Genomic DNA, 219,717 nt, shown 5'->3' with positions numbered 1-219,717 from the left:
GTCCTCGGGCTCCATGTCGACGTCCTGCTTGTCGGGCTGCTCCGCGACCTCGTCGGCGAGCTCCTCGCGCGGCTGCTTCGTGTGCTCCCTGGTGTGGTCTCCGTCCATGCCCGTCGGGTACCCGGGCCCACCGGGCTCATGCACGGACCACGGTCGCCGCGTCGTTACGACGGCGGGATCCCGCAGGCGTCCGGTCCCTAGCCGGCGGACGAGTCGATGCTCCGGACCCGGTCCGGCTCGAAGCCGTGCTGCATGCCCCAGGCGACCGCCTGCGAGCGGCGGGCGACCCGGATCTTGCGGTACGCCGTGCGGATGTAGGTCTTGACCGAGTTGATCGAGAGGTAGGTGCGCTCGGCGATCTCCTGGTTGCTCAGTCCCTGGGTGATCAGGGCCAGCACCTCGGACTCGCGCGCGGTCAGGCCGCGGTCGCGGCCGGGCCACTCGCCGGCGATCCGGTCCCCCGGCTCGGCGGTCCCTCGCGGCGTGACGGTCTCGCCGGTGTGGACCGCCTCGAGCCCGGCCACGATCTCGTCCGCGGACATCCCCTTCGAGAGGTAGCCGGACGCGCCGCGGTCGAGGGCGGTGCGCACCAGGCCGGCCTGGATGTTCCAGCTGAAGATCACGACTCTGGCGTCGCTGCCGTGGACCAGGTCCTCGAGGTCCACGCCGTCTCCCTGGATCTGCCCGAACGTGTCGTACAGGATCACGTCCACGTCGCTCACGACGCGCACGCCGGCGTCGAGCTCGACGACGTTCACCCGGTCCTGGTGCGGGGCGAGCATCGCGGCGACTCCGGCGACCACGATCTCGTAGTCGTTGACGATCGCCACCCGGATGGGTGCAGACATGCCGACACCCTATGTGTGATGGGGCCGACACGCGCGCCAATGCGGCGTTTGGAACGGCGATCGGGATAGAAAGGTGTCAGGCCCCGCTTGGTATGAGCTCGCGGGGCCCATTACTTTCCGGCCGGGTCGGTGCCACGGGCGTACTCGTCGATCTCCCCGAGGATCCGCGCCTTCACGTCCTCCTCCGCGAACGAGGCCCGCACCGCGCTCCGCGCCAGGTCCGCGACACCGGCCTCGTCGAGGCCGAGCAGGTCCGCGGCGATCCCGTACTCCCGGTTCAGCGTGGTGTTGAACATCGGGGGGTCGTCGGAGTTCACCGTGACCGTCACACCAGCGTCGCGGAAGGCCCGGATCGGGTGCTCCTCGAGCGTGGGTACGGCGCGGGTGGCGATGTTCGAGGACGGGCACACCTCCAGCGGCACGCCGGTCTGGGCCAGGTGGGCGAGCAGCGCCGGGTCCTGGGCGGACGACGTGCCGTGGCCGATCCGCTCGGCACGGAGCAGCCGCAGCGAGTCCCAGATCGTGTCCGGGCCCGTCGTCTCCCCGGCGTGCGGGACGCTGTGCAGCCCGGCGGCCCGCGCGGCGTCGAAGTGCGGCTGGAACTGCGACCGGGGCACCCCGATCTCGGGACCGCCGAGCCCGAAGCCGACGAGGGCGTCGGTGCGATGGTTCAGTGCGTAGTCGAGCGTGGCGTCCGCGGCCGGCACCCCGGACTCGCCCGGGATGTCGTAGATCCACCGCAGCACCAGCCCGAAGTCGCGCTCCACCGCGACCCGGGCGTCCTCGATCGCCTCGGTGTACGCCTCGATCGGCATCCCGAGGTCGTCACGGTCCGGACGCACCGACGTGTACGGCGTGCAGGTCAGCTCGGCGTACCGCAAGCCCTGCCCGGTCGCCATCTCCCGCCCGATCTCGTGGGTCAGGTAGCGCACGTCCTCCGGCGTCCGGATCAGGCCGACGACCGCGAGGTAGACGTCCACGAAGTGTGCGAAGTCGCGGAACTCGAAGAACCGGCGCAGCTCCTCGGTGTCGCTCGGGACCGTGCCGGGGTGGCGCTCGGCCAGCTCGGACACGATCCGTGGCGACGCGGACCCGACGTGGTGGACGTGCAGCTCGGCCTTCGGGAGGCGCGCGATGAACTCGGACAGGCTCACGACGCGTGAGTCTGGCAGAGCGTCAGCTGAGCTCGGCGATCAGGTTGTCGCCGATCTCCGCAGGCGTGCGGCCATCCTGGTAGACCTTGCCGTCGAGCAGGATGGTCGGGGTGCTGCGGACGCCGGCGTCCAGCGCGGCCTGCGTGGCATCCGTGACCCACGCGCCCTTGCCGTCGACGTTCTTGATGGCGTCCTTGACGTCCGCCTCCGACGCGCCCGCCTGCACCGCGAGCTTGAGGATGTCCTCGTTCGACGGGAACGGACCCTTCTCCTCGGGCTGGTTCGCGTAGAGCAGGTCGTGGAACTTCTTCGCGACGTCCGGGCCGGACTTGTCGAGCACGATCGAGAACGCCTCGGCTGATCGGGCCGAGTAGTCCCCGAGCGAGCTCAGCAGGTTGAAGGGGCGGTACTCGACCCGGACCTTGCCGTCGTCGGCCAGCGTGGCCAACTTCTCGTGCGTCTCCGCCTCGAGCTCGCCGCAGAACGGGCAGAGGAAGTCCTCGTAGATGACGACGTCGTGCGGCGCGTCCTTCGGCCCGATCGTCACGCCGTACTTGCTGCCGGCCGCGGGGGCGTCGACCTTCGCCGTCGTGTCCAGCGCACGGGACAGGAACCAGCCGCCGACGACGATCACCAGCAGCGCGGCGACCACGCCGCCGATCATCAGGTAGCGCCGGCGCGCCTCCTGCCGCTCCTGCTCCTTGCGCAGCGCGGCGGCCTTCGCGATCCTCTCGGCGCGGGCGGCATCACGGTTTCTCTTCGACATCAGGATCCTTCGATCGCGGGCGTACGCCGGAACAGCAGCGAGTCCAGCGACAGTCTCGTGGATGGCAGCCAGACCAGGAACACGGAGGCGAGGAGGAGTACGGCGTCGCGCGCGATCTCCCACGGATAGCGCGACGCGGCATCGGGGTCGTAGCCGCCGCCGCCGAAGCAGCCGCAGTCGATGGTCATCCCGCGAGCCCAGACCGTCGCGATGCCCACGATGAACGCCACGAACAGGATGCTCGAGAGCACCGCGGCGCCGCGGGTCAGCAGCCCGAGCACGAGCATCGCGCCGACGACCACCTCGATGACGGGCAGCAGCTGGCCGACCGGCTGTGCGAGGTCGCCCGGGAGCAGCTGGTAGGCCCGGACCGCGGCGACGCTCTGAGCCGGGTCGAGCAGCTTCGAGGCACCGGCGTAGATCCACACGCATCCCACGACGACGCGCGCGACCAGACCGAGCCACTCCTTCACGCCCCCGACCCTAGGGGCGCACCCTGAGCCCGAACTGAGACGAAGGTCCCGTCCACACGGGGCTAAGGTGACGTCCGTGAACGAGAGACTCGTCTGGATCGACTGCGAGATGACGGGCCTCGACCTGGGCGCCGACGCCCTCATCGAGGTCGCGGCCCTCGTGACCGACTTCGACCTCAACGTGCTCGGCCAGGGCGTCGACCTGATCATCAAGCCGCCCGCCGAGGCGCTCGACCAGATGAACGACTTCGTCCGCGAGATGCACGAGAGCTCCGGGCTGCTCCGCGAGCTCGACTTCGGCATCACCCTCCAGGAGGCGGAGGAGCGGGTCCTGGCCTACGTCAAGGAGCACTGCCCGGACGGCAGCCGCCCGCCGCTGGCCGGCAACACCGTGGCGACCGACCGCGCGTTCCTCGCCCGCGACATGCCGGCCCTGGAGACCTTCCTCCACTACCGGATCGTGGACGTCTCCTCCATCAAGGAGCTGGCGCGCCGCTGGTTCCCCCGCGCGTACTTCCAGGCGCCACCCAAGCGCGGCAACCACCGGGCCCTCGCCGACATCCAGGAGAGCATCGAGGAGCTGCGCTACTACCGCGAGGCGGTGTTCGTGCCCTCCCCCGGTCCCGAGAGCGACGCCGCCCGGGCGATCGCCCTGCGGCACGGCGGTGCGCTCACGGGGCTCACGGGCGAGTCCGATTCCGCGGATCAGGACTGATTCGCCTACACTCTCTGTCGGTCCTCGGCCTCGGCCGGGTCCACCTGGTGGGTATAGCTCAGCTGGTAGAGCGCTGCGTTGTGGTCGCAGATGTCGCGGGTTCAAGTCCCGTTACTCACCCCAGTCACGAAGGGCCGCCGTCCGGCGAGGGACGGCGGCCCTTTCGCATGCCGTACGCCGACCGCGCCGGCGACCGATTGCGGCCGGGCCCGGCGGGGTACTCCGACGGCATGTCGACAGGCCTTGCGGAGCACGAGCACGTCTGGCACCTCCAGGCGGTGCACCTCGAGGAGGGGCTCAGCACCCAGGAGTTCGCCTGCGAGGCCTGCGGCGCGGTCGACTTCCGCTGACCGCCGCGTCGCGGGTTCAGTCGCCGAAGAGCTCGCAGTGCCGGGCTAGCCGGTTCACGGCCTTGTCGAACTCCGCCATCGACGGCGCACCTCCGGACAGCTTCGACTCGACGCCCTCCCGGGTGGTGGCGATGTCCACCGCGAGCGGCTCGAGGGCATGGCCCTCCGCGTCGGCCAGCCCGGCGACCAGGTCGTCCGCCCGGCCGGAGTCCTGGGCGGACGGCGAGCCGTGCACGAAGTCGATCGCCCGCGGCATCAGCTGCTGCGGCGGGTGGTAGAGCTCGGCGCAGCTGCGCTGGACGCCGACGGGCTTCTCCGACGGGGACGGGGAGGTCGCCGACGACGTGGGCGCGCCCCCTGTCGGGTCGCCGGCGGTCGCGTCACCGGTGTCGTCGCCGCACCCGACGAGCAGGGTGGCGACGGCGAGCAGCGGTACGGCGATCGCGAGGCGCATGTCCCCACTGTCCCCTGTCCGGGGCCGATCGGTCGACACCGGCCAGATCTCTGACTATGGTCAGAGAATGTCCGAGAGCCCTGACACGGCGACGCCGCGCCGCTTCAACCGGACGTACACGCAGCGGATCGGTGCGCTCGACGACTCGTTCCTCGGCACCGGCCGGCCGCTCAACGTCTCGCGGCTGCTCTTCGAGATCGGGCCCGACGGCGCCACGGTGCGCGAGCTGCGGGACCGGCTCGACCTGGACTCCGGGTACCTCACCCGGCTGCTGCGCCGGCTCACCGACGACGGCCTGGTCGAGGTCCGTCCCGACCCCGCTGACGGTCGCCGCCGGGTGGCGACGCTGACCCGGGCGGGACGGACCTCCTGGCGGGAGCTGGACGAGCGCTCCGAGGAGCTGGCCCGGCGACTGGTCGAGCCGTTGACCGGACGCCAGCGCTCCCGGCTCACCGAGGCCCTCGCCACCGCCGACCTGCTGGTGCGCGCCGCGACCATCCACCTGCGCCAAGTCGGTCCGGACGACGCGATCGCCCGCGAGGCGGCGGGCCTCTACTTCGCCGAGCTGGCCCGACGGTTCCCGGGCGGCTTCGACCCCGGGGAGCCCGACCACGGAGGCACGTTCCTGCTGGCGACGAGCGCGGGACGTCCGGTCGCGTACGGCGGGGTCCGCCCCCTGTCGGCGGGCACCGGCGAGATCAAGCGGATGTGGGTCGACGACGCGTGGCGCGGGGCCGGACTCGGCTCGCGGATGCTGCGCGAGCTCGAGGCACTCGCCGTACGCCTCGGTCACACCCGCATCGTGCTCGACACGAACGGCACGCTGGTCGAGGCGATCGCGATGTACGAGCGCGCCGGCTACACGCGGATCGAGCGGTACAACGACAACCCCTACGCCGAGGCGTGGTTCGAGAAGACCGTCAGCAGCTCGCCGGCGGCCCAGACCGGCAGCTGATCGACGCGGTGCGGGCCGTGGTCGGCCGCGCCGAGCGGCACCACCCAGCCGCCACCGCCGGCCAGGTCCCACACGTAGCGCGCGACCGAGCCCCGGGCGCAGGCGTCGGTGACGCCGGGCTGCGACGAGGTGCACCGGACGCACTCGATGTCGCCCGACAGCGGCAACGGCGGCACCGGCTCACCCACCGGCGCGACGACGTGCGTCTCGCCCCACGTCGCCGGGTGTCCCGCCGCGTCGTCGAGCGCGGCGGTCGCGAGTGCGGCCAGGTCGATGCCGAACGGCGTCCGCGCCTCCACCAGCGCCTCGAGCGCGAGCGCGACGTGCGCGGTCACCGTCAGCCACGGCGTCAGCTCGGGGTCGTCGACGAGCGGCTCGGCGAGGGGCGCGAGCACCGGCTCGGCCGCGATCCGCCGGGTCAAGGCCGAGCGCCAGGCCGCGAACGCGGCGGCGCCGGACGAGTCGGCGTCCATGTGGCCGTCCCACGCCAGGATCTCGTCGCGGACCGCGCCCGCCGGAAGTTCGCGCAGGAGCGCCTGGAACAGCGGCACGGAGAGCAGCAGGGTGTCGCGGTGGATGGCGGCGAAGTCATCGGTGGTCAGACCGGTGCGCCCGTCGAGCAGCGCGTGGATCCGGTCGCGACGGTGAGGTGACGCGAAGTCGGTGCCGATCGCGGCGCTCTCCGGCCCGCGGCGGTCGTTGGCGGTGACGACCTGCCCGTCGGGCGGGACGCTGGTCACCGGCAGCGCCACCCAGCCGTCCCATGCCGCGGCCGGGTCCGCGGCGTCGACGACGCCGACCCGGTTCGCCTCCGGGCGCACGGGCACCCGGCCGGCGACGCGGAACAGCACGTCTCCCCCACGGTCCGCGGCGACCACGTTGTTGACCGGCTCGACCCAGCCGTCGAGCGCAGCCATCACATCGGCGGCGCTGCGCGAGCGCAGCAGCGGCAGGAACGTGTCGAAGCCGAGGTCCTCGAGGTCTCCGCTCGGCGTGCGCAGGCTCAGCCCGCGCCCCTCGGCCGGGCCGGCGAACACCGGCCCGCGCCGGGTGCGGAGCCAGCCCTCGCCCTCCTCGACCGGCTCCCAGCCGCCCGACCCGAGGGCCTCCGTGCCCCGGCCGGTGCGCCGGAGCCGCTCGGCGTACACGTCCTCGTAGTTGCCCATGCCGTTGGTGATCGCCCACGCGACGTCTCCCGCGTGCGCGAAGTGCTGCACGCCCGGGACACCCGCGAAGGCGAGGCCGGCGACGTCGAACTCGTCGCAGGTGAGCCGCACCTGGAGGTAGATGCTCGGGGACTCCAGCGCGCGGTGCGGGTCGCCGCCGATCAGCGGGAGACCGGTCGCGGTGCGCGCCCCACCGACGGCCCAGGCGTTGCTGCCGCTGGACAGGGGCCCTTCCCGGGAGAGCAGCCGGGCGTCCTCGCCGAGCACGGCGCGGGCCCGGGCGCTCCAGAGCTTGCCGGCCAGGTTCCCGAACAGCAGGTGGTGGACCCGGAACACCGCCAGCGGGGTCCAGGGGTCCCACGGCTCGTCGAGGACGGCGTTCACGCCCTCGACGTACGCTCCGACGAACGCCGCCGTCTCCGGCCGGAGCCGGGCGTGCACCCGGCGGGCGAGGTCGACGGTTCCGGTACGGCGCGCCAGCGGCTCCTCGGTCGCCTGGCGCAGCCGCGCGAGCTGGGTGGGGCGGTCCCGGGCCGTGGCCTCGCCCTGCCCGCGGGCGAGGTCGAGCACGTCGCCGGCGCGGACCTGCGGGATGCCGTACGCGTCCCGGACGACCGTGGCCATCAGGCGACGGTCAGGAGCGGCAGCCGCACCCGGAACGTCGTGCCCTGCCCGGGCTCGGACTCGACCGACATCGTGCCGCCGTGCTGGTCCACGATGGCGCGCGCGATCGAGAGGCCGAGGCCGCTGCCCGGGATCGCCTGCTGCTGCGCGAGCGAGGAGCGGAAGAAGCGCGTGAACAGCCGCTCCTGCTCCTCCGGCGGGATGCCGATGCCGGTGTCGGCGACCTCGACGACGGCGCTGTCCGGCCCGGCCAGCAGCGACACGTCCACACGGCCGCCTGCGGGGGTGAACTTCACGGCGTTGCCGACCAGGTTGATGACCACGCGCTCCAGCATGTCGCGGTCGCCGAGGAAGGGGACCGGCTCGTCGGGGAGATCGACGTTCAGCTCCAGCTCGCGACGTTCGAGGGTCGGCGCCACCACGGCGGCGCCCGCGGCGACGATCTTGCGGAGGTCGACGACCCGGTCGGCGAGGCTGAGGCCGTCCTCCTGCACCCGCGAGAGCGTCAGCAGGTCGTCGATCAGCGACAGCAGGCGGGTGGAGTTCGCGGACAGCCGGCGCACCGCGTCGAGCTGCTCGGGAGCGAGCTCGCCGTACTGTCCCTCCTCGAGCATCTCGGTGTAGCCGAGGATGCTGGTGATCGGCGTGCGCAGCTCGTGGCTGACGCTGGAGACGAACGCGTCCTTGACCTGGTCGACCTCGCGGAGCCGTTCGACCGCCTCGACCAGCCGGCGCTCGGCCTCGATCCGGTCGGTGATGTCCTCGGAGGTGCTCACGTAGCCGTTGACGACGCCGCGATCGTCCTCGATGCGGTTCAGGGACATCGAGTGGACCCGCTCGACGCCGTCCTTGCGGACGAACCTCATGTCGTTCGCGCCGGTGCCGAGCAGCGCCCGGGCGACCGCGGTGAAGTCGTTCTCGACCCCCAGCTCGGCAGCCTTCTCGGCGATCGCCTCGGGGGTGTGCAGCCTGCGGGTGGTGTCGCCGAGCATCTCGGCAGCGGTGTAGCCGAGCAGCCGCTCCGCGCCCGGGTTGAACAGCGTGACGGCACCCTGGTCATCGGTGCCGATGATGGCGACGCCGGCCGCGCCGTTCACGATGTTCTGGACCTTGTCGCGCTCGGCGGCAGCCTGGCGCGCGTTCTCGATCTGCTCGCCCACGGCCAGGACCAGCGGCAGCACGACGAGCGCGCAGACCGCGCCGAACGTGCCGAGCAGGATGCCCTGGCCGTCGACGGAGAGGCCGAACCGCGGACCCGCGTTCGCGAACGGGCCGCGCCCCCACGTGGTGAGCGGCACGGCGAAGGTCAGCACCGCGATCAGCTGGGCCATGGACTCGTAGGGGCTGCTGCGCAGCGCCCCCCAGACCAGCAGCGGCAGGACCAGGAAGACGATCGACGGGAAGTCCTCGGGCATGAAGACGATTGGCGCGATCGCGAGCAGCAGCACCCATTGGGCGGTGCGTTCGGTGGGCCCGGCGAGCGGGGCGTGGTTGCGCAGCCGGCAGAAGAACGGCACCACGGTGAGCTGCGCGAGCAGGCTCGAGGCGGCGACCGTCAGCCCGAGGACGTCGGGCTCGCCGAAGCCCGTGAGGGCGCTGGTCAACGCCCCTGCGGCGCCCATCGCGAGGCCGCCGCACCCGACCGCGGCCAGGAACCGGGCCAGGTCGACGGTCGTGCGCAGGGGCGGTCGCTTGCGGCGTCCGTCGGCGAGGATCCACCAGGTCACCCAGGCCTCGGCGGCCAGTCCGATGCCCAGGCCGATCGCGACCTCGAGGTCGCGGCCGCCGATCCAGATGCTCCCGACGCCGATCAGCCCGACCAGGCCGACGAGGGCCCAGGTGCGCGGCCGCGGGGAGATCATGAAGCACGCCGTCGCGCCGCCGATCGGCCAGATGCCGATGCCGTGACCGCCGTCCGGGGCGGAGTGCGTGGCGAGCGCGCCGAAGACCGCGACGAGCGCGAGCAGGCCGGCAACCCAGCCCAGCCGTGAGCCCCTCACGACGCACTCCTCCCGCTCCGCCATCCCCCGGGGTACATCTTGGCCGCGCGACACGCCGTTGGGCATCCGACCTGCCGGTGGGGACTACGTTGGCTCGGTGACTTCCGCGACGCACAGCTACGACGTGGTGGTCGTCGGCGGAGGTCACAACGGCCTGACCGCCGCCGCCTACCTTGCCCGCGCCGGCCGGTCGGTCCTGGTCCTGGAGCGGCTCCACCGCACCGGCGGCGCGGCCCGCTGGTCACCCGCCGCGGCCTTCCCCGAGGAGCTCGTCGCCGACCTCGCGCTCGAGCTCCGCCTGGGACCGACGCCGCCGCCCACCGACGACCTGGCGCGCGTCGTCCTACCGACCCTGCTGCGCCCGCTCCCGCTCGAGCGCGAGGTCCGCGCGCAGGTCGGCTCCTGGGACGAGCTGGTCACCACGCCCCTCGACCTGCACCACCGGCTGCGCGCCAGCACCCCGGTCGTGGTCGGCGGCGGGACCGCGGTGGCCGACGCCCTCGACCGCGCCATCCGGGCGGCCGGTGTCGAGATGGTGACGTCGGCCGGTGTCAGCGGGATCCGGGCCGGGACCGACGGCGCCGAGGTGAGCTGGCACGACGGCGCGGCGCTCCACACGGCCGCCGCCCGCCACGTGCTCGCGAACGTCGCGCCCTGGGTGCTCGCCATCCTGCTCGGCGAGCAGGAGGACCCTGACGCCAAGCCCCGCTGGGACGGTGCCGCCGAGGTCCCGCCCGAGGACGTCGAGCGCGAGTTCGCGATGCCGGGTGGGCACTGGTACCACGGCGACCTGGAGTGGCCGTGGGCGCCGAACCGGGCCCGCCTGGACACTCCTGCTCAGCAGTGGGGCGTGCAGACCGACCTCGCCCCGGTGCTCGTCTGCGGGTCCGGGTCGCGGCGCGGCGGCGGCGTGACCGGCCTCGGCGGGCACAGCGCCGCGCACGCCGTCCTCGCGTCCTGAGGCGGCCCGGTCTCCGCTGCCGCAGGTTCACCATGGTCTCCGGGGAACCCCCAATCCCCGTGGCCTGCCCGCGGTGGGAGGTGCGGCACCACCCACATCCCCTGGTGAAACCGTGACAGCAGCAGCGCGCGGCCTCGATTTTTCGCTGCGCACCCCCGCTGGTAGAGTTCACGTCGCTTCACCACGCGCGCCATTAGCTCAATTGGCAGAGCAGCTGACTCTTAATCAGCGGGTTCGGGGTTCGAGTCCCTGATGGCGTACAAGGCAAGGCCCCGGCCCAGCGGTCGGGGCCTTCGTCGTGTCATCCGAACGCGTGGTCGGGTCGCTCGGTCGGACGACTCCGCAGCCGAACGGTGGCCGTGGGCCAGTCGATCTCGGCGTCCTCCGCCGCGACGATCACCGTGTGCCGGTGCATCCACCGGACGACGGCGCGCACCAGCAGCGGTCCCTGATCGGATCGACGGTCGTACCCCAGCAGCGAGCCCGGCCGGCCGTGCCCCACGATGAGCGAGCAGAGCACCAGGCGCCCCCCGTCGGGCTCGAACCGGGCATCCAGCACCCGCCCGATCTGTTCGCCGGCCGGGTCCAGCACGCCCATCCCGGTGAGCCGCCCGAGACGAAGTGCGTCGCGGTCACGGCGCAGGACGCCGTCCCGTTGCACCGACAGGTGGAGCGCACTGTCGAGCCGCTCGACGTCGTCGATGTCGATGCGCCACGGGCGCGTGCGGTGCGGCTCCGACACCCGGTTCTGGCCCCACCGCTCGACCAGGATCTTGCCGAGCTTGCCCCCGAACCGGTCGAGCAGCGCGGCCGGTCCGGTCAGGATGCCCGTGATGGCGAGCCGGTCAGCGTTCTCGTCGCCGTCGTCGAGCACGTACGTCGGGGTGAGCTCGACGTCGTCCACCTTGCCGAACAACCTGCCCTGGGAGTCGATCAGCTGGCGGTCGAGCAGGTGCAGGACCCCGTCGATCGGTCCGGTCAACCGGTTCTCGAGCCCACGATCCGCGCTCGCGCTCACTGGCCCATCCTCGTCCAGATCATCAACGGGATGGCCGCGACGGCCGCGACGGCGATCACGCCCAGGTAGATCACGCCCAGGACGTTGGCGATCCGGCCGTTCACATAGGTCCCCATGTAGTCGGGGTCGTTCGCCACGACCAGGATCGGGAAGTACGTCAACGGCAGGGCGACCGCGGAGAACACCACGGACGCCTCGGTGACCAGGATGGGATCCACGGCGGTCATCAGGAACGCCGTGGCGAGCAACGTGGAGAGCATCAGGACCGCGTGGAACGTCACCGCCTCGCGCGGGCGCACGAACTTGCCCCACTGCGCCCCGAAGTACTGCCCCACGCTGTACGCCACACTCAACCCGGTCTCGCAGGCGGCCCCGAAGGTCGCGGCGACGAAGCCGACGATCGCGACCGCGAGCCCGACCTTGCCGAGCGCCGCCGCAACCGGGAGAGCGACCTGACCCAGGGTGTCGACGCTGATGTCCAACGGCCCCAGCACCAGCCACGCCGACGCGGCGATCGAGAGCGAGAGGGCGCCGCCGAGCGGGAACCCGATCAGCACGTTCGCCCGCATCGTGGTCAGCTCCTTCGCATCCCAGTGCTCCTCGACGCCACCGGAGGAGAAGAAGAACACCTCGTACGGCGTCATCGCGGCGCCGAAGAGCGCGACCGCGTAGTAGGCGTACGTGGACCACTCCTCGTCGCCCGGCTTGTCGGCCGTCACCGCCTGATGGAGCAGCGCGCCCCAGTCCGGACCAAGCTGCCACACGGCGACCGCGAAGACGACCAGGGCCAGTCCGAGAATGCCGAAGACGTTCTCGATCGCCGCGAACTTCGCGCGCCACAGCACCAGCCAGACGAGCAGGCCGACCAGCGGCACGATGAGCAGCTCGTGCACCGAGGACGCGAGCTGGAGGGCGAGCGCGACGCCGCCGATCTCGGCGACGAACGTCAGGAACGTGATGAGCATGGAGGTCAGGAGGTTGAGGAGCCCGAGACGCGGACCGAGGCGCTCACGGACCAGGTCGAACGTGGCGCGCCCGCTGATCGCGGCCACCCGACCGGACATCTCGGCGAACACGCAGATGCCCAGCACGCCCACCACGACCGCCCAGGAGAGCGAGAGCCCGAACCGAGCGCCCACCTGGGCGTTGGTGACGAGGTCACCGATGTCGACGAAGCCGCCGATGGCGGTCAGGATGCCGAGCGCGACGGCGAAGACCTTCGTCACCCGACCCGCTCCTCGGCCCGGGTCAGGTTCGACTGGAGCCCCTCGAGCTGCCGGAGCAGGTCGGGGTAGGCGTCCTCGTCGCGCCGGACGATCGCGATGCGCACCTGCGACAGCAGGTCGGAGGCGTCCGACATCAGGGACGTCACCCGTTTGTACTCGGCGTCGTCGCGGGGCTCCGGCTGCTCGCCCCCGAACGAGTCCATGGTGGCGCCGACTGCCGACTCGCTGTCCTGCGCCACGACCTGCTGGTACTTCCCCGGGACCTTGTGCTGCGCCTCCAGCCGGAGCAGGAGCGCGACGGTCGCCACGTCGCTCGAGACCGACTGCAGGGACTGGTGTGCCTGGTCGGACCAGGACGTGTGGTCCGGTGCCTGCGGAGCGCAGCCGGACGCGAGAGCCACGCTCGCCCACCCGAGTAGGACCGCGACGACTCGCTGCCGCGTAGGTGCCGAATCCACCACGACCGTCTGATACCCGCAGCGGGACCGCCCGCAAACCGTCGATCCCGCGCTCCCGGAAAGGTCGGCTCAGACCAAAATCACCCCTTCGGGGGTAACGCCACGCGCGATGTCCGACGGGCTCCGCCGCCACGATGGTGCCCATGTCCGGCCGACCGACCCGCGTGGGGATCGTGTACGCGCAGGAGGTCCTCGGCAAGGGTCTGGCGGCGATGCTCGCCGAGCATCCCGGACGCTCGGTGATCACCGGCGTCGAGCAGGCCGAGGTGGTGCTGTACGACGTGTTCGGGGTGCATCGCACGAACGGCTCCGACCTCGCCGAGCTGCTCGGCCGCACCCGTTCGGTGGTCGTCGCGGTCAGCCGCGACCTCCGACCCGACCTGCGGGCCCGGGCGCTGGCCGCCGGAGCGCACGCCTGGATCTCGATGAGCGTGGGCTCACGCGAGCTGGTGGAGGCGGTCGAGGCGGCCGCCGGCGGCCGGGAGATCCCGGGGCGCGTGGACACGCTCGGCAGTCACGTCGGGCTGACTCCTCGCGAGGTCGAGGTCCTGGCGCTGATCGCGCAGGGCGCGAGCAACATGGAGATCGCGGAGCGGCTCTTCCTGTCGATCAACTCGGTCAAGACCTACATCCGCTCGGCGTACGCCAAGATCGGCGCCACCTCCCGCAGCCGAGCGGTCGCGTGGTGCCTGCAGCACGGGTTCGCGCCACCCGACTGACCGGCATACCGATCCCGCGTGCCGGGAACCCATGGGCATGGCGACGACACACTCGGACCCGGACGCAGGGGAGGTCCAGTCCCCGACCGACCTCACCGCACCCTCGTGGCGCTACGTGCTGCGCAGGACCTACCGCGAGTTCAGCTCCGACCAGTGCACCGACCTCGGTGCTGCGCTGACCTACTACGCCGTCCTGGCGATCTTCCCCGCCGCCATTGCGCTGACCTCCCTGCTCGGACTGGTCGGGCAGGGCACCAGCAGCGTCCAGACCGTCCTCGGGATCGTCGAGGACCTCGGCGGCGGCTCGGTCGTCGGGAGCGTCCGCGGCCCGCTGCTCGAGGTGAGCCGCTCGCAGTCGGCAGGCCTGGCGTTCGTGCTCGGGCTGGGCGGCGCCCTCTGGTCGGCCAGTGGGTACGTCGGGGCGTTCGGCCGCGCGATGAACAAGGTCTACGAGGTCGACGAGGGCCGGCCCGTGTGGAAGCTGCGCCCGGCCATGCTCCTGCTGACCCTCGTGCTGGTCGTCCTCGCCGCGGCCGTCCTGCTGGCTCTCGTCGTGACCGGCCCCGTCACGACCGCGGTCGGCAAGGCGATCGGCGCCGGGTCCGCGATCCGGCTGGTCTGGGACATCGCGAAGTGGCCGGTGATCTTCCTCGTGATGGTCGTGATCATCGCGCTGCTGTACTACGCGACCCCGAACGTGCGGCAGCCGCGGTTCCGCTGGGTGAGTGTCGGCGCCGTCGCCGCGATCGTCAGCTGGGCGGTGCTGTCGGCGGCCTTCGGGTTCTACGTCGGGAACTTCTCCTCCTACGACCGCACCTACGGCGCGCTCGGCGGCGTGATCGCGTTCCTGCTGTGGCTGTGGCTCACCAACCTCGCGCTCCTGTTCGGCGCCGAGCTGGACGCCGAGCTCGAGCGCGGCCGTGAGCTCCAGTCCGGGATCCCTGCCGAGCGGGAGCTCCAGCTGCCGCCCCGCGACACCCGCAACATCGACAAGTCCCGCGCGAAGGAGGAGGAGGACGAGCGCAGGGGTCGCCGGATCCGGCTCGCCTCCCGAGTCCGTCCCGGGCACCGGAAGGACTGACATGGCACTCACCTCGCTCTGGCACGACCGCCATCCCCGGGAGGAGCCCGAGCCCCCGGCGGTCGCCGGCGACTGGGACGTCGTCCTCGTCGGCGCCGGCCTCACGGGGCTGACCACGGCGGCGCTGGCCGCTCGCGCGGGCCGGTCCGTGCTCGTCCTCGAGGGCCGGCACGTCGGGGCGGGCACGACCGGCGGGAGCACCGCCAAGGTGAGCCTCGTCCAGGGCACGCGCTACTCCCGGATCTCGAGGCGGCACCCGACGAGCGTGCTGCGGGAGTACGCCGACGCGAACGCCGAGGGCCTCGCCTGGATCGTGCGCTTCTGCGAGGACCACGGCGTCGGCTACCAGCGGCGCCCGGCGTACACGTACGCGACCACGCCGGCGGGCGCGAAGTCGGTGCGGGCCGAGCTGGACGCGCTGCACAAGGCCGGCCTCGAGCAGGCCGAGTGGGTCGACGAGGTGCCGCTGCCGTACCCCACCACCGGTGCGGTTCGGATGGACGACCAGGCGCAGCTCGACCCGATGGAGCTGCTCGAGGCGCTGGCCGCGCACGCGCGCGAGCACGGCGCGGTGATCGCCGAGGGGGTGCGTGTGCGCCGGGTGCAGGGCCATGGCCCGAGCCGGGTCGTCACCGACGCGGGCGACGCCGGCGCCGCCACCGTGGTCGTCGCGACGAACATGCCGATCCTCGACCGCGGTGCGTTCTTCGCGCGTGCCGAGCCGACGCGCTCCTACGGCCTGGCCTTCCGCGGGTCCGGCCGGCTCGTGGACGGCATGTACCTCTCGGCCGACGGCCCGACCCGGTCGTTGCGCGACGCGCCCGAGGACCTGCTGCTCGTCGGCGGCGAGGGCCACAAGGTCGGCGCCGACACCTCCGAGCGCGGCCACCTGGACCGGCTCCGGGCCTGGACCGCGGAGCACTTCCCGGGCACCGAGGAGACGCACGCGTGGTCGGCGCAGGACTACGTGCCGCACCACGCCCTGCCGTACGCCGGCCCGCTGCTGCCCGGCCTCGGCGGCATCCTGGTCGCCGGCGGCTACTCGAAGTGGGGGCTGACCAACGGCGTCGCGGCCGCCCTCGCGCTGAGCGGCCGGATGCTCGAGGGACACCAGCCGTGGGCAGCGGCCTACCGGCCGTGGAGCAGCCGGGAGCTGACCGGCATCCCCGACGCCCTGCGCATCAACGCCCACGTCGCCCTGGAGATGACCTCCGGATGGGTCCACCGGCTGGCGACCCGGGACGACCCGCCGGTGTGCACCCATCTCGGCGGCGTGCTGCGGTGGAACGACGCCGAGGAGAGCTGGGACTGTCCGCTCCACGGGTCGCGGTTCCGCCCCGACGGGGCGGTGCTGGAGGGTCCGGCCACCTGCCCGCTGCGGAACAAAACGGGCTGAGCGGCGGCTGAGCCGACATGGACCTCGACCAGGCGCTCGGCGCCGCGCGCGCCACCCACCAGTCCGTGCTGACCACGCTGCGCAGGGACGGCCGCCCGCAGCTCTCCAACGTCCTGCACGGCGTCGGCGACGACGGGGTCGTCCGGGTCTCGACCACCGCCGACCGGGCGAAGTACGCCAACCTCCGGCGCACGCCGTGGGCAGCCCTCCTCGTCAACGGCGAGAGCTTCTGGTCCTACGCCGTCCTCGAGGGCGACGTGGAGCTCTCCGAGGTCGCCGCCGACCCCCACGACGCCACCGTCGACGAGCTGGTCGAGCTGTACCGCTCGCTGTCGGGCGAGCACGACGACTGGGAGGACTACCGGGCCGCGATGGTGCGCGAGCGCCGGGTCGTGGTGCGACTGCGGCCCACGCGCGCCTACGGCGCGCTGCGCTGACGCGTAACCCTCGCTCGGAGCGGCTCGTTCTCCGGGTATGCGTACCGCAGCCGCCGTCACCGCCGCGATCCTGACCGTCGCCGTCTCGCTCGTCGCCCCCCGAGCCGATGCCGGCGCCTCGGCGCAGACCCGGTGGGCGGCCGCCGACCAGGCCGCCATCCATCCCGGCACGATGATGTACACGAAGGGTGCCCAGTGCACCGCGAACTTCGTCTACACCGACGGCGCCGGGCACGTGTACGTCGGGTACGCCGCGCACTGTGCCGGTGAGGGCGCCGCCACGGACACCGACGGCTGCTCGACGAAGTCACTGCCGCTGGGCACCAGGGTCAGCTTCCGCGAGGGCGGCAACCTCGCCGGCGATGGCACCAGGGTGGGCTCCGGCACGCTCGCCTACTCCTCGTGGGTCACCATGCAGAAGCTCGGCACCAAGGCGGCGAACACCTGCGCCTACAACGACCTGGCCCTGGTGAGGGTCGCCGCCGCGGACGCGGGGAAGGTGAACCCGTCGGTGCCGTTCTGGGGCGGCCCGGCCGGCATCGACACCGACGGCACGGCGGCCGGTGACCAGCTCTACACCTACGGCAACTCGAGCCTGCGCGGCGGCGCGGCACCCCTCTCGCCGCACACCGGTATCAGCCTCGGGGACCAGGCCGCGGACGGTGGCTGGTCCCACCCGCTGTACATCGTCTCGCCCGGCATCCCCGGCGACTCGGGCTCCGGCTTCCTGAGCGCCGACGGCTCCGCGGTCGGGGTGCTCTCCACGATCGGGCTGGCCCCGCTGCCGGCGTCGAACAACATCGGCGACCTGGCCAAGGAGCTGGCGTTCGCGAAGGCCCACTCGGGCCTGTCCGGGCTGCGGTTGGTGAACGGCACGGAGCCCTTCACCGGGCTCTCCTGAGCGCCGGTTCGCTCCTTTTCTCAAGCCTTCCTCAAGGTATCTCCACCCTGGGTACAAGGTTCGTTCACAGACCGTCTTGAGGCGGATCCCGCGTGCCACGGTTCTCTCACCACCGGAATTCGAACCTCAGGGAGATCCACCCATGCGAGCTCGACTCGTCACCGCCGCCGCCGTCGCCACCGCGACGCTGCTGCCGGCGCTCCTCGTGCTCGGCGCCCCGTCCGCGAACGCGGCCGGCGGCAACAAGGGCTCGCTGAAGGTCTCCGAGGTCGGCGGCGCCGCCGACGAGAGCAACGACCCGCACGTGGGCTGCACGTTCGACCTGCAGTGGTACGGCTTCCAGCGCTCCTCCGCGACGGTCACCTTCGCGAGCCAGGCTCCGACGAAGTCCGCCGTGATCACCAAGGTCGCCGGCCCCGACGCCGTCGAGCTCGGCGCGGCCGCGTCGGGCAGCACGATGAACACCACGCGCACCTACACGCTGAGGTTCACCGGCGCGGACCCGCAGGCCAACCAGGGCTACCACGTCAAGGTGACCACCCGGGCCGCCGGCGCGAACGGCGCCGAGACCAAGTACAAGGTCTTCTGGGTGAGCTGCGACCGGGCCGACGCGACGGACCCGGGCACCACGGACCCCGGCACCACCGACCCCGGCACCACCGACCCGGGCACCACCGACCCGGGCACCGGCCCGACCGAGCCGTTCACGTGGGACTGGGAGTACCAGGACCCGACCTGCGCCGGCGTGGGCGTCGACTACCCGGAGGACATCCCGGCCGGCCAGGCCAACGACGTCAACATCCGCGTCGAGACCCCGGCGGGCAGCCGGACCCTCAACTTCCACAACAACGAGGGCACCTGGGACGGCCACCACGTCTTCAACCTCGCCGACCACCCGCAGTGGGACGCGAGCACCGCGTCGTACGACATCACCTGGGTCCAGGTCGGCGGCACCAACTACCACTGGCAGGGCGACGTGGGCTGCGTGCTCGAGGACGGCGTCCTGAAGGCCCGCACCGACGTCGACGGCTTCCGCACCGGCACGCTCACCGTCGACCAGGGCTCCGGCATCGCCAGCGACAGCGTGGTGGTCGGCCAGCCCGGCGACGAGGACCTGGAGCTCCAGGTCTGGTCCGCCGGCTCGGCCCGCGGGACGCTGGCCCGCTCGGTCGGCACCTGGACCACCGTCAAGGCGATCTCCGTCGCCGGCAACGGCACCGCCCGGGTGACCTTCCCGAAGCTCACGAAGAAGGGCACCTACAAGTTCCGTCTCGCCGTCGCCGGCTCGGCGGCCGCGACCGGCGACACGACCGGCACGCTCACGGTGCGGGTCCGCTGACGAAGCTCACCTGAACGGCTGCGGCCGGCGCGACCGGGGGGACGCGCCGGCCGCAGCACACCTGGGGGTCAGCCGCTGATCGTGAACCGCCGGACCAGGTCGTGCGCGATCTGCGCGTCGGTCCACGCGAACCGCACCCACTTCTTCTTCGAGAACATCCGGGTCTGGTCGGCCGAGTACGGCGAGCGCGGGTTCTCGGACTGGCCGTAGGTGAGGATCGTGCGGGCGTCGACGCGGCCACCGGGCAGGAACGAGATCGCCTGGATGTGCGACGAGCCGTAGGTGATCGGCCGGTAGTGGTCCCTGTTGTCGCGGACCCACCGCGCTGCCAGGGCGTTCGCGTTGCCGGCCGCGTCACCGGTGCCGCCGCCGAGAGGGATCGGCGGCGCCCCGCGGTCGCCGGCCACCTGGAGCGAGCCCCACGTCGCGTCGAACGGGATGCCGCGGTCGCGCAGCGACGCGATCGCGTCGGACATCGCCTGGACCACCTGCGGGTTGGCGACGTTCAGGTCGCGCGGGGTGTTCAGCGGGTCGCCCGGGTCGAACTGGGTCAGCCACACCGGGTCGACCGCACCGAGCGTGGGGGTGGGCAGCCGGCTGATGAACTCCTCGAAGATGTGGGTGCCCACCGAGTCGGTGTTCGAGTGGCCGTCCCAGTCGTGCAGCACCTGGCAGGCCTCGGTCTCCCCCGTCGCCTGGCACACCTGGTCCAGCGCGCCGCCCGCGCGCATCACCTCGGCGGCCATCACGCGGTTCTCGTGCTCGTGCCCGCGCAGGCTGCGGGGCGACTCCTGGTGGCCCGCCGCCAGCCGGTCGATGACGTAGTGCGACACCATCCGGGTGCGCATGGTGCGGACGCAGCGCTCGCACCCGATGATCCCGGCGTACCCCTCCAGCGGCTGCTCCGGGTTCGGCAGCCAGTAGGAGTCGTTGGCGTTCATCACCCAGTCGCGGCGGATCTCCATGGGCAGGTTCGCCGGACCGAAGATGCCGGGCCGCTCCGCATCCTCGTCGGTGCGCCACGCGCAGGTCGAGTCGGCGAACGTGCCGTCGAGGCCGGGCAGCCCGGCCACCTGCTGGAGCACGATCCCGGTGGGTGTCAGGCACTGCTGCACCAGGTCGTCGGGCACGTTGGGGACGACGGAGTGGTCGGCGTACAGGACGTCGCCGTGCCGGTCGGCCGCGGTGGTGTTCACCCACGGCATCCCGGCGCCGGCGTCCTGGCGGCGCAGCAGGTCGCGCACGTCGGTCGCCTTCCCCATGTCGAGGAACGTGTCGATGGTGCGCAGCTGCTCACCGTTCGCGTCGCGGATCGCCCACACGCTCGCGGGCCCCCACGGCATCAGGGTCGCGGGCGAGTCCACGACGTACCCCTCGGGCGTGCGGTACAGGTCCTCGGTCGCCGTCTTCCCGTGCGGCAGCCGGACCTTCACCGTGTCGTGCACCAGCTCCTGCAGCCCGGCGTCGGTCAGGTACGTGGTGCCGGGTCCGGGCGTCCTGTACTCGTAGGGCGTGAAGCGGTACGCCGTGGACACGGTGTGGCTCCAGGCGACGTCCTTGTTCCAGCCGATGTTGACCACCGGCGAGCCGATGAGGGAGGCGCCGGCCACGTCGTACTTCCCCGGGATCGTCAGGTGCTGCTGGGTGAAGTGGTAGCGGCCGCGCCAGGGGAAGTGCGGGTTGCCGAGCAGCATGCCCTTGCCGGTGGTCGAGGCGTCGCCGCCGACGGCGGTGGCGTTGGAGCCGAACGGCGACTCGGGGTCGCGGCCCAGCGCCTTGAGCAGCGCCTCCCGGTCGACCTGCGACGCCTTGACGGGCAGCTCGGGCAGGCCGGGGTCGTCGGCGCTGGGCGGCGCCGCGTCGACGATCTCCTTCACGAACACCCCTGCGGAGGCGAGCAGGTTGGCGAGGTAGACGCCGTACCACAGGTCGAGCGTCGTCACGTCCGGCTTCAGGTACGGCGCGCCGGCGCACGCCGGGTCGGTGACCTCGTTCGTCCGCAGCCACTCGTTGGCGCCGGCGACGTAGCCGCGCACCATCGCGCGCGCCTGCCCGCCCGGACCGCGCAGCGGGTCCTTCAGGAGCTTCTCGACCACGTGCCGCTGGTGCAGGTCGGCGACGAAGGCGTCGACCTGGAGGTTCGAGGCGTCCAGGGTGACCTGGTCGTTGTAGCGCTTGTCCGGGCCGAACCACCGCGACCGCTCGCCGCGCGCGGTGATGAGGGTGTCGGCCAGCGTGCACACGGCGTCCTCGGTGGCGGCGTACCCGCTGCCGAACCCGAGCGAGCCGAAGTCGTCGGCGGTGATGTGCGGGATGCCGTGCGCGGTGATCGCGATCGACGCGTGGTACCGGTCGTGGTGGGGGGCGCGGGCATCGGCGCCGCCGGGCAGCGCGACCGCGGTCAGCGGGACGAGAGCGGTCACCGCGGCAGCGGCGGTCAGGCGTCTGAGCATGCCCGCTCAACGGGCGTGGTTACTCGCGAGTTACGAGCTCAGAGGTAGAGACCGGTGGCGGAGTCGCCGATCCGCTCGGCGGCGACGGCGTGGATGTCGCGCTCGCGCATCACGACGTACAGCTCCCCGGCGACCTCGACCTCGGCCTTGTCCTCGGGCTCGAAGAGCACCTTGTCGCCGGCCTCGACCGCGCGGGCGTGCGGGCCGACGGCGACCACCGTGGACCAGACGAGCCGCCGGGCGCCCATCGCGGCCGTCGCCGGGATCACGATGCCGCCCGACGAGCGGCGCTCGCCGGACTCCTTGTCGACCTCGACCAGGATGCGGTCGTGGAGCATCTTGATGGGGGTCTTGTCACCCACGGTCAGCCGACGACCTTGCGGACCACGACGAAGAAGCCGACCACGCCCACGACGATCCCGACGGTCTTGAGGATGTTGTCGGTGCGCGGCTGGCCGGTCTGCGCATCGACGTAGTGCGCCTTGATGCTGTTGACCTCGCGGGTCGCGATGGTCTTCGGGTGCACCCGGTAGATGAGTTGGTCGATCGTGGTCGCCAGGTTCTCCCGGGTCTCCTCGATCTCGCGCTCCAGAGCGGACAGCTGCTGGTCCTCGCCCACGGTTGCTCCTCGTTCTCGACGTCGGATGGAGGCTATCAACGCCCGCGTACCCCCGTCAGCGTCGGGGCAGTGCCGTGGGGTCGAAGCCGAAGGGCAGCTCGAGCCGGTGCTCCTTCATCAGCACGTCGTCGGTGAGCACGTCGTACGTCGACCCGTCGGCCACGACGCTGCCGCCGCTGAGCACGACCGCGCGAGGGCACAGCTCGAGGGCATACGGCAGGTCGTGGGTCACCATCAGCACGGTCACGTCCAGCGAGCGCAGGATGTCGGCGAGCTCCCGGCGGGAGGCGGGGTCGAGGTTCGAGGACGGCTCGTCGAGCACCAGGATCTCCGGCTCCATCGCCAGCACGGTTGCGACCGCGACCCGCCTGCGCTGGCCGAAGGAGAGGTGGTGCGGAGGGCGGTCGACGTACTCCGCCATGCCGACCTGGTCGAGCGCCCCCATCACCCGGCGGTCCAGCTCCTCGCCCCGGAGCCCGAGGTTGGCGGGGCCGAAGGCGACGTCGGCGCGGACGGTGCCCATGAACAGCTGGTCGTCGGGGTCCTGGAACACCACGCCCACCCGGCGCCGGATCTCGCTGAGGTTCGCCTTCTCGACCGGCAGCCCGCTGACCGCGACGGTGCCCGCGCCGTGCCCCCCGGACCCGGCCGAGAGGATCCCGTTGAGGTGGAGGACGAGCGTGGTCTTGCCGGCACCGTTCGGCCCGAGCAGCGCCACCCGCTCCCCGCGGTGGACGTGCAGGTCCACGCCGAACAGCGCCTGGTGGCCGTCGGGATAGGCGTAGGCGAGTCCCTGGACGTCGAGGACGGGGGTGCTCATCGGGGCATCTTCCCGGTGTAGCCGCGCGACAGCATCGCCAGGTGCACGCGCTCGCCGCGCTCGTAGGAGCGGATGAACAGCGCGCCGGCGGAGCGCGCGAGGACCGGCCAGTGCCGGGGGTTGCGGGCGCTGAAGCCGCGCGACTCGCGGGCGATCCGCATCCGCTGCATCTCGCCGGTGACGACGTCGAGGTACCGGACCATGAACGACATGATCTGCACGAGCTGGGCCGGCAGCCGGAGCCGCTCCAGACCGGCGAGCACGTCCTGCGGCTCGGTGGTCGCGGCGAGGGTGAGGCTGGCGAGGACGCCCAGGGTCCCCTTGACCAGCAGCGCGACGCCGGCCGTCAGGCCGTGCTGGCTGACCGTGACGCCGAGGACCTCGGTCTGCGGTCCGGTGGCCACGAACGGCAGCAGCACGGCGAAGAACAGGAACGGCACCTCGACGACCGACCGCTTGAGGATGTAGCCGGGTGGCACCCTGCTGACCGCGATGACCGCCGCGATCGCGACGACGTACGCCCCGAAGAGCGGGTACCAGCCCCGGGGCGTCGCGACGACCACGATCATGAACGCCAGCAGGGCCAGGATCTTCAGGTGCGCCGGCGCCCGGTGCACGGCCGAGTGGCCGTGGAAGTGCAGCTTGTGGCCGTGTCCCGCGCCCATCTCAGGACTGGTCGTCCTGGGACCGGCGCCGGCGCACGGCGTACGTGATCCCGCCGGCCAGGGCCAGCACGAGGACGACGCCGAGGATCCCGGTCACGCTGCCGTACCCGCCGAAGACGGCGCCGTGCGTCTGGCCGGTGTGCGCGAACCCGTGGTCCTGGGAGACCTTCGTCAGGCCGTCGGGGTCGTGGTCCGCGAACCGGCTCGCCACGCCGGCCAGGACGAGCGCGACGGTGAGGACGCCGAGGACGAGCCAGCGGGTCCTCACGCGACCGCCTTCGGCCTGATCTCCAGCTCCCTGCTGGCGAGCACCCGGCGGGCGCCGTGCACGAGGTCCGGGCGGACGGCGATGATCGCGCCCACGGCCAGGAACGTGATGACGCCCTCGCCGACGCCGATCAGCGTGTGCACGCCGACCATCGCGGTCGCGAGATGGTCCAGCGGGATGTCCGCCGTACCGCCGACCGCGTACAGGACGACGAACATCGTCGCGGCCACCGGCACCGAGACGAAGGCGCCCACGCCGGCCGCGACCGGGACGACCCCCAGGCGCTTGGGCAGGACCGCCTGCAGCAGCCGGAAGACCAGCCAGCCGACGACGACGGTGGTGACGCCCATCAGCATGATGTTGGTCCCGAGCGCGGTGATGCCCCCGTCGGCGAACAGCAGGCACTGGACGACGAACACGACGCTGGTGCAGAGCACCGCCGTCCACGGCCCGACCAGGACCGCCGCGAGCGCGCCGCCGAGGAGGTGCCCGCTGGTGCCGGACGCGACCGGGAAGTTGAGCATCTGGACCGCGAAGATGAACGCCGCGACCAGGCCCGCCATCGGCGCCGTCCGGTCGTCGAGCTCCCGGCGGGCCCGGACCAGCGAGACGCCGACGCACGCGACCGCCGCCGCTCCCGTCGCGACCGAGGTCGGCGCATCGAGGAACCCGTCGGGGACGTGCATCGTGCCTCCTGGCGAGCGGCTAGGTTGGGCTCGGCCGATCCATTCGTGCCGATCCTATGCTATTGCACATCGTTTGCGACAAGGAGTACTGCTCGTGAGCAACGACCGCCTCTCCCCCGGTGACACCGCCCCCGAGTTCACCCTGCCCGACGACACCGGGAAGGACGTCGCGCTCAGCGACTTCCTGGGACGCAAGGTGATCGTGTACTTCTACCCCGCCGCGATGACCCCGGGCTGCACCAAGCAGGCGTGCGACTTCACCGACACGCTCGACTCGTTCAAGGCCGAGGGCTACGAGGTGCTCGGCATCTCCCCGGACCGGCCCGAGAAGCTCGCCAAGTTCCGCTCGCGCGACGCGCTCACGATCACGCTGCTCTCCGACCCGGACAAGACGGTGCTGCGGGAGTACGGCGCGTACGGCGAGAAGAAGCTCTACGGCAAGGTCGTCGAGGGCGTGATCCGCTCGACCGTCGTCGTCGACGAGGACGGCAAGGTCTTCCTCGCGCAGTACAACGTCAAGGCCACCGGCCACGTCGCCAAGCTGCGCAAGGACCTGAAGCTCAACAACGCCGACGAGGAGCCGCGCTGACGCTCCGGGTCGTCCGCCTCTGGCGCGGGTATACGCCACCCTCAGGCGGACGACCCGTCTGGGACACTGCTCCCGCGCGCCCGTAGCCCAATTGGCAGAGGCACCAGGTTTAGGTCCTGGCCAGTGAGAGTTCGAGTCTCTCCGGGCGCACCGTCAGGCGTCGCCGAGGATCCGGGCGACGATCGGCGCCATCCGGCGCAGCGCCCAGCCGCGGTGCGAGACCGCGTCCTTGTCCTCGACGGACAGCTCGGCGGTCGTCCGACCCGGCCGGTCCTCGGCGACGAAGAGCACGTCGTAGCCGAACCCCCCGCTCCCCCGGCACTCCCGGATGACGTGGCCGGGCATCACGCCGCTGGTCAGCTCCTCGCCGCCGGGGTGGCAGAACGCGACGGCGCACTGGAAGTGGGCACCGCGCCGCTCGTCCGGTACGTCGGCGAGCTGGTCGAGCAGCAGCTGGTTGTTGCGAGCATCTGACTTGGGCGGCCCCGACCAGCGGGCGGAGAGCACGCCGGGCATCCCGTTCAGCGCGTCGACGCAGATGCCGCTGTCGTCGGCGAGCGACGGCAGCCCGGTCGCGGCCAGGCCGGCGTGGGCCTTGACGAGCGCGTTGCCCTCGAACGTCGCCCGGTCCTCGACGGGCTCGTCGTACGGCTCGACGTCGTCGAGACCCAGCACCTCGATCTCGGGGAGGTGCTCGCGGAGGATCCGCTGCATCTCCTCGATCTTCTTGGCGTTGCGCGAGGCGAGGAAGACCTTCACCGCTGCCCCCTCATGAACCCAGCGCCTCCTGCTGGAGGCGGGTCAGGTCGGCGCAGCCCTTCTCGGCCAGCGCGAGCAGCGCGTCGAGCTCGGCGCGGTCGAACGCCGCACCCTCGGCGGTGCCCTGCACCTCGACGAACTTGCCGTCGCCGGTCATCACGACGTTCATGTCGGTCTCGGCGCGGACGTCCTCGACGTACGGCAGGTCGAGACGGGGTACGCCGTCGATGATCCCGACGCTGACGGCGGCGACCGACCCGGTGAGCGGCTCGCCGGTCAGCGCGCCGGTCGAGCGGAGGTGGGCGACAGCGTCCGCGAGGGCGACGTACGCCCCGGTGATCGCGGCCGTGCGGGTGCCGCCGTCGGCCTGGAGCACGTCGCAGTCGAGCTGGATGGTGTTCTCCCCCAGCGCCTTGTAGTCGATGACCGCCCGCAGCGACCGGCCGATCAGGCGGCTGATCTCGTGGGTGCGGCCGCCGATCCGCCCCTTCACCGACTCCCGGTCGGAGCGGGTGTTGGTCGAGGCCGGGAGCATGGCGTACTCCGCGGTGACCCAGCCCAGGCCGGAGCCCTTGCGCCAGCGCGGGACGCCCTCGGAGGCCGAGGCGGCGCACAGCACCCGGGTGCGGCCGAACTCGACGAGCACCGAGCCGGCCGCGTGGTCGAGCCAGCCGCGGGTGATCGTGATGGGCCGGAGCTCGTCGTCGGCGCGGCCGTCCTCGCGTGCAGTCATGGGTCGACCCTAGTGCGGCCCCGGGACACCGCCGGCGCCCGGGTGGAGGCCCTACTTCACCTCGGCGCGGAGCACCCGCCAGATGCCGACCGCGAGCGGCAGGACCAGCCAGATGAAGCCGGAGACGACGAGGTGCGCCCAGTCGTCGCCGCTCAGCGACATGTCGTAGAGCGGGTTCTGCGCGGACTGGAAGTCGATCCAGGGCTGGATCGTCTCGAACCAGCCCATCAGCGCGGCCCCGATCGCGAACAGGCCCGGCAGCACCCACTTGTAGACGAAGAACACGACGATCGCCGCAGGTGTGTTGAGGAGGAGCGCGGCGAGCGCGAAGCCGCCGAGCATCGCGAACGTCTGCGTGATGAGGAACCCGAAGAACCCGGACCAGCCGAACGTCCAGTCCGCGTGGCCCTCGATCAGGTCGTAGAGCACGGTGCAGACCAGGCCGATCGCGATCGAGACCACGACCGTGACGAGGGTCAGCACCACGCCGACCATCGCCTTCGCCGCGATCACCCGCGGCCGGCGCGGCTCGAGCGCGAACGTCACCATCGCGGTGCGCTGGCTCCACTCGCTGGTGAGCACCATGATCCCGAGCACGGGCAGGAGGAACGAGGTCATGAACGCCGCGGCGCCGATGAAGTCACCGAACGCGATCGCGTCGTTCTGCACCGTCGTCACCGCGAGCACGACGACCTCGGTCGCCAGCACCAGGAGCGCGATCACCGCGAGCAGCCAGAAGCCTGCTCGGGTGTCGTACGACTTCCGCAGCTCCACCCTGACCAGGCGGTGGAACGGCGTGCTCGGGGTGCTCGAGAGGTCCAGGACCGCGGTCATCACTTCACCTCGGCACGCAGCACCCGGGAGAACCCGATCACCAGCGGGACCACCAGCCAGATGAAGCCGGAGGTCGCGAAGTAGGCCCAGTCCTTGCCGGTCATGGTCGCGTCGACGAGCGGGCCCTGGGCGTAGTTGAAGTCGATCCAGGGACGGATCTTGTCGAACCAGTCCATCAGCTGCGCGCCGAGCTCGAAGAGCCCCGGCAGGACGAACGAGTAGACCATGTAGATGACGATCGCGGCCGGGGTGTTGAGCAGCAGCGCCGCGAACGCGAAGCCGGTCAGCATGCCGACCACCTGGAGCAGCAGGAAGCCTGCGGTGTGTGCGACGCTCGCGTTCCACACGGTCGGGTCGTCGGAGAGCACGCTGTAGAGCGCGTTGCAGATCGTGGCGAGCAGCAGCGCGATCACGACCGCGATCACGGCCAGGACGAGGCCGACGACGAGCTTGGCGACGATGACCCTGGGGCGCCTCGGCTCGAGGGAGAACGACACCATCGCGGTGCGCTGGCTCCACTCGCTGGTGAGGAGCATGATCCCGATCACCGGCAACAGGATCGCGATCGAGAAGTTCGTCGACGTCAGGAAGCTGTTGTAGGAGAGGAACACGTCGTCCTGGCTGACGCCGATCGCCATCTGGATGACCATCACGATCGCGCAGAGCAGCGCGGTCGAGACCAGCAGCCAGAAGCCGGCGCGGGTGTCGTAGGCCTTGCGGGCCTCGACCCGGACCAGGCGCAGGAACGGCGTCGGCGCGGTGCCGGAGATGTCCATCGTGGGAACGGTCACGGTGCTCATGCGGGGTCCCCTCGGAAGTGCGGGCTGGCGGAGCGAAGCGGGGGAAGCCCGCAGTTTCGTGGGGTGTTCATACGACGGTCTCCCGCTGGGTGTCGGCGGTGAGCTCGAGGAACAGGTCCTCGAGGCCGCCGTCGGCGCTGCGCAGGTCGGTGAGCACGACGGTCGCCTCGAGGGCGGTGCGGCCGACCTCGACCGCCTCGGCCTCGACCCGCAGTCCGTCCCCGGCGCTGGCCACGGTGATGCCCTTGGCGCTCAGCGCGGCGGCGAGCGCCGGGTTGTCGAGCGCGGTGACGAACGTGGTCGCGATGCCCTTCGCGGCGCCGGCGAGCAGCGTCTTCTTGTCGCCCTGGGCGACGATCCGGCCGTTGCCGATCAGGATCATCTCGTCGGCGATCTGCTCGACCTCGTGCAGGAGGTGGCTGCTGAGCAGCACGGTCCCGCCGCGCTCGGCGTACCCCCGGAGGAGGCCGCGCATCCAGCGGATGCCGGCGGGGTCGAGGCCGTTGGCGGGCTCGTCGAGGATCAGCACGGACGGGTCGCCCAGCAGGGCGTGCGCGATGCCGAGTCGCTGCTTCATGCCGAGGGAGTAGTTGCGGAGCCGGCGCTTCGCCTCCTGGGGCGTCAACGAGACCAGCTCGATCATCTCGTCGATGCGCGAGTCCGGGAGCCCCATGGTGCGCGCGCCGATCTCGAGGATCTCGCGGCCGGTGCGGCCCGCGTGCTGCGCCGAGGCGTCCAGCAGGACGCCGACGTGGCGGCCGGGGTTCGGGATGTCCTGGTAGACGTGCCCGCCGATGGTGACGCGGCCGGCGGTCGCCGGCGTCAGCCCGACCATGACGCGCATCGTGGTGGTCTTGCCGGCCCCGTTCGGCCCGAGGAAGCCGGTCACCCGCCCGGGCTGGCAGACGAAGCTCACGTCGTCCACGGCGGTGAACGAACCGTACTTCCTGGTGAGTCCAACGACTTCGATCATGGATCCACCTTGCCCGACGTGCGACGGTCCGCGCATCGGACTCGCGGATGGGCGGCGCTGACCAAAGTAGGGGGCGGTGGCGACCCCGGGCGCCTGCGCGACGGCGTACGTCGTCCTAGCCTGAGCGACGTGGAGCGTCCGGACCCGTGCGAGTACCAGCCGCCGTTGCGGCTGTGGAGCCACCTGTGGCGCGTCGCGGTGATGCTGTGCCTCAGCGCCGTCGCGTGGCTGCCGGTGTGGAAGCACCAGGCCGACGTCTCGCACGCCTGGTGGATCCTCGACCTGGCCATCGGCGCGGCCGGGTACGTGCTGGTGTTCTGGCGCCGGCGCTGGCCGCTGACGGTCGCCGTGGTACTCGCGCTGGCGGGCGCGGTGTCCGGCTCGGTGGCCGGCCCGTCGGTGCTCGCCGCGGCCTCGGTCGCGACCCGTCGGCGGTGGCGGGAGATCGCGCTGGTCGGGGCCGTGAACTTCGCCGCGGCGCAGCTCTTCAGCGTCCTCACCTCCCCCGACGACGACCCGCTCTGGCTGATCGTGATCGCGAACGCCATCGCCGTCGCTGCGGTGCTCGGCTGGGGCATGTACATCGGCTCCCGCCGCGAGCTGATCTGGACGCTGCGGAACCGGGCCGAGCGCGCGGAGGCCGAGCAGGAGCTGAGGGTCCAGCAGGCACGCGGCCAGGAGCAGACCCGCATCGCACGCGAGATGCACGACGTGCTCGCGCACCGCATCTCCCAGATCTCCATGCACGCGGGCGCGCTCGCGTACCGGGACGGACTCCGGCCCGAGGAGGTCCGGGCCAGCGCCGAGGTGATCCGCGACAAGGCCCACGAGGCCCTGACCGACCTGCGGGGCGTGCTCGGGGTCCTGCGCGACGGCACCACCGGCGAGCGGACGCTCACGCCGCAGCCGACGTACGCCGACCTGGCAGGCCTGGTCGACGAGGCGGAGGAGTCCGGCGTCCGCATCGAGTTCGAGGACCTCGTGCACGACCCGGTGCCGGAGGCGGCGGGCCGGACGGTCTACCGGATCGTCCAGGAGGGCATCACCAACGCGCGCAAGCACGCACCCGGCGCGCTGCTGACGGTGCGGGTGACCGGGTCGCCGGACGACGGCATCGACGTGCTGCTGCGCAACCCCGTCGGGTTCGGCCCGACCCGCACGCCCGGCGCCGGGCTGGGGCTCGTCGGCCTGTCAGAGCGGGCGGAGCTGCGCGGGGGTCGCCTCGACCACGGCCGCGACGGGTCGACGTTCGTGCTGCACGGGTGGATACCGTGGGCCGCATGATCACCCGACGGAAGTGCTCGCCCGGCACGGCCTTCCGCAGGGACCCCGCACCAGCATGACGACCGTCCTCCTCGTCGACGACGACCCGCTCGTGCGCTCGGCGCTCGCGCTGATGCTCGGCGGCGAGCTGGACATCGAGGTCGTCGGCGAGGCCGGTGACGGCCACGAGGGCGTCCGCCTGGCGCGGGAGCTCGAGCCCGACGTGGTGCTGATGGACATCCGGATGCCGCGCCTGGACGGCCTCGAGGCGACCCGAGCGCTGCACAGCCGCCCGGACCCGCCGCGGGTGATCGTGCTGACCACGTTCGACGCCGACGAGCACGTCGTCGAGGCGCTCGCGTCGGGCGCGGACGGGTTCCTGCTCAAGGACACCCCTCCCCCGCAGATCGTGGACGCGATCCGCAAGGTCGTCGAGGACGAGCCGATGCTCTCGCCGTCCGTCACCCGCACCCTGATCCGGCGGCTCCGGGACGAGCCCGACGACAACGCCAGCGCGACGGCGGCCCGAGCGACCGAGGCGGAGTCGCGGCTGGCGCTGCTCACCGAGCGCGAGCGGGACGTCGCCCTCGCCGTGGGTCGGGGCCTCAGCAACGCCGAGATCGCCCGGGACCTCTACCTCTCGGTGCCGACCGTGAAGGCGCACGTGTCCCGGCTGTTCGACAAGCTGCACGTCACCAACCGGGTGCAGATCGCGATCTGCGTGCACGACGCGGGCCTGTCCTGACCCGTCGAGTGACGCGAACTGGCTGCCCGGAGGGCCGATTCACGACCAGTTCACGTCACTCGACGGGAGATGGCCGGGCTCAGAGGTCGTAGACGGCGCCGGCCCGGGCGAGCTCGATGGGGCCGTCGTACTCGGCGGCGGCCTCGGCGAGGGCGTCCGCGGGGTCGAACCACGGGGGCACGTGGGTGAGGACCAGGCGGCGTACGCCGGCGCGCCTGGCGACCCGGCCGCCGTCGGCGCCGGTCAGGTGCAGGTCGGGCGGGTTGGTGTCGACCGAGCGGAACGACGCCTCGGCGAGGAACAGGTCCGCGTCGCGGGCCAGGTCCTCCAGGGCCGGGGTGGGCCCGGTGTCGCCCGTGTAGGCGATGGTCACGCCGTCGGCGGAGACGCGCAGGCCGAACGCGTCGACCGGGTGCGCCATCGGCACCGGGGTGACCGAGAACGGCCCGACCTCGATCGGCCCGGACCACTCCCGGAAGTCGAACTCGTGGTGCATGCCCGGGTCCAGGGGCAGGTCGTACGCCCGGGCCATCCGGTCCGCGGTGCCGGCGGGACCCCAGACCGGGATGCGCGGCTGGGCGCCGGACGGGTGGTACTTGCGCATCACGTAGTAGCCGGACAGGTCCAGGCAGTGGTCGGCGTGCAGGTGGCTGAGCAGCACGGCGTCGACGGCGAGCGGGTCGGCGTGCACGTGCAGCGCACCCAGCGCGCCGCTGCCGAGGTCGAGCAGCACCCGCCAGGTGCGGCCCGCCGGATCGCGGGGGTGCTCGGCCTCGAGGAGGTAGCAGCTGGCCGGCGAGTGCGGCCCCGGATAGGAGCCGCTGCAGCCCACGACGGTCAGCCTCACGCGAGGCCTCCGACGAACTGGCGGGCGCCGGCCAGCTCGGGCCCGAGGAACCGGTGCCCGATGGTCGCGAACTCCTCGGGCGAGCCGGTCGTGAGGAAGGAGTACGTCGGGTCGCCGCCCGGCCGCAGCAGGCTGGTGCGGGTGAGCATCTTGTAGACGTCCTTCGCGCACTCCTCGGCGCTGCTGATCAGCGTGACGTTGTCGCCCATCACGTAGGAGATGACGCCGGTCAGCAGGGGGTAGTGCGTGCAGCCGAGGATCAGGGTGTCGACGCCCTCGGTGATCAGCGGGTCGAGGTACTCGTGCGCGACGCCGATCAGCTCATCGCCGCCGGTGATGCCGGCCTCGACGAAGTCGACGAAGCGCGGGCAGGCGCGGGTGGACAGCTGGACGTGGGGCGCGGCCGCGAACGCGTCGTCGTAGGCCAGCGACTCGGCCGTGGCCCGGGTGCAGATCACGCCGATCCGGCCCGTGCGGCTGGCGGCGACCGCGCGCCGGGTGGCAGGGAGGATCACCTCGACCACCGGGACGTCGTACCGCTCACGCGCGTCGCGGAGCATCGCCGCGGAGGCGGAGTTGCAGGCGATGACCAGCGCCTTGACGCCCTGCTCGACCAGGTGGTCGAGGCACTCGAGGGCGTACTCCCGGACCTCGCCGATCGGCTTGGGCCCGTACGGCTGGCGGGCGGTGTCGCCGACGTACACGATCGACTCGTGCGGCAGCTGGTCGATGACGGACCGCGCGACGGTCAGGCCGCCGAAGCCCGAGTCGAAGATGCCGATGGGAGCGTCGACCGTCCCCGGGCCCGTCATGGTGTGCACAGCACGCAAGGCTAGGTCCTCGCGCCCCCGAACCGCAGGGCACGCGACCGAGGTCACGGGAGATGACGGTCACGCCGGTCAAGGTGGTCGGGTGTTCCACGCCCTCGCTACCGCCGTGCTGGGACCGCGACCTCGACTCCGCCCAAACGCTCACGGTGAGCCGCTGAGAGGTCCACAATCGGCGCATGAGGGCCGAGGAGGAGCTGGAGCTCCTGCAGCAGCGGATGGACAACGCCCAGCGGCTGGCCAACATGGGCGACTACGACTGGCACATCCCGACCGACACGAACCGCTGGTCGGACCAGCTGTTCCGGATCTACGGCTACGAGCCGCAGGCGTTCAACGCGACGTACGAGCGCTTCCTGTCGATGATCCACCCCGACGACCGGGACCGGATCCAGGGGATCCACCAGCACGCGTACGCCACCGGCGAGCCCTACGAGATGATCGAGCGGATCACCCGGCCGGACGGTGAGGAGCGGTTCCTGCACTCCAACGGCCAGGTGATCATGGGCCCCGACGGCGCGCCCGAGCGGATGCGCGGCACCTGCATCGACATCACCGAGCAGTACCTCGCCGAGCGCGAGCGCGAGGCGACCGCCGTGCGGCTGAGCGAGGTCAAACTGCGTCGCCGGCAGGCCGTCGAGATCAACGACAACATCGTGCAGGGCGTGACCGCGGCGATGTACGCGCTCGAGCTCGGCGACGCGGAGGGGTGCCGCTCCTACCTCGACGCCACGCTGTCAGCCGCGCGCTCGATGATGGAGCCGGACGAGGACCTGGTGCGCTCCGAACCCGCCAGGCTGGATCAGGGCTGACCGGGGGCGCGTCGGGATACCCGGCGAACCGGGGATTCCTGCGCTTCCCGGGCATTGCAACGCCCGGTGAGTGCGGTGATACCCGGCGAACCGGGGATCCCGCCCACGGTCACATCAGCCCCACACCAGGCCCACACCAGGCCCCGATCAGGCCCAGAGCTGACCCTCGAGGCGGTCTTCCGCCTCGTCCACGGTGCCCTCGTAGGCGCCCGTCGAGAGGTACTTCCACCCACCGTCGGCGACCACGAACGCGATGTCGGCGCGCTCGCCGGCCCGGACCGCCTTGGCGGCCTGGCCGAGCGCGGCGTGCAGGATCGCACCGGTGGAGATGCCGGCGAAGATGCCCTCGAGCTCGAGCAGCTCGCGCACCCGGCGTACCGCGTCGCGCGGCCCGACCGAGAAGCGGGAGTCGATCAGCGAGGCGTCGTACAGCTCCGGGACGAAGCCCTCGTCGAGGTTGCGCAGTCCGTAGACGAGCTCGCCGTACCGCGGCTCGGCTGCGACGATCCGCACCTCGGGCCGGGCCGCGCGGAAGAACCGGCCCACGCCCATCAGGGTGCCCGTGGTGCCGAGGCCCGCGACGAAGTGCGTGATCGACGGCAGGTCGGCGAGCAGCTCGGGGCCGGTGCCCTGCTCGTGGGCGAGGGCGTTCGCGGCGTTGCCGTACTGGTAGAGCATCACCCAGTCGGGGTGCTCGGCCGCGACCTGCTTCGCGACCCGGACCGCCTCGTTGGAGCCGCCCGCGGCCGGCGAGGAGACGATCTCGGCGCCCCACATGCGCAGCAGCTGGCGGCGCTCCTCGGAGGTGTTCTCCGGCATCACGCAGACGATCCGGTAGCCCTTGAGCTTCGCGGCCATCGCCAGCGAGATGCCGGTGTTGCCGGAGGTGGGCTCGAGGATCGTGCAGCCCGGACGGAGCTGGCCGTCCTTCTCCGCCTCCTCGATCATCCTCAGCGCCGGGCGGTCCTTGATCGAGCCCGTCGGGTTGCGGTCCTCGAGCTTGGCCCACAGGCGTACGTCGGGCGTCGGGGACAGCCGCGGCAGCCCCACCAGCGGCGTACCACCGACGGAGGCGAGGAGGTTGTCGAAGCGGGTCATGCCTACCGGGAGCCACCGGCGACGGCCGGCAGCACCACGACCTGGTCGCCGTCGCTGAGCTCGGCCTCGAGACCGCCGATGAACCGGACGTCCTCGTCGTTGACGTAGACGTTGACGAAGCGGCGCAGGTCACCGCCCTCGATGAGACGGTCCTTGATCCCGGGGTGGTTGGCCTCCAGATCGTCGATCAGCGCGCTCAGGCTGGCGCCCTCACCGGTGACGGCCTTCTCGCCGGCGGTGTAGGTGCGCAGGATGGTCGGGATCCGGACCTCGATGGCCATGGGTGTGACTCCTCAGTCTGTCTGCTCGTCCACGACGGTGACCTCTTCCTCGGTCACCTCGCCGTCGACGATCCTGTACGACCTGAACTCCACCGGGCCCTCGTTATTCCCGTGCAGACGGGTGCTGACCAGCACGTAGTGGGCGTTCGGCTCCATCGCCAGCCCGATGTCGGTACGGCTCGGGTAGGCCTCGGTCGCCGTGTGGGAGTGGTAGATCACCACCGGCTCCTCGCCGTTCTCGTCCATCTCCTTGTAGAGCTGGAAGAGGTCGGTGGAGTCGAACTCGTAGAACGTCGGGCTGCCGGCCGCGTTGACCATCTCGACGAACCGCTCCGGGCGGTCGCTGCCCTCCGGGCCGGCGACGATGCCGCAGGCCTCGTCGGGGTGGTCCCGCCTGGCGTGCGCGACGATGGCGTCGTACGTCGCGCGGTCGATGGTCAGCACGGCCCAAGGTTACGAGGACGGGCGCCGGAACCTGGTCGCCGTCTCACCTGCGAGGACGTCCTCGATCCGCTCGAGCAGCCAGTCCGACATCGGGGGCAGCGCATCGGCGGGCCACCAGCGGACGTCGGTGTTCTCGTCGTCGTTCACCCGGGCCTCGCCGCTCACCCAGCTGCAGTCGAAGGTGAGGTCGAGGTAGATGCCGAGGTCGCCGTTGCCGTGCACCACCTGCGGACTGGCGCTCACCGAGGCCAGCCGGTCGACGGTGACGACGACCCCGGTCTCCTCGAGAGCCTCGCGGGCGGCGCCGATCGCGGGCTCCTCACCCGGGTCGAGGATGCCGGTGACGGGCGCCCACGCGCCGTTGTCGGCGCGGAGGGTGAGGAGGATCTCCAGGTCACCAGGGTCACCGGGGGCACCCCGGCGCACCACCGCCGTCACGGCGGGGAGCCACAGCTCGTGGGTGCCGACCATGGCCCGGAGGTCGGCGATGAACGGCGGGATCGGCATCAGCTGGCCCTCACTTGCTCAGCGCCTCGACCAGCGTCTCCTGCAGGTAGCCGACCCACTCGTAGATGTCGTGGGCCTGGGCGCGCGGGTCGTCGTCCGGGAGCGAGTGCCAGTACCCCTCGTCGCCCTCCTCGATCTCGAGCCGGGTGGCCAGCGCCAGGCGCAGGTCGGTGAACGACCGCAGCCAGGTCTCGGCCGTGGCCTCGTCGAGCTCGACGTCGATCATCAGCCCTTCCTCGGTCAGCTCGGGGGGCAGCCCGGCCTCCTCGAGCCCGTCGATGATCGTGATCGCGGCCTTCGCCTTGCCGTCCCGGAGCGTGCCCTCGGTGAAGCGCCGGAACTCCGCGGCGGCCTCCTCGTCGTTCGGGTACGCCGTCGGGAACAGCCGGGCGAGCACCGGGTCCTCGGGCACCTGGGTCGGCCCGGAGAAGTCCATCATCGCCGCGAACGGGTCCGCGTCGTCGCGGGGCACGGCCGCCTCGTTGCGCAGGAGCTCGACGAGCTGGCCGGCCAGCGAGCGCAGCAGGTCGGCCTCGAAGCCGGTGAAGTTCGCGATGATCAGCTTGCTGCGGCGGTGTCGCTGGAACGCGCTCATTCCTGCCTGTCCATCGTCGCCCACAGGCCGTACTCGTGCATCGCCTGCACGTCGCGCTCCATCTCCTCGCGGCTGCCGTGGCTGACCACGGACTTGCCGTCCTCGTGGACCTCCATCATGAGCTTCTCCGCCTTCTTCTTCGAGTAGCCGAAGTACTTCTGGAACACGAAGGTCACGTAGGACATCAGGTTGACCGGGTCGTTCCACACGATCGTCACCCACGGCTTGGCCGTCTGGACGATCTCATCGGAGGTGGTGGTCGGCTCGACCTCGACGGGCGCGGTCACGCCTCCATGTTGGCACACTGAGGTCCGTGTCCAACTCCACCTCGCCCAGCACCGCGCTGCTGACGGACCACTACGAGCTGACGATGCTGGAGGCCGCGCTCCGGTCCGGCACGGCCCACCGTCGTTCGGTGTTCGAGCTCTTCCCACGGCGCCTCCCCGAGGGGCGGCGGTACGGCGTGGTCGCGGGCGTCGGTCGGGCCCTGGACGCCATCGAGTCGTTCCGGTTCGACGCCGCGACACTGGAGGTGCTCGAGGACGTCGTCGACGAGCCGACCCGGGAGTGGCTCGCGTCGTACCGCTTCTCCGGCGACGTGTGGGGCTATCCCGAGGGCGAGGCGTACTTCCCGCACTCGCCGCTGCTGGTCGTGGAGTCGACGTTCGCCGAGGCGGTGCTGCTCGAGACCGTGCTGCTCTCGATCTACAACCACGACTCGGCGATCGCGTCCGCGGCCTCGAGGATGACGCTGGTCGCCGGGGACCGCCCCTGCATCGAGATGGGCTCGCGCCGCACCCACGAGGAGGCCGCGGTCGCCGCCGCGCGGGCGGCGTACGTCGCCGGCTTCGCGACCAGCTCGAACCTCGCGGCCCGGCAGCGGTACGGCGTGCCGACCGCGGGGACGAGCGCGCACTCCTTCACGCTCCTGCACGACAGCGAGACCGACGCGTTCCGGGCGCAGGTGGCGTCGCTGGGCGCCGGGACCACGCTGCTGGTGGACACCTACGACGTCGAGGAGGCCATCCGCGCGGGCGTCGAGATCGCCGGCCCGGGACTCGGGGCGGTGCGGCTCGACTCCGGCGACCTCGCCGTCCAGGCGGTGCAGGTGCGGGCGCTGCTCGACTCGCTGGGGGCGACCTCGACCCGGATCATCGTGACGAGCGACCTGGACGAGTTCGCGATCGCGGCGCTGGCGGCCGCGCCGGTCGACGGGTACGGCGTGGGCACGCAGCTGGTCACCGGCAGCGGGCACCCGACGTGCGGGTTCGTCTACAAGCTGGTCGCCCGGGCGTCGGACTCGGGCGAGATGGTGTCGGTGGCCAAGCGGAGCGTCGACAAGGTCTCGGTCGGCGGGCGGAAGTATGCGCTCCGCCGCCGGTCGGCGGACGGCGTGGCCGAGGCCGAGGTGATCGGCGTCGGCAGGGCGCCGACCGACGACGGCGACGACCGGTCACTGCTGGTGCCGCTGGTGCGGTCCGGCGAGATCGTGGGGCGCGAGTCGCTGGACGACGCGCGGGCGCGGCACCTGGCCGCCCGCGCCGAGCTCCCCGTCGCGGCGCAGCAGATGTCCCGCGGCGAGCCCGTGATCCCGACGGTTACTGTCGAGGCATGACGCGCGCGTTGCTCGTGACGGACGTACAGAACGACTTCTGCGAGGGCGGTTCACTGCCGGTCCCGGGCGGCGCGGCGGTCGCCGCCGACATCGGGGCGCTGCTGCACTCGTGGGTCACGGGCGGCCCGGACGCCCCGGCGTACTCGCACGTCGTGGCGACCAAGGACCACCACGTCGCGCCGGGCCCGCACTGGTCGTCCGAGCCCGACTTCCGCGACTCGTGGCCGGTGCACTGCGCGGTGGGCACCGACGGCGAGGCCTTCCACCCGAACCTCGATCCGCAGCCGTTCGACGCGATCTTCCTCAAGGGCGAGCACCAGGCGGCGTACTCCGGGTTCGAGGGGCGCTCGATCGACGGCGTGCCGTTGGCGGACTGGCTCCGGGCGCACGAGGTGGACGCGATCGACATCTGCGGGATCGCGACCGACTACTGCGTCCGGGCGACCGCCCTCGACGCCGTCGCGCTCTCCTTCCCGACCCGGTTGCTCTTGTCGCTGTGCGCCGGGGTGGACCCGTCGACGTCCGAGGCGGCCGTGTCGGAGATGGCGGCCGCAGGAGTGACCATTGCCTGACCTGCTGTCGTCGGTCGCCGACGGCGTCCTGACGCTGACGTTCGCCCGGCCCGAGGCCCTGAACGCCGTGACCGGCCCGATGATGGCCCGGCTCGCCGACGAGCTCGAGGGCGTCCGGGCTCGCGAGGACGTGCGGGTCGTGGTCATCACAGGCACCGGTGCCGCGTTCAGCGCCGGCGCCGACATGGCGGCGCTCCGGCTCGCGCCGGCGCACCCGGTCGAGACCATGGACGGCGCCAACCGGGTGATCCGCGCCGTCGTCGGTTGCCCGCTGCCCGTCCTGGCCGCCGTGAACGGCGTCGCGGCGGGTGTCGCCTGCTCGGCCGCCCTGGCGTCCGACATCATCGTCGCCGCCGAGTCGGCGGCGTTCCTGCTGCCGTTCTCCCGCATCGGGCTGATGACCGACGGCGGCTCCTCGGCGACCGTCGCCGCGTCGATCGGCCGGGCCCGGACCATGCGGATGGCGCTGCTCGGCGAGCCGCTGCCGGCCTCGGCCGCCCTCGACGCCGGCCTGGTCACCCACGTCGTCCCCGACGACGAGCTCCCCGCCCTGGTCGCCCGGCTCGCCGGGCGCCTCGCGGCCGGTCCGCCGATCGCGCTCGCGGGGATCAAGAAGGCGGTCAACGCCGCGACGCTGTCCGGGCTGGAGGCCGCCCTCGACCGGGAGCACTCCGGCCAGCGCGCGCTGTTCACCACGCGTGACTTCACCGAGGGGCTCGACGCCTTCGCCGACGGGCGCAGGCCGGTGTTCCGGGGCGAGTGAGGCCCGGCGCACCGCAGGTACGACGAGGACCTCAGGGCTGGCCGCGCGGTCAGCGGGTCAGCACCACTTCCCGGCCAGCGCCCGGATGACGGTCAGGTTGCGGTTGGTCGCGACGCCGAGGTGCTTCTCGACGACGGCGTTCGTCAGCCTGGCCTCGTGGTAGTTCGGCCCGAGCAGCAGGTGCACCGCCCGGCCGCCCACCCGGGCCACCTCCTCGGCCGACGACGCCTTCTCGATCGCCGCCACCTGCGCCGCGGTGGGTGCCTTCTTCAGCAGCGACACGTAGTGCCGGCCCTCGTGGCCGTCCGCGAACCTCTCGGCGTCGGCCGCGATCTCGCGCAGCTCCTCCCGGGTGAACACGATCGTCGGCACCTCGAAGCCGCGGTCGGCGCGGAACGCCTCCTCCAGCGCATCCTCGATCCGGGCCCGCGAGCGCATGGTCGTGTCGAACCGGACGTTCCCGGTGTTGATGTAGGTCTCCACGTCGGCGAACCCGGCCTTCTCGACGGCGGCCGCGATGGCGGCCTTCGAGAACTTCCGGTTCGCCCCGAGATTGATCGCACGGAGGAACCCGACGTACGTGGCCATGACCACATCCTGCCCGACTGGGAATTACATCGGTTACCGATGCATTATGTCCGGGTGACCACCGAAGCCGACCTCGCCAGCGACCTGGTCGTGCAGGCCGCCCGCCTGGTCCGCGCCGTGCGCCGGGAGCTCGAGCTCCCCGCCGTCCCCCGGGTGCTCTCGCTGCTCGACGAGCACGGGCCGCTGGGCATCACCCAGCTCGCCGAGCTCGACCGCTCCTCGCAGCCGACGATGTCCGGCTCGGTCGCGCAGCTCGTCGAGCACGGCCTGGTCACCCGGGAGCCGAACCCGGCCGACGCCCGCGCCGCGGTCATCACCCCGACGCCCGCCGGCCTGGCCGAGCTGGCCCGGGTCCGGCGCCGGTACGGCGAGCACATCGCCGCCATCGCCGCCGACCACCCCACCATCACCCCCGAGGACCTCGCCACGGCCGTCGCCGTGCTCCGGGCCCTCCTGACCGACAGCAGTCTCCGGAAAGGAAGCTCGTGAGTTCCCTGCTCAAGCAGCCCCGCGCCGTGTGGGCCGTCGCCTTCGCGTGCGTCATCGCCTTCATGGGCATCGGCCTGGTCGACCCGATCCTCAAGGAGATCGCGGCCTCGCTCGGTGCGACCGGCAGCCAGGTCTCGCTGCTGTTCAGCAGCTACATGGCGGTGATGGGCATCGCGATGCTCGTGACCGGTGTGGTGTCGAGCCGGATCGGCGCGAAGCGCACGCTGCTGGCCGGCCTGGTGCTGATCATCGTCTTCGCGGCCCTGGCCGGCTCCTCGAGCACGGTCGGCGCCGTCATCGGCTTCCGCGCCGGCTGGGGACTGGGCAACGCACTGTTCGTCGCGACCGCACTGGCGACCATCGTCCAGGCGTCGAAGGGCTCGGTCGCCCAGGCGGTCATCCTGTTCGAGGCGGCGCTCGGCCTCGGCATCGCCTCCGGGCCGCTGCTCGGTGGACTGCTCGGTGAGCAGTCCTGGCGGGCACCGTTCTTCGGCGTCTCCACGCTGATGGCGATCGCCCTCGTGGCGACCGCGTTCCTCCTCCCGTCGACCCCGCCCCAGGGACGGCGTACGTCGCTGGCGGACCCGTTCCGTGCGCTGCGCCACCCCGCGCTGCTGCTGCTCGCGCTGGTCGCGATCTGCTACAACCTCGGCTTCTTCACGCTGATGGCCGCCGGCCCGTTCGCGCTCCCGACGTACGGGATCATGCAGATCGGCTGGACGTTCTTCGGCTGGGGCGTGCTGCTGGCCGTCACGTCCGTGGTCGTCGCCCCGGGGCTGCAGCGGCGCTTCGGCACGCTGCCCACGCTGACCGCCGTGCTGGCGCTGTTCGCGCTCGACCTCGCGCTGATGGCGATGTACGCCGAGCACGAGCCGGCGATCATGGCGGGCATCATCGCCGCCGGCGCGCTGCTCGGCATCAACAACACCCTCGTGACCGAGGCCGTCATGGGTGCCGCTCCCGTCGAGCGCCCGGTCGCGTCCGCGGCGTACTCGTTCGTCCGGTTCACCGGCGGCGCGGTCGGCCCGTTCGTCGCGATGAAGTTGTTCGAGCACCAGGGCGTGCACGCGCCGTTCTGGTTCGGCGCGGTCGCGATCGCGGTCGGCGTGGCGATCATCGCCGCCGGGACCCCGACGATCCGCAGGGCCCTCGAGGGCGCCTTGCCGGCACACGGGGTCGAGGAGGCCGAGGCGGAGCTCGTCGGCGACCTCGCCTGACGCCGCGATCCTGGTCGACCCGGCTAGCGGGTGACCACGACGTTGGTGCGGGCCGCCTTGTCGTGCAGCGCCTGCCGCCTGGCGTCCCAGAGCGGCCACAGGCCGTCGAGGAACGAGTACGTCGAGACCAGCCACCCGACGTAGGTGATGCCGCTGAGCAGGCTCGGGCCGAACTGCGTCAGCCAGCGCAGCACCACCGTGCCGAGCGGCATCGGGCCGGGCACGTCGCGACGCCGCACCCGCATCCCGAGCACCAGCTTGCCGGGCGTCGCCTGCTTCCACATCAGGAAGCCGACGTGGTAGGCGAAGTTGATCGCACAGCTGATCAGCCCGATCACGATCATCGTCGAGGCCAGCTCGCGCTGCAGGTCCCACGAGGACGGCGGCTCCGTGCCGGCGTCGAGCGCGCGGGACGTCTCGTCCCAGAAGTCGCGGATCGGGCCCGCAAGGTCTCCCCAGAACGGGATGCTCGCGACGACCATCACCGGCACCAGGATGACGACGTCCACGAGGTACGCCGCCACCCGGCGGCCCCACGCGGCGAGCTCGACGCCGTCGGGCGTGGTGGGCGGACCGGCGTGCGCCGCCGGCACCGGCGCGCCCGTGACCGGCTGGACGTGGCCGGTCCACTGCCCGCCGTCCCACCACCGCACCACGGGCTGCTGGCCCGCCTGCTGCCAGGGATCGGCGTACCACCCGGGTCCGATCTGGGTCACGGCCGAGACGCTAGCGCCCGCCGGGGTGCGCATCAACGCCCCGGCTGCCAGGGGCGGCCGGGGCGTTGCTCCCTCCCAGAAGGGAGACCGTGGGGCTCAAAGGTTCCCGCGGGCGTCCTGCTCGCGCTCGATCGCCTCGAACAGCGCCTTGAAGTTCCCCTTGCCGAAGCCCAGCGAGCCGTGCCGCTCGATGAACTCGTAGAACACAGTAGGCCGATCACCCATGGGCTTGGTGAAGATCTGGAGGAGATAGCCGTCCTCGTCGCGATCGACGAGGATCTTGCGCTTCTTCAGCTCCTCGATCGGCACCCGCACCTCGCCGATCCGGGCCCGCAGCTCGGGGTCGTCGTAGTAGGAGTCCGGGGTCTCCAGGAACTCGACCCCGTTGTCGCGCAGGATGTCGACGCTGCGCAGGATGTCGTTGGTCGCGAGCGCGATGTGCTGGCAGCCGGCGCCGTCGTAGAACTCGAGGTACTCGTCGATCTGCGACTTCTTCTTCGCGATCGCCGGCTCGTTGAGCGGGAACTTCACCCGGTGGTTGCCGCTCGCGACGACCTTGGACATCAGCGCCGAGTAGTCGGTGGCGATGTCGTCGCCGATGAACTCCGCCATGTTCGTGAAGCCGAGGACCTTGTTGTAGAAGGCCACCCACTCGTCCATCCGGCCGAGCTCGACGTTGCCGACGCAGTGGTCGACGGCCTGGAACAGCCGCTTGGGGTGGCCCTCGCGGCGCACCACCTTCGTCGTCGCGGCGACGTACCCGGGCAGGTACGGGCCGTCGTACCTCGAGCGGTCGACGAGGGTGTGGCGGGTCTCGCCGTACGTCGCGATCGCGGCCATCCGCACCGTGCCGTGCTCGTCGGACTCGTCGTGCGGCTCGACCAGGATCGTCGCCCCCTGGGCCCGGGCGTGCTCGATGCACTTGTCGACGTCGGGCACCTCCATCGGGAGGTCCACGACGCCGTCGCCGTGCTTGCGATGGTGGTCGAGCACCGGGCTGTCCGGCGTCACGCCGCCGGTGAAGACGAAGCGGGCGCTCCCGGAGCGCAGCACGAACGACTTCGAGTCGCGGCAGCCGTTCTCCGGGCCGCGGTACGCCTCGAGGTCCATGCCGAGCGCGAGCTGGTAGTACGCCGCGGTCTGGGTCGCGTTGCCCACCACGAAGCACACGGCGTCCTGCGCGGTCACCGGGAACGGGTCGTTGGCGGCGTCGTACTCCACGAGCCCGACCAGCTCCTTGAGCTGCTCGAGGGTGAGGTCGGCCTTGAGCTCGTCAGGTGTCAGCGTCATGGCCGAAGCGTCGCCCGGACCGGGCAGTCTGTGCAACAGTGGGCCGACACGTTGTGCAACCTGCTCAGCGAGAGGGTGTCGGATGGACGACCTGGACGGCAGAGTGATCGAGCTGTTCGCGACCGACCCGCGGGTCGGGGTGCTCGAGGCGTCCCGCCGGCTCGGGGTGGCCCGCGGCACCGTGCAGGCGCGCCTCGACCGGCTGGCGGCGAGCGGCGTGATCACCGGGTGGGGCCCGGACCTCTCCCCGGAGGCGCTGGGATTCCCGGTGACGGCGTTCCTCACCCTCGAGATCCGTCAGGAGACCAGCCAGGGCGGGCACGACGCGGTCGGCGCGCACCTCGCCGCCATCCCCGAGGTGCTCGAGGTGCAGACGATCACCGGCGCCGGCGACATGTGGGCGCGCGTGGTGGCGCGGTCGAACGCCGACCTCCAGCGGGTCATCGACGCCGTCCTCGAGCACCCCGCGATCGTGCGCTCCTCGACGGTGATCGCCCTCGCGACCCAGGTGCCCTACCGGGTGCGGCCGCTGGCGCTGAGGTCCTCGACCGAGGGCACGAAGTAGTACCCGCCGGTCAGCGGCGTCGAGTAGCGCGTGAGGTCGTCGCGGACGCCGCCGACGCCCGCCATGCTGTCGAGCATCCGGGCCAGCGGGCCCTGATCCGCGGCGAACCCGACGAACATGGTGCCGTGGTCGGAGACCGTGCCGTACGGCGTGTTGCGCCGGAAGATCCGACCGAACTCGTCCTGGTCGGTGCGCGCCACGTGCGAGCCCTCCGGCTTGTCCTCGAGCTCGATGCTGTCGGGCTTGGTGCGCCCCATGACCCGCTCCTGGCGCTCGGTGGGGAGGCCGGTCCAGGCCCGCGCCTCGTGCGTCCACTGCTGGAGGAGCAGCACCGAGCCGCCCGCACCGGCGGCGCCGTCGGGGACCAGCACCTCGTGCGGGCTGACGAGCACCGAGTGGTTCTCGGTGCCGTCGATGAAGCCGGTGAGGTCGCGGTCGCGGTGGTAGGTCCAGCCCACGACCTCGTGCGCGAGCACCGCGACCCCCTCGAGCGCGGCGAGCATGCCGATCACGGCGTCGAAGACCACGTCGTACGAGCCGCCAGCGACCCAGAGCGCCGCGTCGTGCTGGGTGGCCGGCATCGTGAACCCGTCCGGGCCGGCCACCGGCTCGGTGAAGCCACGGGTGCCGGCAGGCATGGGCCCGGACCAGACCTCGGGGCGGAAGCCGGTCACGAGGTTGACGCCGCCCATCGTGGTCCGCGGCTCGGCGAGGTCCGCGACCTCCCGCACCAGGTCGGCTCCGGACGCCCCGTCGGCGAGGTCGAGCTCGACGTAGGAGTGCGCCAGCGTCCCGAGCGCGAAGATGCCGGGCTGGGGTACGGGCATGAATCCTCCTAGGAGAGCCTCGCCGCGACCTCGGCGGCCGCCCGGCGCACCCGCGGGGAGATCGCGTCGACGTCGATGTCGCCGAGGGTGACGATCCCGACGCTGGCCTCCAGCCCGTCGATGCCCGGCACCGGCACCGCGAGGCCGCGGGCGCCCGGCTGCAGCTCGCCCTGGGTGACCGCGAACGGCTGGGCGTCGGGCTGACGCCCCAGCAGGATCGCCTTGCCGGCGGCACCGCGGGTGAGCGGGTGCCGGGACCCGACCCGGTAGCTGACGTGGAAGTCGGTCCACGACGGCTCCACCACCGCGAGGGCGAGCGCCTCCTCGCCGTCGGCGACGGTCAGGTGTGCCGTGCAGCCGACGCTCTCGGCGAGCTCCCGCAGCACGGGTACGGCGAGGTCGCGCAGCACCGGCTGCACGGCGGAGGCCAGGTGCAGCACCCCGAGGCCGACGTGCAGCCGGCCGCGCGGGTCCCGGCGTACCAGCGCGTGCTGCTCGAGCGTGCTGACGAGCCGGTAGACGACGGTCCGGTTCACCTCGAGGCGCGCGGCCAGCTCGGTCACGGTCAGCCCACCGGTCGAGGCGGCGAGCACGTCCAGGACGCGCAGCCCACGGTCCAGCGTCTGCGAGGTCTCAGCCGGCACGGCCCCACCCTAGGGGGATTCAGGACGTCTTGCGCAGGGCCCATTCCCGGATCCGGTCGATCCGGGCGTGCAGCTGCTCGGCGGTGGCGACGGCCGCCGCCGGGCCACCGCACTCCTTGCGCAGCGCCGCGTGGGTGATGCCGTGGGCCTGTCCGGTGCGGTGGTGCCAGGCGGCGACCAGGCCGTTGAGCTCGCGGCGGAGGACCGCCAGCTGCTCGTGCGTGGAGACCTCGGCGAGCGAGTCGGCGGCCTGCTCGACCCGGCTCGCCTGCTGCTTCCTCGCGCGCTCGCTCTGCCGGTGCTGCAGCAGCTCGCGCATCTGGCCCGGCTCCAGGAGGCCGGGGATGCCGAGGAAGTCCATCTCCTCCTCCGAGCCCACGTGCACCTCTCCGGAGTGGCCGAACTCGCCGCCGTCGTACAGCACCCGGTCGAAGCGGGCCTCGGAGCCGAGCGCCTCCCACGACGCCAGCAGGTCGTCGGACGCCGCCTCGCCGGCGTTCGCCTGCGCGAGCAGCTCGTTCTCGGCCGCGAAGATGTCGTCCTCGTCGGTGACGCGGCGACCCAGCACGTGGTCGCGCTCGACCTCCATCTCCGAGGCGTGGCCGAGCAGGTGCGGCACCGACGGCAGGAACACCGATGCCGTCTCACCGCGGTTCCGGGCGCGGACGAAGCGGCCGACGGCCTGGGCGAAGAAGAGCGGCGTCGACGTGGTGGTCGCGTAGACGCCGACGGCGAGTCGCGGCACGTCGACACCCTCGGAGACCATCCGGACCGCAACCATCCAGCGCTTGTCGTTCGAGGTGAACTCGCTGATCCGCTTGGACGCGAGCTTCTCGTCGGAGAGCACCACGGTCGCGGACTCGCCACTGATGCCCTTCAGCAGCTTCGCGTAGGCCCGGGCGGAGTCCTGGTCGGAGGCGATCACGAGGCCGCCGGCGTCGGGCACGTGCCGGCGCACCTCCGAGAGCCGCTTGTCGGCGGCGGCGAGGACCGCCGGCATCCACGAGCCGCCGGGGTCGAGGGCGGTGCGCAGCGCCTGGTTGGTCAGGTCCTTGGTGAGCGGCTCCCCCAGCCGCGCGGCGATCTCGTCGCCGGCGCGGGTGCGCCACTGCATCTCGCCGGAGTACGCGAGGAACAGCACCGGGCGGACCACGTGGTCGGCGAGCGCGTGCGCGTAGCCGTAGGTGAAGTCCGCGGCCGAGCGCGGGACGCCGTCGTCCCCCGGGGCGTAGGTCACGAACGGGATCGGGTTCACGTCGGAGCGGAACGGCGTGCCGGTCAGCGCCAGCCGGCGGGTCGCGGGCTCGAACGCCTCGCGCACGCCCTCGCCCCACGACAGCGCGTCACCGGCGTGGTGCACCTCGTCGAGGATGACCAGCGTCTTGAACCGCTCGGTGCGGATCCGCATGGCGAGCGGGTTCACCGCGACCCCGGCGTACGTCACCGCGATGCCGACGTAGTCCTGCGACGTGCGGCCCTTGCCGGCGGCGTACGTCGGGTCGATCGGCACGCCCGCGCGGGCGGCCGCCTCGGCCCACTGCAGCTTGAGGTGCTCGGTCGGCGCGACGATCGTGACCCGGTCGACGATCCGGCGCCCGAGCAGCTCGGCCGCCACCGACAGCGCGAAGGTCGTCTTGCCGGCACCGGGCGTCGCGACCGCGAGGAAGTCGCGCGGCTGGGTGTCGAAGTACTGCCGCATGGCCGCGGTCTGCCAGGCACGGAGGGAGGTCGCCGTGCCCCACGCCGCGCGCTCCGGCCAGGCCGGAGTCAGCGCGTTCGGTTGGGGGTCGGCCTCGGGCCGGCCCGTCACTCGTTCTCGCCCGAGTCGTTCTTGAGGGACTCCCAGACGTCCTTGCACTCCGGGCAGACCGGGAACTTCTCCGGCGCGCGGCTGGGCACCCAGACCTTGCCGCACAGGGCGACCACCGGGGTGCCCATCACCATCGCCTCGGTGAGCTTGTCCTTCTCCACGTAGTGGGAGAACCGCTCGTGGTCACCCTCGTCGGTCGGGACGGTACGTCGGTCCTCGCGGACGTCCGTGTCTGTCGAGAAGCCGATGGTGGTCACAGGGTCACCTTACGTCAGCGGGGTCAGCCGAGGTCGCGGTCCTCCACACCCTCGGGCCGGTTGGCGGTCACGCAGAAGACCATCCCCGCGGGGTCGCGCAGGACGTGCCAGCCCGGGCCGGCGCCGAGGTCGGCGGCGCCGAGGCCGCGGACCCGGCGTACCTCGGCAGGTACGTCATCGGCGCCGTGGTCGACGTGCGCGCGCACCGGTCCGTCCGCCTCGTCGAGCCACTGGAAGAGCAGCTGCAGGGGCGAGCCGTCCGCGTGCCACTTGCCGGCGAACTCCGGGGCCGGCGAGTCGACCCACCGGCCCGGCAGCAGGGCGCGCCAGAACGCGACCTCCGTCTCGTGGAGGTCCGGCGGCGAGTCGACGCAGACCTGGACGACCCGGCCGGTGTGGCCGCCCGGCCAGCCCACCGGCTGCGGCGCCCGGCGGTCGGCGGCCGCCAGGACGCAGAACGGCAGCCCTCCGGGTGACGCCAGCGTCTGCCACCGGTCCCGGGCGGCGACGAGGCTCGCTCCCAGGTCCCGGGCCTGCGCGACGGTCGCGTCCGGCGCCTCGCTCTCGAGGTCGAGGTGCACCCGCGGCCCGCCGTCGACCTCCTGCAGGTGCAGGTACGCCGAGCCGTCCGGCGGCTCGAGGCTGCGCAGCTCGGGATGCCCTGGCCACGGTGCGCCCGCCGGCCAGCCGGTGAGGCCGCCCCAGAACTCCGCCGCGGGGCGCAGCTGGTCCCGTGGGACGTCGATGACGGCGTGCAACCAGGTCACGGCACCTCAGTTCAGGTCCGGGTCGAAGGGCCGCGTCGAGTGCCAGGCCAGCTCCCCGGGCTGGCGGCGGAGGACGTCGCGCCACAGCTCGTGCGGATCGACGCGGAAGACGTCGGGGACCTGCGCGGGCAGGACGTACCAGCTGCCCTCCTCGATCTCGACGTCGAGCTGCTCGGCCCCCCAGCCGGCGTACCCGGCGAAGATCCGCACCCCCTCCAGGCTGCCCTCGAGCAGCTCCGGCGGGGTGTCCAGGTCGACCAGCCCGAGCCTCCCGTCGACGGCCCGGAAGCCGACCGGAACGTCGTCCTCGGTGCGCAACGTGGCGACGGCCAACGCACCCTGGGTGCTGACCGGGCCGCCCTGGAAGAGCACATCCGGCTCGGCGACCACGTCTCCCCAGCCCTCCAGCACCTCGGCGACCCGCACACCGGACGGGCGGTTGAGCACGACGCCGAGCGCGCCCTGGTCGTCGACGTCGAGGAGGAGCACCACGGTGTCGGCGAAGTTCGGGTCGAGGAGCGCAGGCGTCGCCACGAGCAGCATCCCCGCCTGCGCCTCGCCCATGACTCCATCATCACTCGCGGGGGAAGGACGCGCGACAGCCCCGGCCCGACGCCGTGGGAGGGAGGGATGCGCCGGGACCGGGGCTGTCGGATCAGGCGGCCGCGAGGACCGCCTTGAGCCGGCCGAGCAGCGTGGGGTGCTCGGCTCGGCGGGACGTGGGGACGTGCACCGGGCGGTACGTCGCACGCGCGCGGGCCTCGATGGCCGCGCCGACGCGCACCGCGGCGGCGTCGGGGGCGCTGACCCGGCCGGCCATCATCGCCAGCAGGATCCGCTCCTTCTCGGCCGACGTGCTCATCGCGTCGGCCATCGCGCCGTCCGTGGGCTGGTCGCGGTGGTGGTCGATGATCGCCAGGACGCCCGGGAGCTCGTCCGCGGTCGCGTGCCACGCGGCCACGACGGCGTCCTCGAGCTCCATCGGCTGGTGCATCAGCTCGCGCTCGATGTGACCGGCCAGCCGGGTGTGCCAGCGGAGCTGGAGGGCGCCGAGCAGGGTGAGCTCGTCGCCGAACGCGTCGGCGACGCCCTCGACGTCCGTCGGCAGCCGACCGTCACGACGCTCGTTCGCCACGGTGATCACGTCGCGGAGGATCTCTCCACGGGAGTGGAAGGACTTCCAGGTCATGGGGTTCTCCTTCGGGGGACTCACATACTGTAAGTACGTACCCACGGTACGGAGACGTACTCGCGGTATGCAACCGACCCGGCGGTGATCCGGGTCACCCGTACCGACGGTCGGTATTAGGCTCACGGTTCTATGAGCAAGTCCTCGGTCAGCAAGCTCGTCCCGAAGGTCCCCGGCGTCCCGGGGACCAGCCGCCGGCAGCAGTACTCCGCCTCCACGAAGCGGGCGCTGATCGACGTCGCCGAGCAGCTGTTCACCGAGCACGGGTACGCCGCCACCTCGCTCGACGCGATCGTCGCCGGCGCCCGGGTCACCAAGGGGGCGCTCTACCACCACTTCAGCGGCAAGCAGGCGCTGTTCGAGGCGGTCTTCGAGCGCGTCGAGAGCGACGCCGCGCGGGCCATCCAGAAGGCACTCAAGGGCCACCGCGACCCGTGGGCGAAGGCCACCGCCGGCCTGCGGGCGTTCCTTGCGGTCGTCCAGGAGGCGCGCTACCGCAGGATCGTGATCCAGGAGGGCCCGTCGGTCCTCGGCTACGAGCGGTTCCGGGAGCAGGAGGAGCGCTCGACGTTCGCCAACGTCCTCGAGATCGTCCGCTCGGTGCTCGCCGCCGGCAAGTGGGACCTCGACGAGGACCTGCAGCAGACGTTCGCCCGGATCTTCTTCGGCGCCATGTCGTCGGCCGGCGAGTCGGTGTCCGGCGCCGACGACCCCGAGCAGGCGGCCGCCAACGTCGAGACCGCGATCGGGTTCATCCTGGCGGGGTTCCAGGCGCTCGCCGAGAGCGGGGTGGAGCTGAGCTCCCCCGGCGCCGGCGTCCTCGAGCCGACTACTTCCGGAACGTGACGTTCCCGGTCGCGGCCGGCACCAGCTCGATCCAGGTGTGGCCGGCCGGGACCGTCAGCTCGCCGGCCTTCGTCGAGAGCGTGATCGGCGCGGTCAGGTCCTTCTTCTGCCAGGTGCCACGCACCAGCCGGCCGTCGTGGAAGATCATCGCCTCGCCCTTGCCGGTGAACTTGGTCTCCGGCACCGGGTTGCCGGCCGGGTCGAGGTACCCGGCGTCGCCGACCTGCACCCGCAGCACCAGCACGGTGTCGGCGGGGAACGTGTCGCCCTGCTGCGCGTAGGTGTTCTGGTTGACGTACCCCTTGCCGTTGTACGCCCAGTTCGTGGTGTGACCGCCCCCGAAGACCGCCGCGATCGTCTTCGCCGGCTGGCCGCCGGGGAAGTCGTCCTCGGTCCCCCACGGCAGGTAGTCGTCGGGCCGGGCCGCCTCGTCCGTCGTCGTCTCGGCCTCGACGTCCTGCAGGTTCGCGAACAGGTTGTACGGCGCGATCCGGGCGTTGTCCCGCGCGAAGCCCTTCGAGCCCTCCGCGAAGTACTGGATGCCCGCGCCCTTGATCCGGTTGATCGTCACGTTCGCGGCGCCGCTGGTGACCATCGTGGCGCCGATCGGGCCGACGATACCGATGTCGCTGGCGCGCATCGAGCGGACGGGGCCGACCTTGCCGGGGATGTCGGAGTAGTAGAACGCCGCGAGCCGGGTCAGGCCACCCTCGACGAGCTCCTCGACGACCATGTCCGCCGAGCCGAGGCCGATCTGCGGCGAGCTGGAGTAGGTGTTGTCCATCTTCGCGACCAGCACCGGGTGGTCCTGGGCGGCCTCCTCGTCGCCGGACACCGGCAGGCCGGTCAGCGGCCAGGTGGCCGCCAGCTCCTGGCCGGCGGCGACCTGCTGGGCGCCCGGGCCCGCGTCGGCGGTCGAGTCGTCGTCGCCTCCGCCGCAGCCGGCGAGCGCGAGGCTCGCGGCCACGAGGACGGCGGGGATCAGGTGGGTACGGCGCACGGGGGTTCGCTCCGATTCGTCAAACTCGTGTGTTCTGGTCGACTTCCAGTGTGCCTATCCGGACGGCAGGCATGGGGAGGCGCGCGGGTGTCACCCGAGCTTGGCGCCGCCGTCGACGTACAGCGTCTGGCCGGTGATGTACGACGCCTCGTCGCTACAGAGGAAGGCAGCGGCGGCCGCGATGTCCTCCGGGTAGCCGACGCGGCGTACCGGGTTGGCCTGGGCGGTCATCTCGCGCAGCTGCTCGGGCTCCATCTTGAGCCGGCGCGCGGTGTCGTCGGTCATGTCGGTGGCGATGAAGCCGGGCGCGATCGCGTTGGCGTTGATGCCGAAGGGGCCGAGCTCGATGCCGAGGGTACGGGTGAAGCCCTGGATGCCCATCTTCGCGGCCGAGTAGTTGGCCTGGCCGCGGTTGCCGAGCGCGGAGACGCTCGAGAGGTTCAGGATCTTGCCGTACTTCTGCTCGACGAAGTGCTTCTGCGCCGCCCGCGTCATGAGGAACGCACCGCGGAGGTGGACGTTCATGACGAGGTCCCAGTCGTCGTCGGACATCTTGAACAGCAGGTTGTCGCGGGTGATGCCGGCGTTGTTGACCAGCACGTGGATCCCGCCGAGCTCGCTCACCACCCGCCCCACGGCGGCCTCGGCGGAGGCGGCGTCGCTGACGTCGCAGCCGATGCCGACCGCCGTGGCGCCGTCGACGACGGGCAGCTTCGCGGCCGCCTCGGCGGCGCCGGCCTCGTCGAGGTCGAGGACCGCGACCGACGCGCCCTCCTCGGCGAAGCGGGTGGCGGTGCCGAACCCGATGCCGCGCGCAGCTCCGGTGACGACGACGACGCGTCCGTCAAAACGCCCCATGGGTGTGGCTCCTGTCTCGGTGTCCGGCTTGTCGGCACCACACCCTAGGCGACGCCTCGCCGCCGGTGGTCGGGGGCCCGCGGCTCGGTCCCCCGCGCGGGGTTGTCGTGGGAAACCCGACGGACACGCCGGCCTGCCCCGGCGTGTCGAGCGGGTTTCTCCGGTCAGCCGGAGAAACCCGACGCCTCAGCCGACCCCGGGGCGCACCCGCGCGGCGTACCCGGCCGCTGGCGGTCGGGGAGTCCGTGGCTCGGTCGCCCGGGCGGGGTTGTCGTGGGAAACCCGACGGACACGCCGTCGGGCCCCGGCGTGTCGAGCGGGTTTCTCCGGTCAGCCGGAGAAACCCGCCGCCTCAGCCGACCGCAGCGCGCAGCCGAGCGGCGTACACAGCCGCCTCGCCGTCGGCGTACGTCGTGCGCGGCCAGAAGAAGCCGCGCAGCCCGTCGCCCTTGGTCCGCGGCACGACGTGCAGGTGCAGGTGCGGCACGGACTGGCTGACGACGTTGTTCATGGCCACGAAGCTGCCCTGCGCGCCGAGACCCTCGACCACGGCGGTGGCGAGCCGTTGCCCGGCCTCGAGGAACCCGTCCCGGAGGCGGGCGGGGAGATCGGGCAGGGTGACCACGTGCTCGCGCGGGACGAGCAGCATGTGGCCCTTGAACACCGGTCGCCGGTCGAGGAAGGCCAGGAAGTCCGGGTCGTCGAGCACCACGTCGGCGGGTACGTCGCCGGCCACGATCGAGCAGAAGACGCAGCCGGGGTCGGTCACGAGCGGCGCCACCACACGCCCTCGAGCATGCCGAGCACGACGAACGACACCACGCAGGCGGCGGTGAAGCTCCACGCACCCAGGTCGGTGACCGGGTCGCTCAGGACCAGGTTCATCAGCGCGCCGGCGACCACGGCGGCGGCCGCCCCGACGACCACCGTCAGGATCGGGTTCGGGTCGTCCGCGTCGTGGTGCAACACCCGGGCGAGCACGCCGAGGATCACGCCGGCGATCAGGAACGCGAGCATGCACGGACCCTAGTCGCAGAAGCGGTCGCACGGCCGGGGCCCGACCATCGCGCGAGCCGAGCTGCCGACGTAGTCGAAGTGCTGGGTGTCGCCGAGGCCATAGGTCCAGCGGAGGCCGTGCCGGGCCATCAGCCGCACGACCGCGTGCGAGCGGGACCGCCACGCGACCCGCGGGTGGGCGTGGCCCTGCCACCAGGTGTTGGGCACGGTGCCCCGGGCGGAGCGGTACGGGTTCTCCCAGGTGTTCAGGTCGAGCGCGCGGCCGTAGCTGTGCGGCGAGCGGACGCCGGGCCGACCGGTGACGTCGCGGCAGTTGAACGCCGAGGTGTTGCCGGCGGCCATCGAGGCGTAGTCGTCGGCGCCGCGGGAGCGCGCGCCCCAGCCGAACCGGTCGACGCGGTACATCGCCCGGATCGGCAGCGAGCGCCGGAACATCTCGGCGAGCGCGGCACCCATCGCGTGCGCGGCGCTCGCGCTCGCGACCAGCTCGCCGCGCCGGGGGTAGCCGCGGTAGTCCCAGTAGTTGACGCGCACCAGCCGCAGCCCGGCCCGGCCGACCGGGCAGCCGCGGTGCCAGCTGACACCGGTCATCTGGCCCCACGTCCGGTCGGGTATCGCGGTGATCCGGACGTTCGCCCCCGCACCGACGGCGTGCGGCTGGTCGGGCAGCGAACGGCGCGGTCTCGGCGCTGCGCTCGGCAGCTTCACGGGTACGCCGGGCGGGATGTTCGCGACCCGGTGGACGGGGCTCTCGTCGCCCTCGACCCACGCCTGCGGGACGGCGCGCGCACGCCAGCGCGAGTCCTGTCTCGGCCTCGTGCTCAGCTGCGCCCGCCCGTCGGCGCCGGTGTGCAGCAGCCGGACCTTCCGCCACGGCCCCGAGCCGAGCGAGCGGAACAGCTTGACCACCCCCTCGACCGGCGTCCCGGACCGGGTGGTCCAGCGGACCCGCACCGGCACCGCCTGGCCGTCCTCGACCTGCCCCGGCCCCCGCACCACGACCGCGCTGCCGCGGCGGCGGAGCTCCAGGCGGGTGCGTTCGGTGACCGGCGCGTGGTCGGGGTCGCCGGCGTACGTCGCGCGCACCAGGTTCTCCGCCGGCGTGCGCTCCAGCCGCAGCTGCCGGGACGCGTGGCCGTCGGCGTCCGTGGTGACGGTGCCGATCGGCGTCCAGCCGCTCGCCGTGCGCCGCTCGAGGGTGACCTCCGCGTCGCCGATCGGCCCGCCACCCTCGACCGAGAGCGTGAGCCGGAGAGTGGTGTCGCTGCCGGCGTACGCCGGCCGGGCGTCGAACGCGAGCTCGCTCGGCACCGCCCGAGCGGCGTGGGCACCGGCGGTCAGCGACCCGGTGACGAGGGCGAGCGTGGACAGGACGAACAGCAGCCGGGACCCGAGCGACATGTGCGCAGTGTGCCCCGCCGCTGCGCCGGCACTCCTGCCCGGGGTCACAGGCAACCGACAGCCTGGTCCCAGCCGGTCGCCATCCCGGCGCCTCGCCGCGACCGTCGTGCTCGCCGCGGCCGGGTTCCTGGTCGGCGCGCGTCCGTGGACGACCGCCCAGTGACGCCGGCGCAGATCCAGCGGCAGCTCCCGCAGTACGCCCCGAGGGCGGGACCGGGCTTCTCCGCCACTACAGGCCGGTCAGGTCCTCCGGGTCCAGCCACCCCTCGGCGAGGGCCTCGCCACCGGCACGGCGGATCGCCCCGACCAGCGGCTCGGCCCACAGGTGCTCCAGCAGGGCGACGGCCGCGACGCTGCCGGGCCGTACGGCGTCCGCGAGCGACCAGCCGTCCCCGGGCTCGCCGTCACCGCCGCCGAGCAGCTCGGCCGCCAGGGTGCCGAGGCCGGGATCGGCTCCTGCCGGCGGTGGCAGCGTCTCGAAGCTGCCGTCCCGGAGTCGGTGCACGAGCAGCACGTCGACCAGGCGGACGACGCCGGCCTCGCGCAGCCGCCCGAGCTCCTCGACCACCGCCCCGGAGAACGACGGCTGGTCGAACCCGACGACGAGCACCTGCACCGGGCCGGTCACGACGTGACCCGGGCCCGGAGCTCGTCGTACTCCCCCCGGGTGAGCACGCCCTTCTCGAGCAGCCGGTCCAGGTCCGCGACGGGATCGCCCGGCGGGTCCGGAGGCGGGGGCGGCGAGGGCGGGGGTGGCGGGTGCGAGGCGGCGTACGCCTGCGCGGGCGACATCCGCCCGCCGTAGTAGGGCACGCTGCCGGTCATGCCGGTCATCCGCAGCTGGCGCGGCACCAGGACCACCATCTCGCCAGCATGGACCCTCAGCGCACCTCCGTCGAGGCGATGTGGACCACGGCGTCGCCGCCGTTCACGACCGGCGCCTCGCTCCGGCCGATCACGATGCCGGTCCGGTCGGCGCGGACCAGCCGGAGCGTCTTCCCGAACGAGTCGGACACGCTGCCCAGCCGCTCACCGGTCTCGACCTGCTGGCCGAGCCGGGCGTCGAGGTGCAGGAATCCGGTGTGCCGGGCGCGGACCCAGCCGCTGGCGCGGCACTCGACGCTCGGGCCGCCCGGCTCCTCGGGCCCGTCGACCATGCCGAGCGCGCCGAGGACGCGGCGTACGCCGTCGGTCCCGGCGGTCACCGCCCACTCGTCGAACCGCCAGTTGTCGCCGCCCTCGTAGAGCAGCACGGTGGCGCCGCGCTCGCGCGCCGCGTGCCGCAGCGACCCGTCCCTGACCCGCGCGTGCAGCAGCACCGGCGCCCCGAACGCCAGGGCGAGCTCGCGGGTCCGCGGGTCGTCGAGGTCGGCGCGGATCTGCGGGAGGTTCGCGCGCCGATCGGAGCCGGTGTGCAGGTCGATGCCGACCTCGCACTTCGCCACCACCTCGGTCATCATCAGGTGCGCGATCCGGCTCGCCAGGGACCCGCGCGCGGAGCCGGGGAACGAGCGGTTGAGGTCGCGGCGGTCGGGCAGATAGCGCTCACCGGACATCACGCCGAGCACGTTGAGGACCGGTACGGCGATCAGCGTGCCGCGCATCGTCCTCGGCGAGATCGACGCGAGCACCCGCCGGATCACCTCGACCCCGACCACCTCGTCGCCGTGCGTCGCGGCGTTGAGCCAGACGACCGGGCCGTCCTCCCGGCCGTGCAGGACCCGCACCGGGAGGGACACGTCGGCACCGGTGATCAGCCGGGTGATCGGGAGCTCCAGGTCCCGCGTGGCGCCCGCGCGGACGCGCGCCGGGCCGATCGCGAACGACTCGCGGGGCATCAGCGGCCCCGGTTGCGCCGGCGTACCGCCCGCTTCGGCCTGCCGCCCAGGTAGGACTGCGCCGGGTCGACGACGAAGCCCTGGCGCAGCGCCTCGCGGCCGATGAGCAGACGGAAGCCCATCTGGTCGCGGCTGGACAGCGTCATCTCGGTGGTGACGGTCCGGCCCATCAGGGCGACGTCCATCCGCACGACGTACCGCTCGGTCTCGTGGCCCGACGAGCTGCGCACGACGCGGCGGTCGTGGACGGGGCTCTCGACGGTCGTCGCGTCCTCGCGGCTGCGCTGCCACGGGTGGATCGAGAATCGGACCCAGGTCTCGCCGTCGCGCTCGAACTCGTGGATGTCGAACGCGTGGATGGCCGAGCTGCGGGCGCCGGTGTCGAGCTTGGCCTTCACCCACTCGACCCGGCAGCCGGGGAGACCCACCCACTCCCGCCACCCGGCGACGGTGCTGTCAGTGGTGGTCGGCACCCGCACATCTTGGCAGGCGACGCGTCCCTGCTTGAATGACCCGGCCATGAAGCTCGCGATCCTCTCCCGCGCGCCGCGCGCCTACAGCACCCAGCGCCTGCGGACCGCCGCCCTCGACCGCGGGCACGACGTCAAGGTGCTGAACACGCTGCGCTTCGCCATCGACCTCTCCGGGGACGAGCCGGACCTGCAGTTCCGCGGCAAGCCGCTGTCGACGTACGACGCGATCCTGCCGCGCATCGGCAACTCGATCACCTACTTCGGCACCGCCGTGGTGCGGCAGTTCGAGCAGATGGACGTCTACACGCCCAACCCGGCGTACGGGATCACCAACAGCCGCGACAAGCTGCGCGCGACCCAGATCCTGTCGCGGCACAACATCGGCATGCCGGCCACGACGTTCGTGCGCGACCGCGCCGACGTCGTGCCCGCGATCGAGCGGGTGGGCGGTGCACCTGTCGTGCTCAAGCTGCTGGAGGGCACCCAGGGCATCGGCGTCATCCTCGCGCCGGACCGCAAGGTCGCCGAGGCGATCATCGAGACGCTGCACAGCACCCAGCAGAACGTGCTGATCCAGCGCTTCGTCAAGGAGAGCAGGGGTCGCGACATCCGTGCGCTGGTCGTCGGCGACCGGGTCGTCGCCGCGATGCGGCGCGTCGCCCAGGGCGACGAGTTCCGGTCGAACGTGCACCGCGGCGGCTCCGTGGAGCCCGTCCAGCTCGACGAGGAGTACGAGCACACCGCCGTCCGCGCCGCCCAGATCATGGGCCTGAAAGTGGCCGGCGTCGACATGCTGGAGGGCAACGACGGGCCGCTGGTGATGGAGGTCAACTCCTCCCCCGGCCTCGAGGGCATCGAGGCGGCGACCCAGCTCGACGTCGCCGGCGCGATCATCGACTTCATCGCGAACCAGGTCGCGTTCCCCGAGATCGACGTGCGCCAGCGGCTCAACGTCTCCACCGGGTACGGCGTCGCCGAGCTCCTGGTGCACACCGGCGCCGACATCGTCGGCAAGAAGCTCAGCGAGTCCGGCCTCGAGGAGCGCGACATCTCGGTGCTGACCCTGCACCGCGGTGCCACCGTGATCCCCAACCCGCGGCACAAGGAGGTCGTCCAGGCCGGCGACCGGCTGCTGTGCTTCGGGAAGCTGGAGGAAATGCGGTCGATGATCCCTACGCGGCGCCGGCGCAACCGACGGGTCAAGAAGCTGCCGCCGCAGCCGATCCACGACGGTGAGACCGAAAACCGCTGACCGGTCCTCTCAACCTTTCCGGTCCGGGCTGCCTCTTGACCAGTTGATGGAACCTGAGACCGCGTTCGCCCGGTTCATGGCCGCCCGCTGGGCGGCCCTGTACCGGGCGTTCGCCCAGTTCATGGCCGCCCGCTGGGCGGCCCTGTACCGGACTGCCTACTTCCTGGTCGGCGACCACCACCAGCCGAGGACCTCCTGCAGGACGTCCTGGCCCGCACCTGTGTGCGGTGGTCGTCGATCCGGGACAAGGGCGCGGCCGACGCCTACGTCCGTCGGGCCCTGGTCCACCAGGCGTCGCGCCACTGGCGCCGGCGGGGCCGCGAGCTGACCAGCGCGGACCTGCCCGACGCCGGACACGGCGGGGGGGATCGACGTCAGTGCCGACCACCTCGCCCTCTGGCAGGCCATCCGCGGGCTCCCGCCCCGGATGCGCGCGACCGTGGTGCTCAGGTACGTCGACGACCTGACCGAGCAGGAGACCGCTGAAGCGCTCGGGGTCTCCCTCGGCTCGGTCAAGAGCCAGACCCACCACGCCCTCAAGCGGCTGCGCGCCGCCGTACCCGACCTGGAGCTGCAGCGATGATGAACACCGAGATCCGTCAGGGCCTGAGCGACCTCCGCGAGGCCGTCGACGTCCCGCCGCTCGACCCCTCGGGTTTCGACGCCCGGGTGCGACACCACCGACGGCGCCGGCTGGCCGGCCGGATCACTGCCGGAGTGGCGACCCTCACCACCGTCGCGGTCGTCGCTGCGGCGGCGCCCGCCGTGCTCCACCGCTCCTCCCCGACCCCGGTGGCAGCACCGGCGAGCGACCCGGGTGTGCCCGTCACGCTCGACGGGCGGGTCGAGCTCGTGAGCAGCGACGGGACCGTGACCGACACCGGCCTCCGCGGGACGCCCGTCGGCCGCATCGACGGCCGTCTGGTCGTGCTGGACGGTCACCAGCTGATCGGGCTGGCGGACGACCCGATCACCGGCGTCGCCTCGGCGTACGTCGGCGAGGAGGGCGCGACGTACCAGACCACGGACGGGCGCATCGTGTTCACGGGCACGGGCGGCCAGAGCAGCGCCCAGGACGAGGGCACCCTGCTCGCCGCCGCCGACCCCGCCTACGTCGCCGACGCGGGAGACGGCCCCGTCATCCACGAGTCCGGCGGCCTGCACCCCGTCGAGCTCGGCAGCGACGGCGCGCGCGTCCGCGCGGACCGGGTCGAGGCCGGCGGCGACACGGTCGTGTTCGTGGCCGACGGCGGCGTCCAGGTGTTCGACACCAGCGGTGTCCGGCGCGACGGCTTCCTCGGCGGGACCACGGGAGCGCTCTCGGGCGACGGGACGACCTATGCGTTCGCACCCAGCGCCGACGAGCTCGCAGGCGGCATGTCAGCCGGGCTGGTCCGGTACGACACCTCGACCGGCGCGCACCAGCGGGTCCCGCTGCAGGACCCGGCCGTCGCCCTCGCCTGGTACGACCGAGTGCCCTACGTCGTCACCGAGGCCCAGCACGTCCGCACGCTGTGGCGCTGCGCCGACACCTGCGCGCGGGTCCTCACCGACCGGTCAGGGACGCTCACGCTCGGCAGGTGACCTACGGGGCGACGGGGGCGAACGGCTGGAGGTCCTCGCTCGCTCCGTGGACCGCGACGTACGACGACTCCGGGACCTCGCGCCACGCGCCCCGGAGGTCGCCGAGCGGCTCGGACACCACGAGGCGGGCGTCGTCGGAGAGGTCGTGCAGGGACGGGTTGTCCGGATACTGCTGGCGCAGCACCGACATGTCAGTGGAGTGAAACAGCGACCGCGACGCGCGGACGGTGGAGTACCGGAAGGCCCAGGTCGTCTCGCCGTCGGTCGTCGCGACCGTCATCTGGACGGCGTCCTCGATGCCGTGCCGACGGGCGACGTCCTCGACGAAGCCGACCGCGCGGGCGACGGCCGCCGGCGGGTCCTCGACAAGGCCGTGGGTCAGCGCCAGGAAGAACAGCAGCTCGGAGTCCGTCGAGCCCTCGATCTCGGCGTACAGCGACGGGTCGACCGCCATCGCCAGGTCGCGCTTGATCGTGGGGAAGCCGGCGAGCATCCCGTTGTGCATCCAGAGCCAGCTCTGGTGGCGGAACGGGTGGCAGTTGGTCTGCTGGAGAGCGGTGCCGGTCGACGCGCGCACGTGCGCGAAGACGCGACGGGAGCGGGCGTGGGCGGAGATCTCACGCAGGTTGCGGTCGCTCCACGCCGGCTCGATGCTGCGGAAGAGTCCGGGGCGGTCGTCCTGGCCGTACCAGCCGACGCCGAACCCGTCACCGTTGACCGTCGTCGCGCCGAGCTCGGAGTGCTTGCTCTGCATCACCAGCGAGTTCTTCGGCTTGAACAGCAGGTCCTCGAGGCTCACGGGCGCACCCGAGTAGGCCAGCCATCGGCACATGTCGTACCCCTTCCGCGTCGGCGTCACCACCGAGCATGCCCGGTCTCGCGCTCCGCCGGCAGGGGTCAGTGCGCAGGGGTTGCCGGATCCTCGGCGTCGATGAGCGACGGCGGGCCGACCGCGACGCCGTCCTCCGGGTCCGGTGCCGAGGCACGCGCGTCGGCCAGCACGTCGGCCGGGACGTGGTCCTCGAGGAACCGCCGCGCCATCCGGCTCGACGGGTGGATGGCGGCGGTCGCGATCACGATGATGCCCGCGATCGTCAGCCACCCGGCCGCACCCCAGTTCATCGCGAGGAACGTGTACACCGCCGGGGCCCAGACCTTGCCGAGGGTGCCGCTCAGCTCGGCGGCGCCGTTGTACGCGCCCCGCTGGCGCGGGTCCATGAGCTCGGCCTCGAACGACCAGCTCGCGGCCGAGAGGTAGAGCTCTGCACCCGTCACCGTCACGTGGCCCAGCCAGACCAGGGCGATCGTCACCCAGCCGACGGTGTCGTGCGTCGCCAGCGTGATCAGGCACGAGACCACGAGGAACGTGGAGGACACCCGGACCGCCCGCAACGCCGTCGGTACGTCGTGCACGCCGCGGGCGGCCGCCATCGGCAGGAAGATGCACATCACGGTGTTGGTGCCGAACAGGAACGCGAGCAGCACCCGCGGGGCGTCGGTCTCCTGCACCAGCCACAGCGGGATCACCACGTTCAGCAGCACCTGGTTGGTCCAGAAGACGCCGATGAAGAACGTCGACAGCATCCAGCCGGGGTTGCGCAGCGGTCCCGGCCCGGGGACCTTCACCTTGCGTTCCTCGGGCGTGCGCTCGTCGTGCGAGGCCTTCGGCAGCCGGGAGACGGCGGCCGCGTTGAGCAGGAAGACCGCGGTGGTGAACCACGGCAGCACGTGCAGGAGCTCGTTGGAGTCGAAGGCCAGCGCGATGCCCCCCATCAGCGACCCCAGCGTGAAGCCGACGTTCAGCGCCGAGTACATGTACGCCCGCGACTTCACGCGCTCGTCGGGTGGCAGGACGTCGATCGTGTAGGCACCGTGGGCCGCGCCGCCGAGGGCGCCGATCACCTCCATGCCGACGGCCATGGTGACGTACCCACGGAAGTCGGTGATGAACGGCCAGAGCGAGAACATCGCGGCCTGTCCCGCGGCGCTGACCGCCCACATCTTCTTCGGCCCGAAGCGGTCCACCAGCCGGCCCATCGGCCACGCCGCGAGGAAGGCGGCGGCGCCCGCACAGGTCAGGCCCAGGCCGACCTGGGCGGCCGAGAGCCCGACGATCTGGGTGAAGAACACCGCCGACCCGGTCATGAAGGTGCCCTCGCCGAGAGCGAAGAGGAGGGACTGCACGGCGAGGCGGCCCGCGAGAGGAGACGGCGGACGCGCGTGCCGGAGGATGGAGGCGATCATCGCGGCAGATTCTCCGTGGTCGACGGTCGCGATGTCGCGCCGTTTTCCCGCTTCGGCGCCACGCGCGATGATCGAGGGGTGACCGACTCCTGGTGGCAGCTCGCGCTGTCGATCCTCGCGGGGCTCGCGCTCGTCTGGCTGCTGCTGGTGGGCGCGCTGCTGGTGGCCGCACGCCGGGCGCCGGACCGCACCACACTCACCGACGTGCTGCGACTCCTCCCCGACGTCGTACGACTCCTCCGTCGCCTGGCCGCGGACCCGACGCTGCCCCGCGGGGTGCGCTGGCGGCTCTGGCTCCTGCTCGGCTACCTCGTGCTGCCGGTCGACCTGGTCCCCGACTTCCTGCCCGTGATCGGGTACGCCGATGACGCGCTCGTGGTCGCCCTGGTGCTGCGCTCCGTGACCCGGGTGGCGGGCCCGGAGGCGCTCGACCGGCACTGGCCGGGCACGCCGGAAGGGCTGGCTGCAGTCCGGCGCCTCACGCGGCTGGACGCCCCCACTCCCCCTCGCCGGGCCGCGCCCGGCGACTGACCGGGGTCAGCCGCGCCGACCGGCGAGGCGTGGGCGAGCGTCCGTCGCGCTGCCGATCACCCTCAACTTTGGCGATGCGCTCGCGGTGGCCGGCCCTGCAGCGTGGGCCTGAGTACGGACATCCTCGTCCCCGACCCGATCCCGCAGGAGACCGTCATGCGACGTTCCGGAGCGCTCACAGCAGTTGCCGCCCTCGCCCTCTCCCTGGTGGCCGCCGGCCAGCCGCACGCGGGCGCCGACGTGGCCGGCCGTGCGGCGGCGTACCACCACCCCAAGGTCGCGTTCGTCGGCCATGCCCGTGCCCTGCCGGGCGGCCGCGCCGAGGTGCTGGCCGTCTACCGGTGCTGGGGCGGCAACCGGGGCACCCACCTGTGGGTGTCGCTCAAGCAGGGTGGTCAGATCGACGACCACACCGCCAAGGAGCTCTCGCAGATGGAGGGCACCAGCGAGCTGGCCCGGGCCTGGTACGACACCAACCCGGTCGCGCCGCGCAAGGTGCAGATCAACTGCAACGGCAGGTGGCAGGTCCAGCGGTACGTGGTCAAGCGGGAGAAGGGGACGCTGCGGGCCGGTCGCGCCTTCATGCAGTTCTGTCTCTTCGACAGCCACTCCGACCCCCAGGGCCAGGACCTCAGCAAGGGCTTCGCCTACAACTATCGCTTCGTCTACGTCCACCGCTGACTGTCACGCGTCCGGCGGGCCGGGGAGGGACTCTCGTGGCGACGCGCCCGCGGCGCTGACAGCCGGGCAGCACACCGGGTCACGCGAAGACCAGCACCGTCGGCCCGCGTGCGGCTTTGAGAGCTCGAGTGGTGGCAACGGGCAGACGGACCCGACGTCGGCCGGGGCGGCGCGCACCCAGCACGACGAGGGCTGCGCCGCGGTGGCACGGGAGCACGGGTCCGGCCGGCGGGACCACAGCCACGTCGAGGCCCCTGTGGAGCGCTGCCGTGCACGCGAACCGCATGACCGCGGAGTCCCGGCGCGGTGACTCGTCCAGCACCAGGACCCAGCCCGCGAACACCTCACCCGGCCGAGATCTCAGCTCGACGACGGCCACAGGGCAGTCCGACCGTCGAGCGATCGCGACCACGATCCGGCGTCGCCCGCACCGCCACCAGGGCCGTTCGCCTTCCCGCTTGCCGATCACCAGCAGCGAGGAACCCGACGAGGCGCCGATCAGGGCTTCGGGCACGCCGCCGTCGCCCTCGACCCGAGAGACGACCGCCAGGTCCGGCACGACCTCGTGAGCCCGTCTGACGCCCTCGGCAACGATCGCCGCCGCAGCACCGCGGAAACCGTCTGAAGGATCGGGTACTGCGCCTGCGCCCGACCAGGCGTCGAGCAGCGGGGGCCGCTCGATCACGTGGACGACCCGCAGGGAACAGCCCGTCGCGGCTGCCTCCGCTGCGGCCCAGACGAGCGCGTCCCAGCCGCCCGGGCTGCCGTCGACGCCCACCACCACGGGCCCGTCCGCCCGCATCCCCTGCATGGACACTGGCTAACCTCCGTTCGCCGCTGGTACTGGATGCTGGCGCTGGGCGGGCAGCGTTCGCGCCGGTGTGTTCACGGGTCCACCCACTGGCGACGGGCCAGTGGTCCGCCCGTGGGTGGCACGGGCGCGAACAGGGCCGAGGACGGAGCACGCTGGATCCACCGAACAGCCGATCGTCCAGGAGTCCCCATGTGCTTCGCCCACTCATCGACAGCGAGCGATGCGCTCCACGTCCAGGCGCAGATCGGCGACGACGCCGCGGCGGCGTTCGCCGGCCTCGCCGATGCCGGCGGCCTGGGTACGGTCGGGGTTCCCGGTGCCGGCACTCCGGAGCGGGTGCAGACGACCGCGGGCGAGCGGATCCTCGACGGGTACAGCAAGGTCAACCACAACCGCTGGAACCGCGACCTGCCCTCCGCGATCTCGGTGCGCCCGGGCGAAGAGGTCCAGCTGTTGTGCCGTGACGCCCTGGACATCGGAGACCAGGCGAGGACGATGACGGCCGACGGCACTATGACGCTGGACCTCGGCCGGATCCACCCCCTCACCGGTCCCGTCGAGGTCGAGGGGGCGGAGCCCGGTGACATCCTCGAGATCGAGATCCTCGACGTCAGCCCCTTGGTGGACTTCGGCTACACGACGATCAGCCCGGCACTCGGCCTGTTCGGCACTCTCCGCCCGGAGGCGCTGGCCCCGTTCGCGCCGTACACCGAGGCCTCCCAGCTGAGCGACCCGAACCCGGGTCGAGTGCCGCAGGCGGTGCCCGAGGACCAGCCGTACAACTCTGGCGCGCCGTCGGTCCAGCTCTTCCACTTCGAGCGCGGCCAGAGCTCCGGCTACGCGACGTTCGAGGGGAGCGACACCGGCCGGCGGGCGCGGATCCCGATCACGCCGTTCCTGGGCATCCTCGGCAACGCCCCGCTGCGGAAGGGCATGTATCGGACCTTCCCGCCGAGCGTCAGCGGCGGGATGGGCGGCAACACGGACGTCCGCCAGCTGGTCAAGGGCACGCGACTCCAGCTGCCCGTCTACGTCGAGGGTGCCAAGTTCTCCGCCGGAGACGGGCACATGGCGCAGGGCGACGGGGAGATCACCGGTACGGCGATCGAGACCCTGATGGCGGCAACCCTGCGCTTCTCGGTGATCAAGAACCAGGTGATCACCTCTCCGCGGGCGATCGTGCCGGCCGCGGACCCCACGCAGCTCGCGATGGACGCCGAGATGCGCGCTGCGGGCTACTACATCACCACCGGCACCGGCCCCGACCTGATGGAGAACGCGAAGAACGCCGTGCGGGACATGATCGACTGGCTGGTCGTCGACCAGCAGCTCAGCCTGCACGAGGCCTACACGCTCTGCAGCGTCGTCGGCGACCTCAAGATCAGCGAGACCGTCGACCTGCCGAACTGGCTGGTCTCGATGACGTTTCCGCGCGGTGTCTTCTCGTGAACCCGACTCAGCACACCGGAGAGGTACGACGATGGGCACCCTGAGTCCGACCACCCCCCTCGGAGCACTCACGCGCGGACTGGTCGCGGCAGTCGCGGGCACGCTGGCGATGGACGTCCTGCTGTTCACCCGCTACCGCCGCGGTGGGGGCGATGACGCGTTCGGCGCCTGGGAGTCCTCGAGCGGTCTCGACCGGTGGGAGGACGCCCCGGCACCGGCCCAGGTCGGACGTCGGCTGGTAGCGGGCGTGATCCAGCGGGACCTGCCGGCCCGGCGCGCGCGGCTCGTCAACAACCTCACGCACTGGGGCTACGGCGCCTTCGCCGGGCTGCCGTACGGCGTGCTCGTGGGCTCCCTGCGGACACCTCGCGTGGCATACGGAGCACCCTTCGGGGCGGGCGTGTGGGCCACGGGCTACGTCGTACTCCCCAGGCTCGGGCTCTACCAGGAGATCTGGGAGTACGACCGGGTCACCCTCGCCAAGGACCTCTCGGCGCACCTGGTCTACGGGATCACCACGGCCGCGGTCTTCCGGCTCCTCTCGACGCGCCGGAGGGCTGAGCGGTGACGGTCGCGGACGTCATGGTGGCCACCCTCAAGGCGGCGGGCGTACGCCGGGTGTACGGCCTTCCCGGGGACTCGCTCAACGGTTTCACCGAGGCGATCCGGCGCGATGGCGAGATCGCCTGGCAGCACGTGCGTCACGAGGAGGCGGCAGCCTTCGCCGCCGCGGGCGAGGCGGGCACGACGGACGAGCTCGCGGTCTGTGTCGCGAGCTGCGGCCCGGGCAACCTGCACCTGGTCAACGGGCTCTTCGACGCCCAACGGAGCCGGGTGCCCGTCCTGGCCATCGCGGCTCACGTGCCCGGAGCCCTGATCGGGACCAGCTGCTTCCAGGAGACCCATCCCCAGGAGCTGTTCCGGGAGTGCAGCGTCTACGCCGAGCTCGCCAGCAACCCCGAGCAGCTCCCGCGCGTCCTGGAGATCGCGATGCGAGCCGCCGTCGAGCGGCGTGGTGTCGCCGTGGTCGTGGTGCCGGGCGAGGTCTTCCGGAGCCGACCCTCGCAGCGGGGGCGCGGGGTCACCAGCATCCGGCCGACCCACTCGGCCGTCGTGCCGACCGACGGCGACCTCGAGGCGGCCGCGCACCTGCTCAACGACGCCGGACGCGTCACGATCCTCGCCGGGGCCGGGTGCGCGGGTGCGCACGACGAGCTGCTGGCGGTCGCCGAGCGACTCAAGGCCCCCATCGTCCACGCCCTGCGCGGCAAGGAGTTCGTCGAGTACGACAACCCGTACGACGTCGGCATGACGGGTCTCCTCGGGTTCCCGTCGGGCTACCGCGCCATGGAGCACTGCGACGCGCTGCTCATGCTCGGCACCGACTTCCCCTACCGTGAGTTCTTCCCGACGGACGCGCGGGTGGTCCAGGTCGACATCCGCGGCGAGCACATCGGTCGCCGCGTCCAGGTGGAGGTGCCGCTCGTCGGAGGCGTCAAGGAGACGCTCGTCGCGCTGCTCCCCCGCCTGGACCGCTCCCGCGACAAGGAGCACCTCGGCAGGATGACGGCCCACTACCGCCGCACCCGGGCCCGCTACGACACGCTGACCGGGCTCGGTGCCGGCGACGGACCGCTCCATCCGCAGGCCGTCGTCGCGGCCGTGGACCGGGTGGCGGCTGACGACGCCGTCCTGATCCCGGACGTGGGCACGCCGACCTTGTGGGCCGCCCGGTACCTGACGATGAACGGCCGACGGCGGCTGATCGGGTCGTTCAGCCACGGGACGATGGCCAACGCACTGCCGCAGGCCATCGGCGTCCAGAGCGCCCACCCGGGTAGGCAGGTCGTCGCGCTCTCCGGCGACGGCGGACTGACGATGCTGCTCGGCGAGCTGCTGACGCTGCGGCAGCTGGCGCTGCCGGTCAAGGTCGTCGTGCTGAACAACAGCTCGCTGTCGTTCGTCGAGCTCGAGATGAAGGCGGACGGCTTCGTGAACTTCGGCACCGAGCTCGACAACCCCGAGCTCGCCGGGGTGGCCCGCGCCGTCGGCCTGCACGGCGTGCGAGTCTCACGGCCCGACGAGCTCGAGCCGGCGCTGGAGGAGGCCTTCGCACACGAGGGCCCGGCTCTGATCGAGGTCATGACCGTCCGGCACGAGATCGCCATCCCTCCCACCGTCACCCTCGGGCAGGTCACGGGGTTCGGCCTGTGGGCGAGTCGCTCGGTGCTGAGCGGGGCGGGTGACGCCGTCATCGAAGTGGCTCGCAGCAACCTGCGCCAGCTCGCCCTCGAGTAGCGCGCACCCGGCCGATCAGCTGCGGACACGACGCAGGCGTGCACGGTGGCGGTGATCCACGGGATCACTCCCGACCACCCCGACCGCCGCCCGTCGGGTGCGCTGCGACGGGCGACGCCGGGATCGGTGCCGCTGCCTGCGCCGGTGACCAGCGCGACTGCGCCCTCCAGGTCACTCAGGCAGGCCCGTCCCAGCCTGCTCGCGCACCATGTACTCGGCGTACCAGGACGGCCACTCGGCGTCCTCGTGGCCGATGCGCGCCTCATGCTCTCCGTGCGCCGCAGCCGCGCGCGAGAGAGCGCGGACGAGGTCGTCGACGGATGCGAAGGCCGTTGCGGCCGCGTCGATGCGGCCAGGGAGTCGTGTGGTGACCTCCTGCACGACCCAGCCGTTGCCATCCACGTCGGCGAAGGAGAGGAACGAGCCGTAGCTGTTCCGGTCCGGGTCGGGGCCGGGGACACGCCCCTCGGCTCCCGCATGATGGAAGATGCCGCCGACGTCGTGGAAGACCTCGCTCACCTCGATCCCGGCAGAGACGAGCTCTGCGTGGGCCGCCAGGATGTCGTCGACGACCAGGTGCAGCCCCTGGGCCGTCCCGGGGACCTGCTCGGTGACACCGGTCCCGAAGATGATCGCGGCCGGGGAGCCCGGCGGAGTCAGCTGGACGACGCGGAACGCTTCGTCCGTCGTGACGTCGGCGTCGAGCCGCCATCCCAACGACTTGTAGAACTGCACCGACCGGTCGACGTCCGACACGGGGATCACGACGACCTCGAGTTTCATGTCCATGTGCTGCGCTCCTTCTGATGATGACGATCAGGACGAGCCCACGGTCGTCGCCCGCGGGCCCTCGTCGCGCCCGTGCCCGTCACTGGTGGGGGCGACCAGTGGTCGGCACGGGCGCGATGGCCGGGCGACTCCACGATCGTGGAGAGCGACAGCAGATCGACGAGCCGGAGGGTCGCCATGCAGTTCCTGGTCGACATGACCACTCACGTCCCGGAGGGGACCTCGGAGAGCGAGGTCGCCGCGATGCGCGCCCGTGAGGCAGCGAACACGACTGAGCTCGTCCGGGCGGGCCGCGTGCTGCGCCTGTGGCGCCCACCCCTGCGGCCGGGCGAGTGGCGCACGCTGGGCCTGTTCGCCGCAGCCGGTGACGCCGACCTTCGAGACACGCTGGGCTCGATGCCCCTGCACGTGTGGCGTCGCGACACGGTCACCGTGCTCCGCCCGCACGTCAACGACCCGGGCCTGGACGGCGTGGACCTCGATCCGGACGCCACCGAGTTCTTCACCTGGTTCGCCCTGGCGATCCCCGAGGGAGCCGGCAGCGAGCAGGTTGCCGGGCTGACCGCTGCCGAGGGGGCCCGGACCCGCGCACTGGCTTCGGCCGGCAGGCTGCTGCGGCTCTGGTCCCTGCCGGAGGCCGGCCACAGCCTCGGGCACTGGCAGGCGGGCGACCAGGCTGAGATGGAGCGGCACCTGAGCTCGCTCCCGCTGGCGGGATGGCTGACAGTCACGACGCAGCTGTTGACGCCGCATCCGAGCGACCCGACCCAGGGCCAGGCGACCAGGAGCAGCGCATGACCGCCGGCACGCCTGCGCGCCCGGCCGCTGACAGCAGGTCCGGCGAGCTCGTCGCCCTGCGAAGTACGGCCGGCGTGGCGCTGGTGACCGCGACCGTGCTGGCGTCCATGGTGGGCTTCCTCGACGCGTTCATGGTCAACGTCGCCGTCCCGGCGATCGCCGTCGACCTGGACGCGAGCGTGAGCCAGCTGCAGTGGGTCCTGACCGGGTACCTGGTCACCGTCGCCGCCCTGCTGCTGCTGGCCGGCTCGCTGGCCGACCACTTCGGCCGCAGGACCATCCTCGTCACCGGACTGCTCGTGATGCTCGTCGCCTCCGTGGGGTGCGCGGCCGCGGAGGGAGTCACGACGCTGGTGATCGCGCGCCTGGTCCAGGGCGTGGGCGGGGCCCTCGTCGTGCCCAGCAGCCTGGCCATGCTCAACGGGTCGCTGAGGACCGCGGACCGCGCCCGCGGCATCGGCCTGTGGGCCGGGCTGTCGACCTTGGGCAGCACGTTCGGCCCCTACGGCGGGGGCTGGCTCGTCGACCACGCTTCGTGGCGCTACGTCTTCCTGCTCAACATCCCGATCATCCTCGGCGCGCTCCTGGTCCTGACCCGCGTCCCGGAGCCGACGCGGACTCCCCGCCCGCTCTCCCTGGACCTCCTGGGCGCCGTGCCCGCCGTCGCAGGGCTCGGTGGGGTCATCTACGCACTGACGGAAGGCCCCGAACGTGGCTGGGGCGACCCGCTGGTGCAGCTGGCCGCGATCGTCGGGATCGTGGGCCTGGCGGTCCTGGTCCCCCTGGAGCAGCGCCGGCGCAACCCGCTGCTGAGGACCGAGCTCTTCCGCTCGAGGCAGTTCGACGCGATCAACGGCGCGACCCTGCTGTTCTACGGCGCGCTCGCCGCGGCGAGCTACCTCGTCGTCCTGCAGTGCGAGCTCCAGCTCGGCTACAGCGCGACCGACGCCGGTGCGGCGCTCATTCCCGAGTCGGTCGTCTTCCTGCTCGTGTCGCCCTTCGTCGGCGGCCTGGTCAACCGGACCGGCACGCGGTGGCCGATGGCGATCGGCATCCTCATCGTGGCCGTGGGCTTCGTGTGGCTCTCCGCCGTCGAGCGCGGCGACTCCTATGCCAGTGCCATCCTCCCGGGTGCCGTCCTCTGGGGGCTCGGCATCGGTCTCGCGGTGGCCCCGCTCACCGCGGGCGTGCTTGCGGCGGTGGACGACGCCGACCTCGGCGAGGCCTCCGCCATCAACGACGCCTCCTCGCGTGTCGGTGGTGTGGTCATGGTGGCTCTCGTCCCCGTGCTCATCGGCGCGGGCAGTGCACGCGGCCTCGCGGAATCGCTCCGAGACGGGTTCCCGGTCGCCATGTTGGTCATGGCCGGCCTGTGCGCGGCCGCCGCCGTGCTCACCGTCGTCTTCGTCTCCCGCGACCGGACGCCACACCGTCGGCTGCCGGCCGCGTCGCCGCGGGTCGCGGTCTGCCTGCTTCCAGACGCCGCCGTACGCACCGACAGGAGAACCCCGTGAACGACATCGAACCGACGCCCTCCCTCCAGGGCCAGACCGTCGTCGTCCTCGGCGGCAGCTCCGGGATCGGCCTCGAGACTGCACGCCTTGCCCGAAGCGCGGCGGCCGAGGTGATCGTGACCGGGCGCGACAGCGAACGGCTGAGGCAGGCAGGGGTCGAGCTGGGGGCGGTCCGCACGGCGCAGCTCGACCTCGCCGACGCGGCGGGCATCTCGGAGTTCTTCGAAGGCCTGTCCGCACCGGTGGACCACGTCCTGGTCACCGGCGGCGGCCCGACGTACGGCACGATCGCCGACCTCGACTTCGACGACGCTCGCCGGGTGCTCGACGAGCACCTTCTCGGCTCCCTCCGGGTGGCCAGGCACGCCGCGCACAGCGTCCGAGCCGGTGGTTCCCTCACCCTGATCACCGGGTCGCACGCACGCCGGCCAGGCCCAGGGTTGAGCATCGCGGCCATCGCGGCCGCCGCCGTCCCGGTCATCGCCGCGAACGCTGCCGTGGAGCTGTCACCCGTGCGCGTCAACGCTATCGCCGCCGGCTTCGTGGACACGCCGCTGTCAGCGCGACTGCTCGGTGCCGAGCTCGAGACCCGTCGAGCCGAGCTCCGGCAGACGCTCCCCATCCATCGGGTGGTGAACGCAGCGGACGTGGCGGCAACAGCTCTGCACCTGATGACCAACACCGCGGTCACCGGGGCGACCTACGACGTCGACGGCGGTCAGCAGCTCATTCCGTGACGGGTGTCAGGGCGGCGTCCAGCACCGAACCGCGCAGCTGCCGGCGAGATGAGACGGGTCGGCACCTCGGTGAGCGCTCCGGGGACGCCCCACCTCGGCCTCGCGGGTGTACGTCGACCGCATGGGCTCCCGACCGACCAGCTCGATGACGCGCGCACCCGGCGCCGGCGGCCCGCCGTGCGGTTCACTGGCTGCCCAGCCGCGGCGTCCTCGGCACGCGCCTCGGGTCGGGTGCCAGTGGGCGGCAGACCCCCCGGGGCCGGGGACCAGTGACTGCTACGGGCGCGAACCCGACACGTGACGGAGGACGGTGGGCACGCCGCAGAGATCGAAGGCGGCGTCCTGGAAGCCAGCACCGACCAGTGGAGGGCCCCCATGCGTTCAGACATCGTGCCGGGAGGGGTTTTCCCCGACTACCTGCTGCCCGACCACACGGCCGCCACCCGCGAGTCCAGGCCGGACTGGGATCTCGCTGCACCCGGGCTGCGCGAGGCATGGAGGACGGGTGACCTGTCTTCCTTTCACGGGTGGGACCGCCGTACGCCGGATGAGATCCGGGTCGCGCTCGGGCGCTGAGGGGAGATGACACGGATGACCATGCAGCTGGACGCGCCGATCGCCGCGGTCTCCGACATCCCGGCGGCGCCACGACAGGCCGGCCCGGCGCTGTTGCTCCTCCTCGCGACCGAGGGCCTGACCGAGGAGTGGAGCCTTCTCGCGGCCGCGACGCTGGTCGTGGGCGAGGTGGTGGCCGGCTCCGAGATCGACGCCTTGGTGTCGGCGGGCGTCGTCAGGAGGCAGCACGGCACGGTCGTGTTGAGCGACGGCGGCACCCTGGCACGCGTTCTCGAGTCAGCTCCCCAGACGGCAGTGCGCGACGCGCACGCGGCCTGGGCTCGCGTGCTCGCCGGCGACCCGGTGAGCCGGGCACGCCACGATGCGCTTGCTCTCATGGTCCCCGGCCCCGCCGCGTCGCACAGTGCCGGCCCGGTCACGCCATCACCGCCTTCCCGGGCGAGCTCGTCGTGAGTTCGCTGATGCGCGCGCAGGTCGTGGCCCTGACCGACTGCGTCGTCCTGGTGACCGGCGCGCGCGCCGAGCCGTCGCGGTCAGCGTAGGAGGTGTCGAGGTGCAGGCGAACAGGACAGCCGTCGAGGAGCACTGGCGCGCATCGGAGCGCTCGGACAGTGCGACAGAGCACGCCATCTATGCGGACGACGCCCTGTTGGAGTACCAGCAGTCGGGTGAGCGGTTCCGGGGGCGAACCAAGATCGCGGCGCAACGGGAGGGCCACCCTGCTGACCGGCACTTCACGGTGCTCCGGATCATCGGCGTGGACGACCTCTGGGTCAGCGAGGTCGTCATCTCGTACGACGGCGTCCCGTCCTTCTCGGTCTCGATCATGGAGTTCCAGGAAGGAAAGGTCGTGCGCGAGACGCAGTACTTCGCCGACCCGTTCGAGGCACCGCCGTCTCGAGCGGCACTGACCGAGCATCCCACCTCCGGGCGGACCTGAGCCTTGGCTGGCGACGAGGACCTCCTGCGCCACGTGGGACGACCCGGGGGCCGGACTGGTGGTGGACCCGTGAGCACCGAGAAGGTCACCCCTCCGCACTTCGGGATCCCGTTCGGATTCGCGGGCCTCGCCGGCGCCTGGCGGCTGCTCGACTGGCGCTGGGCCCAGCCGGTCGCAGACCTGCTTGCCGGCTTCTCCGCAGTGGTGCTGCTGGTCCTGGTGACCCAGTGGCTGTCTCAGCTCTGGCGCCGCGACAGCCACCTGGCGGTCGAGCTGCGGGATCCGGTGCAAGGTCCGTCGGTCCCGGTGTGCGCCATCACCGCGATGCTGCTGTCGGGCCGGCTGGTGGGGCTGCACCTCCTGGTGGGTCGGCCGCTCGTCGTCTGCTTCGCCGCTCTCACGCTCGCCGGTGGGTCGGCGGTCGTCGCCGCGTGGTTGCTCGCGAGGCTGCCCCTGCGCAGCTACCACCCTGGCTTCTACCTGCCGACAGCCGGCGGGTCCCTGCTCGCGGCACAGGCCCTGGGCGCGCTCGGCCACGGCACGACCTCCCGCGTCCTGCTCGGCGTCGGCGTCGCGTGCTGGCTCGTGCTCGGCGTCGTGACGACCGTGCGGCTGGTCGTCGCTCCTCTGCCGGCCGCGCTCCGTCCCGCCCTGGTCATCGAGCTGGCCGCGCCCGCGCTCGCGGCCAACACCTACCTCACGGTCAACGCCCGGTACGACGGATGGGCGGTTGCGCTGACGGTGCTCACCCTGCTGCTGGCGCTCGCGCAAGTGCCCCTGGCGCCCTACTACCGCGCTGCCCCGTTCGGCATCGGCCACTGGTCCGCCGGGTTCAGCTACGCCACCGTGGCCGCCCTCGCGCTGCGTTGGGTCGACCATGAGCAACCGCCCGCCGCGACCGTGTGGAGTGCCCTCACGATCACCTTCGCCACCGGAGTGCTGGCGGCGCTCAGCGTGGCGACGCTAAGGGCGGATCGTCGTGCCCGCTGAACCCGCCACGAGGCCGGCCACATCCTCGAGCGCACCGATCACGGCGCGGTTCCCGGTGGCGCAGACGAACCCGACGCAGGCCGCGACCTTGGCCCGCATCGAGCCGGCCGGGTAGCCGTCCGCGTGCGCATCGGAGACCCGGAGCTCGGGGAGTACCTGCGCAGCCCGTGAGCCGTAGCCGCTCATCACGCCGGCGCCGAGGGCAGACCGAACCCGCGGCTGCTCTCTTCCGGTACTGAGGTGAGGGCCATGGGCGCTCCTCGCAGGTGACTGGGAACCGAGAACGACCACCGACGCAGCCACGTCACGCCTCGCGAGCCGACCAGGGCGTCGACCGCCACCGGAGCTGGACCATCGGTGCCCAGGGACGGCGTTATCGATGCGCGACCGAGTGCGACGGGCTTCGCGTTCACAACTCCCAGCGAAGGACCAGCAGCGCTCGGCTCACACACTGCCTGTCGACTGGTTCGCCACCGGCCCGGCGGAGCTCAGGTCCAGCGGGACAGCGAGCGCGGAGGCGGACCGGGCACGAATCCCGCCCCACAGAGTCAGAGCTCCGAGCAACAAGACCGGCGCCATGGCCGCGTCGGACCACGGGGCTGTGTCGTACGAGGCGTACCCGCCGGTCGCAACCGGCCCGAGCACGAGCAGCACGGGAAGCGGCGTGGAACAGCCGACCACGAACGCGGTCGCTACGCCCCAAGCAGAACGCCGGCCGGGAGCTCGAGCCGCCTCCACGCATGCGCCGAACGTGAGTGCCGCAGGCCACAACAGGACCCACACCAGCCCGGCCGCTGGAGTCAGGGCCGACGAGACCACATCGCCCCGCATCCCAGAGCGGAGCCCTTCAAGCCCGAGCAGCACCAAGCTCGCTGCCGGGGCGACGGCCAAGGCCCACCTGAGAACCCGATGTAGCGACGGCGCAAGTAGCGCCGGGAGCAGCAAGGCGACGCCGGCCAACAGCAATATCCCGATCCCGGACAGTTCCGCGGCACGCCCGACCGGAGACCACGGGTCGCCCGGCACGAGGAAGTCGTACCTGTGGTCTTGCAGCGGGAGGCACCCGCCGTCGTCGAACTGCCCCCACCTGCATTCGGGCCACCAGCGCTGCCAGGCTGCCGCATAGGCGAAAGCGGCAGCAGCGGCGAGCAGTACGGACGCCGCCGCCCGAGTCGCTCTGTCCGCCATGGTCCGAGGGGAGCACGGCCAAGCGAGTCCGGGCATCCCCACATTGGCGGAGATACCGGGCACACATAACGCGCCGCCCGCCGCGCCTGTCCTCCTCCGACGACGGTGTCGGTGTCCTCGCCACGGCGACCGTCCGTTGGACCGGCTGGCCCGGTCGATCCGACCGCATCTCCCGTCACCGCGGAGGCGGCTTCCAAGCCGGGCTACGAGGGAGACGCGGCGGCATCGACTCGATTGAGGACTTCGGCCGCCGCGACCGTCAGCGGCATGCGCTCCTGCTCAACGCGGTGGAGCTCGTCCCGATCTCAATCGCTGCCCGCGAGGACCTCCGCCAGGCCTTGTCGGGTGTGCAGCCACTTCGCGTGCGTGCCCGTGGAGGCGCCTGTCGGAATCGAACCGATGGTCTTCTCTCACGAGGGAATGGCGCAGCGAACCGGAGCCGAGGCCCGAAGGCCTCGGCTCCGATTTCGCGAAGGAGTGCAGCCTTTTCGCTGAAACCCCTCTGTCTGTTGGTGGAGCTGCGGGGAATCGAACCCCGGTCCTCGAGCGTCGAACCAGGTCTTCTCCGGGTGCAGTCCGCGATGTCGTTTTCTCAGCCCCGGGACTCGCACGGACACGTCCCCGACAGGCTCAGTCACGGAATAGTCCCGCTCACCCTCCGCGACACGGAGTGAGCAGCAAGTCTCCTAGATGACGCCAGGGTCCGGGACGGAGACGGATGCCCGGTCTGACGCTTCGATCACCGCTCAGGCGGCGAGAGCGAAGGAACTGCGCTTAGCGTTGGCAGTTATTGGTTTCCAGCGATCGTTTACGAGATGACGCTGGCTCCTCGACCCGCTTCCCCTGGAACTAACGTCCCAAGTCGAAACCGATCAGCCCCTCTTGAGTTGTGTCACCAGTCTACTGGTCACAACAGGCGGCCGGCACCAGGGATTCCCACCGAGGCCGGCGCCGGCTCGACGACCCCCGCCACGCCCGGCCGCGATCCGTGGTCCCCGGAGCTCATCTGCGCCAGGTGAGGTTGCCGTCGAGGAACGTGTGCACGAAGCCACAGGACTGGCAGATGGCTCCGTCGCCGGAGCGGTTGGCCCAGTCCAGGTCCATGAAGCTCATCCCGGTGGTGTTCATCTTCACCTCGCGGCGGGCGAACCGGACCCCGCCGCAGACCAGGCAGGAGAGCACCTTCCCGTTCCCCAGGACCACGTCTCCGTCGGGCTCGGCCGCACCGCCCCCACCCAGTCCTTCGAGCAGGGCCGGGTCGTTCCTCAGCTGGTCGTACTCCCTCGTCATGACGGGAGGTCTACCCCGTTCCGGGCCTCCTCGAACGGAGGCAGGTCCCCGGCGCTACGCGGCCGCCCCGAGGCGCACCAGGACGACCGGCTGGCCGGCCTCGGCGGGCGTGTCCGGCCAGCGCCGCAGGTACGCCGCGAGCACCGCGTCGTACTCCGGATCGTCGGGACCGAGGCACCGGGCGGACGCCGGCGCCCAGACGCCCTCGCGGAGCACCTCGACCGGGGTCGGCGCAGGGTTGAGGTTGCGCCACCAGGTCTTGTGCGCGGGTCGTCCCGGCACCACGGCGAGTCCGCCCGGCGCCACGGCGTACTGGACCGGGAGGCGGTACCGGCGTCCCGAGACGCGGCCGCGCACCTCGAGGCCGAGCAGGGCCCGCTGCAACCCCGTCGGTCGGTGCGAGACCAGCAACGCCAGCACCACCCGGCTCGCCGCCGACACTCCCGAGAGGGTCGGCAGGAACAGCCCGGACACGAGTCCGAGCGCAGCGCCGGCGGCCGCGCCGGTGACCGCGCCCACGGGGAGCACGGCTCCGGCCGGCCAGCCGGTGTCGGGAAGAGTGGCCCCGCCGAAGATCAGGATCATCGCTACGGGCCAGGCCGCGGCGTTCGCCGCCACCCACCGGGTGGGGTGCCGCACGGCGCCCCGCAGGGCGTACGCCTGGACGGCACCGAGCACGGAGCCCAGCACCAGGCCCAGGGCGAGCGCCCCGACGACGACCAGCAGCACGGGGGGCTGCTCGGCGTCGCCTCCTCCACCGAGGGTGGACGGCGCAGTGGCCGCGGCCCAGCCCAACCCGGCGACGACCACGGTCGCCACCAGGTAGCGCACTCGGGACAGCGCCGGCGCGACACGGGCGAGGACCGTGGCCTGGGCCAGACCCAGTGCCGTCCCCTCGACGAGTCCTCCGGCAACAACGACACCCAACGCCACAGGACCGCTCACCCCGTCGGCCAGCGTCGCCGCCCCTGCCGCAGCCGTCATCCCCACCATCTCGGCCGCCGTGCAGGCGGCGATCCAGAGGCGGTACGGCGTGGCCCGGTCGGAGCGGACGTCGGTCTCGAGCACGGCTCCAGTCCACTCCGGAGCGCCGTCACCCGGCAGGGCCGAAGGTCACCTCGGACCGGGGCCGAACAGCGCGGCGCCGTTCTCCCAGCAGACCCGGCGCAGCCAGTCGTCGCCGAGGTCGAGCCGGGCGAGCCCCTCGAGCTGGTGCGCGTAGGGGTACGGGATGGTCGGGAAGTCGCTGCCCAGCAGTACCCGGTGACCCAGGTCGCGCAGCCGCGGCACGAGCTGCGACGGGTAGGCCGGGAAGAAGGCGGTGAACACCATCGTGGTGTCGAGGTGGACCCGCTCGTGGCGGGCGGCCAGGTCGAGGAACTCCTCGCACTCCGGCGCGCCCATGTGGGCGACCAGCAGCGTGAGCCGCGGGAAGCGCCGCAGCAACCGCTCAGTCGAGCCCGGCCCGGTGAAGTCGTTGCCGACCGGGCCCGACCCGGCGTGCACCACCACCGGGGTCCCGGCGTCCTCGAGCGTGCCCCACACGCCGTCGAGGAGCGGATCGTCGAGGTGGAACTCCCCCACCTGCAGGTGCACCTTGAACACCTCCACGCCGGCGCGGACCAGCTCCTCGACGTACGCCGCCGCCGACTCCTCGGGGTAGAACGTCGCCGACCACAGGGACTCCGGCACGTCGCGGGCGAAGCCTGCAGCCCACTCGTTGAGGTACGCCGCGACGCCGGGCTTGTGCGCGTACGGCAGGGTCGGGAACCGGCGTACCCCCATCGCGCGCAGGATCTCCACGCGCTCCGCGTGGTCCTGGCGGTACCGGATCGGCCACTCCCGCCCGATCTTGGGGCCGGCGGCGTCGAACTGGGCGTACACCGCGCGCTGGATGTTCGGGGGCAGGAAGTGCACGTGCGCGTCGAACAGGCCGGGCAGGCCCAGGGCCTCCCAGAACGCCCGCACGGCGGGGACGTCGGGATCAGTCACCCATGCCCTTGAGCCGGCGGCCCACGGCCTGCTGGGTCTCCCGGTCGGCCTGTCGCTCGGCCAGGGCGTGCCGCTTGTCCCACGACTTCTTGCCCTTGGCGAGCGCGATCTCGACCTTGGCCCGGCCGTCCTTGAAGTACAGCGCGAGCGGGACGACCGTCAGGCCCTTCTCGTTGACGCGCCGTTCGATCTTGTCGATCTCCTCGCGGTTGAGCAGCAGCTTGCGCTTGCGCCGGGCCGAGTGGTTGGTCCAGGTGCCCTGGGTGTACTCCGGGATGTGCACGCCGTGCAGCCAGGCCTCGTGGCCGTCGATGTCGACGAACCCGTCCACCAGGGACGCGCGGCCCTGGCGCAGCGACTTCACCTCGGTGCCCTGGAGGACCAGGCCGGCCTCGTAGGTGTCCTCGATGTGGTACTCGTGCCGCGCCTTCTTGTTCTGCGCGATGAGCTTGCGCCCCTGCTCCCTGGCCATCCCACCATTCTCTCAGCGACGCGCAACCTCGTTGAATCGGGACTTCCGGTCACTCGACGGTCAGGGGAGCCAGTTCATGGGGTCGACGGCGGTGCCGTTCACGAGGATGGTGAAGTGCAGGTGGCAGCCGGTGGACCAGCCGGTCGAGCCGACGTACCCGACGACCTCGCCCTGACCGACGTGGGCGCCGACGCCGACGCGGTACGACGTCGCGTGGTTGTAGACGGCCGTGACGTTCTTGCCGTTGATCTGGCCGAGGCTCAGGTAGAGCCGGTTGCCGTAGACGTCCGACCAGTAGCGCGCGATCACGGTGCCGCCGGCGACCGCGCGCATCGGCTCGCCGCAGGAGACGCCGAAGTCGGTGCCGTCGTGCAGGCCCCAGTAGTGGTAGATCGGGTGGATCCGGTAGCCGAACGGCGAGGTGATGGCACCCGGGACGGGCCGGATGAACAGCCCGTTGGTCGGGCCGGTGTAGCCGCCCCTGGAGCGGCGCGCGGCGGCCAGGATCAGCTGCCTGACGTGGTTCTCGCGGCGCTTGGCCTCCTGCAGGTCCTGGAGGTCGGCCCGCCGGGCGGTGACCGCGGCGGCTCGGGCGTCCCGGCGGGACACGACCAGTCCCACGACCTTGTTCTTCGCGTCGCGGGCCTCCTGCTGGAGCCGCTCCATGGTGACCAGGTGGTCCGCGGCGGCCTGGCGCTGCACCTCGACGTCGTCGCGGGCGGCCTGGACCTGGTTCTCCCGCACCTGGAGGAGCACCTCGGCGGCGTGCAGGTCGTCGTACGCCACCGACTCACGACCCACGATGGCGTCGTTGAGCGCCTCCTGGCGGGTCAGGTCGGTGGTCGACTGCGACCTCAGCAGGCTCATGAACGCGAGCAGCTGCGGATCGCCCTGCTCGTAGATGTCGGTGACCGTGTCGGTCAGCTTCGCGCGCTGGTCGGTGAGCGCGGCCTGCCCGGCCGCGAGGTCGCCCTCGGCCTGGGCCAGCTTCGCCTCGGCGGCGTCCAGCCGGTCCTGCATCTCCTGGTCGCGGAGCTCGGCGGCCTGCAGGCGGGTGCTGGCGGAGCGGTACTCCGCCCGGGCCGCGGACAGCTCGCGCACCGCCTTGTCCACGGCGGCCTGCGCCGTCCGCAGCCGGCTGCTGGACTCGTCGAGGTCCTGCTGCGCGTGCTTGACCTGGCTCTGCGCCTGCTGCTGCCGGTGCTTGAGGTCCTTCGGGTCGGCGTGCGCGAGCGGTACGGCGAGCGCACCCGCCGCCAGCGAGCAGGCCACGGTGGCCGCCGCAAGGCGAGGGCGTGCGGTACGGGGGAAGAGACGCACCGGTCTGCCTTCGTGTTCGGGGAAGTGAACGCGTCGACGGTAACGCGTGCGGGTCAGACTTTGAGGTATTTGCGCGTCAGCACGAGTGTCGGGAGCAGGGTCAGCACCGGGCCCAGGATCGCCACCACGATCGCGGCGACCCAGAACTCGTCCAGGCCGATCCAGGGGATGAAGCCGACCAGGTCCTCCAGGCGGCCGCGCACGCCGAACCACATGAACGCCGCCAGCGCCCCGACGGCGACCACCACGGAGATCGCCGCGGTCACCAGCGCCTCCATCAGGAACGGCAGCGTGATGTAGAGCGACGAGGCGCCCACCAGGCGCATGATGCCGATCTCCCGGCGCCGCGCGAACGCCGCCAGCCGGATGGTGTTGGCCACCAGGAGCAGCGCCGCGACGACCAGGAAGCCCGCGATGAGCAGCGCGCCCTTCTGCATCACGTCGAGCCCCTGGAGGACGGGCCCGACGACCTGGCGCTGGTCGCGGACGTTGCTGACGCCGTCCAGCCCGACGATCGCGCTCTCGATGCCTTGGTACTGGTCCGGATCCTTGAGCGTGATCCAGACCGACTCCGGCATGTCCTCGGCCGTGGCGGCCGGGTTCGGGCCCTCGAACCTGTCCGCGCCGAGGAGGTCCTTGATCTTCGCGAAGGCCTCCTCCTTGCTCTCGAAGCGGTAGCTGTCGACCTCGGGGCTCTCGTCGACGACCTTGGCGATCCGCTCCTTCTGCGCGTCGGTGACCTCGCTGGTGCACGCGGGGTTGTCGTCCCGTGCCTTGCAGAGGAAGGCGGTGATCTGGAGCTCGGAGCCCCATTGCTCAGCGGCCTTGTCGGCCTGGGTGTTCAGCAGGACGCCGAGGCCGACGAGGGTCAGCGACACGAACAGCGTGAGGATCACCGCGAGGTGCATCGACAGGTTGCGGCGCAGGCCCTGGCCGAGCTCGGAGAAGACGTAGCGAAGCTGCATGAGAGGTGAGAGTCCTTGGTGTCGGCTGCGTCGCGGATCAGTGCTGGAAGCCGTAGATGCCCTGGGCCTGGTCGCGCACGACCCGGCCGTCGTCGAGCTCGATCACGCGCTTGCGCATCTGGTCGACGATCCCGGCGTCGTGGGTGGCCATCAGGACGGTGGTGCCGGTCCGGTTGATCCGGTCCAGCAGCTTCATGATCCCGACCGACGTGGTCGGGTCCAGGTTGCCGGTCGGCTCGTCGGCGATCAGGATCATCGGCCGGTTCACGAACGCCCGGGCGATCGCGACGCGCTGCTGCTCGCCACCGGACAGCTCGTCGGGCATCCGGTCGCCCTTGCCGTCGAGGCCGACCAGCTCGAGGGTCTCCGGCACGACCTCGGTGATCTCCGACCGGGACCGGCCGATCACCTGGAGCGCGAAGGCGACGTTCTCGCTGACGGTCTTGTTCGGCAGCAGCCGGAAGTCCTGGAACACCGTGCCGATCTGGCGGCGCAGCCGGGGCACCTTCCAGCTCGCGAGCCGGTTGATCTCCTTGCCGGCGACGTAGACGCGGCCGGTCGTGGGGCGGTACTCGCGCAGCACCAGCCGGAGGAACGTCGACTTGCCGGACCCCGACGAGCCGACGAGGAAGACGAACTCGCCCTTCTCGATGTCGACCGTCACCTGGTCCAGCGCGTTGTGCGCCTGGCCGGGGTAGGTCTTGACGACCTTCTCGAAGCGGATCACGGGAGTCGAGCGTAGACGAGGCACCTGAGAGATCCGGCAGGGCAGCCCCTAGGTTGGGGGCATGTCCCGCGCCGTCGTCGCCGTCGTCGCCGTCGCGCTCGCGCTCAGCGCGTGCTCCGGGGGTGGCTCCGAGCCCGCCGCGCGGCCGTCGACGGTGGCGCCGACCCCGCTCTCGGAGCTCGCGACCGGCACGTTGACCGCCGCCCGCGCCGACTTCTGCTCGCAGGTCGCCCCGACCGCCGTCGAGGACGCGCTCGGCACCGAGCCGGACGCGACCGACGCCTGGGCGAACGGCGACCGCGCGCAGCTCGCCGAGGGCGTGACCGACGTCGCCCACGAGTACGGCTGCCGCTGGCGCTCGTCCGACGGTACGACGGCGCAGGGCTGGGTCTTCGCGCCGCCGGTGACGCCGGGCCAGGCCGAGCGGCTCCGGCACGCGGCGATCGCGGCGGACGGCTGCCGGGCCGTCCCGGACGCGCCGCCGTTCGGCAGCCGGTCGGTCGCGGTGCGCTGCGACGACGGCACCACGTCGTACCACGGGCTGTTCGGCGACGCCTGGCTCTCCTGCTCGCTGACCGCGTCGGGATCCGACGCCCTGGACCGCACCGGGCGCTGGTGCGTCACGGTCGCGCAGGCGGCGACTGCCTGAGATTCGTCTCACGATCCGCGCGGCGGGCTCGTCGGCCTCCACCTTTTGTGTATTAATTGGGTCGACTTAATCGCCTAATCGGAAGGCACACCCATGCAGCACTCCGCTCATCCCCCTCGACGGGGGCCCTTCACGGTCATCACCGCCGTCCTCGTCGCCCTGGCCGCGGCGTTCGCCCTCGCCGCCTGCAGCTCCGAGGAGAAGGGCCCGCACCTGGCGCTGACCGCGGCCGTGCCCGACCAGGTGCCCGACGGCACGGTGCTGCGGATCGGTGATCCCGCCACGCAGGTCGCGCTCGAGCAGTCCGGCCTGATCGACGACCTCGACGTCGACGTCGAATGGGCCAACATCAGCGGCGGCCCGAAGACGCTCGAGGCGTTCCGCGCGAACGCGCTCGACGCGGGCGCCGTCGCCGACATCCCGCCGCTGTTCGCGCAGTGGACCGGCACCGACGTCAAGATCATCGCCGCCCGCGAGACCGTCGACCCGCTCGACCACCCGACGTACGAGCTCGGCGTGGCGCCCGGGGTCTCGGTGAAGGACCTCTCGGACCTGGCCGGCAAGAAGATCGCCTACAGCCCGGGCCAGGCCCAGGGGGCGCTGGTGCTCCGCACACTGGAGAAGGCCGGGCTCGACGAGAGCGACGTCGACCTGGTGGAGATGACCAGCGTCGACGACTCCTTCGTCAACGCCCTCGCGTCCGGGCAGGTCGACGTCGCCCCGCTCGGCCAGGCGCTGGTCAAGACCTACCTCGCCAAGTACCAGCGTGACGGCGCGACGACCATCCCCACCGGGATCCGCGACGACGCCTGGACGCTCTACACGCCCACCTCGGTGCTCGAGGACGCCAACAAGGCCGCGGCGCTGAAGAAGTACGTCGCGATCTGGGCCGAGGCGCAGGACTGGATCAACGAGCACCCCGACGAGTTCGCACAGGCCTACTACGTCGACCACGAGGGCCTCTCCCCCGATGACGCGAAATACGTCGTGGACGCCCTCGGCAAGTTCAAGGTCCCGACCAGCTGGGACGGCTTCATCCAGCGCGAGAAGCAGACCGCGGAGCTGCTGGCCGAGAAGCAGGACCACGACCCGCTCGACGTGCCGGCGCTCTTCGACCGGCGCTACGAGAAGGCGATCGCGGAGGCGCTGTCGTGACCACCGTCCAGGAACGCGCCACGGTGGCGCCCCGGCGCGGGGACCGGGTCGACGAGCGCGTCGTACGCCGTCGGCTCGGCCCCGGGAAGCGGATCCCCTTCGGCTTCTGGATCGGGCCGGTCCTGCTGGTCGGGCTCTGGGCGCTCGCCTCCGCGACCGGCGCCCTCGACCCCCGCACGATGTCGGAGCCGTGGACGGTCGTGTCGACCGCCCGCGACCTGATCGAGAGCGGCCGCCTCCAGGAGAACCTGGTGACGTCCGCGGTCCGGGCCGGCCTCGGCCTCGCCCTCGGCGTGGCCGCCGGGACCGCCCTCGCGGTGGTCTCCGGACTGTCCCGGGTCGGCGAGTCCGTGGTGGACGGACCGGTGCAGATCAAGCGGTCGATCCCGAGCCTGGCACTGATCCCCCTGCTGATCCTGTGGCTCGGGATCGGCGAGGAGATGAAGGTGATCACGATCGCCCTCGGCGTCGCCGTGCCGATCTACATCCACACCCACAACGGGCTGCGCACCATCGAGCACAAGTACGGCGAGCTGGCGGAGACGATCGGCATCGGGCGGACCGCGTTCGTCCGGGCCGTCGTGCTCCCCGGCGCGATGCCCGGCTTCCTGCTGGGACTCCGGTTCGCGGTCAACGCGGCCCTGCTGTCGCTGGTCGTGGTGGAGCAGCTCAACGCCACGAGCGGGATCGGCCACATGATCACGCTCGCGTCGAACTACGGGCAGACCGACGTCATCGTCGTCGGCCTGGTCGTGTACGCCGCCCTCGGCCTGCTGGCCGACGGAGCGGTCCGGATCATCGAGAGGAAGGCACTGACATGGCGACGCACGCTGGAGGGCTGAGCACCGGAACCAGTGCGGTCCGGGTCCGGGACCTGCACCGCAGCTTCAACAAGGCGGGGGGCGTGCTCAACGGCCTCGACCTGGACATCGCCCGCGGCGAGTTCGTCGCGCTGATCGGGCGCAGCGGCAGCGGCAAGAGCACGCTGCTCCGCGCCATGGCCGGCCTGGACCGCGACGTCGCCGGCCACGGGTCGGTGCGGGTGCCCCGGCAGGTGTCGGTGGTCTTCCAGGACAGCCGGCTGCTGCCCTGGCGGCGGGTGCTCGAGAACGTCACCTTCGGGATGCGCGGCCGGGCCGCGGCCGAGAAGGGCCGCCAGGCGCTGGCCGAGGTCGGCCTCGAGGGCCGCGAGCGAGCCTGGCCGCACGAGCTCTCGGGCGGCGAGCAGCAACGCGCGGCGCTCGCCCGGTCGCTGGTGCGCGAGCCGGAGCTGCTGCTGGCCGACGAGCCGTTCGGTGCCCTGGACGCGCTGACCCGGATCCGGATGCACGTGCTGCTCCGGCGGCTCTGCGAGGCCCACCGGCCCGCCGTCCTGCTGGTCACCCACGACGTCGACGAGGCGATCGTGCTGGCCGACCGGGTGATCGTCCTCGACGACGGCGTGGTCCGGTCCGACATCCGGATCGACCTGACCGGCCGCCGGTCGCAGGCGGACCCGAGGTTCGCCGCGCTCCGCACCCGGCTCCTGGCCGAGCTCGGTGTCGAGGACGACCACGACACATCCCTCGCCGAGACCTACGGGAAGAAGGCAGCCTCGTGACCCTCCACCTCAACCTCTTCATCTATCCCGGCGGCCACCACGAGGCCGCCTGGCGCTACGCCGGCTCGGAGCCCGAGCGCGTCATGCACCTCTCCTACTACGCCGAGCTGGCGCAGCGGGCCGAGGCCGCGAAGTTCGACGCGATCTTCTTCGCCGACGGCCCCTCGCTGATGGAGAACGTCCAGTACGCCGCCCGGGTCAAGCCCGAGCCGCTCACGCTCCTGTCGGCGATCGGCGCGGTGACCGAGCGGATCGGCCTGATCGGCACCGCCTCCACGACGTACTCCCAGCCCTACAACCTGGCCCGGCAGTGGGCCTCCGTCGACCACCTCTCCGGTGGCCGGGCGGGCTGGAACATCGTCACCACGGGTGCGCCGAACGCGGCGCAGAACTTCGGGCTCGCCGAGCACCCGGTGCACGCCGAGCGGTACGCCCGCGCGGACGAGTACCTCGACGTCGTCACCAAGCTGTTCGACAGCTGGGAGGACGAGGCGCTGGTCGCGGACCCCGCGAGCGGCCTGTACGCCGACCCGGACCGCGTGCACCGGGTCGACCACACCGGCCGGTTCTTCTCGGTCGCCGGACCGCTCAACCTGCCCCGGTCGCCCCAGGGGCGGCCGGTGTACGTGCAGGCGGGGTCGTCCGACGACGGCCGCGGCTTCGCGGCCCGGTGGGCCGAGGCGATCTTCACCGCGCACCAGACCCTCGGCAGCGCGCAGGAGTTCTACGCCGACATCAAGGACCGGGCGGCGCGCCTGGGCCGCGACCCGGGCGGCGTGAAGGTGCTCCCGGGGATCAGCCCGATCCTCGGCTCCAGCCAGCGGGAGGCCGACGAGCTCGAGGAGCGGCTCAACGAGCTGACGCAGCCGGCGTACGGCCTCGGGCAGCTGCACCGGCTGACCGGAGTCGACCTGTCGTCCTACGACCTCGACGCGCCGTTCCCGCGCGAGGTGCTGGACACCGGCGGCGAGCGCAGCGAGGCCAGCCGGTTCCAGCTAGTCGTCGACATCATCCAGCGGGAGAAGCCCACGCTCCGCCAGGTCCTGCACCGGCTGGCCGGCGCGCGCGGCCACCGGGTCGTCGCCGGCACGCCGGAGCTGGTCGCCGACCAGATCCAGCTGTGGCACGAGTCCGGGGCGGCGGACGGCTTCAACGTGATGCCGCCGTACCTCCCGGGCGGGTTCGACGACTTCGTCGACCACGTCGTCCCGATCCTGCGGCAGCGCGGCCTGTTCCGCACCGAGTACGCCGGCACCACGCTGCGCGAGCACTACGGGCTCGACCGCCCCGCCAGCCAGTACACCCACCCCCTCGAGGAGACCGCATGAGCCAGTACCGCCTGCTCGGCACCACCGGCGTCCACGTCAGCCCGCTGACGCTCGGCGCGATGATGTTCGGCGCCTGGGGCAACCCGGACCACGACGACAGCATCCGGATCATCCGGCGCGCGCTCGACGCCGGCATCAACGTCATCGACACCGCGGACGTCTACGCGCGCGGCGAGTCGGAGGAGATCGTCGGCGCCGCGATCAAGGGACGCCGCGACGAGGTCGTGCTCGCGACCAAGTTCCACGGCGCGATGTCCGACGACGACCCGAACCAGGGCGGCAGCTCACGCCGCTGGATCATCCGCGAGGTCGAGCACTCGCTGCGACGCCTCGGCACCGACCACATCGACCTGTACCAGGTGCACCGGCCGCACCCCGAGATCGACATCGACGACACCCTGTCGGCACTGTCGGACCTCGTGCACGCCGGCAAGATCCGGTACGTCGGCACCTCGACCTTCCTGCCCTCGCAGCTCGTCGAGGCCCAGTGGGTCGCCGAGCGGCGCAACCGGGAGCGCCCGGTGACCGAGCAGCCGCCGTACTCGATCCTCGCCCGCGAGGTGGAGCGCGACGTGCTGCCGACCGCCCAGAAGCACGGCATCGGCATCCTGCCGTGGAGCCCGCTCGCGGGCGGCTGGCTGTCGGGGCGCTACCGCCGCGGCGAGGAGCACGTCACGTCCTCGCGCCAGCAGCGGCAGCCCGCGCGGCACGACCCGTCGCTGCCGGAGAACCGCGCCAAGCTCGAGGCGGTGCATGCGCTCCAGGACCTCGCCGACGAGGCCGGGCTGTCGCTGATCCACCTCGCGCTGGCGTTCGTGCTCGAGCACCCGGCAGTGTCGTCGGCGATCATCGGCCCGCGCACGATGGAGCAGCTCGAGTCCCAGCTCGGCGTCGAGAAGGTCTCGCTGTCGCAGGACGTCCTGGACCGCATCGACGAGATCGTCGCGCCGGGGACGACGATCAACGAGGCGGACCGCGGCTACGCGCCTCCCGCGCTCACCGACGCCCGGCTGCGGCGCGGCGGCTTCAGCCGCTGACCTGCTCCGTCGGTGCGGCCCCTGGCTCGTGCCGGACCGGGCAGCCGGCCCGGCCCGGCACGGGCCACGTGCCGAGCTTCTCGATGTCGTAGCCGTCGGGGTAGCTGCGGATCTGCGGCAGGTCCTCGACCAGCTTCGGCTCCCGGCGCGCCGGGAACGCCCGGAGCAGCAGGCCGCGGGCCCGCAGCGCTCCGCGCGAGACCGCGACGACCGGCCGCGGCGGCGTCCGGTAGCCGAACGCCGCGCGCAGCGGCGGGTCCATGAGCGACCGGCTGAACACGCCCATCACCGGGCGCGCGATCCGCGGCTGGAAGCCGACCATCAGCGCGAGCGTCGCGTCGGCGACCCGGCGGCCGCCCGCGTCGTACGCGAAGTGCTCGGCCTCGTAGGAGTCCATGAGCTGCTCGAACCCGGCGTACGTCTCGGGGATGTCCTTGATGCCCATGTGCCGGCCCAGGACGCGGTAGTACTGCACGCTCGCCTCGACCTCGTTCGGCGTCAGCGGCCGCTTGCCGTAGTCGTCGAGCCAGCGCTTCGGCACGACGACGAACGTGCTCAGCACGTAGCGGAGCTCGTGGTTCGGGATGTCGTAGGCGCGGTGCATCGCGTTGATCCGACGGATGGCGGCCTTCGCGTCCGGGTCCTCGAACCCCAGCCGGGTCGGCGGCTCGAGCAGCAGCGCGGTGTCGTCGTACCGCTTCTGCGTGCGCGCGGTGAACTCGCCGGTCCGGTCGAGCAACCCGCCGATGCCGGGCACGGCGTAGGTGCGGAACAGCGCGAAGCCGAGCGCCTGGTTCATGTCCCACGGGAACTCGTGGCCGACGACCTTCGCGTAGATCTCGACGAAGTCGCGCTGCGGGTCGAGCCGGTCGTTGTACCGCTTCCAGTGGTCGCGCCTCATCCCCGCAACCTACCCGGGGAACGGGTCGTCCGCCTGAGGGCGGCGTATAGGGGTGCGAGAAGCGGACGACCCGCGACGCGCTAGTTCTGGGCGGCCTTCTCGGCGCCGCGGCGCCACCGGATGCCCGCCTCGATGAAGTCGTCGAGGTCGCCGTCGAAGACCGCCTGCGGGTTGCCGACCTCGTAGCCGGTGCGCAGGTCCTTGACCATCTGGTACGGGTTCAGCACGTAGTTGCGCATCTGGTCGCCCCAGGCCGCGGCGACGTCGCCCTTGAGGTCCTTCTTGAGCGCGGCCTCCTCGGCCTTCTTCTTCGCGAGCAGCTTCGCCTTGAGGACGACCATCGCCGAGGCCTTGTTCTGCAGCTGCGACTTCTCGTTCTGGCAGCTGACCACGATGCCGGTCGGGATGTGGGTCAGGCGTACGGCGGAGTCGGTGGTGTTGACCGACTGGCCACCGGGACCGCCCGAGCGGAACACGTCGGTGCGGATCTCGTTCTCGTCGATCTCGATCTCGTCGGTCTGCTCGAGCACCGGCACGACCTCGACGGCGGCGAACGACGTCTGGCGGCGGCCCTGGTTGTCGAACGGGCTGATCCGCACCAGTCGGTGGGTCCCCGCCTCGACCGACAGCGTGCCGTAGGCGTACGGCGCGTGGATCGCGAACTCGGCCGACTTGATGCCGGCCTCCTCGGCGTAGGAGACGTCGAAGACCTCGACGGGGTACTTGTGCTGCTCGGCCCAGCGCGTGTACATCCGCATCAGCATCTCGGCGAAGTCCGCGGCGTCGACACCGCCGGCCCCGGAGCGGATGGTCACGATCGCCTCGCGGGCGTCGTACTCACCGGACAGCAGCGTGCGGACCTCGAGGGCCTCGACGGACTTGTGGAGGCGGCGCAGTTCCGCCTCGGCCTCGGCGATCGCGTCGGCGTCGCCCTCCTCCCGCGCCATCTCGACCATGATCGGCAGGTCGTCGACGCGCCCGTTGAGCGCGCTGAAGCGGTCGACCTCGCCCTGGAGGGCCGAGAGCCGGCCGGTCACCCGGGTGGCGTTGGCCTGGTCGTCCCAGAGGTCGGGCGCGGCGACCTGCTCACCGAGGTCGGCGATCTCGGCGCGCATCGCGTCGAGGTCCAGCACCTGCTCGATGGTGTGCATGGTCGCCTGGAGCTGCTTGATCTCTGCGTCGAAGTCCGGTCCTGCCACAAGGAGCAAGGTTACGGGCTCGCGGTGACGCGACCTACTCGGCAGCGGCGGTGACAGGCAGCGCGAGCTCGGCCCAGACCCGCTTGCCGCCGGTGTCCGCGGACTCCATGCCCCACGACGCCGCCAGCGCGTCGACCAGGTGCAGGCCGCGGCCGTGCTCCTCGGTGTCGGTGAGGGGCTGCGGCTCGGGCGTGCCCGCGCCGGTGTCGTCGACCTCGATCCGCAACGCCATCGGCGTCGCGGACAGCCGGATGCGGTACGACGAGTGCGCGTGGGTCAGCGCGTTCGCGGCGAGCTCGCTGACCACCAGCAGCGCGTCGTCCAGCGGCCCGGTGATGCCCCACACCAGGAACTGCTGCTTCACGAACCTCCGCGCCTCGGCGACGCTGCTCAGGTCGTCGGGCAGGTCGATGACGGCCTCGAGTCCCGTGGTCCTCCCGACCGACTCCAGCAGGTCGACGAGGTACCCGAGGTCGGAGTCCTTGAGCACGAATCCCTCGGAGTGCGCCCGGATCCACGCCCGGTCGGGGGTCTCCAGCCCGGAGAACACCACGACCTTGGAGTCGGGCGCGTGCTCACGCACCCGGCTGAGCACCTCGCGCCCGGCGATGTCGGGCAGGCCGAGGTCCAGCACGACGACGTCGGGACGCAGCTGCTGGGCCAGTCGGACGGCTTCTGCACCGTCCGCAGCCTCGCCCACGACCTCGAACCCGCCTCGGAAGCGGAGGGAGGTGCGGACCAGCCGGCGTACCTCAACGACGTCGTCCACGAGGAGGACGCGGATGGGCACGGCGGAAGCCTATTCGTTCTCGGCCGCGAGCGGCAGCGACACCACGAACCGACCGCTTCCAGCGGCACCCTCCACGGGCGGGCGGTACCACGCGTCGCCGCCGTGGGAGCGGGCCAGCTGGCGCACGATGAAGAGTCCCAGACCGGTGCCGCCGCGGGAGGCGCCGGTGGCGAAGCGGTCGAACAGCCGCTCCCGCATCTCCTCCGGTACGCCGCTGCCGGCGTCGCCCACCTCGACCTCGACGGAGTCACCGGCCCGGCGCACCGCGACCGTGACCGGCGGGGTGCCGTGGCGCAGGGCGTTGGAGACCAGGTTGTCCAGCACCTGGGCGAGCCGGTCGGCGTCGCCATCGATGACCAGGCCGGCCTCGCCGGTCACCACGAGCTCCTTGTCGGGGTGGATGCGCTGGGCGGTCGCGACTGCCGTCTCGGCGACGCCGAGCACGTCCACCCGGTCCATGGCCAGGTCCAGCGCGCTGGACTGGAGCCGCGAGGCGGTCAGCAGGTCGGTGAGCAGCCGGCGCAGCCGGGTCGCGCTGCTGGCCATGCCGTCGAGCAGCTCGTCGCGCTCGACGTCGTCGAGGTCCGACCAGTGTGCCCGCAGCGTCTCCGCGGTGCCGGCGAGCACGCCGACCGGGGTCCGCAGCTCGTGGGCGGTGACCGCGAGGAAGTGCGCCTGGTCCTCGGCCGCCCGCTGCAGCTGGGCGAGCATCTCGCGGCGCTCGGTGTTGTCGCGGGTGACCTTCGCGAAGCCGACGTGGCGGCCGTCCTGGTCGTGCACGGCGGTGATCAGCACGTTCGCCCAGAACTGGGTGCCGTCCTTGCGGACCCGCCAGCCCTCCTCCTCGTAGTGGCCGTCGCGCAGGGCGATCTCGAGCTCGCGCTCGGGGTGCCCGGACGCGGCGACCTCCGCCGGGTAGAAGGTGCGGAAGTGGCGGCCGATGATCTCGTCGTCGACGTAGCCCTTGATCCGCTGGGCCCCGGCGTTCCAGCTCTCGACGCGCCCCTCGGGCGAGAGCATGAAGATCGCGTAGTCCTGGACGTTCTCGACCAGGAGCCGGAACCGGACCTCGCTCTGCCGCAGCTGCTCCTCCGCCGCACGCTGCGCGGTCACGTCCTGGACCTGGAGGAACAGGTAGAGCGGCCGGCCCGCGCTGTCGAGCACCGGCGCGAGCGTCGCGACGACCTGGCGCCGGCCCTCTGGGACGGCCACGTCGTGCTCGACCTGCACCACCCGGCTGGTGCCGTCCAGGATCTCCTGCAGCACGACCGCCAGCCGCCCCGCGGCGGCGCCGGCGACCTCGGCGTACGGCGTGCCGACCAGCGCGTCGACCGGTCGGCGGAGCAGCTCGGCCAGGGCGCCGTTGGCGCGCACGATCTGGCCGGCGAGCGTCACCGTCGCCATGCCGATCGCGGCGTCCTCGAAGACCTCGCGGAACCGCTCGAGGTGCTCGCGGAGCACGGCCGCCTCGGCGTCCTCGTCGAGCTCGTCCTGCTCGAGGACGGGCCCCAGCGGCTCGGCGGGCGCGTTCAGCACCGCGACCAGCTCGTCGGCGAGGGTGTCCAGCGAGCTGGACTTCTCGAGGAACACCGACGCCCCGAGCTCGAGCGCCCGGTGGGCGAGGCCCTGCTCCTGGAAGCCGCTGTACATGACGACGCGGGTGCCGGGCGAGACGCCGAGCACGCGGGGCAGCGCCTCGAGGCCGTCCATCACGGGCATCGAGACGTCGAGGAGCATCAGGTCGGGCCGGTGCTCGCGAGCGAGCTCCACGGCCTCGGCGCCGTTGGCGGCCTCCCCGACCACGGTCAGCTTGCGGGAGAGGCGGAGGCGGGTACGCACCAGCGACCGCACCTCGGCGGCGTCATCGACGATCGCGATCGTCGGGAGCGCGTGCTCCCGAGCTCCCTCTCCCCCGGACACGAGGGTGACCGTACCCACTTTCTGCAGAATCTTGCACCGCAGAAAGGTGAGGCAACGTTCCGCCACGGAACGTCCGAATACCTGAGAACGTCGTGATCATGATCATCGAGGTCCACACCACCTCCGCGCTGCGGAGGCACCGCGCGCGCATCGCGGGTGCGGTGGCGTGCGTGGCGATGGTCGCGGCGACGCTGTACTCGGTCGCCGAGCTGGCGCACGCGAGCGAGGTCGGCCCGCAGCAGGCGCCGTACTCGGACCCGATCCCGCGCTGACCGGAGGCTGACCGGCTCAGCGCCGGCCGAAGACCTGCGCGGCGTACCAGACGCCGTTGTCGCCCCGCCGCGCCCCGGCCCCGAGGAGCCGGAAGTCCGGGTCCAGGATGTTCGCGCGGTGGTCGGGTGAGTGCATCCAGCCGAGGTTGACCACGGCCACGCCGAGGTCGAAGCCGTAGGCGACGTTCTCCCCCGCCTTGTGCAGGTGGCAGCGGGACAGCACCCGGCCGAGGTCCTGGTGGAACATCCGCTCCTGGTCCGCCATCCGGCGGGCCTGGCGCTCGGCGAAGCGCTGCACGCACGCCTGGTGCCGGAACGCCGACCGGTCGTGGACCGCCCGCTGGTGGTTGGTGGCCGAGAAGATGCCGCGCTGGTACTGGCCGCTGGTGGTGGCCTGCGCGGGCGCGAGGCAGAGACCCGCAGCCACGGTGATGCCGGCGAGCAGGGCGACGACGCCGGAGCGCCGAGTGGTGGTCATCTTCCCCTCCGAGAACATGGGCTAGACCGTCCGGTCGAGTTCCACGGTAAGGGCCGCGCCCGGATTTTGTCTTGCCTACGGTCGGGTCCATGTCCCCCCGACGCTCCATCGCCGTCGTACCCGCCGTGCTCGCGCTCGGGCTGAGCGTCTCCGGTGCGAACGCGCTCCAGCCGGCCGAGCACACCTCGGCGAGCGCGCCGGTGGACACGCCGTCGTTCGCGGACCTGCCGGACACCGCGGTCGTCGCGAACGGCCCGGTCGACCAGGTCGTGCTGAGCGGGGACCGCGTCTACGTCCGGGGCAGCTTCGGCAGGATCGGCCGCTACTCCGGACCGGGCCGGATCCTGGACACGGGCACCGGGGCGGACCGCCCGGCGCCGGCGCTCCCGGACGGCCAGGTGTCGGTCACGGTGCCGGACGGCGACGGCGGCTGGTACGTCGGCGGCGACTTCGGCATGGACGTCTACGGCCCCGGTGACGGCGGGCTGGCGCACGTGCGCGCCGACGGGACCCTGGACCCGGAGTTCGACGCGACCACCGACGGCCTCGTCAGCGCGCTGGCGCTCGACGGCGACACGCTCTACGTCGGCGGCCAGTTCAGCCACGTCGGCGAGTCGACCCGGCAGAACCTCGGCGCGGTGTCGGCGACCGACGGCTCGACCCTGCCGTTCCGGGCCGACCAGACCGAGCGGGTCACCGAGCTCGCGACCGGCACCGGCCGGGTGTACGTCGGCACCGACCACGTCGCTGCCGTCGAGCCGGTCTCCGGCGCCGCGGTCCCCGGCTTCACCTCGCCCGTCGAGGGCGACGTGACCGCGCTGGCGCTCGGCGGCGGCCGGCTCTACGTCGGCACCACCCGGCTGGTCGCGGCCGACCCGGTCACCGGCGCGAAGGACATGGGCTTCGACGTGTCGATCGCGGGCGCCTCCGGCGGGCACGTGCACACGCTGCTCTACACCGGCGACACGCTGTACGTCGGCACCGACGCCGACGCCGTCGACGGGCGGCCGGGCCGGCTGGTGGCGCTGGACCCGGCGACCGGCGCCGCGGATCCGGGCTTCGACCCGGAGGTCACCGGCGGCACCGCGACGTTCGGCGCGCCCGGCGGCGTCTTCGACCTCGCGCTGGCCGGCGACCACCTGTGGGTCGGTGGCGCCTTCGACCACGCGGGCGGCGAGCCGGCCGGCGACCTGGCCGTGCTCGACCCGGCCACCGGCGCGGCGGCCGGCGTCGACGTCCCGTCGTTCGACCATCAGGTCAACGCGGTCGACGTCAGCGGGGACGCGGCGTACGTCGGCGGGCACTTCTACCTCCAGGACCCTGCGCACACGAAGTCGATCGCCGCGCTGGACGCGACCACGCTCGAGCCCGTGCCCGGCTTCCGCGTGACGAAGGAGACCTACGGGGGCGACCTCGTCGCGGCGCCGAACGCGATCTACGCCGCGCCGACGCACTTCTACGGCTACTACCCGCGCGCGCAGCACCCGCCGTACTTCTCGGCGGGCTGGGACACGATCCGGGCCTACGACCCGGACACCGGCGCCGTCGACGCCGCCCGCACGCACGCCCGGGTCAGGAACCTGACCGGCATCACGACGCTCGGCGACGAGCTGGTCGTGGCCCAGCGGCTCAGCAACGACGTGAAGTTCCCGCGCAACCGGATCACGGTGTACGCGCCGAACGGCAGGAAGGACCGCTCGTTCCTGGTGCCGCTGCGCGGCTACATCTCCTACCTGACCACCGTGGACGGCGACCTGCTCGCGGTCGGCAGCTTCAAGCGCTCGACGCCCGAGGGCTTCCCGCGGGACGCCGCGATGGTCCGCTTCCGGGCGAGGGACGGGCTCCGGCGCACCTACTTCGACCCGAGGATCGACGGCCCGGTGTACGACGCCGCCGTCCAGGGTCACACGATCTTCGCCAGCGGGCTGTTCCACCAGGTCTTCCAGGGCCTGGACTTCGCGAGCCCCGGCCTGACGAAGCTGTTCGCCCGCTCCGGGAAGAGCGAGGAGTTCCAGCCCGCGTCGTTCGAGTCGAACCGGGTGCTGCTGCGGCTCTCCGCCGTCGGCGACCAGCTGTGGATGGGTTGGTACCGCAACAAGTTCCTCGACTCCACCACCGGTGCGGTCCTCCCCGACCCGACCGGCGGCCGCGCCGACGAGATCAGCTCGGTGGTCAGGACCCGCGCCGGCCTCGACTTCAGCACCATCCAGTACGGCGTCAACATCGGCGGCAGCTCCTGGAACATCATGGGCTACGTCGGCCGCACCGAGGACTGACTCAACGCTGGGGGACCACGATGGCGGAGCCGGTGGCGCCGATGCTCGCCGTACCGGGCGACCCGGGGACGGTGAGCGGGAGGTCGAGGGGCGCGGCGACGTGCACGGTGACCGTGGAGGTCGCGGGGTCGACGTCGACGGTGAACGAGAGGCCGGGGTACTTCGCGTACGCACCCGAGGACGCGAGGTAGTCGTGCACCGACGAGCGCACCGCGGCCGCGGTGACGTCGAGCCGGTCGCGCGGGACGCCGCTCGTGTAGACCTCGCGGCCGGTGGCGCCGAGGTCCGCGCCACGGAGGGCGGCGCCGTCGGCGACGGTGTCGAGCCCCTGGCGCTGGAGGTACGCCGCCGACGCATCGACGACGAGCGCGACGGCCATCGCCAGCACGAACGCGAGGCCGACGATCAGCACCGTCGCCTGGCCGTCCTCACCGTGCCCGCGGTCACGGCGCCGCACGGTCGATCTCCTGGAACTGGCCGATCGGCACCGTGTGGGTCGCGTCCAGCGCGAAGCTCGGCGCGTGCCCGCCGAGGAAGCTCGGCAGCAGCGGCAGGTCGACCCGCGAGGCGACCCGGACCGTGATCACCGACGTACCGCTGTGGCAGTCGTGGGGGTACGGCGTGCAGGTGATCGTCACGGAGACGGGGACGCCGTGGACGCCCTGGTCCTCGAGCGCCTGGCGGGCCGCGGCGTTGGCGCGGGCGCGACCCTCCGCGTCGGTCGGGGCGAGCGCGTAGGCGCGGCCGGCCGCGCGGGCGGCGCCGCTGACGCCGAAGGCCCCACGCTGCACGTCGAACACGGACACCACGATCCAGAGCAGGGGGACGAGCAGCAGGATGCCGAGCCACGACAGCTCGACCAGCGCGCTCCCCTGCTCGCCGCGCTCCCTCACGGCCGCTGCTCCTCCACGGCGTGTCCGGTGACGGTGAACGAGATGCCCGGGCCACCGATGCCGAGCGCGGGCACGGTCGCGTGCACGACGACCTCGACGCCGGGCGCCCCCTCGACCGTGGCTGGCCGCGCCGACACGTCCTGGGCGAACCGGCCCGAGATCGCGCCGTCGATCTGCCCGCGGGTGCGCGACGCGCCGTCGGCCGGCCCGCGGTCCAGGGTCGCGGCGTACCGCGCCCCCTCGGACGCCGCCGACGCCAGGGTGTTGCGCACCAGGAGCACCAGCGCGACCTGGAGGACGCCCAGGAAGACCGGCACCAGCACGACGAGGACCAGCACGAAGTCCACGACGGCGGAGCCACGCTCCCCGCGCGGCCGGCGCACTACTTCACCTGGGCCAGCGCGTTGTTCAGCATCGACTGGAGCTGCGGCTTCGCGACGGCGGTGATGGCGACGACCAGCCCGGCGGTCATCACCGTGATCATCACCCACCCGGGTACGTCGCCGCGCTCGTCACGCACCCGGGGTGCGGTCAGGGCGAGGTAGATCCTCGTGAGCGTCATCGAGATGTGTTCCATTGCTCTCCTCCTCAAGGAGTCGTCAGGTGCAGACCGATGACGCCGGGCCAGAAGGCGAACAGGACGGTCACGGGCAGGACGAGGAACACGACCGGCACAACAGTTGTCAACTGATACCGTTCCTAATATGCGCGCTGCCATCTACGTGCGGCAGTCTCTCGACAAGAGCGGCGAGGGAGTCGCGGTCGCCCGCCAGCTCCGCGAGTGCCGCGCACTCGCGGACCGCAACGACTGGGAAGTCGCCGAGGTCTACAGCGACAACGACTCCTCGGCCAGCAAGGGCGTGCGCAAGGACTGGACTCGCCTACTCGCCGACCTCGACGCGGGTCGACACGACGTACTGGTCTGCTGGCACACCGACCGGCTCTACCGTCGCGTGCGCGACCTAGCCGAGCTCGTCGAGATCGCCGAGCGTCGGGATCTCCGCATCGCCTCGGTCATGTCGGCCGACATCGACCTCAGCACGCCCGCCGGCCGCATGCTCGCCGGCATGCTCGGCCACGCCGCTCGCTACGAGGTCGAGCAGAAGGGCGCTCGGCAGGTCGAGGCCAATCGGGACCGAGCGCGCCGCGGCATCGTGCTCTGGACGCGCCGCCCGTTCGGCTTCGACCGCGACGGCCACGCCGTGCGCATTGTCGAGCGCGAGGCGGATGTGATCAGGGTGGCCGCCGACAGGCTCCTCGGCGGCGCGACGCTCGCGGCCGTCGTCGCCGACCTGAACGGCCGCGGCGTGCTGACCACTCTCGGGGGGCGCTGGACCGTCAAGACCTTGAAGCAAGTGGTGCTCAATCCCCGTGTCGCCGGTCGCGTGGTGTACCGGGGTCAGGACATGGGGCAGGCGGGTCCGGTGATCCTCGAGATCGAGGCGTACGAGCGCCTGAGGGCCCTCCTGACGGACCCCAGACGCAAGAACGCGCCCTCGACGACCGTCAGGCACCTGCTCTCCGGGATCGCGCTCTGCGGGCGTGAGAGCTGCGACCGCGAGGCCATGATGTTCACGACCAACGGCAAGAATCGGACCCCCGTCTACCGATGCCGCCGCTGCTACGCGGCGCGACACCGCGACCACGTCGATGAGGTCGTCCTGGCGACGATCGCCGCGCGGCTCAGCCGCCCGGATGCCGCGCAGTTGCTCAGCCCGGACGTCGACGTCGACGAGCTTCGTCGACAGGTGACAGAGCTGCGGGAACGTCGCGACGGACTCGCAGCGATGCTCGCCGAGGGCCTGCTCGGCGCCGACGCCGTTCGGGCCCAAGCACAGAAGCTCAGCGACCAGATCGGCGCCCTCGAGCGCCAGATCAGCGCTGCCACCGATGGCAGCCCGCTCGCGCCGGTCGTGGGCGCCGAGGACGTCCGCGCGACCCTCGATGGGCTGCCGCTCACGCAGGTCCGCGAGATCATCCGAGTGCTGTGCGATGTGGTGATCCTGCCCGCCGGCAAGGGCGTCCGGTTCAGCCCCGAGCAGGTCCAGATCGACTGGCAAGCCTGAACGTAAAATCTCGGTCTGGTTTCAGTAATTCAGATTTCGGTAGTTCCCTGCAGTTCCCCGCAAACCGGCGGATTCCGCCCTCGATATCTATTCATTGCGGCGCCCTTTTCGGGATTGTGCATCCCTTATCGCCTCTACACAGTTGTGCTCAATCGAGGTCAACGACTGACGTTTGGGAGGCGACGATGGAGGCTGGCGATGTAGTCGGCGTTCGCGGCGCCGCCGAGATTCTCGATGTCAGCGTCACGACGATCTACCGGATGGTCGAGCGCGGCGACCTTCGCGCATCGCGGCTCAGGGGAAGCAACCTGCTCCGGTTCTCCCGGACGGACCTCGAGGCTGCCCTCTCTCCGGCGAAGCCCAAGCGTCATGGATGACCACACGCTCGCTGAATACGTCCGCGCGACCGTCGCGGACGCCCCCGATCTGACCGTCGAGCAGCGCGACCGCCTCGCCCTGCTGCTGCGTCCGGCTCCGACCCAGGAGGTCGCATGACCGCCTTCCTAGCGGGCGTCCTGTGGATGAGGACGGAGTCACGGACCGACTTGACGCTGACGGATCGAGCTGTGCTGTCGGTGCTGTTCAGCTTCGCCGACGACGGTGACGACCCGCGAGCGTTCGCCTCCGCGAGCCGACTCGCTACCCGGGCCGGGTGCAGCCGGCGCACCGTTCAGCGGGCGCTCGAACGCCTCGAGGACCGGGGCGTCATCGTCGGCCAGCACCGCCACAAAGCCCCAACGATCTGGCGACTCTCTGACGTATTGAAGCGCGAATCTGGCGACTCTGTGTCATCCGGTGGTGACAGCGTGACGCAAGCCTGGCGTCAGGATGACGCGCATCTGGCGTCAGAAAGTCCCACGCCTGGCGACAGGATGACGCGCCAATTTACGGAAGTAAGTTCCGGACGTAAGTCCAGGAACTCTACGGACGTAAATGCGGCTGACGCTCGGCGCTCGCGCGGCGCTGACGCGCCCGCTCGGCACTCGCTCACGCCGCGCTATGCGGGACTCCCAGCCGGCGTCTGCCCTGTGGCGAAGGAGGACTGAATGACCAAACCGAAAAAGTGGCCGAGCCCGTACACGATCGGCGTGCTGGGACCCGCTCCGTGGCATGACGGACCGGGCGAGGAACACGCCCTGCTGACGATCGAGCCCAAGATCCTGCACGTCGCCAAGATCGAGATCCTCCGTCTGCTGCGCGACCGCGAAAACCTGATGGGCCGGCCGGTCGACCCAGAGACGCGCACGCGCCTGTGGGCTGAGGTCAGAGCCGAGTGGGATTGGAAGCGAGCGCCGTTCACGATGACCGAGACGCTGGCCGGGTTCAGGTGGGCGACCTGCACCATCGCAAGGATCGCGGTCGTGCTCGCAGGCGAGCTCGATGACAACCGAGCAGAGCATTTGTGCAAGCAGAACCGGGTCAAGTGCGGCGTGAGAGTCCGGCACCCCGGCAACAGCCTCACCGGCGAGTGGCCGATCCTCGACCCGGCCGAGGTCGTCGCAAAGCGATGGGCAGTTGCCGACAGCCCCGGCTGCCAGCTGTGCGTGCCTAGCGACGGGGTCGTGAAGTGGAAGCGCCGCGCTACATCGCTGATCGAGTGGGTGGCTGATCGCGAGCAGTGGCAACCCGACGCCGAGGACGAGGCCGCATGGTCGGCCGTCGCCGGCTCGTTGGAGAGCGCACGGAGCGCCTCGCAGCACTCGAAGCCTGCTGCCGCCCAACCGGCACCTACGCACGACCCCTCGCCCACTACTCCCAAATTCCTGCCTGCCGAGGAGACCACACGTGACTGACGACGTCCGCCCCATTTTCGACCCCGCTCGAGTCGTCCGTCTCGGTGACCGCCTCGCGGTCGGCGTGGTGATCCACAGCGACGGCGACGAGCGGTTCTGGGTTTTCAACCTGGACGCCACCGATGCCGACGGCGGCGGGTGCGCGTGCTCGGACTGCGCGCCGCATGAGCAGGTCGACCGTGACACCGCTGACCGGTAACCCGCGCTCGACGGGCCATGGGGGGCGGCATCGCAGCGCTCGCCTAGCTCTCGCTCCGACTGGCCAGTCCACGTTTCCTATCCCCGAGTTTTTTCTTGTCCGCGGACATGTCCGAGAACCCGAGAGGATCCCCGATGCCCTTCATCCGCGCCTGTGAGCGCTGCGAGGCGACGTTCGGCGCCAAGCGGCGGGACGCGAGGTTCTGCTCGCCGCGATGCCAGAAGGCGGCGAGACGACGTGCGGCGCCGCGGTCGCCGATGAGCCGGGCCGAGGCGCTCGAGGAGCTCGCCGCCATGCTCGAGTTCCTCCCGGCTGACATGGATCTTCTCGAGTCGCGCTTCCCCGAGGGCGAGGACGACGTCGACGAGGTCCTCGCCGGGATGGAAGTGACCTGGCGCAGCCTCGAGCGGATCCACGCCTGGCTCACGTCCGTGCCGCCCGCGATCGTGGGCTGAGGCGTGACCACCACCAGAAAGGAACCAGTGAGATGACCGAGACCAACAGGAAGCTGAGCCGGCTGCTCGCCGAGGCGGTGGAGGGGCTGGACCCCGCGGACCGCGCCGAGCGGATCGCCTGGTGCCAGGAGACCGGCCAGCATGGCGTGTCCGGCGTACGTGAGGGCGAGAGCATCGTGTTCATGTGGGGCGGCCGGACGTTGGCGGTCGTGGAGGGCGCGCTGCTCGCCGATGACGAGCTCGAGCTGCCGCCGGGGCAGCGCATCGCCGGAGTGCCGGACACGGTCCCGGACGACTGGCAGGGGTAGAATCAACGGCGTACTCCGGCACTCCGCTTCACCGGACCCGCTAGAGACACACCTCGGCACTCCGTTTCCGGACCCGCCGGGATCTGATCGAAGACTCGCTGAACCTGAGACTCACCACTCCGCTCGCGGAGCCGGAAGCTCGCCCCACCGGCACTCCCATCGGGAGCCGCCGACCTGGATCGATGAGCCGCGTTCAAGCACTCCGCTCGGTCACCTTCACCCGAAGGCCCCGCCGCGTCGCGTTCACTCACTCCGTGGCGCGGCGGGCCGAACCCGAACGGAGAAACCCATGAGCCTCACCGCACGCCAGGAGGCGATCCGAGACGAGCTGGTCCGGATCGAGAGCCTCGACAATCCGACCGATGCCGACGCCGAGCGGGCGGACGAGCTGGTCGCCGAGTACGACGACATCGACCGCGGCGCACGCCGCGCCGAGCTGGTCACCCGCGCCGCATCCCCCGGCAACCTCGAGGGGCCGACCGGTACGCCGGCGAATGTGCCGCGCGGCCGGCGGCGGGGGTCGGGTCCGGATCCGACGGTGCTGTCCCGGCATCGGACCGCGGCGTACGACGGCATCGCCCGCGCGGAGACGCTGAACGGCCTGGGCATGGACGACCTGCTCCGGCGCGCGGACTCAGCGCTGGAGCTGCTCCAGGCAGGCGGTGTGCCCGACGACGGCATCGCCCGCCTCTCAGCGCTGCTCGAGGCGCCCGACCCCGACGAGTGGGGCGCCCTGTACCCGTCCGCGCTCCGCGAGCGTCAGCACGCCGCGGCGCAGACCCTGGCGCTGTCCGACCCGGCGTACCGGACGGCGTTCGACAAGGTGATCCGCTCGCCCCTGCACTTCGCCCTCGATCTCACCGAGGCCGAGCGGTACGCCATGGCCCGCACCCGGTCGTTCACCCGGGACCTGGCCGGCGGCGTGGGCGACTGGTCGGCCGCGCCGATGGGCGACACCCACGCGCGTGCCGCGATGTCGCTGACCGCGGCGAACGGCGGCTACCTCGTGCCGTTCACGCTGGACCCGACGGTCATCCTGACGAACGCTGGCGCCGCCAACCCGTGGCGGCAGTGGGCCACGGTCAAGCAGACCACGACGAACGACTGGAACGGCGTGAACTCGGCCGGCGTCACCGCGGCGTGGCTCGCGGAGGGCACCGAGGTCACCGACAACTCGCCCACGGTCGGGCAGACGAAGATCACCCCGTCCAAGGCCGCAGCGTGGGTCTTCGGCAGCTACGAGGTCCTGGAGGACTCCGACTTCGCCCAGCAGCTCCCGACGCTGCTGGCCGACGCGAAGGACCGGCTCGAGGAGGCGGCGTTCGCCACCGGCTCTGGCAGCGGCCAGCCGTTCGGCGCGGTCACCCGGGCGACCGCGACCGCGCTCGGCGGCGGCGCGATCACCGCGGCCAGCGTCTACTCGCTGCACCAGGCGCTGCCGGCGCGGTTCCGGACCGGCACGTCCCGGCCGGCCTGGTTCGGGAACGTCGCACCGCTCGACGCGCTGCGGCAGCTGCCGGTCTTCACGGGCAGCCAGAGCCCGATGCTGGCGGGCTCGACGATGGCGCCGTTCGGCGAGCCGGCGTCCGAGAGCTCGACCATGGACGGCGTGATCAGCACGGGCGGCCACAAGGTCCTGCTGTACGGCGACGGGAGCCAGTACCTGATCGTCGACCGGATCGGCATGTCGCTGGTGTACGACCCGGTGATCAAGGGCGTGAACCAGCGGCCCACCGGTCAGGGCGGCTGGTTCGGGTTCTGGCGAGTCGGCGCGGACTCGAGCGTGGCCGGCACCTCGACCGCGCTGCGCGTCCTCAGCCTCACCTAGAACCCCGGGCTCGCGCGCTCGGCGGCAGTTCACGCTTCCTGCCGCCGGAGCCGTGAGCCCGGCGAGCGGCGTGTTCCTTTTCCGCGCCGCGCTCACCCGGGACTGCGGGTGGAGGATGTGTCCCCCGGGGGGTTGCTACCCCGGGGGCACATCGCTCTCCGTGGGCGCCTGTGGGCCGCGCTGGCGGCCTCTCGCTTCGTTCGCGACGGATTCACTCAACCACTCAACCTCGCCGGGTAGCGCTTGCGCACCGACCTCAAAACCCAGTGCGTCGGGCGGCCGGCGCACTACGGTGACCGCCATGTCTAAGTTCGTGCGCTGGGCCGCGCTCGCCATGTTCTGCGCGGTCTTCGGTCTCCTCGGCAGCGTGGCCGGGGCGGCGCTCATGCACGGCGAGACCGGCAAGACCGGCCCAGCTGGTCCGGTCGGGCCCGCCGGACCAACTGGGCCTGCGGGGCAGGCTTCGGACACGTCCGGGCTCAGGTCCGACCTCGACCAACTGGGCAGGCGGGTCACCGTGCTGGAGGTCGCTCGAACGTCCGCGGACGATGACCGCTGCGCGATGGTCTCGCCGCTCGTCACGGACGTAACGGTGGGTTTCAGCGGCGACCTCGACGTGACTAAGACCCCGTTCTTCGTCTGCGTGAACCCGTAGTAGCCCCGTCGCGACAACGCGGCGAAGACCAGTTACTGCCGAGGAACGCATAATCGCGCTATCGGCTCCGATCTGTGGGCTCGAACCGCATCGGGCGGTGGCCGTGCCACTGCTCTCGCCGCCACGGCGGGTCGTAGCTCCAGCGGTGGCGGCGCTTCTGCCACCTGAGCCTCTGCCCGCGGAGCCCGAGCCGCCCCATCAGGGCCTCTCGCGAAGCGTCCCGGACCCACGGCAGCACGAAGGAGTCGACGTACATGCTCAGCATGAAGGCGAGTTGCTGCTGCGCCGGAGCGCCCGGCGCCGTCACGCTGTGTTCCGGGTCGACGTACAGCCCCTGGAGCACGACGGGGTAGTACCAGCGCATCAGACCCTCCTCGGTATCCCACGGTCGGCCGGGCAGCTCCCAGACCTGGCTGATCCACATCGATGCGAACGGGACCGAGTTGATCACTTGCTCCCACTGCTCGTCGCTGCAGCCCGCCCACGCGGGGCGTGGCGTGTGCTCCGTGGTCAGCGGGTGGTCCCCGGGCTCACGAATCTCGGGGTCGTCGTACAGGACGTCGAGCAGCAGGTTGTTCAGGTCGCCGCGGATCGCCCGGCCGTAGACCCGCACGCGGAGGGTCGCCTCAATCGCGGAGAGCTGGTGGTCCGCTGCTCTGAACTGACGCATGAGAGCGTCGGCCTCCTGCTCGGGCGGCGGTTCGTCCCGGCTCTCGGTGGCGACGGTCAACACCTCGAGCACGGATCGCCACGCAGCCATGTACGGCTCGGTCAGCGGCGTCCGGCGCGCCGACCTCGCCGTCACCACCGACAGCCACACGGCGGCCAGCGCCGCGACGCCGCTCGCTACCTGCGCCGCGTTCACCCAGTCGCCCACCGCGGCATCCTCGCAGGCATGCGGCCGTCGCGAGGCCGGAACGGTTTCGGCTAGTCACATCTGTTTCAGCTGCGTCTCGGCTCATCACGAGGCATCTCCGCGGCGGCCTGCGGGCGTCAACGCTCGCTCTCGAAGCCACGCCGCAGCCGCCCAGCGCCTGGTGTGCCGCTCAGGCGCCGGAGCTGCTCCGGCGGCTTGGGCCTCCGTCCAGCAGCCCATTCGATCTCCTCAAGCCGTCGACCGAGACCAGATGCGTTGGAGCAGGCCCAGCGCGCCCACGAGGGCGTGCATGGGAACAGCCCAAGCACAACACCTAGTCGGATTGATCCACCGGCGCGGAAGACTCAGGAACTCGACCCCGACGAGTCCGCATCCGAGTTCTCTTGGGGCGGGTAGAAGCCTGGATGAATTGGGCGGTGTCCGCCTCTAGGCGTCCCGTACACGGCTCACAAGCACACGATCCCTGGCCGAACGAGGGTGAATAGTGCACGCATCCGTGCACGTGGGTCTTCTCCTTGTGGAACCGCGGCCAGATGGTGGCGAAGTTTGGCTCCTTCGGGATGGTCGGGTTGTACCTCCGGTAGAGCGCATACGACACCAGATCGGCTACCTGCAGCAGCCGAGTCGCCCGCGAGTCAGCAAACAAGGGCACGTCAGCGAGGTTCATCAGTTGGCCAATGTTGCCGGCGGCCGCGCGCCATTCGCTCGTCCACGACTGGATGTCTCGTTCGGCCACTACTCGACGGTCGTGAATTACTAGACCGCGGTTGGGCAGCCCCTTCTTGACTCGGAGCGTCTTGAGCAACATGTCGAACTTGTTGAGGAGCACCTCGTAGGCGAACCGCTCCTTCTCGATCTGGCTCCAATCCGCCCGGAAGTTGCGGTCCACGACCACGCCGAACAAGGCTGCGGGCAGTTGAGGGTCCTTGGTCTCGAAGTTTGCGATGAGCTCGTAGGCGGCGTCCAGTAGCTCGAGCCGGAGCGATCTTGAAACGTTCGCCCAGATGCTCGTCACGGCTGGCGCCTTCGCTTCGTCGGGGCGTGGCTTCTTGGCGTTCCGCATCTCGCTCGCGTGCAGCTCGTACTCGTCGAGATTGGGCGGCACGCGCTCCAGCTTCTCAACGACGAGGGCATCCAGGGCTTGCTGGAGACGCTGGGTGTCGCTCTCGTGGATGGCGATCCCGCCCAGGACGAAGGCGTGACTATCGCCGTGAGTCCCAGATTCGTCAACGAATAGCAGGTACAAGAACTCCCCAAGGTCCAAAATGTGAACGAGGTCCGGTGTCAAGGACACTGGACCTCGTTCGATGGCCGAGTCAGCTATGTGGGCACCGCGTTGGCAGTCCCACCCTGCTGATCAGTACCGCGTTGGCAGTCTTCTCGGCTGAAGTAGCGTCGCGGAGTCGAGCGTAACTTGTCAACTCCATCGAGGCGTCTGTTTAGGACAATCCCAAATCTACCCGACCGGGCGCGGTGGCACTCCATGGCGTTGATCACTCCCCTCCCAGGCCGCCCGACCCCTCACGACGCGTCGCGGCCGACGAGTGCTCGATCTCGTGTATGAGTGCACCGGTGTCGATCAGCACCTGCGCGAACTCCTCGTCGGTGACGTCGAAGGCGATGGGTACGCCCATGCATCGCAGCCAGTAGATTGCGCGGACCTTGGGCTTCGTGAAGTCGGGTTCCATGCCGTGTCTCCTCACAGGACAGTGACATCCTGATCACCGGCACCATCATGAACACCTCCTTCCGCGCCGCGGTCTCGATCAGCTCGCGCCGCCCGGCCTCCCGGACGTCGGCGGCCTGGGCGTGCAGCACGTCGGCCAGGGGGGTGCCGCGTTCGACGGCCACCGCGATGCCCTGGGCGAACCGCGCCACGAGAGGCAGTCCGGTCACCGCGGCCATCCGGTCGAACGCGGACCCCACCGGCTCGCCGGTGCGGACCGCGGCGAGCACGCGGGCCAGGTCCGTGGACAGCTCGCCGCCGCTCCGGCGTACGACGCGGTCGAGCGCCGCCACCGGGCTCTCCCCCGCCGCCACGCTGAGCGCGAGCAGCTCGGCGACAGCCGGGAACTCCGCGAGGATGCGGCGCTCGCGGTTCCGCACCTGGCTGGTCAGGTGGGTGTCCCGCGCGAGCACGCCCGAGACGAAGGCGATCGCACAGACCACGAGCCAGGTCGGTCCCGATCCCGGCTCCGTGAGCATCCGGAGCACACCGACCGCGGCGGCGACCGCGAACGCCGCCACGCCCCAGAGCACCTGCTCGACCCGGAACTCGTGCACGCTCTTGTCGATGTCGGCACGCTCGAGCCGGCGGCGTACCGACGCCGCACCACCCAGGATCCGCTCGACGGCGTCGGCGGCCGAGCGCAGCAGCGGCCCGAACACGCCCGCGGTGGCGGAGGTCGGCGGGAGCAGCGGGGTCCGCCCGACCTGCGGCAGGTCGCGGACGTAGGGCAGCACGCGGACGGCGAGCTGCGGCCGCCGGATCACGCGCACCCGCGCGACCACGAGGAGCACCCCGCCAGCGAACATCGCGCCGAGCACGGCACCCCACCACGCCGGAGTCACGACAGGATCCGGCGCTCGACGGGCAGCCGCCCGATCCGCATCATCAGCCGGTACGCAACCATGCACGCAACCGCGCCGACCGTGAGGACGGCGACGCCCGCGGGCGAGGCGTACCGGTGGATGACCTCGGACTGGAACGACATGAACAGCAGCACCAGCCACGGCGAGGCGACCGCGAGGCGGGCGCCGTTCACCGTCCAGGCCTGGCGGGCCTCGAGCTCCGACCGGGTCCGGGCGTCGTCGCGCAGGTACGCCGAGAGGTTGCGCAGCAGCCGTCCGAGCTCGCCGCCGCCGACCTCGCGCGCGACCCGCAGCCCTTCCACCACGCGATCGCCGACCGGGTCGGCGAGCCGGGCCTTGAGCCGGTCCAGGCACTCCCCGAACCGGCCGGTCACCTGGTAGTCGAGCGCGAACTCGTCGAACGCCTCCCGCAACGGCTCCGGCCCGCGAGAGCCGAGCGCGGACAGCGCGTCGGGCAGCGACATCCCGGCGCGCACCGCGGACACCAGGTTGTCGACCGCCTCCGGCCACACCTCGGCGAGCTCGCGCTGGCGGCGCCGGGCCCGGCCGGAGACGACCGCGACCGGCAGCCACGCGCCCATCAGCCCGAAGGCGACCGCGACCGGCGGCGTCCCCGAGACGACCTGCAGCACCAGCGTGGTCGCGATCCCGCAGACCAGGCAGAGGGCGACGAACCCGGTCACCGAGACCTGCCCGAGCCCGGCCCGCGCGAGCAGCTCCGCCGCGCGTCCCGGCGCCCGCGACGCCCCGGGGGACGAGCGGGGCAGGAAGAACGCGCTCCAGACGAGCATCAGCCCGATGCCGACGCCGAGTCCGACGAGCGCGCCCACCTCAGTGCTCCCCGGCCAGGATCCGGTGGACGTCGATCCCGATGCGGTCGTACCGCTCCGGGTGCGGCGGACGGCCACCCGTGCAGTGCAGCTCGCCGCCGCGACGCTCGAAGACCGTCTCGGTCTCGATCACGTCGTTCTCGACCCTGCCGGGCACCCCGATCACCTCGTTGACCCGGCGTACCCCGTGCTCGTCGATGCCCAGGTGGACCACCAGGTCGACGCTGGCCGCGACCGTGGGTACGACGAAGCGCGCCGAGATGTTCTCGCCGGCCAGCAGCGGGAGGGTGCACATCTTGACCAGCGCCTCGCGGGCGGAGTTCGCGTGGATGGTGCACATGCCGGGCAGGCCGGCGTTCAGCGCGAGCAGGAGGTCGAGGCACTCCTCGGCGCGGACCTCCCCGACGATGATCCGGCTGGGCCGCATCCGCAGGCTCTCCTTGACCAGCTCGCGCAGGCGGATCTCTCCGGTGCCCTCGAGCCCGGACTGCCGGGTCTGCAGCGCGACCCAGTCCGGGTGCGGGAAGCGGAGCTCGAAGACCTCCTCGGCGGAGACGACCCGCTCGCCGCCCGGGATCGCCGCAGCCAGGCAGTTGAGGGCGGTGGTCTTGCCGGCCTGGGTGCCTCCGGCGACCAGGATGTTGAGGCCGGCGCGGACCGAGGCCTCCAGGAACGCCGCCGCCTGCGGGGACATCGAGCCCAGCTCGACCAGGTCGCGCAGCCGCGCCGCGCGGAGCACGAACTTGCGGATGTTCACCGCCGAGAAGCCGCGGCTGATGCCCTCGAGCACGACGTGCAGCCGGTGGCCCTCGGGCAGCATCGCGTCCACGAACGGCCGGCTCAGGTCGATGCGCCGGCCGCTGGACTTCAGCATCCGCTCGACCAGCTCCTGCACCTGCGCGGTCGTCAGCACCAGGTTCGTCAGCTCGTGCCGGCCGTTGCGGGCGATGAACACCCGGCTCGGGTCGTTGATCCAGACCTCCTCGACCGCCGGGTCGTCGAGGAACGGCTGCAGCGGGCCGAAGCCGGAGACCCGCGCGACCAGCTCGCCGACCATCGAGTCGACGTCGGGCACCGGTGCCACCTGGCCGGTCAGGCTGCGGTCGTCGTGGGCGCGGACGACGCCCTCCGCGATCCGGCGTACGACGGCGGAGTCGCGCTGGGGGTCGACGGCCTCGCGGCGCACCAGCTCGCGCACGTGCTGGTCGAGCCACTCGACCAGCTGATCGTGTTGCGTCAACGACATGCGGATCCCCCGAGACGGAACCAGTGCTCGTCAGTCTGTCCGAGCGACGCCCAACCGAAACCGGGCAGTCACCCGCTGTGGACAACGAACGGGCCGGCGGGACGTCATCCGCGCCGTGCGCGCAGGTGTCGACGAGCCGGTCCGACCTGGTACGGCTGCCGGCGCTACCCCCCGGCCTCTCGCAGCCGCTCGACCTCCGCCATCGCCGCCGCGGCCGCCTCCACCTGGACCCGCAGCGCGGCGAGCACCACCTCCGGCGGCCGGTCCTCGCCGGGGGCCTGGGCGAGCACGCCCGAGCAGGTCGCGCACGTGTTGCAGGTCGCGCAGGTCGCACACGTCGCGCAGCCGCCGCCGGTCCCGCAGGTGCCGCACGTCCCGCAGGTGCCGCAGTCGGCCGCGACCGTCCAGTCCGCCACGTCCTGGCCGGGGCGGAGCACGATCTCCACCTCGGACAGGTCGATGTCCAGCGGGTCGGCCCGAACGGCCTCCACCATCGCCACGCTGAGCTCGTGCCGCAGCGTGTTCTGCAGGCGCCGCTGTTCGCGGGCCGGCAGGCGGTCGGCCCGAACGTGACGCCGGTCTTCGCTCAGCCTCTCTCCTCCAGCTTCCGCGACACCGACGACAGCTGCTGGGTGACCCGCTCCAGGCCCTGCTGCAGGTTGCGTACGTCGACCTGCGGCTGGCTCGCCTCGAGGCCCAGGTCGCGGGCGACCCCGAGCGGGATGTCGACCGCCGCCGACGCCGTGCCACAGGTGCTGCAGGTGCTGCACGTGCCGCAGGTGCTGCAGGTGCTGCACTCGGCGACGGCGTCCCAGTCACCCACCTCCTGCCCCGGGCGGAGCACGATGTCGATCTGGCTCAGGTCCACCTCCGGCGGGTCGGCTCGGACCGCCCGCACCATCTGCTCGGCCAGCTCCTGGCGGAGCACGTTGCGCAACCGCTCCTGCTCCGCCGCCGGGAGCTCGCTGGCCCTGGCCTTGCGGTAGCCGCCCTCTTCTCGTTCCTTCGCCACGTCGCTCCTCCTCATCTCGGGTCGTGCTGGGTCGGTCGTGCTGGGTCGGTCGTGCCGCTCAGGTCGTCGGGGCGAGCTCGCGGTGCGCGGCGTGGAGCGCCGCGCCCACGTCGAAGTCCTCCGGGCAGGCCCGGACGCACCGTCCGCACCCGGTGCACGCGGAGCCGAGGACGTCGAGCCCGGCGTACTTGTAGGAGGCGGTGCCCCGCATGCCGTAGTCGACCGCCTGCTCGAGGAGGCGGAAGATCTGGGGGATCTCGATGTCCTCCGGGCACGCCCCGATGCAGTCCCCGCAGCGGGTGCAGGGACTGGTGCTCAGCTCGGCGACGCGATGTCGCCAGCCGGCGGCCGTCTCCTCGGTCTCCCGCCCGCTCGTCACGGCGGCGACGTTGCGCTCGAGCTCGTCGGTGCTCGCCATCCCGACGACCGCGGTGGTCACGCCGGGCACCAGCGTGGCGTAGCGCACCGCCCCGCCGACCTCGTCCCGTCCGGTCTCGGGGTCGGCGAGGAAGCCCAGGTTCGTGGCACCGTGGTGGAGCTCGCCGCCGGCGAGGACCTTCATCACCACGACGCCCACCCCGTGTGCGCGGGCCGCGGGCAGCAGGCGCGTCGTGTAGGAGTCGATGGAGGAGCCGATGACGGTCTCGCGGCCGATGACGTTGACGGGGAACATCACCACGTCGAAGGTCTCCTCCTCGATGGCGCGCAGGATGAGCTCGGTGTCGGCGTGGAAGGAGGCGCCCGAGGCGCGGACGATCCCGGCCTGCTTCGCCGCTGCCGCGACGTCGGCGAACCCGCCGAGGTCACGGCACATCTCGTACTCCTCGACCGTGCGGACCATGTGCGTCATCCACACGTCGACGCGGTCCCGGTCGAGCGTCCGCAGCGAGGTCTGGAGATCGCGCAGCACGTGCTGCCCGCCGCGCGCCCCGGTCTTGGTGGTCACGACCATCTGGTCACGCACCCGTGGCGGCAGGTGGGCGATCACGTCCTCGCCGTTCACGTAGGAGCGCGCCGTGTCGTAGTAGGTGATCCCGAGACCAGCAGCACGCTCGACCAAGGGCGCCCAGTCCCGCGCCCCGCCGTGCCGGAAGGGGCTGCTCCCCAGGCCCAGGCAGGACACGCGGAGGCCGGTGCTCCCGAGATCGCGGTCCGCGACCAGCCCGGCCACGGCTACCGGCCTTCGGCCTCGATGAGACGGCTCCGCAGGTCTCCGATCGCGATCACCGAGGCCTCGACCAGGTTCCGCTTCATCGTGCAGTACTCCGGCAGCGGGTCCTCCGTGCCCTCCGTGTGCGATTGGTGCATGCATCCGCCGCCGCAGAGGTAGCGCGCCCAGCAGTCCCGGCACACCGGCCGGTCGTCGACCATCGTCAGCAGCGTGCTGCCCAGGTCGGTCGGCGAGGTGTCCTCGAAGATGGAGGAGTACGGCGTGCGGTAGATCCGCTGGCACTCGTAGATGCTGCCGTCGGGTGACACCGTCACCTCGCTGATCCCTGCGCCGCAACCGTAGAAGACCTTCTGGCCGCTGCAGATCTTGATGATCACCGACTTCATGTCGTCCGGCAGGAGCGACCAGCTCTCCTGGGGGTTGTGCACGAACTCGTCGTAACCGGCGTTGAACTCCGCCCAGTCCGCCTCGGTGAACCGCGCTGCCGGCGAGTCGGTCGCGACCACCTCGAACGACACCTGGTCGGCGCCGTAGGAGCGCAGGCCCTCGACGATCGCCGCCGGGTCCTTGCGCTGGCGGGTGACGACCGCCCGGAGGTTGAAGTCGGCGCCCTCCTCGCCGAGCTCGCGGATGTGGCCCTTGATGTTGTCGATCGTGCCCTTGCCGTTCTTGAAGACGCGGAAGACGTCGTGCGTGCCCTCGTCCCCGTCGACGCTGACCTGGATGGTCACCGCGTGGTCGCGCAGCCACCGGATCCGGTCGCGGACGAGGAGGGTGCCGTTCGTGATGAGGTACTTGGTCAGGGTCTTCTCGTTGTCCGTCGCCCAGGCCTCGGCCCGCTCGACGACGTGCTGGAGGATCGGCCAGTTGAGCATCGGCTCGCCGCCGTACAGCTGGATGTGCGCGCTGTCGCCCTCCTGGTGCCGGAAGAACCAGTCGAGGACCTCGTCGGCGCGCTCGCGCGTCATCAGGTTCTTCTCCTGGTAGATCGGCACGTCCTTCTCGAAGCAGTAGGTGCACCCCATGTTGCAGCCGCCGGCGAGCATCACCACGAGGTGGCTGAACGGTGGTCGCCGCGGGCGTGCCGGCGGCGTCGACGAGAGCGTGCCGTTGTCGAGCAGGTCCATGGCCTCCAGGTAGGCCTGGCGCACGTCGAGCGGGTCGAAGCTCTCGGCGAGCTCGGACTCGATGACGTCCAGCGGAGCGGTCGCCGCCCGCCGCAGCACCTCCGCCAGGACCGGCCGTGGTCGCAGGATCGTGAAGTTCCGCGCATCGAACGCGTACGTCGTGCCGAGGTGCTCGAAGACGTGCACCTCGATCGGCAGGGTGAGAACCGCTGAGCTGCTGTCGGTGTGCGTCATCGTCATCCCCGAGATCGCCCCTGGGCGCCGAGCGCGGACCCAGATTTTGAGCGTGGGTCAGGGGGATGGAGCGTGTCAACGGTGCGCCGGCCCAACCACCCGGGGATGGCCCGTTCGGGCTGGCCCGTTCGGGCTGGCCCGGTCGGGCTGGCCCGTTGGGGCTGGCCCGTTGGGGTGTGCTCAGCGGTCAGGTCCATGCGCAACACCGCCGGCGCCGCGGGCGGGCCGTGCACGACGACCGACTGCGCGATCGTCGACTCGCCCGCCACGCGCACGAAGTGCCCGGGCAGTACCACGAAGTGCCCGGGCAGTACGCCGGCCGGCGCGACCGCCGGGAGGGCACATGAGCTGAGTCGGGGATGGATCCCCGGTGAGCCGGGGATCCCGTCGGTTAGCGGGCATTGCAACGCCCGCCCAGCGCACGAAGTGCCCGGGCAGTACGCCGGCCGGCGCGACCGCCGGGAGGGCACATGAGCTGAGGCGGGGATGGATCCCCGGTGAGCCGGGGATCCCGTCGGTTAGCGGGCATTGCAACGCCCGCCAAGCGCACGAAGTGCCCGGGCAGTACGCCGGCCAGTGCGACCGTCGGCAGTGCACGCCCGCCACGACGCGCACCCCGATCAGCGCCGTGGCGGGCGACAGGCGGCCACGCCGGCCTGGCCCAGGTAGCAGGCCGGTACGCCGGGATGGGTGCGCGCCGCCCGTCTGCCTCACGATCCACGTCACCGGGGAACCTGACCCGCTGAGACGGTGGGCGGGCCCCCCGCTGTGGACAGCGAGCGGGCCGCCGGGACGTCATCCGACGACGAAGTGGGTGCGCGGCGGTTCAGACGTCGGGGGCGATCGAGAGGGCCGCGAGCTTCTCCGGGTCCAGGATGATGTCGATCGAGGCGACCCGGTCGTCGGCGACGGTCAGGCCCGCGACGGCGATCACCCCGGCCGGCGTGCGCGCCACGATCCCGACGGCGCCGTTGACCAGGGCCGGCCGGCACAGCGTCGCGAACCGCGGCCCGTGCGTCGCGGTGTGGCGGGCGACGTTCGCGGCGCCGCTGGGTCGAGCCGTTGCTGACCGATCGCGACGTCCGGCGTGACACCCGGCGGCTGCTCCGCTCGGTGTTCACCGACCGCGACGTCCTACTGGCGGCCGCCGAGCGACTCCGGGAGTTCCAGGGACCGGCGCTGGTCGTCTGGGGGACCGAGGACCGGGTGATGCCGCTGGACCACGGGCACCGACTCGCCCAGCTGCTGCCGCACGGGACCGTGGTCGAGATCGAGGACAGCCGCACCCTTGTCCCGCTGGACCAGCCGGACCTCCTCGCGGTGGCCATCCGCGAGCTCGTCGCGTCTGCGACAGCGGACACTCCTCCGTCCCGTCGCGAGGTGTGAGCGCGACGGCTTTCCGCGAAACGCCCACCAACTGGTCCAGACCTCTTTACCCTTCCAGCCATGAAGAGTCGGGCGCTCGCCGCCGCCGTCGCCGTCCTCGTCGCGCTCGGGCTGGCCGTGGCGCTGTCCCCGGCCGCGGAGTCGGCCGGCCCGTCGCTCGGCGCGCCGGTGGACGTGCAGACCACCGTCGTGGGCGGCCAGAAGGCGATCAGGGTGACGTGGGGTGCGCCGACGGCCGGCATCCCCGCCGGGCTGGCCTACGAGGTGCTGCTGGACGGCGACATTGTCGGCACTGCTCTCGTGAAGACGTCGTTCGTGATCGACGACCCGAGCCTGGTCGTCGGGCACACCTACGAGGTCGGCGTCCGCTCGACGCTGCTGGTCAACCACAGCTCGACGACCTCGACGTACCAGCAGCTCTACATCGCGCCGGTGACGACCGTGCAGGCCGCGAACCCGACGAACCCGCTCGCCGGCCGCGAGTGGGGTGTCTACCGCGGCCTCCAGGACCCGGCGATGATCGGCTGGAACCAGCTCGGCCAGGCCCAGCAGGACAAGCTGGCGCCGATCGCGATGATCCACAAGGCGAAGTTCTTCGGGCGCTGGATCACCGATGGGCAGGCGGAACAGAAGACCCGCGAGTACATCGAGGACACCCAGGCCGGCGACCCGCAACGGCTGACGATCCTGACGCTGTTCCGGATGTTCCCCTGGGAGGGCGAGGCCAGCATCCTCAAGCGGCTGCCCACGGCGGCCGAGCAGGCGGCGTACAAGAAGTTCGTCAACGGCATGGCCGAGGCGATCGGCAGCAACCGGGTTGCGGTCGTGCTGCAGCCGGACGGGTTCTTCGCGTGGAAGGCCTTCCAGGTGCTGGCCCCGAAGCTCGGCAGGAAGGCCGCGCTGCTGCCCGCGCGGATGCTCTCGTGGACCTCGAATACGCTGTCGGAAGCGGGCCCGAACGTCAGCGTGTACGTCGACATGGGCTCCGAGGACTGGGCGCTGGGCAAGGTGGCGCCGGTCGCCAAGTTCCTCAAGCTGTCCGGCGTGAAGTACGCGCGCGGCTTCTCCCTCGACGTCTCGCACAAGAACTACCTGGACCGCGAGATCCTGTTCGCCCAGCGGGTGTCCCAGGCGCTCGCCAAGATGGGCCTGCCGAACAAGCACGCGGTCATCGACACCTCCGACAACGGCCAGCCGTTCGCCGGCAAGGAGATCAACCCGCCCGGCGGCGACGGGCCCTACACCCCGCCCGGCGAGATCGACCCGTGCACGAAGAAGAACCAGGGGAACCCCTGCACCGCACTGGGCGTCCCACCCACCACCGACGTCGACAACCCGGCGTGGGGCCTCAAGCCCGACGTCGCCAGGGCCGCCGCGCAGTACGTCGACGCCTACCTCTGGGTGAGCCGCCCCTGGCTGCCCGACCAGGGCGCCGGCGGCACCAAGTTCAGCCCCGACTTCGCGACGAAGCTGCTGAACACCTGGACGTTCTCGCCGTACTTCAGCTGACAGTCAGTCGAGCACGCCCGGTGCGGCGTCCTCGTCCTCGACCCACTCGTCACCGGTGTCGAAGACGTCACGCTTGCGGCGCTTGTCGTCCTTGCCCCCGCGGCCACCGCGCCCGGACGCGGCGCCGGTGCCGCGACCGCCCGCGGCGCCCCGACTCCCGCCGGTCGTGCCGCGCCGACCTGCCGCCGAGGCGGCGCCCGACCGGCCACTGCCGGACCCGGAGCTGACCGCACCGGCACCACCGGGGCGGCCGAGCGGGCCCGTGACGCCCGTGCGTGACGTGGCGCCGATCCCGCGCACGCCGCTCGCGGCGGTGCCGGAGCTCGTGACGACCGGGGAGACCGCACCGCCGCGGAGGCCGCCGGCGGACAGGCCCGTGCCGAGCAGGCCGCCCGCGGCCCCGCCCGCCGCGGCGCCCGCGAGGCCGAGTCCAGTCCCCGCCCCGATGCTGCCGCCGGACGTGCCGCCCGTGGCGCCGGGCGTGCCGCCCGGCGTGCCGCCCGCGGCGGGGGTGCTGATCGGGCCGACCGGCCCGCCGCCCTGCGGTGCGCCGCCCGGGCCGCCGCCGGCCGGCACGTAGCCGGGGCCGGGGACCGGGCTGCCGGGATGGCCGGTGGTGCCGGTAGTGCCGGTGCCGGGGCTGCCGGGGTAGTAGGTGGGGCCGTCGACGCTCCGCGGACCGCCGCCGCCACCCGCGGTGACCGAGCCACCGGAGCCGCCGCTGGCGCCGCCACCGCTGGCGCCACCGGTCCCGCCGCCCGACGAGCCGGCGGGCTTCGGGTCGGGCTCGCCGTGGATCTGCTTCATGGTGGTGGCCGAGTGCCCGAACACGCGGTCCATCGCGTCGGCCTGCTTCTTCGCGCGGGCCTCCTGGTCGTCGTACGCCGCCTGGTAGTTGCTGTGTGCCTGCCGGTTCTGCGACTCGGCCTGGATGTCGGCGCGGGTCGGCGGGCCGACCGGTGCGTGGTACGGCGGCGGCTCGCTCAGCGGGTGGCGCGCGAGGTCGTCCTGCTCGATCTTGGCGCTGCGGATCACGTCGGCCGCGTTGCGCAGGGCCTGGGCGCCCGCACCCAGCTCGGTGGACTTGTCGCTCATCGACGTCGCGGAGCGGTTGAACGCGGCGTCGACGGCCGGGCCGGTCCTGCCGCCGATCTTCTGCTTGACCTCGGGCGAGGCGGTCAGGAGCGCGGTGCCGATCTGCTGCAGGATGCCCTGGCAGTACTCCCACTCGCTCGCGTGCCGGTCGATGTCGCCGTCGTTCGCGCCGTGGAGCGCCCGGTCGAGGCGGGCTCGCTGGGGTCCGGTGGCCATCTCAGCGCCCCTCCGCCGTCGAGGCCGGCAACGTGCACGAGCTGTTGCTCTCGAAGCTCGGCGCCGCCACGCAGGACGTCGAGGTGGCGAGGCCGTTGAGCGCGCTCGCGTTCGCGGCGTCGGTGTCGCCGAGGTCGTCGACGAAGCCGGCCAGGTTGTCGCGGTATCCCCGCAGCCCGGCGGCCATCTGCAGCACCGCCTTCGCCACGTGCTGCTGCGCCACGCTGCTGTGGTGGCCGAGCTGCGCTCCCGCGTCCGAGCCCCCGAAGAGACCCGGCGAGATCGGCTTGACGTTCCCCGTCTCCAGGTCCTCGGCGCTGCCGGCGAGCATCGACCGGACGTCGGCGATCAGGTCCTCCGGGAGTCCGAGCTCCCCGAGCAGGTCCGCGGCTCCCACGCCCCCGTCGTACATCTGAACGTGTTCCTTCCCCCGAATGAAAGGCCTGTTGCGTCACCGGCCACCTGCCCCGGTCCCCCGCGATCGAAACCTCGGTCCGTTAGATTGCGTCGCACTCGTCTCGGACCCAGGAGCTCTCGGTGCGTCGAACCACGATCCCCATCCTGCTGCTCGCGCTCGCCCTCACAGCGGGCTGCAGCAGCGACGGCGACGATCCGGGTACGGCGAGCCCGGGCTCGCCGGCCTCGCCGACGTCGACGAGCAGCTCGCAGGCGAGCTCGCCGACGGACTCCCCGTCGGACGTCGCGACGGGCATCGAGCTGTCGATGCCCAACAGCAGCGTGCGCGCCCCCGCGGACTGGACGCAGGCCAAGGACCTGACCCGCTACGAGGACGGCGCCGACAGCCCCGACAGCCTCGCCTACATCATGCTCGGCGAGATCGACGCGTTCGGCTCGGACGCCTCCGCCGAGCAGCTCGGCGAGAACCGGATCAAGGCGAACACCTACCCGAAGGCGCCGAAGGTGCTGCCGGTGAGCGAGCTCGACGGCACCGAGGCGTACCACGTGGCCGGCTTCGTGAGCCCGACCCAGTACATCGAGGAGTTCGGCACCATCGTCCGCGACCGGATCGTCACCCTGACGTTCTCCTTCAACAACAAGGTGTCGAGGTCCGAGCGCGACGAGGTCGTGTCCTCGGTGCTCCCGACCTTCGCCTGGAAGTAGCCGTCAGCGGCGGTACCGCAACGTGCCCGGGAACCACTTGTCGGTCCAGAGCTTGTCGGTGCGCACGCGGGTGCCGGAGTGCGGCGCGTGCAGCACCCACCGGTGCCCGTGGGTGAAGCCGGCGTACACACCGACGTGGTACACGCCGCCGCCGTCGTAGAAGAAGATCAGGTCGCCGCGCTTCATGTTGCTGCGCTTGATGTGCTGGGCGAAGTGCGCCTGCGCGGACGAGGTGCGCGGGATGTGCTTGAAGCCGGCCTTGCGGAACGAGTAGAACGTCAGCCCCGAGCAGTCGAAGGCGTTCGGGCCGGAGGCGCCGTAGCTGTACGGGTCGCCCTTCTGGTGCACGGCGATGCTCATCGCGCTGCCGACCCGGCGCGCCGACGGCGCGAGCGAGGCGTGCTTGTGGTGGTGGTGCGTGACGCGGTCGTTCCGGGTGGCGGCGTGGCTGTCGGCGATCGGGGCGGTCGAGAGGAGGCCGACGGCGAGGGCGCCGCTGGCGAGGGCGCGCAGCGCCAGGGAGTGGATCGTGGGCATGCGGAGGTTTCCTTCCCACGCCTGTGAGGTGAGCTGTCGGGTTCGGGCGAGAAGGTGCCCGGCCACCGGTCGGTGGCTTCACCCCGAGCGCCCGCGTGATGCTGGTGCGGCCGCGAAGGTGGGTCCCCCACTCCTGCCGTCCGTGATCGGTCCACGACCCGGGTGGCAGGATTCGGCGTGCCCGGGCCGGTGTTGCGACGTGCAACCGGTCAAGGACGGTAACCAGAGAATTCGCCCGATCACGAGTCGGTGCCGGGCCGATTCCGTGGCGCACGCCACACTCCCCGCGTGGGATCGCGGGCGAACTGGTCGAAGGTCACACAGTTACAGCGCTGTCACGCGCCCCTCGTCGAGGTGGACGACGCGGTCGGCGACCTGCCAGACCCGGGGGTCGTGGGTGGCCACGAGCACCGCGGAGCCGGCGTGCGCGGCACCGGCCAGCACCGCCGCGACCTGGGCCACGTGGTCGTCGTCCTGGTGGCCGGTCGGCTCGTCGAGCACGGCCAGCCGGGGTGCGAGGACCAGCGCCCGCGCGACCGCGGTGCGCTGCTGCTCGCCGAGCGAGGTCTCCCGCACGCCGCGCCGGGTGAACGCGCCGAGGTCGAGCGCCTCGGCGAGCCGGGCGAGGGCCGCGACCGGGTCGACGCCGGCGCGGTACGCCGGCAGGCAGATGTTGTCCTCGACGCTGAGCCCGGCGAGCAGTCCGTGCTGCTGGGGCACCACCGCGACCACGGACCAGTCGGCGACGGCGCCGGCGGGCCGCCCGTCGACGGTCACGGTGCCGCGCTCGGGCGTCTCGAACCCGGCGGCCAGGTGGCACAGCGTGCTCTTCCCGGACCCGGACGGACCGGCGACGGCGACCAGCTCACCGGGGGCCGCGGCGAGGCTGACGTCGTGCAGCACCTCGACCCGGCCCGCGCCCGCGCCGTACCCGTGCGCGACCTGCTGGATGCTCAGTCCGGTGCCGGTCACAGCTCCACCTCCGGTCGGCGCAGCCGCACGTGGTCGCCGTCGGCCTCGACGACGACCCGGCGGTCGGGGAAGAGGCCGAGCATCTCCTGGGGCAGCTGGACCCGGCCGGTCGCGTCGATGACGGCCGCGGCGGTACGCCGGCCCGAGGTCTCGCTGGAGACGACGCCGTGCCGCAGCCGGAGCAACCGGTCGGCGCGGTGCGTCACGCGGTCGTCGTGGCTGCTGATCACGACCGTCGACCCTGCGGCGGCGACGGCGAGCAGCGCGTCCATGACCCGGTCGGCGTTCGCATGGTCGAGCTCGGCGGTCGGCTCGTCGGCGACGACCAGCGCCGGGGTGCCGACCAGCGCGATCGCGACCGCGAGCCGCTGCTGCTCGCCGCCGGACAACGCATCGGGCCGGTGACCGCCGCGGTCGGTCAGACCGACGGCGTCGAGGGCCTCGGCCAGGTGGCGGCGGGAGGCGCCGCGCCAGGACGCGACCTGGCGGAGCTGGTCGGTGGCGCGCAGGTGCGGGAAGACGGCGTTCGAGGCGCGCTGCGGCACGAAGCCGATCTGCCGGCGGCGCAGCCGCCGCAGCTCGCGGGTCGAGGCGACGCCGACGTCGCTGCCGAGCACGGTGAGGCGGCCGGCGCTGGGCCGGTCGCGGGCGCCGAGCAGCGTCAGGAGGCTGCTCTTGCCGCTGCCGGACGGCCCCGCGACGACCGTGAGCGCACCCGGGACGAGCTCGAGGCCGATGCCGCGCAGCGCGTGCGTCTCCCCGGTCACGGAGCGGAAGACCTTGACCAGGTCCTCGCAGGACACGGCCGTCATGGACTCAATCCCCGGCACGGAGCACCTCCGCGGCGGGGCGGCGACGGGTGAGCAGGGTCCCGACCAGCCAGGCCACCAGGACCAGGACGACGAGCACGCCGAGCAGCCAGAGCAGGTCGGCCGGCTCCGGCCGCGGGTGTGCGAGCGGCGGGATGCCGGCAGCGGCGTCGATGCTGCTCGGCATCAGGACGACCACCGCGGCGGCGAGCAGGGCAGCGACGACGGCGGTCGCGACGGCGTACCCCACCTCCCAGGCGCGCGCCCGCGCCAGGTCGGCCGACCGGTAGCCCATCCGCCGCAGCAGCACGTCCGAGACCGTGTCGCGGTCGGACAGCCGGAGCGCGAGCACCAGTCCCGCGGCGAGCGCCAGCGCGAGCACGACACCCCCGAGCGCGAGGACGTAGCCGGCCGCCCAGGTCGAGGCGACCAGGCCGTTCTCGATCCGCGCCTGGGTGGCGGTCTCGACCACGCCGTCGCTGGCGATGCCGGCGTCGTCGAGCTGCGCGCGCAGGTCGGGCGGCGCCGCCCGGCTCCACAGGATCGACGTGAGCGCGCCGGGCAGGTCGCTGGTCGCGCCCTTCCCGCGGGGGTCGAGGTCGGGCGTGACGATCTTGAAGAGCCGCAGGCTGTCCACGACCACGGTGACGGTGCCGGGCTCGGTCTCGGAGCCGGGGAACGCCGGGACGACGCCGACGACGTACACGGGGATGGTGAGCACGGTGTCGAGGTCGATGACCGTCTTGGCGCCGGCCTCCAGGTGGGTGTCGCCGGCCAGGATCACCGGCACCCCCTCCTCCTTCCTCGGCAGCCGCGGCACGAGCGCGCGGCCGGCGTCGAGGTCGCCGGAGCCGCCCCAGTCCGCGACGTCGGCGAACGACCCAGAGTCGATGGCCATCAGCGGGATCCCGCTCTGGTCCGGTCCGAGGGAGACGTTGCGGCGCCAGACGATCGTCGAGCCGTCGACCGGCGGCCGCACGGCCACCGCGGAGCCCTGGCCGCGGAAGTCCTCGGCGACCTCGATCGTGGTCGCGACTCCCGCGAGGGCGGCGGTCTTGTCGGCGACGCCCTCGTCGATGCCGCGGTGGACGGTGAGCGTGTAGGCGAACAACCCGAGCGCGACCGCGACGACGGCCGACAGGGCGACGACCTCGTGCAGGACCGGCCCGGTACGCCGGGCGGCCAGCCATCGGGAGGTCCCGGGCCTCGCCCGGGTCGACCGCCGGGCCCGCAGCCGGGCGGCCGCGCGGATGACCACCATCGTCAGGGACGCGGTGACGAGGAACGGGAACGCGCTCGTCAGCGGCGTCGTCGCCCGGTCCGACGTCTCCACGGTGAGCACCGCGAACGTGACGACCACCGTGACGACCACGAGCGCCGTGCCCCACGGCACCGCGACCCGGCTGCGACCGAGTCGCGAGAGCCGGTCGAGCCGGTCGGTCGCCAGCGCGGAGAAGCCGGCCGTGAGCGCGATCATCACCAGCCCGATGCCGGCGCCGACGGCCGCGCGGACCAGCCCGTCCCGGGTGAAGGGCACACCCGCATCGGTGGGCGGCCCGGCCGCCACCACGCCGAGGTGGGCCAGGGCCAGGCCGGCCGGGACGGCGAGCAGGCAGGCCAGCAGCGCCTCGAGGGCGGCGAGGAGGATGAGCTCGATCGGGCGCAGCCCGAGGCCGCTGACGAGCAGCTGCTCACGCCGGCGGCTCAGGCCGAGCAGCACCCACGCAGCGACCAGGAGCAGGCCGGCGAGCACCTGGCCGCCGAGGGCGTAGGGCCGGACCTGCTCGCGCGCCGAGGTCGCGGTCGCGTCGGCGGCGCCGGCGATGGTCGGCAGCCCGCTGATCACGTCGAGCGTCGCCGGGGCCGGCTTGGCGCCCGCCAGCTGGGCGGACATCTCCGTGCTGCCGTCGAACGCCGCGTCGCCGTACGCCGCCGAGGCCGCCACCGCCGCGGTCGCCTCCTCCGGGGTGACGTCGGGGTCGAGCAGCAGGTCGGCGACGTAGAACGGCTTCTCCCGCACCTTCGGGGCGAGGTGGTCGAAGGTCGCGCGGCTCACGATCGCCAGCGGGGTGACCAGCGAGGGGTTGACCGGGTCCTGCGGGAGGAACCAGCGGTCGGCGCCGGGCAGGTTCGCGAGCTGCGTCGGCAGGACGGAGCCGGGTGCGGTGTCGTAGGTGCCGGCCAGCACGGTCTCCCGGAGCGTGCGGCTGTCGCCCAGGAAGACCTGCACCATCCCGACCTTCAGCGGGTCGCCGACCCGGAGCCCGAGGGCGGCAGCGGTGTCGCTCGACAGCCAGACGCCGTCGGTGTCGTCGTCGCCCCCCAGGGCCGGGATCGCGCCGTCGTGGTACCAGAGCACGGCCGGGGCCGTCGCGCCGTTCGCGACCGCGACCGGCTTGGTGGACTGGCTCTGCCCGACGCCGAGAGCGGTCACCGTCGGGTCGCCGTACGCCGGCAGCGCGGCGAGCGGGTCGAGCAGCGGGTCGAGGTCCTGGACCACCCCGTCCCAGGTCACGCGGAGGTCGCCGGACTGGTCGCCGAACGGCCCGCCGGCGCTGGCCCGGAGCCCGTCCGCCAGCGCGGTCGACCGGGCCGTCTCGACGAACAGGCTCGGCGCGACCACCGACGCGACGAAGAGTGTGACCGCGACCAGGACCAGCGCTCCCCAGCCCGGCGTCCGGGCCAGCCGGAGCGGGGCCGCCCGCCACAGCGCGTGGGCGGCGGGGCGGGTCACGCGGTCACACTACGACCGTGGGAGCGCTTCCACCATCGACTTCGGCCACCAGGTCCGCGATCGAGTCGACGACCCGGGTCGGGCGGTACGGAAACGTCTCGACCTGCTCGGGGCGGGTCGAGCCGGTGGTGACCAGCACGGTCCGCAGCCCGGCCTCGAGGCCGCTGATGATGTCGGTGTCCATCCGGTCGCCGATCATCACGGTCGTCTCGGAGTGCGCCTCGAGCCGGTTCAGGGCGCTGCGCATCATCAGCGGGTTCGGCTTGCCGATGAAGTACGGCGTCCGCCCGGTCGCGGTGCTGATCAGGGCCGCGACGGACCCGGTGGCGGGCAGCAGGCCGTGCTGGCTCGGGCCGCTGGGGTCGGGGTTGGTGGCGATGAAGCGGGCGCCGGCGCTGACCAACCGGATCGCGCGGGTGATCGCCTCGAACGAGTAGGTCCGGGTCTCCCCCAGCACGACGTAGTCCGGGTCGCGGTCGGTCATGACGTACCCGATGTCGTGCAGCGCCGTGGTCAGGCCGGCCTCGCCGACGACGTACGCCGTGCCGTGCGGGCGCTGCTCGGAGAGGAACTGGGCGGTGGCCAGCGCCGAGGTCCAGATCGCCTCCTCCGGCACGTCGATGCCGCTGCCGAGCAGTCGCGCGCGGAGGTCGCGCGGGGTGAAGATCGAGTTGTTGGTGAGGACCAGGAACTGCTTGCCGGACGCCTTCAGCGCCTCGATGAACTCCTGGGCCCCGGCGATCGGGACCTCCTCGTGCACGAGCACGCCGTCCATGTCGGTCAGCCAGGTCTCCACGGGACGCGAGGTCATGGCCGTCATCATGTCAGCGGCCGACCTCAGCGACCGACCTCAGCGACGGGGCAGCAGGACCTCGATGCCGTCGGCGGGGTGCTCGCCGGTGACCCGGCCGCCCAGCGCCTCGACCACCGAGCGGGCCTGCGCGATCCGGTCGAGGGGCTCGCCGTGGTGATCGTTCTCGTGCGCGCGGCCCTCGGACTCCACCCGGATCCGGAGCTGGCCGCCCTCCTCGCCGAAGAAGACGAGGCGGACCGGTCCGGAGCCCCGGCGTACGACGTCGGCGAGCAGTAGGTCGGTGACGTGCTCCACCGGGCCGGGCGTGTAGGTGAGCGCGAGGTTGCCCTCGGCGGCCGCGGTCAGGGTGCGGCTGCGCACCCCGAGCCGGTCCGCCCAGCGCTGGGCGAGCTGGGTGGCGAGGTCGACGAGCGGGAGCTCGGAGCCGGCGACCAGGCTGCCCCTGCGGGACAGCTCGACCAGCTCACCGGCCACGGCGCTGACCTCGTCGACCGCCGCGAGGCTGCGGGCCGCGGCCTCCTTGACGTCCCCGCGGACGTCGTCGCGCAGGGTGAGGTCCTCGAGCTCGAGCCGGAGCCCCGTGAGCGGGGTCTTGAGCACGTGCGAGGCGTGCTCGGCGAAGTCCCGTTCGCGGTGGACCCGGTCCTCGAGCTGCAGCGCGCTGGTGCGCAGGGCCGTCGAGATCGCCGCCGCCTCCGGGATCCGGGTCTTCGGCAGCTCGAGGTCGTAGCGGCCACGGCCGAGGTTGCCGGCGGCCACGGCGAGCCGCTGGAACGGCGAGGACAGCGCCGAGGCGATGACGAAGCCGACGATGCCGGCGACGACGGCGATGAGCAGGAAGAGCGCCGCGATCGAGCCGACGTCGCGGCCGACGATCTCCTGGATGACCTGGTCGGACTGGCTCAGCGTCACGGTGCCGGCGTCGATGGTGTCGGCGGCCCTCAGGTCGTTGGTGGGGTCGTCGTCGCCGTCGTACTCCTTGCCGTCCGCGACCAGGGTCCGGCCCTTGCCCGGGTCGAACTCGAGCCGGCTCCGGTCGCTCACGACGGAGTCGAGGAACTGCTGGTCGATGCTGCCGCCCGCCTCGACGCGGTCCTGGGCGATGGCCGCGATCAGCTCGACCTCCTGGCGCAGGTGTGCGGACTCCTGCTCACGGATCAGGTCCCGGAGGACGTAGGAGCGCACCAGCCCGGCACCGAACAGCAGCACGACGGTGAGGACGACGAAGGCGACGGTGAGGCGTTCACGCATCCGGTGTGCCGCCCTCGAGGCGGAAACCCACACCCCGAACGGCCACGACCCGATCCGTCACACCCACGCTCTCGAGCTTCTGGCGCAACCGACCGATCGTGACGTCGAGCGTCTTGGTCGAGCCGTACCAGTTCTCGTCCCACACGTCGGCCATCAGCCGACCGCGGGAGACCACCTTGTCCCGGTTGGCGGCGAGGATGTTCAGCACCTCGAACTCCTTGCCGGTCAACGGGACCTCCTCGGCGCCGGCGTAGACGCGCCGCGCGTCCACGTCGATGCGGAGCCCGTCGGGCTCAACGGCCTCGGTGGCCGCCGAGGTGGAGGAGGTCCGGCGCAACAGGGCGCGCACACGCGCCTGCAGCTCGGCCAGGCCGAACGGCTTGGCCAGGTAGTCGTCGGCCCCGTAGTCGAGCCCGACCACGCGGTCGAGCTCGCCGGCTCGGGCGGTGACGATCATGATCGCCCCCTCGAAGCCGGCCTCGCGGGCCCGTCGACACACCTCGAGCCCGTCGATGTCGGGCAGCCCGAGGTCGAGGATCACCACGTCCGGGGCGGTCGACATGGAGTCCAGGGCCTGCTGGCCGCTGTCCACCCAGGACACGTCGTACCCCTCCCGCTCCAGCGTGCGGACCAGGGGGAACGCGATGTCCTCCTCGTCCTCCACGACCAGAACTCGTTGCGCCATGGGTGTGAGCATAGGGGTCACCGACCCGCGCTCGTGGGCACTCCTCATCGTTCGATCCCCGCACCCACTCCCACCGGGGTCGGCGGGGTCCGCTGCGAACGCCGGAGGTTGGTGACGAGGAGCAGCACCAGGGCGCCGGCGCTGCCGACGAGCAGCAACCAGAGGACCGGGTCGGCGAGCACCAGGTAGGCGTAGCCGACCCATGGAGCGGTGAGGACCACGCGTGGTACGGCGTTCCCGCCCAGCTCGAGCCGCCACGGGTCGGGCGTCGCGCTCGCGTCGCCCTGGGTGACGATGCCGTCGGCGTCGCGCGCGACGATCCGGTGCGTGACCATGCCGTCGACGCCGGCGGACGCAGGCGGGCGGTAGGTGATGACGTCGCCGACCCGCAGGTCGTCCACGGGGACGCGCCGCTCGAAGACGACCGAGCCGCGCGGGATGCTGTCGGCCCGATCGCCGTCCATCGAGTCGCCGGTCATCACGTAGCGCTGGAGACCGAGACCGATCGGCAGCAGCACGAGAGCCGTGACCGGGCCCAGGATCACCACGAGCGCGAGGAGTCGCCCCCACGGCGTCGACGCCGGGCGGTGCGGGGAGGTCGCGATCTCCATGGGCGGGTGGTCTTTCCGAGAAGGCTTCCGAGCCAGGGCTCCGAGCCGCTCTTGTGTTGTATGGGTCCGGACGGCCGCCCGGCGCTCCCCCCAACAGCGCCGGACGAACCCGTCCGAGGTGACCGTTCCTGCTGGCGGGCGTCCGCGCTCCCCCCAGGTGCGCGGTGCCCGCCCTCAGGTCCTCGAGCTCACGGTTCGGCGTTGACCCACGAGTACGCAGCCTTCGCAGGCTCGCCCTGGTTGGCGAACGGTGCGTCGTCCGGGAGCGACACGGTGAAGGTGAAGGTGCTCGAGCCCCCCGGTTCGAGCGTTCCCACGTCCTGCGCCTGGTCGCTCATCGCGGCGAAGTCACCGCTGTAGAGCTGCGTTCCGTCCTGGTCGATGACCAGGTCGAGCTCGCCGTCCGCGAAGGACGACGGGTCTCCGGTCTCCGAGAAGAAGAGCTTCGAGGCGAGCCCACCCGAGTTGCGGATGGTCACGCTCCGAGACACGGACTCCCCGGGCTCGATCTTGCTGATGGTCAGCGTCGCTCCCTGGTTGTCGTCGGCCAGCAGCCGGATCCCGGAGGATCCCTCGCTGGCGCTCGTCCACGGGACGCCGAGAACCATCGCCAGCAGGCCGGCGCCGACAACGCTGCCTACAGGGAGCAACAGCTTCCTGGCCGTGGTGGCAACAGTAGTCGTGGTCATCAGCATCCCCCCGGTGCTTCAGGTGGTACGACTAGAAGGTAGGACCGGCGTTGCCACGACTGATCCACACGTCGTCCAAGGAACTCCCACCGTTGGGTAACAGATCGCCGTCGCAGCCCCGGCGCGCCGGCTCAGGAGAACAGGTCGCCGTGCTCCCGGATCCGCTCGAGGACCTCCTCGAAGCGGAACTGCTCGAGGTCGAGCGCGTCCTCCGCGCCCGCCTCGACCTCGGCCCAGCTGACCGGCGTCGCGACCGTCGGGACCTCGCGTCCGCGGAGCGAGTACGGCGAGATCGTGGTCTTCGAGCCGGCGTTCTGGGACCAGTCCAGGAACACCTTGCCGGTTCGGCGCGCCTTCGTCATGGTCGCGGTCACCAGCTTCGGGTGCTCACCCTGCAAGGCCTCGGCGACCTCCTTCGCGAGCGCCGTCGACTCGTCGGGCGGCAGCCGCTTCGGCAGGTCGGCGTACAGGTGCAGGCCCTTGGACCCGCTCGTCACCGGCCGGGCCACCAGGTCGCGCTCGGCGAGCCGGTCGCGGACGAGGAGGGCGACCTGGCAGCACTCGTGCAGGCCCGCGGGCTCGCCCGGGTCGAGGTCGATGACGACGCGGTCGGCGCCGCGCGGGCGGTCCTTGCCGTCGACGGTCCACTGGTGCACGTGCAGCTCGAGGGCGGCGAGGTTGACCAGCCAGGTGAGCGTCGCGAGGTCGTCGACGATCGGGAACACCAGGGTGTCGGAGCTGCTGGCTGCCCGGCTCCCGGTGGTGGGGACCTTCGCGGTGTGCACCCACGACGGGGTGCCGCCCGGGACGTTCTTCTCGAAGAAGCTCTTGTCCTGGACGCCGTGCGGCCACCGGATCCTGGTGACGCAGCGGCCCGAGAGGTGCGGCAGCAGCACAGGGGCGACCTGGGCGTAGTAGCTGAGCACCTCGCCCTTCGTCGTACCGGTCCGCGGGTAGAGCACCTTGTGCAGGTTGCTGATCGTGAGCGTGCGGCCCTCGACGTCGACCCGCACCTCCTCCTTCTGCGGTGGGTCCTGGGCCGCCATCAGCGTGCGATCCCGATCACCGGGCGTCGCGCGGGGTCGAGGCGGAACATCAGCGCCCGGATGAACCAGCGCGGCGCGCTCACGCAGCCGGCGGTCGCCCCGGAGCCGTTGACGTGCAGGAAGATGCCGGCCCCGCGGTGGCGGACCTGGCGGAGGTTGAAGCTGGTGACGATCGACCACTCGTACTGCTGCGGGAAGTCGAGCAGCCGCTCGGAGGCGTTCGGGTCGCTGGCCGGGAGCCGCCAGCGGAAGCCGCCCTCGGCCCGGTTGCGGTACCGGTTGTAGAAGGCGCTCCCGTTGTCCTCGACCCAGTAGTCGCCGCGCCGGACCTTGCGGTACCGCAGGTCCCACGCCGGGTCCTGCCGGTGCATGCCGAACGCCCAGGGCAGGTCGTAGGTGCCGAGCGGGGTCGTGCCAGTCCCCTGGTGCCGGTGGCGACCGGGCACGAGGCCGCCGTACCCGATGCGGCCGTCGGTGGCCCGGAGCTCCTGCTGCCAGCGGCCGTCGCGCCGCACCCACCACGTGACCCGCGCGCGGTAGCCGGACGTGTGGTTGACGGTGACGACCTGCGTGGTGCCGTCGCGGAGCCGGACGTCGACGCCGTCGAGGCGGACGTGCCGGGGTGTCGTGGCGTGCGCGGGCGTCGGCGTCGCGAGCGCGGCCGCCAAGAGGAGCGGGACGAGCAACCGCTTCACAGGTCCTCCGGGTCGAGGTCGGGACGGACGCCCTGGAACGAGGGCTGGCGCAGGCGTTCGTACCCACGCCCGTGGGTGTCGATGTCGACGACCAGGACCGGGTCGACCCAGTGGGTGCCGCGCGCGTCGACGGCCGGCACCTCGTCGGCGAACGGGCTGTCGCGGCGGTCGAGACCCTCGACGAGCGCGGCCAGTGCCCGGCTCTGCCTCGCGCCGATCCCGCTGCCCACCCGGCCACGGTAGAGGAGGCCGTCCGCGGTCTGCTCGCCGACGAGCAGCGCGGCCAGCCGGTCGGTCGTGCCCTCCTGCGGGCGCCAGCCGCCCACCACGTAGGAGAGCCGGTGGCGGTGGGCGAGCTTCTGCCAGTGCGGGCTGCGCTCGCCGAAGCGGTACGTCGAGGTCCGCCGCTTGCTGACCACACCCTCCAGCCCCTGCTGGAATGTGGCCTCGAACAGCATCGCCCCGTCGTCGTACTCCGGCGGGACCTGCCAGGAGCCGTCGATCTGGAGCTCCGCCAGCAGCCGCCGCCTGGTCTCCAGCGGCTCCCCGGTGAGGTCGCGGCCGTCGAGGCGGAGCAGGTCGAAGACCATGTAGATCGCGGGGACCCGGTGCGCGAGGCGCTCGGCGGCGGCGGCCTTCCGGACGTGCATCCGCTCCTGGAGGGTGCGGAAGTCCGGCAGGCCGCGGTCGTTGAGCGCGATGATCTCGCCGTCGACGAGCAGGTCCCGCCCGTCGTACGGACTGGTGGCGAGCTCGGGCCAGGCGATCGTGATCGCGTTCTCGTTGCGGCTGGTCATCCGCAGCGTGCCGTCGCGGACGTCGGTGAGGGCGCGGACGCCGTCCCACTTCACCTCGTGCATCCAGGTGTCTCCCACGGGCACGGTGCGGCCGTGGGTGGCGAGCATCGGACGCATGCGCCCCATCATGCCCTCGTGCCACACTGACCGGTATGCGAGCCATCTGGAAGGGTGCGGTGTCGTTCGGGCTGGTCAGCGTGCCGGTGAAGCTCTACGCGGCCACCGAGTCGCACGACGTCTCGTTCCGGCAGGTGCACGCGAAGGACGGCGGCCGGATCAAGTACCAGCGGGTCTGCTCGGTCGACGGCGAGGAGGTCGCGTACGCCGACATCGCCAAGGGCTACGAGACCGAGGACGGCGAGATGGTCATCCTCACCGACGACGACCTGGCCGAGCTGCCGTCGACGTCGTCGCGCGAGATCGCGGTCGAGAAGTTCGTGCCGTCGGAGCAGATCGACCCGATGCTGTTCGAGAAGTCCTACTACCTCGAGCCCGAGAAGACCGGCGCCAAGCCGTACGCCCTGCTCCGCCAGGCGCTGCTCGACGCGGACCGGATGGCCGTGGTCACCGTCGCGCTGCGGCAGCGGACCACGGTCGGCGTGCTCCGGGTGAAGGACGACGTGATCGTGCTCCAGACGATGATGTGGCCCGATGAGGTCCGCACCCCCGACTTCTCCGTCGAGACCGGCGACGTGAAGCCGCAGGAGGTCAAGATGGCGAACATGCTCGTCGAGACCCTCGCCGGCGACTTCGACCCGGCGGAGTTCGAGGACGACTACGCCGAGGCCGTCGAGGCGCTCGTGAAGACCAAGATCGAGGGCGGCGAGGTCAAGCGGACCGCCACCTCCACGAAGTCCTCCGGGGAGGTCGTCGACCTGCTCGCGGCGCTGCAGCGCTCGGTCGACGCGGCGAAGACCGCGCGCGGCGAGGAGCCGGACAGCTCGGCCGAGGAGAAGCCGGCGGCGAAGAAGTCGGCCAAGAAGGCCCCGGCGAAGAAGGCTGCCGCGAAGAAGACCGCGAAGAAGTCGACCACGAAGAAGGCCGCGGCCAAGAAGGCCAGCTGACGCCTGGTGCCGGCCGCCGCGCGACGAGACCGCGCGACCCGGCCTGTCGAAACCAGCACGGATGATCCGACGTGTGGGTGACCGCTACACCCACGACAGGAGACCCAGATGCGCTACATCACGTTCGTGAAGATGACCGAGGACCTCGGTGACCCGCCGCCGGCGCTCGTGGAGGCGATGGGCACCGAGCTCGCGCAGTCGTTCGCCGACGGCACGATGATCGAGGCCGGCGGACTCGCCGGGATGCGGGACAGCACCGAGATCCACCTGCGCGGCGGGACCATCACCCAGAGCGACGGTCCGTACGCCGAGGGCAAGGAGGTCGCGGGCGGGTACGCGATCACCGAGGTGCGCAGCCACGACGAGGCGGTCGAGAACGCCCGCCGGGTGCTGGAGCTGCACCTCGCGCACTGGCCGGGCTGGGAGGGCTCGGTGGAGATCCGGCAGATGTTCAGCAGCCCCGGGTGACCACCGAGGACGCGGTCACCGCGGTCTGGCGGCGCGAGTCGGTCCGGCTCGTCGCCGCTCTGACCCGGATGACGCGCGACCTCGACCTGGCCGAGGACCTCGCCCAGGACGCCCTGGTGACCGCGCTCGAGCAGTGGCCCGAGGGAGGGGTGCCGGCGAACCCGGGCGCCTGGCTGATGGCGGTCGCCAAGCGGCGGGCGATCGACCAGTTCCGCCGCAACGACACCCTGCGGCGCCGTACGGCGGAGCTCGCCCACGGCCTCGAGGAGGCCGAGGTGCCCGACCTCGACGCGGCCGTCGACCACATCGAGGACGACGTGCTGCGGCTGGCGTTCCTCTGCTGCCACCCGGTGCTCCCGCCCGAGTCCCGGGCGGCGCTGACGCTGCGCCTGGTCGGCGGCCTGACGACGCAGGAGATCGCCCGGGCCTACCTCGTCAAGGACGCCACGATGGGGCAGCGGATCTCCCGCGCGAAGCGGCTGCTCGCCGAGAGCGGCGCGGAGCTCGAGAACCCGACTGGTGCCGAGCGCTGGCAGCGGCTGACCGACGTGATGGCGGTCGTCTACCTGGTCTTCAACGAGGGGTACTCCGCCACCAGCGGCGATGACTGGACCCGTCCCGACCTGTGCCGCGAGGCGATGCGGCTGGCGCGGATGCTCGCGCACCTCGCACCCGACGAGCCCGAGGTGCACGGCCTGCAGGCGCTGCTGGAGATCCAGGGCTCCCGGCTGAACGCGCGCCACGCCCCGGACGGCACCCCGATCCTCCTGGACGACCAGGACCGCCGCCGCTGGGACCAGCTCCTGATCCGCCGCGGCCTGGCGGCGCTCGACCGCGCCGAGGAGCTCGCCGAGCAGGGCAGGCCGGTCGGCAGCTACGTGCTCCAGGGCGCGATCGCCGCCTGCCACGCCCGGGCCCGCCGGCCCGAGGACACCGACTGGACCGAGATCGCGGGGCTGTATGACGTGCTCGCCCGGATCGCCCCCGGTCCCGTCGTGGAGGTGAACCGCGCCGTCGCGCACGGGCGGGCGTTCGGCCCGGACGCCGGCCTGGCGATCCTGGCCGCGGTCGAGAACGTGCCGGGCTGGCACCTGGTGGCGGCGGTCCGCGGCGACCTGCTCGAGCGGGCCGGCCGTCAGGAGGAGGCGGCGCGGGCGTTCCGGGACGCCGCCGCCCTCACGAGGAACGCCGACGAGCGTCGGATCCTGCTGCGCCGCGCGCAGCCCGGGAGTCCGGGAACATCCGGTCGAACCGGTGGAACAGCCCGTCCGCCAGCCGCGGAGCCACCAGGTTGAGCAGCTCGCCGACGTTGCCCGCGAGCGTGTTCACGTGCGGGGGCCGCCGCTCGATCGCGCGCACGACGCGGGCGGCCGCCTGCTCCGGGGTCGCACCGCGGCCGGCGTACGCCTCGGTCGGCGCCGACATCGGCGTGCGGACCAGCGAGAAGCGCATGTTGGTGAACGCGACGTTCTCGCCGTACGTCTCCCGCGCGGCGACCCGGCTCCAGGAGTCGAGCGCCGACTTGGACGCGATGTAGGCGCTGAACTTCGGCGCCCGCAGCTGGACGCCCCACGTGACGATGTTGACGACGTGGCCGGACCGCTGGGAGCGCATCGCCGGCAGCAGGCCCAGCGTGAGCCGCACCGGGCCGAAGAAGTTGACGGCCATGCTGCGCTCGACGTCGTGGAACCGGTCGTAGCTGAGCGCCAGCGAGCGCCGGATCGAGCGGCCGGCGTTGTTGACGAGCACGTCGACGGCCCCGTGCTCGGCGAGCACCCGTGCCACCAGGGCGTCGATCGCGTCGTGGTCGGTCAGGTCGCAGGAGTACGCCGAGGCGCGACCGCCGCTGTCCTCGATCGACGCCCGGACCCGCTCCAGCTCGTCGCCCCGCCGGGCGACGAGCAGCACGGTCGCGCCCCGCTCGGCCACCGCGCGCGCGGTCGCCTCGCCGATCCCCGAGGACGCGCCCGTGACCAGCACGGTGCGCCCGTCGAGGCTCACGCGCCGCCGGCGAGGAGCGGCCACGGCCGGGCCTGCTCGAGCTGGGCGGACAGCGAGAACAGCGTCGCCTCGTCATCGGTGCGGCCGACCAGCTGGACGGCGACCGGCAGGCCGTCGGCGCCGACACCGGCGGGCACCGAGGCCGCCGGGTTGCCGGCGACGTTCCAGAGCGCGGCGTAGGCGATCGCCGGCATCGCCCGCAGCGAGGCCAGCACGGTGCCGACGCCGTCGAGGCGACCGACCCGCGGCGGCCGGTGCGCGATCGCCGGCGTCAGCAGGACGTCGACGTCGTCGAAGACCCGGTTCGCCTTCACCGACACCTGCTCGGTCCGGGCGAGCGCGAAGTCGACGACCTTCGGGGTGACCCACGCCCCGAGCCGGCAGGTCTCGCGGGTGCGCCGCTCGAGCCGGTCGTAGTGCTCGACCAGGTCGGCCTCGGCGCGGATGCCCGCGAAGAACTGCGGCACGAACGCGGCCGTCGGGTCGGGGTACCGCGGGTCGACCTCGCGGACGTCGTGGCCGAGCTCGGTCAGCAGAGCAGCGGTGTCGCGGACCGCCTGGACGTGCACGGGGTCGGGGCGGACGCCCCGGGCGACCGGCCTGGTGCTCCAGCCGATCCGCAGCCGACCCGGCTCGCGGCCGACCGCGTCGACGAACGGCTCGTGGCCGCCCGCGGTGTACAGGTCGCCCTCGACGTTGCCGCGGATCGCGTCGTACACGAGCGCGCTGTCCAGCACGCTGCGGGTGAGCGGGCCCGCGGTGCCGAGCGCCCACCACAGGTGCGGGTGCGGCGCCGTCGTGACCCGTCCGCGTTGCGGCTTGAGGCCGAACAGCCCGCAGCTCGCGCTCGGGATCCGGATCGAGCCGCCACCGTCGCCGCCCATGCCGACCGGCACCATGCCGGCCGAGACGGCGACCGCCGTACCGCCGCTGGAGCCGCCGGGCGTGCGGCTGGGGTCCCAGGGGTTGCGGGTGATGCCGCGCGAGGCGGACTCGGTGAACGGGAACGCCCCGAACTCGGGCATCGTGGTCTTGCCGACGACCACCGCGCCGGCGACGCGAAAAGCCGACGTACGACCTCGGCGTCCGCGGCGGCCGGCGTGGAGTTGCCGTTGCCGCCGAAGGTCGTGACGGCGCCGGCGACGTCGATCTCCTCCTTGATCGCGATGGGTACGCCGTGCAGCGGGCCGGCCGGGCCGCCGGACGCCAGGGCCGCGTCGCGGGCCTCGGCCTCGGCGATCGCCTCGTCGACGAGCAGCCGGGAGAACGCGTTGAGCTCGCGGTCCCGCTCGTCGATCCGCGCCAGCGCCTGCTCGACGACGCCGCGGGCGCTGATCTCCCCGGTGGCGACCAGACGGGCGGTGTCGGCCACTCCGGCCCAAGCGAGATCCATCATGCCCGGCACCCTACCGATGGGTCACATGTCGTTCCCGATGAACTCCGGGTCGCCGTGGCGGCCGGTGATCCGGTCGAGCTCGTCGCACGCCGCGCCCGACTCCGGGCAGTCGAAGACGCGGACGTCGCCGCCGCGAGTCGGCGCCGCGGCGAGGATCGAGCCGTCGGTGTCGATCGTGAACCACGTCGCGTCCTTCGGCAGCGGCAGCCGGAGCGGGCCGCCGGTCCCGGTGGACTCCAGCACGGGCGACCAGTAGAGGACGTACTGCCCGTCGAGGGTCAGCTGGGCGTCCACGCCGCCGCGGACCAGCTGGTAGCCGGCCGCGCCGGGACCGTCCGGGGTCGGGCCGTCGTAGAGCAGCACCGAGCCGCGCACGTCGGCGATCCGCGTCTTCGGGCCGGCGACCGACTTCTCCTCGTCCGTGGCGGTGTCCCAGGCGACCGTGCCGGAGTCGTCGCGCAGCAGCACGACGCCGTCGTCGAGCGCGTCGATGACGGTGTTGTGGCCCACCTCGCGGCGCGCGATCTCCTCCCCCGTCCCGGTGTCGCGCACCACGACCTGCGGGTGGCCGTCGAGGACGGCGCCGTACGCCACCCAGTCGTGGACGGCGTCGGCCTTCGCGGTGGGCGCGAAGGAGCCGCCCTCCGCGTCCGGCTCGAGGGCCCGTGACTCGCCCGACTCGGTCAGCAGGTACGGCACCCCCTCCCGGTAGTGGACGATCCCGTCCGGCGTCGCCGCCGCATCGGTGTCCAGGCCCCGGAAGTCGGCGTACGGGATCGTCCGGCCGCCGAGGTGGACCTCGACGTCCGGGTCGGCGTACGCGCGCAGCCCGTTGCTGTAGTCCAGCCGGCCGATCGGCTCGACGCCGCGATCGGCGGGCGACCCGCCGAGCCGGGTCAGTCCGACGGCCGCGCCGGCCACCAGCACCACCGCGGCCGCGACCGCCGTCCAGCGGGCACCGCGGATCCGGCGGCCACGGCGTCGTACGCCGGCCAGGTCGCCAGGGGGTACGGCGAGCCCGTCGAGCTCGTCGTGCAGCACGTCGCGCAGCAGCGTCGTCATGCGAGGTCTCCGTTCGGTAGCACCACCGCGCTGCGGCGGAGGTTGGCGAGGGCCGCGGAGGCCTGCGACTTGACGGTGCCCGGGGAGCAGCCGAGCGCGTCGGCGATCTCGCGCTCGGACAGGTCCTCGTAGTAGCGGAGCACGATCACCGCACGCTGGCGCAGCGGCAGCGCCTGCACCGCCGACCAGACGGCGTCCCGGTCGGCCACGCCCACCTCGGGCGACTCGACGCGGCCGGCGCCCTCGAGGTCGGCGACCGGGCGTTCCCGCTGCCACCAGCCGCGCCGGCGGCTGCCGATGATCTCGTTGACGACCATCCGGCGTACGTAGGCCTCGGGGTGGTCGACCGACGAGATCCGCCGCCAGGACGCGTACACCCGGGCGAACGCCGCCTGCAGCGCATCCTCCGCGGAGGCGGCGTCGCCCGCGACCGCGTACGCCGTGCGGTACAGCCGCGGCCAGGTCGCCCGGAAGAACTCGTCGAAGTCGTCCACATCCCACAGATGCCTGCGGGAGGCCTGCGGGTTGCCCGCGGACGACATCTTTCTCAGCCGGTGGCCAGCAGCCCTCGGACCACGCGCAGCCCGACCGAGAGCCTGGCCAGGTCGGCCTGGTCGTCGGCACAGATCTCCTGCAGCGTGCTGGCGGCCCGCGGGACGACCACGTCGTTGTCGTCCTCCCACGCGGCGATCCGCGCGGGCGCCGGGTCGTCGGCCGAGGTGGTCGCGAGCACCTGTGCGGTGAGCTGGGCGTGCACCGAGTGCAGGTCGTCGCGCAGCGCCGCTCGCGCCATCGTCTGCCAGCGGTCGTCGCGGGGCAGTGCCAGGATCCGCTGCACCAGCGCGGGCAGGCCGAGCCGCTCGCCGAGCGCGAAGTGCACCCGCGCGACGTCCGTCGGGTCGAGTCCCTCGCGCAGCGCGATCTCCACGATGTTCAGCAGCATGTAGGACGGCGGCAGCACGGCGACGCGCCCCGCCAGCGACTCCGGCACGCCTTCGCGCTCGAGCCGTTCGCGACGCTCGATGAACGCCGCGAGCTCGCGTCCGCTCATCAGGTCGGGCAGCTCGGCCATCACCCGCTGCACGGGCCCGGTGAACTGGTCCACGGTGCCCTGGCTGTCCAGCGGTGGCCGGCGGTTGTTGACCAGCCAGCGTGACGCCCGCTCGACCAGGGTGCGCATCTCGAGGCGCATCCGGGTCTGCACCGCGGCGTCGAGCCGGTTGTCGAAGGACATCAGCTCCTTGCGCATCGGCAGCGACCCGAAGATCTCCCGGGCGACGAAGTTCGCGCGGGCCAGCTCGTCCGGCGTCGCGCTGGTCTCGCCGGCGAGCCGCGGCCAGAAGGTCATGCCGGCGCCGTTCACCAGGTCGTTCACGACCTGGGTCACGATGATCTCGCGGCGCAGCGGGTGCTCGTGGACCTGCTGCTCGAAGCCGTCCTGGATCGGGTGCGGGAAGTAGGACCGCAGGTCCTGGTCGAAGTAGTGGTCGTCCGGGAGCTCGGAGTCCACGAGCTCGTCGGCGAGCACGATCTTGGTCCAGGACATCAGCACCGACAGCTCGGGCGCGGAGAGGCCCTCCCCCTGGTCGAGCCGACGGCGTACCTCCTTGCGGTCCGGCAACCCCTCGAGCTCGCGGTTGAGGACGCCGTCGTTCTCCAGCCGGCGGATCCACTCCTCGTGGACGTGCAGCATCGACGGCGCGTGTGCGACGGCGTTGGCCAGGGCGAGGTTCTGCTCGTAGTTGTCGCGGAGCACCAGCTCCGCCACCTCGTCGGTCATCTCGGCGAGCAGGGCGTTGCGCTGCTGCTCGGTCAGATCGCCGTTCTTGACCACCCGGTCGAGCAGGATCTTGAGGTTCACCTCGTGGTCGGAGGTGTCCACCCCGGCCGAGTTGTCGATGAAGTCGGTGTTGATCCGGCCGCCCGCGCCGGACGCGCCGTGGCGGGCGTACTCGATGCGCCCGAGCTGGGTGAGACCGAGGTTGCCGCCCTCGCCGACCGCCTTGGCGCGGAGCTCGGCGCCGTTCACGCGGATCGCGTCGTTCGCCTTGTCCCCCGCATGCGCGTGGGTCTCCAGGGAGGACTTGACGTAGGTGCCGATGCCGCCGTTCCAGAGCAGGTCCACCGGCGCCAGGAGGATGGCCCGCATCAGCTCGGCCGGCGTCATCGACTCCGCCGAGCCGTCGATGCCGAGCGCCATGCGCACCGCGTCGTTCAGGGCGATCTTCTTCAGGGAGCGCGAGTAGACGCCGCCCCCCTCGGAGATCTTCGTGGGGTCGTAGTCCCGCCAGCTCGACCGCGGCAGCTCGAACAACCGCTGGCGCTCGGCGTACGATGACGCCGGGTCGGGGTCAGGGTCCAGGAAGATGTCGCGGTGGTCGAACGCCGCCACCAGCTTGATGTGCTCGGAGCAGAGCATGCCGTTGCCGAAGACGTCGCCGGACATGTCGCCGATGCCGACCGCGGTGAAGTCCTCGACCTGGCAGTCGATGCCACGCTCGCGGAAGTGCCGGCGTACCGAGACCCACGCACCGCGGGCCGTGATCCCCATCGCCTTGTGGTCGTAGCCGACCGAGCCACCGCTCGCGAACGCGTCACCGAGCCAGAAGCCGTAGTCCTTCGCGACGCCGTTCGCGATGTCCGAGAACGTCGCGGTGCCCTTGTCGGCGGCGACCACCAGGTAGGAGTCGTCGCCGTCGTGGCGCACCACGTCGCGCGGCGGGATCGTCACACCGTCGACCAGGTTGTCGGTGATGTCGAGCAGCCCCGAGATGAAGGTCTTGTACGACGTGACGCCCTCGGCCATCCACGCGTCCCGGTCCGCCGGGTCGGGGAGCTGCTTGCAGAAGAACCCGCCCTTCGCGCCGACCGGCACGATCACGGTGTTCTTCACCATCTGCGCCTTGACCAGCCCGAGCACCTCGGTCCGGAAGTCGTCGCGGCGGTCGGACCACCGCAGGCCGCCGCGGGCGACCGCACCGAAGCGCAGGTGCACGCCCTCGACCCGCGGCGAGTACACGAAGATCTCGTACTTCGGCCGCGGCTCCGGCAGGTCCGGGATCACGGACGGCTCGAGCTTGAAGGACATGTACGCCTTCGGAGCGCCGTCCGGACCGGGCTGGAAGTAGTTCGTGCGCAGCGTCGCCCGGATGTGGGTGAGGTACGAGCGCAGGATCCGGTCGTGGTCGAGGCTCGCGACGTCGTCCAGCGCCCGGCCGATCCGCTCCTCGATCATCTCGGCGCGACCCAGGTCGGCCTTCGGGTCGAAGCGGATCTCGAACAGCAGCACGAGCAGCCGGGTGATGTCGACGTTGTTGCGCAGCGCATCCTCGATGTAGTCGAGGGCGAACGGCGAGTTCCCCTGACGCATGTACTTCGCGTACGCGCGCAGCACGGTGGCCTGCCGCCAGGTCAGCCCCGCGCCGAGCACCAGCGCATTGAACCCGTCGATCTCGTTCGCGCCCTCCCAGACCGCACGGATCGCGTCCTGGAACAGCTCGCCGGAGTCGTCCGGCAGCGCGCGGCCGTAGCGCAGGCCGAACTCGTAGATGTAGGTCGGCCGCTCGACGCCGTCGAGCTCGTAGGGTCGCTCGTCGACGACCTCGACGCCCATCGACGACAGCATCGGCAGGACCCCGGACAGCGACAGGGGCGACCCGATCCGGTACACCTTCAGCCGCGCCTCGCCGCGTCCCGCGTCCAGGTCCTCGTACAGCGACAGGTCGATGCCGTTGCCGTCGGGTCCGACCGTGATCGCCTCGAGACGGCCCAGGTCGGCGGCTCCCCGCTTGGGCGTGAAGTCCTCCTTGTAGGCCTCGGGGAACGAGTCGACGTAGCGCCGGCCCAGCTGGGCGCCGACCTCCTCGCCGTGCTCGTTGAGGACCGCGACCATGAAGTCGTCGCGCCACGAGCGGGAGGCCTCGACCATCCGCCGCTCGAGGTCCGCGGTGTCGACCTCGTGGATCGTCGCGCCCTTCGGCGGGTGCACGACGAAGTGCACGCGCGCGGTCGTCGACTCGGTCAACCGCACCGTGAACTCGACGGAGTCGCCGCCGAGCCGGTCCTTGAGCAGCTGGGAGAACCGCTCGCGGACGGCCGTGTTGTAGCGGTCGCGGGGCAGGTAGACGAGCACCGAGACGTAGCGCCCGTAGGTGTCGCGCCGGATGAACAGCCGCAGCTGCCGGCGCTCCCGCGCGTGCATCGCCTGCTCGGCCATCGGCGCCAGCTCGTCGACGCTGGTGTGGAACAGCTCGTCGCGCGGGTACGTCTCGAGCGTGTCCATCAGGGCCTTGCCGTCGTGGCTGAACGGCTGGAAGCCGATCCGCTTGAGGACGGCGGCCGCCCGCTCCCGGAGCAACGGGATCCGGGTCAGCGACTCGGTGTAGGCGGCGCTGGAGTAGAGGCCGAGGAACCGTCGCTCGCCGACGACCTCGCCGTTCACGAACTTCTTGACGCCGACGTAGTCGAGGTACGCCGGCCGGTGCACGGTCGAGCGCGAGTTGGCCTTCGTCAGCACCAGGATGCTCTTCTCCCGCGCCTTCGCGGCCGCGGCGTCGGGCAGCCTGCCGGAGCTGGTCGTCATGTCCTGGTCGGCGCGCAGGATGCCGAGGCCGGTGCCGGGGACGGCCTTGAGGTACTCCCCCTTGTCGCGCTCGTCCTGGGCGCCGTCGTGCGACTCCAGGGCGTACTCGCGGTAGCCGAGGAATGTGAAGTGGTCCTCGGCGAGCCACTGCAGCAGGTCGCGCGCCTGGTGGACCTCGGCGGCGTCGACGCCGGCGGGCGGGTCGACGGTCAGCTCGTGCACGATGTCCGCGACCTGGCCGTGCATCTTGTCCCAGTCCTCCACGGACTCGCGGACGTCGCGCAGCACCCGCTGGATCCCGTCCTCGATCGCCGTGACGTCCTCGCCGTCGGCGAGCCGGTCGATCTCGATGTGCATCCAGGACTCGCGAACCTCCTCGCCGCGCCCGTCCTGGGTGTCGTTCGGGGCGTCGTCGGTCTCCGACGAGGGCCGCACGCCGCGGACGGCGCCGGTGATGTCCCGCCTGACGTCCAGGAGCGGGTGGATCACCAGGTGCACGTCGCGCAGCTCGCGGGACAGCTCCATGGTCAGGGAGTCGACGAGGAACGGCATGTCGTCGACGACGACCTCGACGACCGAGTGCCCGTCCGCCGACCAGCCGTGCACGGCGGAGGTGGGGGTGAACACCCGCACCCGGGCGGTGCCCTGCGGGCGGCTGGCCGCGAGCTCGTAGTGCGACGCGAACGCGCCGTACAGGTCGACGTCGCTGCGATCGGCGATGTCCTCGACCGCGACGTGCCGGTAGTAGGCCCTGACCAGCGTGTCGACGGACTCGTCGGGGGGACCCCCGGAGCGCCTCCCGTTCCGGGCCACCTCGATGGCACCGGACAGCAGCTCGGACAGGTCCTTCTCACGCGTCGACGTTGACACCCTCCGACACTAGGACGCCCACTCCGTCACCCACCAGTCGGGTCCCCCCACGTCGACCGTCAGAGCTCGCTGCGCAGGGCCCAGAGGACGGGGTAGTACTGCACGGGGAGGCGGGAGCGGAGGTAGGTCGAGCCGCTGGACCCGCCGGTGCCGGACTTGCTGCCGATCATCCGCTCGACCATCACGACGTGGCGGGCGCGCCAGTTGGCGGCGAGCTCGTCGTGCTGGAGCAGCGCCTCGGCGAGGGCCCAGACCACGGCGTACTGGTCGCGGTCGTGGGCCACGGTGCGCAGCGAGTCGGAGACGTCTCGCTCGGAGTCGGCGGCGAGGCCGAACGACCGCAGCACGACGAGGAACGCGTCCCACAGCGTCGGCTCGGCCAGCCGGGCGTCGAGCCGCGCCCGCTCCGCCGACGTGATGCCCTTGAAGCGCTTGAGGTACGCCGGGTCCTTCTGGCCGGACAGGAACTCCAGCTCCCGGAACTGCACGGACTGGAAGCCGCTGGCCGGGGCGAGCCGCTGCCGGAACTCCAGGAAGTCCTGCGGCGTCATCGTCTCCAGCACGTCGATCTGCTGGACCAGGACCCGCTCGATCACGTGGACCCGGGTGAGCAGGTGCTGCGCCCACCACAGCCGGCCGCCGTCGACCCCGCCCAGCATCGCGTCGCGGGCCGCCGAGACCTCGTGCAGGAGCTGCTTGAACCACAGCTCGTAGACCTGGTGGATGGTGATGAACAGCAGCTCGTCGTGCGCGGGCGGGTCGGACTCGAGGTGCTGGGCGTCGAGCAGCTGCGGCAGGCGGAGGTACGAGCCGTAGGTGAGCTGCGCCCCCTGCTCGCCGAAGGAGACGAAGTTCTCAGCAGGACTCTCGGTGGTCATGGGCCTGAGACTATGTCCGCATGAAGTTCCGACACGAGCTCAGGTACCACGCCTCGCCCGCCGACGTCTTCGAGATGCTGGCCGATCCCGCGTTCCGGGAGGCGGCCTGCGCCGCCCAGGACGTGATCTCCGCCGAGGTGCAGGTCGTGCGCGAGGGCAACGGCTTCCGGCTGACCATCGACCAGGAGCAGAGGACCGACGACCTCCCCGGGTTCGCCCGCACCTTCGCCGGGGACTCCACCCGCGCCATCCAGCGCGAGGAGTGGGCGGACTCGACCGGCGGCACGCTGCGCATCGACGCGCCCGGCAAGCCGTCGGAGGTGAAGGGCACCATCACCCTGCGCCCGGAGGGGTCCGGGACCGTCGAGATCGTCGAGCTGGAGCTGAGGATCAAGGTGCCGCTGATCGGCGGCAAGCTGGAGAAGCTGCTCGCCGAGCGGGTCGCCGCCGGCATGGACGCCGAGCACGGGGTCGGCGTCCCGTGGCTGGCGGGCAGCCGCTGATGGCGACGACGCTCACGCACCGGCTGGAGTACGACGCGCCGCTCGCGGACGTGGCCGCGATGCTGGCCGACCCGGCCTTCCGCGAGGAGGTCTGTGCCTACCAGCGGGTGCTCCGCTCGAGCGTCACCGTCGACGTCGACGGCGGGATCACGACCGTCGTCGTCGAGCAGGCCCAGCCCGCGAACGGGATCCCCGGCTTCGCGAGGAAGTTCGTGGGCGACGAGATCGACATCGTCCAGCGCGAGGAGTGGTCCTCGCCCGAGGCCGCCGACCTGCACGTGACGATCCCCGGCAAGCCCGGCCAGATGGTCGGCACGATCACCCTCGAGGAGTCCGCCGGCCGGACGACCGAGACCGTCGACGTACGGATCAAGGTCAACATCCCGCTGGTCGCCGGGAAGCTCGAGGAGCTGATCGCCGGGCTGCTCCGCAAGGCGCTGGTCGCCGAGGGGAAGGTCGGGCGCGACTACCTGTCGCGCTGAGCCGGACCGCCCTCGTCCTCGGCCGCGTCCTGGCGGCGGCGGATCAGGATCACCGCCGCCAGGAGCAGGAACGGGCCGAAGGCCAGGACCAGGGTCGCGACCTTCTCGTACGGGTGCAGGGCACCCAGGTGCAGCAGGATCATCGACCGAGGTACGGGTACCGGTAGTCGGTCGGCGGGACGAAGGTCTCCTTGATCGAGCGCGGCGAGGTCCAGCGGAGCAGGTTCACCGCGGCGCCGGCCTTGTCGTTGGTGCCCGACGCCCGACCACCGCCGAACGGCTGCTGGCCGACGACGGCGCCGGTCGGCTTGTCGTTGATGTAGAAGTTGCCGGCCGCGAAGCGCAGCTCCTCCTGCGCCCACGCGATGGCGCGGCGGTCCTGGGCGATGATCGAGCCGGTGAGGGCGTACGGCGCGATCGACTCCATCGCCCGGACGACCTTCTCGAAGTCGCCGTCCTCGTAGACGTGCACGGCGAGGATCGGGCCGAAGTACTCGGTGGTGAACATCTCGTCGGTGGGGTCGCCGCCCTCGATCACGGTCGGGTTCACGAACCAGCCGACCGAGTCGTCGAGGGTGCCGCCGACCAGGATGTCGAGCTTGCGGGACCGCTTGGCGCGCTCGATCGCGGTCCGGTGCTTCGCGAACGCCCGCTCGTCGATGACCGCGCCCATGAACACGCCGCCGCCCTCCGAGGTGAAGTCCGTCGGGTCGCCCACGGTGATGGTCTCGATCTCGGAGAGGAACGAGTCCTTCATCCGCTTCCAGACCGAGCGGGCGACGTACGCGCGCGAGGCCGCCGAGCACTTCTGGCCCTGGAACTCGAACGCGCCACGGATCATCGCGGTCCGCACGACGCCGGGGTCCGCGGAGGGGTGCGCGACGATGAAGTCCTTGCCGCCGGTCTCCCCGACGATGCGCGGGTAGGAGCGGTAGTTCTCGATGTTGGTGCCGACCTCGCGCCACAGGTGGTGGAACGTCGGCGTCGAGCCGGTGAAGTGGATGCCGGCCAGGTCCGGGTGCGAGAGCGCGACCTGCGAGACCTCCAGCCCGTCGCCGGGGAGCATGTTGATCACGCCCGGCGGCATCCCGGCCTCCTCCAGCAGCTCCATCGTCAGCGACGCGGCCAGCTGCTGGGTGGGCGACGGCTTCCAGAGGACGGTGTTGCCCATCAGCGCCGGCGCGGTGGGCAGGTTGCCCGCGATCGCGGTGAAGTTGAACGGCGTGATCGCGTAGACGAAGCCCTCGAGCGGGCGGTGGTCGGTGCGGTTCCACACGCCGGGGCTGTTCGCGATCGGCTGGTCGGCGAGGATCTCGCGCGCGTAGTGGACGTTGTAGCGCCAGAAGTCGATGAGCTCGCAGGCGGAGTCGATCTCGGCCTGGAACGGCGTCTTGGACTGGCCGAGCACGGTCGCGGCGTTCAGCCGCTGGCGCCAGGGGCCGGCGAGCAGGTCCGCGGCCTTGAGCAGGACCGCGGCGCGGTCGTCGAAGTCCATGTCACGCCAGCCCGGCGCGGCGTCGGCAGCGGCCTTGATCGCGGCGCGCGCGTCGGCCTGCGTGGAGTTCCTCAGCGTGCCGAGCACGTGCTGGTGGTCGTGCGGCTGGACGACCGCGATCTCCGCCCCACCCCCGGCCTTCCACCGGCCACCGACGTAGCCGCGCAGGGGCTTCTGCTTCTTCTCGAGCTTCTCGATCTCCACGAGCAGCGCATCCCGTTCGGGGGTGCCCGGCGCGTAGGTCAGGTTCGGCTCGTTGGTGGGAGCCGGAGGGGTGGTGACAGCGTCCATGCCCCCGAGCCTAACCGTCAGATCAGGCTCGGCAGAGGTCGGGGATCTCCTGGGTGGCGAACCATCCGAGGTCCTCGTCCGGGTCGGCGCCGACGGGCCGGTCCGCGGTGTCGGCGTGCACCGCGACGACGCGCTTCAGCGGCACCGTCCAGCCCGGCTCGGGCTCCGTGTCCAGCTCGGCGACGACCACGACGCGGCGGCCCGGCCCGGCCAGCAGGGCCGCGGAGGCGTCAGCCGCGGTCATCAGCGCGGCGTACTCGCCGTCCTCGCTGTCGTCCTCCGCGACCACCAGGTCGTCGGTGACCACGACGGCCCCCTCCGCGTGCTGGTCGGCCAGCAGCGCGAGCGTCGTCGGGAGGTAGATCCTCACTGCTGGGTCTCCGTCTTCCGCTTGCGGCGGCCGCGCGGCGCTCGGGTGCGGCCGCCGGACGCGGAGTCGACGAGCTCGTCGAGCGCCTCCCGGATGCAGGGGCCGAGCAGGTCGGCGTCCGGCAGCAGGTCGCGGTCGGCGGTGATCCCGTAGTAGACGTGCCCGTCGTACGACGTCACGCCGATCGCCAGGGGATGCCCCTCGAGCAGCGGCGGGACCGGGTAGGTCTCCAGCATCCGGGCGCCCGCGGCATACAGCGGGGCCTGCGGTCCCGGGACGTTGGTAACGCTCAGCTGGTAGGACCGGCGCTCGGTCGCGGCGAGGCGCGAGCCGATCGCGTGGAACGTCGCGGGTGCGAAGCCGGAGATGCTCGTCAGCCGGCTCGCGGCGACCGCGCGGCCGGTCTCCTTGTGCGCGAGGAAGGAGTACGACACCTGGTGCAGGCGGACCACCGGGCTCGGCTCCCAGACCGGGAGGTCCACGAAGTGCGGGGCGATCTGGCTGCCCAGCGAGGTCGCCTCCATCTCGTCGTCGATCACCGAGATCGGCACCACCGCCCTGATCTGGCGGACGCCGCGCATCGACTCACCGCGGGTCATCAGCCAGGACCGCAGCGCGCCGGTGACCGTCGCGAGCACCACGTCGTTCACGGTGCCGCCGTGCGCCTCGCGGACCTTGCGGTAGTCGGCGAGGTCGGTGCGGACGGCGACCACGCGGCGCTGCTGGGACAACGGGCCGATGATCGGCGAGTCCGGCGACGGGGTGCGGTTGGTGAGCGCGTCGGTGACCCGGCCGGCCGAGCGCGCCACGCCCGCGACGCCACGGACCAGCGCGCCGGTGGTGCTACGCGCCGTGGCGGTGACGGTGCCGCGCTCGGTCACCGAGTCCTTGATCGCGCCGGCCATCAAGGAGAACGGCGACGGTCCGGCGTGCGGGCGCCACTCGTCGCCACCCAGCTCCTTGGGCTCGGGCGCGGTGTCGAGCAGCACCTGGCCGAGGTCCACGGTGTGCATGCCGTCGACCAGCACCTGGTGGGCCTTCGAGAGCAGCGCGACCCGCCCGTCGGCGAGTCCCTCCACGAAGTAGATCTCCCACAGCGGGCGGTGCCGGTCCAGCGGGCGCGAGACGATCCGCGCCACCAGCTCGCGCAGCTGGTCCAGCGTGCCCGGACGCGGCAGTGCGGACCGGCGTACGTGGTAGCCGAGGTCGAAGTGGTCGTCGTCCACCCACACCGGGTTGGCGATCCGGCCCGGAACCGTCTGCACGCGCTGGCGGTAGCGGGGCACGAACGAGATCCGCTCCTGGACCAGCCGGACCAGCTCGGCGTAGTCGAAGCCGGACTGCCCGGGGTCGAAGATCTCCACCGTGGCGTTGTGCATCGGCGTCGAGGCGGACTCCTCCGCCAGGAGGGCCACGTCTCGCGGCCGGAGCCGCTCACTCATGCCGTCCGCCGCCTCTCACTGAGAATCACCCAAGATCGCCGGGGTCACGTACCGACGGTCTGTACAACATGGGATTCTGGCAGACGTCACGACCCAGCCAGAAAGAGCGACGATGCGCCGACTCCTTGCCAGCCTGACCGTCCTGCTGTGCGCCGTCCCCCTGGCGGCGTGCGGCGCCTCCGACTCAGGAGGCGGTTCCGACGGCTCGTCCCCCTCGGATCCGAAGATCATCCAGGTCACGTTCGACGGGGACTCGGTCACGCCGAACGGCGAGCGCGTCGACGTCTCGGTCGGCCAGCCGGTCACCCTGCAGGTGACCGCGGACGCGCCGGGCGAGATCCACGTCCACTCCACGCCCGAGCAGGAGCTGGAGTACGGCAAGGGCGAGACCACCCTGAAGCTGACGCCGATAGAGGCCCCGGGCACCGTCGACGTCGAGTCGCACTCGCTCGAGAAGGTCATCGTCCAGCTCGAAGTCCGCTGAGGTGGTCGGCGACGGCACCACGTTCGCCCACGGGATCGGCGGGGCCAAGGACCTGCCGATCTCGCCCGAGCTCGCGATCGCGGGCGCGACCGCCGCACTGGTCGTCTCGTTCACCGTCCTCGCGATCGCCTGGCGCACGCCACGCTTCGACGCCGCGACGAGCGGCCGGCCGGCACCGGCCTGGCTGACCGCCGTCGTCGACTCCGCCGCGTGGCGGGTCACCTGGCGCACGGTGGGGTTCCTGGTCTTCCTCTACACCGCGATGGTCGCGGTGTTCGGCAAGGACCTGGTCATCAACCCCCTGCTCGGCATCTTCTACGTGTGGTGGTGGGTCGGGCTGGTCCCGCTCTCGCTGTTCCTCGGCCCGGTGTGGAAGGCGATCAGCCCGGTCCGCACCATCAACCTGGCGTTCGCGAGGCTCTCCGGCGGCGACCCCGAGCAGGGCATGCTCACCTATCCCGAGCGGCTCGGGTACTGGCCAGCGGCGGTCGGGCTGTACGCGTTCGTCTGGATGGAGCTCGTCTACCCCTACTCCACGGAGATCGGACCGATCCGGCTGTGGTGCGCCGCGTACGTCGCGGTGATGCTGGTCGGCGGCGCGCTGTTCGGCAACACCTTCTACGAACGCGCCGACCCCTTCGAGGTCTACTCCACCCTGGTCTCGCGGCTCTCGGTCTGGGGCCGCCGCAGGACGGAGCAGGGCGAGCTGCTGGTGGTCCGCCACCCCCTGGCGAACCTCGACACCACCCCGGTGCGCGCCGGCCTCGTGGCCGTGGTCGCCGTGCTGTTCGGCAGCACCGCGTTCGACTCGTTCAAGGACTCCACGAGGTGGATCACCTTCATCCAGTCGAGCGACACCTCGGCGTACCTCGTCAACAACCTGGGCCTGCTGGCGTTCTGCGTCGGCGTCGGGCTGGTCTTCGCGCTCGGGTGCGTGCTCACCGGGCTCGGGGAGGACCTGCGGCGGCGCGAGCTGCCGAACCTGCTGGCGCACTCGGTGGTGCCGATCATCGTGGGCTACATCGTCGCCCACTACCTGAGCTACCTCGTGGAGGTCGGGCAGCTGACGCTGATCCAGGCGAGCGACCCCTTCAGCAACGGCAGCAACTGGTTCGGGACCGGCAACCTGAGCGTGAGCTACTGGCTCAGCTACCACCCGACCCTCCTGGCGGACCTCAAGGTGCTCGCGGTCGTGACCGGCCACGTCCTCGGCGTGATCGCCGCGCACGACCGCGCGATCCGGATCCTGCCGAAGCGGCACCAGCTGACCGGTCAGCTGCCGCTGCTGTTCGCGATGATCGCGTTCACGGTCGGGGGCCTGTACCTGCTGTTCGCTGCCTAATCACGAACGAGCGGCAACCCGGGCGGTGAGCCGACCGCCTGCGGTGACCTTCCATACCTGCTGTTCGCTGCCTAAGCACGGACGAGCGACAACCCGGGCGGTGAGCCAACCGGCTGCGGTGACCTTCCATACCTGCTGTTCGCTGCCTAAGCACGAACGAGCGGCATCCCGGGCGGTGAGGCAACCGCCTGCGGTGACCCTTCCATACCTGCTGTTCGCTGCCTAGTCACGAACGAGGGGCAACCCGGGCGGTGAGGCAACCGCCTGCGGTGACCTTCCAGACTTGCTGTTCGCCGCGTAGAGGTCGTCGGCGAGCTTGCTCACCGCCCGGGCGAGCGGCGAGTCGCCGAGCTCGGTGAGGGTCCGGCCCGCGACGAGCGCGCGGTCGACGGTGGCCTGGTCGTCGGGCAGGAAGTGCAGGCCGCTGGTGCGCGCGAAGCCGGCGACCATGCCGGCGATGTCGCGCTCGGACCAGCCCAGGCTGGGGCGCATCCGGTTGACCACGACGTGCGCGTCCCGGCCGCGCTCGGCGAGCTCGACGAGCCCCCGCGCGAGCCGCGACAGGCCGACCGGGTCGGCGCTGCCGACCGCGACCACCTCGTCGGCGACGTCGAGCGCCCCGAGGGTCATCTGGTTGCGGCCCGGCCGGGTGCCGTAGTCGGAGCCCGGGTCGTCCTCCAGGCTGAAGCCGGTGTCGACGACCACCTCGGCGTGGTCGCGGGCGACCTCGAGGAGGTGCTCGACCGTGCCGTTGCGGACCTCGACCCACCGGTCGCCGCGCGGCAGGCCGGTCACGACGCTCAGGTGGCCGTCGATGCCGCGCTGGACCGAGCCGAACCGCTCCTCGAGCTGGCCGGCCGCGGCCAGCCGGGCGGCGGAGAGCAGGCCCGAGACCTCGTCGAGGATGCCGAGCTGCTGCGCCACGGCCCCGCCGTACGGGTCGGCGTCGACCCGGACCGTACGACGCTTCCGGCGCGCCAGCTCGGCCGCCAGCGCCGCGGCGACGGTGGTGCGGCCGGGCGCCCCCGCCGGCCCCCACACCGCGACCACGCGCCCCGCGGCGGGCGGACCCTGCGGCGGCGGCCCACTCGGGGGCGGGACCCGGACCACGGTCTCGGGGGAGTCCTCGTCGAGGACGGCGCCGGCGAGAGCGTCGAGGTCGTCCTCGGAGACCACCCGCGGGATGCCGATCCGGGCGGCGCGCAGCCGGCCGCCGTCGAGGGTCGCCCCGCCCGGGGCGATGGCGACCGGACGGACGGCGTACTTGCGCAGCAGGTCGACCGCGGCGCGGTCGAGGCCCGGTGAGTCGAGGCCGAGGACGGCGGCGTCGGCCTGGCCGGCACTGGCCGCGGCCAGCAGGTCGTCGACGTCGACGCACCGCTTGAGGACGACGATCCCGGGGTGGTCGCCGAGTCGCTGGAGGACGGCCGGCTCCCAGGCCGCACCGGAGGCGACCACGATGACGAGCGTCCTGTCGGTCACGGGTCAGCCACGGCGGACGACGGTGAGGACGGGCTCGCGGGCGCGGCCGAGGTCGGCCAGGAAGGCCGCCGCGTCGTCGGCGGCGACCGCGAGCACCAGCTGGCGACGGCCGGTCGTGGCGCCGAAGGTGCTGTCGAGCGGCGGCGCGTCGACGACGGTGGCCTCCCGGAGCAGCGGCCCGTCGTGGCCGATCAGGTAGACGTCGACGACGGAGCCGGACGCCACCGACGGCGGGACCTGTTCGGCGTCGACGGCGACGGGGAGCTCGACCGTGTCCGCGGCCGCGGCGGTGCCGACGGCGTCGCGCGGCAGCAGCTCGCCCGCGCCGACGGCGTGCACCAGCCGGAGGTCGGACGGCAGCTCGTCGTCGACGGTGTAGTAGCCCGCGAGGTCGCCGGCGTCGACGAACCGCACCCGGTGGGCGACCAGGTCGGCGGGGTCGAGGCGAGCTCCCGGCCCGGCGTCGGACGCGACCGCCCACACCGCGACGGTGTCGTCGGCCGCGGCCAGCAACCGCGCACCGGCGACCACCGACACGGCGACGATTAGCAGCCCGATCCACAGCCGCGGGTCGCGCCAGCCGGAGCGTGTCGCACGGGTGGCCGGCGGAACCGGGGCGGATGCCGCCGGAGCCGCAGGGCGCTGCGCCGTGCCGAGACTCACGCGGGGATTCTCGCCACCGGGAGACGCTCCGAAACCCGTTCTCCACAGCGCCGCCGGGGCGGCGGCGTACCGGGGGGCGGAGGTGCGACGATGGGTGCATGGCCGGCACGCCCCGCTTTCTCACGCTCGCCGACGTGGCGGAGGTCCTCAACACCTCGAGCGCGCAGGTCTACGCCCTGGTCCGCCGCGGCGACCTGCCGGCGATCAAGATCGGCGGTCGCGGACAGTGGCGGGTGGAGTCGGCCCAGCTCGAGGAGTTCATCCAGCGCATGTACGCCGACACCAAGGCCTTCGTCGAGGAGCACCCGTTCGTGGAGTCCGAGACCGCCGACTGAGCGCTGCACCGGGGCAGACTCGGACGTTCTCGGGTCTTGCCGGCTAGCCCGTCTCGGCGCCGAGGATCAGGCTGACGGTCTCCTCCTTGCCGTCCCGCTCTATCGTGAAGTCCACGGTCTCGCCGGGCTGGTGGGCGCGGATCGCGACGATCAGGGCGATGCCGTCGGAGACCTTCTCGCCGTCGACGGCGACGATCACGTCGCCCTTCTCCAGGCCGCCCTTCTCGGCGGGGGTGTCCGGCATGACCGAGTCGATCTCGGCGCCGTCGCCCGAGGTCTGGCCGGTCTTCACCTTGGCGCCGATCACGGGGTAGCGCGCCTCGCCGGTCCGCAGGATCTGGTCGGCGGTGATCCGGACCTGCTCGATGGGGATCGCGAAGCCCACGCCGATGTTGCCGGACTCGCCGCCGACCGTGCCGCCGGTGGTCGCGATGGCGGAGTTCACGCCGACGACCTGTCCGCGGAGGTTGACCAGCGGGCCGCCGGAGTTGCCGGGGTTGATCGCGGCATCGGTCTGGACCGCGTTGATGTACGACGAGTCGTCGCCGGTGCTCCCCGTGGTCACCGGCCGGTGCAGCGCGCTGACGATGCCGGCGGTCACGGTCGAGCTCAGGCCGAGCGGCGAGCCGATCGCGACCACGCTCTCGCCCACCCGCAGCGCCTGCGACGAGCCGAGCGCGGCCGGCTTGAGCCCCTTCGCCTTCGGCACGTAGAGCACGGCCAGGTCGTACACGGAGCTGCGGCCGACCACCGTGGCCGGATAGCTGTTGCCGTCCTCGTCGACGACGTTGATCGGACCCTTGTCCTGGTCGGCGTCCTGGACGACGTGGTTGTTGGTGACGATGTGGCCCTGCCGGTCGAGCACGAAGCCGGAGCCGGTCGCGCCGCCCTCCTGGCCCTGGTACTCCGCGGAGATCTGGACCGTGCTCGGCAGCAGTCGGGCGGCGACCGCCGCGATCGAGCCGTTCCCGGCCGGCAGCGGCGCCTCGGAGACCGTGTCGACGCCGGCCAGACCGTCGCTGACGGTGCCGGGGGTGTCGTCACGGACCTGCTCGTAGACGAGCCCGCCGATGGCACCACCCGCGACGCCGACGACCAGGGCGAGCACGCAGACCACCGGCCAGATCCAGCCCGGCACGCGAGCCCGCGGAGCCCGGGGCGGGGGCGGCGGAGGAGGAGGGGTCCAGCGGTACGGCGGTGCCTGCACCGTCGGAGGTACCCAGCTGGGCGGAGGGGTGCTCGGCCCGATCGGCTGGGTGGGCTCGTCCTGCGTCACGTACCTATCTTGTCCCGTCGGACGAAATCCACGCCCGGCGGGTGACGGTCTGGCTCGGTACGGGCGGGCGAGAGCTGTCGACCTGCGTGATCGAGGTGGCCGGCGGGCGCCGGTCGATGGTGGGTGCCGGGGCGGAGGCCGGCGCCACTCCGAACACCAGCACGCCCATCACCGCTGCGCCGACGGCGCTGCCACCGATCGCGGCGAGGCCTGCGGTCCGCCGCCGGTCGGGTGCGCCGACGAGGTAGGTGTCCCCCGGCGTGGACCCCGCACCGGCAGCGCCCATCAGTGAGCCCTTGAGCCAGGTCGGCGTCGCGGGTGCGGCGACCTCGAAGGAGAGCCCGCTCAGCCGGGTCTTGACCCAGCCCTCGCGCTCGACGAGGTCGCGGCAGGTGTGGCAGCCGTGCACGTGCTCCCACGCCCGCTCGGTCTCCTCCGGCGAGAGCTGGCCGTCGAGCAGGGCGCTGGTCCGCGAGCCGAGGTGGCCCATCACGTCGCGGATCCCCACGGCGCGAGGACGGGTCCGGCGTACCGGGCCCGTCCCGCGCTCGGGGCGCGATGGGCGAGCGCGGTGCGCAGCATGGCGCGGCCCCGGTGGATGCGGGAGCGGACGGTGCCGAGCTTGGCGCCGAGGATGTCGGCGATCTCCTCGTAGCTCAGCCCCTCGACGTCGCAGAGGACGACGGCGGCGCGGAAGTCCGGCGGCAGCGTCGCCAGGGCGCGCTCGATGTCGTCGTCGAAGGTCCGGTCGGCGTACGCCGTGTCCGGGCTCGGCGAGCTGCTGGTGAGCCGGTCGGCCCGCTCGTCGGAGAGCGCGTCGAAGCGGATCCGCTGCTTGCGGCGGGCCTGGTCGAGGAAGAGGTTCGTGGTGATGCGGTGCAGCCAGCCCTCGAAGGTGCCGGGCGTGTAGGTGGACAGCGACCGGAACACCCGGACGAAGACCTCCTGGGTGAGGTCCTCCGCGTCATGGCGGTTGCCGGTCAGCCGGTAGGCGAGGCGGTACACCCGGTCGGAGTGCTGCTCGACGATCTCGTCCCAGGAGGGGACGTGGTCATCTGCTCTGGTCTCCACCGGAGCCTCCTTGTCGCGCTGCCGCGCCGATCCGAACAGGGTCCTGTCCTTCCTGAACCTAGGGACTGCTGCTGAAGAGAACCTGTGAGACCAGTGTCCCTCTCCTGAGCCTCTTTGCTGCTTCATCGGGACCAACGAGCGAACCGACGGCTGTGTTCCCTCACCCCGCGGCCGTGTCGCGCTACCTTGACACTCGTGAAGTCGACGAGCTGGTCCTACGCCGAGGAGCACGTCGCTGAGGACGAGGTCCTCGCCAACGCGCGTGCGCGTGCCGAGGAGGTCGGCGTGGTGCCGATCGGGTCCGGCGGTGGGGCCGCGCTGCGGTTCCTCGCCGCGGTCCTCGACGCCCGCGCGGTCGTGGAGATCGGGACCGGCACCGGCGTCTCCGGCGTCTGGCTGCTGCGCGGCATGCGACCCGACGGCGTCCTCACCAGCGTCGACATCGAGGCCGAGCACCAGCGGCTGGCGCGCGAGTCGTTCGCCGAGGCGGGGATCGCGACGCAGCGGGTGCGCACCATCGCCGGCGCGGCGCTCGACGTGCTCCCGCGGCTCACCGACGGCCACTACGACCTGGTCTTCTGCGACGGCGACAAGGCCGAGTACACCGCGTACCTGAAGGAGGCACTGCGGCTGCTGCGCCCCGGCGGGGTCGTCGTGTTCGACAACGCGCTGTGGCACGACCGGGTCGCGGACCCGGCCCAGCGCGACGAGGAGACCACCACGATCCGCGAGCTCGGCCGGACCGTCGCGGAGCGCGACGACCTGGTGTCGGTCCTGCTGCCCGTCGGCGACGGACTGCTGGCCGCGAAGAAGGTCTGGAGCCCCGAGGCCGACTGACCCCGGCTCAGTAGCGCGGAGCGGCGAGGAACCCGTCGCCGCCCTCGGCGACCGCGACCACGTCGCACTCCTCGATCAGCACCGGGGCGCTGCCGACGATCTGGGAGACCGGTGAGGTGTCCGCGGTGTCGCTGAAGGCGCGCTGGAACTCGGCACGCGCCTCGTCGGAGCCGAAGACGTAGCACCCCTCGAACCACTGCCCGGGCCGGGTGCGCCAGGTCTTGAAGCGCAGCCCCTCCTTGCCCGAGAAGCGCCCGAACGAGCTGCCGGCGACGTACGCCGCCAGCTGTTCCTCGACGTCCGACGGTCCGTCGGCGAGCGACCAGCGCACGGTGAGGCCCTGCATCAGGAGATCCCGGCGAGCGGGTCGTCGGAGCCGAGCCAGGCGAGCATCGCGCGAGCCCCGAAGCCGGTGGGCCCGGGCGTCCACTCGAACCGGTCCTCCGGTGAGTCACCGACCGACGCGAGGTCCAGGTGCGCCCAGGGCCGGCCGTCCACGAAGTGCTGGAGGAAGAGCGCCGCCGTGATCGCTCCCGGTCCGCCGGGCGCGTTGTCGGCGTCGGCGATCGTCGAGGACAGCTTCTGCTCGTACGCGTCCGCCAGCGGGAACCGCCACAGCGGCTCGCCGGCGGCGACCGACGCCTCTCGCAGCGCCTCGGCGAGCGCGTCGCGGTTGGCGAACAGCCCGCCGACCTGCTGGCCGAGGGCGACCTTGACCGCGCCCGTCAGCGTGGCGACGTCGACCACGACCGCGGGGTCGAGCTCGCTGATCGCGTACGCGATCGCGTCCGCGAGGACCAGCCGGCCCTCGGCATCGGTGTTGGTGACCTCCGAGGTGCGGCCCCCGTAGTGGCGGACCACGTCACCGGGGCGGAGGGCGTTGCCGCCGACGGCGTTCTCGGCGGCGGCGACCAGGCCGACGACCCGGACCGGGCAGCCGACGTCGGCGAGCGCGGCGAGGGTCGCCATGACGACAGCGCCGCCGGTCATGTCGCGCTTCATGTTGACCATCGCCTCGCCGGGCTTGATCGAGAGGCCGCCGGTGTCGAAGGTGATGCCCTTGCCGACCAGGACGACCGTCGGCGTCCGCCGGTCGGCGTTCTCCGGCGTGTAGTCGAGGCGGATCAGCCGCGGCGGGGTGGCCGAGGCCTGGCCGACCGCGACGATGCCCCCGAAGCCGTGCTCCTCGAGCCACTGCTCGTCGTGGACCGTGACCTCCAGACCGGTGTCCCGCCCGAGCTGCTCGGCCTGGGCAGCGAGCCAGGGCGGGTTCTTCAGGTTCGAGGGGACGGTCGCGAGCAGCCGGGACCGCCACGCCGCGCCGCCGACCGCGACCGCACGGGCCACGACCGGTGCCAGGGTGTCAGGGAGGTCGGCGAGCACGACCCGCGCGACCGGCCGGTGTTCCGGTGCGCCGGAGCGCCAGTGGAACTGGAACGACCCGAGCATCGCGCCGACCACGAAGGCCGCCACGCCCTCGTCCTCGGCGACCGAGGCCACCGAGGAGGCGACCGAGCCGCGGTCGCGGGCCTCGCGGGCGAGCGCCGCGCCCGCGCGGCGCAGGTCGTCGGGCCGCTGGGCACCGACGCCGACCAGCATCACGCAGCGGAGCTCGGCGTTCTCCGGGCCGCCGAGCGGCACCGGGACCCGGACCACCTCGCCGGCCTTGCCGGTGGCCGCGGACAGCTCCAGCACGCCGAGCAGGTCGAGACCGAGCTGGTCACCGAGCTCGGCGCCACCGGGGCCGAGCACGACGGCACCGTCCGGCTCATCAGGGGGGAGCACCGGGACCGCCGCGACCTCGACACCGAGGACGGCGTGCGGCAGCGCCGCACTGAGAGCGAACTCCGGCGGCGAGACCTGGGCGGGGAGGGTCAGTGGGTGGTTGCGGGGCACGTCAGCCGACGACGTCCTTGAGGGCATCTCCGAGAGCGCCGGCCTCCTCGGCGTTGAGCTCGACAACCAGTCGGCCACCACCTTCGAGCGGGACGCGCATCACGATGCCCCGCCCTTCCTTGGTGACCTCCAGCGGACCGTCGCCCGTCCGCGGCTTCATCGCCGCCATCCGCGCACCTTCCTTTGCTCTCTTCGAGTGCCAGGAGGCCACCGAGCGACCCCTGTACGCCGTACGGGACACCATTATCCCTCATGGAGCGGCGCCGCGGCGCACAGGCACGGACGCTGGGGGCGAACGGGCTGGCAGACTCCCCTCATGCAGGCTCGATCAGCGCTGTTCGACGTGTACGGCGACCACCTGCGCTCCCGGGGCAGCCAGGCCCCGGTGGCGGCGGTCGTGCGCATGCTCGAGCCGGTCGGCATCGCGGCGCCGGCCGTGCGCACGGCGATCTCGCGGATGGTGACCCAGGGCTGGCTGGAGCCGGTGCAGCTGGCGGGCGGCCGCGGCTACCGCACCACCGACCGCGCGAACCGACGCCTCGACGAGACCGGCAACCGGATCTACCGGCGCCGGCTGCCGGCGTGGGACGGGCACTGGCACCTCGCCTTCGTGACGCCGCCGCCGTCGCGGGCCGCGCGCGCCCGGCTGCGGGCGGACCTCACCTTCGTCGGGTACGCCGAGCTGCTCGACAACGTGTGGGTGAGCCCGTTCCCCCGGGCCGAGCTGGGCGAGATCCTGGTCCGGTCCGACGCCACGGCGCGCACAGCGCGGGCGGACCGCTTCGACCCCGAGCCGACCGGCGCGTGGGACCTGGACCGGCTGCGGTCGGCGTACGACGACTGGCTCGGCCGGGCCGACGACCTCGTCGGACGGCACCTGACCGCGCACGCGGACGCGGACGAGGCGGCGTTCGCGGCCCGGTTCCACCTCGTGCACGAGTGGCGGAAGTTCCTCTTCGCCGACCCCGGCCTGCCCGACGACCTGCTGCCGGAGGACTGGCCGGGGCGCGACGCCGCCGAGCTGTTCGCGGCCGAGGCGACCCGCCTGCAGCCGGGCACCGACCGGTTCGTCGCGCGGTGTCTCGGCGCCTGACACACTGCCTCCCATGAGTGACTCCCCCGTGCTCCTGGACGTGACCGACGGCGTCGGGACCATCACGCTGAACCGTCCCGAGGCCTACAACAGCCTCAACATCGCGACCAAGGAGCTGCTGCTCGAGACCGTGCGCCAGGTCGCGGACGACCCCGCGGTGCGCTGCGTCGTGCTGACCGGTACCGGCAAGGCGTTCTGCACCGGCCAGGACCTCAAGGAGCACATCGAGCTGCTGGAGAACGGCGGCAGCGACGCGCTCTTCACCACCGTGGACAAGCACTACAACCCGATCGTCACCGTGCTGGCCGGCATGGCCAAGCCGGTGATCGCGGCCGTCAACGGCGTCGCGGCCGGGGCCGGGGCGAGCCTGGCGTTCGCCTGCGACCTGCGGATCGTGGCCGACACCGCCGGCTTCAACCTGGCGTTCGCCAACGTCGCGCTGTCGTGCGACACCGGCGCCAGCTACCACCTCCAGCGGCTGGTCGGCCGGGCGAAGGCGATCGAGCTGCTCTACTTCCCCAGCACCCTGAGCGCCGCCGACGCGCTGTCCCTCGGCCTGGCGACCAGCGTGGTGCCGGCCGACGAGCTCGCGGCCGAGGTCGGCGCGCTGGCCGCGCGGCTCGCCGCCGGGCCGACGGTCGCGCTCGGCGCGATGCGCCAGTCGGTCGCGTACGCCTCCGGCCACTCCTTCGAGGAGGCCCTCGAGCTCGAGAGCGCGATGATGGCCAGGACCGGCGCCACCGCCGACCACCGCGCCGCCGTCGCGGCGTTCGTGGCCAAGGAGAAGCCGGTGTTCGAGGGGCGCTAGGCAGGCTGCCGCTCGTCCCAGACCGTCACCAGGGCGCGACCGTGACGCCGCCCCACTCCTCGGGCTGGACGTCGCGGACGGACTGGGTGAGCTCCCAGCGGTGGCCGGCCGGGTCGGCGACCACACCGGAGCGCTCGCCGTACTCGTAGGTCGTGGGCTCCTGCAGCACCCGCGCGCCGGCGGCGACGGCGCGGGCGAACGCCGCGTCCACGTCGTCGACGCGGACCTTGATCTCGTGGGTGTAGCCGTCGCCGGACGGCGCGACCCGCTCGCCGCCGTCGTCCGCGACCACGACCGCGCCGTCGCTGCCGACGCTCAGCTGCGCTCGGTGCGCGTCACCGATCCGCACCCGCTCGCCGAAGCCGAAGGCCCCGGTCAGGAAGTCCACGGCCGCGCGGACGTCCGGGTAGACCAGGACCGGGGTGACGGTCGCGGGCGGGGCCGAACGGTTGGTCGTCATCCCTCACAGACTCGCACGGGCGAGGACGCGGCGCAGCCCTCAGCCCCGGTGCGCGCCCCAGAGCCCGAGCAGCTGGCGCGGGGCGGCCCTGGTCAGCCGCCGGTGGCCCGGGTGCGCGCCGTACTCGACGGTGACGGCGGAGCCCTTGAAGCGACTGTTGAACCAGCCGGTCATGGTGCCGTGGCAGACGCCGCCGCAGGTGAAGGACTTGCTCGGCAGGTTGAGTGCGTCGGCGACCCGGCGGGAGAACCGCTGGTCCTTGGTGTCGGTGTCCACGCCGTGGAGGGGCTGGTGGAAGCTGACGATCCACCGTGGGCGGACCTGCTTCAGGAACCCCATCATCGCCCGGGTCTCCGGCTCGGAGCCGGCGCGCGGGCCGGACTCGTAGCCGCCGTCCAGGTCGGCCCAGTGGTAGGGGAAGTTCCGGTTGAGGTCCACCCCGTGGGCGTTCTTGCGGGTGTGTGCCGCGAGACCGTCGGGGTTGTAGACGGGCAGCACCCAGAGGTTGAGCCCGTGGATCTTCGGGCCGTCGCGGAGCGTCGCGAGGATCTGCCGCGGGGCCCCTTCGTCCCCGTGCATGGTGGCGACGAGCAGCACCTTCGGCTGCCCCCGCTCCCCCAACCGCCACGCGGTGATCGGGCGGCCGTGCACGGAGTGCCCGATCACCCGTTTCTCGACGACCGCACCACGCTCGAGTGGCGCGTTCGCGGCGTGGCCGGGCAGCGGTACGCCGACGACCGTCAGCGCGATGGCGGTGAGCACGATCCCGAGACGCATGGGCACCGAGCCTAGGGCATCTGCCGGCTCACACGGCCGCGGTCAGGTAGGCCCAGCTGAAGACCAGGACGCCGACCAGCATGCCGACGTGCGCCAGGACCGACAGGCCCGGCCCTTCGGACCAGCTGTCCTCCTTGCCCTCCGAGGCGTGCTTGCCGCGGCTCGGCAGCCAGCGCACCAGGATCAGCAGTCCGGCGACGACCACGACCCACCACAGGCCGAGGGCGGCGATGCCGATGCCGTCGTTCCCGCTGACGAGGAAGGCCACCCACAGGACCAGCGCCAGGGCGCCCGCGATCGTGTGGACGTGGACGAGGGCCTGGCCCATCTGCAACCGTCCCGCGCCGCCGCCCCGGCGCCCCAGGCGGAGTCGCGTCAGCACGATCACCACCGCCGCCAGTGCGGTGAGGACGTAGACGATCACCTCGGTCGACATGGAGCGGAGTGTGCCCTACGCGGTGGGTTCCTCGCCATGCTCGGGCTGCCCGGGCGCCTTCTCCAGCTCACCGGCGAGCCGGTCCAGGAGCGCGTCGACCTCCGACATCCGGTAGCCCCGGAGGGCCACCGAGAAGCGCACGCGGCGCAGGTCCTCGGCCCGCAGCGGACCCGTGGCGGGGACCGTGGCGTCCGGCCGGTCGTCGTAGACGTCGGCGAGCGGGGCGCCGCGGCCGGCGGCCACCAGCGCGATGCCACCGAGCGCGAGCACGATGAGGATCGCGAAGAACCACATCACGGCATGCCCACCTCCCGGGCGCCGACCATCAGCGCGACGACCTCCTCGACGTCGTCGGTGAGGATCAGCCGGTCCAGGTCGCCCTGGTTGATGGTGGTCTCGACCAGCGAGGTGTCTCGCAGCCAGCCCACGAGTCCGGACCAGTACGCCGTGCCCATCAGCACGATCGGGAAGCTGGTGATCTTCCCGGTCTGCGCGAGCGTCAGCGCCTCGAACAGCTCGTCGAGCGTGCCGAAGCCACCGGGCAGCACGACGAAGCCCTGCGAGTACTTCACGAACATCGTCTTGCGCGCGAAGAAGTAGCGGAAGTTGACCCCGATGTCGACCCAGTCGTTCAGCCCGGTCTCCCAGGGCAGCTCGATGCCGAGCCCCACGCTGACGCCTCCGGCCTGGCTGGCGCCCTTGTTCGCGGCCTCCATGACGCCGGGGCCGCCCCCGGTGATGAGGCCGAAGCCCTCCTCGGCGAGCCGCCGGCCGACGGTCTCCGCGACGGCGTACGACGGGTGCTCCTCGCCGAGCCGCGCGGAGCCGAAGAGCGCGATGGCCGGCCCGAGCTCGGCGAGCGCGCCGAAGCCCTCGACGAACTCGGCCTGCATCCGCAGCACCCGCCACGGGTCGGTGTGCACCCAGTCGGACGTGCCACGCGAGTCGAGGAGCCGCTGGTCGGTCGTGCCGGCGTCGACCTGCCCGCGCCGTTGGATGACCGGGCCCTTGTACTTCGCCCTCATGACGTCAGCCAGCTCCTGAGCCGGGCCTCGCAGCGTTCGATGTGCTCGATGGGCACGTGCTCCTCCTGCTTGTGGGCGAGCATCGGGTCACCGGGCCCGAAGTTGACCGCCGGGACGCCGAGCGCGCTGAACCGGGCGACGTCGGTCCAGCCGAACTTGGGATTGACCTCGCCACCGACCGCCTCGACGAAGGCCTTCGCGGCCGGCAGGTCGAGGCCGGGCAGCGCGCCGGGGGCGGAGTCGGTGAGGCGGACGTCGTACCCGTCGAAGACCTCGCGCACGAACGCCTCGGCCTCCGCCTCGGACCGGTCCGGGGCGAACCGGAAGTTCACCTCGACCACGCACTCGTCGGGCAGCACGTTGCCGGCCACACCGCCGCGGATGGACACCGCGTTGAGGCCCTCGTGGTACTCCAGCCCGTCGATGACCGGCCGGCGGGCGTCGTACTCGGTGAGGCGGCGGAGCACCTCGGCAGCGCCGTGGATCGCGTTGACCCCGCGCCAGCTGCGAGCTGAGTGGGCGCGCTCGCCGGTCGTGCGGACCTCGACCCGCAACGTGCCCTGGCAGCCCGCCTCGACGAGGGCGTTCGACGGCTCCATCAGGATCGCGAAGTCCGCGGCCATCAGGTCGGGGTCGGACTCCGCGAGCAGCCGGAGGCCGTTGTACCGCTCCTCGATCTCCTCGGCCTCGTAGAGGATGTAGGTGACGTCCCGGTTCGGCTCCGGGACCGTGGCGGCGAGCCGCAGGATGACCGCGTCGCCGCCCTTCATGTCGCAGCTGCCGAGGCCGTGGAGGAGCCCGCCCTCGCGGCGCGCGGGCAGGTTGTCGTTCACCGGCACCGTGTCCAGGTGTCCCGCGATCACGACCCGCTCGCCGCGGCCGAGGTCGGTGCGCGCGACGACGGTGTGGCCGCGGCGTGTGACCGCGAGGTGGGGGTACGCCGAGAGCGCGTGCTCGACGGCGTCCGCGATCTCCTGCTCGCCGAGGCTGACCGACTCGATGTCCACGAGCTGCCCGGTGAGGGTGACCGCGTCCGCGGTGAGGTCCAGCTGGGTCGTCGTCACAGGCCTATCCAACCAGCCGGGCCAGCTTCTCCAGCGCCATCCGGGTGCCGAGCTCGTTGTCGGCCGGCGGGACCACGTCGGGCACGCCGTCCATGTGCAGCGTGACCTCCGTGCCGCCCTCGACGTCGCGCAGCGTCGTGGTGGTCGTGATCGTCCCGAGGAGGTCGGGGTCGTCGGTCTCGAACTCGATCTCCTCGACGACCCGCTCACCCTCGACGAGCTCGACGTACCGGCCCGTGTAGGTGTCGGTCGCGCCGTCGGTCTTGCCCGCGGCCGCCGGGTCGTCGTACGTCAGCGACATCCGGACCCGGCCGCCGACCCGCGCGTCGAGCTCGTGCACCTCGCCGCGCATCCCGTCCGGGACCCGCCACCGCGCCACCGCCTCGGGGTCGAGCAGCGCGCGGTAGACGGTGGCGCGGTCGGCGTGGACCAGGACGGCGGCAGTGGTCGAGTACACGCCGCGACCCTATTCCGCCCGAAGTAGAACCTGTTCTAGTCTGGTGCGATGCGCAACGGACTCGTGCTGTTCACCTCCGACCGCGGCATCGCGCCGGCCGCCCTCGGCGCGGCCGCGGAGGAGCGGGGCTTCGACACGTTCTACGTGCCCGAGCACACCCACATCCCGGTGAGGCGGACCGCCGCGCACCCGGGCACCGGCGACGAGACGCTGCCCGACGACCGCTACCTGCGCACGCTCGACCCGTGGGTCTCGCTCGCGACGGTGGCCCAGGCGACGTCGCGGATCCGGCTGTCCACCGCGGTCGCGCTCCCGGTCGAGTCCGACCCGATCACGCTCGCGAAGCAGATCGCCACCCTGGACCACCTCTCCGGCGGCCGGGTCGACATCGGCGCCGGCTTCGGCTGGAACACCGACGAGCTCGCCGACCACCACGTCCCCGCCGAGCGCCGGCGCACGGTCCTGCGGGAGTACGTCGAGGCGATGCGCGCGCTGTGGACCCAGGAAGAGGCGTCGTACGACGGCGAGTTCGTCTCGTTCGGGCCGTCCTGGGCCTACCCGAAGCCGGCCGCGCACATCCCGCTGGTCATCGGCGCCGGCGGCGGCCCGAAGACCTTCCGGTGGATCGCCGAGAACGCCGACGGCTGGATGACCACGCCCACCCAGCAGGACATCTCCGCCCAGATCGACGCGCTCAAGAAGGCCTGGGCCGACGCCAGCCGGTCCGGGGCTCCCGAGATCCGGATCCTGATCGCGTTCAGGCCCGATCCTGAGGACCTGATGGCCTGGGCGGAGCAGGGCGCCACCGAGCTGATCTGGGGCGTCCCCGACAAGTCCCCCGACGAGGTGCTCGCCTCGCTGGACCGCCTCGCCGCTCGACTCGGCCTCGCTTGACGCCGAGTCGGCGCAGTCTCAGCCTCCCTGCACGCCGAGTCGGCGCAGTCTCAGCCTCCCTGCACGCCGAGTCGGCGCAGTCTCAGCCTTCCTGCACGCCGAGTCGGCGCAGTCTCAGCTGAGACTGCGCCGACTCGGCACTAGGCCTTCACCACGGTCACGGTCGGCTCGGCGCCGTCGGCCGCCACCACGTCGTACGAGGTCGCCAGGGTCTCGCTGGTGATCAGCCGCTCGTGGTGACGGGCCGCCGCCACGACGTCGGCGGAACCCCCGATGGTCAGCGCGATCCGGTCGGAGACCTCGAGGCCGGCGTCGCGGCGCGCCTGCTGGACCGCGCGCACGAGGTCACGGGCCAGGCCCTCCTCGGCGAGCTCCGGGGTCACCTCGGTGTCGAGGACCACGAAGCCGCCGCTGCGCAGCACCCCGGTCGCCGTGCCACCGTCGGCGGAGCCGGCCACGGTCTCGAGGGTGTACTCGCCCTCGACCAGCGCCAGCCCGCCCGCGGTGACGGTGCCGTCGTCGGCCACCGACCAGTCGCCGGACTTGGAGCCCTTGATCGCGGTCTGCACGTCCTTGCCGAGACGCGGGCCGGCGGCGCGGGCGTTGACCGTCAACTTCTGCTCCACGCCGTACGACGCGGCCTCGTCGGAGTCGACCGACAGCAGCCGGACCGTCTTGACGTTGACCTCGTCGCGCACGATGGCGTCGAAGCCCGACAGCGCGGCCGGGTCGGGGACGACCACGGTCAGCGTCGCGAGCGGCAGCCGGTTGCGCAGGTTGCCCGCCTTGCGGAGCGCCGAGGTCGCCGAGCAGACCTCGCGGACCTTGTCCATCGCGGCCACCAGCGCCTCGTCGGCGGGCAGCTCGTCCACGAGCGGCCAGTCCGCCAGGTGCACCGACCGCTGGCCGGTCAGGCCGCGCCAGACCTCCTCGGTCGTGAGCGGCATCAGCGGCGCGGTCGCCCGGCAGACGACCTCGAGCACCGTGTGGAGCGTGTCGAACGCGTCGGCGTCGCCCTCCCAGAAGCGGTCCCGGGAACGACGGATGTACCAGTTGGTCAGCACGTCGAGGAACGACCGCGTCGCGTCGCACGCCTCGGCCACGGCGTACGCGTCCAGGGCCGCCGTCATCTCGCCGACGAAGTCGCGGCACTTGGCCAGGAGGTAGCGGTCCAGCGGGTCCGTCGAGTCGGTCCGCTGCCGCGCGTCGTACCCCTGCCCGTTGTCGTGGGCGTTGGCGTACAGCTGGAAGAAGTACCAGCTGTTCCACAGCGGGATCAGCACCTGGCGCACGGAGTCGCGGATGCCCTGCTCGGTGACGATGAGGTTGCCGCCGCGCAGGATCGGCGACGACATCAGGAACCACCGCATCGCGTCCGCGCCGTCGCGGTCGAACACCTCGCGCACGTCGGGGTAGTTGCGCAGCGACTTCGACATCTTGTTGCCGTCGGAGCCGAGCACGATGCCGTGGCTGATGCAGTTCTCGAACGCCGGCTTGTCGAAGATGCCGGTCGCCAGGATGTGCAGCGTGTAGAACCAACCGCGGGTCTGGCCGATGTACTCGACGATGAAGTCCGCCGGGAAGTGGTGGCTGAACCACTCCTCGTTCTCGAACGGCACGTGCACCTGGGCGAACGACATCGAGCCGGAGTCGAACCAGACGTCGAGCACGTCGGACACGCGGCGCATCATCGACTTCCCGGTCGGGTCGTCCGGGTTGGGTCGGACCAGGTCGTCGACGTAGGGGCGGTGCAGGTCCGGCTCGCCGTTGCGGTTGCGCGGCAGCGTGCCGAAGTCGCGCTCGAGCTCCGCGAAGGAGCCGTACACGTCCAGGCGGGGGTACGCCGGGTCGTCGCTCTTCCATACCGGCACCGGCGAGCCCCAGAACCGGTTGCGGGTGATCGACCAGTCGCGGGCGTTCTCCAGCCACCGTCCGAACTGACCGTCCTGGATGTGGTCCGGCACCCAGTTGATCTGCTTGTTCAGCTCGAGCATCCGCTGCTTGATCGCGGTCACCTCGACGAACCACGACGAGACGCCCTTGTAGATCAGGGGGTTCCGGCACCGCCAGCAGTGCGGGTAGCTGTGCGCGTAGGTCTCGCGGCGCAGCAGCACCGTCCCGGGCGACACCGCGCCGGTCTCGCCCTCGCCCCGGGTCGCGGCCCTGAGGTGGTCGATGACGTGCGGGTTGGCGTCGAAGACGTTCATGCCCTCGTACTCGGCGACCGGGAACGTGAACCGGCCGTCCTTGCCCACCGGCATCACCGGCTCGATCTGCTCCCGGTCGGTGACGATCTTGTCGTCCTCACCGAAGGCGCCCGCCGTGTGCACGAGGCCGGTGCCGTCCGTGGTCGTCACGAACTCCGACGCCGGCACCACGCGGAACGCGCGCTCGCGGCCGGCGTAGTAGGAGAACGGCGGCGTGTAGGTCAGGCCCAGCAGCTCCGATCCCGGACCGCGCCACACCACCTCGGGGTCCTCCCCCAGCTCCGCCTTGTACGCCGGGACCCGAGCCGCGGCCAGGATGTAGCGGACCCCGTCGACCGCGACCACGACGTACTCGATCTCCTCGCCGACCATCACCGCGAGGTTGCTCGGCAGCGTCCACGGCGTGGTCGTCCAGACGAGCAGCTTCGCGCCCTGGAACTCACCCGGAGTGGTCACGTCGTACCCGACGGTGACGGCGGGGTCCTGACGGGTCTGGTAGACGTCGTCGTCCATCCGCAGCTCGTGGTTGGACAGCGGCGTCTCGTCGTTCCAGCAGTACGGCAGGACGCGGAAGCCCTCGTAGACCCAGCCCTTGTCGTAGAGCTGCTTGAACGCCCAGATCACCGACTCCATGTAGTCGGGGTCCATGGTCTTGTAGTCGTGGTCGAAGTCGACCCAGCGCGCCTGGCGGGTGACGTACTCGCGCCACTCGTCGGTGTACATCAGCACCGACTGCCGGCAGGCGTCGTTGAACGCCTCGATGCCCAGCTCGAGGATCTCGTCGGTGGTCTTGATGCCCTTGAGGCGCATCGCCTCCAGCTCGGCGGGCAGCCCGTGGGTGTCCCAGCCGAACCGCCGCTCGACGCGCCTGCCGCGCATCGTCTGGTACCGCGGGATCAGGTCCTTGACGTACCCGGTCAGCAGGTGGCCGTAGTGCGGCAGCCCGTTGGCGAACGGCGGACCGTCGTAGAAGACGAACTCGTTGTCGCCGTCCACGCCCGCGTCACGCTGATCGATGCTGGCCTGGAACGTGCCGTCCCGCTCCCAGAACGCGAGGATGCGCTCCTCGATCTCCGGGAAGCGCGGGCTCGAGGGCACACTGCCGGAGTCGTTCTTCGGGTAGGTCATCGGGGCTCCTGCGCTCGTCGGTCGTGTTCTCGACGAGGACGACTCCACCAGGTCCGGGGAGAGCCGCGGTACCACCTCGCTTGCCGTTCCGGGGAACGACCGCTCGTTCACGGCTGTGACGGGCCTACCCGTCCGGTTCTACTTGCCCGAGGGCTTTCTTCCGGAGGCTCGCCGCTGATGACGGCTCGAACGCCTTGCTCGAAGCGTACGGCGTGGCCTCGGCGCCTCGCCAATCGGAATCAGCGATTGCCGCACGGCGTGCACGACGATCGGCCCCGCGCTGTCGCCCTTCATCGCCCTCCCAGGTGCGAGGGGGACGATCGACCCGTGAGCGCCGGCCGGTCCGCGCGGACTTGCCATCCGGATCGGCGCGCACCTGGGGTCGGTCCGGTCAGCGCGGAGCGGCACCAGTTCGTGGTGCTGGCCGCTGGCTCTTGCGCCGTCCTCCACCTGCTCGCCCGGAACGTGCTCGGCTCCCGTGCGCCGCCCGGCACCGACCGGTCTGACCCAACCCGGTTGCCTCGCACGGGCGGTTGCTGGTCGGGTGGTCCCATGAGCGACGACACCACCCTGCACGGCGAGGAGGCGGTCCTCGCCGACTACCTCGGCCACTTCCGCCGCACCTTCGAGCGCATCTGCCAGGGACTGGACGCCGACCAGCTGGCCCGGCGGTCGGTGCCGCCGTCGAGCATGTCGCTCCTCGGGCTCCTGAGACACCTCGCGGCGGTCGAGTACTCCTGGTGGCGCCGCGTGATGGGCCACGACCTCACGCTGCCGAAGATGTGGGGCAAGGACGAGAACCGCGACGCCGACTTCGACGGCGCGATCGCCGACGAGGCGGTGGTGGCGGAGGCCTGGGAGGCGTGGCGCGCCGAGGTCGCCCACGCCGAGGAGTTCCGGGCGACCCATCCGATGGACTTCCTGGGCCAGCACGACGACGGCCCGATCGAGATGCGCGAGGTCGTCGTCCATCTCATCGAGGAGTACGCCCGGCACTGCGGCCACGCGGACCTGCTCCGCGAGACGATCGACGGGCAGACCGGCCGGTGACGGGCGAGCTCGGCACGCTGCGGCTCTGGCTGGCCGACTTCCGGGCCGCCGTCGAGCGGAAGACCGCCGACCTCGACGCCGAGCAGCTGGCCCGGCGGTCGGTCCCGCCGAGCTCCCTCAGCCTGCTCGGACTGGTCCGCCACCTCGCGCAGCTGGAGCACCACTGGTTCCGCCGCGTCCTGCAGCAGCACCCCGAGGAGACCCAGCTGTTCGTCGTCGACGGCGACTGGGAGTCCCAGTTCGACGGCGCCCTCGCCGATCGCGACGTCGTCGAGGAGGCGTTCGCGACCTGGCGTGCCACGACCGCGCAGGCGGACGCGTGGCTCGACGGGCTCCCCGACGAGGCGCTGGACCTCGTCATCGACCCGGAGGACCGGATCGCGACGATCCGCGACGTCTTCGTGCAGGTGCTCCAGGAGTACGCGCGGCACCTCGGTCACATGGACCTGCTGCGCGAGGTCGTCGACGGGCGGACCGGGGAGTGAGTGTCAGGACAGCAGGTCGGCGCGGGCGCTGCTGATCCACTCGAGCACGCCGCCGGCCTCCGCCGCCGCAGCGTGCCGCTGCGCCTCGTCTCGCGCACCCCGGTCGTGGTCGGTCCCGTCGACCGGCGGACGGGCCGCGGTCCGGCGTACGCCGCCAACTAGGCTGTGCTGCCGTGACTGATCAGAAGGCCTGGGGATTCGGGCTCGCCACCCTCGACGGCAACGGCACCGTGCTGGACGTCTGGTTCCCCGCGCCGGGTCTCGGCGGGAAGCCGGCCGACGCCGTCTGCCCGAGCGAGCTCGGTGACCTCCAGGGCACCGACAAGGACCGCGGGGTCACCCGGGACGTCCTGCTGGTCGAGATCGAGGACCTCCAGGCGCCGCCGACGACCACCGAGGACGTGTGGCTCCGCCTGCACCTGCTCTCGTCGCGTCAGGTGACGCCCCACTCCATCAACCTCGACGGCCTGTTCGGGCTGCTGGCCAACGTCGTGTGGACCAGCGCCGGGCCGTGCCCGGTCGAGGGCTTCGAGACGACCCGCGCGCGGCTGCGGGCGAACGGCCGGCACCTGACGGTGTTCGGCGTGGACAAGTTCCCGCGGATGGTCGACTACGTGCTGCCGGCCGGTGTGCGGATCGCGGACGCCGACCGGGTCCGGCTCGGCGCGCACCTCGCCGAGGGCACCACCGTGATGCACGAGGGCTTCGTCAACTACAACGCCGGCACCCTCGGTGCCTCGATGGTCGAGGGCCGGATCTCCGCCGGCGTCGTCGTCGGTGACGGCTCGGACGTGGGTGGGGGCGCCTCGATCATGGGCACGCTCTCGGGCGGCGGCAAGCAGGTCATCTCGATCGGCAGGCGGTGCCTGCTCGGCGCGAACGCCGGCGTCGGCATCTCCCTCGGCGACGACTGTGTCGTCGAGGCCGGCTGCTACATCACCGCGGGCACCAAGGTCACCGTCAACGACCCGGTCGACGGCATCGGCCCGACGGTCGTCAAGGCGCTCGAGCTCTCCGGCGCGAGCAACGTGCTGTTCCGCCGCAACTCGGTCTCGGGGGCGATCGAGGCCGTCCCGTGGAAGAGCGACGGGGTCGCGCTGAACGCCGCCTTGCACGCGAACTGAACACTGGATCCATGAGGTTCCGCACCGGCGTCGCCGTGGTCGTGCTCGCCGGGGTCGGTGTGGCGGCCGCGGTCGGGTACGGCGTGCATGACTTCTTCAACGACGTCCACCCGTTCTTCCAGTCCGACGAGTGCACCGCGACCGTGAGCGGGCGGACCGTGACGCTGAATCCCGAACAGGCCGAGAACGCCGCGCTGATCACCGCGGTCTCGGTCGGCCGCGGCCTGCCCGCGCACGCTGCGACGATCGCCCTCGCCACGGCGTACCAGGAGTCGAAGCTCTACAACCTCGAGTCCGGTGACCGCGACTCCGCGGGCCTGTTCCAGCAGCGTCCGTCGCAGGGATGGGGCACCCGGGCGCAGGTGCTGGACCCGTACCACGCGACCAACGCGTTCTACGACGCCCTGGAGAAGGTCGACGGCTACCAGGACATGCGGGTCACCGAGGCCGCTCAGGAGGTGCAGCGGTCCGGGTTCCCGGAGGCGTACGCCGACCACGAGGCCGATGCCCGGGTGCTCGCGTCCGCACTCACCGGCAACTCGGCCCACGCCTTCTCCTGCCGGCTCGCGGACCATCCCGGGCAGGAGTCCGACAAGCTCACCGACTCTGGGCTGACGCACCGGGCCGACGTCGTACGCCGCGAGGTCGACGACCTGTTCGGCGACCCGCCGATGGGCGGCTTCGCGCCCGGTGGCGTCAGCACGGGCCACATGGCCGGCTCCGCTCACTACGACGGCCGCGCGGTCGACGTGTTCGTCCGGCCGGTCAGCCCGGAGAACAAGATCCGCGGCTGGGCGATCGCGCAGTACCTGGTCGCGATGGCCGACCGGCTCTCGATCGAGCACGTGATCTTCGACGACCGGATCTGGACCTCCGGCACTCGCTCGGACGACGGCTGGCGCGACTACGACCCACCGGAGAGCTCCGGCAGCCGGCTGGTCCTCGAGCACCGCGACCACGTCCACGTCGACGTCTTCGACTGACCCGGCTCGGAGTTCCTCCGGGGCCCGGCTGAATCCGCGGCGTGTTTCTGTTGAGAACGTGCGCCCGCACGCCGATGGAGAGTGATGCTGGATGACATCACCAGACGATGGTCGTGGACGATCCACAGACCGGACCAGACCAGGTTTCCGTCACCATCCCCGACGGAAATCTCCCTGCAGGAGGTACGACGATGTGCAACCACTCACCGGGATGTCCGGAGATCGAGGCGGCGGACCGCTGCAGCGCCCACGTGGTCTCCGACCACCTGCACGACCAGGGCTGGTGCCGTCTCTGCAACGGGCTGATCCTCTTCGACGACGGCCACTACCTGACGCCCGACGGGCACGACCACGTCCTGACCCTGTCCGCCTGACCTGCGTGGCCCGCCCACCTAGGCTGGGCGGATGAGATCTCGGGTCCTGGTCCTCGCGCTGATCGGTGCGTCCCTCGCGGTGGCCGCCCCGGCACCCGCCGCCGGCCCGTGTGACCACCCCACGGTCCGCGGGACCGCTGACGACGACCGGCTCAGCGGCACCAGCGGCCCCGACGTGATCGCGGGCCTCGGCGGCGACGACACCCTCCTCGGTCGCGGCGGCGATGACGTGCTCTGCGGCGGACCCGGCCAGGACCGACTCGTCGGCGGGCCCGGCGACGACCAGCTGCACGGTGGGACCGACGCGAAGGTCGCCGAGGACACCGATTACTACGTCTACGACGGCGACACGCTCGACGGCGGCCCCGGCAGCGACACCCTCGACGGTGGGCTGGACGGCAGGCACGACGGCTCCGTGGACAGCCTCACGTTCGCCGGGCTGACTGCTCCCGTGACCGTCGACCTGGCCGAGGCAACCGCGGTCTCCGGCGCCGACACCGACACGGTGGTCGGACCGGTCGACGGGGTCACCGGCACCGACCACGACGACGTGCTACTCGGGTCCGACGCCGACGACGTCCTGCTCGGTGGCGCCGGCCGCGACCACATCGACGGTCGTGGCGGCGACGACTGGGTCGAGGGCGGCGGCTGGGCGGACGGCGTCGCCGACGCCTCCCCGAACACCGTGCTCGGTGGTCCGGGCCACGACATCGTGGACGGCGGCGCTGGTGACGACCTGCTCCGCGGCGGCCCGGGTGGCGACCTGCTCCAGGCCGGCCAGGGCGTGGACCGGTCGTACGGCGGCCGCGGCGACGACACGGTCAACGACGAGGCCGTCCCGGAGGCGGGCCAGGTCCTCGACGGGGGGCCGGGCCACGACAGGACCGGCGGCGTCGGCCTGCTGGACCGGAGCGGCACGTTCCGCGGCCAGGTCACGGGCACCATCGACATGGCCGCGGGCACGCTGCGCGCCCACGTGCGCGGTCTCTATTGGGACGTCGCGCTGACCCGCTTCGAGGACGTCTCCGCCCCCCGGGGCACCTGGACCCTCTTCGGTACCGACGGGCCGGACTCCCTGTGGGCCGGCTTCCTTGACCAGGGCGTGCGCATCTACGCCCGCGGCGGCAACGACGAGCTCTACGGCTCCGACCGGGACGACCTCCTCAACGGCGGCCAGGGCCACGACCGCGGGACCGGCTGGGCCGGCCACGACCGCTACGTCTCGGTGGAGCGGATCCTGCGCTGACCACCTGTGGACGACGCCCTCCACGCCCGGCGACCCGGGGAACGCTTGTCCCATGGAGGTGGCCGACGTCCTGCGCGAGCTGGGCGGCGTCGCGACCCGCGCGGCCCTGGTTGCCGCCACCGACAGGGGCACCGTCGACCGCGCGCTCGCCCGCGGTTCGATCGAGGTCCTCGCGCGCGGCCGGTATGCCCTTCCCGAGGTCGAGGGTGCGGTCGCCGCGGCGCACCGGCTGGCCGGCGCCCTCTGCCTGACCAGTGCCGCCCTCCACCACGGATGGGCGGTCAAGACCGTGCCGGATCAGCCGCACGTCGCCGTACCACGCAACCGCAGGGCGCCGGCACACGCACGCGCGCACGTCCACTACCTCGACGTGCCGCCCGGGTCGATCGTGCTGGACGAGGTGGCAACGCTCGCGCACTGCCTGCGACGACTGCCCTTCGACGAGGCGCTCGCCGTCGCCGACTCCGCCCTCCGCGCCGGCGAGGATACGGCGCTGCGGCAGGCGGCCGCGCTCGCCCGCGGGCCGGGAAGCAAACAGGTCCGCCGGGTCGCGGGCCTCGCCCGCGCCGAAGCGGCCAACCCGTTCGAGTCCGTGCTGCGTGCCATCGCGCTGGGCGTCAGCGGCCTCCGCGTCGAGCCGCAGGTGCTGATCACGTCGGTCGAGCCGTGGTGTCGCCCGGACCTCGTGGACCGGGAGCTGCGCATCGTGCTCGAGGCGGACTCGTTCGAGTGGCACGGCGGCCGGGCCGCCCTCGCTCGCGACGCCCGCCGGTACAACCTGCTGGTCGTCGACGGCTGGCTCGTGCTGCGGTTCGCCTGGGAGGACGTCATGCTCGACCCGTGCTACGTCGGGTCCGTGCTGCGTGCGGCCGTAGCCGAACGGGCGCAACGCCGCCCATGACGTCGCCGATCGGCCTGAGAGGCGGGTTACGCCCGCCCGACTACGCGAGCCGGGCGACCGCCGCGTCGACCCGCTCGTCGGTCGCGGTGAACGCCACCCGCACGTGCCGGGTGCCCGCCGACCCGTAGAAGGCTCCCGGGGCGACCAGGATGCCGCGCTCGGCGAGCCAGGAGACGGTGTCCCAGCAGTCCTCGTCGCGGGTCGCCCACAGGTACAGCGACGCCTCGGAGTGGTCGATGCGGAAGCCGGCGGCCTGGAGGGCCTCGCGCAGCTTGGCGCGGCGCGCGGCGTAGCGGGCGTGCTGCTCCACCACGTGCGCGTCGTCCTCGAGCGCCGCCTGCATGGCGACCTGCTGGGGACCGGGCATCTGGAGGCCGAGGTTCTTGCGGACGGCCAGCAGCTCCCCGACCAGGGCCGGGTCGCCGGCCACGAACGCGCAGCGGTAGCCCGCCAGGTTCGAGCGCTTCGAGAGGGAGTGGACGGCGAGGATGCCCTCGTGCGAGCCGCCGCAGACCGACGGGTGCAGCACCGAGATCGGGGTCGCGTCCCACGCACACTCGAGGTAGCACTCGTCGGAGACCAGGATCGTGCCGCGCTCGCGGCACCAGTCGACGACCTTGCGCAGGTGCTCGACGGGGAGCACCCGACCGGTGGGGTTCGACGGCGAGTTCAGCCAGAGCAGGGCCGGGACCTCGGGGCCGAACGACGTGAGCGAGTCGCGCGCGACCGGGGTCGCACCGGCGAGCACCGCGCCGACCTCGTACGTCGGGTAGGCCAGCTCGGGATACGCGACCAGGTCGCCCGGGCCGAGGCCGAGATGGCCCGGCATCGAGGCGATCAGCTCCTTGGAGCCGATCACCGGCAGCACCGCGCCCAGCGACAGCCGGGTCACGCCGTGCCGGCGGGAGAGCCAGTCGATGCAGGCCTGGCGGGTCTCGGCGCGACCGATCGTCAGGGGGTAGCCGGGCGAGTCGGAGGCGCCGCGCAGCGCCTCCTGCACGACGTCCGGCGTCGGGTCGACCGGCGTGCCGATGGAGAGGTCGACAATCCCGTCGGGGTGCGACCGCGCCCGCTCACCGTGCTCGAGCAGGTGGTCCCACGGGAAGTCGGGGAGCCGGCCCGAGACGCGTCCGTCCAACGAGCTGCTCAGTGGTCCTGGTTCTGCGGCGGCAGCGCGGCGATCATCGGGTGGTCGTGGTCGATCTCGCCCATCTTCGCGGCGCCACCGGGCGAGCCGAGGTCGTCGAAGAAGTGGACGTTGGCGTCGTAGTAGCCCTTCCACTGCTCCGGGGTGTCGTCCTCGTAGAAGATCGCCTCCACCGGGCAGACCGGCTCGCAGGCTCCGCAGTCCACGCACTCGTCGGGGTGGATGTAGAGCATCCGCTTGCCCTCGTAGATGCAGTCGACGGGGCACTCGTCGACGCAGGCCCGATCCTTGAGGTCGACGCACGGCTGGGAGATGACGTAGGTCACCGGTTCCTCCTGAGACTCGCGAGAGCAGCTGCTCAACTACAGCCTAGTATCCCGGGGTGTCCGAGTCGGCAGACCCCCAGTATGTGAACCAGCACGGTCTCGGTCCACACGTCGTCGGGCAGCGGGTCGTGGTCCGGCGGATCCTCCGCGGCGAGACCGGGCCGAGCGGCGGCCCGGCCCTCACCGACGTCCTCGGCGTGTGTACGGCGTGGTCCGGCGGCACCTGCGTCGTGCAGCCCGAGTCGGGCGCGCCCGTCGTCATCGCGATCGCCGACATCGTGTCCGGCAAGCCCGTGCCGCCGCGCGCGTCGACCCGGCACCGGGTCGCCCCCGCCGAGGCCCAGCGGCGGGCGCTCGCACTCTGGCCGGACCTGGTCACCGAGCCGCTCGGGACCTGGCTGCTGCGGCACTCCCCCACCTCGACCGCGCGCCGCGCGAACTCGGTGCTCGCGATGGCGCCGTCCGGCGTCCCCGACGACTACGAGCAGGTGGTCGGGTTCTACGCCGGGCGCACCGGCCGGCCGATCGCGGCGGTCCTGCCGGACTCCGAGGAGGACGCGCTCTTCCGCCGGCACGGCTGGGTCGCGGAGAGCGGCGACGCGGACACGCTCTTCCAGATCGCGGGGGTCGCCCGCGCTCGGAGGTCGCTGGTCCCCCGGCTCGCGCCTCACCCGCCGGCTGAACGCGACGAGCGCGGAGACGTGGTCACGGTCCGGATCGGCGACCGGGCGAGCGGCGTGGCGGCGTACGCCGACGACTGGGTGGGGTTCCGCAGTATCGAGGTGTCGCCCGATCAGCGCCGGCAGGGGCTCGCGCTCGCGGTGATGGACGTGCTGCTCGAGTGGGGCGCCGAGCGCGGCGCCACCACGGCGTACCTGCAGGTGCTGGGGGACAACACGCCCGCGGTCGCGCTGTACGAGGGCCTCGGCTTCACCACCCACCACGCGTACCGGTACCTCGCGCCGGCCTAGTCCTCGGCGAGGTCGGACTGGCGGCCGAAGACCCGCTCCGACCAGGTCGTCACCCACGTCCACCGCCAGCGCATCAGCAGGAGCACGGCGGCGCCCGCGATCACCATGCCGGTGATGTTGAGCGCGAGCTGCGCGGCCGACCCGTCGATCTCGTGGCGCTCCCAGAACGCCAGCCCGAGGGCCAGGTTGCCGGCGGCCGGGACGGTCGTGACGCTGATGAAGACGCCGACCATGGTCGCCGAGCGGGAGACGGCGAGGGCGAGGGCACCGGCCGCGCCGGCGAGCAGCGCGACCACGAAGGACCACTGGTCGGGGTGCCAGATGAAGCCGGTGTTGGGGCGCGCCCGGGTGACGTCGTCGACGGTCACCAGGCCCGCCCAGCGGGCGAACAGCGCCAGCAGCGCGATCACCGCGATCGCGAAGGCGAACGAGAACAGCAGGAGTCGCAGGCCGCGCCCGATCATCCCGGGACGGCGCAGTGCGATGCCGGCGCTCGCGGCCGCGACCGCGCTGTACTCCGGACCGACGACCATCGCGCCGACGACCAGCACCGCCGAGTCGGTGATCACCGCGATCGAGGCGAGGGCGACGGCGAGCACCAGGAACAGGTGGTACGACACGGTCGGCACCGCGCCGGCCTCGGCCTGCGCCTCCACCGCCTCCCAGATCACCGCGTCGTCGGGGTGCCCCGGCGCGGCGGCCTCCAGGCGTCTCGCCCGCTCGAACGGCGTCCCGGTCGGCGTCGTGACGACGACGCCGCCCTCCGCGCACAGGCCGATCCGGTCGAGGTCGCGGAGCAGCTCACCGGCCTTCTCGCGGGCGACGTCGCACTCGACCAGGTCGCCGGGCGGCTCGAGCACCACGCCCTCCTGGAGGGTCAGGTTCGTGATCCATGCCCGGTCGCGGAGCAGCTGCACGACCGGAGCGGTGAGCCTCGGCGGCGAGGTCAGTCGGAAGTGCACCACCACGGCCCGCAGCGTACGCTGGCCGCGGCGCCCGAGAGGCCTGACAACCCTCCCGCGATCCAGCGGAGCGACGGACACCCGCGCGTACGGCGTACCGACGAGAGGCCGACGGTCGGTCGGCGAAGGTGTGGTGGCACCGCGATCTAGCCCCCGCCCACACCTCCAGGGCTTTCGCCTACTGGAGGTACTCGTGCAACGCACACTCTGCTCAGACCTGCCCGCCGCCACACCCGGGGAGCCCGTCCGGCTGCAGGGCTGGGTCCACCGGCGCCGCGAGCTCGCCGCGCTGACGTTCCTGGTCGTCCGCGACCGCAGCGGCCTGGCCCAGGTCGTCGTCCGCGGCGGGGAGGTGCCGCCGGAGGAGACGACCGTCGAGGTGGTCGGCACGGCGACCGCGAACGCCCAGGCACCCGGCGGCATCGAGGTCACCGACCCCGTGATCACGCCGCTGACCGAGCCCGCGGCGACGCCGCCGATCGAGCTGTGGCGGCCGACGATCGCGGCCGGCCTGCCGACGATGCTCGACCACGCGCCGGTGACCTGGCGGCACCCCGTGCAACGGGCCCGTTGGGAGCTCGCCGCGGCGTCGGTGCGCGGCTTCCGGGCCACGCTGGACGCGGCCGGCTTCACCGAGATCCAGACGCCGAAGTTCGTGGCGTCCGCGACGGAGTCGGGCGCCAACGTGTTCGAGGTCGACTACTTCGGACGACCGGCGTACCTCGCCCAGAGCCCGCAGTTCTACAAGCAGCAGCTGGTCGGGGTGTTCGAGCGGGTCTACGAGGTGGGGCCGGTGTTCCGGGCCGAACCGCACGACACCGTCCGGCACCTCGCGGAGTACGTCTCGCTCGACGCCGAGCTCGGCTTCATCGAGGACCACCGCGACGTGCTGCGGGTGCTGCGCGACGTCGTCGCCGGCATGGTCGACGCCGTGCACGAGCTGGCCGGGCCCGCGGTCGAGCGGTCCGGCGCGCAGGTGCCGGTCGTGCCCGAGGAGATCCCGGTGCTGCACTTCCGCGACGCGTTGAGGATGGTCGGCGCGCCGGAGGACGAGCCCGACCTGGCGCCGGAGCACGAGCGCGCGCTCGGCTCCTGGGCGCTGGAGACGCACGGCAGCGACTTCGTCGCGGTCGAGGGCTACCCGATGGTGAAGCGGCCCTTCTACACGCACGCGCAGCCGGACGACCCCCGCTGGTCCAACAGCTTCGACCTGCTGTTCCGTGGGCTCGAGCTGGTGACGGGCGGCCAGCGCCTGCACCGACCCTCCGACTACCACGCGGCGATCCGGGCCCGCGGCGAGGACCCGGCGGCGTACGCGCCGTACCTGTCGGCGTTCGAGCACGGCATGCCACCGCACGGCGGCTTCGCGATCGGGCTGGAGCGCTGGACCGCGCGGCTGACCGGCGTCGCGAACATCCGGGAGGTGACCCTCTTCCCGCGCGACCTCCATAGGCTGACGCCGTGAACCTCGCGGAGGAGGGCGAACGGCTGTTGTCGTTCGCCCGGGCGTCGGCACACCCGGACGGCGGCTTCGGGTGGCTGTCGGACGACGGCCACCTGGAGCCGGAGCGGCCGGTGGAGCTGTGGATCACCTGCCGGATGACGCACGTCTTCGCGCTCGCCCACCTCCAGGGTCATCCCTGGGCGGGCGAGCTCGTCGACCACGGCGTGACCGCGCTGGCCGGACGGTTCCGCGACCCGGTCAACGGTGGGTGGTACGCCGTCGTCGACTCGTCCGGTCCGGTGACGCGGGGCAAGACGGCCTACGAGCACGCGTTCGTCGTGCTGGCCGCGTCGTCGGCCTCGGTGGCGGGCCGGCCGGGCGCGGACGCGCTGCTGGCGGACGCGCTGGACGTGCTGGACCGGCACTTCTGGGACGACGAGGCCGGGATGGTCGTCGAGGAGTGGGACGAGTCCTGGTCGGAGCTCGACGACTACCGCGGCGTGAACGCCAACATGCACACGGTCGAGGCCCTCCTCGCCGTCGGCGACGTGGCCCGCGCCGACCGGATCGTGACCCGGGTGGTGCACGGCTTCGCGCGGGGCAACGGCTGGCGGATCCCCGAGCACTTCGACAGCGCCTGGCAGCCGATCCCGGAGTACAACCGGGACCAGCCGGCGCACCCGTTCCGACCGTACGGCGCGACGATCGGCCACTGGTTCGAGTGGAGCCGGCTGACCCTCGTGCTGCGCGCCGCGCTCGGCGACCCGGCCCCGGAGTGGATGCTCGAGGACGCGGTGGCACTGTTCGACGCCGGCGTGCGGGAGGGCTGGGCGGTCGACGGCGCCGAGGGCTTCGTCTACACGGTCGACTGGGACGGCGCACCCGTCGTCCGCCAGCGGATGCACTGGGTCGTGACCGAGGCGCTGGCCGCGGCCGCGACCCTGCGGGCAGTCACCGGCGACGAGATGTACGCCATCTGCGAGCGGCAGTGGTGGGCGTACGCCGACCGCTACCTCGTCGACCGGGCGGGCGGCTCCTGGCACCACGAGCTGGCGCCGGACAACAGGCCGGCCGCGGGCACCTGGGCCGGCAAGCCGGACGTGTACCACGCGTTCCAGGCGACACTGGTGCCCTCGCTGCCGGTCTGGCCGGCGTTCGCCCGAGCGCTCAGTACGCGCAAGCGGGGGTGAACGCCGGGTCGGCCGGTCCGGGTCGCTCGAGCGCGTTCAGCACCCACTGGATCGCGGTGCGGCTCATCGGGATGAACACGTGCTCGGCGGAGTCGTCGGGGCAGGAGTCCTGGATCGTGACATTGGTGGTGCGCGGCCCCGCGGCGAGGAACGCCGAGGTGTAGGGCACCACGACCTCGTCGTACGTGGTCGAGATCTGGGTGTAGCTGACGTCGCCGGGAGTCTCGTCGCCGGCGTTCAGCTTCGTCAGGAACGGCGACCCGGCCGCCTGCTCGGTGCAGGCGGGGCAGGACGCGCCCGCCCACGGGTCGTTCGGGCTGCCGACGATCGACGTGCCGTGGTTGGACGGCGACAGGCCGACGAGGTCGTCGACGTGCTGCCGCCCGCCCAGGAACTTGATGTAGTAGCGCGGCATCATCCCGCCCTGCGAGTGGCCCACCATCGACACCTTCGCGGCGCCGGTCGCGTCGAGGACCTTGGTGACGAAGTCCTTCAGCTGCTGGGCCGACGCGGCGATCTCGCCGGTGCCGCGGTTGCCGTAGTCGAGCGAGTACACGCAGAAGCCCTCGGCGACCATGGCCGAGGACAGGTCGTCGAGCAGGCTCTTCTTGTCCCCGAAGGTGCCGTGCACGATGACGACCGGCTCGGGTCGCTCGGCGGTCGGCCTGCAGGACCAGTCGTTGGCGCCGGTCGGGTTGCCGAACGGGTTCGTCGGCAGCGGTACGACGGCCGCGCGAGCGGATGCGCTCAGGCCGACGACGGCGAGCAGCGAGACGAGCAGGGCGGGCAGCAGGCGTCGCATGACCCACCCAACGAGCCGGAGGTGCGGTCGGTCACGCGAGCGCGCGCGGACGGGGCAGCGTGCCGATCGCGAGGACGATCAGCACCAAGCCGAGCCCGAGCACGGCGTACCCCTGGACGTCCTGGCTGAGCAGGTAGTCGCCCTCGGGCCGGGGAAAGGCCAGCCAGCCCACCATCAGGTCCCACCCGGCCACGAACGCCAGCCGTGACCACCAGCCCGGCGGCAGCGCGACCACGGCGGCGAGCGTCGCCACGGCGGCGAGGACCAGGCCCCACCAGAGGTCGTGGAGCGCGACCGTCGCGACGCCGGTGGCGGCGCCGGCCAGGAGCAGGCCGACCGCCGCGAGGGGACGCACCGGTCAGAGCCCGGCGAACAGGTCGGTCTCGAGACCGTCCTCGTTGAGCTCGCCCTGCTGCCCCTTGGCGATCCGGAAGAACTCCAGGCCCCACGCCACGCTGCCGAGGTTGTTGGACAGCGCGAAGAACGGGCCGTCCATGGCGATCTGGGTCGCGTGGGCGCGCATCGCCGCGAGCTTCTGCTCCACGTGGTCGGTGGCGTCCACGACCGCGGCGAGGTCCTGGTCGGGGGTGACGAAGTGCGGCAGCGGGCCGTCGGGGTCCATGCCCTCGAACGACGTGGTGTCACCGGCGTCGCGGAGCGCCCGCAGGCCGGCCCGCATCCGGCTCTCCGACATGGCACCCCAGTAGATCTTCGCGATGTCCCAGGGCTCCCCCAGGTCCTTGCGGTACGACGGGACCGCGGCCAGCGCCGCGGCGTACGTCGCGACCCGGTGCGCCTGGATGTGGTCCGGGTGGCCGTAGCCGCCGAACTGGTCGTAGGTGACCAGCACCTGCGGGCGCACCTCGCGGATGACGGCGACCAGGTGGTTGGCGGCCTCGGTCAGGTCGGCGTTCCAGAAGGCGTTCTCGTGGATGTCGTCGGCAGGGACGGCGTGGCCGTCCTCGTGCCACTTCATCCCGGAGTCGCGGTAGGTGCCGAAGCCGCCGAGATAGCGGTGGTCGGTGACGCCCAGCTCCTTCATGGCGTCGGCCAGCTCGCCGCGACGGTGTTCACCGAGGCGATCGTCCTGGTCGGCGGCGAGGTGCGCGAGCTCGGGCACCAGGATCTCGCCCATCTCCCCGCCCGTGCAGGTGACGAGCGTGACGCCGCGTCCCTCCGCGGCGTACTTCGCCATCGTCGCGCCCTGGCCGATCGACTCGTCGTCGGGGTGGGCGTGCACGAGCAGGAGTCGCTGGTCAGCGGTCATGGTCTCGATCCTAGGGAGAGCTGAGAGATCCGGTCGAAGCGGGAAACGCCCGGAGTGGCCGAGTTCTTCCTGTGGACGGCCGGGTGCGCAGGGTCGGTCTACGAGCGCTTGATCCTTCGCGGCTGCGTCGGGAGCTCGAGCGGGGCCGGGGCCGGCTCCTCCTCGTCGTCGACATCCAGCCAGCCGTCGTGCTCGTCGACGAGCAGTTCCAGGACGAGCTCCGGGGCGTCGGTCAGCACCGCCCAGGGGTGGTCCTCGTCGTCGTCCTCGCCGGCCAGCCGCTCGCGCTGCAGGCGTGCGTCGTAGCCGTCGGCGACCAGCCGGGCCACCACCGCCCGGGCGTCGTCCTCGCCGAAGAAGATGCCGCGCACGGGGTCCATCATCCCAGCGGCACGTGCGCGAGGAACGGACGGTCGGGCTCCAACCAGTCCACGTCGTCGAGCTGGCCGGCGGCCAGCCACCGCACCTCGTCGTGCTCGTGGGGGTGCGGCTCCCCCGCGACCAGGTCTGCGACCGCCACCCTCAGCAGGTGCCGCTCGCCGATCGCGACCGCGCCCGGCAGCCAGGCGCGCACCGCGATCGTGCAACCGAGCTCCTCGGCGATCTCGCGCACCAGGGCCGCCTCGGGCGTCTCACCGGCCTCGACCTTGCCGCCCGGCAGCTCCCACCGGCCGGCCAGCGCCGGAGGCGCGCTGCGCCGCGCGGCGAGCACCCGCCCGTCGCGGACGATCGCTGCTCCCACGACGACGACCACCTGCCGGACGCTACCGTTCACGGGGTGCACCTGACCCGCACCGACGAGCTGGACGCCGAGGTCGACGCGCTCGCGGCGCGGTACGGCGGGCGGGTCGGCCTCGAGGCCGTGCTCGGCGACCTCGACCGGCGGCTCCGGCGTACCCTCGCGCCGGGCCTGGCCGTCCACCGCGCGTGGACGTGGGACCGCGCCGACCGCGCCGACCCCGAGTGGTGGCCGCAGGGCATCTCGGTGACCGGTCGCCAGGTCGCGGTGTCGTGGTACGCCAAGGCCGGCGGCGCGCGCCTGTCGTTCCTCGACGTCGGGGCGCTGCGCTACCGGCACGTCCAGCTGGTCCTCCCGACCGCGGACGGATGGACGCCCCTGCGCGTGCACGCCGGCGGGATCGCGTGGCACGGCACCCGGCTGTACGTCGCCGCCACGAAGTCGGGACTGTGGGTCTGCGACACCGCCGACGTCGTCCGGGGCCCCGACGGCTACCTGCTCCCCGTGCGGTCGCGCCTCAGGCCCTCCGAGCCGTTCCGCTTCTCGTTCGTCGGACACGACGGTGAGGGGCTCGTCCTCGGGGAGTACGACAGCGCCGGGGACCAGCGGCGCCTCGCGCGGGTCGGCCTCGACGGCGGCGAGGTGGAGATGGTGGTGGGCGGCGTCCAGCGCGCCCAGGGCGCGGTCCGCGTCGGCTTGGACTGGTACGTCACTGCCTCCCACGGCAAGCGACGACCCGGCTCGATCTGGAGCGGCCGTCCGGGAGCGCTCCGCGAGCACCGCTGGGCCGTCCCGATGGGCTGCGAGGACCTGGCCCACGACCCGCAGACCGACCTGCTGTGGACGGTCACGGAGCACCCGCACCGGCGCTGGATCGTCGCCGTACGCCGCCGCCGGGTCAGCTGAAAGCGGTCCGGACAGGCAAAAAAGCGCCACCGTGAGGTGGCGCTTGCTTACCCGGGGTTGCGGATCGGATGCCCTAGGGTGAGACAGGCGGTCCGGACCATTCTCGCGCAGCGGCAAACAGAGAATGGCCCGGACCGCGTCTGTGTGTCCCGACTTGTTGCTTCAGTTGTGCTCGGGGGGTGCGGGAGCAGCGCCCCCGGGAGAGCTGGCTCCGGGACAGTCACTCATCTGTCCCGGAGCCCGCCCGTTGACGATCAGCTCGTCACTTGACCGAGTCGGACGCCTTGTCCTTCTTGGTCAGGCTCGTGCCGGTGATCTTGACCGTGTACTTGGTCGACTTCTTGTTGCCGTTCTTGTCCTTGACCGAGAACTTGGCGTTGCCGCTGCTGCCCAGGGTCTTGGTGGCAACCTTCTTGCCGCCCACCCAGAGGGTGGCGGTGGCGCCGGCCGCGTCGCTGATCGCGTTCGCCGTGACCTTGTCCTTCTGGCCCTTCGACGAGGCGATCACCTTGAGACCGGCGTCCTCCTTGACGACGACCGGAGCCTCGACCGTGGTGGTCGCGGTGCCGACGTTCGACGAGGCCGGGAGGCCCTTGGCGCTGTTCGCCGGCGAGGACGAGGTCAGCTGGTCAGCCGCGGCGCCGAACTGCTCGCCGAAGCCCTGGACCTTGATGGTCACGTCGCCCTGGGCGCCCGCGTCGACGCGGACGTTCAGGTTGAGCTGACCCTGGGCGTTGGTGACCGCGTCGCTGTCCTGGAACTGCGCCGGGCCCGACACCTGGATGTTCAGGTCGGTGACCGGAACGTTGGCAACCGGGTTGCCGAACGCGTCGGTGACGACCGCGGTGAACGGGATCTGGGTGGTGCCGTTGTCGACCGTGGCGGGACCGGAGACGGTCACGTTGCGGGCCTTGGACTTGTCGACCTGCGAGGAGACGGTGAACTTCGCCGTCTCGGTGCGGTTCGCCGCGCTGGTGGTGACGGTCACGAGGCCGGCCTTGGTGCCGACGACGTGGTAGCCGGCCGGCAGGTTGCCGGTGCCGTCGAGGGTGACGGTGACCGAGGACTTGCCGTCGGACAGGTCCGTCTTGCCCGGCGCCAGGATGAGCGCACCGTTGTCGACCGAGATGGTCTCGGTGGAGTTCGGCTCGGCACCGGTGACACCCAGCGTCAGCCACTCAGCACCGGTGTCGGCCTTGGCGTCCGCCAGCGGCACCACGGTGTGCGTGGCCGGGTCGTACGTCGGGGACTCGGTGCTGTCGCCACCAATGCTGGTGACGAAGTTCGCACCCTGGCCGTCGGCCGTCCACTTGATGTGGGTCGAGCCGGTGGCGTCGGGGCTGTTCGAGAACTGGTCCGCGAAGTACATCAGGGCGACGGTGTCAGACTGGCCGTCGGTCGCCTTGGTGTCGGTCAGCGTGAAGGTGGTCGTGCCGTCGGCGTCGACCGGCTTCAGCGTCGGCGACGCGTCGGGGCCGTTGGGGGCACCGGTGCGCTGAACGCCGACGAAGCCCGAGGTGTACGGGTCACCGAACTGGTCGATCACGGTGACATCCACGTCAACGGAACCCTTGAGCTTGCCGAAGTACGGGTCCTGGCCGGCCACGACGTCGGTGGGCTGCGCCCGCTCGAAATCGATCCACTGGTTGAACGAGCCCGTGATGTTGATCCAGTCACCGGACTGGACCGAGAACTGGTCCGCGGTGATGGTCAGCGAGCCGTCGCCGTGGCTGTCGAGCACGGTGGAGACCGTCGTCGACTTCTTGCCGCCGAAGGTGACGTCGGTCGCGCCGCCGGTGTTGTTCTTGTCGCCGTCCACGTTCAGCGTGACGGTGCCACCGGGCGTGCTGCCCTTGATGTCGATGCGGATGCTGCCCTGGTCGACGCGGACCTGGGTGGTGCCGCCGTCGGTGCCGGCGCCGCCGTCGCCGAAGCCGTCCCAGTCGTCGGCGCCGGTGACGATGTCGACCTCATCCGCGGTGACCGTGGCCGCCGGGGTGACGTTGAGCGTCGCGGTGCCCTTGATGGTGGGCGTGTTGGCGTCGGTCAGGGTGATGGTGTGCGCACCGTTCGGCGTGCCGCCGGTGCTCTGCACGACGAAGCTGCGCGTGCCCATGTCGGCCTCGGCCGCGGTGATGGTCTGACCGGACTCGCTGGTCGTGACCGACGCGTGGTCGGTCGTGATCGCGATCGAGTCGCCGGCCGCGAGCTGGGTCGTGCGACCCGCGGAGTCCTTCAGCGTGGCGGTGTACTTGCCGCTGTCGATGCCCTGGGCCGTCGACTGGCTCGCCGGGGCGATGTCGATGGCCGCAAGAGCGCCGGAGGTGGTCATGCTGATCTGGGCACGTGCCTCGGACGCGTCGACGTCGACGGCCGGGCTGGCCGGGTTGTCCTCGTCCTCGTAGACGGCGAAGTTGGCGGTGTCGCCAGCCGAGGGCGTCGTGACCGAGACGTGCATCGTGATCTCGTCGAGGCCGTCGGTCGGGTCGCTGTCGCCGGCAGCCCCGTTGGCAACCAGCGTAGGCGTGCCGACAATCGAGGCGCTCTGGGAGGCCGTGTTCGGGTCACTCGACAGGGCGCTGTTCGCCAGCTCGAGCTTGGTGGGGTCGACGCCCTTGGTCTTGAGGACAACGACGCCGCCGATGGCGCCACCGTTGAGCGTCGGGCCGGTCGACGCGACGGCGATGCTGTCGCCCGCGACCGCGGAAGCCGAAGAGGCGAAGAACGGGAGGCCCGTTACCGCCAGTGCGGCGACGGCCGAACCGGCCAGTCCCCGCTTGATGCCGCTGCTGTTCATGCTGAAATTTCCTTCCGGAGTGAGTGAGCGGGGAAAATCCCCCAGCCCCTGTACATGAGGCCCGAGCCTCGTGTGTTCGGCACCCGTACGGATCCCGGCTGCCGAAGAGAAACCTAGGGTGTTGCCCGCGTCACGGAGTGGTTGTTGCAGCCCGCACCGAAACCTGCAATAAATGGACACCGGTGCCACATCCGTGGTTGGGAGGGGCGCCGTCGGATCGGGGGATCATGTCAGTGGAGACCACCTCGCCGCCGTCACGGCGGCGCGGGCGCCCGCAACGCCTCCCGGAGGATCCGCACCCGCTGTCCAGCGGGATCGTGGGCTGCGACCAGCGCGTGGCGTGGCTCCTGACCGTCGCCCGCGTCCTGGGTCCCGACCCCGACCTGGCCCGTCGTGACGGCTTCATCGCCGCGCTCAAGGAGCACGGCATCCCCGTGGACGCCTCGCGGGTCAGCCGGTGGGAGTCCGGGCTGCAGCCGCTGCCGAGCCGGGTCGCGGCGACGTACGAGGAGGTCCTCGGGCTCACCGAGGGGTCGCTCGTCGCGGTGGCCTCCGGGCTGCGGCGGTCGTTCGGGAGCGGGCCGACCCAGCGGGAGAACGTGGTCCGCGAGACCGAGATGTCCGACAGCGAGCTGAACCGGCTGATCGACATCAACGAGTCCGGCGCCGGGAACGGCGCACAATGGCTGCAGCTGGCCGACCACTTCAACCGGTTCGACCGGGTCTTCCTGCGCGAGGCCGACTGGACCGCGCTGTGCCGGCGGCTCGTGACTGAGCTCGGCTCGGCCGTCGGCACCAGCTACGTACGCCGCTACGAGGCCGCCGCAGCGTTCATCCGGCACCCGAACGCGCGCCGCCACCTGATCATGGCCGTCGGGCAGTTCGTGACCGACCCGGACACCCAGGTCGTGTCACCGGTGCTGAACCTGCTCAGCGAGGTGCCGGACCCGGCCGCTGCTGCCCTGACGCTGCGGATGCTGTCGGCGGACAGCGAGAACAAGTACCTCCGCCGGGCCGCGTCCTCGGTCGCCGCGACCAAGCTGGCCCGCGGGCACTTCGACGAGTCCGCCCTCCCCCGGCTCGAGTCGCACGTGCTCGGCGCGCTGCGCCGCGGCGAGTCGCTGGACGGCCGGCTGGACTCCTTCGACCTGGCGGTGCGACTCCCCGACGCGTCCTGGGAGCGGGTCACCGGCGGCCTGCGCACCCGGCGCGCACTCGCCCTGGTCGCCCAGGCCCGGTCGGGCGACGAGATGATCCCGGCGGCCCGGGCCGCGTCCGTGGTCGCGGACCTCGCACCCGCGGTGCAGGCCGACACGCCCCGGCACCAGGCGCAGGAGCCCGACCTGATGCTGCGGCGGCTGCTGCGCGAGGCACTGTTCCACTCCCACAAGCCGCGACGGCATCACGCGGCGCTGCTGATCGCGGCGACGCCGTACGCCCCCTCCGCCGCGCGGCACCTGCTCGAGCTCGCGGCCGACCCCAACGAGCTGCTCGCCGCCCGCGCCTGGACGGTCCTGATGCGCGTGGGCAACCACGACCTGCGCGACCAGGTCATGCAGCGCGCACTGGCGGACGAACGCCCCACGGTCCGCTCCCGCGCGCTGGTGAACGTCGGCCTGGACGGCGGGCTCTCCGGCGAGCAGTGCACCGCCCTCGCGGACCGGTACGCCGAGTCACGCTCGCTCGAGCGGCACGCGACGCTGTTCGCGCTCGGCATGGCCGGCGCTCCGCAGCTGGTCGAGCTCGCGAAGTCGGAGGACGGGGACACCGCGCGCGGCGCCGCGTGGTGGCTCGGCCAGGGACCGGCCATCCACGACGCCGACCTGAACTAACGCTCCGACGAGCGCGGCTGCCGGGCCAGCTGCCGGCTCTGCGCGACCAGACGACCGGCGGAGTCCCAGACCTCGCAGTCCTCCTCGAACATCCCGCCCGCCATGTTGCGGGTGGCGTGCCGGACCTTGAGCCACCCGGGGGCGGGCTTCGCGCGGACGTGCGCCGTGAGCTCCAGGGTCGGCGCCCACCCCATCATCCCGAGGTCGAAGGTCACCGGCGGCAGCGCGTCGACCACCATCAGCAGCGAGATCGGGTCGGGCTCGCGGCCGTCGACCAGCCGGAACCACGCGCTCAGCACGCCGGTGCCGCTCGGCTGGCCGACCGCCCAGCCGATGTGGTCCGGGTGGAAGCGCATGTCGAAGCGGTCCATGAGCGGCGCGATCGCGCGCACCTCCGGCGGCGCCATCGTGTTCGGCACGCACTGGTCCGGCGGCGGCATCGGGGGCTCCTCGGCCGTCGTCCGCACGTCGTCGCCCAGCCGGTCGAGGTCGCCGTACGTCGCGAGCGCGGTGATGCGGGTGTCGTCGCCCTGGCGCAGGTCGACCGCCGCGGTCGCGACGCTGCCGCCCTCGCGGCGCACGTCCACGTGCACGGTGGCCCTGCCCGGGGCCGCCGCGGACAGGTAGTACGCCGAGACCGCGAGCGGGTCCGGCTTGCCCGGGAACGTGTGCCGGAGCGCGTTGCCGGCGACGGCCAGCAGGTAGCCGCCGTTGACGCCGCCGCCGACCACCCAGCCCTCGGCGAGGTCGGCGTCCCAGGTGGCGTCGTCACGGCGGCTGATCGCGACGTGCTCGTCGAACTCGTGCTTCACGCGGCGACTCTAGAGTGACCGCCATGACGGACCGACGGCCCCGGTGGGTGTACGAGGCGGGCAGGGAGCCCGACCCTCGCTACAGCCTCGCCAACGAGCGGACCTTCCTCGCGTGGGTGCGCACGGCGCTCGCGATGATGGCCGGCGGCGTCGCGCTGCACGCGCTCGGCCTGCCGGACACCGACTGGGTGCGCGGGCTGCTCGCGGTGCTGCTCGTCGCGCTCGGCGGCGTGGTGACGCTGCTGGCCATGGTCCGCTGGGCGCGGGTCGAGCGCGCGATGCGGTCCCAGCAGCCGCTGCCGGCGTTCAGCCTCGGCTACCTGATGACCGGTGCGGTCGTCGTCGGCGCCGTCGTGCTCGCTCTCGCCTTTTTGTGACGGCAACCGGCTTCGGGTTCGCCGCGTCCGAGCACTAGGGTCGAGCGCTCCGCCTCGCTCCCAGTCGTCTCGAAAGAGTTGCCCCACATGCGCCGCCGACCGACCCAGACGACCATCGCCACGGCGCTCGGCGTGCTCCTCGCCGGGCTCGGCGCCGGCCTTGCACCGCTCGCCACGGCGTCGGGCGACGGGACCGCCGGCATCCGGCAGGCGTCGGCGACGACGGCGTACCGCTTCGTGGCCGCGCCGGACATCTTCAACCAGGACATCGGGGACGTGCGCGGGCAGGCCGGGTGGCAGCCCGGCGACCCGAACTCGTGGACGCCGCAGCTCGACGCCGCCGTCGACACGGTCCTCGACGAGATCGCCGGGCAGCACCCGCGGTCGCTGCTGGTCGCGGGCGACCTGGTCGAGGGCCACTGGGGCCGCGACGACATGGGGACGGGCATCTTCGGGCCGACCGGCACCGTCGCCGAGCGGGCCGCCAACCTGCGCCGCGCCGGCGAGTTCTACCACGGCCAGAACGCGCAGAGGTTCGCCGCGCACGGCCTCGACCTGTACCCCGCGGTCGGCGACCACGACCTCGGCGACAACCCGTGGGACGGCACGTCGGCGCGGCTGCGGTTCAAGCGCCACCACGCCGGCCTGTTCCGCTCGGTGTTCGCGCAGGCCTACGACACCGCCCGATTCGCGAACCGCCCGTTCGGGACCCAGTGGCAGGACACGGCGTACGCCACCCAGCTCAGCCCGGACATCCTCCTGGTCAGCCTCGACGTCTTCCACGTGACCCGGAGCGGCGTACGCAACGAGGTCGTCGGCGGGCAGCTGGCGTGGCTGGAGGGCGTCCTCGCCGACGCCCGCGAGCGCGGCGTCCCGTGGGTGGTCGTGCAGGGCCACGTGCCCGTGCTGGAGCCGGTGCGGGTCCGCAACAGCTCCGGGCTGTCGCTCCTCGGCGGCGAGGACTCGCCGCTCTGGCGCACGCTGTCGCGGTACGGCGTCGACCTCTACCTGTGCGGCGAGGTGCACGACACCTCGATGCGGCAGGCCGGCGGGGTCACCCAGATCGCGACCGGGACACCGATCTACCTGCGACGGGCCAGCTACCTGACCGCCGACGTGTACGCCGACCGGATGGACCTCACCGTCCACGAGTTCGCGGGCGTACTGACGTCCGCGCACCCGATCTGGCAGGGCAGCAACCTCAAGACGCAGGGCGACCTCTCCTACCCGAGCGCCAGCAGCGTGGTCGCAACGATGACGCTGACCGCCGCCGGGCAGGCGGTCGCGCCGACCGGCAAGCTGGCGCCGTACGCCGGCTGACTGGTGTCACGCGGGCGACGTCAGGCCAGCGCCTGGGCCGCCCGGGCGAGGTCGTCGACACCCCGGGCCAGCTCGTCGGGACGATCGGTCGCCAGGTCGAGGTGGAAGCCGTAGAGGGCGGAGTCGACGAGGGTGACGACCCGGGCGACCCGGCGGGGCGTGGCGCCGCTGCGGACCAAGTACTCCCGCAGCGTCTCCGCCCAGCGCTCGTTGCTGGCCCGGGCCTCGCTGAGGTACGGCTCGCTGCCGAACAGACCGGTGGCAGCCGCCTGGACGTACACGTCGAGGCAGCTGTCGAGCGGCTCCTCGCCGTACGCCACCCAGAGACGGTTGACCGCCGACCGCACCGAGGGCGCCGCGGGCAGCGCCCGGACGCACGCCGTCGCGCGGTCGCTGGCCCGGGCGACCACGGCGGAGACGAGCGCGTCCCGGCTGCCGAAGTGGTAGATCAGCATCCGGTCGCTGGTGCCGATCGCGGCTGCCAGGGGGCGGAGGGTGAGACCGATCAGCCCCTGCGCGAGGACGTGGTCGGTGACCTGGTCCAGCAGCTCCTCACGACGGCCCATACCGACAGCGTAGCGAGTGCTACAGTCGTAGCGACTGCTACACGAGGAGGACGACGTGCTGGCCGGCGTACTGCTGATGGTCGCGATCGGCGTCGAGGTCGTGTCGACCGCGCTGCTGCCGAAGGCTGACGGGTTCACCAACCCGCTCTGGAGCGCGGTCGTGCTCGTCGGGTACGGCGTCTCGATCTGGCTGCTCACCGTCGTGGTGCGGACGATGCCGGTGTCGGTCGCCTACGCGATCTGGTCCGGGGTCGGCACCGCCATCGTCGCCGTGGTCGGGTACGCCTTCCTCGGCGAGCAGCTCGGCTGGTTGAAGGTGCTCTCGCTCGCGATGATCGTGGTGGGCGTCATCGGGCTGAACCTGGCCGGCGCGCACTGAGGCGCGCGCGACCGTCGGGATCCCCGGCTCGCCGGGGATCCCGGCACTTTTCGGCCGTTGCAATGACCGATAAGCGACGGCAATGACCGCCAAGCGGACATCCTGCCTCCGAGTCCGGGTCGGTTGTCCACAGGCCGGGAAGCGGGCAGCGTGCCGACGCCCGGACCCGGGCATCGAACCGTCATGAAAGAACTGGATCCTGACGATCCCCGCCGGACGCCCATCCACCTCCGGAGGGAGCTCCTGGCGCAGGGTCTCAACGACCGGGCGATCAGTCGCATGCTCCGACGCAAGGAGATCGCACGAGTCCGTCGCGGCGCCTTCGCCGCTCATGACGCGTGGGCGACCCTCGACACCGTCGGTCGCCATGGCCTGCTCGTCCGCGCTGCGATCAAGCAGGCGAGAACCGAGGTCGTCGCGTCACACGGCTCGGCGCTCCCGGAATGGAACGCGCCGACCTGGGGCTTCGACCTGACCCTTGCGCACCTCACGAGGACCGATGGCAAGTCCGGGCGCAAGGAGGCGGGCGTCAACCAGCACAGCGGAGCACTGCTTCCCGGCGACTACCTCGTGCGCAACGGCATCCTGGTGACGAGTCCGACCAGGACTGCACTGGACGTCACGACGGTCGCTCCGACCGAGTCCGCGCTCGCGGCCGTGTGCTACTTCCTCCACCACGGATTGACGACCAAGGAGCTCCTCGGTGAGCGTTACCGCGCGGACGGTGGCGGGGCGGGGATGGCGAACTGGCCGTACTCCTTGTCGACGGACCTGGTCCTACGCCTTGCCGACCCGCGCGTCGAGTCGGTGCTCGAGGCACGTGGCCTCTACTTCTGCTTCCAGCAGAGCCTTCCGGCGCCCGAGCTGCAGCTCGAGATCCACGACAACGGTCGCGTCGTCGCCCGACTGGACTTCGCCTGGCCGGACTACGGCATCTGGGCCGAGTTCGACGGGAACATCAAGTACACCGACTTCCGGCGGCCCGGAGAGTCGGTGGCGGAGTTCGTCCTTCGGGAGAAGAGGAGACAGGACCGCGTCAGTGAGCTCACGGGCTGGCGCTGCATCCGGATCACCTGGGCCGACCTCGCGCAGCCCGAGCTCCTCGCCGCGCGCATCCGTCGGATGCTGGCCAACTCCGCAAGGGTCAGCTGAGGCCGGCCGACCAGGACCTTCCCGGGCACTCCTGTCGCTTATGGGCCGTTGCAACGCCCCACAAGCGCCGGAATCCCCGGCTCACCGGGGATCCATCCACCGGGCCGCCTCACACCGCGCCGGCCGCCGCCCGACCGGCAGTACGGCCGGAGAACAGGCAGCCGCCGAGGAAGGTGCCCTCGAGCGCGTTGTAGCCCATCATCCCGCCGCCTCCGAAGCCGTTGACCTCGCCCGCGGCGTAGAGACCGGGCAGCGGGTCGCCGGTCGCGGTCAGGCAGCGGCCGTCGAGGTCGGTCTCCAGCCCCCCGAGCGTCTTGCGGGTCAGCACGTTGAGGCGTACGGCGATGAGCGGGCCCGCCTTCGGGTCGAGCAGCTTGTGCGGCGTCGCCACGCGGATCAGCTTGTCGCCGCGGTACTTCCGGGCGCCCCGGATCGCGGTGATCTGCGCGTCCTTGCTGAACTCGTTGTCGATCTCGCGGTCCCGCTGCTCGATCAGGTCGCGCAGCTCGGTCTCGACGATCAGCGGCTCGTCGCCGACCCGGTTCATCCCCTGCACCAGCTCGGTGAGGGTGCCGGCGACGACGAAGTCCTCGCCGTGCTGCTTGAAGGCCTCGATCGGCGCGGGCGCGCCCGCCTTCACCCGGGACAGCAGGAGCTTGATGTCCTTGCCGGTCAGGTCCGGGTTCTGCTCCGAGCCCGAGAGCGCGAACTCCTTCTCGATGATCTTCTGGGTCAGCACGAACCACGAGTAGTCGTAGCCGGTCCCGCGCAGGTGCGTGAGCGTGCCGAGGGTGTCGAAGCCGGGGAAGTTCGGCGCCGGCAGACGCTTGCCGGTCGCGTCGAGCCAGAGGGAGGACGGTCCGGGGAGGATCCGGATGCCGTGGTTCTCCCAGATCGGGTCCCAGTTGCGCAGGCCCTCGACGTAGTGCCACATCCGGTCCGGGTTGATCACCCGGGCGCCGGCGGCCTCGGTGATGCCGAGCATCCGGCCGTCGACGTGCGCCGGTACGCCGGCGACCATCGTCCGCGGCGGCGACCCCAGCCGGGCCGGCCAGGTCTTGCGGACCAGGTCGTGGTTGCCCCCGATGCCGCCGCTCGTGACGATCACGGCCTGCGCCCGCAGCTCGAAGTCCTCGACCTCGACCCGGCTGCTGGCCCTGCCCCGCTCGACGCCGCTGGGCTCGAGGGTCCTGCCGCGCACGCCGACCACGGTCCCGCCCTCGAGCACCAGGTCGTCGACGCGGTGGCGGAACGCGAAGCGGAGGCGGCCGGAGGCCGCGTGCTCACGACAGCGGCGCTCGAACGGCGCGACGACACCGGGACCCGTGCCCCAGGTGATGTGGAAGCGCGGCACCGAGTTGCCGTGGCCGTCGGCACGGCCGTCGCCGCGCTCGGCCCAGCCGACGACGGGGAACACCCGGTGGCCCATCCCGCGGAGCCAGGAGCGCTTCTCGCCGGCGGCGAAGTCGACGTACGCCTCGGCCCAGCGGCGCGGCCACCGGTCCTCGTCGCGGTCGAACTGCGCACTGCCCAGCCAGTCCTGCATGGCCAGCTCTCGGGAGTCCTTGATGCCCATCCGCCGCTGCTCGGGACTGTCCACGAGGAACAGGCCGCCGAGGCTCCAGAAGGCCTGGCCACCCAGCGACTGCTCGGGCTCCTGGTCCAGCACGACGACGCGCCTGCCGGCGTCGGCGACCTCGGCCGCGGCGGCGAGACCGGCGAGCCCGGCCCCGACGACGATCACATCGGTGTCCACGAGCGCGCATCCTCGCACGGCGTCATGATCCGGACTTTCGGACGTCCCAGGTCTGGACCAGTTTCAACAACTTGCTGCCAACATCTGCCACAGCAGTCACACTCGGCAGGCGGGAGCAGCAGATTGGGAGGGCTGCACTCCGGCACGGCACCACTCGGGAGGGAAGAAAATGGGCAGGGAGACCGTCGCTCGGACGCGGGCTGCCTTGTCGGTGCTCGTCGTCACGGCGGACACCGGAGGCGGAGCCGCTGCCACGGCAGTCAGGGCAGCAGCCGCAGAGCTGCTCGCTACCCACGCGCTCACCCTCCCCTCGGCGCTCGCGACCCTCGCCACCGAGAGCTTCGACTGCGTGCTCGTCGACACCACGGTGCCCGACCTGGCCGCGGCCGAGGTCGCCCGTGCCGTCCGCGCCCGGTGCGGAACCGCGGCGCTCGTGGTCGCCCATGCCGACGCCCTCCCGGGCGCCACCGGCCTCGACGAGGTCGCCGACCTGGTGCTCGGCCCCCAGGACCTCGGGGGCGACTGGCTCCGTCTGGTCCGTCAGACCGCCGAGAACGCCCGGCTGCGCCGGGAGCTCGCCGCCGCCGAGTCCTCGGCAGCGCAGCTGGCCGGCGTGGTCGACTCGATGACCGACGCGGTGTTCACCGTCAGCGCCGGCGGCGAGGTCACCAGCTGGAACCGCGCAGCCGCCGCACTGTACGGCTACACCGCCGAGGAGATCCTCGGCCGCGACGTCGCGCTCCTGCACCCGCCCGGCTCCGACGAGCCACGCCGCCTGCTCGCGGTCGCGCAGCGCGGCGAGGCCGTCCGTGGACACGACACGGTCCGGCGCTGCCGGGACGGCCAGCTCGCCGAGGTCACGCTCGACGCGACCGCACACGCCGACGGCATCATCGTCGTCGGTCGCGACATCAGCGGCCGTCGCGAGCTCGAGGCGGAGCTGGTCCGCCAGACCATGCACGACGCGCTGACCGGCCTGCCGAACCGCGCGTACCTCGCCTACCGCCTCGCCCAGTCCCTCGGAGAGGCACGGCGGATCGGCACGCCGGTCGCGGTGCTCGTGGCGGACCTCGACCAGTTCCGGGCGGTCGACGACCTGCACGGCCACGTGGTCGGCGACCGGGTGCTCGTGGAGGTCGCCGAGCGGCTGCGCGCGATGGTCCGGCCGACCGACATCGTGGCGCGCTCCGGAGGCGACGAGTTCGTGATCGTCTCCCCCGGCACCGACGTCGCCGCGGCCGCCAAGCTCGCCCGGAACGTCATCGACGTGATCGCCGAGCCGATCGACGTCGAGCACCGCGCGCTCCGGATCGGAGCCAGCGTCGGCATCGCCGTCTCGCCTCCCCTCGACGGCGACGCCAGCACGTTGCTCAAGCACGCCGACGTCGCGATGTACGAGGCCAAGGCCCGGGGGCGCTCGCGCAGCCAGGTCTTCGACGCCACGTTCGCCCGTCGGGCCGGCGAGCAGCGGCGGCTCGCGGCCGAGCTGCGGGAGGCGCTCGCCCACGACCTGCTCGACGTGCACTACCAGCCGGTCTTCGACCTCACCTCCGAGCGGATCGTCGGCGTCGAGGCGCTGGCCCGCTGGCAGCACCCCTCCGGCAGCGCGGTGTCGCCCGCGACGTTCGTGCCGCTGGCCGAGGCGCACGGCTTCATCGCTGACCTGGACCGCTGGGTGCTCGACCGCGCCTGTCTGGACATCGCGATGGCACGGGACACCGGAGACCTGGCGGAGGACGTCCGGGTCGCGGTGAACCTCTCGGCCCGCTCCCTCGACGACAGCCGGCTGGTGGCCACGGTCGCCGACGCCCTGCACCGCTCGGGCCTGCCGGCGCAGTCCCTGGTCCTGGAGGTCACCGAGACGGCGGTGCTCCAGAACCGCGACGCGGCCCGCGCCTCGCTCGAGGGCCTGCGGGCGCTCGGCGCGGGCGTGCACCTCGACGACTTCGGCACCGGCTACTCCTCGCTCAGCTTCCTTCGCGAGCTGCCGGTGACCGGCGTGAAGATCGACCGGTCGTTCGTGCGCGACGCCGTCGACCGGCCCGAGGATCTCGCGATCACCGAGGCGATCGTCCGCCTCGCGCGCGGCCTCGGCCTGGAGACGGTCGCCGAGGGCATCGAGACCGTGGAGCAGCGTGACCTGCTGCGCCGGCTCGGGTGCGCCACCGCCCAGGGCTTCTGGTGGAGCGGCGCGGTCCCCCTCTACGACCTTCCCGGAGCCGGAGCCGCCCGCGCGGCGAAGCGGTCCGAGCGCCGCGCCGTCGCCGCACCGCGGCCCTGGAACGTCACGCGCCGCCCGCTCGACCCGGCCGGCGGACGGTCCGCGTGCTGCTTGCGCGGGGGTCTCGAGGCCGGGCAGGGGTGGATCGTCGTCACCAGCCCGAGCCGGCGCGCCGAGTTCGTTCGCTCGCTCGGTGGGCTGCACGCCGCCGCCGTCGCCCGAGGGCAGCTGGTCGAGCTGGACGCCTACGACACGCTCCGCGCCGTCACCGGCCCGGACGGCCGGCTCGACACGACCCGCTTCGAGCAGGTGGTCGGGAGTGCGCTGCGCAAGGTCAGCGCGGTCACGGGCGAGGTCGGCATCCACGCCGAGCTCGGGCACGTGACGCAGCCGCTGCTGAGCCTGCGCGTCTCCACCGACCTGCGCCGTCGGCTGCACGCCGAGTCGGAGCTCAGCCTCGAGTACGGCGACCACCCGGCCGACTGCGCCGCGCACGGTGGCCAGGTCGCGCACCAGGTCGAGCTCGGCGACGCCTCGGCCTCCTGAGCGGAGCGTCAGGCGAGGCCCACCCGGCCGCCGCCGGACTGCTTGGCGCGGTACATCGCCTCGTCGGCCCGGCGTACGACCTCGTCGAAGGAGTACGGCGGGGCCAGCGCGACCCCGACGCTGATGCTGACCCGGTGGTCCGCACCGTCGACCACGACCGGCGGCGCGAACGCCGCGAGGATGCGCTCGGCGATCACCTCCGCCTCCTCGGCGCCGGTGTCCTCGCAGATGACCGCGAACTCGTCACCGCCGAGCCGGCTGACGGTGTCGGTCGCACGGATCGAGGCGAGCAGCCGGGACCCGATCTCGCGCAGCACACTGTCGCCGGTCTCGTGGCTGAAGCCGTCGTTGACGAGCTTGAACCGGTCCACGTCGATGAACAGCACGGCGGTGCCGCGACCGGGGCTGCGCTCGTGGCGGGCCGCGGCGGTCTCCAGCCGGTCGGTGAACAGGTAGCGGTTCGGCAGCCCGGTGAGCGGGTCATTCAGCGCGCGGCTGCGCAGCACGCTCTCGGCGTGCCGGGCATCGGTGACGTCGGCGACCGAGACGAGCACGCCGAGCCGGTCGTTGCGGCTGTTCAGCGGCCGGCGGGACACCCGGAGGATGCGCTCGTCCCCGTCGGGGCGGCGGTAGACGACCTCGTGCACCTCGATGACGCCGTCGGTGTCGACCCGCGCCTCGCCGTGCAGGCCGAGCAGCCGGACCGGGTCCTCGCCCGACAGGAGCTCGACGGGACGGCCGAGCACGTCGGCGGCGGTCTCGTTCGCGAAGATCACCAGGCCGTCCGGCGAGGTCGCCAGGATGCCTTCCTGGGTGCTCTCGACCATCGCGCGGTGCAGCGCCTCGGACAGCCGGAGCGCCTCCTCGGACTGGACCCGCTCGGTGACGTCGCGCAGGTTCGCGACGTACCCCTGCACGTCGGGGTCGGCCAGGCAGTTGGTCGCCGTCACCTCGACCGAGCGCCACTGCCCGCCGCCGTCGCGGACCCGGACCACGACGTCCCGGCTGCGCCGCGGATCCTCGTGGAGCCGCTCGAGCATCTCCACGACCGCACCGGTGTCCCCGGGGTGGACGTACTCCCAGCTCAGGTGGTGGAGGAGGTCGTCGCGCTCGTAGCCGAGCATCCGGGTGACCGCGCCCGCGACGAAGGTGATCGTCAGGTCGCCGTCCAGCACGACCGCGGTGTCCCACGCCCGCAGGCTGAGCACCTCGGTCAGCTCGAGCTGGCTCTCGTCGTCCGCGCCGGCCCAGGCCGCGATGGCGTACGGCGTGCCGTTCGGCTCGCGGAGCAGGCTGGCGTCGAGCAGCAGGTTGAGGTCGCCACCTTCCGCGTCCCGGAAGAGACCGTGGTAGCTGATCGAGTCGATCTCGCCGGCGCGCAGCCGGGCGAGGCGCGCGACGACGTTGTCGGCGTCGACCGGGTCGACGAGGTCCAGGAGGTCGCAGTCGGCGAACCAGCCCTCGCCGTGGCCGAACAGCTCGCACCACGCCGGGTTGACGGACTCCAGGTGTCCGCTGAGGTCGAGGATCGCCTGCGGAGTGGTCGCCTGGTCGAAGTGCGCGCGGGACATCTCCAGTGCCTGCGCCAGCTCGCGCTGCTCGCTGAGCTGGGCGCTGACGTCGCGGAGCACCGCGATCACACCGATGGCGCCGCCGGGGCCGTGGACCGGACCGAGGGTGAGCTGGGCCTTGAACGAGGAGCCGTCGCGACGGACGACGCCCTCGACGAACGGCTCCACCCGCTCGCCCGCGAGCAGCCGCTGCATGGCCGCGTCGCGCAGCTCCCCGCCCTCGGGCGGGAACAGCATCGCGAGCTCCCTGCCCGCGAGGTCCTCGGCACGCCAGCCGAGGACGCTCTCCGTCGCCGGACTCGCCCACCGGATCGTGCCGTCGGCGTCGACCGAGAGGATGCAGTCGTGCAGGGTGGCCGCGATGCTCGCGAGCAGCTGCCCCTGGTCGATTTCCCGCATGTGCCCCCCACGCGCTGCGTCAAGGCGACTCATGTTAGTGATCCCCCATGCTCTCGTCATCGGCTTCGGCCGACGCGTACTTGAGGCTCAGCGGAGTCCCACCAGATTGAGGTATGCGGAGGCGAGCTGGGCACCCACGAGCATGCCGGCCGCGGCGCCGGTGAGGAGGAACGGGCCGTGCGGGACGCGTGACTTCGCACCCGCGCTCCCGGAGGCGATCAGGACGACGCCGACGACGGCCCCGACCACGAAGCCGGCACCGAGGCCGACCAGGGCCGGGCCCCAGCCCAGCCAGCCGAGCACCAGGCCCAGCACCGGTGCCAGGGCGACGTCACCGAGGCCCATGCCGCGGCCGCCGGTGACCAGCCAGATGCCGCCGTACACCGCCAGCCAGGCGCCGGCCGCGAGGAGCGCGGTCGGCACCGGGGCGGCGCCGTGGCGGACGACGTCGATGCCGAGCGCGATGACGGCGCCGAGGGCGGTCGCCCCGGTGATCGAGAAGGGCAACCGCCGGTGGTCGAGGTCGATCATGAACAGCGCGACCCCGGCAGCCGCGACCACCAGCCCGGCGGCGGCGTACGGCGTGCTCCCGAAGCGCCAGGCCACGACGACGAACAGCAGCCCGGTCGCCAGCTCGACGAGCGGGTAGCGGACCGCGATCGGTGCCGCGCAGTCGCGACAGCGGCCGCGGAGCACCAGCCAGGAGACCACCGGCACGTTGTCGTAGGCGCGCACGGGGTGAGCGCAGGCCGGGCACGCGGACCCGGGCGAGACCAGCGACAGACCCGCCGGCACGCGGTGGATGACCACGTTCAGGAACGAGCCTATCAGCAGGCCGAGGACGCCGGCGAGCAGGATCACGGCGCGTCCGCCGGCTCGAGGACGAGGTGCAGGGCCGCGTGCTCGGCGGAGCCGACCGCGCTGGCGAACCGCTCCCGGCCGGACTGCTCCGCGACCAGGTCCCACCGGAGGTCGACGGTGGCGAGCGTGTGGTCGCCGCTGCGGATCGCGGCGAGCACGAGGTAGGCCTCGAATGCCGCGGCGTCGGCCTGGCGCGCGAGCCGGACCGCCGGCCCGTCCTCTCCCCCGGCGCCCAGCAGGGTCGCCATCGTGGCGCAGTCGGCGGCGGCGGTGCGCAGCTCGGCGGCGAGCTCCGCCGCCGTGCGACCGTCCAGCCGGTCCTCCGTCCGGCTGCTCGGCGTCTCCTGCGCGACGTGCGCGTGGTCCAGGTGGTCGAGGTCGCCGAAGCGGTCGGACAGCAGGCCGTGGACCGACTCGTCGAACGTCGTCACCATCGCCTCGCGCGCAGCGTCGAGGAGGGCGCGGGCGGACAGGCGCGCGGGCAGGACGATGTTCTCCAGCGACGCCGCCACGGACTCGCCGACCGCCGCGAGCTGGGCGTCGGGATCGGGCGCCTGGCCGAGACCGTTCTCCCAGAGCAGCTCCTCCAGCGTGTGCACGTCCGCCGCCCACGCGGCGAGCTGGGCCATCCGGAGGTCGCCGCGCTCGGCGTACCGCTCCGAGAGCTCGGCGAAGTCGGTGGCGCTCATGCTGCGGACCTCCGCGACCGGCGCTTGCTGCGGCGCGGCACGTCGGTCGCCGGCGGCGGCACGGGGAGGACGACCTCCTCCTCGACCGCGACCGGCTCGGCGACAGGCTCGCGGTCGACGATGTCCGGCTCGTCGACCGGCGCGGACTGCGTGATCTCCAGGGCCGGCGGAGTCACCGTCACGACCGGCGCCGTGGCGACCGGGCGACGCAACGGCACGGGCAGGGTGACCCGGGCGGCCGGAGCCGCGTCGAGGCGGGCCACTGCGGCAGAGACCCGAGCCGCCACCAGGAGCGGATCGGCGTCGGCCGACGTACGGCGGGCGACGGACTCGACCGCGATCCGGACCTGAGCACGGTAGGAGGCGAGGTCCGGCTGCTCGAGCGTGGACTCGGCGGCCCGCTCGAGGGCCTCCTCGAGGACGCGCACCTGGGCGCGCAGGGCCCGGACGTCGGGGTGGGGCTCGGCCAGCAGGGGCTCGACGACGGCCTCGACCTCCGCCTGCTCCTCGACGTCGGCGGCCGGCAAGGATCGGCCCTTGCGCCGGACCACGACGAGCAGCCCGACCATCGAGAGCAGCACCAGGCCGAGCCCGGTGACGTAGAGGGGCAGGTTCACGTTCATCAGTCCTCCGCGGTCGTGGTGCTGGAGACGTCGACGGTCTTGCCGGGGTCCTTCACGGGGGGCATCACGAACATCTCACCCGTGATCGTCGTGGTGAACGCCCCCGTCGTGCCGTCGCCGGCGAGCGTGACCGAGGTGACCAGGTAGGCGCGCTGCATGTGCTCGAGGTTCACGAGCAGCTGCTCGGTCTGGTCATAGGTCCCGGTGACGGAGACGGTGACGGTCTGGCGCGCGAGCTGAGACGTGGCCGGGGTCGTCGTCGATGTGCTCGTGGATGTGCTGGTGGCCGGCGCGCTGGGGTCCGCACCGTCCACGATCGGCGGCGTCGGCGTCAGGGTGGTGACGCCCTTCGCGCCGATGCCGGCGTCGACGGCGGCGGTCGTGACGATCTCGAACAGGCCCGGCTGGTCGGCGGTCGGCGGGAACTTCTTCGCGAGCATGCGGGCAGTCGTCCGGGTGTCGCCGAGCTGCTCCTGCTGCTTGACCAGTCCCGCCAGCTGGGTGCCGAGCACGGCGTTCTGGTCCTGGACGGTCGTCACCTCAGCACGAGCATCGGCGAGCTTGCTCGTCTCGGGGCCGACGGCGAACATCCAGCCCAGGCCGGCGACCGCGAGCAGGCCGACGACGCCGACGACCTTGGTGGCGGCGGGGGTGCCGAGGTCCATCACTGACCGTCCTGGGTGGTGTCGTCGGAGTAGCGGCCGCTGTAGACCTTCTCGGACAGGCCGACCGAGCCCGAGAACGTCACCTGGTCGGAGTCGCCGGTGGTCGTGGTCGAGATGAACGGCTCGACGAACAGTCCGGAGTCGCCGAGCGCGATGACCATGTCACCGACCTCGGCCCTGCTCCCGGCCGTCCCGGAGATCTGCACGCAACCCGCGACGACGCGGGTGTTGAACGGGTCCGGGCCGGGGCATGGATTCTCAGTGGTCGCGGTGGTGCCGCTCGCATCCGTCGGCGGCGCGAGCGTCACGGCGAGGGTGGCCAGCTGGGCACCCGGCGGGGTCGCGTCGCGGACGCCGCCGAGCACCTTGGAGAAGTACACCTCGTTCGCCATGGCGTCGCCGACGGTGCGCTCCTGCACGGACACGCCGTTGACGTAGGCCCGGACCGGGGCCAGCACCTGCGTCTGCGCGGTGAGGCGGCTGGTCTCGGACTGCTCGACGGCGACGAGCTTCTGCGCTTCCTGGGTGCGGGCGTGCTGAGCGCCGGTGGCCACGCCCACGAGCGCGAGCAGCACGGCCGCGCCGGCGACGAACCGGTGACGCAGCCGGCGCGCGGCCATCCGGTCGAACTCGGACTGCGAGAGGAGGTTGACCGACGGCATGGTCGGCACGACCGCCCGCTCGCGGCGCCTCATCGAGCCGCTCCCGCGCAGAGGCCCGCCGGGACGGCGAGGGCGGCCGGGTCGAGACCGGCGACGTGCGCGCGGCCCCGCATCCTGAGCGTGCCGGCGACGTCCAGGCGCTCCACCGGTACGTCGAGGCGCTCGGCGAGATGCTCGGCGAAGCCGCCGAGGAGGGAGCCGCTACCGGCGAGCAGGACCTGCCCGACCGGGCTGTCCAGCTCACCCGCCGAGGCACGGTAGAAGTCCAGGGTCGTCTCGATCTCGCCGGCGAGCTGGCTCGCGGCCACCGCGACGACCTGCTGGGCGGCGTGGTCGAGGCCGTCGGAGCGCGGCGCGACGGACTCGAGCTGGCTCGGGTCGAGGTGGGCGTGGCCCGGCAGGCCGACGTACACCTTCGTCCGCTCGGCCTCCTCCCACGTCCAGTCGTAGCGTTGCTGCACGGCCTGGGTGACCAGGTCGCCGCCGACGCCGGGGATCATCCGGACGTAGCGGGGGACGCCGCCGTGGTGGACCACGACCGACACGACGTCGGACCCGACGTCGACGATCGCCTCGGTGACGTGCGCACCGTCGACCAGGGCCGGGGTCCGGGCGCGCAGCAGCGCGAACGGCAGCAGGTCGACCGTGCGGGTCCGGAGCCCGGCGTCTCGCGCAGCGGCGACGAACGAGTCGACGACCTCCCGCGCGGCCGCCACGAGGAGGATCCGGGCGACCCGTCGCGGCTCGCCGTTCTCGTCCGGCACCTCGGGCTCGTCCAGCAGGTGGTAGTCGAGGTTGGCCTCGTCGACCGAGAAACGGCAGCACGTCCTGCACCTGGTAGCGCAGCGCCTTGCGGAAGTCCGCCGGCGGCATCCAGTCGAGGTCCATCTGCCGGACCAGGACGCCGGAATTGGCGACACCGATCGCGACCTCCTTCGTGCCGAACCTGCCCTGCGACCACAGCTGGCGGATCGCCTGGGTGAGGGCCTGTCCGTCCACGACGGTGCCCGCGTGGACCACTCCGGGAGCGAGCGGGACGCTCGCGAACCGGCGGACGGTCGCGCGTCGACGACCGGGGACGAACTCGGCGGCTCGGACACCGGTGCTGCCGATGTCGAGGCCGACCAGGGTGCGTGCCATGTGTTCTCCGGGGACCTTCCGAGATGGTGGTGGGCGCAGTGCGTCACTGATGTCATCGGAGGCGCCACCGGCGTACTTGACCCCCGGCGCGAGAATTTCCGGACCGGTCTGGATGCGGGGAGGCTCGGGGGTGCGCCGACGTGCTACACAAGGCACCGTGAACGACTCTCGGGAGACAGCGGCGACCCTGCAGATCGCGCCGTACCTCCAGGCTGTGGTGGTCAACCACGGCTCCGACCTGCACCTGAAGGTGGGCAGCGCGCCCCGGGTGCGGATCTCCGGCTCGCTGGTGCCCCTCGAGGTGCCTCCGCTGACCGCCACCGCGGTGGAGTCGCTGGTCCGCGAGACGATGCCCCCCGATGTCGAGAACACGTTCAACAGCACCAACGAGGCCGACTACGCCCTCGCGGTGCCCGGGATCGGGCGGTTCCGGATCAACGCGTTCCGTTCCCGAGGCGCCATCGGGTGCGTGCTGCGACTGGTGGGCGACGAGCCGAAGACCCTGGCGGAGCTGGGGATGCCGGACGTCATCCGGCGGTTGTCGCTGGAGCCTCGCGGTCTCGTGCTCGTGACGGGCCCGACCGGGTCCGGGAAGACGACGACCCTCGCGGCGATGGTCGACGCCGTCAACGAGGCCCGGCCCGTGCACATCCTCACCATCGAGGACCCGATCGAGGTCATCCATCGGGACAAGACCGCGAGCGTCAACCAGCGCGAGCTCGGCACCGACACCGCCGACTGGAGCGTCGCACTCAGGGCGGCGATGCGGCAGGATCCGGACGTGATCCTGATCGGCGAGATGCGGGACGCCGACACCGTGCGCGCGGCGCTGTCAGCGGCCGAGACCGGCCACTTCGTGATGTCGACGCTGCACACCACCGACGCGAAGGAGACCGTGAACCGCGTGATCGACTTCTTCCCGCCGTTCGAGCAGAAGCAGGTCCGCCTCGCGCTCGCGGCGTCGCTCCAGGGCATCGTGTGCCAGCGGCTCGTGCCACGCGCCGACGGCGCCGGCCGCGTCGTCGCGATGGAGGTCGCGGTGAACACGCCACGGCTCGCGGAGGCGATCGCGGATCCGGACCGCACGGACAGCATGCCGGACATCGTCGCGGACGGCGCGTACTCCGGGATGCAGACCTTCGACCAGCACCTCGTGCGCCTGGTGCTCGACGGCAGCGTGTCCGTCCAGGACGCGAAGGTCGTGAGCACCAACACCCACGACTTCGGCGTGATGCTCAAGCGCGCCGGCGTGGACCCTGCCCTGGTCGACGCGGAGCCGCCGCGATGAGGCCGGAGAGCGCCGACATCGGAGCGCTCGACCTGCCGGCCCTGCGGGAGTACCGGCACCGCCTGGAGGCCGAGGAGGACCGGGTGTCGTACTGGCGCCGTCTGGTGCATGCCCGCCTCGACCTGCTGGCCGCCGAACGGGCCACCGACCACGTGCTGACGCTGGCCGACCTGGTCCGGGTGCTCGGCGACACCGGGACCGGGCAGACCCGTCAGGCGCTGGTGAGCGTGCGCGCCGCCGAGCCACTCCCGGAGCTCCCCGAGCTCACCGAGATGTGGGCCACCGACGTCGACCCGCGCGACGACGCCCAGGTGGCCGACGCCGTCGAGCGCCTCACCGGCGCGGAGCGGCAGCTGACCGACTACCGTCGCGCCCTGCACCAGCGCATCGACGAGGCCACCGCCGAGCTGATCGCGCGCTACCGGGAGAACCCCCGGGCCGCCCTCGCCGTGATCCCGGAGGACTGACGTGCGCCCCCAGAGCTCCGGCGACACCGTTCGCGCCCTCCTGGAGACGGGCCTGGTCACGCATGCCCAGGTCGAGGAGGCCGAGCGTGCGGCCGGCGAGCGGGCCCAGACCGTCCTCGAGGTGCTCCTCGACAGCGGCTGGGTCGACCGCTCCGCGGTCGTCCGGACGGCGGCGATGTCGGCCGGGCTCGACTACGTCGAGCTGTCCGACTTCATCGTGGACATGACCGCGGTCAGCCTGCTGCCCGCCGAGTTCGCCCGCCGGGCCGGCGTCCTGCCGCTCGCACGCGACGACGACGAGCTCGTGGTGGCCGTGAGCATCCGCCAGGCCGGCGACATCGACCTGAAGGACGACCTCAGCCGGCTGACCCGCAGCCGGATCCGGTTCGCGATCGCCAACCGGGCCGACATCGAAACCCGCATCAACCAGGTGTACCGGGCCGAGGGCGAGATGCACGACCTCACCTCGGACCTCGCCCCCGAGGACGACGCCGAGGACCTCAACGCGCTCACGGAGGTGACCGACGAGGCGCCGATCGTGCGCTTCGTGAACCTGCTGATCACCCAGGCGATCAGTGACCGGGCGTCCGACATCCACATCGAGCCGACCGAGCGCGACATGCGGGTGCGGTACCGCATCGACGGCGTGCTGCACGACGCGCACCGCTCCCCCAAGAACATCCAGAACGGCGTGATCTCCCGGCTCAAGATCATGGCCGAGATGAACATCGCCGAGCGGCGGGTGCCCCAGGACGGCCGGATGTCCGTCACCCACCAGGGTCGTCGAGTCGACCTCCGGGTCGCCACGCTGCCGACCGTGTGGGGCGAGAAGGTGGTCGCCCGGATCCTCGACACCAGCAACACGCAGCTCGGCCTGGACGACCTGGGCTTCAGCAACGAGAACTTCGAGCGTTACCGCGCGTCGTACACCAAGCCGTACGGCATGATCCTCGCGACCGGACCGACCGGGTCCGGCAAGTCGACGACCCTCTACGCGACGCTGAACATCCTGAACCGCCCGGACGTCAACGTGATCACGGTCGAGGACCCGGTGGAGTACCGCCTGCCCGGAATCAACCAGGTGCAGACCAACGCGCGGGCCGGGCTGACGTTCGCCTCGGCGCTGCGCTCGATCCTGCGGGCGGACCCCGACATCGTGTTGATCGGCGAGATCCGCGACCACGAGACCGCGCAGATCGCCATCGAGGCCGCGCTGACCGGGCACCTGGTGCTGTCGACGCTGCACACGAACGACGCCCCGTCGGCCGTCAGCCGCCTGATCGAGATGGGCATCGAGCCGTTCCTCGTCGGGTCGGCTCTCGACGCCGTGCTCGCGCAGCGCCTGTGCCGATCGCTCTGCGAACGCTGCAAGGAGGCGTACGTCCCCGACGAGGCCGAGCTGGAGCGCGTCTCGTTCACCTGGGACATCGACGCCGGCGTGCCGACCATCTACCGCGCCGCCGGCTGCTCGGCGTGCTCACAGACCGGCTACCGCGGCCGGATGGCACTGCACGAGGTGATGGCGGTGACCGAGGACGTGTCCCGGCTGGCCGTCGCCCGCGCGTCGACCGACGAGATCACCCGGCTCGCCCGCGAGCAGGGCATGACCTCGCTCAAGGACGACGGCTGGGCCAAGGTGCTGCAGGGGCGGACGTCGATCGAGGAGATCCTCCGGGTCGTTGCCTGAGCGGCCGCGCGACCGTCGAGTGACGTGGAATGGCTGTGACCTGGCCGGATGTGCAGCCAGTTCGCGTCACTGGACGGGAGATGGCGGCCGAGTCAGCCGATCATGTCGTAGATCTTGAACATCGGCATGTACAGCGCGACGATCATGGATCCCACGAGCGCGCCCAGGAAGGCGATCATCAGCGGCTCGATCAGGGCGGTGAGCGCCTCGGTCATCGACTCGACCTCGGAGTCGTAGAACTCCGCGACCTTGCGCAGCATCTGGTCCACCGCGCCGGACTCCTCGCCGGACGCGATCATCTGCACGACCATCGACGGGAAGACGTCGTGGTGCGCCAGCGGCGCGGCGATGGACTCGCCGGTGCGAACCGACTCCTTGACCTCGTTCAGGGCCCGCCCGATCACGACCGAGCCGGTGGTGTCCGAGACGATGTCGAGGGCCTGGAGGATCGGGACTCCGGCTGACAGCAGGGTGCCGAGATTGCGGGCGAAGCGCGCCAGGGCGAGCTTCTGGAACAGGTTGCCGAACACCGGGAGCCTGAGCTTCAAGGGGTCCACGACGTTCCGGACCTGCTCGGTCTTGCCGTAGCGACGCCACCACCAGACGAAGCCGACGGTCGCGACCACGAAGAGCGGCACCAGGTACTTCATCGCCGCCGAGAGCATCACCAGGATCCGCGTCGGCAGCGGCAGCTCGCCCCCGAGGTCCTCGAACATGTGCTGGAAGACCGGGACCACGAACATCAGCAGCGCGACGCACATCAGGATCGCCATGATGAACACCACGGTCGGGTAGGTCAGCGCGGCCTTGATCTTGCCGCGCAGCTTCACCTCGGCCTCCATGTTGTCGGCGATCTGGCGCATCGTCGTGTCGAGGAAGCCACCGGCCTCGCCGGCCCTGGTCATGCTGATCATCAGCGGCGGGAAGACGTTCGGCCACTTCGTGAACGCCGACGACAGGCTCTGGCCGGCCTCGATGTCCTGCTTGACCCCCCGCAGCACCTTGCGGAGCTCGGGGTTGTCGGCCTGCTCGGACATGATCGTGAGGCCGCGCAGCATCGTCAGCCCCGCGTCGATCATGGTCGCGAACTGACGCGCGAAGACGGCCAGGTCCTTGGACTTGATCCGCTTCTTGAAACCGAGGTGGATCTCCCGCTGCATGCCGGTGTTCACCGGGCGCACCTGCAGGGGCACGTACCCCATCGCGCGGAGCTTGTCCGCGACGGCGGCCTCGGAGGCCGCCTCCACCTTGCCCTCGGTGAAGCGGCCCTGCGCGTCCCGGACCTTGTAGGCGTACTGAGTGGAGGTGGACATCAGCGCCAGGCCTCCTGCTTGTTGGCGGACGCCGCGACGAGGGTGTCGTAGTCGTCGCGGTTCGAGCAGTGCTCGAGACCGGCCTCGTAGCTGATCCGTCCGGCCTTCACGAGCGACGCGAGGTGGGCGTTGAGCGTCTGCATTCCGTCGCGGGCGCCGGCTTGGAGGGCGCCCTGGATCTGCTGCAGCTTGTCGTCGCGGATCATCGCCCGGATGCCGGAGTTGCAGACCATCACCTCGACCGCGGCCGCCCGGCCGCGACCGTCGACGGTCTTCACCAGCGTCTGGCACACCACGCCCTGGAGCGTGGCTGCCAGCTGGGTGCGGACCTGCTGCTGCTGCTCGGCCGGGAAGACGTCCACGACCCGGGTGATCGTGTCCTGTGCGGACTGGGTGTGCAGCGTCGCGAACACCAGGTGGCCGGTCTCGGCCGCGGTGAGCGCGACGGAGATCGTGTCGAGATCGCGGAGCTCGCCGACCAGGATCACGTCCGGGTCCTGGCGCAGCACGTGCTTGAGCGCGTTGCGGAACCCGTGGGTGTCGGCGCCGACCTCGCGCTGGTTGACCAGGCAGCCGCGGTGCTCGTGCAGGAACTCGATCGGGTCCTCGATGGTGACGATGTGGCCGCGGCGGCTGCGGTTGATCTTGTCGATGATGGCGGCCAGCGTCGTCGACTTGCCGGACCCGGTCGGACCGGTGACGAGCACCAACCCGCGCTTGAGGTCCGTGAAGCTGTCCAGCACGGCCGGCATGCCGAGGTCCTCCAGCGGCTTGATCTCCCAGGGGATCATCCGCATCACCGCGCCGAGGTGCTCACGCTGCTGGAAGACGTTGACGCGGAAGCGGGCACTGCCCGGCACGGCGTACGCGAAGTCGAGCTCGAGCTGCTCCTCGAACTCCTTCCGCTGTCGCTCGGTCATGATCCCGTACAGCGTCGTGCGCAGCTGCTCGGCGTCGAGGGGCGGGTAGCCCTCCATCACCTCCATCTCACCGCGCAGGCGGACGGTCGGCGGCGCGCCCTCGGTGAGGTGCAGGTCGGACGCGCCCACCGCCAGGACGTGCGCGAGCAGGTCGTCCAGCATGATCCGGCGACCGGGCTCCGCGCGCGACACGGCGACCACAGGGGGCTCGGCCACCAGCGTCGGCATCACGACCGGTGCCGGCGCCACGAGAGGCGTCGGGACCGGTGCCGGCGACGCGGGCCGAGCGAGCGGCAGGCCGAAGCCGTTGGGGGGTACGTCGGTCAACGGGTCCTCCGAGCAGCGGACGGGCAGGTGCTACCGAAGTCATCGGTCGGCACGACGCCGACCTTGAGCCCCGCGCTCAGTCGTTCTCCGAGTAGGACGTCACCTTGATCGTGAGCAGCGCCGGGTTGGTGGCGCTGGCATCGCAGGAAGCGGGCCGGAGGTAGGTGTTGCCACTGAAGTTGATCGCCTCTGCGAACAGTCCTCCGTAGAGCTTGCCACCGTTCAACGTGGCGATGCCTCGTCCTCCCCCGGGTGACAGGAGGAATACGGATGCACCGACCACGGAGCTCCTGTTGCTGGGTGAGATCACCGCATTGCCGTTCCGGATGACGATGACCGCCCCGGAGCAGCCGCCCGCCTCGGTGTTGAACGGCGCCGGCACGGCGGACAGATCCACCTCCGCCTGGTTGCCCGACTTGGCGCTGAGGTCGAAGAAGATCACGCCGCGCGATGCCGCCACCGCGGCAGCGGCGGGCCAGGCCGTGGAGGTCGCGTAGGTGCCGTCCTCGTCGGCGATGTCCTTCAGCCGCTCCACCTGGTCGTCGGTCAGCGGCGGGTAGGTCAGGTGGAAGACGTCCTGCATCCCCTGCTGGCTGACGATCCGGGACCCGCCGACCCCGTCGCTGGTGTCGTCGCCATAGACGGTGGTGGACAGGGGGAAGCCGTTCGCGGCCGACGTGGTCGTCAGGTTCGTCAGGCACGGGGTGCCCGCGAGTGATCCTCCCTCGGCGTCCTGGTCCGCGTCGTAGTAGGTGCCGTGCCCGTTGCTCCCGCAGGGCGACGACGCGTGGATGGACTGCGACGGCTGGTCGCACTTGCTCGCCGGACCGTCGATGATCAGGGCGGGTGTGTGGACACCCGCCGGGATGCCATGGGCCTGGTCGAAGCCGTCGATCGTGAACCCCGAGCGCAACGGGAAGCAGCCTGTGGTGAACATGCTCTCGCCATGCACCTCGGCGGCCCCGGTGCTGTTGCCCTGCATGGCCTTGGCGTAGATGCCTCGGCCCAGGCCGAAGTTGGTGACGACCACCTGCGCGGTCACGCTCCGACAGGCACCGGTGACGTCCTGACAGTCCGCGTGACCGACACCGTCGAGGGTGCCGGTGGCGTGCACGAGGTAGACACCTTCGGCCGAGCTGGTAGGCACGAACCGAGCCTTCTCCTCCACCCAGGCCGAGAACCGGGTCCCGCCAGCGAGCGGCGCCGCAGGACCGACGGTGTTGCCGTGGCCGTACGGCCCGGACGAGCATTCGCTGCTCCAGACCGGATGCGTCTGCGTCCCGGCGTTTCGGCACCGGAGGCTCGCCACGCCGTTCTGACGCATGAACGTGACCGCCTGGGACACCCCGGCCTCCGCAGCGCTGAGCACCCGGCTGGCCTCGTCGGCGCGGCGGGCGCTCTGCAGGTTGCTCAGCGTGACCGCCGACAGCGTGGAGGCCAGGGCGGCGAGCAGGACCAGGACCATCAGCACCATGATGATCGCCGACCCGTCGTCGGGATGAACGGTCTCGTTCCGGATCTCAGCAGGCACCGGCACCTCCAGCTGTGATGTCGACGTTTCGCAGGAACACGTCGGTGGCATAGCTGCGCTCGTGGCCGTTCAGGGACGCCGTCATCGTCACCTGGACGCGGTCGACCTCACCCAGCTGCGCAGGGCACCACCATCCGGCCGTGCCGCTGGGCGCTGCTGTCGGCGCCGTCGATGGCCCAAGCTCCGACCATGCGCTGCCCATCGACGGATTCGCCGGCAGCGGGCTCCACCGGCTGCTCCACAGTTGAAGGCAGAGCTTCGACACCTTCGCGGCGAGGATGGGCTGCTCCTGGGGGTCAGGGATGTCCTCGCTGAGGATCAGCTTCTGCGCGTCCCGATCCCACCGGTAGGCGACGTTCGTCGGCACCGACGAGTCAGCGTCGGCCTCGTCGAACGCGATACCGGTGAACTGGCCGGCCGCGCACCCGCTGCCCGGGTACGCAGGGACCACCTTCGTGACCGCGTCGGCGTCGCGGAGGTCGCGCGCCAAGCGGGTGAAGGCGATCCGCGACTCCTCGTTGAGGTCGACGGAGCCCGAGGTGTCGTCGGTGATCGCCGCAGTGGAGATCCCCACGGCGAGGAACAACGTTCCCAGGAGGCCGAACAGCCCCATTGCGACGAGGACCTCGATGAGCGTGACACCGTCGTCGATCGGCGATCTCCGGCGCCGGCTCATGACGTCGACTCCGCACTGCAGGACGTCGCACCGATCGTCACGACGATGCCGGAGTCCGGGTCCGACTCGCCCGACGCGAGACGCGTGGGCTTGGTGACCACCCGGATGCCTGGCACGTCCGACGACACTGACCCGCCGTTGGGTGCCGCCGAACCGGCATCGAACGTCCAGCTCTCGAGGTAGGGCTTCAGGAGTGGATAGTCGGCGAGCGAGAACGTGCTCGCGGCAACGGGCGCGCCGGTGCCACCCAGGAGCACCGGCACCTGGACGGAGGCGTCCAGTCCCGTGCCGCCGGTGGCCACCCCGCCGGTGACCTTGCACCAGGCATACGAGCGATTGAGCGAGATCCGCAGGACGCCGTTGGCAGTCGCGGCAGTCGGGAGCAGCGAGACGGTCGCTGATCGCGCGGCTCCGCACGCGGTGACGTCACGAACCGTCGTCGATCCCGAGTGCATCGCAGTGGTCAGGAACCCGGACCCCGACAGCCGCGCGTCGGCATTCAGCCCGCGCGGGCACTCGGCCGGGTCGCTGCTGGGTGTCCCCGGTGCGCTGCCGGTCAACCGAACCGGTCGCGCGGTCCAGACGTCACTGGGCGTTGCGGTCCCGATGTTGTCGAAGCTGAGCCCGACCGCGCCCGGATCAGTGAGTGCGGCGCGGAGCGGACTGGATGCCGATCCGGCCGAGGGGAGGCCGGAGTCGGTGGAGATGCCGACCCCGGCGTCGGTCCCGAGGGAGGTGGCGCCGAAGCAGAGCGGGTCCGAGCAGCTCGAGCCGAGGCCCGGATCCGTGACGGTCCCGAACAGATCCGACGGCGGCGCGGAGACACTGTGGGTGGCGCCGTACACGACAGGGCTGCTCGCCGGGTCGCCGGTGTCCAGCCGACTGACCGCACCGGAGCCGCTGACGTCGACCGTGCTGATGTCACCGACCGAGCCGTCGATGCTGAGCAGGCCCGCTGAGAGTGACTCGTTCGCTCCCTGGACCGTCTGGGAGGTGACCGTGAGGGCCGCCGCGTCGACCTTGGCCCTCACCAGGGTGGGACCGCTGTCGTGCTTCGCGATCTGGGTGGTCATGGAGCGAGACGTGACGGTGCCTCGGTCCCGGTACAGGACGGTCACGGTGACGGCCACCTGCGGCGCCGGTGGATAGTTGGTGATCGCGTGGCTGCTGTTGTAGCTCGCCCGCGGCGTCGCGACGGCGGGCGTCGGGTTCGCGGCGGAGCCTCCGGTCACGAACTGCGTGTCGAAGACGAGCGCGATGCCGCCGAGCTCGGCGTCGGTCGTCGGCTTGACGGTGCGGTAGAAGGCTCCGGCGGCAGGTTCGTACGAGCATCCCGCGCCCGAGACGTACCCGGTGCCGTAGTTGGGCCCGTCGGCCATCGTCGGCATCCGCAGGCCGGCGCCGACCGTGCACTGCAAGCCGGTCGCCGGGGCCGTGAGGTTGGGGAAGTAGAGGTCGAGCAGGTCCACCGGCTGGTCGGTGCCGTCCTCGCCGCTACCGAGTGAGACCCGGTAAGGCAGGCCGCGCAGGCGCTCGAGCTGCTGCTGGAGGATCCCGTTGGTGACTCCTTCGCGGTCGGCCTTGGACACCGAGCGGATCCCGGCGATGAACTGCGGGAGCAACGCGGTGGTGACGACCAGGAAGATGCCCATGGCGACGATCACCTCGATGAGCGTGAAACCGCCGTCGGGGTGCTGCCGGTAGCGGCGCCGGTCAGCCATGGAGATCAACCCGCCCGGTCAGTGCGGCAACGCAGAGCTGGTAGGTCTTGCTGGAGCCGTCCCGCGTCACGTTGACGTCGAACGACGTGACGTTGCCACACCCGGGCGCGGTCGCGCCGCTGGTGATCGTGCCCCAGGTCGCGGTCCCGCGCGGCGTGAACAGGAGCGACTGCACGGGCGCCAGGGCGAGGTGGACCTTCGAGGACTCCAGCGAGTAGGGACCCTCGAGCTTCGTGCCGCTCGTCGCGTCGCAGGCCGTGCGCCAGACGGTGTAGCTCGCTGCAGTGAACTGCACGCACATCGCCCGGCCCTCGGTCACCGCCCGCTGCTGCGCCTGCCGCAGCGCCGACTGGAGCGAACGTGCACTGCCCTCCTGCGCGTGCGCGTCGGAGTAGTGGGAGAAGCCGGCCACGGCGATCGCCATGACGATCCCCATCAGCACCATCGTCATCAGCAGCTCGATCAGCGTGAAGCCGTCGTCCCGGGATGTCGCGTGCACGAATGACTCTTCGGTCCCTCGATCGGGCCACTTGAGTCCTGAGCGGTTCTGGAAAGTTTTTTCAGCCAGCCCTCAAGGTCATGTCCCAGTTACCCGAAGTTGATGATGCAACGCGCAGGACCCGGGCAAGTCCGCGGCACCGCGCACCAGACCGCACCACAATCCCCAACAGGAGAACCATCATGCTTGCTCGGATGCAGAAGTCCCTGAAGGAGAAGGACCAGGGCTTCACCCTGATCGAGCTCCTCGTCGTCATCGTCATCATCGGCATCCTCGCCGCGATCGCCATCCCGATCTTCCTGAACCAGCAGAAGAAGGCCGTCGACTCCTCGATGAAGTCGGACGTCAAGAGCGCCGCAACCATGATCGAGACCTGGCGGACGGACAACCCCACCACCGCCATCACGGCTCAGTCGGTCGCGCCCGCCACCTCTGGCACGCTCGAGTTGGCGGGGTTCAAGACCAGCAAGGGCAACACGGTGGCGATCAAGCCCGGCACCGATGTCGGCTCCTACTGCATCTCGGCCATCAACGCCGCCTCGAGCACCCCGGCCAGCTACATCCTGTACAAGTCGGACGCTGGCGGTCTCCAGGACGGTTTCAGCACCACGGGCTGCTAGGGATCGGCTGACTACCTGATCGCCGGGCCGGGTGGCTTGTCCCCCCAAGCCACCCGGCACGGCCGTTTCCTGATGCAGTACTGACAGAGCCGGAGGACCCGATGGAGATCGTGACCGGAGACCACGCACCCACGCTGGAGCACACGGAGGCCGTGCGCCTGCTCCAGGAGATGGCTGCCGTGGTCCGCACGATCTTCGCGGTCGACGCGGCCCCCCAGAAGATCGGTCAGCAGGCGGCGCAGCCGGAGATCCACCCGACGACGGTCCCCGCGGCGCCCGTGACGCGCCCGACGACTCCACCGGCGTCGATCCCGGTGCCCGGGGTGGCGATGCTCCAGGAGATCGCCTTCCTCGACGACTGAGACCGGCCGTCATGGTCCGTCGTCTCGGAGTCGTCCTCGCGATGCTCGCCGCCCTCGCGGTGGCACCGCCGGCGCACGCCGCCACCCCGCTCCACCGCTCGGAGGCGCGCGACTCCGTCGACGCCGCCCGCGCGGCGTACGAGACGGCCGGCGCCAAGGTCGTCGCCCTCAGCGACCAGGACCAGCAGGTCACGGCCAACGCCGAGGCCGCCGAGGCCACGGCGCAGACTCTCCGCGACGAGGTCGACGGCGACGGCGGCCTGGTCGGTGCCGTGCGCGGCCTGTTCGGCGGCGAGTCCGACCTGGACCGTGCGGCCGAGGCCGCCGACAACGCTGCCGACGCTCGCGCCATCGCCGACATGGTGCACGACGCACTCGTCGAGCAGATGGCCGCGACGGAGCAGGCCCGCCGGGCCTGGGAGCGCGCCGAGCGCCGGCGCGCACGAGTCGAGGCGGCCTTCTCCGCGAGCGAGTACGCCGACGCGGCGCTGGAGCGCGCGCACTTCCTGCCGGCGTACGACGTCACCGGCGCCCAGGATCGCCGCAACCTGCGGGCACTGCGCGCCTGGCAGGGCTACCTGCACGACCTCGCGGCGGCCGCGGTCGTGCCGCCTCCCGCCACCGAGCTCGCGGACCCGACCCACCTGCCCGACGGGCTCGCGCCGGCGCGGGACGCCCACAACGAGCTCGCTCCCGGCATCGCGACCGCCCGGTCGGTCACGGTGATCTCGGCGGAGGCGGTGCGCGCCGTGTCCGAGGCGTTCCGGCGCGTCGGGCTGCCGGAGGTGCCGGGCGCGACCACCCCCTCGGCGTACGCGTGCGGCGGCCTCGTCTCGACCGCCTGGGCGGGCCCCCGGCTCACACCGCCCGCCGACGCGGCCGGTCAGTACCAGCAGCTCCGCAGCGTGCCGGCCTCCTCGGTGGAGATGGGCGACGTGGTCGTCCTCGGCAGCCGCAAGGACGGCCTCGCCGAGACCGGCGTGTACGTCGGCCGCAACCAGGTCGTGCTCGCCGACCCGACGACCGGGACCGCCGCCGTCCGGCCGCTGACCCGCGACCTGCTCGGCGTCCGCCGGGTCGGCATCGGCCTCGGCCAGCACGCACCCGCCCCCGCCGGCGGCACCTGTGGCGTCACGGTCGCGGCGCACACCGAGACCGACGGCCCCTTCGGCCTGCCCGTGGCGCCCGGCACCTACCACCTGACCGCCGGCTTCGGCGACCCCGGGTCGCGTTGGTCGTCGGGTGAGCACACCGGCCTCGACTTCGCCGCTCCCATCGGCACGCCGGTGGTCGCGGTCGGCGCGGGGACCGTGACCATCGAGCACCCCGACTGGGCGGGCAACCTGGTCCGGATCGACCACGGCGGCGGCGTGGAGACGCTGTATGCCCACCTCTCGCGCGTCGACGTCACCGACGGGCAGGTGCTCGCCGCCGGCGAGCAGCTGGGCCTCGTCGGTGAGGAGGGCAACGCCAGCGGCCCGCACGTGCACCTCGAGGTGCGACTCGACGGCACGCCGTACGACCCGGCCCTGGTGCTCGGGTTCGCCACCGGCGATCCGTGCCCGGCGACGCCGGACGGGCTGACGCTGATGCGCTGCGACGCGGCCGTCGCGTACCGGCTCATGGGCGCGGCGTACGCCGACCAGTTCGGCACCGCCCCGTGCCTGGTGACGGGCGAGGAGCTCACGGTCGACCTGTGCGGCGGCGCGGAGCGGGCCGGCAGCCCCGAGAACGATTGGCTGCTGCGGCACGGTCCGGCGTACGGCTGGATCCATCCCGGGACGCGCGCGGAGCCATGGCACTTCGCGTACTCCGGAGGCACGTCGGGTTAGCGTGTGCCCGTGCAGACGGACCACTCTCCCGACCACACGGTCGAGGGCCTCTGGAAGCGGTTCAAGCAGGATGGCGACCGCGACGCCCGCGACCGGCTGGTCGTGCACTACTCGCCGCTGGTCAAGTTCGTCGCCGGTCGTGTCCGCTCGGGACTCCCGCCCTCGGTCGACCAGAACGACCTGGTCTCCGACGGTGTCATCGGGCTGATGGACGCCGTCGACAAGTTCCAGCCCGAGCGCGGCCTGCAGTTCCAGACGTACGCCGTCACCCGGATCCGCGGCGCCATCGTGGACGGGCTCCGGTCCTCGGACTGGGTCCCCCGCTCGGTGCGCGAGAAGATCCGCGACGTCGACGCCGCGGGCGCGCGCCTCGAGGTGACGCTCGGCCGGGCGCCGAAGGACAAGGAGCTCGCGGCCGAGCTCGGCATCACCGTCGAGGAGCTGCGCCGGATCTACTCGCAGACCGCCCACACCAGCGTCGTCAGCTTCGAGACCGTGGTCGACGACGAGGCGCCGCGGGGGACGACGGCGCTGCCCGGCGCGGACGACGACCTCCCGCCCGGCTTCCTCGCCGCGGTGCGCGAGCTCGCCGAGCGCGACCAGGTCGTGGTCGCCCTCTACTACTGGGAGCGGCTCACGCTCGCCGAGATCGGACAGGTCCTCGGCGTCACCGAGTCGCGCGTCAGCCAGCTGCATAGCCGGGCGACGCTGGCCCTGCGCCGGAAGCTGGTGCAGAACCTCAACTGACGTCCGCTTCAGGTGAGTGCCGCGCGCATGGACGCGACGATCGCGTCCATCGCGGGTCGGGCACCCCGGCTGAAGTACGGGAAGCTCAGGAACCCGTGCGGCATCTGGTGGAAGTCCTCGACCGTCACCCGGTTGCCGGCGTCGGCGAGCGCCTGGGCGTAGCGCACCCCGCTGTCGTGCAGAGGATCCAGCCCGGCCACCACGACGATCGCGGGCGGCAGGTGCGAGAGGTCCGGGGCGCGCAGCGGGGAGAGCCGGAAGTCGTCCAGGTCCGCCCCGTCGGGGACGTAGTGGCCGTGGAACACCTCCATGTCGGCGTTCGACAGCACGATGCCGCGCTCGTTGGCGATGTACGACAGGTCCCGGTCGATCGCGTCGGTCATGTCGGTGACCGGGTAGATGAGGGTCTGGTGCGACACCGCGGGGCCACCCCCGTCGCGAGCCAGGAGGGACACGACCGCGGCCAGGTTGCCGCCCGCGCTGTCGCCCATCACCCCGATCCGGGCCGGGTCGCCACCGAGGTCGTCGGCGTGGGCGGCCGCCCAGAGCAGCGCGTCGTAGCAGTCCTCGACGCCGGCCGGGAACGGATGCGTCGGCGCGAGCCGGTAGTCCACCGACACCACGACGGCGTCCAGCTCCTTCGCGACGATCCCGCAGCTCCAGTCCTGCTGTCGGGCGCTGCCGAGCACGAAGCCGCCGCCGTGGTAGTTCACGACGACCGGCCGCGGCGTGCGTGCCCAGGACTCCGGCGTGTACACGCGCAGCGACAGCTCGCCGTGCCTCGCGCCGAACGACATGGTCCGGACGTCGACGCCCGGGACCAACCGGCCCAGGAAGAGGCCGGCCGCGCCGCCGTCGGGGATCACCGTGGTCTGCGCCTTCACCAGCTGCTCCGGGGTCATCCGGGCGACGGAGAATCCCGCGTTCGCCTTCATCAGGCGGTCGAGAAGTCGTACGCCGGGACGGAGTTTTGCTTCCCTCTCGCTGATCATGAAGTGGGAGTGTATGAGCGGGCACTACGCTGCGCGTCACCAAGGAGGTCGGGGCGTGATCAGGTCGTGAGTCGTCGTACCGCGGTGCTGGGCGCCTTCTGGGCGGTCGAGCTGCTCCTCGTCGCTGCCCATCTCGCCGACGCGTTCGGCACGGTCGGTGCGTGGACCTACCTCATCGGCGTGTGGCTCGGGCCCGCGCTCGCGTGGTACGGCACGGCCGCTGCCCCGCCCGGACGCCGGTTGGTTCCGGCGCTGATCGCGGCCGGCCTGACCTCCTCGGCCGTCGGGGACCTCATCTGGCAGCTGCTGACCTGGAGCAGCGGTGAGCCGGACGTCTCCGTGGCCGACATCCCGTACCTGATGAGCTACCTCGGGCTGGGCGCCGCGATCCTCGTGGTGATCGCGGTCCGGCGCGGCCAGCTCTGGAGGCTGGACGTCGACGCGGTGATCGACGCGGCCACGGTCGTGGTCGTCAGCGTCCTGCTGTTCTGGACCTTCTCGATCCACGACATCGTGGCCGACCAGTCGGTGTCCGCGCTCACCCGCGTCGTGTGGGCGGCGTACCCCGTCCTCGACGCGGTGCTGCTCGCGTTGGTGCTGCGCGCGCTGTCGGTGCGCCGGTCGCGCGAGGCGATCGGCATCCCGTTCGCGGCCGGCGTCGGCTGCTGGCTGGTCTCCGACATCGGCTACCTGGTGCTCGAGGTCGACGGCGCCGTCTCCGCCGCCCTCGACATCGGCTGGATGCTCGGGGGGCTGCTGATGGCCACCTCGACGCTGCGCGGCCAGGCGCCGCCCGAGGACACGCCCGGCGACGAGGCGGTCGAGCATCCGCTCCGCAAGCTCGGGATCGCGATCGGCCCGCTGCTGGTGCCGCCGCTGCTGCTCATCGCGGACGCCGTGCTCAGCCACGACCCGAAGGCGATCGCCGTCCTGGTCGGCATGTTCGCGCTGGTCGGCCTCGCGTTCGTCCGGACCGCCCGGCTGCTCCAGTCCGAGGCCCGGGTCCGAGCACAGCTGGCCGCCGCGCGGGACGCCGCGTTGGAGGGCTCACGCGCGAAGTCGGCGTTCCTCGCCACGATGAGCCACGAGATCAGGACCCCGATGAACGGGGTCATCGGCCTCACCGACCTGCTGCTCACGACCGATCTCGACGAGCGCCAGCTCCAGTACGCCCACGGAGTGCAGGGCGCGGGTCGCGCACTGTTGTCGATCATCAACGACATCCTCGACTTCTCGAAGGTCGAGGCCGGCCGCCTCGATCTCGAGGACATCGACTTCGACCTGGTGCAGCTGGTCGAGGAGGTCGCGGAGCTCGTGGCCGAGCCGGCCCGGGAGAAGGACCTCGAGCTGCTCGCGTACTGCTCCCCCGAGGTGCCCCCTGCGCTGCGCGGCGATCCCGC

The 219,717-nt window shown here is 72.1% G+C and carries 241 protein-coding genes, 3 tRNA genes, 1 other RNA gene, 2 pseudogenes and 1 riboswitch (2 of these 248 only partly in view); of the genes and pseudogenes, 97 read left to right on the top strand and 150 right to left on the bottom strand.

Translation table 11 applies throughout. The features are described 5' to 3' along the window. From ACVW2K_RS09685 to ACVW2K_RS09665, 5 genes are all read right to left on the bottom strand, one after another. A protein-coding gene (locus tag ACVW2K_RS09685) for a hypothetical protein (RefSeq protein WP_028638919.1) crosses the window boundary here: on the bottom strand, positions 1-108 show its 5' portion. 96 nt of this gene lie to the left of the window's left edge; only the first 108 of its 204 coding nucleotides appear in the window; the start codon lies at positions 106-108; its stop codon lies off the left edge, out of view. An 89-nt stretch (positions 109-197) separates the two neighbouring features. Further along, positions 198-848 carry a LuxR C-terminal-related transcriptional regulator gene (locus ACVW2K_RS09680; protein ID WP_028638920.1) on the bottom strand — a complete coding sequence of 217 codons (651 nt, stop codon included), beginning with the start codon at positions 846-848 and terminating at the stop codon, positions 198-200. Positions 849-958: 110 nt separating this feature from the next. Then, positions 959-2,002 (bottom strand): adenosine deaminase, encoded by a 1,044-nt coding sequence (locus tag ACVW2K_RS09675; protein ID WP_231496296.1) that lies wholly within the window; start codon positions 2,000-2,002, stop codon positions 959-961. A 22-nt stretch (positions 2,003-2,024) separates the two neighbouring features. Continuing rightward, the gene (locus ACVW2K_RS09670; protein ID WP_028638922.1) at positions 2,025-2,768 is read right to left on the bottom strand and encodes a DsbA family protein; all 744 of its coding nucleotides are present in this window, start codon (positions 2,766-2,768) and stop codon (positions 2,025-2,027) included. Further along, positions 2,768-3,241 (bottom strand): DoxX family protein, encoded by a 474-nt coding sequence (locus ACVW2K_RS09665; protein ID WP_028638923.1) that lies wholly within the window; start codon positions 3,239-3,241, stop codon positions 2,768-2,770. The genes ACVW2K_RS09670 and ACVW2K_RS09665 overlap by 1 nt, the downstream gene beginning before the upstream one ends. 76 nt (positions 3,242-3,317) lie before the next feature. Between ACVW2K_RS09665 and orn the strand changes: the two genes are divergently transcribed. Further along, entirely contained in the window at positions 3,318-3,956 is a 639-nt protein-coding gene (gene orn / locus ACVW2K_RS09660; protein ID WP_028638924.1) for an oligoribonuclease, read from the top strand. A gap of 47 nt (positions 3,957-4,003) precedes the next feature. Then, positions 4,004-4,079, top strand: a tRNA-His gene (locus ACVW2K_RS09655). Between the two features lie 243 nt (positions 4,080-4,322). On the opposite strand, the gene ACVW2K_RS09650 is transcribed toward ACVW2K_RS09655, so the two are convergent. Beyond that, positions 4,323-4,760, bottom strand: coding sequence for a hypothetical protein (locus tag ACVW2K_RS09650; protein WP_028638926.1), 438 nt, complete (start codon positions 4,758-4,760; stop codon positions 4,323-4,325). A 67-nt stretch (positions 4,761-4,827) separates the two neighbouring features. On the opposite strand from ACVW2K_RS09650, the gene ACVW2K_RS09645 reads away from it, so the two are divergent. Next, the gene (locus tag ACVW2K_RS09645) at positions 4,828-5,715 is read left to right on the top strand and encodes a bifunctional helix-turn-helix transcriptional regulator/GNAT family N-acetyltransferase (RefSeq protein WP_028638927.1); all 888 of its coding nucleotides are present in this window, start codon (positions 4,828-4,830) and stop codon (positions 5,713-5,715) included. Here the strand turns inward: ACVW2K_RS09645 and ACVW2K_RS09640 are convergent. Both ACVW2K_RS09640 and ACVW2K_RS09635 read right to left on the bottom strand, forming a co-directional pair. Next, the gene (locus ACVW2K_RS09640) at positions 5,652-7,505 is read right to left on the bottom strand and encodes a penicillin acylase family protein (RefSeq protein WP_036571704.1); all 1,854 of its coding nucleotides are present in this window, start codon (positions 7,503-7,505) and stop codon (positions 5,652-5,654) included. The two genes, ACVW2K_RS09645 and ACVW2K_RS09640, sit on opposite strands and share 64 nt — an antisense overlap. Then, entirely contained in the window at positions 7,505-9,505 is a 2,001-nt protein-coding gene (locus ACVW2K_RS09635) for an ATP-binding protein (protein WP_197025425.1), read from the bottom strand. Before ACVW2K_RS09635 ends, ACVW2K_RS09640 begins: the two co-directional genes overlap by 1 nt. Positions 9,506-9,602: 97 nt before the next feature. Here ACVW2K_RS09635 and ACVW2K_RS09630 point away from each other — a divergent pair, with 97 nt between their 5' ends. Together ACVW2K_RS09630 and ACVW2K_RS09625 are read left to right on the top strand one after the other, a co-directional pair. After that, entirely contained in the window at positions 9,603-10,466 is an 864-nt protein-coding gene (locus ACVW2K_RS09630) for an FAD-dependent oxidoreductase (protein WP_457202357.1), read from the top strand. Positions 10,467-10,653: 187 nt separating this feature from the next. Continuing rightward, positions 10,654-10,726: transfer RNA gene (locus ACVW2K_RS09625), tRNA-Lys, on the top strand. A 41-nt stretch (positions 10,727-10,767) separates the two neighbouring features. Here the strand turns inward: ACVW2K_RS09625 and ACVW2K_RS09620 are convergent. Genes ACVW2K_RS09620 through ACVW2K_RS09610 form a run of 3 tightly spaced genes read right to left on the bottom strand, consistent with a single transcriptional unit; the run spans position 10,768 to position 13,111 of the window. Continuing rightward, the gene (locus ACVW2K_RS09620; protein WP_457202356.1) at positions 10,768-11,484 is read right to left on the bottom strand and encodes a hypothetical protein; all 717 of its coding nucleotides are present in this window, start codon (positions 11,482-11,484) and stop codon (positions 10,768-10,770) included. Further along, entirely contained in the window at positions 11,481-12,710 is a 1,230-nt protein-coding gene (locus ACVW2K_RS09615; protein ID WP_457202355.1) for an NRAMP family divalent metal transporter, read from the bottom strand. Before ACVW2K_RS09615 ends, ACVW2K_RS09620 begins: the two co-directional genes overlap by 4 nt. Then, the gene (locus ACVW2K_RS09610) at positions 12,707-13,111 is read right to left on the bottom strand and encodes a hypothetical protein (RefSeq protein ID WP_457202354.1); all 405 of its coding nucleotides are present in this window, start codon (positions 13,109-13,111) and stop codon (positions 12,707-12,709) included. Before ACVW2K_RS09610 ends, ACVW2K_RS09615 begins: the two co-directional genes overlap by 4 nt. A 200-nt stretch (positions 13,112-13,311) precedes the next feature. Between ACVW2K_RS09610 and ACVW2K_RS09605 the strand changes: the two genes are divergently transcribed. The 6 genes from ACVW2K_RS09605 to ACVW2K_RS09580 all read left to right on the top strand — a co-directional run bounded on the left by ACVW2K_RS09605 (position 13,312) and on the right by ACVW2K_RS09580 (position 19,041). After that, positions 13,312-13,887 carry a helix-turn-helix transcriptional regulator gene (locus ACVW2K_RS09605; protein WP_028638932.1) on the top strand — a complete coding sequence of 192 codons (576 nt, stop codon included), beginning with the start codon at positions 13,312-13,314 and terminating at the stop codon, positions 13,885-13,887. A gap of 37 nt (positions 13,888-13,924) precedes the next feature. Next, the gene (locus tag ACVW2K_RS09600; protein ID WP_457202353.1) at positions 13,925-14,968 is read left to right on the top strand and encodes a YihY/virulence factor BrkB family protein; all 1,044 of its coding nucleotides are present in this window, start codon (positions 13,925-13,927) and stop codon (positions 14,966-14,968) included. 1 nt (position 14,969) lies between these two features. After that, the gene (locus ACVW2K_RS09595; protein WP_457202352.1) at positions 14,970-16,364 is read left to right on the top strand and encodes an FAD-dependent oxidoreductase; all 1,395 of its coding nucleotides are present in this window, start codon (positions 14,970-14,972) and stop codon (positions 16,362-16,364) included. Positions 16,365-16,381: 17 nt separating this feature from the next. Beyond that, the gene (locus ACVW2K_RS09590; protein ID WP_028638934.1) at positions 16,382-16,801 is read left to right on the top strand and encodes a PPOX class F420-dependent oxidoreductase; all 420 of its coding nucleotides are present in this window, start codon (positions 16,382-16,384) and stop codon (positions 16,799-16,801) included. Between the two features lie 37 nt (positions 16,802-16,838). Further along, entirely contained in the window at positions 16,839-17,702 is an 864-nt protein-coding gene (locus ACVW2K_RS09585) for a hypothetical protein (protein ID WP_457202351.1), read from the top strand. Between the two features lie 142 nt (positions 17,703-17,844). Further along, the gene (locus ACVW2K_RS09580; RefSeq protein WP_457202350.1) at positions 17,845-19,041 is read left to right on the top strand and encodes a hypothetical protein; all 1,197 of its coding nucleotides are present in this window, start codon (positions 17,845-17,847) and stop codon (positions 19,039-19,041) included. Positions 19,042-19,109: 68 nt separating this feature from the next. Here the strand turns inward: ACVW2K_RS09580 and ACVW2K_RS09575 are convergent, their stop codons facing one another. Genes ACVW2K_RS09575 through ACVW2K_RS09545 form a run of 7 tightly spaced genes read right to left on the bottom strand, consistent with a single transcriptional unit; the run spans position 19,110 to position 24,552 of the window. Then, positions 19,110-21,494: a penicillin acylase family protein gene (locus ACVW2K_RS09575; RefSeq protein ID WP_457202349.1), complete on the bottom strand. Its 2,385-nt coding sequence runs from the start codon at positions 21,492-21,494 to the stop codon at positions 19,110-19,112. Positions 21,495-21,532: 38 nt separating this feature from the next. Continuing rightward, entirely contained in the window at positions 21,533-21,856 is a 324-nt protein-coding gene (locus ACVW2K_RS09570) for a GroES family chaperonin (protein ID WP_028638937.1), read from the bottom strand. Between the two features lie 2 nt (positions 21,857-21,858). Beyond that, the gene (locus ACVW2K_RS09565) at positions 21,859-22,113 is read right to left on the bottom strand and encodes a DUF3618 domain-containing protein (RefSeq protein WP_028638938.1); all 255 of its coding nucleotides are present in this window, start codon (positions 22,111-22,113) and stop codon (positions 21,859-21,861) included. Positions 22,114-22,168: 55 nt separating this feature from the next. Next, positions 22,169-22,933, bottom strand: a complete 765-nt coding sequence (locus ACVW2K_RS09560; RefSeq protein WP_028638939.1) for an energy-coupling factor ABC transporter ATP-binding protein — start codon at positions 22,931-22,933, stop codon at positions 22,169-22,171. Continuing rightward, positions 22,930-23,598 (bottom strand): cobalt ECF transporter T component CbiQ, encoded by a 669-nt coding sequence (cbiQ, locus tag ACVW2K_RS09555; protein WP_036571706.1) that lies wholly within the window; start codon positions 23,596-23,598, stop codon positions 22,930-22,932. Before cbiQ ends, ACVW2K_RS09560 begins: the two co-directional genes overlap by 4 nt. A gap of 1 nt (position 23,599) precedes the next feature. After that, complete coding sequence (locus ACVW2K_RS09550; RefSeq protein WP_036571708.1) at positions 23,600-23,866, bottom strand: PDGLE domain-containing protein; 267 nt, start codon at positions 23,864-23,866, stop codon at positions 23,600-23,602. Continuing rightward, the gene (locus ACVW2K_RS09545; protein ID WP_457202348.1) at positions 23,863-24,552 is read right to left on the bottom strand and encodes an energy-coupling factor ABC transporter permease; all 690 of its coding nucleotides are present in this window, start codon (positions 24,550-24,552) and stop codon (positions 23,863-23,865) included. Before ACVW2K_RS09545 ends, ACVW2K_RS09550 begins: the two co-directional genes overlap by 4 nt. 94 nt (positions 24,553-24,646) lie before the next feature. Here ACVW2K_RS09545 and bcp point away from each other — a divergent pair, with 94 nt between their 5' ends. Together bcp and ACVW2K_RS09535 are read left to right on the top strand one after the other, a co-directional pair. After that, complete coding sequence (gene bcp / locus ACVW2K_RS09540) at positions 24,647-25,141, top strand: thioredoxin-dependent thiol peroxidase (RefSeq protein WP_457202347.1); 495 nt, start codon at positions 24,647-24,649, stop codon at positions 25,139-25,141. Positions 25,142-25,217: 76 nt separating this feature from the next. Continuing rightward, a tRNA-Leu gene (locus tag ACVW2K_RS09535) sits at positions 25,218-25,291 on the top strand. 3 nt (positions 25,292-25,294) lie between these two features. Here ACVW2K_RS09535 and rdgB read toward each other — a convergent pair. The 5 genes from rdgB to ACVW2K_RS09510 all read right to left on the bottom strand — a co-directional run bounded on the left by rdgB (position 25,295) and on the right by ACVW2K_RS09510 (position 29,240). After that, positions 25,295-25,900 (bottom strand): RdgB/HAM1 family non-canonical purine NTP pyrophosphatase, encoded by a 606-nt coding sequence (gene rdgB / locus ACVW2K_RS09530; RefSeq protein ID WP_457202346.1) that lies wholly within the window; start codon positions 25,898-25,900, stop codon positions 25,295-25,297. Between the two features lie 10 nt (positions 25,901-25,910). Then, the gene (gene rph / locus ACVW2K_RS09525) at positions 25,911-26,633 is read right to left on the bottom strand and encodes a ribonuclease PH (protein WP_457202345.1); all 723 of its coding nucleotides are present in this window, start codon (positions 26,631-26,633) and stop codon (positions 25,911-25,913) included. A 51-nt stretch (positions 26,634-26,684) separates the two neighbouring features. Continuing rightward, positions 26,685-27,467 (bottom strand): ABC transporter permease, encoded by a 783-nt coding sequence (locus ACVW2K_RS09520; RefSeq protein ID WP_457202344.1) that lies wholly within the window; start codon positions 27,465-27,467, stop codon positions 26,685-26,687. Then, entirely contained in the window at positions 27,467-28,267 is an 801-nt protein-coding gene (locus ACVW2K_RS09515) for an ABC-2 transporter permease (RefSeq protein ID WP_028638945.1), read from the bottom strand. The genes ACVW2K_RS09520 and ACVW2K_RS09515 overlap by 1 nt, the downstream gene beginning before the upstream one ends. Positions 28,268-28,334: 67 nt before the next feature. After that, on the bottom strand, positions 28,335-29,240 hold the full coding sequence (locus tag ACVW2K_RS09510; protein WP_028638946.1) for an ABC transporter ATP-binding protein: 906 nt from the start codon (positions 29,238-29,240) through the stop codon (positions 28,335-28,337). A 129-nt stretch (positions 29,241-29,369) separates the two neighbouring features. On the opposite strand from ACVW2K_RS09510, the gene ACVW2K_RS09505 reads away from it, so the two are divergent. Continuing rightward, the gene (locus tag ACVW2K_RS09505; protein WP_457202343.1) at positions 29,370-30,524 is read left to right on the top strand and encodes a sensor histidine kinase; all 1,155 of its coding nucleotides are present in this window, start codon (positions 29,370-29,372) and stop codon (positions 30,522-30,524) included. A 55-nt stretch (positions 30,525-30,579) separates the two neighbouring features. Further along, positions 30,580-31,248 (top strand): response regulator, encoded by a 669-nt coding sequence (locus ACVW2K_RS09500; protein WP_028638948.1) that lies wholly within the window; start codon positions 30,580-30,582, stop codon positions 31,246-31,248. 79 nt (positions 31,249-31,327) lie between these two features. Here ACVW2K_RS09500 and ACVW2K_RS09495 read toward each other — a convergent pair whose 3' ends face one another. Together ACVW2K_RS09495 and murI are read right to left on the bottom strand one after the other, a co-directional pair. Then, positions 31,328-32,095 carry an MBL fold metallo-hydrolase gene (locus tag ACVW2K_RS09495; RefSeq protein WP_457202342.1) on the bottom strand — a complete coding sequence of 256 codons (768 nt, stop codon included), beginning with the start codon at positions 32,093-32,095 and terminating at the stop codon, positions 31,328-31,330. Further along, on the bottom strand, positions 32,092-32,907 hold the full coding sequence (gene murI, locus ACVW2K_RS09490) for a glutamate racemase (RefSeq protein WP_036571711.1): 816 nt from the start codon (positions 32,905-32,907) through the stop codon (positions 32,092-32,094). The genes ACVW2K_RS09495 and murI overlap by 4 nt, the downstream gene beginning before the upstream one ends. Before the next feature lie 194 nt (positions 32,908-33,101). On the opposite strand from murI, the gene ACVW2K_RS09485 reads away from it, so the two are divergent. Then, positions 33,102-33,734 carry a PAS domain-containing protein gene (locus ACVW2K_RS09485; protein WP_457202341.1) on the top strand — a complete coding sequence of 211 codons (633 nt, stop codon included), beginning with the start codon at positions 33,102-33,104 and terminating at the stop codon, positions 33,732-33,734. Between the two features lie 147 nt (positions 33,735-33,881). On the opposite strand, the gene ACVW2K_RS09480 is transcribed toward ACVW2K_RS09485, so the two are convergent. Genes ACVW2K_RS09480 through clpS form a run of 6 tightly spaced genes read right to left on the bottom strand, consistent with a single transcriptional unit; the run spans position 33,882 to position 36,946 of the window. Beyond that, entirely contained in the window at positions 33,882-34,832 is a 951-nt protein-coding gene (locus ACVW2K_RS09480; protein ID WP_457202340.1) for a PLP-dependent cysteine synthase family protein, read from the bottom strand. 2 nt (positions 34,833-34,834) lie between these two features. After that, positions 34,835-35,113 (bottom strand): MoaD/ThiS family protein, encoded by a 279-nt coding sequence (locus tag ACVW2K_RS09475; RefSeq protein WP_028638953.1) that lies wholly within the window; start codon positions 35,111-35,113, stop codon positions 34,835-34,837. Between the two features lie 12 nt (positions 35,114-35,125). Beyond that, positions 35,126-35,557, bottom strand: a complete 432-nt coding sequence (locus ACVW2K_RS09470) for a Mov34/MPN/PAD-1 family protein (protein WP_028638954.1) — start codon at positions 35,555-35,557, stop codon at positions 35,126-35,128. A gap of 9 nt (positions 35,558-35,566) precedes the next feature. Then, positions 35,567-36,064: an NUDIX hydrolase gene (locus ACVW2K_RS09465; protein WP_457202339.1), complete on the bottom strand. Its 498-nt coding sequence runs from the start codon at positions 36,062-36,064 to the stop codon at positions 35,567-35,569. A gap of 10 nt (positions 36,065-36,074) precedes the next feature. Further along, entirely contained in the window at positions 36,075-36,659 is a 585-nt protein-coding gene (locus tag ACVW2K_RS09460; protein WP_457202338.1) for a DUF2017 domain-containing protein, read from the bottom strand. Then, entirely contained in the window at positions 36,656-36,946 is a 291-nt protein-coding gene (clpS, locus tag ACVW2K_RS09455) for an ATP-dependent Clp protease adapter ClpS (protein WP_028638957.1), read from the bottom strand. Before clpS ends, ACVW2K_RS09460 begins: the two co-directional genes overlap by 4 nt. Before the next feature lie 26 nt (positions 36,947-36,972). Here clpS and ACVW2K_RS09450 point away from each other — a divergent pair, with 26 nt between their 5' ends. The 3 genes from ACVW2K_RS09450 to ACVW2K_RS09440 are packed head-to-tail and all read left to right on the top strand — an operon-like array spanning position 36,973 to position 39,609. Continuing rightward, complete coding sequence (locus ACVW2K_RS09450; protein WP_457202337.1) at positions 36,973-38,274, top strand: nicotinate phosphoribosyltransferase; 1,302 nt, start codon at positions 36,973-36,975, stop codon at positions 38,272-38,274. After that, on the top strand, positions 38,271-38,846 hold the full coding sequence (locus tag ACVW2K_RS09445) for an isochorismatase family protein (protein WP_028638959.1): 576 nt from the start codon (positions 38,271-38,273) through the stop codon (positions 38,844-38,846). Before ACVW2K_RS09450 ends, ACVW2K_RS09445 begins: the two co-directional genes overlap by 4 nt. Next, positions 38,839-39,609 (top strand): enoyl-CoA hydratase, encoded by a 771-nt coding sequence (locus ACVW2K_RS09440; protein WP_457202336.1) that lies wholly within the window; start codon positions 38,839-38,841, stop codon positions 39,607-39,609. Before ACVW2K_RS09445 ends, ACVW2K_RS09440 begins: the two co-directional genes overlap by 8 nt. 57 nt (positions 39,610-39,666) lie before the next feature. Here ACVW2K_RS09440 and ACVW2K_RS09435 read toward each other — a convergent pair whose 3' ends face one another. Next, complete coding sequence (locus ACVW2K_RS09435; protein WP_457202335.1) at positions 39,667-40,197, bottom strand: DUF1697 domain-containing protein; 531 nt, start codon at positions 40,195-40,197, stop codon at positions 39,667-39,669. Between the two features lie 54 nt (positions 40,198-40,251). On the opposite strand from ACVW2K_RS09435, the gene ACVW2K_RS09430 reads away from it, so the two are divergent. Beyond that, entirely contained in the window at positions 40,252-40,686 is a 435-nt protein-coding gene (locus tag ACVW2K_RS09430; protein ID WP_028638962.1) for a MarR family winged helix-turn-helix transcriptional regulator, read from the top strand. Continuing rightward, positions 40,683-41,903: an MFS transporter gene (locus ACVW2K_RS09425; protein ID WP_457202334.1), complete on the top strand. Its 1,221-nt coding sequence runs from the start codon at positions 40,683-40,685 to the stop codon at positions 41,901-41,903. Before ACVW2K_RS09430 ends, ACVW2K_RS09425 begins: the two co-directional genes overlap by 4 nt. Positions 41,904-41,926: 23 nt before the next feature. On the opposite strand, the gene ACVW2K_RS09420 is transcribed toward ACVW2K_RS09425, so the two are convergent. Both ACVW2K_RS09420 and hppD read right to left on the bottom strand, forming a co-directional pair. Next, the gene (locus ACVW2K_RS09420) at positions 41,927-42,619 is read right to left on the bottom strand and encodes an RDD family protein (RefSeq protein WP_457202333.1); all 693 of its coding nucleotides are present in this window, start codon (positions 42,617-42,619) and stop codon (positions 41,927-41,929) included. Positions 42,620-42,715: 96 nt separating this feature from the next. Beyond that, positions 42,716-43,909, bottom strand: coding sequence for a 4-hydroxyphenylpyruvate dioxygenase (gene hppD, locus ACVW2K_RS09415; RefSeq protein ID WP_457202332.1), 1,194 nt, complete (start codon positions 43,907-43,909; stop codon positions 42,716-42,718). 82 nt (positions 43,910-43,991) lie between these two features. On the opposite strand from hppD, the gene ACVW2K_RS09410 reads away from it, so the two are divergent. Beyond that, positions 43,992-44,474 (top strand): Lrp/AsnC family transcriptional regulator, encoded by a 483-nt coding sequence (locus ACVW2K_RS09410; protein ID WP_028638966.1) that lies wholly within the window; start codon positions 43,992-43,994, stop codon positions 44,472-44,474. On the opposite strand, the gene ACVW2K_RS09405 is transcribed toward ACVW2K_RS09410, so the two are convergent. The 7 genes from ACVW2K_RS09405 to ACVW2K_RS09375 form a co-directional block, all read right to left on the bottom strand. Then, positions 44,423-45,301 carry a Dyp-type peroxidase gene (locus ACVW2K_RS09405; RefSeq protein WP_457202331.1) on the bottom strand — a complete coding sequence of 293 codons (879 nt, stop codon included), beginning with the start codon at positions 45,299-45,301 and terminating at the stop codon, positions 44,423-44,425. The two genes, ACVW2K_RS09410 and ACVW2K_RS09405, sit on opposite strands and share 52 nt — an antisense overlap. Before the next feature lie 8 nt (positions 45,302-45,309). Beyond that, complete coding sequence (locus ACVW2K_RS09400) at positions 45,310-45,945, bottom strand: IclR family transcriptional regulator (protein WP_028638968.1); 636 nt, start codon at positions 45,943-45,945, stop codon at positions 45,310-45,312. Between the two features lie 19 nt (positions 45,946-45,964). After that, positions 45,965-47,755, bottom strand: a complete 1,791-nt coding sequence (locus tag ACVW2K_RS09395; protein WP_028638969.1) for a DEAD/DEAH box helicase — start codon at positions 47,753-47,755, stop codon at positions 45,965-45,967. Beyond that, complete coding sequence (locus ACVW2K_RS09390; protein ID WP_028638970.1) at positions 47,752-48,003, bottom strand: DUF3039 domain-containing protein; 252 nt, start codon at positions 48,001-48,003, stop codon at positions 47,752-47,754. The genes ACVW2K_RS09395 and ACVW2K_RS09390 overlap by 4 nt, the downstream gene beginning before the upstream one ends. 32 nt (positions 48,004-48,035) lie before the next feature. Further along, positions 48,036-48,779, bottom strand: coding sequence for a VOC family protein (locus ACVW2K_RS09385; RefSeq protein ID WP_457202330.1), 744 nt, complete (start codon positions 48,777-48,779; stop codon positions 48,036-48,038). Positions 48,780-48,785: 6 nt separating this feature from the next. Then, positions 48,786-49,343 carry a YqgE/AlgH family protein gene (locus tag ACVW2K_RS09380; protein ID WP_028638972.1) on the bottom strand — a complete coding sequence of 186 codons (558 nt, stop codon included), beginning with the start codon at positions 49,341-49,343 and terminating at the stop codon, positions 48,786-48,788. Positions 49,344-49,434: 91 nt separating this feature from the next. Then, positions 49,435-49,968 carry a hypothetical protein gene (locus ACVW2K_RS09375; protein ID WP_457202329.1) on the bottom strand — a complete coding sequence of 178 codons (534 nt, stop codon included), beginning with the start codon at positions 49,966-49,968 and terminating at the stop codon, positions 49,435-49,437. A gap of 132 nt (positions 49,969-50,100) precedes the next feature. Between ACVW2K_RS09375 and ACVW2K_RS09370 the strand changes: the two genes are divergently transcribed. Next, complete coding sequence (locus tag ACVW2K_RS09370) at positions 50,101-50,814, top strand: TetR/AcrR family transcriptional regulator (RefSeq protein ID WP_457202328.1); 714 nt, start codon at positions 50,101-50,103, stop codon at positions 50,812-50,814. Here ACVW2K_RS09370 and ACVW2K_RS09365 read toward each other — a convergent pair. The 9 genes from ACVW2K_RS09365 to ACVW2K_RS09325 form a co-directional block, all read right to left on the bottom strand. Next, the gene (locus ACVW2K_RS09365; RefSeq protein ID WP_457202327.1) at positions 50,798-51,814 is read right to left on the bottom strand and encodes a DUF3048 domain-containing protein; all 1,017 of its coding nucleotides are present in this window, start codon (positions 51,812-51,814) and stop codon (positions 50,798-50,800) included. The genes ACVW2K_RS09370 and ACVW2K_RS09365 overlap by 17 nt on opposite strands. A gap of 90 nt (positions 51,815-51,904) precedes the next feature. After that, positions 51,905-52,672, bottom strand: a complete 768-nt coding sequence (locus tag ACVW2K_RS09360) for an SDR family NAD(P)-dependent oxidoreductase (protein ID WP_028638976.1) — start codon at positions 52,670-52,672, stop codon at positions 51,905-51,907. 352 nt (positions 52,673-53,024) lie between these two features. Further along, complete coding sequence (locus ACVW2K_RS09355; protein WP_457202326.1) at positions 53,025-53,441, bottom strand: HIT family protein; 417 nt, start codon at positions 53,439-53,441, stop codon at positions 53,025-53,027. Next, on the bottom strand, positions 53,438-53,689 hold the full coding sequence (locus ACVW2K_RS09350; RefSeq protein ID WP_028638978.1) for a hypothetical protein: 252 nt from the start codon (positions 53,687-53,689) through the stop codon (positions 53,438-53,440). The genes ACVW2K_RS09355 and ACVW2K_RS09350 overlap by 4 nt, the downstream gene beginning before the upstream one ends. Before the next feature lie 9 nt (positions 53,690-53,698). Then, entirely contained in the window at positions 53,699-55,090 is a 1,392-nt protein-coding gene (locus ACVW2K_RS09345; protein ID WP_457202325.1) for a M15 family metallopeptidase, read from the bottom strand. A 229-nt stretch (positions 55,091-55,319) separates the two neighbouring features. After that, positions 55,320-55,718: a hypothetical protein gene (locus tag ACVW2K_RS09340; RefSeq protein ID WP_457202324.1), complete on the bottom strand. Its 399-nt coding sequence runs from the start codon at positions 55,716-55,718 to the stop codon at positions 55,320-55,322. Then, positions 55,715-55,954, bottom strand: coding sequence for a hypothetical protein (locus tag ACVW2K_RS09335; protein ID WP_457202323.1), 240 nt, complete (start codon positions 55,952-55,954; stop codon positions 55,715-55,717). Before ACVW2K_RS09335 ends, ACVW2K_RS09340 begins: the two co-directional genes overlap by 4 nt. 17 nt (positions 55,955-55,971) lie before the next feature. Further along, the gene (locus ACVW2K_RS09330) at positions 55,972-56,928 is read right to left on the bottom strand and encodes a succinylglutamate desuccinylase/aspartoacylase family protein (protein WP_457202322.1); all 957 of its coding nucleotides are present in this window, start codon (positions 56,926-56,928) and stop codon (positions 55,972-55,974) included. Next, positions 56,928-57,401, bottom strand: coding sequence for an ATP-dependent zinc protease family protein (locus ACVW2K_RS09325; protein ID WP_457202321.1), 474 nt, complete (start codon positions 57,399-57,401; stop codon positions 56,928-56,930). Before ACVW2K_RS09325 ends, ACVW2K_RS09330 begins: the two co-directional genes overlap by 1 nt. Positions 57,402-57,447: 46 nt before the next feature. Here ACVW2K_RS09325 and ACVW2K_RS09320 point away from each other — a divergent pair, with 46 nt between their 5' ends. From ACVW2K_RS09320 to ACVW2K_RS09310, 3 genes are all read left to right on the top strand, one after another. Beyond that, complete coding sequence (locus ACVW2K_RS09320) at positions 57,448-58,653, top strand: RimK family alpha-L-glutamate ligase (protein ID WP_457202320.1); 1,206 nt, start codon at positions 57,448-57,450, stop codon at positions 58,651-58,653. A 367-nt stretch (positions 58,654-59,020) separates the two neighbouring features. Continuing rightward, positions 59,021-59,236 carry a sigma-70 family RNA polymerase sigma factor gene (locus tag ACVW2K_RS09315; protein WP_457204057.1) on the top strand — a complete coding sequence of 72 codons (216 nt, stop codon included), beginning with the start codon at positions 59,021-59,023 and terminating at the stop codon, positions 59,234-59,236. Further along, the gene (locus ACVW2K_RS09310) at positions 59,236-60,237 is read left to right on the top strand and encodes a hypothetical protein (RefSeq protein ID WP_457202319.1); all 1,002 of its coding nucleotides are present in this window, start codon (positions 59,236-59,238) and stop codon (positions 60,235-60,237) included. Before ACVW2K_RS09315 ends, ACVW2K_RS09310 begins: the two co-directional genes overlap by 1 nt. A gap of 1 nt (position 60,238) precedes the next feature. On the opposite strand, the gene ACVW2K_RS09305 is transcribed toward ACVW2K_RS09310, so the two are convergent. After that, complete coding sequence (locus tag ACVW2K_RS09305; protein WP_028638986.1) at positions 60,239-61,069, bottom strand: class II glutamine amidotransferase; 831 nt, start codon at positions 61,067-61,069, stop codon at positions 60,239-60,241. 65 nt (positions 61,070-61,134) lie between these two features. Beyond that, the gene (locus ACVW2K_RS09300) at positions 61,135-62,481 is read right to left on the bottom strand and encodes an MFS transporter (RefSeq protein ID WP_457202318.1); all 1,347 of its coding nucleotides are present in this window, start codon (positions 62,479-62,481) and stop codon (positions 61,135-61,137) included. A gap of 78 nt (positions 62,482-62,559) precedes the next feature. On the opposite strand from ACVW2K_RS09300, the gene ACVW2K_RS09295 reads away from it, so the two are divergent. Together ACVW2K_RS09295 and ACVW2K_RS09290 are read left to right on the top strand one after the other, a co-directional pair. Continuing rightward, positions 62,560-63,012, top strand: a complete 453-nt coding sequence (locus ACVW2K_RS09295) for a YkvA family protein (RefSeq protein ID WP_457202317.1) — start codon at positions 62,560-62,562, stop codon at positions 63,010-63,012. Positions 63,013-63,168: 156 nt separating this feature from the next. Then, positions 63,169-63,693 carry a hypothetical protein gene (locus tag ACVW2K_RS09290; protein WP_457202316.1) on the top strand — a complete coding sequence of 175 codons (525 nt, stop codon included), beginning with the start codon at positions 63,169-63,171 and terminating at the stop codon, positions 63,691-63,693. A gap of 79 nt (positions 63,694-63,772) precedes the next feature. On the opposite strand, the gene ACVW2K_RS09285 is transcribed toward ACVW2K_RS09290, so the two are convergent. Further along, positions 63,773-64,504 carry a universal stress protein gene (locus ACVW2K_RS09285; RefSeq protein ID WP_457202315.1) on the bottom strand — a complete coding sequence of 244 codons (732 nt, stop codon included), beginning with the start codon at positions 64,502-64,504 and terminating at the stop codon, positions 63,773-63,775. A gap of 192 nt (positions 64,505-64,696) precedes the next feature. Between ACVW2K_RS09285 and ACVW2K_RS09280 the strand changes: the two genes are divergently transcribed. Genes ACVW2K_RS09280 through poxB form a run of 3 tightly spaced genes read left to right on the top strand, consistent with a single transcriptional unit; the run spans position 64,697 to position 68,254 of the window. After that, positions 64,697-65,956 (top strand): acetamidase/formamidase family protein, encoded by a 1,260-nt coding sequence (locus ACVW2K_RS09280; RefSeq protein ID WP_051549524.1) that lies wholly within the window; start codon positions 64,697-64,699, stop codon positions 65,954-65,956. 31 nt (positions 65,957-65,987) lie between these two features. After that, entirely contained in the window at positions 65,988-66,524 is a 537-nt protein-coding gene (locus ACVW2K_RS09275; RefSeq protein WP_028638991.1) for a hypothetical protein, read from the top strand. Continuing rightward, positions 66,521-68,254, top strand: coding sequence for a ubiquinone-dependent pyruvate dehydrogenase (poxB, locus tag ACVW2K_RS09270; RefSeq protein WP_457202314.1), 1,734 nt, complete (start codon positions 66,521-66,523; stop codon positions 68,252-68,254). Before ACVW2K_RS09275 ends, poxB begins: the two co-directional genes overlap by 4 nt. Before the next feature lie 171 nt (positions 68,255-68,425). On the opposite strand, the gene ACVW2K_RS09265 is transcribed toward poxB, so the two are convergent. Further along, entirely contained in the window at positions 68,426-69,043 is a 618-nt protein-coding gene (locus tag ACVW2K_RS09265) for a VOC family protein (RefSeq protein ID WP_457202313.1), read from the bottom strand. A 177-nt stretch (positions 69,044-69,220) separates the two neighbouring features. Between ACVW2K_RS09265 and ACVW2K_RS09260 the strand changes: the two genes are divergently transcribed. From ACVW2K_RS09260 to ACVW2K_RS09230, 7 genes are all read left to right on the top strand, one after another. Beyond that, positions 69,221-69,841, top strand: a complete 621-nt coding sequence (locus ACVW2K_RS09260; RefSeq protein ID WP_457202312.1) for a muconolactone Delta-isomerase family protein — start codon at positions 69,221-69,223, stop codon at positions 69,839-69,841. Further along, positions 69,838-71,355, top strand: coding sequence for a DHA2 family efflux MFS transporter permease subunit (locus tag ACVW2K_RS09255; RefSeq protein WP_051549525.1), 1,518 nt, complete (start codon positions 69,838-69,840; stop codon positions 71,353-71,355). Before ACVW2K_RS09260 ends, ACVW2K_RS09255 begins: the two co-directional genes overlap by 4 nt. Then, on the top strand, positions 71,352-72,092 hold the full coding sequence (locus ACVW2K_RS09250) for an SDR family oxidoreductase (protein WP_028638995.1): 741 nt from the start codon (positions 71,352-71,354) through the stop codon (positions 72,090-72,092). Before ACVW2K_RS09255 ends, ACVW2K_RS09250 begins: the two co-directional genes overlap by 4 nt. 375 nt (positions 72,093-72,467) lie before the next feature. After that, positions 72,468-72,668 carry a hypothetical protein gene (locus tag ACVW2K_RS09245; RefSeq protein WP_457202311.1) on the top strand — a complete coding sequence of 67 codons (201 nt, stop codon included), beginning with the start codon at positions 72,468-72,470 and terminating at the stop codon, positions 72,666-72,668. Positions 72,669-72,683: 15 nt separating this feature from the next. Beyond that, a complete protein-coding gene (locus tag ACVW2K_RS09240) occupies positions 72,684-73,121 on the top strand; it encodes a hypothetical protein (protein ID WP_457202310.1) in 438 nt (145 codons plus the stop codon). Positions 73,122-73,221: 100 nt separating this feature from the next. Beyond that, positions 73,222-73,608: a nuclear transport factor 2 family protein gene (locus ACVW2K_RS09235; protein WP_028638997.1), complete on the top strand. Its 387-nt coding sequence runs from the start codon at positions 73,222-73,224 to the stop codon at positions 73,606-73,608. Positions 73,609-73,677: 69 nt separating this feature from the next. Beyond that, complete coding sequence (locus ACVW2K_RS09230) at positions 73,678-74,598, top strand: SLAC1 family transporter (RefSeq protein WP_028638998.1); 921 nt, start codon at positions 73,678-73,680, stop codon at positions 74,596-74,598. Here ACVW2K_RS09230 and ACVW2K_RS09225 read toward each other — a convergent pair. The 9 genes from ACVW2K_RS09225 to ftsE form a co-directional block, all read right to left on the bottom strand. Beyond that, a complete protein-coding gene (locus tag ACVW2K_RS09225; protein ID WP_457202309.1) occupies positions 74,572-74,784 on the bottom strand; it encodes a hypothetical protein in 213 nt (70 codons plus the stop codon). The genes ACVW2K_RS09230 and ACVW2K_RS09225 overlap by 27 nt on opposite strands. Positions 74,785-76,296: 1,512 nt before the next feature. Then, positions 76,297-76,666: a transfer-messenger RNA gene (ssrA, locus tag ACVW2K_RS09220) on the bottom strand. A gap of 122 nt (positions 76,667-76,788) precedes the next feature. Beyond that, positions 76,789-77,076 (bottom strand): hypothetical protein, encoded by a 288-nt coding sequence (locus tag ACVW2K_RS09215; protein WP_457202308.1) that lies wholly within the window; start codon positions 77,074-77,076, stop codon positions 76,789-76,791. A gap of 54 nt (positions 77,077-77,130) precedes the next feature. Further along, positions 77,131-78,144 (bottom strand): hypothetical protein, encoded by a 1,014-nt coding sequence (locus tag ACVW2K_RS09210; RefSeq protein WP_457202307.1) that lies wholly within the window; start codon positions 78,142-78,144, stop codon positions 77,131-77,133. A gap of 45 nt (positions 78,145-78,189) precedes the next feature. Then, a complete protein-coding gene (locus tag ACVW2K_RS09205) occupies positions 78,190-79,068 on the bottom strand; it encodes an amidohydrolase family protein (RefSeq protein ID WP_457202306.1) in 879 nt (292 codons plus the stop codon). Beyond that, a complete protein-coding gene (gene smpB / locus ACVW2K_RS09200; protein WP_028639002.1) occupies positions 79,061-79,540 on the bottom strand; it encodes an SsrA-binding protein SmpB in 480 nt (159 codons plus the stop codon). Before smpB ends, ACVW2K_RS09205 begins: the two co-directional genes overlap by 8 nt. A 60-nt stretch (positions 79,541-79,600) precedes the next feature. Beyond that, a complete protein-coding gene (locus ACVW2K_RS09195; protein ID WP_457202305.1) occupies positions 79,601-80,860 on the bottom strand; it encodes a peptidoglycan DD-metalloendopeptidase family protein in 1,260 nt (419 codons plus the stop codon). A 53-nt stretch (positions 80,861-80,913) separates the two neighbouring features. After that, positions 80,914-81,825 carry a permease-like cell division protein FtsX gene (gene ftsX / locus ACVW2K_RS09190; protein WP_028639004.1) on the bottom strand — a complete coding sequence of 304 codons (912 nt, stop codon included), beginning with the start codon at positions 81,823-81,825 and terminating at the stop codon, positions 80,914-80,916. Positions 81,826-81,862: 37 nt separating this feature from the next. Then, a complete protein-coding gene (ftsE, locus tag ACVW2K_RS09185; RefSeq protein WP_028639005.1) occupies positions 81,863-82,552 on the bottom strand; it encodes a cell division ATP-binding protein FtsE in 690 nt (229 codons plus the stop codon). Between the two features lie 61 nt (positions 82,553-82,613). Here ftsE and ACVW2K_RS09180 point away from each other — a divergent pair, with 61 nt between their 5' ends. The 6 genes from ACVW2K_RS09180 (at position 82,614) to ACVW2K_RS09155 (ending at position 88,321) form a co-directional block, all read left to right on the top strand. Next, positions 82,614-83,201 carry a hypothetical protein gene (locus tag ACVW2K_RS09180; RefSeq protein WP_457202304.1) on the top strand — a complete coding sequence of 196 codons (588 nt, stop codon included), beginning with the start codon at positions 82,614-82,616 and terminating at the stop codon, positions 83,199-83,201. Between the two features lie 93 nt (positions 83,202-83,294). Continuing rightward, positions 83,295-84,356: an ABC transporter substrate-binding protein gene (locus ACVW2K_RS09175; protein WP_457202303.1), complete on the top strand. Its 1,062-nt coding sequence runs from the start codon at positions 83,295-83,297 to the stop codon at positions 84,354-84,356. Then, the gene (locus ACVW2K_RS09170; RefSeq protein WP_081790647.1) at positions 84,353-85,198 is read left to right on the top strand and encodes an ABC transporter permease; all 846 of its coding nucleotides are present in this window, start codon (positions 84,353-84,355) and stop codon (positions 85,196-85,198) included. Before ACVW2K_RS09175 ends, ACVW2K_RS09170 begins: the two co-directional genes overlap by 4 nt. Beyond that, a complete protein-coding gene (locus ACVW2K_RS09165) occupies positions 85,174-85,956 on the top strand; it encodes an ABC transporter ATP-binding protein (RefSeq protein WP_028639009.1) in 783 nt (260 codons plus the stop codon). Before ACVW2K_RS09170 ends, ACVW2K_RS09165 begins: the two co-directional genes overlap by 25 nt. Next, positions 85,953-87,284, top strand: coding sequence for an LLM class flavin-dependent oxidoreductase (locus tag ACVW2K_RS09160; RefSeq protein ID WP_028639010.1), 1,332 nt, complete (start codon positions 85,953-85,955; stop codon positions 87,282-87,284). The genes ACVW2K_RS09165 and ACVW2K_RS09160 overlap by 4 nt, the downstream gene beginning before the upstream one ends. Next, the gene (locus tag ACVW2K_RS09155) at positions 87,281-88,321 is read left to right on the top strand and encodes an aldo/keto reductase (RefSeq protein ID WP_028639011.1); all 1,041 of its coding nucleotides are present in this window, start codon (positions 87,281-87,283) and stop codon (positions 88,319-88,321) included. Before ACVW2K_RS09160 ends, ACVW2K_RS09155 begins: the two co-directional genes overlap by 4 nt. On the opposite strand, the gene ACVW2K_RS09150 is transcribed toward ACVW2K_RS09155, so the two are convergent. From ACVW2K_RS09150 to ACVW2K_RS09135, 4 genes are all read right to left on the bottom strand, one after another. Next, positions 88,311-89,222 carry an oxygenase MpaB family protein gene (locus tag ACVW2K_RS09150; RefSeq protein WP_036571723.1) on the bottom strand — a complete coding sequence of 304 codons (912 nt, stop codon included), beginning with the start codon at positions 89,220-89,222 and terminating at the stop codon, positions 88,311-88,313. The genes ACVW2K_RS09155 and ACVW2K_RS09150 overlap by 11 nt on opposite strands. 80 nt (positions 89,223-89,302) lie before the next feature. Further along, positions 89,303-90,421, bottom strand: a complete 1,119-nt coding sequence (prfB, locus tag ACVW2K_RS09145; protein ID WP_457202302.1) for a peptide chain release factor 2 — start codon at positions 90,419-90,421, stop codon at positions 89,303-89,305. A gap of 34 nt (positions 90,422-90,455) precedes the next feature. After that, positions 90,456-91,211, bottom strand: coding sequence for a response regulator (locus tag ACVW2K_RS09140; RefSeq protein ID WP_036571724.1), 756 nt, complete (start codon positions 91,209-91,211; stop codon positions 90,456-90,458). A gap of 9 nt (positions 91,212-91,220) precedes the next feature. Beyond that, a complete protein-coding gene (locus ACVW2K_RS09135) occupies positions 91,221-93,131 on the bottom strand; it encodes a PAS domain S-box protein (protein ID WP_457202301.1) in 1,911 nt (636 codons plus the stop codon). 98 nt (positions 93,132-93,229) lie between these two features. Here ACVW2K_RS09135 and ACVW2K_RS09130 point away from each other — a divergent pair, with 98 nt between their 5' ends. Next, the gene (locus tag ACVW2K_RS09130) at positions 93,230-93,403 is read left to right on the top strand and encodes a hypothetical protein (RefSeq protein WP_155992378.1); all 174 of its coding nucleotides are present in this window, start codon (positions 93,230-93,232) and stop codon (positions 93,401-93,403) included. 16 nt (positions 93,404-93,419) lie between these two features. On the opposite strand, the gene ACVW2K_RS09125 is transcribed toward ACVW2K_RS09130, so the two are convergent. Then, positions 93,420-93,881 (bottom strand): CAP domain-containing protein, encoded by a 462-nt coding sequence (locus tag ACVW2K_RS09125; protein ID WP_197025427.1) that lies wholly within the window; start codon positions 93,879-93,881, stop codon positions 93,420-93,422. Positions 93,882-93,970: 89 nt separating this feature from the next. Between ACVW2K_RS09125 and ACVW2K_RS09120 the strand changes: the two genes are divergently transcribed. After that, complete coding sequence (locus ACVW2K_RS09120; protein WP_457202300.1) at positions 93,971-96,157, top strand: hypothetical protein; 2,187 nt, start codon at positions 93,971-93,973, stop codon at positions 96,155-96,157. Position 96,158: 1 nt separating this feature from the next. On the opposite strand, the gene ACVW2K_RS09115 is transcribed toward ACVW2K_RS09120, so the two are convergent. The 4 genes from ACVW2K_RS09115 to ACVW2K_RS09100 are packed head-to-tail and all read right to left on the bottom strand — an operon-like array spanning position 96,159 to position 97,627. Beyond that, positions 96,159-96,614, bottom strand: coding sequence for a Tad domain-containing protein (locus tag ACVW2K_RS09115; protein ID WP_028639016.1), 456 nt, complete (start codon positions 96,612-96,614; stop codon positions 96,159-96,161). After that, complete coding sequence (locus tag ACVW2K_RS09110) at positions 96,601-97,050, bottom strand: hypothetical protein (RefSeq protein WP_457202299.1); 450 nt, start codon at positions 97,048-97,050, stop codon at positions 96,601-96,603. The genes ACVW2K_RS09115 and ACVW2K_RS09110 overlap by 14 nt, the downstream gene beginning before the upstream one ends. Further along, a complete protein-coding gene (locus tag ACVW2K_RS09105; RefSeq protein ID WP_457202298.1) occupies positions 97,047-97,433 on the bottom strand; it encodes a TadE/TadG family type IV pilus assembly protein in 387 nt (128 codons plus the stop codon). The genes ACVW2K_RS09110 and ACVW2K_RS09105 overlap by 4 nt, the downstream gene beginning before the upstream one ends. Continuing rightward, positions 97,433-97,627 (bottom strand): hypothetical protein, encoded by a 195-nt coding sequence (locus tag ACVW2K_RS09100; RefSeq protein ID WP_457202297.1) that lies wholly within the window; start codon positions 97,625-97,627, stop codon positions 97,433-97,435. Before ACVW2K_RS09100 ends, ACVW2K_RS09105 begins: the two co-directional genes overlap by 1 nt. Positions 97,628-97,754: 127 nt before the next feature. On the opposite strand from ACVW2K_RS09100, the gene ACVW2K_RS09095 reads away from it, so the two are divergent. The 10 genes from ACVW2K_RS09095 to ACVW2K_RS09050 all read left to right on the top strand — a co-directional run bounded on the left by ACVW2K_RS09095 (position 97,755) and on the right by ACVW2K_RS09050 (position 104,354). Then, on the top strand, positions 97,755-99,116 hold the full coding sequence (locus ACVW2K_RS09095) for a recombinase family protein (protein WP_457202296.1): 1,362 nt from the start codon (positions 97,755-97,757) through the stop codon (positions 99,114-99,116). Between the two features lie 185 nt (positions 99,117-99,301). Next, a complete protein-coding gene (locus ACVW2K_RS09090) occupies positions 99,302-99,493 on the top strand; it encodes a helix-turn-helix domain-containing protein (protein ID WP_457202295.1) in 192 nt (63 codons plus the stop codon). Continuing rightward, positions 99,486-99,611, top strand: a complete 126-nt coding sequence (locus ACVW2K_RS09085; protein WP_457202294.1) for a hypothetical protein — start codon at positions 99,486-99,488, stop codon at positions 99,609-99,611. The genes ACVW2K_RS09090 and ACVW2K_RS09085 overlap by 8 nt, the downstream gene beginning before the upstream one ends. After that, a complete protein-coding gene (locus tag ACVW2K_RS09080; protein WP_457202293.1) occupies positions 99,608-100,162 on the top strand; it encodes a helix-turn-helix domain-containing protein in 555 nt (184 codons plus the stop codon). Before ACVW2K_RS09085 ends, ACVW2K_RS09080 begins: the two co-directional genes overlap by 4 nt. After that, complete coding sequence (locus ACVW2K_RS09075; RefSeq protein ID WP_457202292.1) at positions 100,163-100,909, top strand: hypothetical protein; 747 nt, start codon at positions 100,163-100,165, stop codon at positions 100,907-100,909. Then, positions 100,902-101,108 carry a hypothetical protein gene (locus ACVW2K_RS09070; RefSeq protein ID WP_457202291.1) on the top strand — a complete coding sequence of 69 codons (207 nt, stop codon included), beginning with the start codon at positions 100,902-100,904 and terminating at the stop codon, positions 101,106-101,108. The genes ACVW2K_RS09075 and ACVW2K_RS09070 overlap by 8 nt, the downstream gene beginning before the upstream one ends. Before the next feature lie 134 nt (positions 101,109-101,242). Further along, a complete protein-coding gene (locus tag ACVW2K_RS09065) occupies positions 101,243-101,563 on the top strand; it encodes a hypothetical protein (protein ID WP_457202290.1) in 321 nt (106 codons plus the stop codon). Positions 101,564-101,595: 32 nt separating this feature from the next. Beyond that, the gene (locus tag ACVW2K_RS09060; protein WP_457202289.1) at positions 101,596-101,871 is read left to right on the top strand and encodes a hypothetical protein; all 276 of its coding nucleotides are present in this window, start codon (positions 101,596-101,598) and stop codon (positions 101,869-101,871) included. Between the two features lie 289 nt (positions 101,872-102,160). Next, the gene (locus tag ACVW2K_RS09055; RefSeq protein ID WP_457202288.1) at positions 102,161-103,699 is read left to right on the top strand and encodes a phage major capsid protein; all 1,539 of its coding nucleotides are present in this window, start codon (positions 102,161-102,163) and stop codon (positions 103,697-103,699) included. 301 nt (positions 103,700-104,000) lie between these two features. Continuing rightward, entirely contained in the window at positions 104,001-104,354 is a 354-nt protein-coding gene (locus ACVW2K_RS09050) for a hypothetical protein (RefSeq protein WP_457202287.1), read from the top strand. Positions 104,355-104,412: 58 nt separating this feature from the next. Here the strand turns inward: ACVW2K_RS09050 and ACVW2K_RS09045 are convergent, their stop codons facing one another. From ACVW2K_RS09045 to ACVW2K_RS09000, 10 genes are all read right to left on the bottom strand, one after another. Next, complete coding sequence (locus ACVW2K_RS09045) at positions 104,413-105,231, bottom strand: hypothetical protein (protein WP_457202286.1); 819 nt, start codon at positions 105,229-105,231, stop codon at positions 104,413-104,415. Positions 105,232-105,544: 313 nt separating this feature from the next. Beyond that, complete coding sequence (locus ACVW2K_RS09040; protein WP_457202285.1) at positions 105,545-106,519, bottom strand: DUF3800 domain-containing protein; 975 nt, start codon at positions 106,517-106,519, stop codon at positions 105,545-105,547. Between the two features lie 233 nt (positions 106,520-106,752). Then, a complete protein-coding gene (locus tag ACVW2K_RS09035) occupies positions 106,753-107,802 on the bottom strand; it encodes a type II secretion system F family protein (protein WP_457202284.1) in 1,050 nt (349 codons plus the stop codon). Continuing rightward, a complete protein-coding gene (locus tag ACVW2K_RS09030) occupies positions 107,799-108,653 on the bottom strand; it encodes a type II secretion system F family protein (protein ID WP_457202283.1) in 855 nt (284 codons plus the stop codon). Before ACVW2K_RS09030 ends, ACVW2K_RS09035 begins: the two co-directional genes overlap by 4 nt. 1 nt (position 108,654) lies before the next feature. Next, on the bottom strand, positions 108,655-109,899 hold the full coding sequence (locus tag ACVW2K_RS09025) for a CpaF family protein (protein ID WP_457202282.1): 1,245 nt from the start codon (positions 109,897-109,899) through the stop codon (positions 108,655-108,657). A 164-nt stretch (positions 109,900-110,063) separates the two neighbouring features. Next, positions 110,064-110,399, bottom strand: a complete 336-nt coding sequence (locus ACVW2K_RS09020; protein WP_457202281.1) for a hypothetical protein — start codon at positions 110,397-110,399, stop codon at positions 110,064-110,066. 86 nt (positions 110,400-110,485) lie between these two features. Next, complete coding sequence (locus ACVW2K_RS09015) at positions 110,486-110,911, bottom strand: hypothetical protein (RefSeq protein ID WP_028639024.1); 426 nt, start codon at positions 110,909-110,911, stop codon at positions 110,486-110,488. 58 nt (positions 110,912-110,969) lie between these two features. Further along, positions 110,970-112,082, bottom strand: a complete 1,113-nt coding sequence (locus ACVW2K_RS09010; protein WP_457202280.1) for an aldo/keto reductase — start codon at positions 112,080-112,082, stop codon at positions 110,970-110,972. A 2-nt stretch (positions 112,083-112,084) separates the two neighbouring features. Further along, positions 112,085-113,449 (bottom strand): radical SAM protein, encoded by a 1,365-nt coding sequence (locus ACVW2K_RS09005; protein ID WP_457202279.1) that lies wholly within the window; start codon positions 113,447-113,449, stop codon positions 112,085-112,087. An 820-nt stretch (positions 113,450-114,269) separates the two neighbouring features. Next, the gene (locus tag ACVW2K_RS09000; protein WP_269320368.1) at positions 114,270-114,398 is read right to left on the bottom strand and encodes a hypothetical protein; all 129 of its coding nucleotides are present in this window, start codon (positions 114,396-114,398) and stop codon (positions 114,270-114,272) included. Positions 114,399-114,505: 107 nt separating this feature from the next. Here ACVW2K_RS09000 and ACVW2K_RS08995 point away from each other — a divergent pair, with 107 nt between their 5' ends. Both ACVW2K_RS08995 and ACVW2K_RS08990 read left to right on the top strand, forming a co-directional pair. Continuing rightward, the gene (locus tag ACVW2K_RS08995; RefSeq protein ID WP_457202278.1) at positions 114,506-114,829 is read left to right on the top strand and encodes an alpha/beta fold hydrolase; all 324 of its coding nucleotides are present in this window, start codon (positions 114,506-114,508) and stop codon (positions 114,827-114,829) included. Positions 114,830-114,889: 60 nt separating this feature from the next. Next, complete coding sequence (locus ACVW2K_RS08990) at positions 114,890-116,338, top strand: glycoside hydrolase family 6 protein (protein ID WP_457202277.1); 1,449 nt, start codon at positions 114,890-114,892, stop codon at positions 116,336-116,338. Positions 116,339-116,341: 3 nt separating this feature from the next. Here ACVW2K_RS08990 and ACVW2K_RS08985 read toward each other — a convergent pair whose 3' ends face one another. Both ACVW2K_RS08985 and ACVW2K_RS08980 read right to left on the bottom strand, forming a co-directional pair. Further along, positions 116,342-117,649, bottom strand: coding sequence for a hypothetical protein (locus tag ACVW2K_RS08985; protein ID WP_457202276.1), 1,308 nt, complete (start codon positions 117,647-117,649; stop codon positions 116,342-116,344). 1 nt (position 117,650) lies between these two features. Beyond that, the gene (locus ACVW2K_RS08980) at positions 117,651-118,046 is read right to left on the bottom strand and encodes a hypothetical protein (RefSeq protein WP_155992379.1); all 396 of its coding nucleotides are present in this window, start codon (positions 118,044-118,046) and stop codon (positions 117,651-117,653) included. A gap of 140 nt (positions 118,047-118,186) precedes the next feature. On the opposite strand from ACVW2K_RS08980, the gene ACVW2K_RS08975 reads away from it, so the two are divergent. Next, on the top strand, positions 118,187-118,771 hold the full coding sequence (locus ACVW2K_RS08975) for a hypothetical protein (RefSeq protein ID WP_457202275.1): 585 nt from the start codon (positions 118,187-118,189) through the stop codon (positions 118,769-118,771). A 3-nt stretch (positions 118,772-118,774) separates the two neighbouring features. Here the strand turns inward: ACVW2K_RS08975 and ACVW2K_RS08970 are convergent, their stop codons facing one another. The 12 genes from ACVW2K_RS08970 to ligD (ACVW2K_RS08915) form a co-directional block, all read right to left on the bottom strand. Beyond that, entirely contained in the window at positions 118,775-119,308 is a 534-nt protein-coding gene (locus ACVW2K_RS08970; RefSeq protein WP_028639031.1) for a C40 family peptidase, read from the bottom strand. Positions 119,309-119,311: 3 nt separating this feature from the next. Beyond that, positions 119,312-119,496, bottom strand: a riboswitch (cyclic di-AMP (ydaO/yuaA leader). A gap of 136 nt (positions 119,497-119,632) precedes the next feature. After that, positions 119,633-120,280, bottom strand: a complete 648-nt coding sequence (locus ACVW2K_RS08965) for an ATP-binding cassette domain-containing protein (protein WP_457202274.1) — start codon at positions 120,278-120,280, stop codon at positions 119,633-119,635. After that, positions 120,277-121,092: an ABC transporter ATP-binding protein gene (locus ACVW2K_RS08960; RefSeq protein ID WP_051549529.1), complete on the bottom strand. Its 816-nt coding sequence runs from the start codon at positions 121,090-121,092 to the stop codon at positions 120,277-120,279. The genes ACVW2K_RS08965 and ACVW2K_RS08960 overlap by 4 nt, the downstream gene beginning before the upstream one ends. A 4-nt stretch (positions 121,093-121,096) precedes the next feature. Next, on the bottom strand, positions 121,097-123,823 hold the full coding sequence (locus ACVW2K_RS08955) for a hypothetical protein (RefSeq protein ID WP_457202273.1): 2,727 nt from the start codon (positions 123,821-123,823) through the stop codon (positions 121,097-121,099). A gap of 4 nt (positions 123,824-123,827) precedes the next feature. After that, positions 123,828-124,643, bottom strand: coding sequence for an HAD-IIA family hydrolase (locus ACVW2K_RS08950; RefSeq protein ID WP_028639034.1), 816 nt, complete (start codon positions 124,641-124,643; stop codon positions 123,828-123,830). A gap of 30 nt (positions 124,644-124,673) precedes the next feature. Next, entirely contained in the window at positions 124,674-125,888 is a 1,215-nt protein-coding gene (locus ACVW2K_RS08945) for a sensor histidine kinase (RefSeq protein WP_028639035.1), read from the bottom strand. Further along, entirely contained in the window at positions 125,881-126,573 is a 693-nt protein-coding gene (locus ACVW2K_RS08940; RefSeq protein WP_036571732.1) for a response regulator transcription factor, read from the bottom strand. Before ACVW2K_RS08940 ends, ACVW2K_RS08945 begins: the two co-directional genes overlap by 8 nt. 44 nt (positions 126,574-126,617) lie before the next feature. Further along, positions 126,618-127,184, bottom strand: a complete 567-nt coding sequence (locus ACVW2K_RS08935) for a S26 family signal peptidase (RefSeq protein ID WP_457202272.1) — start codon at positions 127,182-127,184, stop codon at positions 126,618-126,620. Between the two features lie 188 nt (positions 127,185-127,372). Continuing rightward, on the bottom strand, positions 127,373-127,873 hold the full coding sequence (locus tag ACVW2K_RS08930) for a COG1361 family protein (protein WP_155992381.1): 501 nt from the start codon (positions 127,871-127,873) through the stop codon (positions 127,373-127,375). A 131-nt stretch (positions 127,874-128,004) separates the two neighbouring features. Then, a complete protein-coding gene (ligD, locus tag ACVW2K_RS08925; RefSeq protein WP_036571733.1) occupies positions 128,005-128,919 on the bottom strand; it encodes a non-homologous end-joining DNA ligase in 915 nt (304 codons plus the stop codon). Next, the gene (locus tag ACVW2K_RS08920) at positions 128,919-129,614 is read right to left on the bottom strand and encodes a L,D-transpeptidase family protein (protein WP_028639039.1); all 696 of its coding nucleotides are present in this window, start codon (positions 129,612-129,614) and stop codon (positions 128,919-128,921) included. Before ACVW2K_RS08920 ends, ligD (ACVW2K_RS08925) begins: the two co-directional genes overlap by 1 nt. Beyond that, positions 129,611-130,528: a non-homologous end-joining DNA ligase gene (gene ligD, locus ACVW2K_RS08915; protein ID WP_028639040.1), complete on the bottom strand. Its 918-nt coding sequence runs from the start codon at positions 130,526-130,528 to the stop codon at positions 129,611-129,613. The genes ACVW2K_RS08920 and ligD (ACVW2K_RS08915) overlap by 4 nt, the downstream gene beginning before the upstream one ends. A gap of 35 nt (positions 130,529-130,563) precedes the next feature. Here ligD (ACVW2K_RS08915) and ku point away from each other — a divergent pair, with 35 nt between their 5' ends. From ku to ACVW2K_RS08900, 3 genes are all read left to right on the top strand, one after another. Next, the gene (gene ku / locus ACVW2K_RS08910) at positions 130,564-131,475 is read left to right on the top strand and encodes a non-homologous end joining protein Ku (protein WP_028639041.1); all 912 of its coding nucleotides are present in this window, start codon (positions 130,564-130,566) and stop codon (positions 131,473-131,475) included. 108 nt (positions 131,476-131,583) lie between these two features. Further along, on the top strand, positions 131,584-131,943 hold the full coding sequence (locus tag ACVW2K_RS08905) for a YciI family protein (RefSeq protein ID WP_457202271.1): 360 nt from the start codon (positions 131,584-131,586) through the stop codon (positions 131,941-131,943). Continuing rightward, a complete protein-coding gene (locus tag ACVW2K_RS08900) occupies positions 131,940-133,238 on the top strand; it encodes an RNA polymerase sigma factor (protein ID WP_051549531.1) in 1,299 nt (432 codons plus the stop codon). Before ACVW2K_RS08905 ends, ACVW2K_RS08900 begins: the two co-directional genes overlap by 4 nt. Here the strand turns inward: ACVW2K_RS08900 and ACVW2K_RS08895 are convergent. The 7 genes and pseudogenes from ACVW2K_RS08895 to ACVW2K_RS08865 all read right to left on the bottom strand — a co-directional run bounded on the left by ACVW2K_RS08895 (position 133,120) and on the right by ACVW2K_RS08865 (position 142,732). Beyond that, a complete protein-coding gene (locus ACVW2K_RS08895) occupies positions 133,120-133,968 on the bottom strand; it encodes an SDR family NAD(P)-dependent oxidoreductase (protein WP_457202270.1) in 849 nt (282 codons plus the stop codon). The genes ACVW2K_RS08900 and ACVW2K_RS08895 overlap by 119 nt on opposite strands. After that, on the bottom strand, positions 133,941-134,969 hold the full coding sequence (locus ACVW2K_RS08890) for an amidase (RefSeq protein ID WP_457202269.1): 1,029 nt from the start codon (positions 134,967-134,969) through the stop codon (positions 133,941-133,943). The genes ACVW2K_RS08895 and ACVW2K_RS08890 overlap by 28 nt, the downstream gene beginning before the upstream one ends. Before the next feature lie 101 nt (positions 134,970-135,070). Continuing rightward, positions 135,071-135,337 (bottom strand): annotated as a pseudogene (locus ACVW2K_RS08885) (amidase family protein); the annotation flags it as partial. Positions 135,338-135,361: 24 nt separating this feature from the next. Then, positions 135,362-136,402, bottom strand: a complete 1,041-nt coding sequence (locus tag ACVW2K_RS08880) for a hypothetical protein (RefSeq protein ID WP_457202268.1) — start codon at positions 136,400-136,402, stop codon at positions 135,362-135,364. Next, positions 136,399-136,896, bottom strand: a complete 498-nt coding sequence (locus ACVW2K_RS08875; RefSeq protein WP_231496299.1) for a SigE family RNA polymerase sigma factor — start codon at positions 136,894-136,896, stop codon at positions 136,399-136,401. Before ACVW2K_RS08875 ends, ACVW2K_RS08880 begins: the two co-directional genes overlap by 4 nt. A gap of 53 nt (positions 136,897-136,949) precedes the next feature. Continuing rightward, positions 136,950-141,854, bottom strand: a complete 4,905-nt coding sequence (locus ACVW2K_RS08870; protein WP_457202267.1) for an NAD-glutamate dehydrogenase — start codon at positions 141,852-141,854, stop codon at positions 136,950-136,952. A gap of 59 nt (positions 141,855-141,913) precedes the next feature. Next, a complete protein-coding gene (locus ACVW2K_RS08865) occupies positions 141,914-142,732 on the bottom strand; it encodes a tryptophan 2,3-dioxygenase (RefSeq protein ID WP_457202266.1) in 819 nt (272 codons plus the stop codon). Between the two features lie 20 nt (positions 142,733-142,752). Between ACVW2K_RS08865 and ACVW2K_RS08860 the strand changes: the two genes are divergently transcribed. Next, positions 142,753-143,235 carry a DUF2505 domain-containing protein gene (locus ACVW2K_RS08860; protein ID WP_028639048.1) on the top strand — a complete coding sequence of 161 codons (483 nt, stop codon included), beginning with the start codon at positions 142,753-142,755 and terminating at the stop codon, positions 143,233-143,235. After that, positions 143,235-143,717 carry a DUF2505 domain-containing protein gene (locus ACVW2K_RS08855; RefSeq protein WP_155992383.1) on the top strand — a complete coding sequence of 161 codons (483 nt, stop codon included), beginning with the start codon at positions 143,235-143,237 and terminating at the stop codon, positions 143,715-143,717. Before ACVW2K_RS08860 ends, ACVW2K_RS08855 begins: the two co-directional genes overlap by 1 nt. Here the strand turns inward: ACVW2K_RS08855 and ACVW2K_RS08850 are convergent. Genes ACVW2K_RS08850 through ACVW2K_RS08835 form a run of 4 tightly spaced genes read right to left on the bottom strand, consistent with a single transcriptional unit; the run spans position 143,702 to position 147,315 of the window. Beyond that, positions 143,702-143,860: a hypothetical protein gene (locus ACVW2K_RS08850; RefSeq protein ID WP_155992385.1), complete on the bottom strand. Its 159-nt coding sequence runs from the start codon at positions 143,858-143,860 to the stop codon at positions 143,702-143,704. The two genes, ACVW2K_RS08855 and ACVW2K_RS08850, sit on opposite strands and share 16 nt — an antisense overlap. Next, positions 143,857-145,503: an L-glutamate gamma-semialdehyde dehydrogenase gene (pruA, locus tag ACVW2K_RS08845; RefSeq protein WP_457202265.1), complete on the bottom strand. Its 1,647-nt coding sequence runs from the start codon at positions 145,501-145,503 to the stop codon at positions 143,857-143,859. The genes ACVW2K_RS08850 and pruA overlap by 4 nt, the downstream gene beginning before the upstream one ends. A gap of 22 nt (positions 145,504-145,525) precedes the next feature. Beyond that, positions 145,526-145,873 (bottom strand): DUF6912 family protein, encoded by a 348-nt coding sequence (locus tag ACVW2K_RS08840; RefSeq protein WP_028639050.1) that lies wholly within the window; start codon positions 145,871-145,873, stop codon positions 145,526-145,528. Then, entirely contained in the window at positions 145,870-147,315 is a 1,446-nt protein-coding gene (locus ACVW2K_RS08835) for a WS/DGAT/MGAT family O-acyltransferase (protein ID WP_028639051.1), read from the bottom strand. Before ACVW2K_RS08835 ends, ACVW2K_RS08840 begins: the two co-directional genes overlap by 4 nt. Positions 147,316-147,427: 112 nt before the next feature. Between ACVW2K_RS08835 and ACVW2K_RS08830 the strand changes: the two genes are divergently transcribed. Continuing rightward, entirely contained in the window at positions 147,428-147,799 is a 372-nt protein-coding gene (locus ACVW2K_RS08830) for a hypothetical protein (protein ID WP_457202264.1), read from the top strand. Position 147,800: 1 nt separating this feature from the next. Then, positions 147,801-149,141 carry a hypothetical protein gene (locus tag ACVW2K_RS08825; protein ID WP_457202263.1) on the top strand — a complete coding sequence of 447 codons (1,341 nt, stop codon included), beginning with the start codon at positions 147,801-147,803 and terminating at the stop codon, positions 149,139-149,141. A 222-nt stretch (positions 149,142-149,363) separates the two neighbouring features. Here the strand turns inward: ACVW2K_RS08825 and ACVW2K_RS08820 are convergent, their stop codons facing one another. Then, positions 149,364-150,623 (bottom strand): AAA family ATPase, encoded by a 1,260-nt coding sequence (locus ACVW2K_RS08820; protein ID WP_457202262.1) that lies wholly within the window; start codon positions 150,621-150,623, stop codon positions 149,364-149,366. Between the two features lie 3 nt (positions 150,624-150,626). Beyond that, positions 150,627-151,286 (bottom strand): hypothetical protein, encoded by a 660-nt coding sequence (locus ACVW2K_RS08815; RefSeq protein WP_457202261.1) that lies wholly within the window; start codon positions 151,284-151,286, stop codon positions 150,627-150,629. Between the two features lie 98 nt (positions 151,287-151,384). On the opposite strand from ACVW2K_RS08815, the gene ACVW2K_RS08810 reads away from it, so the two are divergent. Then, complete coding sequence (locus ACVW2K_RS08810; RefSeq protein ID WP_028639054.1) at positions 151,385-151,621, top strand: helix-turn-helix domain-containing protein; 237 nt, start codon at positions 151,385-151,387, stop codon at positions 151,619-151,621. Between the two features lie 43 nt (positions 151,622-151,664). Here the strand turns inward: ACVW2K_RS08810 and ACVW2K_RS08805 are convergent, their stop codons facing one another. From ACVW2K_RS08805 to sigE, 3 genes are read right to left on the bottom strand one after another with little or no spacing between them, the layout of a single operon-like run. Next, complete coding sequence (locus ACVW2K_RS08805) at positions 151,665-152,897, bottom strand: S1C family serine protease (RefSeq protein ID WP_457202260.1); 1,233 nt, start codon at positions 152,895-152,897, stop codon at positions 151,665-151,667. A 4-nt stretch (positions 152,898-152,901) separates the two neighbouring features. Then, positions 152,902-153,405, bottom strand: coding sequence for a zf-HC2 domain-containing protein (locus ACVW2K_RS08800; protein ID WP_457202259.1), 504 nt, complete (start codon positions 153,403-153,405; stop codon positions 152,902-152,904). Next, positions 153,387-153,968 (bottom strand): RNA polymerase sigma factor SigE, encoded by a 582-nt coding sequence (gene sigE / locus ACVW2K_RS08795; RefSeq protein ID WP_028639056.1) that lies wholly within the window; start codon positions 153,966-153,968, stop codon positions 153,387-153,389. The genes ACVW2K_RS08800 and sigE overlap by 19 nt, the downstream gene beginning before the upstream one ends. 195 nt (positions 153,969-154,163) lie before the next feature. Here sigE and ACVW2K_RS08790 point away from each other — a divergent pair, with 195 nt between their 5' ends. After that, positions 154,164-154,805, top strand: a complete 642-nt coding sequence (locus ACVW2K_RS08790; RefSeq protein ID WP_036571736.1) for an O-methyltransferase — start codon at positions 154,164-154,166, stop codon at positions 154,803-154,805. Between the two features lie 7 nt (positions 154,806-154,812). Here ACVW2K_RS08790 and ACVW2K_RS08785 read toward each other — a convergent pair whose 3' ends face one another. Genes ACVW2K_RS08785 through ACVW2K_RS08775 form a run of 3 tightly spaced genes read right to left on the bottom strand, consistent with a single transcriptional unit; the run spans position 154,813 to position 156,870 of the window. Further along, positions 154,813-155,151: a hypothetical protein gene (locus ACVW2K_RS08785; RefSeq protein WP_457202258.1), complete on the bottom strand. Its 339-nt coding sequence runs from the start codon at positions 155,149-155,151 to the stop codon at positions 154,813-154,815. Then, positions 155,151-156,701, bottom strand: a complete 1,551-nt coding sequence (locus ACVW2K_RS08780; RefSeq protein ID WP_028639058.1) for a leucyl aminopeptidase family protein — start codon at positions 156,699-156,701, stop codon at positions 155,151-155,153. Before ACVW2K_RS08780 ends, ACVW2K_RS08785 begins: the two co-directional genes overlap by 1 nt. Before the next feature lies 1 nt (position 156,702). Then, entirely contained in the window at positions 156,703-156,870 is a 168-nt protein-coding gene (locus tag ACVW2K_RS08775; protein ID WP_082574674.1) for a DUF3117 domain-containing protein, read from the bottom strand. 147 nt (positions 156,871-157,017) lie between these two features. Here ACVW2K_RS08775 and ACVW2K_RS08770 point away from each other — a divergent pair, with 147 nt between their 5' ends. Both ACVW2K_RS08770 and ACVW2K_RS08765 read left to right on the top strand, forming a co-directional pair. Further along, positions 157,018-157,794 (top strand): PaaX family transcriptional regulator, encoded by a 777-nt coding sequence (locus tag ACVW2K_RS08770; protein ID WP_028639059.1) that lies wholly within the window; start codon positions 157,018-157,020, stop codon positions 157,792-157,794. Between the two features lie 13 nt (positions 157,795-157,807). Then, the gene (locus ACVW2K_RS08765) at positions 157,808-158,602 is read left to right on the top strand and encodes an enoyl-CoA hydratase-related protein (RefSeq protein WP_457202257.1); all 795 of its coding nucleotides are present in this window, start codon (positions 157,808-157,810) and stop codon (positions 158,600-158,602) included. Between the two features lie 25 nt (positions 158,603-158,627). On the opposite strand, the gene ACVW2K_RS08760 is transcribed toward ACVW2K_RS08765, so the two are convergent. Genes ACVW2K_RS08760 through ACVW2K_RS08730 form a run of 7 tightly spaced genes read right to left on the bottom strand, consistent with a single transcriptional unit; the run spans position 158,628 to position 162,821 of the window. Further along, entirely contained in the window at positions 158,628-159,062 is a 435-nt protein-coding gene (locus tag ACVW2K_RS08760; protein ID WP_457202256.1) for a VOC family protein, read from the bottom strand. 39 nt (positions 159,063-159,101) lie between these two features. Continuing rightward, positions 159,102-159,839: a M14 family zinc carboxypeptidase gene (locus ACVW2K_RS08755; protein ID WP_051549538.1), complete on the bottom strand. Its 738-nt coding sequence runs from the start codon at positions 159,837-159,839 to the stop codon at positions 159,102-159,104. 28 nt (positions 159,840-159,867) lie between these two features. After that, the gene (locus tag ACVW2K_RS08750; RefSeq protein ID WP_028639062.1) at positions 159,868-160,275 is read right to left on the bottom strand and encodes a hypothetical protein; all 408 of its coding nucleotides are present in this window, start codon (positions 160,273-160,275) and stop codon (positions 159,868-159,870) included. Between the two features lie 15 nt (positions 160,276-160,290). Further along, positions 160,291-160,569, bottom strand: a complete 279-nt coding sequence (locus tag ACVW2K_RS08745; RefSeq protein WP_457204056.1) for a DivIVA domain-containing protein — start codon at positions 160,567-160,569, stop codon at positions 160,291-160,293. Beyond that, complete coding sequence (locus ACVW2K_RS08740; protein ID WP_457202255.1) at positions 160,569-161,300, bottom strand: LOG family protein; 732 nt, start codon at positions 161,298-161,300, stop codon at positions 160,569-160,571. The genes ACVW2K_RS08745 and ACVW2K_RS08740 overlap by 1 nt, the downstream gene beginning before the upstream one ends. Further along, positions 161,297-162,364: a succinyl-diaminopimelate desuccinylase gene (dapE, locus tag ACVW2K_RS08735; protein WP_457202254.1), complete on the bottom strand. Its 1,068-nt coding sequence runs from the start codon at positions 162,362-162,364 to the stop codon at positions 161,297-161,299. Before dapE ends, ACVW2K_RS08740 begins: the two co-directional genes overlap by 4 nt. Positions 162,365-162,368: 4 nt before the next feature. Continuing rightward, positions 162,369-162,821 carry an SRPBCC domain-containing protein gene (locus ACVW2K_RS08730; protein ID WP_457202253.1) on the bottom strand — a complete coding sequence of 151 codons (453 nt, stop codon included), beginning with the start codon at positions 162,819-162,821 and terminating at the stop codon, positions 162,369-162,371. Positions 162,822-162,869: 48 nt separating this feature from the next. Between ACVW2K_RS08730 and ACVW2K_RS08725 the strand changes: the two genes are divergently transcribed. Beyond that, entirely contained in the window at positions 162,870-163,715 is an 846-nt protein-coding gene (locus tag ACVW2K_RS08725) for an LLM class F420-dependent oxidoreductase (RefSeq protein ID WP_457202252.1), read from the top strand. Positions 163,716-163,855: 140 nt separating this feature from the next. Here the strand turns inward: ACVW2K_RS08725 and ileS are convergent, their stop codons facing one another. Next, positions 163,856-167,050, bottom strand: a complete 3,195-nt coding sequence (gene ileS / locus ACVW2K_RS08720; RefSeq protein WP_457202251.1) for an isoleucine--tRNA ligase — start codon at positions 167,048-167,050, stop codon at positions 163,856-163,858. A 552-nt stretch (positions 167,051-167,602) separates the two neighbouring features. Between ileS and ACVW2K_RS08715 the strand changes: the two genes are divergently transcribed. The 8 genes from ACVW2K_RS08715 (at position 167,603) to ACVW2K_RS08680 (ending at position 173,213) form a co-directional block, all read left to right on the top strand. Further along, positions 167,603-168,100 carry a DinB family protein gene (locus tag ACVW2K_RS08715; RefSeq protein WP_457202250.1) on the top strand — a complete coding sequence of 166 codons (498 nt, stop codon included), beginning with the start codon at positions 167,603-167,605 and terminating at the stop codon, positions 168,098-168,100. Then, entirely contained in the window at positions 168,097-168,585 is a 489-nt protein-coding gene (locus ACVW2K_RS08710) for a DinB family protein (RefSeq protein ID WP_457202249.1), read from the top strand. Before ACVW2K_RS08715 ends, ACVW2K_RS08710 begins: the two co-directional genes overlap by 4 nt. Continuing rightward, entirely contained in the window at positions 168,586-168,747 is a 162-nt protein-coding gene (locus tag ACVW2K_RS08705; protein WP_457202248.1) for a hypothetical protein, read from the top strand. An 11-nt stretch (positions 168,748-168,758) separates the two neighbouring features. Beyond that, positions 168,759-169,709, top strand: coding sequence for a 2,3,4,5-tetrahydropyridine-2,6-dicarboxylate N-succinyltransferase (gene dapD / locus ACVW2K_RS08700; RefSeq protein ID WP_457202247.1), 951 nt, complete (start codon positions 168,759-168,761; stop codon positions 169,707-169,709). A gap of 11 nt (positions 169,710-169,720) precedes the next feature. Next, positions 169,721-170,692, top strand: a complete 972-nt coding sequence (locus tag ACVW2K_RS08695) for a hypothetical protein (RefSeq protein ID WP_457202246.1) — start codon at positions 169,721-169,723, stop codon at positions 170,690-170,692. A gap of 191 nt (positions 170,693-170,883) precedes the next feature. Then, positions 170,884-171,066 (top strand): DUF5999 family protein, encoded by a 183-nt coding sequence (locus ACVW2K_RS08690; RefSeq protein ID WP_028639074.1) that lies wholly within the window; start codon positions 170,884-170,886, stop codon positions 171,064-171,066. A gap of 31 nt (positions 171,067-171,097) precedes the next feature. Further along, complete coding sequence (locus ACVW2K_RS08685) at positions 171,098-172,312, top strand: calcium-binding protein (protein WP_457202245.1); 1,215 nt, start codon at positions 171,098-171,100, stop codon at positions 172,310-172,312. 52 nt (positions 172,313-172,364) lie between these two features. Then, positions 172,365-173,213 (top strand): hypothetical protein, encoded by an 849-nt coding sequence (locus ACVW2K_RS08680; protein ID WP_457202244.1) that lies wholly within the window; start codon positions 172,365-172,367, stop codon positions 173,211-173,213. Between the two features lie 40 nt (positions 173,214-173,253). Here the strand turns inward: ACVW2K_RS08680 and dapC are convergent, their stop codons facing one another. Beyond that, positions 173,254-174,351 carry a succinyldiaminopimelate transaminase gene (dapC, locus tag ACVW2K_RS08675; protein WP_457202243.1) on the bottom strand — a complete coding sequence of 366 codons (1,098 nt, stop codon included), beginning with the start codon at positions 174,349-174,351 and terminating at the stop codon, positions 173,254-173,256. Positions 174,352-174,359: 8 nt separating this feature from the next. After that, positions 174,360-174,686 (bottom strand): ferredoxin, encoded by a 327-nt coding sequence (gene fdxA / locus ACVW2K_RS08670; protein ID WP_028639078.1) that lies wholly within the window; start codon positions 174,684-174,686, stop codon positions 174,360-174,362. Positions 174,687-174,742: 56 nt separating this feature from the next. Between fdxA and ACVW2K_RS08665 the strand changes: the two genes are divergently transcribed. Further along, positions 174,743-175,657 carry a GNAT family N-acetyltransferase gene (locus tag ACVW2K_RS08665; protein ID WP_457202242.1) on the top strand — a complete coding sequence of 305 codons (915 nt, stop codon included), beginning with the start codon at positions 174,743-174,745 and terminating at the stop codon, positions 175,655-175,657. Here ACVW2K_RS08665 and ACVW2K_RS08660 read toward each other — a convergent pair. Then, a complete protein-coding gene (locus ACVW2K_RS08660; protein ID WP_457202241.1) occupies positions 175,654-176,625 on the bottom strand; it encodes a DUF389 domain-containing protein in 972 nt (323 codons plus the stop codon). The genes ACVW2K_RS08665 and ACVW2K_RS08660 overlap by 4 nt on opposite strands. A gap of 187 nt (positions 176,626-176,812) precedes the next feature. On the opposite strand from ACVW2K_RS08660, the gene aspS reads away from it, so the two are divergent. Together aspS and ACVW2K_RS08650 are read left to right on the top strand one after the other, a co-directional pair. Continuing rightward, positions 176,813-178,084, top strand: coding sequence for an aspartate--tRNA(Asn) ligase (gene aspS / locus ACVW2K_RS08655; protein ID WP_457202240.1), 1,272 nt, complete (start codon positions 176,813-176,815; stop codon positions 178,082-178,084). Beyond that, complete coding sequence (locus tag ACVW2K_RS08650; RefSeq protein ID WP_457202239.1) at positions 178,081-179,253, top strand: AGE family epimerase/isomerase; 1,173 nt, start codon at positions 178,081-178,083, stop codon at positions 179,251-179,253. Before aspS ends, ACVW2K_RS08650 begins: the two co-directional genes overlap by 4 nt. Here the strand turns inward: ACVW2K_RS08650 and ACVW2K_RS08645 are convergent. The 5 genes from ACVW2K_RS08645 to ACVW2K_RS08625 form a co-directional block, all read right to left on the bottom strand. Continuing rightward, the gene (locus ACVW2K_RS08645) at positions 179,231-180,055 is read right to left on the bottom strand and encodes an esterase/lipase family protein (protein WP_457202238.1); all 825 of its coding nucleotides are present in this window, start codon (positions 180,053-180,055) and stop codon (positions 179,231-179,233) included. The genes ACVW2K_RS08650 and ACVW2K_RS08645 overlap by 23 nt on opposite strands. A 31-nt stretch (positions 180,056-180,086) precedes the next feature. After that, entirely contained in the window at positions 180,087-180,410 is a 324-nt protein-coding gene (locus ACVW2K_RS08640) for a hypothetical protein (protein WP_457202237.1), read from the bottom strand. A 3-nt stretch (positions 180,411-180,413) separates the two neighbouring features. Further along, positions 180,414-181,322, bottom strand: a complete 909-nt coding sequence (mshB, locus tag ACVW2K_RS08635) for an N-acetyl-1-D-myo-inositol-2-amino-2-deoxy-alpha-D-glucopyranoside deacetylase (protein WP_457202236.1) — start codon at positions 181,320-181,322, stop codon at positions 180,414-180,416. Between the two features lie 98 nt (positions 181,323-181,420). Beyond that, positions 181,421-181,693, bottom strand: a complete 273-nt coding sequence (locus tag ACVW2K_RS08630; RefSeq protein ID WP_028639085.1) for a hypothetical protein — start codon at positions 181,691-181,693, stop codon at positions 181,421-181,423. Between the two features lie 8 nt (positions 181,694-181,701). Next, positions 181,702-182,097, bottom strand: a complete 396-nt coding sequence (locus ACVW2K_RS08625) for a (deoxy)nucleoside triphosphate pyrophosphohydrolase (protein WP_457202235.1) — start codon at positions 182,095-182,097, stop codon at positions 181,702-181,704. 3 nt (positions 182,098-182,100) lie between these two features. Between ACVW2K_RS08625 and ACVW2K_RS08620 the strand changes: the two genes are divergently transcribed. Continuing rightward, positions 182,101-182,967 (top strand): hypothetical protein, encoded by an 867-nt coding sequence (locus ACVW2K_RS08620; RefSeq protein WP_457202234.1) that lies wholly within the window; start codon positions 182,101-182,103, stop codon positions 182,965-182,967. A gap of 262 nt (positions 182,968-183,229) precedes the next feature. On the opposite strand, the gene ACVW2K_RS08615 is transcribed toward ACVW2K_RS08620, so the two are convergent. Continuing rightward, positions 183,230-185,764 (bottom strand): hypothetical protein, encoded by a 2,535-nt coding sequence (locus tag ACVW2K_RS08615; RefSeq protein ID WP_457202233.1) that lies wholly within the window; start codon positions 185,762-185,764, stop codon positions 183,230-183,232. Positions 185,765-185,991: 227 nt separating this feature from the next. On the opposite strand from ACVW2K_RS08615, the gene ACVW2K_RS08610 reads away from it, so the two are divergent. After that, positions 185,992-187,596: a hypothetical protein gene (locus ACVW2K_RS08610; protein ID WP_457202232.1), complete on the top strand. Its 1,605-nt coding sequence runs from the start codon at positions 185,992-185,994 to the stop codon at positions 187,594-187,596. On the opposite strand, the gene ACVW2K_RS08605 is transcribed toward ACVW2K_RS08610, so the two are convergent. After that, a complete protein-coding gene (locus ACVW2K_RS08605) occupies positions 187,593-188,408 on the bottom strand; it encodes a thioesterase family protein (RefSeq protein WP_457202231.1) in 816 nt (271 codons plus the stop codon). The two genes, ACVW2K_RS08610 and ACVW2K_RS08605, sit on opposite strands and share 4 nt — an antisense overlap. A 23-nt stretch (positions 188,409-188,431) precedes the next feature. On the opposite strand from ACVW2K_RS08605, the gene ACVW2K_RS08600 reads away from it, so the two are divergent. Beyond that, positions 188,432-188,785, top strand: a complete 354-nt coding sequence (locus ACVW2K_RS08600; RefSeq protein WP_457202230.1) for a YidH family protein — start codon at positions 188,432-188,434, stop codon at positions 188,783-188,785. Between the two features lie 87 nt (positions 188,786-188,872). Further along, a complete protein-coding gene (locus ACVW2K_RS08595; RefSeq protein WP_457202229.1) occupies positions 188,873-190,105 on the top strand; it encodes a metallophosphoesterase family protein in 1,233 nt (410 codons plus the stop codon). A 20-nt stretch (positions 190,106-190,125) separates the two neighbouring features. Here ACVW2K_RS08595 and ACVW2K_RS08590 read toward each other — a convergent pair whose 3' ends face one another. Beyond that, positions 190,126-190,671, bottom strand: coding sequence for a TetR family transcriptional regulator (locus ACVW2K_RS08590; protein WP_457202228.1), 546 nt, complete (start codon positions 190,669-190,671; stop codon positions 190,126-190,128). Positions 190,672-190,726: 55 nt separating this feature from the next. On the opposite strand from ACVW2K_RS08590, the gene ACVW2K_RS08585 reads away from it, so the two are divergent. After that, a complete protein-coding gene (locus ACVW2K_RS08585) occupies positions 190,727-191,050 on the top strand; it encodes a DMT family transporter (protein WP_457202227.1) in 324 nt (107 codons plus the stop codon). Positions 191,051-191,329: 279 nt separating this feature from the next. Then, positions 191,330-192,202 carry a hypothetical protein gene (locus ACVW2K_RS08580; protein ID WP_457202226.1) on the top strand — a complete coding sequence of 291 codons (873 nt, stop codon included), beginning with the start codon at positions 191,330-191,332 and terminating at the stop codon, positions 192,200-192,202. A gap of 109 nt (positions 192,203-192,311) precedes the next feature. Here the strand turns inward: ACVW2K_RS08580 and ACVW2K_RS08575 are convergent, their stop codons facing one another. After that, on the bottom strand, positions 192,312-193,958 hold the full coding sequence (locus ACVW2K_RS08575; RefSeq protein ID WP_457202225.1) for an FAD-binding dehydrogenase: 1,647 nt from the start codon (positions 193,956-193,958) through the stop codon (positions 192,312-192,314). A 211-nt stretch (positions 193,959-194,169) separates the two neighbouring features. Here ACVW2K_RS08575 and ACVW2K_RS08570 point away from each other — a divergent pair, with 211 nt between their 5' ends. Next, the gene (locus tag ACVW2K_RS08570) at positions 194,170-196,725 is read left to right on the top strand and encodes a putative bifunctional diguanylate cyclase/phosphodiesterase (protein ID WP_457204055.1); all 2,556 of its coding nucleotides are present in this window, start codon (positions 194,170-194,172) and stop codon (positions 196,723-196,725) included. Positions 196,726-196,733: 8 nt separating this feature from the next. Here the strand turns inward: ACVW2K_RS08570 and ACVW2K_RS08565 are convergent, their stop codons facing one another. The 8 genes and pseudogenes from ACVW2K_RS08565 to pilM (ACVW2K_RS08530) form a co-directional block, all read right to left on the bottom strand. Next, entirely contained in the window at positions 196,734-198,695 is a 1,962-nt protein-coding gene (locus ACVW2K_RS08565; RefSeq protein ID WP_457202224.1) for a PAS domain S-box protein, read from the bottom strand. 87 nt (positions 198,696-198,782) lie between these two features. Next, positions 198,783-199,556: a prepilin peptidase gene (locus ACVW2K_RS08560; RefSeq protein ID WP_028639098.1), complete on the bottom strand. Its 774-nt coding sequence runs from the start codon at positions 199,554-199,556 to the stop codon at positions 198,783-198,785. Then, positions 199,553-200,245 (bottom strand): hypothetical protein, encoded by a 693-nt coding sequence (locus ACVW2K_RS08555; protein ID WP_457202223.1) that lies wholly within the window; start codon positions 200,243-200,245, stop codon positions 199,553-199,555. The genes ACVW2K_RS08560 and ACVW2K_RS08555 overlap by 4 nt, the downstream gene beginning before the upstream one ends. Then, entirely contained in the window at positions 200,242-200,862 is a 621-nt protein-coding gene (locus tag ACVW2K_RS08550; RefSeq protein WP_457202222.1) for a hypothetical protein, read from the bottom strand. The genes ACVW2K_RS08555 and ACVW2K_RS08550 overlap by 4 nt, the downstream gene beginning before the upstream one ends. A gap of 5 nt (positions 200,863-200,867) precedes the next feature. Continuing rightward, complete coding sequence (locus ACVW2K_RS08545) at positions 200,868-201,533, bottom strand: hypothetical protein (RefSeq protein WP_028639101.1); 666 nt, start codon at positions 201,531-201,533, stop codon at positions 200,868-200,870. Then, entirely contained in the window at positions 201,533-202,228 is a 696-nt protein-coding gene (locus tag ACVW2K_RS08540; protein WP_457202221.1) for a hypothetical protein, read from the bottom strand. The genes ACVW2K_RS08545 and ACVW2K_RS08540 overlap by 1 nt, the downstream gene beginning before the upstream one ends. Then, positions 202,225-203,115 carry a pilus assembly protein PilM gene (pilM, locus tag ACVW2K_RS08535; RefSeq protein ID WP_457202220.1) on the bottom strand — a complete coding sequence of 297 codons (891 nt, stop codon included), beginning with the start codon at positions 203,113-203,115 and terminating at the stop codon, positions 202,225-202,227. The genes ACVW2K_RS08540 and pilM (ACVW2K_RS08535) overlap by 4 nt, the downstream gene beginning before the upstream one ends. After that, positions 203,024-203,335: pseudogene (gene pilM, locus ACVW2K_RS08530) on the bottom strand (type IV pilus biogenesis protein PilM); the annotation flags it as partial. The pseudogene pilM (ACVW2K_RS08530) and the gene pilM (ACVW2K_RS08535), both read right to left, overlap by 92 nt. Positions 203,336-203,492: 157 nt before the next feature. On the opposite strand from pilM (ACVW2K_RS08530), the gene ACVW2K_RS08525 reads away from it, so the two are divergent. The 3 genes from ACVW2K_RS08525 to ACVW2K_RS08515 are packed head-to-tail and all read left to right on the top strand — an operon-like array spanning position 203,493 to position 206,777. Then, positions 203,493-204,623 (top strand): type IV pilus twitching motility protein PilT, encoded by a 1,131-nt coding sequence (locus ACVW2K_RS08525; protein WP_457202219.1) that lies wholly within the window; start codon positions 203,493-203,495, stop codon positions 204,621-204,623. Continuing rightward, positions 204,620-205,090: an RsiG family protein gene (locus tag ACVW2K_RS08520; protein WP_457202218.1), complete on the top strand. Its 471-nt coding sequence runs from the start codon at positions 204,620-204,622 to the stop codon at positions 205,088-205,090. Before ACVW2K_RS08525 ends, ACVW2K_RS08520 begins: the two co-directional genes overlap by 4 nt. 1 nt (position 205,091) lies before the next feature. Beyond that, complete coding sequence (locus ACVW2K_RS08515; RefSeq protein ID WP_457202217.1) at positions 205,092-206,777, top strand: GspE/PulE family protein; 1,686 nt, start codon at positions 205,092-205,094, stop codon at positions 206,775-206,777. A 92-nt stretch (positions 206,778-206,869) separates the two neighbouring features. Here ACVW2K_RS08515 and ACVW2K_RS08510 read toward each other — a convergent pair whose 3' ends face one another. The 6 genes from ACVW2K_RS08510 to ACVW2K_RS08485 all read right to left on the bottom strand — a co-directional run bounded on the left by ACVW2K_RS08510 (position 206,870) and on the right by ACVW2K_RS08485 (position 213,764). Next, positions 206,870-208,090, bottom strand: coding sequence for a type II secretion system F family protein (locus ACVW2K_RS08510; RefSeq protein ID WP_457202216.1), 1,221 nt, complete (start codon positions 208,088-208,090; stop codon positions 206,870-206,872). Next, the gene (locus ACVW2K_RS08505) at positions 208,090-209,337 is read right to left on the bottom strand and encodes a type IV pilus twitching motility protein PilT (RefSeq protein WP_457202215.1); all 1,248 of its coding nucleotides are present in this window, start codon (positions 209,335-209,337) and stop codon (positions 208,090-208,092) included. The genes ACVW2K_RS08510 and ACVW2K_RS08505 overlap by 1 nt, the downstream gene beginning before the upstream one ends. A gap of 76 nt (positions 209,338-209,413) precedes the next feature. Further along, positions 209,414-210,868, bottom strand: a complete 1,455-nt coding sequence (locus ACVW2K_RS08500) for a hypothetical protein (protein WP_457202214.1) — start codon at positions 210,866-210,868, stop codon at positions 209,414-209,416. Continuing rightward, the gene (locus ACVW2K_RS08495; RefSeq protein ID WP_457202213.1) at positions 210,858-211,544 is read right to left on the bottom strand and encodes a PilW family protein; all 687 of its coding nucleotides are present in this window, start codon (positions 211,542-211,544) and stop codon (positions 210,858-210,860) included. The genes ACVW2K_RS08500 and ACVW2K_RS08495 overlap by 11 nt, the downstream gene beginning before the upstream one ends. Continuing rightward, complete coding sequence (locus tag ACVW2K_RS08490; protein ID WP_457202212.1) at positions 211,541-213,265, bottom strand: type IV pilus modification PilV family protein; 1,725 nt, start codon at positions 213,263-213,265, stop codon at positions 211,541-211,543. Before ACVW2K_RS08490 ends, ACVW2K_RS08495 begins: the two co-directional genes overlap by 4 nt. After that, complete coding sequence (locus ACVW2K_RS08485) at positions 213,258-213,764, bottom strand: GspH/FimT family pseudopilin (protein ID WP_457202211.1); 507 nt, start codon at positions 213,762-213,764, stop codon at positions 213,258-213,260. The genes ACVW2K_RS08490 and ACVW2K_RS08485 overlap by 8 nt, the downstream gene beginning before the upstream one ends. Before the next feature lie 194 nt (positions 213,765-213,958). On the opposite strand from ACVW2K_RS08485, the gene ACVW2K_RS08480 reads away from it, so the two are divergent. From ACVW2K_RS08480 to ACVW2K_RS08465, 4 genes are all read left to right on the top strand, one after another. Next, positions 213,959-214,384: a type IV pilin protein gene (locus ACVW2K_RS08480; RefSeq protein ID WP_457202210.1), complete on the top strand. Its 426-nt coding sequence runs from the start codon at positions 213,959-213,961 to the stop codon at positions 214,382-214,384. A gap of 101 nt (positions 214,385-214,485) precedes the next feature. Then, positions 214,486-214,746: a hypothetical protein gene (locus ACVW2K_RS08475; protein ID WP_457202209.1), complete on the top strand. Its 261-nt coding sequence runs from the start codon at positions 214,486-214,488 to the stop codon at positions 214,744-214,746. An 11-nt stretch (positions 214,747-214,757) separates the two neighbouring features. After that, positions 214,758-216,578 (top strand): peptidoglycan DD-metalloendopeptidase family protein, encoded by a 1,821-nt coding sequence (locus tag ACVW2K_RS08470; protein WP_457202208.1) that lies wholly within the window; start codon positions 214,758-214,760, stop codon positions 216,576-216,578. A gap of 9 nt (positions 216,579-216,587) precedes the next feature. Next, on the top strand, positions 216,588-217,325 hold the full coding sequence (locus ACVW2K_RS08465; RefSeq protein ID WP_155992403.1) for a FliA/WhiG family RNA polymerase sigma factor: 738 nt from the start codon (positions 216,588-216,590) through the stop codon (positions 217,323-217,325). Positions 217,326-217,333: 8 nt separating this feature from the next. Here ACVW2K_RS08465 and ACVW2K_RS08460 read toward each other — a convergent pair whose 3' ends face one another. Beyond that, positions 217,334-218,317 carry an alpha/beta hydrolase gene (locus tag ACVW2K_RS08460; protein ID WP_457202207.1) on the bottom strand — a complete coding sequence of 328 codons (984 nt, stop codon included), beginning with the start codon at positions 218,315-218,317 and terminating at the stop codon, positions 217,334-217,336. A gap of 66 nt (positions 218,318-218,383) precedes the next feature. Here ACVW2K_RS08460 and ACVW2K_RS08455 point away from each other — a divergent pair, with 66 nt between their 5' ends. Beyond that, positions 218,384-219,717, top strand: the 5' portion of a protein-coding gene (locus ACVW2K_RS08455; RefSeq protein WP_457202206.1) for a response regulator. 1,180 nt of this gene lie beyond the right edge of the window; only the first 1,334 of its 2,514 coding nucleotides appear in the window; the start codon lies at positions 218,384-218,386; the stop codon falls past the right edge of the window.

This window comes from Nocardioides sp. HB32 (assembly GCF_054058995.1).
This window is presented reverse-complemented; position numbering and strand designations above follow the sequence as displayed.

Bases quoted from the DNA above. Each gene is read 5' to 3' on its own strand.
- ACVW2K_RS09650 (WP_028638926.1), bottom strand. From the start codon at position 4,760: ATGCGCCTCGCGATCGCCGTACCGCTGCTCGCCGTCGCCACCCTGCTC.
- ACVW2K_RS08470 (WP_457202208.1), top strand. From the start codon at position 214,758: ATGGTCCGTCGTCTCGGAGTCGTCCTCGCGATGCTCGCCGCCCTCGCG.
- ACVW2K_RS09175 (WP_457202303.1), top strand. From the start codon at position 83,295: ATGCAGCACTCCGCTCATCCCCCTCGACGGGGGCCCTTCACGGTCATC.
- ACVW2K_RS09545 (WP_457202348.1), bottom strand. From the start codon at position 24,552: ATGCACGTCCCCGACGGGTTCCTCGATGCGCCGACCTCGGTCGCGACG.
- ACVW2K_RS09330 (WP_457202322.1), bottom strand. From the start codon at position 56,928: ATGCCCCGCGAGTCGTTCGCGATCGGCCCGGCGCGCGTCCGCGCGGGC.
- ACVW2K_RS09370 (WP_457202328.1), top strand. From the start codon at position 50,101: ATGAGCAAGTCCTCGGTCAGCAAGCTCGTCCCGAAGGTCCCCGGCGTC.
- ileS (WP_457202251.1), bottom strand. From the start codon at position 167,050: ATGACCTACCCGAAGAACGACTCCGGCAGTGTGCCCTCGAGCCCGCGC.
- ACVW2K_RS09025 (WP_457202282.1), bottom strand. From the start codon at position 109,899: ATGTCGTTGACGCAACACGATCAGCTGGTCGAGTGGCTCGACCAGCAC.
- ACVW2K_RS08480 (WP_457202210.1), top strand. From the start codon at position 213,959: ATGCAGAAGTCCCTGAAGGAGAAGGACCAGGGCTTCACCCTGATCGAG.
- ACVW2K_RS08680 (WP_457202244.1), top strand. From the start codon at position 172,365: ATGGAGGTGGCCGACGTCCTGCGCGAGCTGGGCGGCGTCGCGACCCGC.
- ACVW2K_RS08985 (WP_457202276.1), bottom strand. From the start codon at position 117,649: ATGGCCACCGGACCCCAGCGAGCCCGCCTCGACCGGGCGCTCCACGGC.
- ACVW2K_RS09360 (WP_028638976.1), bottom strand. From the start codon at position 52,672: ATGGGGCGTTTTGACGGACGCGTCGTCGTCGTCACCGGAGCTGCGCGC.
- ACVW2K_RS08645 (WP_457202238.1), bottom strand. From the start codon at position 180,055: ATGCGACGCCTGCTGCCCGCCCTGCTCGTCTCGCTGCTCGCCGTCGTC.
- ACVW2K_RS08495 (WP_457202213.1), bottom strand. From the start codon at position 211,544: ATGAGCCGGCGCCGGAGATCGCCGATCGACGACGGTGTCACGCTCATC.
- ACVW2K_RS08765 (WP_457202257.1), top strand. From the start codon at position 157,808: ATGAGTGACTCCCCCGTGCTCCTGGACGTGACCGACGGCGTCGGGACC.
- smpB (WP_028639002.1), bottom strand. From the start codon at position 79,540: ATGGCCAGGGAGCAGGGGCGCAAGCTCATCGCGCAGAACAAGAAGGCG.
- ACVW2K_RS08950 (WP_028639034.1), bottom strand. From the start codon at position 124,643: ATGACGGCCATGACCTCGCGTCCCGTGGAGACCTGGCTGACCGACATG.
- ACVW2K_RS08770 (WP_028639059.1), top strand. From the start codon at position 157,018: ATGCAGGCTCGATCAGCGCTGTTCGACGTGTACGGCGACCACCTGCGC.
- ACVW2K_RS09150 (WP_036571723.1), bottom strand. From the start codon at position 89,222: ATGAGGCGCGACCACTGGAAGCGGTACAACGACCGGCTCGACCCGCAG.
- ACVW2K_RS09290 (WP_457202316.1), top strand. From the start codon at position 63,169: ATGCGACGTTCCGGAGCGCTCACAGCAGTTGCCGCCCTCGCCCTCTCC.
- ACVW2K_RS08745 (WP_457204056.1), bottom strand. From the start codon at position 160,569: ATGTGGTTCTTCGCGATCCTCATCGTGCTCGCGCTCGGTGGCATCGCG.
- ACVW2K_RS08860 (WP_028639048.1), top strand. From the start codon at position 142,753: ATGAAGTTCCGACACGAGCTCAGGTACCACGCCTCGCCCGCCGACGTC.
- ACVW2K_RS08725 (WP_457202252.1), top strand. From the start codon at position 162,870: ATGCGCAACGGACTCGTGCTGTTCACCTCCGACCGCGGCATCGCGCCG.
- ACVW2K_RS09300 (WP_457202318.1), bottom strand. From the start codon at position 62,481: ATGATCGCCTCCATCCTCCGGCACGCGCGTCCGCCGTCTCCTCTCGCG.
- ACVW2K_RS09595 (WP_457202352.1), top strand. From the start codon at position 14,970: ATGGCACTCACCTCGCTCTGGCACGACCGCCATCCCCGGGAGGAGCCC.
- ftsX (WP_028639004.1), bottom strand. From the start codon at position 81,825: ATGCAGCTTCGCTACGTCTTCTCCGAGCTCGGCCAGGGCCTGCGCCGC.
- ACVW2K_RS09480 (WP_457202340.1), bottom strand. From the start codon at position 34,832: ATGACCCGCTTCGACAACCTCCTCGCCTCCGTCGGTGGTACGCCGCTG.
- ACVW2K_RS09405 (WP_457202331.1), bottom strand. From the start codon at position 45,301: ATGCCCGTACCCCAGCCCGGCATCTTCGCGCTCGGGACGCTGGCGCAC.
- ACVW2K_RS09305 (WP_028638986.1), bottom strand. From the start codon at position 61,069: ATGTGCCGATGGCTGGCCTACTCGGGTGCGCCCGTGAGCCTCGAGGAC.
- ACVW2K_RS08740 (WP_457202255.1), bottom strand. From the start codon at position 161,300: ATGAGGGCGAAGTACAAGGGCCCGGTCATCCAACGGCGCGGGCAGGTC.
- ACVW2K_RS09075 (WP_457202292.1), top strand. From the start codon at position 100,163: ATGACCAAACCGAAAAAGTGGCCGAGCCCGTACACGATCGGCGTGCTG.
- ACVW2K_RS09335 (WP_457202323.1), bottom strand. From the start codon at position 55,954: ATGGTGGTCCTGGTGCCGCGCCAGCTGCGGATGACCGGCATGACCGGC.
- ACVW2K_RS09645 (WP_028638927.1), top strand. From the start codon at position 4,828: ATGTCCGAGAGCCCTGACACGGCGACGCCGCGCCGCTTCAACCGGACG.
- ACVW2K_RS08475 (WP_457202209.1), top strand. From the start codon at position 214,486: ATGGAGATCGTGACCGGAGACCACGCACCCACGCTGGAGCACACGGAG.
- ACVW2K_RS09005 (WP_457202279.1), bottom strand. From the start codon at position 113,449: ATGACGATGACGCACACCGACAGCAGCTCAGCGGTTCTCACCCTGCCG.
- ACVW2K_RS09215 (WP_457202308.1), bottom strand. From the start codon at position 77,076: ATGACGAGGGAGTACGACCAGCTGAGGAACGACCCGGCCCTGCTCGAA.
- ACVW2K_RS09050 (WP_457202287.1), top strand. From the start codon at position 104,001: ATGTCTAAGTTCGTGCGCTGGGCCGCGCTCGCCATGTTCTGCGCGGTC.
- ACVW2K_RS09060 (WP_457202289.1), top strand. From the start codon at position 101,596: ATGACCGAGACCAACAGGAAGCTGAGCCGGCTGCTCGCCGAGGCGGTG.
- ligD (WP_036571733.1), bottom strand. From the start codon at position 128,919: ATGGCGGCCCAGGACCCACCGCAGAAGGAGGAGGTGCGGGTCGACGTC.
- ACVW2K_RS09320 (WP_457202320.1), top strand. From the start codon at position 57,448: ATGAAGCTCGCGATCCTCTCCCGCGCGCCGCGCGCCTACAGCACCCAG.
- murI (WP_036571711.1), bottom strand. From the start codon at position 32,907: ATGACGGGCCCGGGGACGGTCGACGCTCCCATCGGCATCTTCGACTCG.
- ACVW2K_RS09095 (WP_457202296.1), top strand. From the start codon at position 97,755: ATGCGCGCTGCCATCTACGTGCGGCAGTCTCTCGACAAGAGCGGCGAG.
- ACVW2K_RS09055 (WP_457202288.1), top strand. From the start codon at position 102,161: ATGAGCCTCACCGCACGCCAGGAGGCGATCCGAGACGAGCTGGTCCGG.
- ACVW2K_RS09670 (WP_028638922.1), bottom strand. From the start codon at position 2,768: ATGTCGAAGAGAAACCGTGATGCCGCCCGCGCCGAGAGGATCGCGAAG.
- ACVW2K_RS09460 (WP_457202338.1), bottom strand. From the start codon at position 36,659: ATGAGCGCGTTCCAGCGACACCGCCGCAGCAAGCTGATCATCGCGAAC.
- ACVW2K_RS08510 (WP_457202216.1), bottom strand. From the start codon at position 208,090: ATGTCCACCTCCACTCAGTACGCCTACAAGGTCCGGGACGCGCAGGGC.
- ACVW2K_RS09575 (WP_457202349.1), bottom strand. From the start codon at position 21,494: ATGCTCAGACGCCTGACCGCCGCTGCCGCGGTGACCGCTCTCGTCCCG.
- ACVW2K_RS08865 (WP_457202266.1), bottom strand. From the start codon at position 142,732: ATGACCACCGAGAGTCCTGCTGAGAACTTCGTCTCCTTCGGCGAGCAG.
- ACVW2K_RS09225 (WP_457202309.1), bottom strand. From the start codon at position 74,784: ATGAGCGGCTACGGCTCACGGGCTGCGCAGGTACTCCCCGAGCTCCGG.
- ACVW2K_RS09310 (WP_457202319.1), top strand. From the start codon at position 59,236: ATGAACACCGAGATCCGTCAGGGCCTGAGCGACCTCCGCGAGGCCGTC.
- ACVW2K_RS08610 (WP_457202232.1), top strand. From the start codon at position 185,992: ATGTCAGTGGAGACCACCTCGCCGCCGTCACGGCGGCGCGGGCGCCCG.
- ACVW2K_RS09500 (WP_028638948.1), top strand. From the start codon at position 30,580: ATGACGACCGTCCTCCTCGTCGACGACGACCCGCTCGTGCGCTCGGCG.
- ACVW2K_RS08905 (WP_457202271.1), top strand. From the start codon at position 131,584: ATGCGCTACATCACGTTCGTGAAGATGACCGAGGACCTCGGTGACCCG.
- ACVW2K_RS09065 (WP_457202290.1), top strand. From the start codon at position 101,243: ATGCCCTTCATCCGCGCCTGTGAGCGCTGCGAGGCGACGTTCGGCGCC.
- ACVW2K_RS08855 (WP_155992383.1), top strand. From the start codon at position 143,235: ATGGCGACGACGCTCACGCACCGGCTGGAGTACGACGCGCCGCTCGCG.
- ligD (WP_028639040.1), bottom strand. From the start codon at position 130,528: ATGCGTCCGATGCTCGCCACCCACGGCCGCACCGTGCCCGTGGGAGAC.
- ACVW2K_RS08490 (WP_457202212.1), bottom strand. From the start codon at position 213,265: ATGGCTGACCGGCGCCGCTACCGGCAGCACCCCGACGGCGGTTTCACG.
- ACVW2K_RS09155 (WP_028639011.1), top strand. From the start codon at position 87,281: ATGAGCCAGTACCGCCTGCTCGGCACCACCGGCGTCCACGTCAGCCCG.
- ACVW2K_RS09100 (WP_457202297.1), bottom strand. From the start codon at position 97,627: ATGGAACACATCTCGATGACGCTCACGAGGATCTACCTCGCCCTGACC.
- ACVW2K_RS08785 (WP_457202258.1), bottom strand. From the start codon at position 155,151: ATGCAGGGCCTCACCGTGCGCTGGTCGCTCGCCGACGGACCGTCGGAC.
- pruA (WP_457202265.1), bottom strand. From the start codon at position 145,503: ATGGACGCTGTCACCACCCCTCCGGCTCCCACCAACGAGCCGAACCTG.
- ACVW2K_RS09515 (WP_028638945.1), bottom strand. From the start codon at position 28,267: ATGAGCACCGTGACCGTTCCCACGATGGACATCTCCGGCACCGCGCCG.
- ACVW2K_RS09245 (WP_457202311.1), top strand. From the start codon at position 72,468: ATGCGTTCAGACATCGTGCCGGGAGGGGTTTTCCCCGACTACCTGCTG.
- rph (WP_457202345.1), bottom strand. From the start codon at position 26,633: ATGACTGCACGCGAGGACGGCCGCGCCGACGACGAGCTCCGGCCCATC.
- ACVW2K_RS08580 (WP_457202226.1), top strand. From the start codon at position 191,330: ATGCTCCGACGCAAGGAGATCGCACGAGTCCGTCGCGGCGCCTTCGCC.
- ACVW2K_RS09350 (WP_028638978.1), bottom strand. From the start codon at position 53,689: ATGCTCGCGTTCCTGATCGCCGGCGTGATCCTCGGCGTGCTCGCCCGG.
- ACVW2K_RS09125 (WP_197025427.1), bottom strand. From the start codon at position 93,881: ATGACCACCACTCGGCGCTCCGGCGTCGTCGCCCTGCTCGCCGGCATC.
- ACVW2K_RS08600 (WP_457202230.1), top strand. From the start codon at position 188,432: ATGACGGACCGACGGCCCCGGTGGGTGTACGAGGCGGGCAGGGAGCCC.
- ACVW2K_RS09265 (WP_457202313.1), bottom strand. From the start codon at position 69,043: ATGGACATGAAACTCGAGGTCGTCGTGATCCCCGTGTCGGACGTCGAC.
- ACVW2K_RS08545 (WP_028639101.1), bottom strand. From the start codon at position 201,533: ATGGACCTCGGCACCCCCGCCGCCACCAAGGTCGTCGGCGTCGTCGGC.
- ACVW2K_RS08880 (WP_457202268.1), bottom strand. From the start codon at position 136,402: ATGACGACGCTGCTGCGCGACGTGCTGCACGACGAGCTCGACGGGCTC.
- ACVW2K_RS08830 (WP_457202264.1), top strand. From the start codon at position 147,428: ATGCGCCGACTCCTTGCCAGCCTGACCGTCCTGCTGTGCGCCGTCCCC.
- ACVW2K_RS09485 (WP_457202341.1), top strand. From the start codon at position 33,102: ATGAGGGCCGAGGAGGAGCTGGAGCTCCTGCAGCAGCGGATGGACAAC.
- ku (WP_028639041.1), top strand. From the start codon at position 130,564: ATGCGAGCCATCTGGAAGGGTGCGGTGTCGTTCGGGCTGGTCAGCGTG.
- ACVW2K_RS08615 (WP_457202233.1), bottom strand. From the start codon at position 185,764: ATGAACAGCAGCGGCATCAAGCGGGGACTGGCCGGTTCGGCCGTCGCC.
- ACVW2K_RS08540 (WP_457202221.1), bottom strand. From the start codon at position 202,228: ATGAGGCGCCGCGAGCGGGCGGTCGTGCCGACCATGCCGTCGGTCAAC.
- ACVW2K_RS09520 (WP_457202344.1), bottom strand. From the start codon at position 27,467: ATGACCGCGGTCCTGGACCTCTCGAGCACCCCGAGCACGCCGTTCCAC.
- ACVW2K_RS09640 (WP_036571704.1), bottom strand. From the start codon at position 7,505: ATGGCCACGGTCGTCCGGGACGCGTACGGCATCCCGCAGGTCCGCGCC.
- ACVW2K_RS08990 (WP_457202277.1), top strand. From the start codon at position 114,890: ATGAAGAGTCGGGCGCTCGCCGCCGCCGTCGCCGTCCTCGTCGCGCTC.
- ACVW2K_RS09240 (WP_457202310.1), top strand. From the start codon at position 72,684: ATGACCATGCAGCTGGACGCGCCGATCGCCGCGGTCTCCGACATCCCG.
- ACVW2K_RS09375 (WP_457202329.1), bottom strand. From the start codon at position 49,968: ATGACCTGGAAGTCCTTCCACTCCCGTGGAGAGATCCTCCGCGACGTG.
- ACVW2K_RS09130 (WP_155992378.1), top strand. From the start codon at position 93,230: ATGATCATCGAGGTCCACACCACCTCCGCGCTGCGGAGGCACCGCGCG.
- ACVW2K_RS09605 (WP_028638932.1), top strand. From the start codon at position 13,312: ATGTCCGGCCGACCGACCCGCGTGGGGATCGTGTACGCGCAGGAGGTC.
- ACVW2K_RS09580 (WP_457202350.1), top strand. From the start codon at position 17,845: ATGCGAGCTCGACTCGTCACCGCCGCCGCCGTCGCCACCGCGACGCTG.
- ACVW2K_RS08850 (WP_155992385.1), bottom strand. From the start codon at position 143,860: ATGATCCTGCTGCACCTGGGTGCCCTGCACCCGTACGAGAAGGTCGCG.
- ACVW2K_RS08930 (WP_155992381.1), bottom strand. From the start codon at position 127,873: ATGACCACGACTACTGTTGCCACCACGGCCAGGAAGCTGTTGCTCCCT.
- ACVW2K_RS08755 (WP_051549538.1), bottom strand. From the start codon at position 159,839: ATGCGTCTCGGGATCGTGCTCACCGCCATCGCGCTGACGGTCGTCGGC.
- ACVW2K_RS09345 (WP_457202325.1), bottom strand. From the start codon at position 55,090: ATGTCGCTCGGGTCCCGGCTGCTGTTCGTCCTGTCCACGCTCGCCCTC.
- ACVW2K_RS08695 (WP_457202246.1), top strand. From the start codon at position 169,721: ATGAGGTTCCGCACCGGCGTCGCCGTGGTCGTGCTCGCCGGGGTCGGT.
- ACVW2K_RS08555 (WP_457202223.1), bottom strand. From the start codon at position 200,245: ATGAGCGCCACCGACTTCGCCGAGCTCTCGGAGCGGTACGCCGAGCGC.
- ACVW2K_RS08690 (WP_028639074.1), top strand. From the start codon at position 170,884: ATGTGCAACCACTCACCGGGATGTCCGGAGATCGAGGCGGCGGACCGC.
- ACVW2K_RS09090 (WP_457202295.1), top strand. From the start codon at position 99,302: ATGGAGGCTGGCGATGTAGTCGGCGTTCGCGGCGCCGCCGAGATTCTC.
- ACVW2K_RS08775 (WP_082574674.1), bottom strand. From the start codon at position 156,870: ATGGCGGCGATGAAGCCGCGGACGGGCGACGGTCCGCTGGAGGTCACC.
- ACVW2K_RS08835 (WP_028639051.1), bottom strand. From the start codon at position 147,315: ATGAGTGAGCGGCTCCGGCCGCGAGACGTGGCCCTCCTGGCGGAGGAG.
- ACVW2K_RS09255 (WP_051549525.1), top strand. From the start codon at position 69,838: ATGACCGCCGGCACGCCTGCGCGCCCGGCCGCTGACAGCAGGTCCGGC.
- ACVW2K_RS08960 (WP_051549529.1), bottom strand. From the start codon at position 121,092: ATGACGGCCGTGTCCTGCGAGGACCTGGTCAAGGTCTTCCGCTCCGTG.
- ACVW2K_RS08940 (WP_036571732.1), bottom strand. From the start codon at position 126,573: ATGGCGCAACGAGTTCTGGTCGTGGAGGACGAGGAGGACATCGCGTTC.
- hppD (WP_457202332.1), bottom strand. From the start codon at position 43,909: ATGACGCTGACACCTGACGAGCTCAAGGCCGACCTCACCCTCGAGCAG.
- ACVW2K_RS08520 (WP_457202218.1), top strand. From the start codon at position 204,620: ATGAGGCCGGAGAGCGCCGACATCGGAGCGCTCGACCTGCCGGCCCTG.
- ACVW2K_RS09445 (WP_028638959.1), top strand. From the start codon at position 38,271: ATGACGCGCGCGTTGCTCGTGACGGACGTACAGAACGACTTCTGCGAG.
- ACVW2K_RS09285 (WP_457202315.1), bottom strand. From the start codon at position 64,504: ATGCAGGGGATGCGGGCGGACGGGCCCGTGGTGGTGGGCGTCGACGGC.
- ACVW2K_RS08590 (WP_457202228.1), bottom strand. From the start codon at position 190,671: ATGGGCCGTCGTGAGGAGCTGCTGGACCAGGTCACCGACCACGTCCTC.
- ACVW2K_RS09165 (WP_028639009.1), top strand. From the start codon at position 85,174: ATGGCGACGCACGCTGGAGGGCTGAGCACCGGAACCAGTGCGGTCCGG.
- ACVW2K_RS09180 (WP_457202304.1), top strand. From the start codon at position 82,614: ATGTCCCGCGCCGTCGTCGCCGTCGTCGCCGTCGCGCTCGCGCTCAGC.
- ACVW2K_RS09680 (WP_028638920.1), bottom strand. From the start codon at position 848: ATGTCTGCACCCATCCGGGTGGCGATCGTCAACGACTACGAGATCGTG.
- ACVW2K_RS08945 (WP_028639035.1), bottom strand. From the start codon at position 125,888: ATGCGTGAACGCCTCACCGTCGCCTTCGTCGTCCTCACCGTCGTGCTG.
- ACVW2K_RS08460 (WP_457202207.1), bottom strand. From the start codon at position 218,317: ATGATCAGCGAGAGGGAAGCAAAACTCCGTCCCGGCGTACGACTTCTC.
- ACVW2K_RS09380 (WP_028638972.1), bottom strand. From the start codon at position 49,343: ATGGGCGAGGCGCAGGCGGGGATGCTGCTCGTGGCGACGCCTGCGCTC.
- ACVW2K_RS09465 (WP_457202339.1), bottom strand. From the start codon at position 36,064: ATGCCGATCCCGCCGTTCATCGCCGACCTCCGGGCCATGGTCGGCACC.
- mshB (WP_457202236.1), bottom strand. From the start codon at position 181,322: ATGACCGCTGACCAGCGACTCCTGCTCGTGCACGCCCACCCCGACGAC.
- ACVW2K_RS09435 (WP_457202335.1), bottom strand. From the start codon at position 40,197: ATGGCCACGTACGTCGGGTTCCTCCGTGCGATCAATCTCGGGGCGAAC.
- cbiQ (WP_036571706.1), bottom strand. From the start codon at position 23,598: ATGGGCGCGGGACACGGCCACAAGCTGCACTTCCACGGCCACTCGGCC.
- ACVW2K_RS09085 (WP_457202294.1), top strand. From the start codon at position 99,486: ATGGATGACCACACGCTCGCTGAATACGTCCGCGCGACCGTCGCGGAC.
- ACVW2K_RS09275 (WP_028638991.1), top strand. From the start codon at position 65,988: ATGGGCACCCTGAGTCCGACCACCCCCCTCGGAGCACTCACGCGCGGA.
- ACVW2K_RS09590 (WP_028638934.1), top strand. From the start codon at position 16,382: ATGGACCTCGACCAGGCGCTCGGCGCCGCGCGCGCCACCCACCAGTCC.
- ACVW2K_RS09410 (WP_028638966.1), top strand. From the start codon at position 43,992: ATGGACGACCTGGACGGCAGAGTGATCGAGCTGTTCGCGACCGACCCG.
- ACVW2K_RS08715 (WP_457202250.1), top strand. From the start codon at position 167,603: ATGAGCGACGACACCACCCTGCACGGCGAGGAGGCGGTCCTCGCCGAC.
- ACVW2K_RS09475 (WP_028638953.1), bottom strand. From the start codon at position 35,113: ATGGCCATCGAGGTCCGGATCCCGACCATCCTGCGCACCTACACCGCC.
- ACVW2K_RS08890 (WP_457202269.1), bottom strand. From the start codon at position 134,969: ATGCCCGAGTTCGGGGCGTTCCCGTTCACCGAGTCCGCCTCGCGCGGC.
- ACVW2K_RS09560 (WP_028638939.1), bottom strand. From the start codon at position 22,933: ATGAGCACCCCCGTCCTCGACGTCCAGGGACTCGCCTACGCCTATCCC.
- ACVW2K_RS08935 (WP_457202272.1), bottom strand. From the start codon at position 127,184: ATGGAGATCGCGACCTCCCCGCACCGCCCGGCGTCGACGCCGTGGGGG.
- ACVW2K_RS08565 (WP_457202224.1), bottom strand. From the start codon at position 198,695: ATGCGGGAAATCGACCAGGGGCAGCTGCTCGCGAGCATCGCGGCCACC.
- ACVW2K_RS09080 (WP_457202293.1), top strand. From the start codon at position 99,608: ATGACCGCCTTCCTAGCGGGCGTCCTGTGGATGAGGACGGAGTCACGG.
- ACVW2K_RS09260 (WP_457202312.1), top strand. From the start codon at position 69,221: ATGCAGTTCCTGGTCGACATGACCACTCACGTCCCGGAGGGGACCTCG.
- ACVW2K_RS08810 (WP_028639054.1), top strand. From the start codon at position 151,385: ATGGCCGGCACGCCCCGCTTTCTCACGCTCGCCGACGTGGCGGAGGTC.
- ACVW2K_RS09585 (WP_457202351.1), top strand. From the start codon at position 16,839: ATGCGTACCGCAGCCGCCGTCACCGCCGCGATCCTGACCGTCGCCGTC.
- ACVW2K_RS09120 (WP_457202300.1), top strand. From the start codon at position 93,971: ATGTCCCCCCGACGCTCCATCGCCGTCGTACCCGCCGTGCTCGCGCTC.
- ACVW2K_RS09510 (WP_028638946.1), bottom strand. From the start codon at position 29,240: ATGATCGAAGTCGTTGGACTCACCAGGAAGTACGGTTCGTTCACCGCC.
- ACVW2K_RS08685 (WP_457202245.1), top strand. From the start codon at position 171,098: ATGAGATCTCGGGTCCTGGTCCTCGCGCTGATCGGTGCGTCCCTCGCG.
- ACVW2K_RS08750 (WP_028639062.1), bottom strand. From the start codon at position 160,275: ATGTCGACCGAGGTGATCGTCTACGTCCTCACCGCACTGGCGGCGGTG.
- ACVW2K_RS09600 (WP_457202353.1), top strand. From the start codon at position 13,925: ATGGCGACGACACACTCGGACCCGGACGCAGGGGAGGTCCAGTCCCCG.
- ACVW2K_RS08595 (WP_457202229.1), top strand. From the start codon at position 188,873: ATGCGCCGCCGACCGACCCAGACGACCATCGCCACGGCGCTCGGCGTG.
- ACVW2K_RS08760 (WP_457202256.1), bottom strand. From the start codon at position 159,062: ATGACGACCAACCGTTCGGCCCCGCCCGCGACCGTCACCCCGGTCCTG.
- ACVW2K_RS09280 (WP_051549524.1), top strand. From the start codon at position 64,697: ATGTGCTTCGCCCACTCATCGACAGCGAGCGATGCGCTCCACGTCCAG.
- ACVW2K_RS08970 (WP_028639031.1), bottom strand. From the start codon at position 119,308: ATGCCCACGATCCACTCCCTGGCGCTGCGCGCCCTCGCCAGCGGCGCC.